This window comes from Paenibacillus marinisediminis, from assembly GCF_054343325.1.
Genome location: NZ_JBTGUH010000005.1, coordinates 1 through 230,686 on the forward strand (window position 1 = coordinate 1; position 230,686 = coordinate 230,686).

177 protein-coding genes, 1 tRNA gene, 1 pseudogene and 4 riboswitches (1 of these 183 cut by a window edge) are annotated in these 230,686 nt (G+C 48.0%); of the genes and pseudogenes, 55 read left to right on the forward strand and 124 right to left on the reverse strand.

Features of this window, described 5'->3' with window-relative positions:
• Positions 1-304: 304 nt before the first annotated feature.
• The 5 genes from ACXX53_RS12970 to asnB form a co-directional block, all read right to left on the reverse strand.
• Entirely contained in the window at positions 305-1,897 is a 1,593-nt protein-coding gene (locus ACXX53_RS12970) for an MDR family MFS transporter (RefSeq protein WP_458569072.1), read from the reverse strand.
• Between the two features lie 20 nt (positions 1,898-1,917).
• On the reverse strand, positions 1,918-3,423 hold the full coding sequence (locus ACXX53_RS12975; RefSeq protein WP_458569073.1) for an ATP-binding cassette domain-containing protein: 1,506 nt from the start codon (positions 3,421-3,423) through the stop codon (positions 1,918-1,920).
• 56 nt (positions 3,424-3,479) lie between these two features.
• The gene (locus ACXX53_RS12980) at positions 3,480-4,073 is read right to left on the reverse strand and encodes an ECF transporter S component (protein ID WP_458569074.1); all 594 of its coding nucleotides are present in this window, start codon (positions 4,071-4,073) and stop codon (positions 3,480-3,482) included.
• Positions 4,074-4,175: 102 nt separating this feature from the next.
• Entirely contained in the window at positions 4,176-4,922 is a 747-nt protein-coding gene (locus tag ACXX53_RS12985) for an energy-coupling factor transporter transmembrane component T family protein (RefSeq protein WP_458569075.1), read from the reverse strand.
• Between the two features lie 113 nt (positions 4,923-5,035).
• Positions 5,036-6,886: an asparagine synthase (glutamine-hydrolyzing) gene (gene asnB, locus ACXX53_RS12990; RefSeq protein WP_458569076.1), complete on the reverse strand. Its 1,851-nt coding sequence runs from the start codon at positions 6,884-6,886 to the stop codon at positions 5,036-5,038.
• A gap of 259 nt (positions 6,887-7,145) precedes the next feature.
• On the opposite strand from asnB, the gene ACXX53_RS12995 reads away from it, so the two are divergent.
• A complete protein-coding gene (locus tag ACXX53_RS12995; RefSeq protein WP_458569077.1) occupies positions 7,146-8,186 on the forward strand; it encodes an alpha/beta hydrolase in 1,041 nt (346 codons plus the stop codon).
• A gap of 54 nt (positions 8,187-8,240) precedes the next feature.
• Here the strand turns inward: ACXX53_RS12995 and ACXX53_RS13000 are convergent, their stop codons facing one another.
• The 11 genes from ACXX53_RS13000 to ACXX53_RS13050 form a co-directional block, all read right to left on the reverse strand.
• Complete coding sequence (locus ACXX53_RS13000) at positions 8,241-10,007, reverse strand: glycoside hydrolase family 35 protein (RefSeq protein ID WP_458569078.1); 1,767 nt, start codon at positions 10,005-10,007, stop codon at positions 8,241-8,243.
• Between the two features lie 632 nt (positions 10,008-10,639).
• Positions 10,640-11,911: a methyl-accepting chemotaxis protein gene (locus ACXX53_RS13005; RefSeq protein WP_458569079.1), complete on the reverse strand. Its 1,272-nt coding sequence runs from the start codon at positions 11,909-11,911 to the stop codon at positions 10,640-10,642.
• 19 nt (positions 11,912-11,930) lie between these two features.
• Positions 11,931-12,359: a disulfide oxidoreductase gene (locus ACXX53_RS13010; protein ID WP_458569080.1), complete on the reverse strand. Its 429-nt coding sequence runs from the start codon at positions 12,357-12,359 to the stop codon at positions 11,931-11,933.
• 21 nt (positions 12,360-12,380) lie between these two features.
• Positions 12,381-13,088: a DsbA family protein gene (locus ACXX53_RS13015; protein ID WP_458569081.1), complete on the reverse strand. Its 708-nt coding sequence runs from the start codon at positions 13,086-13,088 to the stop codon at positions 12,381-12,383.
• A 268-nt stretch (positions 13,089-13,356) separates the two neighbouring features.
• Complete coding sequence (locus ACXX53_RS13020) at positions 13,357-15,540, reverse strand: heavy metal translocating P-type ATPase (protein WP_458569082.1); 2,184 nt, start codon at positions 15,538-15,540, stop codon at positions 13,357-13,359.
• On the reverse strand, positions 15,530-15,952 hold the full coding sequence (locus tag ACXX53_RS13025; RefSeq protein WP_458569083.1) for an ArsR/SmtB family transcription factor: 423 nt from the start codon (positions 15,950-15,952) through the stop codon (positions 15,530-15,532). Before ACXX53_RS13025 ends, ACXX53_RS13020 begins: the two co-directional genes overlap by 11 nt.
• A 203-nt stretch (positions 15,953-16,155) precedes the next feature.
• Positions 16,156-16,902 (reverse strand): DNA-3-methyladenine glycosylase, encoded by a 747-nt coding sequence (locus tag ACXX53_RS13030; RefSeq protein ID WP_458569084.1) that lies wholly within the window; start codon positions 16,900-16,902, stop codon positions 16,156-16,158.
• 19 nt (positions 16,903-16,921) lie between these two features.
• A complete protein-coding gene (locus ACXX53_RS13035; RefSeq protein ID WP_458569085.1) occupies positions 16,922-17,860 on the reverse strand; it encodes a PD-(D/E)XK nuclease family protein in 939 nt (312 codons plus the stop codon).
• Between the two features lie 114 nt (positions 17,861-17,974).
• Positions 17,975-18,649 (reverse strand): SOS response-associated peptidase, encoded by a 675-nt coding sequence (locus tag ACXX53_RS13040; protein WP_458569086.1) that lies wholly within the window; start codon positions 18,647-18,649, stop codon positions 17,975-17,977.
• A gap of 64 nt (positions 18,650-18,713) precedes the next feature.
• The gene (locus tag ACXX53_RS13045) at positions 18,714-20,462 is read right to left on the reverse strand and encodes a bifunctional diguanylate cyclase/phosphohydrolase (protein ID WP_458569087.1); all 1,749 of its coding nucleotides are present in this window, start codon (positions 20,460-20,462) and stop codon (positions 18,714-18,716) included.
• 214 nt (positions 20,463-20,676) lie between these two features.
• Complete coding sequence (locus ACXX53_RS13050; RefSeq protein WP_458569088.1) at positions 20,677-21,600, reverse strand: MBL fold metallo-hydrolase; 924 nt, start codon at positions 21,598-21,600, stop codon at positions 20,677-20,679.
• A gap of 298 nt (positions 21,601-21,898) precedes the next feature.
• Here ACXX53_RS13050 and desA point away from each other — a divergent pair, with 298 nt between their 5' ends.
• From desA to ACXX53_RS13065, 3 genes are all read left to right on the forward strand, one after another.
• On the forward strand, positions 21,899-22,954 hold the full coding sequence (gene desA, locus ACXX53_RS13055) for a Delta(5) desaturase DesA (RefSeq protein ID WP_458569089.1): 1,056 nt from the start codon (positions 21,899-21,901) through the stop codon (positions 22,952-22,954).
• A gap of 66 nt (positions 22,955-23,020) precedes the next feature.
• Complete coding sequence (locus ACXX53_RS13060) at positions 23,021-24,151, forward strand: histidine kinase (protein WP_458569090.1); 1,131 nt, start codon at positions 23,021-23,023, stop codon at positions 24,149-24,151.
• 2 nt (positions 24,152-24,153) lie between these two features.
• Positions 24,154-24,753 (forward strand): response regulator, encoded by a 600-nt coding sequence (locus ACXX53_RS13065; RefSeq protein ID WP_458569091.1) that lies wholly within the window; start codon positions 24,154-24,156, stop codon positions 24,751-24,753.
• Positions 24,754-25,290: 537 nt separating this feature from the next.
• Here the strand turns inward: ACXX53_RS13065 and bshB2 are convergent.
• Positions 25,291-25,929 carry a bacillithiol biosynthesis deacetylase BshB2 gene (bshB2, locus tag ACXX53_RS13070; RefSeq protein ID WP_458569092.1) on the reverse strand — a complete coding sequence of 213 codons (639 nt, stop codon included), beginning with the start codon at positions 25,927-25,929 and terminating at the stop codon, positions 25,291-25,293.
• Between the two features lie 40 nt (positions 25,930-25,969).
• Entirely contained in the window at positions 25,970-26,314 is a 345-nt protein-coding gene (locus ACXX53_RS13075; RefSeq protein ID WP_458569093.1) for a YojF family protein, read from the reverse strand.
• A 285-nt stretch (positions 26,315-26,599) separates the two neighbouring features.
• Between ACXX53_RS13075 and ACXX53_RS13080 the strand changes: the two genes are divergently transcribed.
• Complete coding sequence (locus ACXX53_RS13080; RefSeq protein ID WP_458569094.1) at positions 26,600-27,169, forward strand: GNAT family N-acetyltransferase; 570 nt, start codon at positions 26,600-26,602, stop codon at positions 27,167-27,169.
• Positions 27,170-27,203: 34 nt separating this feature from the next.
• Positions 27,204-28,460, forward strand: a complete 1,257-nt coding sequence (locus ACXX53_RS13085) for an MFS transporter (protein WP_458569095.1) — start codon at positions 27,204-27,206, stop codon at positions 28,458-28,460.
• A 168-nt stretch (positions 28,461-28,628) separates the two neighbouring features.
• On the opposite strand, the gene ACXX53_RS13090 is transcribed toward ACXX53_RS13085, so the two are convergent.
• The 22 genes from ACXX53_RS13090 to ACXX53_RS13195 all read right to left on the reverse strand — a co-directional run bounded on the left by ACXX53_RS13090 (position 28,629) and on the right by ACXX53_RS13195 (position 62,243).
• Positions 28,629-29,003, reverse strand: a complete 375-nt coding sequence (locus ACXX53_RS13090; protein ID WP_458569096.1) for a glyoxalase — start codon at positions 29,001-29,003, stop codon at positions 28,629-28,631.
• 446 nt (positions 29,004-29,449) lie between these two features.
• Positions 29,450-30,418, reverse strand: a complete 969-nt coding sequence (locus tag ACXX53_RS13095; protein WP_458569097.1) for an ABC transporter ATP-binding protein — start codon at positions 30,416-30,418, stop codon at positions 29,450-29,452.
• Positions 30,419-30,454: 36 nt separating this feature from the next.
• The gene (locus tag ACXX53_RS13100) at positions 30,455-31,249 is read right to left on the reverse strand and encodes an ABC transporter permease (RefSeq protein WP_458569098.1); all 795 of its coding nucleotides are present in this window, start codon (positions 31,247-31,249) and stop codon (positions 30,455-30,457) included.
• The gene (locus ACXX53_RS13105; protein ID WP_458569099.1) at positions 31,246-32,022 is read right to left on the reverse strand and encodes an ABC transporter permease; all 777 of its coding nucleotides are present in this window, start codon (positions 32,020-32,022) and stop codon (positions 31,246-31,248) included. Before ACXX53_RS13105 ends, ACXX53_RS13100 begins: the two co-directional genes overlap by 4 nt.
• Before the next feature lie 176 nt (positions 32,023-32,198).
• Positions 32,199-33,488 carry an alpha-L-fucosidase gene (locus ACXX53_RS13110; RefSeq protein ID WP_458569100.1) on the reverse strand — a complete coding sequence of 430 codons (1,290 nt, stop codon included), beginning with the start codon at positions 33,486-33,488 and terminating at the stop codon, positions 32,199-32,201.
• A gap of 256 nt (positions 33,489-33,744) precedes the next feature.
• Complete coding sequence (locus tag ACXX53_RS13115) at positions 33,745-34,206, reverse strand: DUF1097 domain-containing protein (protein ID WP_458569101.1); 462 nt, start codon at positions 34,204-34,206, stop codon at positions 33,745-33,747.
• A gap of 194 nt (positions 34,207-34,400) precedes the next feature.
• Positions 34,401-36,194: a glycoside hydrolase family 66 protein gene (locus ACXX53_RS13120; RefSeq protein WP_458569102.1), complete on the reverse strand. Its 1,794-nt coding sequence runs from the start codon at positions 36,192-36,194 to the stop codon at positions 34,401-34,403.
• A 23-nt stretch (positions 36,195-36,217) separates the two neighbouring features.
• Positions 36,218-37,267: a Gfo/Idh/MocA family protein gene (locus ACXX53_RS13125; RefSeq protein ID WP_458569103.1), complete on the reverse strand. Its 1,050-nt coding sequence runs from the start codon at positions 37,265-37,267 to the stop codon at positions 36,218-36,220.
• A gap of 56 nt (positions 37,268-37,323) precedes the next feature.
• On the reverse strand, positions 37,324-38,052 hold the full coding sequence (locus ACXX53_RS13130; protein WP_458569104.1) for a ThuA domain-containing protein: 729 nt from the start codon (positions 38,050-38,052) through the stop codon (positions 37,324-37,326).
• Between the two features lie 27 nt (positions 38,053-38,079).
• Positions 38,080-39,045 (reverse strand): carbohydrate ABC transporter permease, encoded by a 966-nt coding sequence (locus ACXX53_RS13135; RefSeq protein WP_458569105.1) that lies wholly within the window; start codon positions 39,043-39,045, stop codon positions 38,080-38,082.
• Positions 39,046-39,059: 14 nt separating this feature from the next.
• The gene (locus ACXX53_RS13140) at positions 39,060-39,908 is read right to left on the reverse strand and encodes a carbohydrate ABC transporter permease (RefSeq protein ID WP_458569106.1); all 849 of its coding nucleotides are present in this window, start codon (positions 39,906-39,908) and stop codon (positions 39,060-39,062) included.
• Between the two features lie 65 nt (positions 39,909-39,973).
• Positions 39,974-42,241, reverse strand: a complete 2,268-nt coding sequence (locus ACXX53_RS13145) for a DUF5696 domain-containing protein (protein WP_458569107.1) — start codon at positions 42,239-42,241, stop codon at positions 39,974-39,976.
• Entirely contained in the window at positions 42,232-44,259 is a 2,028-nt protein-coding gene (locus tag ACXX53_RS13150) for a YIP1 family protein (protein ID WP_458569108.1), read from the reverse strand. The genes ACXX53_RS13145 and ACXX53_RS13150 overlap by 10 nt, the downstream gene beginning before the upstream one ends.
• Position 44,260: 1 nt before the next feature.
• Entirely contained in the window at positions 44,261-45,121 is an 861-nt protein-coding gene (locus tag ACXX53_RS13155; RefSeq protein WP_458569109.1) for a carbohydrate ABC transporter permease, read from the reverse strand.
• 32 nt (positions 45,122-45,153) lie between these two features.
• Positions 45,154-46,092, reverse strand: coding sequence for a carbohydrate ABC transporter permease (locus ACXX53_RS13160; RefSeq protein WP_458569110.1), 939 nt, complete (start codon positions 46,090-46,092; stop codon positions 45,154-45,156).
• On the reverse strand, positions 46,082-49,087 hold the full coding sequence (locus ACXX53_RS13165; protein WP_458569111.1) for an extracellular solute-binding protein: 3,006 nt from the start codon (positions 49,085-49,087) through the stop codon (positions 46,082-46,084). Before ACXX53_RS13165 ends, ACXX53_RS13160 begins: the two co-directional genes overlap by 11 nt.
• Before the next feature lie 115 nt (positions 49,088-49,202).
• Positions 49,203-50,795, reverse strand: a complete 1,593-nt coding sequence (locus tag ACXX53_RS13170; RefSeq protein WP_458569112.1) for an ABC transporter substrate-binding protein — start codon at positions 50,793-50,795, stop codon at positions 49,203-49,205.
• A gap of 320 nt (positions 50,796-51,115) precedes the next feature.
• On the reverse strand, positions 51,116-52,756 hold the full coding sequence (locus ACXX53_RS13175; protein ID WP_458569113.1) for an extracellular solute-binding protein: 1,641 nt from the start codon (positions 52,754-52,756) through the stop codon (positions 51,116-51,118).
• Positions 52,757-52,783: 27 nt separating this feature from the next.
• Complete coding sequence (locus tag ACXX53_RS13180; protein ID WP_458569114.1) at positions 52,784-54,181, reverse strand: response regulator transcription factor; 1,398 nt, start codon at positions 54,179-54,181, stop codon at positions 52,784-52,786.
• Entirely contained in the window at positions 54,174-55,880 is a 1,707-nt protein-coding gene (locus tag ACXX53_RS13185; RefSeq protein ID WP_458569115.1) for a cache domain-containing sensor histidine kinase, read from the reverse strand. Before ACXX53_RS13185 ends, ACXX53_RS13180 begins: the two co-directional genes overlap by 8 nt.
• Positions 55,881-56,081: 201 nt before the next feature.
• Positions 56,082-58,241, reverse strand: coding sequence for a DUF4855 domain-containing protein (locus ACXX53_RS13190; protein WP_458569116.1), 2,160 nt, complete (start codon positions 58,239-58,241; stop codon positions 56,082-56,084).
• Positions 58,242-59,378: 1,137 nt separating this feature from the next.
• Entirely contained in the window at positions 59,379-62,243 is a 2,865-nt protein-coding gene (locus ACXX53_RS13195; protein WP_458569117.1) for an endo-beta-N-acetylglucosaminidase, read from the reverse strand.
• A gap of 445 nt (positions 62,244-62,688) precedes the next feature.
• On the opposite strand from ACXX53_RS13195, the gene ACXX53_RS13200 reads away from it, so the two are divergent.
• On the forward strand, positions 62,689-63,423 hold the full coding sequence (locus ACXX53_RS13200; RefSeq protein WP_458569118.1) for a histidine phosphatase family protein: 735 nt from the start codon (positions 62,689-62,691) through the stop codon (positions 63,421-63,423).
• 198 nt (positions 63,424-63,621) lie between these two features.
• On the opposite strand, the gene ACXX53_RS13205 is transcribed toward ACXX53_RS13200, so the two are convergent.
• The 13 genes from ACXX53_RS13205 to ACXX53_RS13265 form a co-directional block, all read right to left on the reverse strand.
• A complete protein-coding gene (locus ACXX53_RS13205) occupies positions 63,622-65,490 on the reverse strand; it encodes an ABC transporter ATP-binding protein (protein ID WP_458569119.1) in 1,869 nt (622 codons plus the stop codon).
• On the reverse strand, positions 65,480-67,330 hold the full coding sequence (locus ACXX53_RS13210; protein ID WP_458569120.1) for an ABC transporter ATP-binding protein: 1,851 nt from the start codon (positions 67,328-67,330) through the stop codon (positions 65,480-65,482). Before ACXX53_RS13210 ends, ACXX53_RS13205 begins: the two co-directional genes overlap by 11 nt.
• 44 nt (positions 67,331-67,374) lie before the next feature.
• Positions 67,375-68,076, reverse strand: coding sequence for a sensor histidine kinase (locus ACXX53_RS13215; protein WP_458569121.1), 702 nt, complete (start codon positions 68,074-68,076; stop codon positions 67,375-67,377).
• 12 nt (positions 68,077-68,088) lie between these two features.
• Positions 68,089-68,787 (reverse strand): LytR/AlgR family response regulator transcription factor, encoded by a 699-nt coding sequence (locus tag ACXX53_RS13220; RefSeq protein WP_458569122.1) that lies wholly within the window; start codon positions 68,785-68,787, stop codon positions 68,089-68,091.
• Positions 68,784-69,020 (reverse strand): helix-turn-helix domain-containing protein, encoded by a 237-nt coding sequence (locus ACXX53_RS13225; RefSeq protein ID WP_458569123.1) that lies wholly within the window; start codon positions 69,018-69,020, stop codon positions 68,784-68,786. The genes ACXX53_RS13220 and ACXX53_RS13225 overlap by 4 nt, the downstream gene beginning before the upstream one ends.
• 250 nt (positions 69,021-69,270) lie before the next feature.
• Positions 69,271-70,557 (reverse strand): ABC transporter permease, encoded by a 1,287-nt coding sequence (locus ACXX53_RS13230; RefSeq protein WP_458569124.1) that lies wholly within the window; start codon positions 70,555-70,557, stop codon positions 69,271-69,273.
• Positions 70,550-71,455, reverse strand: a complete 906-nt coding sequence (locus ACXX53_RS13235) for an ABC transporter ATP-binding protein (RefSeq protein ID WP_458569125.1) — start codon at positions 71,453-71,455, stop codon at positions 70,550-70,552. Before ACXX53_RS13235 ends, ACXX53_RS13230 begins: the two co-directional genes overlap by 8 nt.
• A 1-nt stretch (position 71,456) precedes the next feature.
• Entirely contained in the window at positions 71,457-72,356 is a 900-nt protein-coding gene (locus ACXX53_RS13240; RefSeq protein WP_458569126.1) for an ATP-binding cassette domain-containing protein, read from the reverse strand.
• Between the two features lie 17 nt (positions 72,357-72,373).
• On the reverse strand, positions 72,374-72,766 hold the full coding sequence (locus tag ACXX53_RS13245; RefSeq protein ID WP_458569127.1) for a GntR family transcriptional regulator: 393 nt from the start codon (positions 72,764-72,766) through the stop codon (positions 72,374-72,376).
• A gap of 39 nt (positions 72,767-72,805) precedes the next feature.
• Entirely contained in the window at positions 72,806-73,531 is a 726-nt protein-coding gene (locus tag ACXX53_RS13250) for a hypothetical protein (protein ID WP_458569128.1), read from the reverse strand.
• Positions 73,532-73,909: 378 nt separating this feature from the next.
• Positions 73,910-74,524 carry a hypothetical protein gene (locus ACXX53_RS13255; protein WP_458569129.1) on the reverse strand — a complete coding sequence of 205 codons (615 nt, stop codon included), beginning with the start codon at positions 74,522-74,524 and terminating at the stop codon, positions 73,910-73,912.
• A gap of 117 nt (positions 74,525-74,641) precedes the next feature.
• Entirely contained in the window at positions 74,642-74,824 is a 183-nt protein-coding gene (locus ACXX53_RS13260) for an Arc family DNA-binding protein (RefSeq protein ID WP_458569130.1), read from the reverse strand.
• An 18-nt stretch (positions 74,825-74,842) separates the two neighbouring features.
• A complete protein-coding gene (locus ACXX53_RS13265) occupies positions 74,843-75,697 on the reverse strand; it encodes an SPFH domain-containing protein (protein ID WP_458569131.1) in 855 nt (284 codons plus the stop codon).
• A gap of 175 nt (positions 75,698-75,872) precedes the next feature.
• Between ACXX53_RS13265 and ACXX53_RS13270 the strand changes: the two genes are divergently transcribed.
• Both ACXX53_RS13270 and ACXX53_RS13275 read left to right on the forward strand, forming a co-directional pair.
• Positions 75,873-77,117, forward strand: a complete 1,245-nt coding sequence (locus ACXX53_RS13270) for a CynX/NimT family MFS transporter (protein WP_458569132.1) — start codon at positions 75,873-75,875, stop codon at positions 77,115-77,117.
• Between the two features lie 129 nt (positions 77,118-77,246).
• On the forward strand, positions 77,247-77,564 hold the full coding sequence (locus tag ACXX53_RS13275; RefSeq protein ID WP_458569133.1) for a hypothetical protein: 318 nt from the start codon (positions 77,247-77,249) through the stop codon (positions 77,562-77,564).
• A 377-nt stretch (positions 77,565-77,941) separates the two neighbouring features.
• Here ACXX53_RS13275 and ACXX53_RS13280 read toward each other — a convergent pair whose 3' ends face one another.
• From ACXX53_RS13280 to ACXX53_RS13315, 8 genes are all read right to left on the reverse strand, one after another.
• Positions 77,942-78,406, reverse strand: a complete 465-nt coding sequence (locus ACXX53_RS13280; RefSeq protein ID WP_458569134.1) for a DUF420 domain-containing protein — start codon at positions 78,404-78,406, stop codon at positions 77,942-77,944.
• 61 nt (positions 78,407-78,467) lie between these two features.
• Positions 78,468-79,406 carry a cytochrome c oxidase assembly factor CtaG gene (gene ctaG, locus ACXX53_RS13285; protein ID WP_458569135.1) on the reverse strand — a complete coding sequence of 313 codons (939 nt, stop codon included), beginning with the start codon at positions 79,404-79,406 and terminating at the stop codon, positions 78,468-78,470.
• Between the two features lie 111 nt (positions 79,407-79,517).
• Positions 79,518-79,844: a cytochrome C oxidase subunit IV family protein gene (locus tag ACXX53_RS13290; protein WP_458569136.1), complete on the reverse strand. Its 327-nt coding sequence runs from the start codon at positions 79,842-79,844 to the stop codon at positions 79,518-79,520.
• 3 nt (positions 79,845-79,847) lie between these two features.
• Entirely contained in the window at positions 79,848-80,468 is a 621-nt protein-coding gene (locus tag ACXX53_RS13295; RefSeq protein WP_458569137.1) for a cytochrome (ubi)quinol oxidase subunit III, read from the reverse strand.
• Complete coding sequence (gene ctaD, locus ACXX53_RS13300) at positions 80,465-82,315, reverse strand: cytochrome c oxidase subunit I (RefSeq protein WP_458569331.1); 1,851 nt, start codon at positions 82,313-82,315, stop codon at positions 80,465-80,467. Before ctaD ends, ACXX53_RS13295 begins: the two co-directional genes overlap by 4 nt.
• 79 nt (positions 82,316-82,394) lie before the next feature.
• Positions 82,395-83,462: a cytochrome c oxidase subunit II gene (gene coxB, locus ACXX53_RS13305; RefSeq protein WP_458569138.1), complete on the reverse strand. Its 1,068-nt coding sequence runs from the start codon at positions 83,460-83,462 to the stop codon at positions 82,395-82,397.
• 678 nt (positions 83,463-84,140) lie between these two features.
• Entirely contained in the window at positions 84,141-84,944 is an 804-nt protein-coding gene (gene map, locus ACXX53_RS13310; RefSeq protein ID WP_458569139.1) for a type I methionyl aminopeptidase, read from the reverse strand.
• Between the two features lie 213 nt (positions 84,945-85,157).
• A complete protein-coding gene (locus ACXX53_RS13315; RefSeq protein ID WP_458569140.1) occupies positions 85,158-85,346 on the reverse strand; it encodes a hypothetical protein in 189 nt (62 codons plus the stop codon).
• 339 nt (positions 85,347-85,685) lie between these two features.
• Here ACXX53_RS13315 and ACXX53_RS13320 point away from each other — a divergent pair, with 339 nt between their 5' ends.
• From ACXX53_RS13320 to mscL, 5 genes are all read left to right on the forward strand, one after another.
• Entirely contained in the window at positions 85,686-86,864 is a 1,179-nt protein-coding gene (locus ACXX53_RS13320) for an MFS transporter (protein WP_458569141.1), read from the forward strand.
• Between the two features lie 50 nt (positions 86,865-86,914).
• Positions 86,915-87,526 carry a TVP38/TMEM64 family protein gene (locus ACXX53_RS13325; protein WP_458569142.1) on the forward strand — a complete coding sequence of 204 codons (612 nt, stop codon included), beginning with the start codon at positions 86,915-86,917 and terminating at the stop codon, positions 87,524-87,526.
• Positions 87,527-87,703: 177 nt separating this feature from the next.
• Positions 87,704-87,982, forward strand: coding sequence for a transposase (locus ACXX53_RS13330; RefSeq protein WP_458569143.1), 279 nt, complete (start codon positions 87,704-87,706; stop codon positions 87,980-87,982).
• A 434-nt stretch (positions 87,983-88,416) separates the two neighbouring features.
• Entirely contained in the window at positions 88,417-89,310 is an 894-nt protein-coding gene (locus ACXX53_RS13335) for a diacylglycerol/lipid kinase family protein (protein WP_458569144.1), read from the forward strand.
• Between the two features lie 74 nt (positions 89,311-89,384).
• Positions 89,385-89,891 carry a large-conductance mechanosensitive channel protein MscL gene (mscL, locus tag ACXX53_RS13340; RefSeq protein WP_458569145.1) on the forward strand — a complete coding sequence of 169 codons (507 nt, stop codon included), beginning with the start codon at positions 89,385-89,387 and terminating at the stop codon, positions 89,889-89,891.
• Positions 89,892-89,981: 90 nt separating this feature from the next.
• Here mscL and ACXX53_RS13345 read toward each other — a convergent pair whose 3' ends face one another.
• The 3 genes from ACXX53_RS13345 to ACXX53_RS13355 all read right to left on the reverse strand — a co-directional run bounded on the left by ACXX53_RS13345 (position 89,982) and on the right by ACXX53_RS13355 (position 92,117).
• Positions 89,982-90,293 (reverse strand): dipeptidyl aminopeptidase, encoded by a 312-nt coding sequence (locus ACXX53_RS13345; RefSeq protein ID WP_458569146.1) that lies wholly within the window; start codon positions 90,291-90,293, stop codon positions 89,982-89,984.
• Positions 90,294-90,504: 211 nt separating this feature from the next.
• Positions 90,505-91,290, reverse strand: coding sequence for a TrmB family transcriptional regulator (locus ACXX53_RS13350; RefSeq protein WP_458569147.1), 786 nt, complete (start codon positions 91,288-91,290; stop codon positions 90,505-90,507).
• A 59-nt stretch (positions 91,291-91,349) separates the two neighbouring features.
• Positions 91,350-92,117, reverse strand: coding sequence for a zinc ribbon domain-containing protein (locus ACXX53_RS13355; protein WP_458569148.1), 768 nt, complete (start codon positions 92,115-92,117; stop codon positions 91,350-91,352).
• Positions 92,118-92,656: 539 nt separating this feature from the next.
• Between ACXX53_RS13355 and ACXX53_RS13360 the strand changes: the two genes are divergently transcribed.
• Both ACXX53_RS13360 and ACXX53_RS13365 read left to right on the forward strand, forming a co-directional pair.
• Positions 92,657-94,840, forward strand: a complete 2,184-nt coding sequence (locus tag ACXX53_RS13360) for an ATP-dependent helicase (protein WP_458569149.1) — start codon at positions 92,657-92,659, stop codon at positions 94,838-94,840.
• Positions 94,841-94,966: 126 nt separating this feature from the next.
• Positions 94,967-95,671 (forward strand): GTP pyrophosphokinase, encoded by a 705-nt coding sequence (locus ACXX53_RS13365; RefSeq protein ID WP_458569150.1) that lies wholly within the window; start codon positions 94,967-94,969, stop codon positions 95,669-95,671.
• A gap of 263 nt (positions 95,672-95,934) precedes the next feature.
• On the opposite strand, the gene ACXX53_RS13370 is transcribed toward ACXX53_RS13365, so the two are convergent.
• On the reverse strand, positions 95,935-96,813 hold the full coding sequence (locus tag ACXX53_RS13370) for a M15 family metallopeptidase (RefSeq protein WP_458569151.1): 879 nt from the start codon (positions 96,811-96,813) through the stop codon (positions 95,935-95,937).
• Positions 96,814-97,031: 218 nt separating this feature from the next.
• Positions 97,032-98,051 carry an FUSC family protein gene (locus tag ACXX53_RS13375; RefSeq protein ID WP_458569152.1) on the reverse strand — a complete coding sequence of 340 codons (1,020 nt, stop codon included), beginning with the start codon at positions 98,049-98,051 and terminating at the stop codon, positions 97,032-97,034.
• Positions 98,052-98,259: 208 nt separating this feature from the next.
• Here ACXX53_RS13375 and ACXX53_RS13380 point away from each other — a divergent pair, with 208 nt between their 5' ends.
• Positions 98,260-99,021, forward strand: coding sequence for a tryptophan-rich sensory protein (locus ACXX53_RS13380; protein ID WP_458569153.1), 762 nt, complete (start codon positions 98,260-98,262; stop codon positions 99,019-99,021).
• A gap of 87 nt (positions 99,022-99,108) precedes the next feature.
• Here ACXX53_RS13380 and ACXX53_RS13385 read toward each other — a convergent pair whose 3' ends face one another.
• On the reverse strand, positions 99,109-100,410 hold the full coding sequence (locus ACXX53_RS13385; protein WP_458569154.1) for an MFS transporter: 1,302 nt from the start codon (positions 100,408-100,410) through the stop codon (positions 99,109-99,111).
• Positions 100,411-100,698: 288 nt separating this feature from the next.
• Here ACXX53_RS13385 and ACXX53_RS13390 point away from each other — a divergent pair, with 288 nt between their 5' ends.
• From ACXX53_RS13390 to ACXX53_RS13410, 5 genes are all read left to right on the forward strand, one after another.
• A complete protein-coding gene (locus tag ACXX53_RS13390; protein ID WP_458569155.1) occupies positions 100,699-101,088 on the forward strand; it encodes a DUF1093 domain-containing protein in 390 nt (129 codons plus the stop codon).
• A gap of 197 nt (positions 101,089-101,285) precedes the next feature.
• Entirely contained in the window at positions 101,286-101,747 is a 462-nt protein-coding gene (locus tag ACXX53_RS13395) for a MarR family winged helix-turn-helix transcriptional regulator (RefSeq protein ID WP_458569156.1), read from the forward strand.
• 232 nt (positions 101,748-101,979) lie between these two features.
• Positions 101,980-103,695: a phospho-sugar mutase gene (locus tag ACXX53_RS13400; protein WP_458569332.1), complete on the forward strand. Its 1,716-nt coding sequence runs from the start codon at positions 101,980-101,982 to the stop codon at positions 103,693-103,695.
• A gap of 197 nt (positions 103,696-103,892) precedes the next feature.
• Positions 103,893-104,972 (forward strand): M42 family metallopeptidase, encoded by a 1,080-nt coding sequence (locus tag ACXX53_RS13405; RefSeq protein ID WP_458569157.1) that lies wholly within the window; start codon positions 103,893-103,895, stop codon positions 104,970-104,972.
• A gap of 901 nt (positions 104,973-105,873) precedes the next feature.
• Positions 105,874-107,352 carry an amidase family protein gene (locus ACXX53_RS13410; RefSeq protein ID WP_458569333.1) on the forward strand — a complete coding sequence of 493 codons (1,479 nt, stop codon included), beginning with the start codon at positions 105,874-105,876 and terminating at the stop codon, positions 107,350-107,352.
• Positions 107,353-107,686: 334 nt separating this feature from the next.
• Here the strand turns inward: ACXX53_RS13410 and ACXX53_RS13415 are convergent, their stop codons facing one another.
• Positions 107,687-109,504 (reverse strand): DUF4080 domain-containing protein, encoded by a 1,818-nt coding sequence (locus ACXX53_RS13415; RefSeq protein ID WP_458569158.1) that lies wholly within the window; start codon positions 109,502-109,504, stop codon positions 107,687-107,689.
• 182 nt (positions 109,505-109,686) lie between these two features.
• Positions 109,687-110,472: an AAA family ATPase gene (locus ACXX53_RS13420; protein WP_458569159.1), complete on the reverse strand. Its 786-nt coding sequence runs from the start codon at positions 110,470-110,472 to the stop codon at positions 109,687-109,689.
• A 129-nt stretch (positions 110,473-110,601) separates the two neighbouring features.
• On the opposite strand from ACXX53_RS13420, the gene msrA reads away from it, so the two are divergent.
• The gene (gene msrA, locus ACXX53_RS13425) at positions 110,602-111,165 is read left to right on the forward strand and encodes a peptide-methionine (S)-S-oxide reductase MsrA (protein WP_458569160.1); all 564 of its coding nucleotides are present in this window, start codon (positions 110,602-110,604) and stop codon (positions 111,163-111,165) included.
• An 87-nt stretch (positions 111,166-111,252) separates the two neighbouring features.
• Here the strand turns inward: msrA and ACXX53_RS13430 are convergent, their stop codons facing one another.
• From ACXX53_RS13430 to ACXX53_RS13460, 7 genes are all read right to left on the reverse strand, one after another.
• Positions 111,253-112,230 carry a diaminopimelate dehydrogenase gene (locus ACXX53_RS13430; protein ID WP_458569161.1) on the reverse strand — a complete coding sequence of 326 codons (978 nt, stop codon included), beginning with the start codon at positions 112,228-112,230 and terminating at the stop codon, positions 111,253-111,255.
• A gap of 319 nt (positions 112,231-112,549) precedes the next feature.
• Positions 112,550-113,011 carry a VOC family protein gene (locus ACXX53_RS13435; protein ID WP_458569334.1) on the reverse strand — a complete coding sequence of 154 codons (462 nt, stop codon included), beginning with the start codon at positions 113,009-113,011 and terminating at the stop codon, positions 112,550-112,552.
• 82 nt (positions 113,012-113,093) lie between these two features.
• The gene (locus tag ACXX53_RS13440; RefSeq protein WP_458569162.1) at positions 113,094-115,673 is read right to left on the reverse strand and encodes a transglutaminase domain-containing protein; all 2,580 of its coding nucleotides are present in this window, start codon (positions 115,671-115,673) and stop codon (positions 113,094-113,096) included.
• Between the two features lie 31 nt (positions 115,674-115,704).
• Positions 115,705-116,730, reverse strand: coding sequence for a carbohydrate-binding family 9-like protein (locus ACXX53_RS13445; protein ID WP_458569163.1), 1,026 nt, complete (start codon positions 116,728-116,730; stop codon positions 115,705-115,707).
• Between the two features lie 274 nt (positions 116,731-117,004).
• The gene (locus ACXX53_RS13450; RefSeq protein WP_458569164.1) at positions 117,005-117,964 is read right to left on the reverse strand and encodes a LacI family DNA-binding transcriptional regulator; all 960 of its coding nucleotides are present in this window, start codon (positions 117,962-117,964) and stop codon (positions 117,005-117,007) included.
• 86 nt (positions 117,965-118,050) lie between these two features.
• The gene (locus ACXX53_RS13455) at positions 118,051-121,404 is read right to left on the reverse strand and encodes a GH36-type glycosyl hydrolase domain-containing protein (RefSeq protein ID WP_458569165.1); all 3,354 of its coding nucleotides are present in this window, start codon (positions 121,402-121,404) and stop codon (positions 118,051-118,053) included.
• 30 nt (positions 121,405-121,434) lie between these two features.
• Positions 121,435-123,615, reverse strand: a complete 2,181-nt coding sequence (locus tag ACXX53_RS13460) for a glycoside hydrolase family 3 N-terminal domain-containing protein (protein WP_458569166.1) — start codon at positions 123,613-123,615, stop codon at positions 121,435-121,437.
• 487 nt (positions 123,616-124,102) lie between these two features.
• On the opposite strand from ACXX53_RS13460, the gene ACXX53_RS13465 reads away from it, so the two are divergent.
• The 6 genes from ACXX53_RS13465 to ACXX53_RS13490 all read left to right on the forward strand — a co-directional run bounded on the left by ACXX53_RS13465 (position 124,103) and on the right by ACXX53_RS13490 (position 131,312).
• Entirely contained in the window at positions 124,103-125,368 is a 1,266-nt protein-coding gene (locus ACXX53_RS13465; RefSeq protein ID WP_458569167.1) for a sugar ABC transporter substrate-binding protein, read from the forward strand.
• 95 nt (positions 125,369-125,463) lie between these two features.
• Positions 125,464-126,354: a carbohydrate ABC transporter permease gene (locus ACXX53_RS13470; RefSeq protein WP_458569168.1), complete on the forward strand. Its 891-nt coding sequence runs from the start codon at positions 125,464-125,466 to the stop codon at positions 126,352-126,354.
• Positions 126,355-126,401: 47 nt separating this feature from the next.
• The gene (locus ACXX53_RS13475; protein WP_458569335.1) at positions 126,402-127,256 is read left to right on the forward strand and encodes a carbohydrate ABC transporter permease; all 855 of its coding nucleotides are present in this window, start codon (positions 126,402-126,404) and stop codon (positions 127,254-127,256) included.
• A gap of 147 nt (positions 127,257-127,403) precedes the next feature.
• On the forward strand, positions 127,404-129,758 hold the full coding sequence (locus ACXX53_RS13480; RefSeq protein WP_458569169.1) for a beta-galactosidase: 2,355 nt from the start codon (positions 127,404-127,406) through the stop codon (positions 129,756-129,758).
• Positions 129,759-130,101: 343 nt separating this feature from the next.
• Positions 130,102-130,617, forward strand: a complete 516-nt coding sequence (locus tag ACXX53_RS13485; RefSeq protein ID WP_458569170.1) for an SHOCT domain-containing protein — start codon at positions 130,102-130,104, stop codon at positions 130,615-130,617.
• 248 nt (positions 130,618-130,865) lie between these two features.
• The gene (locus ACXX53_RS13490) at positions 130,866-131,312 is read left to right on the forward strand and encodes a hypothetical protein (protein WP_458569171.1); all 447 of its coding nucleotides are present in this window, start codon (positions 130,866-130,868) and stop codon (positions 131,310-131,312) included.
• A gap of 91 nt (positions 131,313-131,403) precedes the next feature.
• Here the strand turns inward: ACXX53_RS13490 and ACXX53_RS13495 are convergent, their stop codons facing one another.
• From ACXX53_RS13495 to ACXX53_RS13520, 6 genes are all read right to left on the reverse strand, one after another.
• Positions 131,404-132,558, reverse strand: a complete 1,155-nt coding sequence (locus ACXX53_RS13495; protein WP_458569172.1) for an ABC transporter permease — start codon at positions 132,556-132,558, stop codon at positions 131,404-131,406.
• Between the two features lie 17 nt (positions 132,559-132,575).
• The gene (locus ACXX53_RS13500; protein WP_458569173.1) at positions 132,576-133,499 is read right to left on the reverse strand and encodes an ATP-binding cassette domain-containing protein; all 924 of its coding nucleotides are present in this window, start codon (positions 133,497-133,499) and stop codon (positions 132,576-132,578) included.
• 21 nt (positions 133,500-133,520) lie between these two features.
• The gene (locus ACXX53_RS13505; RefSeq protein WP_458569174.1) at positions 133,521-134,276 is read right to left on the reverse strand and encodes an ABC-2 transporter permease; all 756 of its coding nucleotides are present in this window, start codon (positions 134,274-134,276) and stop codon (positions 133,521-133,523) included.
• 13 nt (positions 134,277-134,289) lie between these two features.
• Entirely contained in the window at positions 134,290-134,991 is a 702-nt protein-coding gene (locus tag ACXX53_RS13510) for an ABC transporter ATP-binding protein (protein WP_458569175.1), read from the reverse strand.
• Between the two features lie 3 nt (positions 134,992-134,994).
• Complete coding sequence (locus tag ACXX53_RS13515) at positions 134,995-135,354, reverse strand: GntR family transcriptional regulator (protein WP_458569336.1); 360 nt, start codon at positions 135,352-135,354, stop codon at positions 134,995-134,997.
• Positions 135,355-135,580: 226 nt separating this feature from the next.
• A complete protein-coding gene (locus tag ACXX53_RS13520; protein ID WP_458569176.1) occupies positions 135,581-135,961 on the reverse strand; it encodes a PH domain-containing protein in 381 nt (126 codons plus the stop codon).
• Positions 135,962-136,554: 593 nt separating this feature from the next.
• Here ACXX53_RS13520 and ACXX53_RS13525 point away from each other — a divergent pair.
• Complete coding sequence (locus tag ACXX53_RS13525; RefSeq protein ID WP_458569177.1) at positions 136,555-137,223, forward strand: BlaI/MecI/CopY family transcriptional regulator; 669 nt, start codon at positions 136,555-136,557, stop codon at positions 137,221-137,223.
• A 361-nt stretch (positions 137,224-137,584) separates the two neighbouring features.
• On the opposite strand, the gene ACXX53_RS13530 is transcribed toward ACXX53_RS13525, so the two are convergent.
• Both ACXX53_RS13530 and ACXX53_RS13535 read right to left on the reverse strand, forming a co-directional pair.
• Positions 137,585-137,659, reverse strand: a tRNA-Thr gene (locus ACXX53_RS13530).
• A 157-nt stretch (positions 137,660-137,816) separates the two neighbouring features.
• Positions 137,817-138,311: a GAF domain-containing protein gene (locus ACXX53_RS13535; protein ID WP_458569178.1), complete on the reverse strand. Its 495-nt coding sequence runs from the start codon at positions 138,309-138,311 to the stop codon at positions 137,817-137,819.
• Positions 138,312-138,485: 174 nt separating this feature from the next.
• Between ACXX53_RS13535 and ACXX53_RS13540 the strand changes: the two genes are divergently transcribed.
• The 5 genes from ACXX53_RS13540 to ACXX53_RS13560 all read left to right on the forward strand — a co-directional run bounded on the left by ACXX53_RS13540 (position 138,486) and on the right by ACXX53_RS13560 (position 143,930).
• Positions 138,486-139,409, forward strand: coding sequence for an alpha/beta hydrolase (locus tag ACXX53_RS13540; RefSeq protein ID WP_458569179.1), 924 nt, complete (start codon positions 138,486-138,488; stop codon positions 139,407-139,409).
• Positions 139,410-139,559: 150 nt separating this feature from the next.
• Positions 139,560-140,570, forward strand: coding sequence for an NADPH dehydrogenase NamA (gene namA / locus ACXX53_RS13545; RefSeq protein ID WP_458569180.1), 1,011 nt, complete (start codon positions 139,560-139,562; stop codon positions 140,568-140,570).
• A gap of 213 nt (positions 140,571-140,783) precedes the next feature.
• The gene (locus ACXX53_RS13550; protein WP_458569181.1) at positions 140,784-142,109 is read left to right on the forward strand and encodes an ABC transporter substrate-binding protein; all 1,326 of its coding nucleotides are present in this window, start codon (positions 140,784-140,786) and stop codon (positions 142,107-142,109) included.
• A 125-nt stretch (positions 142,110-142,234) separates the two neighbouring features.
• Positions 142,235-143,083, forward strand: a complete 849-nt coding sequence (locus ACXX53_RS13555; protein WP_458569337.1) for a carbohydrate ABC transporter permease — start codon at positions 142,235-142,237, stop codon at positions 143,081-143,083.
• Positions 143,073-143,930 (forward strand): carbohydrate ABC transporter permease, encoded by an 858-nt coding sequence (locus ACXX53_RS13560; protein WP_458569182.1) that lies wholly within the window; start codon positions 143,073-143,075, stop codon positions 143,928-143,930. The genes ACXX53_RS13555 and ACXX53_RS13560 overlap by 11 nt, the downstream gene beginning before the upstream one ends.
• Positions 143,931-144,336: 406 nt before the next feature.
• Here ACXX53_RS13560 and ACXX53_RS13565 read toward each other — a convergent pair.
• From ACXX53_RS13565 to ACXX53_RS13590, 6 genes and pseudogenes are all read right to left on the reverse strand, one after another.
• A pseudogene (locus ACXX53_RS13565) lies at positions 144,337-144,483 on the reverse strand (IS5/IS1182 family transposase); the annotation flags it as partial.
• A gap of 42 nt (positions 144,484-144,525) precedes the next feature.
• Positions 144,526-146,112 carry an S-layer homology domain-containing protein gene (locus ACXX53_RS13570; RefSeq protein WP_458569183.1) on the reverse strand — a complete coding sequence of 529 codons (1,587 nt, stop codon included), beginning with the start codon at positions 146,110-146,112 and terminating at the stop codon, positions 144,526-144,528.
• Between the two features lie 201 nt (positions 146,113-146,313).
• On the reverse strand, positions 146,314-150,408 hold the full coding sequence (locus ACXX53_RS13575; protein ID WP_458569184.1) for an alkaline phosphatase family protein: 4,095 nt from the start codon (positions 150,406-150,408) through the stop codon (positions 146,314-146,316).
• An 84-nt stretch (positions 150,409-150,492) separates the two neighbouring features.
• On the reverse strand, positions 150,493-152,121 hold the full coding sequence (locus ACXX53_RS13580; RefSeq protein ID WP_458569185.1) for an extracellular solute-binding protein: 1,629 nt from the start codon (positions 152,119-152,121) through the stop codon (positions 150,493-150,495).
• A 59-nt stretch (positions 152,122-152,180) separates the two neighbouring features.
• Positions 152,181-153,065, reverse strand: coding sequence for a carbohydrate ABC transporter permease (locus ACXX53_RS13585; RefSeq protein WP_458569186.1), 885 nt, complete (start codon positions 153,063-153,065; stop codon positions 152,181-152,183).
• Between the two features lie 63 nt (positions 153,066-153,128).
• Complete coding sequence (locus tag ACXX53_RS13590; protein ID WP_458569187.1) at positions 153,129-154,097, reverse strand: ABC transporter permease; 969 nt, start codon at positions 154,095-154,097, stop codon at positions 153,129-153,131.
• Between the two features lie 358 nt (positions 154,098-154,455).
• On the opposite strand from ACXX53_RS13590, the gene ACXX53_RS13595 reads away from it, so the two are divergent.
• Positions 154,456-156,786 carry a helix-turn-helix domain-containing protein gene (locus ACXX53_RS13595; protein ID WP_458569188.1) on the forward strand — a complete coding sequence of 777 codons (2,331 nt, stop codon included), beginning with the start codon at positions 154,456-154,458 and terminating at the stop codon, positions 156,784-156,786.
• Between the two features lie 12 nt (positions 156,787-156,798).
• Here ACXX53_RS13595 and ACXX53_RS13600 read toward each other — a convergent pair whose 3' ends face one another.
• Entirely contained in the window at positions 156,799-157,527 is a 729-nt protein-coding gene (locus ACXX53_RS13600; RefSeq protein WP_458569189.1) for a histidine phosphatase family protein, read from the reverse strand.
• A gap of 413 nt (positions 157,528-157,940) precedes the next feature.
• Between ACXX53_RS13600 and ACXX53_RS13605 the strand changes: the two genes are divergently transcribed.
• The 4 genes from ACXX53_RS13605 to ACXX53_RS13620 all read left to right on the forward strand — a co-directional run bounded on the left by ACXX53_RS13605 (position 157,941) and on the right by ACXX53_RS13620 (position 160,856).
• Entirely contained in the window at positions 157,941-158,840 is a 900-nt protein-coding gene (locus ACXX53_RS13605) for a manganese catalase family protein (RefSeq protein WP_458569190.1), read from the forward strand.
• Positions 158,841-158,977: 137 nt separating this feature from the next.
• Entirely contained in the window at positions 158,978-159,358 is a 381-nt protein-coding gene (locus tag ACXX53_RS13610) for a GntR family transcriptional regulator (RefSeq protein ID WP_458569338.1), read from the forward strand.
• Positions 159,355-160,230, forward strand: coding sequence for an ABC transporter ATP-binding protein (locus ACXX53_RS13615; protein WP_458569191.1), 876 nt, complete (start codon positions 159,355-159,357; stop codon positions 160,228-160,230). Before ACXX53_RS13610 ends, ACXX53_RS13615 begins: the two co-directional genes overlap by 4 nt.
• Positions 160,227-160,856 (forward strand): ABC-2 transporter permease, encoded by a 630-nt coding sequence (locus tag ACXX53_RS13620; protein ID WP_458569192.1) that lies wholly within the window; start codon positions 160,227-160,229, stop codon positions 160,854-160,856. Before ACXX53_RS13615 ends, ACXX53_RS13620 begins: the two co-directional genes overlap by 4 nt.
• A gap of 91 nt (positions 160,857-160,947) precedes the next feature.
• Here the strand turns inward: ACXX53_RS13620 and ACXX53_RS13625 are convergent, their stop codons facing one another.
• The 6 genes from ACXX53_RS13625 to ACXX53_RS13650 form a co-directional block, all read right to left on the reverse strand.
• Positions 160,948-162,180, reverse strand: coding sequence for a hypothetical protein (locus ACXX53_RS13625; protein ID WP_458569193.1), 1,233 nt, complete (start codon positions 162,178-162,180; stop codon positions 160,948-160,950).
• Between the two features lie 132 nt (positions 162,181-162,312).
• A complete protein-coding gene (locus ACXX53_RS13630) occupies positions 162,313-162,648 on the reverse strand; it encodes a hypothetical protein (RefSeq protein ID WP_458569194.1) in 336 nt (111 codons plus the stop codon).
• A gap of 226 nt (positions 162,649-162,874) precedes the next feature.
• Positions 162,875-164,029: a mannitol-1-phosphate 5-dehydrogenase gene (locus ACXX53_RS13635; RefSeq protein WP_458569195.1), complete on the reverse strand. Its 1,155-nt coding sequence runs from the start codon at positions 164,027-164,029 to the stop codon at positions 162,875-162,877.
• A gap of 1 nt (position 164,030) precedes the next feature.
• On the reverse strand, positions 164,031-164,462 hold the full coding sequence (locus ACXX53_RS13640; RefSeq protein ID WP_458569196.1) for a PTS sugar transporter subunit IIA: 432 nt from the start codon (positions 164,460-164,462) through the stop codon (positions 164,031-164,033).
• 2 nt (positions 164,463-164,464) lie between these two features.
• Entirely contained in the window at positions 164,465-166,666 is a 2,202-nt protein-coding gene (locus ACXX53_RS13645) for a BglG family transcription antiterminator (RefSeq protein ID WP_458569197.1), read from the reverse strand.
• Between the two features lie 117 nt (positions 166,667-166,783).
• The gene (locus ACXX53_RS13650; RefSeq protein ID WP_458569198.1) at positions 166,784-168,226 is read right to left on the reverse strand and encodes a PTS mannitol transporter subunit IICB; all 1,443 of its coding nucleotides are present in this window, start codon (positions 168,224-168,226) and stop codon (positions 166,784-166,786) included.
• A gap of 541 nt (positions 168,227-168,767) precedes the next feature.
• Between ACXX53_RS13650 and ACXX53_RS13655 the strand changes: the two genes are divergently transcribed.
• From ACXX53_RS13655 to ACXX53_RS13670, 4 genes are all read left to right on the forward strand, one after another.
• Positions 168,768-169,460 carry an NAD-dependent epimerase/dehydratase family protein gene (locus tag ACXX53_RS13655; protein ID WP_458569199.1) on the forward strand — a complete coding sequence of 231 codons (693 nt, stop codon included), beginning with the start codon at positions 168,768-168,770 and terminating at the stop codon, positions 169,458-169,460.
• 187 nt (positions 169,461-169,647) lie between these two features.
• A riboswitch (cobalamin riboswitch) is annotated at positions 169,648-169,874 on the forward strand.
• Positions 169,875-170,162: 288 nt separating this feature from the next.
• On the forward strand, positions 170,163-172,511 hold the full coding sequence (locus ACXX53_RS13660; protein ID WP_458569200.1) for a ribonucleoside-diphosphate reductase subunit alpha: 2,349 nt from the start codon (positions 170,163-170,165) through the stop codon (positions 172,509-172,511).
• A 108-nt stretch (positions 172,512-172,619) separates the two neighbouring features.
• Positions 172,620-173,651 (forward strand): ribonucleotide-diphosphate reductase subunit beta, encoded by a 1,032-nt coding sequence (locus ACXX53_RS13665; RefSeq protein WP_458569339.1) that lies wholly within the window; start codon positions 172,620-172,622, stop codon positions 173,649-173,651.
• A gap of 350 nt (positions 173,652-174,001) precedes the next feature.
• Positions 174,002-175,873, forward strand: coding sequence for a bifunctional metallophosphatase/5'-nucleotidase (locus tag ACXX53_RS13670; RefSeq protein ID WP_458569201.1), 1,872 nt, complete (start codon positions 174,002-174,004; stop codon positions 175,871-175,873).
• Between the two features lie 60 nt (positions 175,874-175,933).
• On the opposite strand, the gene ACXX53_RS13675 is transcribed toward ACXX53_RS13670, so the two are convergent.
• The 3 genes from ACXX53_RS13675 to ACXX53_RS13685 form a co-directional block, all read right to left on the reverse strand.
• The gene (locus ACXX53_RS13675; protein WP_458569202.1) at positions 175,934-176,959 is read right to left on the reverse strand and encodes a D-alanyl-D-alanine carboxypeptidase family protein; all 1,026 of its coding nucleotides are present in this window, start codon (positions 176,957-176,959) and stop codon (positions 175,934-175,936) included.
• 86 nt (positions 176,960-177,045) lie between these two features.
• On the reverse strand, positions 177,046-178,116 hold the full coding sequence (locus ACXX53_RS13680; RefSeq protein WP_458569203.1) for a sensor histidine kinase: 1,071 nt from the start codon (positions 178,114-178,116) through the stop codon (positions 177,046-177,048).
• A complete protein-coding gene (locus ACXX53_RS13685; protein ID WP_458569204.1) occupies positions 178,113-178,823 on the reverse strand; it encodes a response regulator transcription factor in 711 nt (236 codons plus the stop codon). Before ACXX53_RS13685 ends, ACXX53_RS13680 begins: the two co-directional genes overlap by 4 nt.
• A gap of 208 nt (positions 178,824-179,031) precedes the next feature.
• Between ACXX53_RS13685 and ACXX53_RS13690 the strand changes: the two genes are divergently transcribed.
• Together ACXX53_RS13690 and ACXX53_RS13695 are read left to right on the forward strand one after the other, a co-directional pair.
• Entirely contained in the window at positions 179,032-180,093 is a 1,062-nt protein-coding gene (locus ACXX53_RS13690; RefSeq protein ID WP_458569205.1) for a LacI family DNA-binding transcriptional regulator, read from the forward strand.
• A 290-nt stretch (positions 180,094-180,383) separates the two neighbouring features.
• Entirely contained in the window at positions 180,384-181,373 is a 990-nt protein-coding gene (locus ACXX53_RS13695; protein WP_458569206.1) for a glycoside hydrolase family 130 protein, read from the forward strand.
• Positions 181,374-181,597: 224 nt separating this feature from the next.
• Here ACXX53_RS13695 and ACXX53_RS13700 read toward each other — a convergent pair whose 3' ends face one another.
• Complete coding sequence (locus ACXX53_RS13700; RefSeq protein WP_458569207.1) at positions 181,598-182,215, reverse strand: acetate uptake transporter; 618 nt, start codon at positions 182,213-182,215, stop codon at positions 181,598-181,600.
• 187 nt (positions 182,216-182,402) lie between these two features.
• The gene (locus ACXX53_RS13705; RefSeq protein WP_458569208.1) at positions 182,403-184,052 is read right to left on the reverse strand and encodes a formate--tetrahydrofolate ligase; all 1,650 of its coding nucleotides are present in this window, start codon (positions 184,050-184,052) and stop codon (positions 182,403-182,405) included.
• Positions 184,053-184,433: 381 nt separating this feature from the next.
• Between ACXX53_RS13705 and ACXX53_RS13710 the strand changes: the two genes are divergently transcribed.
• Positions 184,434-185,897: a catalase gene (locus ACXX53_RS13710; RefSeq protein ID WP_458569209.1), complete on the forward strand. Its 1,464-nt coding sequence runs from the start codon at positions 184,434-184,436 to the stop codon at positions 185,895-185,897.
• A 75-nt stretch (positions 185,898-185,972) separates the two neighbouring features.
• On the opposite strand, the gene ACXX53_RS13715 is transcribed toward ACXX53_RS13710, so the two are convergent.
• The 10 genes from ACXX53_RS13715 to ACXX53_RS13760 form a co-directional block, all read right to left on the reverse strand.
• Positions 185,973-186,812, reverse strand: coding sequence for an amidohydrolase family protein (locus tag ACXX53_RS13715; protein WP_458569210.1), 840 nt, complete (start codon positions 186,810-186,812; stop codon positions 185,973-185,975).
• Positions 186,813-186,992: 180 nt separating this feature from the next.
• On the reverse strand, positions 186,993-188,633 hold the full coding sequence (locus tag ACXX53_RS13720; protein WP_458569211.1) for an MDR family MFS transporter: 1,641 nt from the start codon (positions 188,631-188,633) through the stop codon (positions 186,993-186,995).
• Positions 188,634-188,637: 4 nt separating this feature from the next.
• Positions 188,638-189,078: a MarR family winged helix-turn-helix transcriptional regulator gene (locus ACXX53_RS13725; RefSeq protein WP_458569212.1), complete on the reverse strand. Its 441-nt coding sequence runs from the start codon at positions 189,076-189,078 to the stop codon at positions 188,638-188,640.
• Between the two features lie 1,694 nt (positions 189,079-190,772).
• Positions 190,773-193,757: a GAP1-N2 domain-containing protein gene (locus tag ACXX53_RS13730; protein ID WP_458569213.1), complete on the reverse strand. Its 2,985-nt coding sequence runs from the start codon at positions 193,755-193,757 to the stop codon at positions 190,773-190,775.
• Positions 193,757-195,016, reverse strand: coding sequence for a hypothetical protein (locus ACXX53_RS13735; RefSeq protein ID WP_458569214.1), 1,260 nt, complete (start codon positions 195,014-195,016; stop codon positions 193,757-193,759). The genes ACXX53_RS13730 and ACXX53_RS13735 overlap by 1 nt, the downstream gene beginning before the upstream one ends.
• A gap of 73 nt (positions 195,017-195,089) precedes the next feature.
• On the reverse strand, positions 195,090-195,725 hold the full coding sequence (locus ACXX53_RS13740) for a beta-mannanase (RefSeq protein WP_458569215.1): 636 nt from the start codon (positions 195,723-195,725) through the stop codon (positions 195,090-195,092).
• A 32-nt stretch (positions 195,726-195,757) separates the two neighbouring features.
• The gene (locus ACXX53_RS13745; protein ID WP_458569216.1) at positions 195,758-197,038 is read right to left on the reverse strand and encodes a vWA domain-containing protein; all 1,281 of its coding nucleotides are present in this window, start codon (positions 197,036-197,038) and stop codon (positions 195,758-195,760) included.
• A 263-nt stretch (positions 197,039-197,301) separates the two neighbouring features.
• Positions 197,302-199,713 (reverse strand): transcription initiation factor TFIID, encoded by a 2,412-nt coding sequence (locus tag ACXX53_RS13750; protein WP_458569217.1) that lies wholly within the window; start codon positions 199,711-199,713, stop codon positions 197,302-197,304.
• 3 nt (positions 199,714-199,716) lie between these two features.
• Positions 199,717-203,106, reverse strand: a complete 3,390-nt coding sequence (locus tag ACXX53_RS13755) for a tubulin-like doman-containing protein (protein WP_458569218.1) — start codon at positions 203,104-203,106, stop codon at positions 199,717-199,719.
• 43 nt (positions 203,107-203,149) lie between these two features.
• Positions 203,150-204,937: a vWA domain-containing protein gene (locus ACXX53_RS13760; protein ID WP_458569219.1), complete on the reverse strand. Its 1,788-nt coding sequence runs from the start codon at positions 204,935-204,937 to the stop codon at positions 203,150-203,152.
• A 377-nt stretch (positions 204,938-205,314) separates the two neighbouring features.
• On the opposite strand from ACXX53_RS13760, the gene ACXX53_RS13765 reads away from it, so the two are divergent.
• The 4 genes from ACXX53_RS13765 (at position 205,315) to ACXX53_RS13780 (ending at position 210,561) form a co-directional block, all read left to right on the forward strand.
• Positions 205,315-206,247, forward strand: a complete 933-nt coding sequence (locus ACXX53_RS13765; RefSeq protein ID WP_458569220.1) for a hypothetical protein — start codon at positions 205,315-205,317, stop codon at positions 206,245-206,247.
• A 14-nt stretch (positions 206,248-206,261) separates the two neighbouring features.
• Complete coding sequence (locus ACXX53_RS13770) at positions 206,262-208,127, forward strand: hypothetical protein (protein WP_458569221.1); 1,866 nt, start codon at positions 206,262-206,264, stop codon at positions 208,125-208,127.
• A 182-nt stretch (positions 208,128-208,309) separates the two neighbouring features.
• Positions 208,310-208,954, forward strand: coding sequence for a lysoplasmalogenase (locus tag ACXX53_RS13775; protein WP_458569222.1), 645 nt, complete (start codon positions 208,310-208,312; stop codon positions 208,952-208,954).
• Positions 208,955-209,271: 317 nt separating this feature from the next.
• Complete coding sequence (locus tag ACXX53_RS13780; protein ID WP_458569223.1) at positions 209,272-210,561, forward strand: glycosyl hydrolase family 18 protein; 1,290 nt, start codon at positions 209,272-209,274, stop codon at positions 210,559-210,561.
• An 88-nt stretch (positions 210,562-210,649) separates the two neighbouring features.
• Here the strand turns inward: ACXX53_RS13780 and serS are convergent, their stop codons facing one another.
• The 7 genes from serS to ACXX53_RS13815 form a co-directional block, all read right to left on the reverse strand.
• Positions 210,650-211,945 (reverse strand): serine--tRNA ligase, encoded by a 1,296-nt coding sequence (gene serS / locus ACXX53_RS13785; protein ID WP_458569224.1) that lies wholly within the window; start codon positions 211,943-211,945, stop codon positions 210,650-210,652.
• Positions 211,946-212,245: 300 nt separating this feature from the next.
• The gene (locus ACXX53_RS13790) at positions 212,246-213,427 is read right to left on the reverse strand and encodes a polysaccharide deacetylase family protein (RefSeq protein WP_458569225.1); all 1,182 of its coding nucleotides are present in this window, start codon (positions 213,425-213,427) and stop codon (positions 212,246-212,248) included.
• Between the two features lie 301 nt (positions 213,428-213,728).
• On the reverse strand, positions 213,729-214,976 hold the full coding sequence (locus ACXX53_RS13795; RefSeq protein ID WP_458569226.1) for a DUF445 domain-containing protein: 1,248 nt from the start codon (positions 214,974-214,976) through the stop codon (positions 213,729-213,731).
• Between the two features lie 254 nt (positions 214,977-215,230).
• Positions 215,231-215,884, reverse strand: coding sequence for an anthrax toxin lethal factor-related metalloendopeptidase (locus ACXX53_RS13800; protein WP_458569227.1), 654 nt, complete (start codon positions 215,882-215,884; stop codon positions 215,231-215,233).
• Positions 215,885-215,931: 47 nt separating this feature from the next.
• Positions 215,932-216,017, reverse strand: a riboswitch (cyclic di-GMP riboswitch).
• Between the two features lie 92 nt (positions 216,018-216,109).
• A riboswitch (cyclic di-GMP riboswitch) is annotated at positions 216,110-216,196 on the reverse strand.
• A gap of 90 nt (positions 216,197-216,286) precedes the next feature.
• Positions 216,287-216,373: riboswitch (cyclic di-GMP riboswitch) on the reverse strand.
• Between the two features lie 231 nt (positions 216,374-216,604).
• Positions 216,605-217,786, reverse strand: coding sequence for an iron-containing alcohol dehydrogenase (locus tag ACXX53_RS13805; RefSeq protein WP_458569228.1), 1,182 nt, complete (start codon positions 217,784-217,786; stop codon positions 216,605-216,607).
• Positions 217,787-217,823: 37 nt separating this feature from the next.
• The gene (gene ahlS, locus ACXX53_RS13810; protein ID WP_458569229.1) at positions 217,824-218,672 is read right to left on the reverse strand and encodes an AhlS family quorum-quenching N-acyl homoserine lactonase; all 849 of its coding nucleotides are present in this window, start codon (positions 218,670-218,672) and stop codon (positions 217,824-217,826) included.
• Positions 218,673-218,772: 100 nt separating this feature from the next.
• Positions 218,773-220,200, reverse strand: a complete 1,428-nt coding sequence (locus ACXX53_RS13815) for an aldehyde dehydrogenase family protein (protein WP_458569340.1) — start codon at positions 220,198-220,200, stop codon at positions 218,773-218,775.
• A 236-nt stretch (positions 220,201-220,436) separates the two neighbouring features.
• On the opposite strand from ACXX53_RS13815, the gene ACXX53_RS13820 reads away from it, so the two are divergent.
• Positions 220,437-222,131, forward strand: a complete 1,695-nt coding sequence (locus ACXX53_RS13820; protein WP_458569230.1) for a sigma 54-interacting transcriptional regulator — start codon at positions 220,437-220,439, stop codon at positions 222,129-222,131.
• Here the strand turns inward: ACXX53_RS13820 and rpoN are convergent.
• Positions 222,128-223,444, reverse strand: a complete 1,317-nt coding sequence (gene rpoN, locus ACXX53_RS13825; RefSeq protein WP_458569231.1) for an RNA polymerase factor sigma-54 — start codon at positions 223,442-223,444, stop codon at positions 222,128-222,130. The two genes, ACXX53_RS13820 and rpoN, sit on opposite strands and share 4 nt — an antisense overlap.
• 447 nt (positions 223,445-223,891) lie before the next feature.
• Here rpoN and ACXX53_RS13830 point away from each other — a divergent pair, with 447 nt between their 5' ends.
• The 3 genes from ACXX53_RS13830 (at position 223,892) to rluF (ending at position 226,533) form a co-directional block, all read left to right on the forward strand.
• The gene (locus ACXX53_RS13830) at positions 223,892-224,746 is read left to right on the forward strand and encodes an alpha/beta fold hydrolase (RefSeq protein WP_458569232.1); all 855 of its coding nucleotides are present in this window, start codon (positions 223,892-223,894) and stop codon (positions 224,744-224,746) included.
• 134 nt (positions 224,747-224,880) lie between these two features.
• The gene (locus ACXX53_RS13835; RefSeq protein WP_458569233.1) at positions 224,881-225,588 is read left to right on the forward strand and encodes an SGNH/GDSL hydrolase family protein; all 708 of its coding nucleotides are present in this window, start codon (positions 224,881-224,883) and stop codon (positions 225,586-225,588) included.
• 222 nt (positions 225,589-225,810) lie between these two features.
• Positions 225,811-226,533 (forward strand): 23S rRNA pseudouridine(2604) synthase RluF, encoded by a 723-nt coding sequence (rluF, locus tag ACXX53_RS13840; RefSeq protein WP_458569234.1) that lies wholly within the window; start codon positions 225,811-225,813, stop codon positions 226,531-226,533.
• A 180-nt stretch (positions 226,534-226,713) separates the two neighbouring features.
• Here rluF and ACXX53_RS13845 read toward each other — a convergent pair whose 3' ends face one another.
• The 4 genes from ACXX53_RS13845 to ACXX53_RS13860 form a co-directional block, all read right to left on the reverse strand.
• Positions 226,714-227,997, reverse strand: a complete 1,284-nt coding sequence (locus ACXX53_RS13845) for an ArsB/NhaD family transporter (RefSeq protein ID WP_458569235.1) — start codon at positions 227,995-227,997, stop codon at positions 226,714-226,716.
• 284 nt (positions 227,998-228,281) lie between these two features.
• Positions 228,282-229,103 carry a protein-glutamine gamma-glutamyltransferase gene (locus ACXX53_RS13850; RefSeq protein ID WP_458569236.1) on the reverse strand — a complete coding sequence of 274 codons (822 nt, stop codon included), beginning with the start codon at positions 229,101-229,103 and terminating at the stop codon, positions 228,282-228,284.
• A 74-nt stretch (positions 229,104-229,177) separates the two neighbouring features.
• Complete coding sequence (rnhA, locus tag ACXX53_RS13855; RefSeq protein WP_458569237.1) at positions 229,178-229,828, reverse strand: ribonuclease H; 651 nt, start codon at positions 229,826-229,828, stop codon at positions 229,178-229,180.
• 143 nt (positions 229,829-229,971) lie between these two features.
• Positions 229,972-230,686, reverse strand: the 3' portion of a protein-coding gene (locus ACXX53_RS13860; protein WP_458569238.1) for an S-layer homology domain-containing protein. Its footprint extends 1,784 nt past the window's final position; only the last 715 of its 2,499 coding nucleotides appear in the window; its start codon lies off the right edge, out of view — the gene reads right to left on this strand; its stop codon occupies positions 229,972-229,974.

Here is a 230,686-nt window from a genome sequence, read left to right on the forward strand (position 1 = left end):
GCGATCAGCTTGTTGAAGAAGCTTGGGATTCAAGCCGAGCGTCTATGTTCCAACAAAGCGTCTCAATAAACGCTGCGAAATAGGGGCAGCCAGTTCAGGTTATAGACATCGTCTATAACACACAAGTTTCGCATACTGCCTGGATTACTGCTGCAAGTTGAAGCAGGTACTCCTGAATGGTTGCCCCTAATCTCGAAACTATTAGCCCGCACTCCCCCCCTCCCTCATTCTGCGCTTTCTCTTCCCATTAATCAAAAAAAACCGACAGTACGTGACTATCGGTTCTTCAAGTAATCCTATAAAGTTATGAGCCTGTATTCTCCACCGAAGCCTCTTCCGGCTTGCGCACTCCCTTAGGCATCAACAGCGTGGTCAACATGCTGACTGCGGCGATAATCGCCATCAGCACGAATACACTATGCAGCCCGCTCTCCAGGAACCCGCGCAGATGATGAACAACATCAGGAGCTAACTGCTGCGTCATTTCAGGATCGAGCAGCTTATTGAGGTCATCCTTCCCGATATTGCCTGCCACCTCTGGCCCAGCCTGCTGCACCGCAGCCGCAATATGAGAGTTCAGATAGGTGCCAAATATCGCAATTCCAATCGTCTGACCGAGCGATCGGATGAACGTATTCAACGCTGTCGAGGCACCGCGCATATTCCACGGAACAGAGGACTGCACGATAATCGTAAACGCCGTGAACGAGAATCCGAAGCCCAACCCAGCCAAGAACGTCAGCAGGATAATCATCAAGACGGAAGACTGTCCCGTTATCACTGCCAGCCATGTCGCACTGATCACGATAAAGGTTGCGCCAAATGCCGTAGTCAGCCTGCCTCCGCTCTTAATGAGCATTCTTGCGCCGATAATCGAACCGATAAGCCAGCCAATGGACATTGGCGTAAGCGAGAGCCCTGAGCTTTTCGCGCTTTGTCCAAGAACGCCTTGGATCCAGAGCGGAAGATAAGAGTTAATTCCCATCAGCACTGCGCTTGCCAGGAATCCCACTAAGTTCGATACCGCAATATCACGGACCTTAAACAGCTCAAACGGCACCATCGGTTCCGCTGCGCGCCGTTCAATGAACACGAACCAAGTTAAGAACACGATCGCAGTTGCAATCAATATATAAATAAGCGGCGAGTTCCACGGAATGCTCTGTCCGCCAGCAATTAGAATGAATAGAAAAGCGGTCATCCCAACCGTAAAGGTCGCTGCACCCGCATAGTCTACCGACTTCTTTTTCCGCTCCACTTTTTCATGGAATAATACAGCAATCATCCACACCGATATAATGCCAAATGGAACGTTGAAGTAGAAGATCCAATGCCATGATAACGAATCAACGAAGAATCCCCCAACGAGAGGACCAACTAGTCCAGCAATCCCCCAGATTGAACTGAACAGCCCTTGAATCTTGGCTCGCTCTTCATAGTTATAGATATCGCCAACGATTGTAAAGGTGACGGGCATTAACGCTCCGGCGCCTACCCCCTGAATCGCCCGGAATATGATCATTTGCGTCATATTTTGCGATAACCCGCACAGCATCGACCCTAACACAAACAACACAGAGCCGAAGATGAATATATTTTTCCGACCGAATAAATCGGACAGCTTACCGAACAACGGCGTAGATACCGCAGTCGTTAGCAGATAAGAAGCATATACCCAACTGATCAACTCTAGACCGCTGAGATCAGCCACAATCTTAGGCATCGCCGTACTAACTACCGTAACCTCAATCGCCGCTAAAAATGTAGACAGCAAGAGCGCCAAAGTAACCATCTGCCGCGCTCGTCCAGGACGCATCGTTGCGCCATGTCCCTGCAGAGCTTTTTGATCATCCATCTTATCTGCTTCAGCTCCTTCCTGCTGTTTATTATGCTTCATCTAGTGTCATCCCTCCTAGTTTACACGGGCTGAATCGATCCATTCTCAGCATGCCATTGCTTCCACATCGCATCCCCAAGCCATAGCGGATCATGGGTTACCGCAATCACTGCCGCCCCTCGCGCACGTTCGCGATTGCACCATGCGATCACCTCTCGCGCGGCGATCTCATCTAGACCTGCTGTCGGCTCATCTAAGAGCAGCAGTACAGGTCGATGAACAGCGGCAATCCAGAGACTCAGCCTGCGCTGCAAGGAAACGGATAAGTCATGCGGATGATAATGAGCGAAATCGCGCAATCCAATAGCTTGCAGCTGCTCCAAACACCATGCCTCACCGTCTATTTCAGATATATTCAGCTCCCGATATACATCCATACACTCATCTATAACCCGTTCTGTCATAAATGAGGCAGCCGCACGCTGCGGTACATACCCGATCAAACCTGCCAGTTCATGCGGCTTGAGACGCTTCAAGTCTTGTCCGTGTATATGTATAGTCCCTTTATATTGGCGCAAGGCTCCGCTTAGCACCTTCAACAACGAGGACTTGCCCGCACCATTGTTGCCGCGAAGTATTATACCATCTCCAGGCATCGCTAGACCACTCGCATCTCGAAGCGCAATGTATCCATTACGATAACGCGCGGTTACCCCGCTGAATTCAAGAACTGGCGATCCTGCAGGATCTGAAGTCATAGCAGCTGATGGCATTAGTGCATCCCATGCATCTAACCGCTCATTATGAACATCAGCAGCACTAGCAGAGGCAGGCTCCATATTACTCGGTATATGCAAACGACCGTCCTCTAACGTCCAATGCTCCGCTCTTTCCCAGAGTGGATGACTTGCATCCAATTCCGACTTGCGAGCCGTAGACACGATCAACGTCCTTGCTCGTGACCCTGATGGATCGTTGTGCCCTTCATTGTACCAACGATATACAGCATCTGTGAATCGTACCCGTCCATCCGCGTCCAATGCGCTCCACGCATCGTCTATTATGAGTACTTCCGGCTCCATTGTCCATACGGCGGCGGCGGCAACTCGCTGCTGCTGCCCTCCTGACAGATGCTCGACACGCTTATCAAGATAGCGCACCATATTCACAGCATGAAGCTCGCGTTCTACCCGGCGACCGATCTCATCTCGCGCCAAGCCGAGGTTCTCCGGTCCGAATGCCAACTCATCCTCAACGACGCCGATGACAAACTGCTGCGCGAGCTCGCCTCCGATATAGCCAATCAGCGGCTTGGGATCATCACCACGGAGCAGTTCACCGCTCATCATCCCATCTTGCGGGGTCATCAGATCAGCTAACAATCGGCACAGCGTCGACTTGCCGCTGCCATTGCGACCGCTGATCATAACGACAGTCCCTTCCCATACTACACCCGAACAGCAATCCAGAACAGCACTAGTTTCACCAACATAGCTAAAGGTCACGCACGATAAGTGCATGACCTTCTTGTTTGCATCCGTATGAAGCCGCTCCATCTGAAGCGTTTGCTGTTGATCACGTTCCATTAGAGCGCCACCTCTTTATTATGAATAATAGGATTAACCAAGCTCATATGAATGATTCAATCTTGACCTAACTGCTGACCGACTGCAAATGATCGCACGTAGCGTGTTCCCGCAAGTCGATCGCCCAGCCACTTCGTCAACGCTCCACACAGCAGCATTCCGCTGAAGCAGCGTACAATTAACGTAATGACGAGCACACTCGGTGCATACGCAGTATACCCGAACATGAAGGAAGCGACTATAAACCATAGCGGCACCATCGCTGTTCCGATGAACATCATTCTCGCCCAAGTCAGTTGACGATGCTTATATAAGTAGAATAAGGGCTCCGCAACTACCGCATAGCATGCTGCCGCTGCAATCGCAGACCAAGCACCGTATGCATTACCCATCATGATCTGAATAAGAGCTCCAATCGCATATGTAAACAACGATGCGCCTGGCTTACGGATGATATACATCGCCAGCACACCGTACACTACATAAACACCAACAATAGTTGACGTAAGAATAGGTCCTCCCCATACATTCAGCATCTTATTTACATAGGCCAACAAAGTTGTCGCTGCCCCATTAGCCGCTGCCAGCAATGCCATTAGAATCCATTCATTCATCGTAAAACGCTGTATCATAGAATTTTGATTACTCATTGTTCACCTATCCTTTATATATTTTGGTTAACAATATATAAAATACTAGGTACCGTGATAAAATGCAAGCATTAATTGCCAAGCCGGATGGAGCCTAGCCCATCACAGCATCCAGATCGAAGCGGCGGCGGCCAGCAACGAGGCCGCCGCAAGCCCGGCGCCAAGCGGCATGATGCGCAGCTGCCGCCACACGGTGCGCCGCCCGGCCGTGCCGAAGCGCTTCGCCTCCATCGCGGCGGATACGCCGTGAACATGGCGCAGCGCGGACTGGGCCACGGCCGGGAGCAGTTGGCGGGCAGCGCTAAGCCGCCCGCCAAGCCCGCGCAGCGGCGTCTTGCGCCGCAGCCGCTGCGCGTGGCGAATCTCTTCCGCTTCGCCGACCAATAGCGGCACGAAGCGAAGGGCGATGGCGGCAGCATAAGCGAGCCGTTCCGGCACATGCAGCCGCCCCACAAGCGCGGCGACCACATCGCGCGGCTCCGTGGTCGTCGCGTACAGGATCGATGACGCAAACAGAGTCATCGATCTTAGCGTCAACGCTGCCGAGGCGACCATCGCCTCCTCGGTCAGCACCCCGCCGGTTACATTCGGCCATACTGCCGTTTCACCCGGCAGCACCAGCCATTGAAAGACGAAGAGCGGCACTCCAAAGCCTAGTACCCATAGGCCTAGCATGTTCCAATGTCGCCAAGACCACCCTGCTCCGCACAGCGCCAGCAGCACGACTGACAGGAACCACGCGAGTTGACCGAACAGCGACATCGTCAACATGACCGCCAAGCCCGTGCTCAGCAGCCAGATCCCTTTCGTGATCGGATCGATTCGAGTCAGCCACGTCCACATACGCATTTCACCGCCTCCTCCCTAATCATGTATTCAGGTTCAAGCTATGTATTCTTCTACTCGCACACAATCAAGAGGCCTCCGTCACTTCCATGGCGGAGGCCTCTCTGTCATTTATCTTATGATCCGCGTTTCATATAAGTCGCATGCCATAAGGCAAATACGTACAACACCCACAGTTTACGCGAATAATCGCCTTGTCCTGCCTTGTGCATGCGGAACATATTTTCCACACGTGTCATATTAATGATCGGATCAATACCGCTCGCTGTCATCTGCTCCCACATGATATCCGCGCGCTCTGTCTTCAGCCAGTCGCGCATTGGCACAGGGAAACCCAGCTTCGGACGGTTCAGCACCGAATCTGGAATGATGCCCTCCATCGCTTTGCGCAACGCATACTTCGTCGTGCCGTTGGCAATCCGATATTTCATCGGGATCGTGCGCGCTACTTCAAACACCTTGCGGTCTAGGAACGGCACGCGCAGCTCGAGCGAGTGCGCCATCGTCAGCTTGTCCGCCTTCATCAAAATATCGCCCGGCATCCACAGATTCATATCGATATACTGCATACGGGACACAGGGTCCAGATGAGCAGTTCGATCATAATAGATCTTCGCTTTATCAAATGGCTTCGTGAACGACGCCAGCTCCTCAGCCCCAGCGCGCAGCAGCACCGGCTTCGCATCATCCGAGAAGATGTTAGCGTTGCCCAAGAAACGCTTCTCCAGCGGCGTAGTGCCGCGCAGCAAATAGTTGCGACCATAGAAGTTAGGCAGCATACGCAGAATCGAGTTCATCGAGCTCTGCATACCCTCCGGCATCCAGGATAGGAAGCGCAGCGAACGCGGTTCACGATAGATCCGGTATCCGCCGAACAGCTCATCCGCACCTTCACCGGACAAGACCACGGTGACATGCTCCTTCGCCAGACGCGCGACTTCGTACAGCGCAATTGCCGATGGGTCCGCCACTGGCTCATCCAGATGCCAGATCGCACGCGGAACCGCATCAAAATACATTTCCTGCGTAATCATCCGATCGTAATGCTCCGTGTCGATCTGACGAGCTGTATCACGAGCGATAATCGTTTCATTGTTCGCTCCCTCGAAGCCGACACTGAACGTCTTGATCGGTTCCATCGAACGCATCAGCGTTGAAGTTATCGTCGAATCAATCCCGCTCGACAGGAAGCATCCGCGCTCCACTTCGCTGTGAAGGTGATTCTTCACCGAATCATGCATTACATGGCGAATATCATCCAGCACTTGTTCCAGCGGACGATCCACAGGCGCAAACATCGGGTCCCAATATTTGCGGAGCTGCGGCTTGCCTTCGAATGGAATCGTGATGGAATGAGCAGGAGGAAGCTTATAGATACCTGCGTACATCGTCTCTGGATCCGGCACATATTGGAATGTCAAATAATTGTACAATCCGTTCATGTTAATATCGCGAGGCATGCCCGGCACAGTCAGCAAGCTCTTGATCTCCGAACCGAATACAAACATATCATGATCATAAAAATAATATACCGGTTTAATTCCGAAATGATCGCGCGCAATAAACAACTGCTGCTTGTTGCGGTCCCAGATCGCGAAGCCAAACATCCCGCGAAGATGGTGCACGCACTCTTCTCCGTGCTCTTCATATAGATGAATGATGACTTCCGTATCGGTATGGGTCTTGAATTGGTGGCCGCGCGAGATCAGATCCTCACGAAGCTCCTGATAGTTATATATTTCTCCGTTAAAAATAATCCACACGGAATCATCTTCATTGCTCAATGGTTGTGCGCCCACAGCAACATCAATAATCGACAAGCGTTTAAAGCCCAGCCCTACTCGATCGCCAATCCACAGCTTACCGTCATTCGGTCCGCGGTGGTGAATGATGTCCATCATGTTGCGAACAATATGTTCAGACGGCTGTTCGCCGTTGAAGTTTAAAATACCTGCTATACCACACATGCGTACTCCAATCCCTTCGCTACATATAAGTCAGAGTGATACAAGTCATTATATACTTATTTTACACAAAACGACACATCTCACTGTCTGTTAACTAGCTACCCTTCATCATATAATAGATAGCTCCATCATTTCCACCATGATTATTACCAGTTGTAGGGAAGATAATGGAATTATGTCGATGCGTAAAATGAATATTGGCGGAGCACCCTACTGTCACTAATGACAATTAACCTCAAACGCGATTGGAGGGATTAATTTGATTGCATGGATGTCAGCAGGCATATTATTATTTTTAGCGCTGTCCTTATGGGTAATTCCGGTCTACGGCGTGCATCGGATGACACTCAGCAAGCGTCAATCGTATAAGAAATGCTTTGAATTGATGGAAGAGTTTCAAGTATTCACGAAGCAGGAATTTGACGAATTGGATAAAGAAGAAGTAAACATCAAGAGCAACGATGGTTTAAAATTATTTGGCACATATATCGAGAAATACCCTTATTCGAATCGAGTGGCTATCATCGTCCATGGCTACACTGCTGCTATGCCCTGGTCATCGCAATTTTCCGGCATTTTTATGAAGAAAGGCTTCAACATCCTGCTGATCGATCAGCGGGCGCACGGTCAGAGCGAGGGCAAATACGCAACTTTTGGCTACAAGGAAAAATACGATATTCAAGCATGGGTCGATTGGACCGTCAATCGCAAGGGCGAAGACTGCGTCATTGCACTGCATGGCCAATCGCTTGGCGGGGGAACAGTATTGGAATATGCAGCTATCCACCGACCACAGGTAAGATTAGTCGTTGCAGACTGTCCTTATTCTGATCTAACCGAGCTTGTTCGACATCAAGTGGCAAGCCTCAACTTTATCCCTTCATGGCCGTTTATTAACCTGATCAATCGCAGATTAAAGACCAAGGCCGGCTTCAGAATGGAGGATGTAAGTCCTATCCAGGTGATGGAAGCCTGCAAACTTCCTATTATGTTTGTGCATGGCGGATCTGATCTATTCGTCCCGACGAAGATGAGCGTTGATCTGTACCATGCGAAACCTGAGCCGAAGCGATTGCTTATTGTTGACGGCGCAACGCATGGCGTCGCTCATTGCCGGGATCGTGAGCGTTATGTTTCAGAGATATGTGACTTTGTGGAACAAGTTGTCGGACCTGCAACTGCAGAGGATATGATCACATTGGATGAGGTAAGGGGCTTAGAGCCTGTCTCAGCCACTGATAACACCGTGTTGGAGCCTCAATCAGCGCTGCTGAGCGGCGAGCTGATCGCTCAGCCGTAGAATACAGCAAGAGGATGACGCCGGGTTCAACGTCATCCTCTGCTATGTTATAGCTTATAAATGCGGCTCGTCCTTGAAGCTAATCACGCTTCCCGCTTCATGCAGCTCGAATAGCACGATGTGATTAACGCCTCGCTTCAACAGCGGAGCAGGTACATACATAGACTGCGTCGGCCCCGCCTCCCAATATCGACCGATATTGAAGCCGTTGACGAATGCCACGCCTTTCTTCCAACCGTCCAGATGCAGGAACGTATCTGCAGGTTCGTCTTCGATCGTCAGCTCCGCTTCATAGAACGCAGGCTGTTCTTTAAGCTGTTCATCTGTAGAATCCAGTGCCGCCGTTGCTGATATATCATATTTTACAAGTTCGATTGAGTCCAGCGGTATGGTGCGTACATCCCAATGATAATGGAACTGGTAGTCGAGTCTGACTCCTTCTGTGATACCTTTTCGATCGGAAGCAAGCTTCGGCCCATAATTGATTCGTCCCATATTCTCCACTAAGATGTCCAGCCGGGCTCCACCTTCTGGAATGTTCAATTGAAGCTCTTGCGGGTTCGTTCGCTCCACCACGCCTATATATTTCTGATCGAGATAGACAAGCGCGCGATCATGCACGTCTTGAAGCGTCAGACTGCAAACTCTCTGCGCATATGGCAGATTAGAGGAATACATAATAAAGCCGTAATCTTGACCGTAGCTCTCCATAGGCTCAGGAGTCACGCTATGATGAAGCGTGGAGATGCTCGGAAGTGTATCGAACAGCTTCACACTCCGGCTAACAGGTATATCGCCATAGGCTTGTTTGCGTGTGTTGGATGGCAATTCATCATTTGGAAGCTCCGTGTACTTGCTAATTACTTCACGGAATGCATGGAACTTAGGCGTCAGATCTCCCGCCTCGCTGATCGGAGCATCATAATCATAGCTGGTGACAGTCGGATCATACTGCTCGCCGTGATTGGCTCCATTCATGAATCCGAAGTTAGTTCCGCCATGAGCCATATAGAAATTGACGGATGCGCCTTGTGCCAATATCTCGTCTAAGGCTTGTGCAGCATCCTCGCTGCTTCGAGTATGGTGCTCTTCTTTCCAGTGGTCAAACCAGCCGTTCCAGAATTCCGCGCACATCAGCGGCGCATCCGGCTGATACTCGAGCAGCTTGTCAAACCCTTCCTCAGCGCGCGAGCCAAAGTTGACTGTCGCCCATACCCCTTCCGCCATGCCGCCTCGCAGCATCAGATCCGTCGGACCGTCGGAGGTGAACAGCTGCACGTTTACACCCTGCTGAATTAACATGCTTCTTAACGCCTGCAAATACTTCTGATCGTTGCCATAGCTGCCGTATTCATTTTCAATCTGCATCGCAATGATAGGTCCACCATTCGTAATCTGCAGCGGTGTCAGCAGCGGCAGCAGATGTTTATAATACGCTTCAACTTTATCCAAGAAGCCCTGATCACTCGTACGCAGCTTTACCGAAGTATTCAGCAACCAAGCAGGCAGACCACCGAATTCCCATTCTGCACATATGTATGGCGCAGGGCGGACGATAACATATAAACCAACTTCCTCTGCTACGCGAATAAACTTAGCGATATCCGTGATTCCTTCAAAGTTATATTCGCCTTCACGCGGTTCATGCAGATTCCAAGGCACATACGTCTCGACCGTATTGCAGCCCATTGCTTTAATCTTGCGTAAACGATCTTCCCAGTACTCTGGCACACAACGAAAATAATGCATCGCACCTGAAATGATGCGGAAAGGCTGGCCATTCATATACAGTTGACGATCTTCCCATGTTAACCCTGCCATCCAAGCTCCTCCTTATATACATCAAAGCACCGTTTGAATCCATCATACCTGTTCTGCACATTTTTGCCATACACATTCTTGTCCAGAACATGTACAAATGTAGCTTTCCGGTTACCTCGCCCGAATTACCCGCGATCACCTGCACACTCGCTCTCCGCGCCCGCGTAACTGGCTTTTCCCCGTTATCCCATCCACTCCCGCGCCTCCGGCGACCTCTAACGGGGAAAAACCCGCTTTCCGCGCGCAAGCACACTCGCTCAACGCCCCCGCGCTCGTGTAACTGGCTTTTTCCCCGTTATCTCCTCCACTCCCGCGCCTCCGCGCGCTCTAACGGGGAAAAACCCGCTTTCCGCACGGACGTACACTCACGCCTGCTCCCGCTCCATTTGCTCTCCGCCCTCCGCGCCCACGTAACTGGCTTTTTCCCCGTTATCTCATCTACTCCCGCGCTTCCGCGACCTCTAACGGGGAAAAACCCGCTTTGCGCACGGACGCACACTCACGCCTGCTCCCGCTCCATTTGCTCAACGCCCCCCGCGCAAGCACACTCGCGTCTGCTCCCGCTCCACAACAAAAAAGGCCAGCCAGAACAACCTGGCTGACCACATAACCTTTCACACACTAGCTTCGCCCTACGCCTTGAATATGGCAATCTGCGCCTTCAAGCGATCGGCCTGTCCACGCAGCACCTCAGAAGATGCGGCCATCTCCTGCATCATGGCCGTTTGCTCCTGCGTCGCGCTCGCTACTTGTCGCGTGCCGATGACCACATCTTCAACAACGGCAGCCATTTGCCGCGTCTGCTCCAGAGTCGCGGAGAATTGCTCCGTCTGCGTGTTCACCGATTCTACGATCGAGTGAATCGCACTCGATGCCTGCCGCGTCGCGCTCGCGATATTGTTGAGCGCGTCCGCCGCGCCATCCTTCTTGTCCGCTTCACGACTCACCGTCTCCACTTGCTTCGTTATCAGCTTCACAGCTTCATCCACTTCAGCCTGCATCTGCACGATTCGGCTGTTGATGTCATCCACCGCGACCGCCGATTGCTCCGCAAGCTTGCGAACTTGCGACGCAATAACGGCAAAGCCAGCGCCCTGCTCACCTGCGCGCGCAGCCTCAATCGATGCATTCAACGCCAGCAGATGCGTCTGATCCGCAATCTCTCTAACCGTGTACGAGATGCTGCCGATCTGCTCAGCTTGCTCATTCAGCCGCTTGACCGTATGAATAGATGCCTGCCCTGATGCGGCAGCATCCAGCATACCGTCAATGATCGAGGTCAGCATTCGCTCGCTTACAGACAGCGTGTCCAGCATATGAGCGGTCGTTCGCTCAGTCTCATCCGCACGGCGGCGAACATCGTTCGCTGACGCGTGAATAAGCTCAACCGCATGGGTCGTTTCGGCTGTCCATGCTGCCTGACGCTCTGCTCCTTGGTTCATATCATCGGCTGCCTGAGATATCTGTTCAATCTGCCGCGCAGCCTGCGCCATCGCGTCACCAAGCGTCGATGTGTTGCGTGTCGTGATCTCGATGCTGCTCTTCATCTCATTGATCATATGCTGCAAGTTGCTTATCATCGTGCTGAATGCTTGAATCAGAACCTGGATTTCATCATGAAACGGATACTTCGGAATCTCAACCTGCAGCTTGCCTTGTGCAGCATCATGCGCTGCCTTGGTCAGCGCCATAAGCGGCTTCACAATAAAGCGGGCAGCTAACCAGCCAAGGAAACAAGTCCAGAAGATACCCAGCATGAAGATTAGTACTCCATACGTTATCTCATTCATATTCGGAGCTAAATACGGCTTAAGCACAAAGATAAAAAACGCGCTCGTCCCATAAGTCACAATGGATACCCCAAGCATGCCGAGTACCATTTTCATCTGCAGTCCGAATTTCATCGTGTAATTCCCCCAAGTATCAGTCTTCGATTGTAACGGTTTGCTGCTTGCGTGCCATAAGCAGGCAGATCGTGATAAGCACAAACGCAATGAGTGCCAGCAGTGGAATGGTCATCCAACTGCCATCCAAATAGTCATATTCGCAAGGTACGCCCACGCGGCAAGGAGAAATCGCAGCGAATCCAGGAATCATCTGCTTCATATAATGATAAGTTGATATAAGACCGCCGATAATCGGCAATGGCAAAGCATACTGAACGATGGTGTTGTCGTTCTTGTACGCGCCTATGCCAAGCAGAATGACGAGCGGGTACATAAAGATTCGCTGGTACCAACACAAGCTGCACGGCTCCCAGTGCAGAACCTCACTCATATACAAACTGCCGGCAGTCGCTACAAGAGAAACAATCCATGCTAAGTACAACGCATATTTTCGAATAAATGCCACAAGAAGTTCGCTCCCATCCTCTTACTTAACCGCAGCAAGTTCCTCTTCTATTGCTTTCTGTATACTCTGGTAATCAGCATTTACAGGCTTGCCATTGACATACACGGCAGGTGTTCCCATTACCTTAGCCTTCTCGCCTAGATTTGAGTCCGTATCAACCTGTTCCTGATAAGTGCCGTCCGCAAGCTGCTGTTTGAATTCATCAACATTAAGATTCGGAACGGACTTGATTGCGACTTCAGTCAGATACTCCGGTGTTGCCCACTTCACATTCTCCTCTAGCTGAGAATTGTACAATTCCTTATGAAAATCCCAGAATGCTTCAGGGTACTGAGCTTGTATGGCTTCAGAGGCCAGAGCTGCGGTATTTGAATCTGTCCCTATAAATGGAAACTGTAAAAAAGTAAACTTCACTTTACCTGTATCAATATAATCCGCCTTCAATTGCGGGAATACTTGTTCACCCCAATACCGGCAAGTCGGGCACTTGTAATCACCAAATTCTACAATCGAAACCTTAGCCTCTGGCGAGCCAAGCACGGGCTGCTCCTCAGCATTGATGACCGAAAGAGCAGGTACTGCCTCTTTCTGATCAACATCCGCATTTTGATTGTTAAGAACCGCTAGTAGAACAATTAGTGCAATCAGAACGATCGGAAATAGAATTAGCGGCAGCCTGCCGATGTTTTTTTTCTTGCTGTTAGAAGTACGTATATTGCTTTTCGCCAATGAGTTCACCTCTCCTATAAAATGGAATGAAACAAAAAATATAACATGGATATATTCTCCATATCATTTCAATTTCCTTTTCTTTAATTGTAAACCATATGCGACAGCATTTCTATTTTTTCAACATATAAACGTCGTTTTTTGTGACATTTTTCGTTGCATCCATTCATTAGCGCCCCAGTTACACGAACAACAGAAAAAGGACTGCTTCAGCCATAATGCCAGCTTGAGTCAGTCCTTCCTGTATAGTTTTAACTAAATTAGATATTTATTTCTTATCTTTACCCAGCAGAATCGTCAAGCCTAGCAGAGTAACGATTATCGTTGCTCCCATATCGGAAAGGATCGCAATCCACAGCGTCAGCAAGCCTGGAATCGTGAGCAGGAGAGCAAACAGCTTGAGACCAAGCGACAATCCAATGTTAAGGCGAATGATACGATTAACCTGACGCGATACACGGATCGCTGCAGGCAGTTTGCCCAAATGATCCTGCATCAGCACGATATCCGCTGTCTCTACGGCACTGTCCGTACCTTTGCCCATAGCGATGCCAAGCTGTGCGGATGCAAGCGCAGGCGCGTCATTAATACCATCACCGACCATAGCGACTTTGTACTGTCCTGCGAGCCGCTTCACTTCCGCTACTTTCTGCTCCGGCAGCAGGCCTGCGCGATATTCACTAACGCCTACTGCTTCCGCCACCCGCTTCGCAGACTGCTCATTATCGCCGGTCAACATGATTGTATGCGTGACACCTGCTTGATGCAGCGCAGCTATCGTTTCGCGGCTTTCTTCGCGAATCTCATCAGCCAGGCCGAATACGCCCAGCGGCCCTTGCTCATCTGTCACGGCGACGATCGTGTAGCCCTCAGCCCTCATCGCCTCCGCATCCGCTAATGCTTGGCGGAAGGCTTCGCCTTCCCGCATAAGCGTGCGCTCGCTGCCGACTACATAGGCCGTGCCATTCACGACTGCTTCGATTCCTTGCCCAGCCACCGTCTCGGAGCGAGTCGGCTCAGCAAAGCTGCTCATGCCCTGCGCCTCTAAGTGGCGCATCATCGCCTTGGCAAGCGGGTGCAGCGATGATTGCTCGATGGAGCCTGTGACTGCATAGCAGCGCTCTGCGTCATACACTCGCTCCGCCATAACTGCAGGCTCGCCCTTCGTTAAAGTACCCGTCTTGTCGAACGCGAGCGCATTGATCTTGCCAAGCTGCTCTAAGTGAACGCCGCCCTTAACGAGAATCCCTTGCCGCGCAGTGCGTGTAATACCGCTCACGATCGCGATTGGCGAGGAAAGGATCAAGGAGCACGGGCAGCCGACAATCAGCACGGCGATCCCTTGGTATAGCCATTTGGACCAATCTCCGTCCAGGAAGAGCGGTGGAACGAGAATGACGAGCGCCGCGATAATCATAATGAGCGGCGTATAAATGCGAGCGAATTTATCAATAAACAATTCTGTAGGTGTCTTCGTATCTTGAGCTTCTCTAACTAGATGAAGTATCTTCGCTAATGATGAGTCCTCATAGGCCTTATCTACTCTAACCTTCATTATTCCTGATGTATTCAAGCTTCCTCCGAATACGGAGTCGTTCACGTTCTTGCTGACCGGCAATGATTCCCCAGTGATGGCTGCTTCATTGACCGCGCTTTCTCCTTCCAGCACTGTCCCGTCAGAAGGAATCTTCTCGCCCGGGCGAACAAGCACGGTGTCGCCTACGCGCAGTTCAGCGATCGGAATGACGACCGTTGCACCGTCTCGTATCACATTGGCCTGTTTAGGCGCTACCGCGAGCAGTGCGGCTACGGAACGTCTTGCGCGCTCCATTCCGTAGCCTTCCAGTATTTCATTAAGACCGAACAAGATGGCGACCAGAGTTGCTTCCTTCCATTCCCCCATCAAGACTGCGCCTGTCAAGGCGACGGTCATCAACGTGTCCATGTTAAACTTTAGCCGCGCTAGATTTTTCAAGCCCTGTATAAAGGTCGAGTAGCCGCTAATAACAATAGCAGTAAGAAACATCGCAATCAGCGCCCACTCTGGAATGAGACCTTCAACTAGAAAGGTAGCGGCATACAGTACAGCCGAGAAGCCAAGCAGCCACTTCATCACATTCATGCTTCCATGCTCATGACTATGACTGTGGCCGTCGCCATGCGCATGGCTCCCATGATCGTGTTCATGCGCGGCGCTGCTTGAATCAGCACTAGGCTGGTCTGCGCTCAGCAATCGCGCTCCATCCTTCTTCAATATGCGTTCGACCTGCTGACGATCCACATTCGGATGGAGCTTCAAGGTCCCGCTGTTGTATAGAAGCTCCGCGCTTTCACCGTCAGGCAGCTTGCGGATCTCCAACTCACATTCACGCGCGCAGTTCGCACATGACAAGCCTTGAACTTGATATATCATTCGATCATCTCGTTTAGCACTCGCTGCATTAGCTGTCATGACAATGCTCCTCTCTCATATGTTCCTGTGTCATCCTGATAAGCGTGCGGATATGATGGTCTGTGAGGGAGTAGAATACATTCTTGCCCTCTTTGCGTGACTTCGCGATCCCTAGAGACCTCATCAAACGCAAATGATGCGAAGTTGTCGCAGTGGACTGCCCAGTTAATATGGCTACATCGCATACGCACAGCTCTCCACCCTGATCGAGGTAGGATGCCATCTTCACTCGAGTTGGATCGGACAGCGCCTTAAATATTTTTGCCATATCGGCCACTTCATTATCATTGACCGTTCCTTGCAGCGATTGGATCTTCTCCGCGTCATAGCATATAACTTCACACATATCATCCTGCGTGCTTGAATTGTTCACCTCTATCTCTATATCTTGCTTAGCTGCCTTCTCTACCATTCCTAATATTCCTCCTTCCAATATCCTATATATTGTTCAACCTCATTCACTTACATCATGTTAATTACGTTTTTGATTATTCAAACGTTCGTTTGATTGTTTGATTTCTTTCATTGTAGCACGACACATTACAATATTCAAATGAATTTAATAATGTTCTATATATTTTTTTCTTGCAATTAAAAACAGCCAAAGCTCAAACCCTATTCGGATTCGTCCTTGGCTGTAAGGTGCATATACTCATCTTCCTCCATACGCTCAGCAATTGACAGCGGCACAGCTTCTTGGTATGCCACCGATACGTATGGATGTCCTTCTATATAGAAACGCCACAGCTTATCTGCATATTCTTCCGCATACGGTATGCCAATGCGCGGCGCGCATACGATCCGCGACGGCTCCACTAGCGTCCCTGCTTCGAGCCATATATCCTCACCGTTCACCAGGTCTGCGCCGTCAAGCTCCTTGCCGATCGCCAGCGCGCGGCACAGCTTGCCCGGACCGTTGCTAAGCTCGGCGGCTTTGCGTGACTTCAACGGGCGGAGCTGCTGCATCAACCTCTCATCTTCAGCGGACAATGGCGCCACGCCTCGAATCAGCACCGCTTCCGCTTGGTCAGTTGATGCCGCCACAACATTAAGGCAATGGTACATGCCGTAAATAAGGTACACGTAGGCGACGCCTCCGTCCAGAAACATCGTTTCAGTCCGTTTCGTGCGGCGGTTGCCGTAGGCGTGCGAGCCTTTGTCATGCAGCGCAACATAGCTTTCCGTCTCGACAATCATCGTGCGAATGATGCCGCCCTCTACTCGGCGAGCCAACGTTCGTCCAAGCAGCTGAGGTCCGAGCCGCAATGCGCCTTGGCGATACCAGCTTCGCGGCAAACGCTGGCCAGGTAAAGCCGCCTCAACATCAACCGGCATTGCAATATCTCTATCATGATGCATCATAGCCGTTCGCTTCCTCCTCTTAGTCCTCCTGCGGTCTCGGCTTGGCACCTTCACACATCTCACGGAATGAGCAGCGGCGGCACTTGCGCTCATCATCTGTCACTTCAAAGAATTGCATCTCTTTCGGTGCATTAAGCGCCGTATCCTGCATATAGCCGCGCATCGCGGCTATGCTTTGCTCCGCATAAGCTACCAGATGCTCCATCTCTTCTTCCGCTACCACATCCACCTTGCACTGACCGCTGAGCAGATATTCCGTGCGAATATCAATATGCTCATACGGAACGCCATAGTGCTCATGCACGTACCAGCCGTATAAGCGAAGCTGAGTATCGTTCCGCTCATCTTCCTGACCTGTCTTCCAGTCCACGATGATATACCTTCCCGCTTGCCGGTACATAAAGTCGAGCTTGACGTAGACCATCGTATCGCCTAGATCGATCGTGTTCAGCTGCTCGAGCTCCACCAGATGGCATCCATCTGCATTCATGTAGTGCTGCATGCTATCGCTGCCAAGCAGCCGCTCCGCTAGAATCGGGATCCGACGCTTGATCGTATCCTTCGTCGAATCCAGCAGCCCGCCGTAGTAATACATCTCCTGCAGCATCGTCCGCTGCTTCGGCTGCAGCTTCCAAGCCTCCACATCGCGTGAATCCTTATAAGCCTGATTCAAGAGGGCGCGAATGCGGCGCTTCATTTCTTCCACATCCATAACACGGCCGTAGTTATGATACAGCTTGACGGCTTCCTCAGCCAGCTTATGCACGGATTCTCCAAACACCAGATAGAGATTCGTCATCTGCTTAAGACGATAGGCCTGGCGCGCCATTGGAGGAGCATCCATATACCAGCCGTTATGCGCGGCATAATAATGATAATAGTACTTGCGTCGGCATTCCTGAAATAGGTTGTGTCGTGAAGGGGACCACGACCAATCAGGGTACGGTCTAGGCGGCATGTCATCAACTCCTCTGTTTATCCCGATTGCGGAATAATACGGATAACCGCATCCAGCAGATGCGGTTCATCTCATGTAGAGCTAATTATAACATACAGCCGCCCAGCATAAAGATTAAGCCTTAACCCAAGCCTGCTTCATATCCCACTCCGCAATACAAGAAGCATCATCCAAATGCGCATACTGAATAGCCGGTGATACAGGATACATGCGCATGCGGTCCTCTTGCAGCGGCTTCAGCATCCGCGTCAGATAATCCACCTCTAGCGAGTCTGGCTGCAGCCATTTACCCAGATCCTCAGGTTCTAGTATCGCAGGCATGCGCGGGTTGAATTCTGCAAGCATCGCGTTCGAACGCGTCATAACCATCGTACAAGTTCGATGCACCTGCTTCTGCGCGCTTTTCCATATTTCATATAAGCCTGCTATGCCAAATATACCATTCGTACGCAGCACCACTCGCACCGGATACTTCCGCTTGCGATCAACGCGCCAATAATACAGCCCATTGCATGGAATGATACAGCGCTGCCGTTCTACGACCTTATAATAGGCTTCATTGTCTTTCACCGCGTGCAGGTCTGCATTAATCGCATCCGGGGCCCAGAACGGCACCATTCCCCATCGAAATGAATCCAGCACCCGCTTCCCCTGCTCGATGCTCACAACCGGAACCGAATACGTCGGTACGATATTGTAGCGCGGTCGATATGAGGCCGCCACTTCCTCTATGCCAAAGTAAGCTGACGTTTCCTGCAGCTCGGAACTCAGCGAATATTGATGACACATCGTCCCACCTCCTGTACCGATAGATTGCGCACAGAAGGAAATATTATACACGCTATTTGCGCCGTTAACTGCCTGCCATTTTAGAAGAGTCAAGCTTAAAGTCATACTTCTTCTCAATCATCTGTATAAAGGCATCTGCACATACCGGATCAAACTGGCTGCCAGAGCAGCGCTTCAGTTCTTGGATCGCTTCATCAAATGTTTTGGTTGGCTGATACGGTCTTTCCGTTGTCATGGCGTCGAACGAATCGATGACACTTAACACTCGTACAATCTTCGGGATCTCCTCGCCCTTTAAGCCATGAGGGTACCCCTTGCCATCCATTCGCTCATGATGCAGCTCGATCAGCGGCAGCAGATCAGAATATTTGCCGATCGCGGATACGATCTCTTTTCCCCATTCGACGTGCTTCTTTACGATCATCCATTCCTCGGCATCCAGCTTGCCTTGCTTCTGCAAGATATGCTTAGGGACTTCCAGCTTCCCAATGTCGTGAAACAAAGCACCGAGAATCAGCGACCTCTTTTCCATCTGACTTAAAGGTATGTACTCACAAACGTCCATCGCATAGCTGAAGACCCGTTTGCTGTGCTGGAACGTATAGATGTCTTTCGACAGAAAGATCTTGAGCTGCTGCTCGATCTCGGCAACCTCTTGTTCAATGTCAATCGACTCTGGAATTAGCGACTGTTCATTATAGATATGAGCCAGATTCTTACCCTGAACTTTGGCATAGTACATCGCTTGATCTGCCTTATCGAGCAGCTGTGACTTGTCATGAATTTCTTTGCGGTATTGCGCGATGCCTGCGGAGAAGGTTAAACAGCCGTGCGGAAAAATCTCAACTCCCTCGAAATAAGAGTCATTTACCTTTTTACGCACGTTATTAATGAAGGAGAATGCCTCCTTCTCCGTCTTGCCTTGCATCAGGATCGTAAACTCATCTCCTCCATATCGAGCAACGATACAGTCAATTGTCTTGCACGCATCTGACAGCATGCCGCCGAAGAATCCAAGCAGCTTATCCCCCTTCATGTGTCCGAACGTATCATTATATGTTTTGAAGCTATCGATATCCATAACAATGAGACTGAAGATGTTATCGGCATCCTTAGCCTGCTTGAGCTCCTTCTCCAAGAGCTCTTCAAAGTAACCGTGGTTATACAGTCCAGTTCTCCGATCCCGTGTCGCTTTATCGGAAACCTGCTGATATAGATAGTAGAATTGCTGAAAAGATAGGGATAGCATCACGCAAATAACTAGAAATAAGAGCAAGCCAAAGTAGAGATCGGTTGGGATGATCATGCATAATACAAGCGACAGCAGCAGCATACTGACATACTCAGCAGCCGTTTCTTTTAACATACTCTTAAGGAGAACTAGGAAGTTTCGCTTCATCAAAATATAGAAATACAGAGCGAACGTTATCGAATTTATTAAGAAATAGGTGAATAGCGAGATGATATAGATGAGAATATCTTTGGAATCCAGAGGGCCCACTTTACCGCCAAGCAGAGTGAACACATTATAAACAGCTGTAATCATAATGCAGTACACTGAGAAGTTAAACAGATGCTTCCACCATTCAAGCTTACGCTTTAATATGGCATAGATTACCGTGCTTAACAGCAATACCTCCAGCGTTAGCTGCAATCCAAATGTAAAGATACACGCTAAATAAACAGCTGAGTCCATGGATTGATTGTTGCCTTCAGGCGGCAATTGGAATACAACCTGGTTTAATAACAGGACAGACCCGACCAGCGCCAATAACAGCACCCATTCTGAGGTAGTTCGAACTTGATAATCCATATTTAAGATAAAAACAGCCACGCCAAGAACAGATATTGCGATTAAATACAAATTGATCGGTACCTTTATGTAATGCCTTAGCCTAGTCCTTAGATTCATCAAGAATCGTTCCTTCCTAATTATGTGTGATGAACTCTCTCTGTTGTTTTCTTTCATGTTCAAAAGCCGCTCCAACCAGCAGCCTGCTGTCAGAACGGCTCTAGACGTTAGCTGTTTAGATCATCGGGAAGGTTTCCCCGCGCTTTAATATATGCAAGGCGCTGCGGTCAGAATATGCTTCGTCCCATCGATTCAGCAAACGATCGAGCGCTTCCCTTGGTGTATCATCCGCCAGTCGATAGGCATCATAATGCATCGGTATAAAATGCTTGCCTCCAAGCTCATCAAACGCGCGCACTGCTTCTTCCGGTGTCATGTGCTGCTTCTTCATAAACCATTCCGGCTCATAACAGCCGATCGGCATAAGTACATGCTGAAGCTGAAACTGCTCCCCTATTCTTCGAAAATGATCATGATACCCTGAGTCGCCGACAAAGTAGACAGACTGCTGATCAGCTCCCTCCAGCACCCAACCGCCCCATAAGGAGCGATTCGTATCCCACAGCGTGCGCCGCGACCAATGCAGCGATGGCACGAAGGTCATGCGCAGCGACTGATGCTGTAGGCTGTCCCACCATTCGAACTCCTTCACTTGGCGCAAGCCCTTTCGCATAAAGCTGTTCCCCAGCCCCTTCGGAACGAGATAGAGCGGTTGTCCCTTCAATCTGCGGATCGAGCTATAATGCAGATGGTCGTAGTGGTTATGCGAGATCAACACGATATCGATCTCCGGCAGATCCGTGATCGCGACATTGGGTCGCGACATACGCTTCTGGAATCCCATTCGCATGGCCCACACGGGGTCAGTAATGATATTGAGCCCGCCTAACTGGATCAGAAAGGTACAATGCCCGATAAACGTAATCGTCGCCTCGCTGCGGTTGTTCTGCAAATATTCTCGCTTCACCTCATCCACGGTCGGGACGATATAGGACAAGTCCTTCACTTTACTGCGCCGTTCCTTCTGCCACTGCAGCATATCCTGGTAGCGAAAGCTCTTAACTGCAGTAAACTCGTTTAGTTCATCTATCTTATTCACTTCGTGTTCACGTCCTTTGTCGAAAAGCCCTTAAAGGTGATTATAGTATAGATTTCCCAACAAACATAACAAATAAGTACGTTTGCTTAACCGACGGTTATACTGCCGGCAGCCATTTTTGTCTAATAAACGTGAAAAAAGGAAGTAATTTGCTTTTCGTATATGACATTTGTCATACTCGCCACTTGACGTTTATGACTACTTTGATTCCAGTGTATTTCTTACAATTAATCTAACCAATACTATCGCTGACGTTCGGAACGATCTCCATGCGTCATATGAAGGAGGAATACAGGAGATGTCTCAATCCAAGCAAATCCAGCTCAAGAAAAGTATCGCCCCCTATGAGAAGACGAACCTGAGAATCAGCATTAGACAATTGCTTAACACCTTAATCCCATTAGTTCTGTTCTGGTGTGCTGCCTACTTTAGTTTGGAGATATCATACTGGCTGACGCTTGCCTTTGGATTCATCACAGCTGGGTTTGTGATCCGGGCATTTATTATATTTCACGACTGCTGCCATCAATCCTTCTTCAAGAGCCGTCTGGCGAATGAAATCGTGGGAACGATCACCGGCGTCATTTCACTAAGTCCTTATCAGCAATGGAAATACAGCCACTCCGTTCATCATGCGACGAGCGGCAATCTAGATAAGCGCGGCATCGGCGATATCTGGGTACTGACTACCGACGAATATGCTGCGGCTACTCCTTGGCGCCGTCTTATGTATCGACTGTATCGCCATCCGATCGTCATGTTCGTGCTTGGTCCGATCGGCATATTTCTGATTCTATACCGCTTTAACCGCAAGGGAGCGAAGCGCAAGGAACGAATCAACACGTACGTAACGAACATCTCGATCGTTGCCCTCTATACCCTGCTAATCTGGTTAGTCGGATGGCAGGCATTTCTGCTCATTCAAGGCCCAATATTCCTCGTATCGGGGATGCTCGGGATCTGGTTGTTCTATGTACAGCATCAGTTCGAGGACTCATACTATGAGCATGGGGATGAATGGAGCTACGTAAAGGCGGCCGTTGAGGGAAGCTCCTACTATAAGCTGCCGAAGCTGCTGCAGTGGATTACGGGCAATATCGGCTTTCACCACGTTCATCATCTAAGCCCGAGAGTGCCAAATTATTATTTGGAGGAAGCGCATGATACGACACCTCCGCTTCAACAAGCAACAACGATTACGTTGCGCACAAGCTTGAAGTCGCTGCGTTTCCATCTGTGGGATGAGAATACGAAGACATTTATCAACTTTAAGGAGATGAAGAGACGGCTTCGCGACCAAGAAGGCGCGGCAGCGAAGATCAAAATTCCTCGCCCAGGCTTAGAAGGAAAGTAGACGTCTATTCTTTTATTTGTGATAAAATAAAATTTAATATAGGTTTGCGGAATATAGGGAGGCACCATGCAGAAGTGGTATCAGATATTTCAGAAAAATACTGGTCTTAGTCTATATGTGTGGGGTGTATTCTACATCCTCCCTTTCTATTTCATCTTCCGGTCATCCTCAACTTATGAGGTCGTGTCCGGCTTTGTTATGGTTATTCTCTTCTTCATCTGCTATGTGCTCGCATTCGTGTCGAAGGGCTGGCAGGTCTACTTCTGGACCAGTGTACAGATCATCATCTCCATTGCCATGACCTTGATATTCGGTTATGTGTATTTCTCCATCTTCCTTGCCTATTTTATCGGTAATATACAGAATAAGATCGGTTTCTTCGTCCTCTATACGATCCATCTCGTCAGTATGATTATTGCGATCAACTACGGCTTTGTCACACGCAATCCGATTCTCATCGCACAGTTTCCATTTGTTCTGATGAACTTAATCGGGGTTATCCTCCTTCCAGTCAATACGTACAACCGCAACAAGCGTGAGAAGCTGCAGGGGATGCTGGAGGATGCCAACAAGCGTATCTCTGAGCTCGTGAAGCTCGAGGAGCGGCAGCGCATCGCGCGTGATCTTCACGACACGCTGGGTCAGAAGCTGGCGCTGATCGGATTGAAGAGTGATCTAGCCGGGAAGCTGATGAGGAAGGATATAGAGCAGGCTCAAGCGGAGATTAACGATGTCCACCAGACCGCCAGGACGGCTCTTAAGGAAGTTCGAGAGCTGATTACGCAGATGAGAGGCACCAGACTAGAAGATGAAATGCATCGGATCAGGCAAATATTAAAGGCTGCTCATATCGAGTTTACGCTGGAAGGAGATCCGAAGCTGCACAACACCTCGCTGCTGAACGAGAATGTGCTAAGCATGTGCCTGAAGGAAGCCGTCACGAATGTGGTCAAGCACAGTCAGGCAACCGCTTGTTGGGTCTCGATTGAGCCAACGAATTCAGAGCTCGTGCTTCGCGTGAGGGACAATGGCATTGGAATTGACGAACAGAATCGTCATTATAGAGGAAATGGATTGCGGGGTATGAAGGAGCGTCTGGAATTCGTGAATGGCAGTCTAGAGATCAGTTCCGATCAAGGAATGATCGTCACGATGAGAATTCCGAACGTCGTCTTTCAGCCAGAAGAGGAGGCTTAGCTATGATTCATATCGTCATCGCAGAGGATCAGCGGATGCTGCTAGGCGCTCTTGCTACCCTGCTGGATATGGAAGAGGATATGAAAGTTGTAGGTCGGGCAAGCAATGGTGAAGATGCGGTCGCTTTAGTTCACCAGCACAAGCCGGATATATGCATCATGGATATTGAGATGCCTGTGAAGAGCGGCTTGGAGGCTGCGGAGGAGATCAAAGGTACTGGCTGCAAGGTCATCATCTTGACGACATTTGCCCGCTCCGGTTACTTCGAGCGCGCCTTGAAGGCCGGCGTTCGAGGCTATCTGCTGAAGGACAGCCCGAGCGAAGAGCTCGCCAGCTCGATTCGGAGCGTGATGGCTGGACGGCGCATTTACGCACCAGAGCTGATCGATGATGCCTACGGTGAAGCGAATCCGTTAACGGAACGTGAAAATGAGGTTCTCGGGCTCATCGCAGACGGCAAGAACACGAAGGAAATTGCAGACGAGCTGTACATCACGACAGGTACCGTCCGCAATTATATCTCGGTCATTCTCGATAAGCTGGATGTCAGCAATCGAATCGAAGCCATCACCCGCTTCAAGGAGAAAGGCTGGTTTAAATAAGCCGCAGCGCCTTGCACGGCCGTGACGTCTCCCTTGGACGTCTTAGCCTCGTGCGAGGCGCTTTTTTTGTGCCGCCGCGACCTCGCGTTGCTCATCACACATCACAATACCTATACACGACCCCGACTCTGTAACACGGTTTCTCCCCGTTATCTCACCTTACTTACGCGTTTCACCCGCCGTAACGGGGAAAAACCCAGTTAGATCGCTCACGCTGCACCATCCGTGCGGCGGACTCGACTCTGTAACACGGTTTTTCCCAGTTATCTCACACAACCTGCGTGTTTCACCCGCCGTAACGGGGAAAAAACCAGTTAGATCGCTCAGGCTGCACCATCCGCGCGGCGACCTCGGCTCTGTAACACGGTTTCTCCCCGTTATCTCACCTTACCTGTGCGTTTCACACGCTGTAACGGGGTAAAAACCAGCTATCTCCTCACTCTATCACTTTTAGACCGTACTTAAGTTAACCGACGCATCCACACATAAAAAGGCAAAGCGATTGGTATCGCTCTGCCTTCATTCTTATTGCCCATTTTAAAATTGATAACGCCACATGCGCTCCCGCTTATAACGCTCTTTCTTCTCTGGACCATAGTCGCCCAGCATCAGTTGAAATTGTGACTTGTGCGCCTTAATGGCTTGCACCTTCTGATCCACCCACTCGCTCACATCGTTTACGAAATGAGGCGGCCCAAGCACATCCTTGCAATTGCTAGTCATCGCCACACAGCGAACCTCTGGTCTGCTTGCAGCAGGCATGCTCTTCACACCTCGGATAACGATCTCTCCGCAAGCATCATGATCCGGATGAACACTTAGTCCTGGGTAAAATGTATAAATGATATCCGGCCGCAGCTCTTCAATAATCTGACTCATCTTCTGCGCCCATAGATCCAGATCCTCGAACTCTACCATCTTGTCATGCAAGCCTAAGTGACGCACATCCTGAATGCCGAGCGTTCGGCATGCCTCAGCTAACTCACGCTGCCGAATGAGGGGCAAGGTAACACGACTTGCAAACGGCGGGACCCCCATATTCCGTCCCATTTCCCCTAACGTCATGCAGACATAGGTTACGTGCGCGCCTTGTTTAATATGTTGAATCAGCGTCCCTCCGACGATGGTCTCATCATCAGGGTGAGCAAATACAGCCAATATTCGTTGCTGCTCCATTACCTTCACCTTCTGCTTCTCTTAATCAGTTCATTTCCTATTAAAATGGTTCTCGTGACAGCTGCAGCGCAACAACGAGCTTGCCATCACCGTCATGACCTGCGGCAATAAGACGATCCTGCTCCGTCTCTTCCCAATGCGTGAGCCCTTGTGCATACACCCATCCGAGCTCGGTCTTTAATCCGATGCGGTACGGACCATCGCCTGCGATGGAGCCCTGCCCGTAACGAATCTTGGCATTGCTCAGAAATGCCGAAGCCGTCAGCTTAGATTGATCACGCTGGCTAGCGTATGCTCCAGTGGTCATTTCGAGATGTATATAAACTTCTTGATCCTTCAAGCGATCCAGAAGCTGCTGAACGGCCCCGGGTTCGATTGTTATCATGTGTATCCTCCTCTGATGACTGGAATAGTCATGGTACATGACGTTACTCAGTCTGCGACTACTTTATTTTAGCACCCTGCTAACCATTTTACAGTTATCTCTATTGTAGGCGGTTTGCGATAAGAAATCACCTAGTCATTTAAATTTAAACATTGCTGTTCTAACTATTATAGTAGTAATTGTTTACATCAGGGGCATGAACTTTGATATTGACTAGCACATGGAATGCTAATATAGTTACGTTCAAATCATACAAGCTGCATAAGGAAAGGATCGTGAACAAACATGCTCGACAAGTCTATTCCTTTTCATCGGATTATTTTACAGCGCAAGGCCGGAACACGTATCCCCGAACCTCAATTGCCCGAAGGTTATACCTATTGTCTCTTTCAATCCGGAGATGAATATGCATGGGCTGAGATCGAAACTTCTGTAGGAGAGTTTGAAAATACCGATAAGGCATTGGCTTATTTTCAAAGAGAATACCTGCCTTTTCTTCCTGAGCTAAAAAGACGCACGATGTTCATCGTCAGCCCTGAACAAGAAAAAGTCGCTACATTAACAAAATGGTGGGCTTACTCTTCCGAAAGACGTGACCCGTGGCTGCATTGGGTTGCCGTAAAACCTAGCTATCAAGGCTTGGGGCTCGGCAAAGCGATCGTATTCGAGGGAATGAAGCGCATGTTGGCAATCGAGGGGGATCGAGACATCTACCTTCCTACTCAGACCTGGAGCTACAAGGCCATTGGAATCTATCTGAAGGCTGGCTTTGAATTCATCACAGAGCCTGACATCGGCGGTTACCATAATGAGTATGAGAAGGCGAGACCCATTTTAGACCAAGTGTTGATATAAAGTCAGTGATTTCTATTATCGGAGGATATTTACCATGAATCCAGGCCAAGAATTAACGAATAAACGCAATCGTATGCTGCTGATCATCATCGTATTCACGGGATTCCTGATCTTCGGCTTTTCGGAAAATATTAAAGGTCCCGCTATCCCCCGCATGCAAAGCGACTTCTCGCTGGATGAGATGCAGCTTGGCCTGCTGCTGTCCTTGAATTCATTGGGATATCTGCTAGCGTGCAGCTTTACGGGAATATTGAGCAGGAAGCTAGGTTTAAAGACCGTTACCATGCTCGCCTTTGGCTCCATGACATTATCGGGCATTTTAATCTATTACTCGGTCAATTATACCTTTCTCTCGGTATCCTATTTCTTCATGTATGTAGGCAACGGCATGCTCGAGATTGGCTTAGCGCTGCTTGCGGCAAGGGTATTCACACACAATACAGGGACGATGATGAGCTTGTCTCATTTCTTCTACGGACTGAGTTCCATGGTTGCACCGATCATCGCCACTTATCTAATGGGCGTATCCGTGGGAGGCGCTGAGCTCGGCTGGCGCGGTATGTATTTGATCATGATCTCGCTTGCCATCATTCCGATGCTTCCATCCATAGGCGCGAAGTTTCCTAAGAGCACGGTTGAAGGAAGCAAGCCTATCTCGATGAAGCAGTATGTAAGCGATCCTGCGGCATGGATCATTGTGATGATTCTATCGTTTGGCGTCGTGTCCGAGTTGGCGGTCGGCAGTTGGCTGGTCAATTATTTGGAAAAAGCTTACCAGTGGGAAGCTTCGGCTGCTTCTGGAATGCTGTCTTTATTTTTCTTCTTCTTTATGATGGCTCGACTCTTGTTCGGGCCGATTATCGACAAGATCGGTTTCACCAAATCGTTAATCATCTTCCCTGTCATCTCAGGCGCATGTTCGCTGGGGGGCATTCTGATTGGACCATCCGGCGCTTTTTTATTTGCGCTTGCTGGTATCGGTATCGCACCGATCTATCCGACAGTCATGGCGCTCCTTGCCAAGCGTTACCCGCATGGTGCTGATATGGCCATTACGTTTACGGTTACAATGATGGGCATTGCCAGTGTTATCGGAAACTTCCTCGTCGGATGGATCACGGATACATTCAAGCAGATCTTCACATCACTGCATGGCGCCGAGAAGGGCCTCCTAATCGGGCTTCAAGCGGGGTATGCTTTTATTGCGGTATGTGCTCTCATTTGCTCTGTCGCAGCGATTATCCTATATCGATATGACCGCAAAACACATCCGGCAGCAGTTGTAATGTAGTTGCCGCACACTAGTAAGCCGCAGCGATCTAAGCTATAGACCACTTGACTGTGGTGCTTCATAACAGTGTCAGCTTATAATTGCTGCGGCTCCTGCAGTGACGGTGTCTCTACCTCAAACTAAAATATGACGTACATAGCCATCACAATCGGTACATCAGCTTCGATTCTACAGCGCTTCAAGGAACTCCAACCGATTGCCAAACGGATCGTTCACATAGAACCGCTTTATCCCCTCATCATGACGTGCATCGTCGTCAATTACCGCGCAATGATGGGTCACAAGATGCTCTCGGAGTGCATCCAGATGAATAACCTGAAATGCCGGATGGGCCTTCTTCGCAGGGACAAAATCCTTCTGGACTCCAATATGCACTTGGTGCAGACCACATTGGAACCACACACCCCCGCGAGCGCGCAAGCTCTCCGGTTTCGGGATTTCAACCCAGCCTAGCATGTCAGCGTAATATTTCCTAGCCTCTGCTTCACACCCTTCTGGAGCTGCCAATTGAACATGATCGATCCCTGCAAATGAATAACTCATAACGAGCCCTCCTCCATCATCGAAGTTTCATATAGTGAAACTAAGTTTCAAAATACTTCCATTAAACATTATACAATGTTGTTTCCCTATATGTGCAGTAGCGATTGATTAAATTCTCATCCCCTCGCCCCACCACTCCGCCTGCGTAAGACGGTTTTACCCGTTATCCCGCTCCCCGAGCCCCACTTCGCACGCTGTAACAGGGAAAAACCCCGTTTGATCACTCACCCAGGTATGTTCACTCTCCACCGCGCTAGTGTAAGACGGTTTTTACCCGTTATCTCCCTCCCGAAGCCCACTTCGCACGCTGTAACTGGGAAAAACCCTGTTAGATCACTCGCACAGGTCTGTTCACTCCCCTCTGCGCCCGTGTAAGACGGTTTTTCCCCGTTATACCGCTCCCGATGCCCACTTCGCACGCTGTAACTGGGAAAAACCGCGCTAGATCAGTAAATCCGATGTACGACGTCCTCGAACGCGGGCTCTTCCATATGGACATCGTTCATGTCGCCCCATTCGCTGACGACGCGCAGCACATCCATCGCGGTCAGCTCGTTGCGATTGCAGTGGATGACGAGCTCGCGCCCATTCGCGCTCTCCACGTGAAACGGCTGCTCCCAAGCTGCCGGAACACGCACCGCGCCGTGGTAGCTGATCTTCAGCACCGTCGGCAACCCTATGCGCGAGCGCAGCTCATCCAGCGTGCCGTCGAAGCCGAGCGCACCGTTGTTGATAACGATCACGCGGTCGCACAGCTCCTCGATATCGTCCATATCGTGCGTCGTCAGCAGGATCGTCTTGCCCTGCTCTTGATTGAGCCGCTTCAGCAGGCCGCGAATGCTGCGCTTCGCGATCACATCGAGGCCGATCGTCGGCTCATCAAGGAACAGGATGTCCGGGTCGTGCAGCAGCGCAGCAGCCAGGTCAGCCCTCATCCGCTGACCCAGCGACAGCTTGCGCACGGGAGTGTCCATGATCTCTTGAAGCCCAAGCAGGGCTTCAAGCTCCTGCAGCCTGCTGCGCTTCCGCTCCTCATCCAGCCGATACATCGCGACTAGGATGTCATAGGAATCGCGCACAGGCAGATCCCACCACAGCTGGCTCCGCTGGCCGAACACCACGCCCAGGTGGCGCACCACCTGGCGTCGATTGCGCTGCGGACTCAGCCCGTGGATAAGCACTTCCCCGCTCGAAGGGTGCAGGATACCGGTGAGCATCTTGATCGTCGTGGACTTGCCCGCTCCGTTCGGCCCGATATAGCCGACAAAGTCCCCTTGATTAATGGTGAAGCTAATGTCCTTCACCGCTTCCTTCTCGCGGTATTCCCGGGACAGCAAGCTTCTAATGCTGCCAAACGCTCCCTCCTTCACGACCGGAATCCGAAACGATTTATGTAATTGTTGAACGGATATCATCATGTCCCCCCATTTCCAATATGATCGCTCTTATCACTAAGTCCCCGTACTCTGATAGCGAGATATACCGAATCTCCAGAACCAGAGTCCGAGCAGCAGAAACAGCACCGCAAACACAATCACCGCCCCAATCAACCACAAGCCATACTGATCCCGCAGGATATACAACGCAGGAACGTAGTTAGCGATCCCGACCGGTATGAATATAATCAGCGACATCTTCAACCAGCCTGGGTACAAATCAAGCGGATACTGTGCCGCCGTGCGCGCCGCATCCTCTGTGATGTTCTGTAGTTCTTCAATGCGCGTGATCCAGAAGCCGAATGTCGCCGTTACCAGCCCGATTGAGAATAAGATAACCGACCCCGATAAGATCACGATGATCGTGAGCGGTATCGCTTCCCAGCCAATCTGACCCGATTGCATCAGACCGTTCATGGCCAACGTTAAGATGATGATGCCTTGACCGAACTCCCCGAACAGTATTCGATAATTCTGAGTCATGAGCGCGAGCAGCACTGGCACCGGTCGAATAAGCAGCGCGTCTAGGTCGCCGCTAACCAAGTATTTTTCCAGATGATGAACGTCTGAAGCCAGTGAACGGTAGATTGCCTTCGATAGCATAATAACCGAGTACAGATAGCCCACCTCATAGATCGACCATCCCTTGATGCTGCCGAACTTAGCCAACACGAGCGCGATCATCAGGAATTCGGACAGATTGATAAGTGCAGCCATAAACGTTGAGATCAGAAAGTTGAACTTGTACTGCATCCCGCTCCGCAAGCTGGCGCGTATGAGCAGCACATACATCTTGAACGCGTGGTTCATCCGCCCTGCACCTCCAATCGATGCCGCATCATCGCTGTTCCGAGCAAGCACACGCCTGTCAGACACACAGCCCATGCGACAGCCCCCGACAGCACGCTGGCGGATTCCATTTGCATGTAGATGCGGTTTGGATAATAGAGAAGATACGGATAAGGTAATGCTAAGCCAATAGCACGAAGCCAGTCTGGCGTCCATTCCAGCGGAATAAAGAATCCGGAGAGCAGCATTGTTAACGCGTAGTTAACCCAGTAGAGCCATCTGGACTCCGTTGTCCAGAGCGCAGCGATCCCGATCAGGAACTGGATGCAGATCGAGATGTACGCCCCCATCAGGATAGCGATTGCTGTCCATACATAGACTGTAAAATCATTTGGAAGTTGAAGTGAGAAGATAAAGAAGTAGAGTGTGTAGATCGGCAGAAATTTGTAGATCAGTTGGTAGAACTGCTGTCCCCATTCCCGACTCATTCGTTCATAGAACAAATGCACAGGCCGCATCATATCGAATGCGATCTGTCCTGTTCGCACAGAACCTGCGATACCAAGACCGTTGCTCTGAAACAGCGTTAACCAGATGACGCATTGGTTAAATGCGATGTACGACGTCATGCCGTGCACCCCGTACTCTCCAAGTGAGTTGTCTGCCCCAACTCCAGCCCAGATCGATACGTAGATAAACCCGAACATAAAGCTCGCAATGTTGTGCACCATATGTGCGCCGCGGTACTGTAGATTACGAGCATATGCCTTTCTTGCCAAGACCGTAAATAGCACATTACACCTCCTAGAGTTGACTTCAGATTGGTGTATGCGTAGAGAGAAGGAATAATAGGATATCAGATTTGTACATATATTGGCAATGGTTATTTTACGCGATTTGACATTCACATGAAAAATGGCGACCCTCCCCAAGCCTTGCTGAGAAGCGATCGCCACTTAATATGTTTAAATTAGTTATGTGTAACTACTGCGCCAGAACCGCCGTACATATCAAGCTCACCGTCAAGCTCCAGCTTGAGTACAGTAACTCGATCGTGTGCATCTTCCTCTGTCATGTTAATCCAGGTTGTGCCCGGAATGTTGAACCAAGGTACTCCGCCATGAATCTCATGCGTAAGCTCTTTGCCAGAGTGGAGCACTGTGATCTTATTGATCTTGTTGGACAGACCTTTTAGGCATAGGCATTCTGTTGGCTTGTCATAGACGAACAGATACAGTGTCTTCTTATCTTTGGATACGGTGCTGCCGCCCAGGAAGTAACGTGGAAGAATTCCCTCGTCAGTGCCAAATACCGCTTCTTCATGCGTCTTGATCCACTCGCCAAGGCCAAGCAAAATAGCTTCTTGACGCTCATCGATCGTACCGTCTTCTCGAGGTCCGATATCAAGCAGCATGTTGCCGCCCAGCGTGATGCAATCACAGAACATGCGGATAATTTGATTCAAGGATTTGTAATCATTATCGGCATGCTGATAACCCCAAGAGCTGTTGATCGTCGTGCAGAATTCCCACGGACCCACAGGGCGCGTGATTGGAATACCTTGCTCAGGCGTTTTGTAGTCGCCGTGACCTTGCAAGCGCGAGTTGATAATAAGATCCTTATTGAACGTTAAGAGATAATCTTTGAATTCAGGCAATCCCCATTGCTTCGCGCTTCTCTCCCAGTCTCCGTCGAACCAGAGAAGGTCTACTGTGCCGTAATTGGTCAGAATTTCTTTCAATTGGTTGTTGTTGAACTCCAAGAAACGCTTCCAAGCCTCTTCATCCTGTACACCGTCAGTAGGATAAGCGAACTTGTTCATCTGGCTTGGATCTTCCGGCACGATGCCTTCTGAGTATACACTTGGATAGTCCGGATGGGACCAATCAATAAGGGAGTAATACATCCCTGTTCTAATACCGCGCTTCTGAATCGCCTCGGCATATTCCTTAATGATATCTTTCTTAGCAGGCGTCTTCTTCACGACGTTCAGATCACTGTACTGGGTATCGAACAGGGCTACACCATCATGATGCTTTGTCGTCAGAACCGCATATTTTGCACCGGACTTCTCGATTAGATCTGCCCACTTGTCTGCATCAAAGTGCTTGGCTGTGAAGCCATCCAGCTGTTTCATGTAGTCTTCATAAGAAACTCTTCCATTGTAAAATGACCAAGACTCCGAAATCCCATCGACCGCGTAGATGCCATAGTGAATAAAGATACCCAGCTTGGCTTCTTCGAACCACTTTTGTACCATACTCAAGCTCTCCCCTGACTATTAATGATTAATCTCGCATTAACATATCTTTTTACCATTGTATTGAAAATCTGCTGCTAGTATCACCCAATCACCATTGGATGAAGCGGTTACATATGCGCTAAGCGTGCCGCATTCACATTTCTGGTCAGCACACCACTATCATAGAATACCTAGTTCATATAATCAAGTTATCGATAACATTCTTAATTATGGAAAATAATAACTTGCTAGACTGCTTCAACAAATCGCTAAATCAGCGCGTCTTAGTCGGCCTGATCAGCGCTGTTCCCTTCTCGGAAATAAAGCCAAGCAGCGCTCCGAGTATGAGCCCGGATATCGCGCCGCTTAAATCGTTGCCAGTCGCGAAGAAAGTGGAGCTGCCGATGAACGCTCCAGGTATATATCCTAGCGGTTTCCAACGGGACTGCAAGCACATCGCTCCCGCGCCGATTGCTGTTGCGAGCCCCAGTCCCAGCGCGTCTCCAATAACGAGTATAAACAGGTCCGTCATCTGTACGATGAGGAACCCCCAGAGGACACCGCTGAAGTTCGTCGCGAGCGCAGTCTGGAGTCCTTTCGCTCCACCGCCCGCTGCAAAGTATGTAGACCATCCGAGGAATCCAGCGAACGTGATGAGCCCCAGTGTCATGCTAAACACTGCCCATACCCCGGATAATAACCCTGTACTGATTGCGATTGCAAGTAATAATGGCATATGTATTCCTCCAAGCCTATGGGTGCCGAGTCTCTAACAATAGCGGGACCATGTTATTCACACCTAATGTTCTTCAATTCATCCCGCTGCGTCGGGTTAACTGTATTAGGCTTGTCTAATGGCCTGGCAAATATTCGGCTAACAAAAAACAGGTCAATTATGGCGGTATCTGACCATAATCAACCTGTTAAGATTTATTCTGATTTATAAGCTATCTTGACCATATCCCAGTATTTCAGCTTCGGCAGTTCAAGAGATACTTGATCGTCCTTCTGTTCAAACTTAAGCTCCACAGGCGATCCGTTATAGTAGTCCGGAGAAGCGAACATAATGCGGTCCACTTTCTTGCTAGTTTGAATCGCAACCTTCACATTGCTGCGTTCAGTCGGCTCGACTTGAGTCCCCTCGTTGTCATTCCAGTTCATCGTCACCGCATCTGTAAAATTAATAAAGTGGACGATGTCCATTCCATCCTTATGCTTGGCAAATGACCACACTTTACCTTGTGAAGCATACGGGGATATTGGCACATCGCCGGCTCCTTGAGCCGTTACCTTGGTATTTTCCAGCCCGTCGCGCAGCAGATTCTGATAGGCGACCATAAAGTCATAGTATCGAACCAATTGCTGCTCCAGCTCCTTAGGAATACTCAGATTCCGGTTCGGAAAATACTCACTGCAGAGCATATTCTCGCCAAGCTCCAAATGAGCGCCGCCGGAAGCAAAGATCACCGCATCCGTGAGCAGAACTCCCGGTGTATTGAACTCTCCCTTCGAGCTGCCCTTGCCATAGTTCATATATGCGGCAAGCACGGTATTCAATCTATCTTGGCTGAATACCTTATTCTTATCGATAATATCCTTGAGGTTGTTGTACCTTGGATGTCCGCCCCATACTTCAGTATAGAGGAAATTTAGCGGCGCATTCGCAGCCAGGTCCGTCAGAGCGTACTGGTCTACCGCATTCATGACATAATCCACATCCAGCTTCTGCTTGGCAGCCTGCAGAAAAGACACATACCCTGAAGGAAGCGAAGCAATATCCCCTTTGGCGGTCCACAGCGATCCCCGGTCACCCAGTTGATCCACATGCCAACCATCAAAAGGAAGCTTTTCAAACACCCGCGTCTCCTGTTCGATCAAATAATCTTGCCATTCCGGGTTCGCTGGATCATATACCATAATGTCGCTCGGCCAACTATCCGGAAGCGGATGTTTGTCCTGCTCGGTGGCGTTTGGATCCTTATACAGCCCCCACTCGCTCTTCACTCCGTCTTGCTCCGCGTCTTCATACGCACCAAATATCAAATTATAATTCATCGCTTTGATATTGTGTTCATGGGCCAAATCGATATAGCCTTTGACCGTACTCGAAGCAACGGGCCGGTTCGCAATATCCTTCCATTGCTTAGCGAGCTCTCCGTTCTCTATCTTAATCGGCGCATGATGCTTGTACTGCCAATCATAGAATTGTATACCGTTAATATGGAAACGATTCAGACGGTTAATAACCTTGGCCATATCCTCTGTTCTCATCTCATAAAAATCAGCCAGATAGCCATAACGAGGGAACTTGCTCCAGTCGGAGGAGACGTCCACCGCGATATTGTATTGGTCCTTTACTTCGCCCTTTTCAGAAAGGAACACCTCGACCATATACCCTTTGAAGTCCGCCTCAGGCGGCGTCCAATCCCAAATTGCTTCGTTTCCTTCCAGGTGCAGCTCCTGTTGCCCGATAAGTTCATCCAGATGACGATACTGCACATTCAGTTTAGCCCCGCTTATGGGTTGATTCATCTGCAATGTGAATTTTACCGGGTTACCCGGTGCATAAGCTGCCTTGTCTGTCGTGATCGACTTCACCATATTCTGAACCTTCACCTCTTCTGCTTTGATGCTGGTTTGCTTGCTGCATCCCGCCGACATGAGCATCAGGCAACCCAGCAGAATGATCATGGACCTGCCGTACTTCTTACGATGAAACAACATGTTTATGGCACCCCCATCCTGTTTTATAAGCGAATCACGGCCTTCCCTTCACTAGCCCTGATGACAGCATCTAACACCTCTTGGTTGCGATAGCCATCCATAAAACCAGGAAGTCCATCTGTGCAGCAGCCATCAAGCATTGACAAGAAATCCGCGTACTGCTTGACCTTACAATGATTCGGTACTTCGAGCGTCATCTTCACCAGTTGTCCTGGCGCTTCCTCGCGGATCCAGATGAGCTGATCCGGATCTAGCGTTGAAGCGTGAATCGTACCACAATCTCCATAGATGGATATCTCGTGTTGATTGCCTGATCCGATGGCGTTGCGCGTTGTCTGGAAGACACCTAAGACGTCTCCTGTCATCCGTGCTTGGAAACTCGCGAAGTCGTCAACCTCGATCTTGACCATGTTTCCGCTCACAGGATCTATTCGTTCTGGTACGATCGTGTAGAGCTGTGCAGACAGCTCCACGAATTCTCCGAAGATAAAGCGCGCCAGATCGATCATATGCGATCCCAGATCGCCAAGCGTTCCAGTACCGGTAATATCCTTATCGAATCTCCACACATAAGGGACGTTATATTGCGGTGCACCCCATCCCTGCAAATACTGAGCCGAGAAGCTGCTCACTGCTCCTATCTTTCCATCTCGCACGAGCTCCCGCGCATACCGGAAAGCTGGTGTATAGCGGTAGGTAAAGCCAATCATGGCCGGTACCGGCTGCTGCTCGTACAGCTCCAACAGCGGTACTGCCTCCTCAAATATTCGAGTAAACGGCTTCTCAGCTAAGAACGGTTTACGTGCCAGGAGGCAGGCACGGATGATGTCCGCATGGACGTTATTTGGTGTCACGGATACTACGACATCAACGTCAGGATCTTCTATCAACCGCAAGAAGCTTACATAACGCTTGCCTGCGGTGATTCCAAGCTGATCACCAATAATGGCCAACGCATCATCGTTCACATCGCTTACTGCAACGATCTCAAAACGACCTTCGGCATTCATCCGCCGAATATGCTCTTGAGCCATCCCTCCCAATCCGATCAGACCGATTCGATACTTATTCATGTCAGGTCCCCCCCAACACCGTCAGAATCTATTGCAACTTTACCTTCATGTAAATATCAGTTCACTTTCTCCGCAATGAGTTCTAATGGCTGCGCATGACCATATACCGGGCGATTGCGCTTGACAGGCTGAGCCCATCTAACTGCATTCACAATGACACGTTGAATTTCTGGGTTATGATATGTCGGGTAAGTTTCATGTCCCGGTCTGAAATAAAATACTTTTCCGTTTCCGCGCGTATAGGTGCAGCCGCTTCGGAATATTTCGCCGCCTTCAAACCAGCTCACCAAAACAAGCTCATCCGGTGCCGGAATATCAAAATGTTCGCCGTACATTTCTTCTTTTTCCAATTCGATATATTCGCCGATTCCTTCTGCAATCGGGTGGCTCGGCGCCACAACCCAGAGACGTTCCGTTTCATTCGCTTCGCGCCATTTTAGATCGCAGCTTGTGCCCATTAATGCTTTGAAGATCTTGGAGAAATGACCGGAGTGAAGCACGATCAATCCCATTCCATCCAGCACGCGCTGCTTTACTTTGTTGACAATTTCATCTTTCACTTCTTCGTGCGCAAGATGTCCCCACCAGATCAGCACATCCGTATGGTTTAACACCTCATCGGTTAGGCCGTGTTCGGGTTCATCCAGAGTAGCTGTTCCCGCATCAAATCCTGCTTCTATTAGAAATCTCGCAATCGCGCCATGGATTCCTTCTGGGTATATCTCACCCACAACCGGATTATGCTGCTCATGTCGATTCTCATTCCATACCGTTACCTTTAACATATAAGCGATACCTCTCTCTGCAAGTTTTTACTCACCGGTGATACCGGTCTTGTCGATACTTTCTACGAACCACCTTTGTACAACTAGATACATGATGGCTAGCGGAAGAATAGATAGGAGGGTCCCTGCAAAGGCCTTGGCCTCCGTATAGCTTAAGTTCGGATTCTTGCTGATATCGCCCGCACCGCTAGCTTTGATCGCTCCGTTGAGATTATTGCCCAATTCTCCTAACAGCATAGGAACGGTCTGAATCTTACCATCCAAATAGAAGGAAGTTAAGAACGTCTCATTCCAATAGATAGAGAATCCGTAAACCCCTACGATAATAAAAGCCGGACCAACCATCGGGATCGCAATCTTCCAGAACGTCTTAAAGGCACCTGCTCCATCGATATATGCGGCTTCCTCCAACGACTTCGGAATCATTTTGAAGAACTGATAGAAGATCAGAATAAAGAGTGCTGCTTGCTCTCCTTGACCGCTTAATGCAGGCACCACAAGCGCCCCGAGATTCCCTTTCAGCCCCATCTCGGTAAAAATCTGAAATCTAGGAATGAATAACAGCGTTTTTGGAACGATGTAGGTAAACAGCAGCAAGGCAAACACGATACTCTTACCTCTAAATTCGAAACGTGCCAAACCGTAGCCTATGACCGCAGAAGACACAATGACACCTATTGTCGAAGCGCCTGCTACTAAAGCAGTCGTAACGAACGAGTTCGGGAGTTTGAGCGCATTCCATGTCAACTCATAGTTCAGTGTATATAGAGTGGATGGAATCCACTCCACACTGTTGTCAACCAGGTCCAGGTTAGACATAAGGCTTGCCGACAACATGTAAAGCAGCGGATATAAGAACACAAACCCAAAGATCGTGAGAATCGCATATGTGGCTGCTTTATAGGCAAGACCGTCGCTTATCTGCATCCCCAAGAGATGCTTTTTTAACGTTGGTATGTGCTTTTTCGCTTCTTTCTTAACACGTGGAAACATGCTGGACAATGTGATCACCTTCCCTTCGAGTCCTTAACGCGAGTTGTATAGTACAGGATGAATATAAGTGCGACCTGAACAAAGGAGTACAGAATCGAAAGGGCGGAAGCATACCCTTCTCGCCTGGACCCGTCGAACTTGGACTGCATAATAATGGAGTTGATCGGGTTCGTTTCAAAATTGGCCAGGAATACAATTACATAAATCATGCTTACACCTACCAACGGATATATAGTAGGCAAGGTAATCTTCCAGAAAGAAGTCCACGGAGAGGCTCCGTCGATTGAAGCCGCCTCGTACAAGCTCTTGCTGATCTTCTGCAGCGCCGCCAGGAAGATGAGAATCGGAATGGCGCTATACCACAACAATTGAACGATGAGTTCAAAGACGTCGGCAATCAACAATACGACACCCTTAGAGGGAATTACCGTGTAGATGATTTCCAGAATAAAACGGTTTTCAATGATCGACATTCCTCCGTAACTGCTCATATTCTTCATCAGCTCACCATTTAAAATAATGATGGGCAAGAAGAATAGCAGGCGATAAAACGCCTTCCCTCTTATTTTTTGATTGAGCAGTACGGCGATAATGATCGATAAGGCTATAATGACCGGAACATACAGCAGTGTGCTGACAAAGTAATTTTGAGCTTCGATGACAAAGTCGATATCTTCAAACAATATTCTCCTGTAATTGTCCAGTCCGACCCATTTATATCTCCATCCCGTTTTGAATCCAAAGGAAACATTATTGAAGCTCATGAAGATGGTCCGATACAACGGGTATGCAACAAATGCAAGGAAACCGAAAATCCAAGGGCTGATGAAGAGTAAGCCAGTTAAGCCTTGTTTACTCCTCATGCTCAGTCGAATTTTTTTGGGCTTAACGTTTCCTGTTTCCGAATTACCTTTAGCGGTAATAGTCTTCATAGAATCTCAAACCCTTTTGATTTAATTTTCACATCTTCGTAGATATAATCCGAACTGTTGTAATTGATGAGTATCTTCTTGCCATTGTCATACTCAACCAGTACCACCCCGGCATCAATAATCCGATGATCGATCATTTCGCTGCCTAATACCTCACTCAACGCTGTACGAATAGAGGTGTAATAATAATCGATACGATCCTCTAAATACTTCAACTCCGAGGTAAAGATATCATTAGATGCGGTATATTTAATGTCATAGGTCGACTCGCCTGTTAATACAAAGGACGGAAAGACTCCATATTCAACTAACCGCAGCATGGTATCGGCATCGTTGGAGGATAGATTCATGTACGGTGAATACATATCCGCATAACCGCTCAAGACAAGCGGTACCAAAGGAATGGTAGCATCGATGAATATGAGTTCCGAAGAAGTGATCGGCGCGTCGTAATAATCGCTGATGTATTTATACAGATAAGCATCAGGCTGATACATGCCAGTTTCTATGCCGCTATCGTTTAGAACCTGCAGCACATTTTCTGTGTAAGCCATTCCCTCGTTCGAATAACCAATGGTTCCATGATCGTAATGAGTGAATAGACCTGTTCCGAATCCATCCAATGCCAGCGATCCAATGTTATGCTTTTTATAAGCATCGAGATCTTTTTCGGCTAGAGTCTTGTAATATTTCGGGTTATTCAAATAGTTCATTAACCCTTTAGTATCATTTATCATTTCTAGATCTTTTCTGTTCATTTTGCTCGCTGTATATTTCGTTTTTTCGAAATAGGATCGGGCATAATCAACATAATAGCTAAACTTAATCTGGTTAGAGGTGAAGTAATCCAACGTTTCCTTAAAGTCTTTGCTTCCGCCGAGGCTGCTCATGACGTCGAAACGATAGGAAAAGTCATCTGCGATGAAGGTTTTGAATATCACATTCAGATTATCGTAACCTTTATCTACTAGTGTCTTCACAATCTCTTGCGCTTGCTTATACTTCGTCGCCGGCACATTTTCAATACCCAGCGTTCCCCAGGTGATTTCGTTATTAATAAAATCAATTCTCATCGGGACCTTATCATGCGCAAGCTCGGTTTTCTTCAACCCGTCTTTCTTGACCAGGAAATCACGGAAGCCTTTTGCTACCCCGACATAGTTTGCTTGCTTGTCGCTTAGAAAAACATAACGCTGGACCAGTTCAAATTTATTCGGCTGCTCCTGAAAACCTAGGATACTCTGATCTTTTTTAACCCGGCTTTGGAACTGGGCATATGCCGTCCGGTAGTTATACGTGAAATACGATTGATAATATTGGGATTGCAAGTCCCTTGATTCATAATTGTAGGTCGCGTAGCTAGAGCCGTTTTCCGCGATGACCAACACGCCGGCATGATCAACATCATGAATAATTCCGTAAATCGGTAATGACACTCTTTCCAGAGGCTTTACCGTAATTCTTTTAGAATTCATCTCCGCAGTGCCTTCATATCCTGGATCTTGGCCATACACAGGAGCTGAATATCCGGTTGCGTACTTCGGTACTTCATCCAGCTTCACAATCGCTCCGGATCCGTCAGGAATGACGATATATCCGTCTTCTTTGTGCGTTGTGCTTCCGAAGAACGGATACACAATAATCTCGCTTAATGAAATATCGTTGTTGCCGGCCTTCCATAACTTCGGGTTATATTCCTGAATGCTCTCACGTGGGATTTTAACAATTACATCCCCTTGCTGCAGCGTGACAACCACATCAAATTTGATCTGAGCCTTCGCAAAATCAATCGACGCGATAAATCCATCCTCTGTTTGCTGAAATGACTTTTCCGCCCGATCACCCAGTATCGTTCTGCGACCTGGTGTAAATTTGTCGTAGGTTATGATGGAGATACCCGACTTGATGTATGCGATCATATCAGCGCTGTATCCTGCCCCTTTCATATCCATACCGACGTCATAGGAGAACCAGGTATACCCATTGCATTTATCCTTGACCGCTATCGCAACAGTCTCTTCCTCAAGATAAAGTTCCAACTGTTCATTGTCGGCTACCTTTTTGAAGGTAGCCGGAATTTTTGCGGCGGAGGCTTTGATTGCACATGTGTTCGGCGTATCGTTAACAGCAAAGCTATTAGGGTTGCTCTCTGCTGCAGCGATCCCATATTTAACATCCTGGACATCGCTCAACAGGAAGTTCACACCGAATGCTGCCAGTATGAGAAATACGATTCCGAATTTTAAGTATTTTTTTAGAACCATCTTTTGCTCGCCTCCGTAACCACATCTTGCACGAAACCAAGTAACTGACTGCCGATCGAATAGATGACAAATAGGAACAATCCGATAATCAGCATGGTAAATACGCTTCTAAAAATGACGCCGATTGTTTCACCGACCTCATAATTGTGAATATCCTTGATCATAAAGAACATTAGGAATGCGACCCAGATCAACATGGCCTGAATCGGCAAATGATAAAATACCGACTGCTCTAACGTTAATCCATTGCTGAACAGAATGAGCAGCGGCATGATGACAAGCACTGGACTCAAGGAGTATGCCGTAGCGTTATAGACATCCCTAAATTTCCCTTCACCATCAGAGATGGAGCAGATTAAGTAATTGGACACCATCCATAATGCGGCAAGCCCGATAAAGATCCATAATTCATACACAATATAAAATCCTTGTTCGGGTACAAATAATGGATTGGTGTACTTATTGTGCAAGATGAAAAGGATGACAACCAAAAGGTATATAACGGTTGACGATTTCCTTGAAACCCTTTTCTCAGACTGTATCTGATAGAATCCTTCCAGCGGCTGCTTCAAGAAAGTAAAGACATAGAGTAAATCGTCGACGATCTTAACCTTTTTCACATAGGCTTTTAGCTTGCCGGTTATCTTTGAACCGTACGCATAGCGCTTATTTAATATTTTATGAGTGTAACTAATAAGCAAGATGGCAAGGAGAGCACCAAACACAATGTTCAAGTTGTTTTGCAGCCATGCTTGGCGAATCTCATAAAAGGCTTCCGATATACCCGTCTTATATTTCGCATAGCCGAATTCCTCACTGGCACCAGCAGTATCACCTTCACGGAGGAATGCATCACCTAAACCGATGCGGGCTTTGTCAAACTTCGAGTTATATTGGAGCGTATACTTCCAAAGGTCTCTACTCTTTGCATAATCACCGTCTTGGTAAGCATCCATTGCGTTATGAACGGCGTCAGAGAATTCAGTTGAGCGATAGTTTTGAATCAGCTTCGTGCCCTGATCAACGACTATTAGTTCATCTGAAGAGTTGGACGCGATGCTTATAGGTCGATTCAAGAGACCTAACCGGCTGGAGTTGAAGTCTTTCCCTCCAAACAAAAACAATAGCTTCCCATTCGTGTCGTACTCGAATATCCAACCGTCAGAACTAACGGAGAACACGTTATTATGCTTGCCGATCCACACGCTCTCCATCGAAAATGATCCAACGATACGATCCGGAAAATAATTGGATCCCGATACGTTAAACTTCTTGATCGGATTGGTCTCGATCGAGGAAGTAACTGTATAGATAAAGCCTTTCTTATCGATCGCAAGATTGTTCGGCACATCAGAGAATACCTTCTGAATCTTCGCTTCCTGTACTTCTGTCAGGAAGATGGACCGCACTTGGTCCAGCAAAGGGACATTCAGCGGGTTAGCACCGAAGAAGGTAATAAACTCCCCGTCTCTGTTTAACATGATCAATCCGTTTACAGAACCCGTGCTTCTCACATAAATATTGCCCCTGATATCAACCGCGACGTGAGTCGGTGTAAATTCATAGCCTTCCTTAAAGATCGGCGAGTCTGGTTTACCGATCTCTTGAACTAACGTATGAGACGGCTTGTCGAATATTAGAATCGTATTCTTCGCCGTATCCACCACATAGATGTACTGTTCGGTTACGAACGTACTTTTTATGGCTGAGAACTTATCGCTGGTCAGCTCTTTATAAAAGCGAAAATCTTGATCCAAGATAAACACTTTGTTTAAGGCGCTGTCCGTAATATAGACGTAGTCCTGATCATCAACAAATACATGCTCAGGCATCCCTAGCCTCTGACCGTTAATCACGCTGATCTGCGTGGTCGGCGTATAAGCAGTCTGCGTCTTCTGAGTAAAGCCATCGCTGTCACTCGTGTAAGTGAAGTATGGAGCCTCGGCGGCAGCGTAGGCATTATACGTAAAGAAGAACAGAAGCACAAATGACGTAAAAAACTTCAGTGTTTTCCTCATATTACTTAATCCCCGTATGCGCCATGGAGTCCATGACTTTATTTTGTAAAATAATAAATAATATCAAGTTAGGTACAAACATCACCAATCCAGCCACAGCAGACAATCCCGCACCGGCTACAATATTGCCTGACGACCCGATTAAGGTACCCAAGTAGAACGGTAGCGTCCGCAAGGACTCGTCATCCATAAAGACGGACGAACTCTCGCCATTGCCCCAGCTTGCCTGGAAAGTTAGAATCGCAACCGTAACTAGAGCCGGCTTGACAAGCGGTAACATCACATTCCAATAAACTCGCCAATTCCCTGCCCCATCCATCTTGGAAGCCTCGATCAGATCGTCCGGAACTTGATCCATAAATTGCTTGATCAAGAAGATCCCGATCGGCATCGCCAGCATCGGAATGATGTGAGCGAGATACGTATTGTATATCCCCAGCTTCTCAATAATTAAGAATCGAGGAATTGCAACCGCTACTGGAACGAGCATCAACGACAACGTATTGACCTTATTAAAGGTGTCCTTACCTTTGAATTTCAGCTTCGACAATGCGAAAGCCGCTAGTGAGCTAATAAGCAAGGTAAGCAGAATAACCGCGGTCGTTGTAACTAAGCTGTTGAACAAGTATCTGGAAGCCGGTATTCCCGATTCCGATGAGAATTGAAATAACAGGCGGAAATTCTCAAGCGTCGGATTCTGAACGAAAAACCTTGGCGGATACGCGAACAGCTCAGTGAACGGCTTGAAAGCATGATTCACGATAAAGATGATGGGAAGCCCCATGAAAATACTCATCAGAATTAAAAACACATGAAAGCCTAATTGATCCTTATGAAGTTTACTCGGGTTAATCTTGACCATTCTTCTCACCACGCTAATGGGAAATAGTGCGACTAATCCTTGTCGCCAAACAATTTGTAGCTGATTCTATTGAATAAAATAACGATGCACAACAGAACAATAGTGACTGCAGATGCATATCCCATCTCGTAACGAACGAATCCAAAGTCGTTAGCATGGTCGACGATCAACCATCCGGCATACTGCGGTGGAGGTGAACCACCGCTGAGTGTTGCCGCGACCCCCGATGCGTTAAAGGTACCGATGATAGCCATGACCGCTCCGAATAGCATCTGGGGCTTCATCGATGGAATCGTGATAAAGAAGATTTCCTGCCAACGGTTTCGAATACCGTCGATATAGGCAGCTTCATATAACGCTTTATCAATGTTTAGCAAGCCTGCCAGCATAGCCAGAAATCCTACACCCATGCTCCCCCACAGTCCGATAAAGATCATGATCGGAACCAGCAGCTCCGGTGATTTCAACCATTGCAGCGGCTCCGAAATAATGCCCATATCTAGGAGCCAATAGTTTAAGTAGCCTGTGCGGTCTCCGCTGAACAGTACCCTCCATACAATCCCCATCATGACAGGCCCCGTAACCGAAGGAGAATAAATAATGACGGTATAGATGGTTCTGATTCGATGGGGAACTTGCGATAGCATCCAAGCCAGCAAGAACGCCAGCATATATCCGATAGGTCCTACAATGACGGAATATAACAATGTATTGGACACGGCATGCTGCAAAAATACCGTATCGCTTGTGAATAGATCGATGAAATTTTGGAATCCGACAAATTTTGGAAACTCAACCGTGTTAAAATAAGTTAAAGATAACCCCGCCGCAACAGCTACCGGTAAAACGATCAGCAGCGTAAAGAACGCAGCATACGGAAAGATAAATAGATAAGGAGAATCTGTCAGTTTATAAAATCTTTTTTTCGTTTGCCGGTTTACCTCGACGTTTATCCTAACGTTACTTTCCATTGATTCTCACCCAATTCTCTACATTTTCGATCGTTGGAACAACGTAAGGTTTGATCAATTTCCCATTCTCGATATAGCCAAACTCTTTCAATTTTCGTTCCAATTCCCTGTTGACGGTTTTGACGGCATTGTCGATTGCACTTCGCGGGTTTTGTTTGTCGAACACCACTTTGTTCCATGCATTGCTGATTTCACGTTCCAGCACATAATCTCCAGGAACTTTTCCAGTTGCTTGAATCCATTTCCATTGCTCCAAGATCACGTCTTTAGAGTCGGCAGGCCATGCGCTCTTTTCAAACCCTTCAACGTTTGCCGTCATGTATAAGAATTTATCTCCCAGAGTCGCTTGAATGTTATAGGAGAACGCGCTTTGTGTCTCGGCGCTTGCCCACCACTTGATAAATTCCCATGCTGCTTCTTTTTTGTCGCTGCTCTTGAAGATGATACTTGTGCTTCCGTAGGTTGGATCCCAGCGTTCAATAACTCCGTCTGCATTTTTAACACCAGGTATCGGAAGTATCCCCCACTGTCCGGCAAGCTCAGGAGCAGCGTACTTTAATTGAATATAGGTATTCGCGTCACCGATACCGACCGGCGTCTTTCCGTCTCTAAAGCTCTGGAAAAATTCCGAGGTTGTGATCGGGATGTTATACACCGTAAAGAGGTCTGTCATAAATTCAAATGCCTGATAGGCTCCGTCTTTGTTAATTACCGTCTTACTTCCAGTAGAGTCATACAAGTTCCCGCCAAATTGATAAATGAACGGCTGGGTAACGTCAAATCCCTTGTATGCACTATCCGAGCCCAGCGGCGTATAGAAGTTCATATCATACTTTTGCAGCATAGGAACGAGGCTGGTGACATCTTCCCATGTTTGCGGCGGTTCTTCTCCAATGAACTTCAAGATATCTTTGCGGTAAAATAATAATTTGACGCCTTGTGTTTCCGGGATAGCATACACACCATCGTCATATATGAAGGGTACGAATGTGCTGGGATTGAATTGTTCAGCCAAATCGTAGAATCCATCATACGTTCTTAAGTTTTCGATAATACCCCTGAGCGCCAGCTCGAAAGGTTTTCCATGGCTGACCCCTAAGGCTGCATCAGGTGTGCTGTTCGCCGCATTCGATAACACAATCTTGTTCTCATCCGGCAGGAGAGACAATTTGACTTTGATTCCCGTTTCAGGCGTAAACCCTTCGTCAATCATCCGCTGCATGATTTCGACATACAGTCGGGACTGATTCACCCATACATCAACCGTGTCATCGTCTATTTTCGCAGCGCTTGCATATCTAGGATTCGTAAAGGAATAGAAGAACGCTTTTGTACTTTCCATAACGCTGGTTATCATACCGGCTTGAGGCGCAGGGAGCTCGCCCCCATCATGGATGTATATCTTGTCTAGGTGCATCGGATTATAGATCAGCATAGGAAGTATCGTTTTAATCTTGCCGTATGCCGATGATTGCCCTTCATTAAATCTGCTCATATAATGCGGCAGGTCTTCCGGATCTTCGATAAAATCACGGATGAGATCCTCAGCAAGCTCCAGTTCTGAAATGATCGGCAAATCATCCGTCTTGGTCTGTTCAATCAAAGCTATTTTTTGTTCGTGGATATTACCTGCGATCACTTGCAAATAAGTGGTTATCTCAGGGATGTATTTTTCGATCTTCCACTTCCGTTCTTTGTCGACAAGGCCGCCGGTTAACCGATGCACTTCTTGAGCTGTAGAATCGATAATTTTCAATGTCTTAAGCAGTTCATGATAGATGTCTCTCATATCCGAGTTGTATATAGATAGCGTTAGGGTATGATCGCCCTTTTCCAAGTAAATTTGATAGGGTTCCCCATCTTCATTCTGCAGCGTTTCATTCTTCCAGCCGCTTGAATAGTCAAATGAATAGTTCTCCAGCTCTTTGAACGGGACTTCCCCATCAATTTCAATCCTTCTGTTTGTCGGCATCCCATTATTGGTATTTTGTGAATATTTGAACGTTAGATTATAGTATCCGCTTTCATTTACAGCAAATTGATAAGATACCTGGTCTCCACTTTCACCGAATGAATAGCCGTCCAATACATTCATCACTCGATGTTTGTAGGAATAAGGCGTAACTTGTGGATCTCTGACATATTTGGTTCGAATACTTTGTCTGCTCTTGTGAGAAACATCTTCAGCCTCGATCGTAACGAGGTCGTTGGAGCCCTTTTCCGTTCCCCTTTTTATCGTGCGGTATTCTTCATATGTCGCTGGGGAGGCTAACGTATTCTTAAGCTCCACTTTACCGATTAGAATATAACCTTCGTTCAGTGTGATGCTGATTGTGTTTTTTCCTTTGTTCAAATGAAACTTCAGCGGCTCGGAGAAGAAGAAGTTAGGATCAGCCAAGCCTTCTTGCTTCCACTTCGACACTAGCTCCGACTTCGGTGTCAATTCATCGCCATAACGGTCAACCTTATAGCCAGCCGCTTCTATCTGCCAATCCATCGCGAGCCTAACTTCGTTCATCTCGTTGTACTGATTCTTGCCGTTCACATCGACATCAAGCTCAGGCATCAATGAAGTTTTACCTGTGATGTTGTAATCAAGCCATATTTCATACAGCCCTTGCTCAGAAACATCTACATCAAAAGTTAAGATATCTTTGGGTGCGAGATAGACTACATCGCCGCCATATCCATCGCTTTTTGCATTACTGTATACTTGGCCGCCGCTCATTTGTGCAGCTAGAATGTTGTAATTCCGATCCGGAACGGGCACCTTCTCTTGTTCCCATTTCTTAAAGACACTGTAGTAATTGCTTTCCTCATCGTATTTATCGATATACGCTTCGACAACTGCGACACTGCGTTCATAATCGGCCTTGGATAGCTCTTTTCCAGAGCCGTCCTTCTTCATGTAATTGCCGCCGACAAATAAACCGACTACAATTACGATCAGGAATAGACCTGCAGTAAAATACACAAGTTTCTTTTTTGTCGTCACTTGATCACAACCTAACAGAATCAATTTTTCGAAATAAGCCAAATTTTCTGATAATAAATCAATAGTTTCTAAATGAATGATCTTCAAATAGAAACTATTGATTGTTCATCTTAAATTATTTACTATTGTATTCACTCAAGTAATCATCAAGTGTCTTATTCAACAATGCGTCCCATTCAGGAGCAATATCGCTGTACTTTTTACCTTCATCTCTGATGTCGTTTCTAATTTCCCACGGATTTAATGTTTCGTAGGCCTTAACTACAGCAGGAATGTTTCTTGGGAAGGCCACAGCATTAGAGAGCATCTGTTGGAAATCTACATTTTGGAACGCTTTGAAATTAAACATGGCCAAACTGCTGCCTTCTGGGAATCCCTTAACGAGAGGATGATGCTTCAAGACTTCAGGATTGGTTGTAATCGGCCAGCCCATGATAAAGTCCATCAATCGATCTTCCGCTCTTAACGGCGCATCCTCTGGGAGATTGCTATATTCATCAATCAATGCCCAGCGGGACTTCAACCCTTCTTCACTGTATGTCAGCCATTTTATTAACTGGAATGCTGCTTCTGCCTTTACCGGATCCTCCGCCAATGCGCTGGATATACTCATCGTGTCATAGTAAGCGCGGATAGCGGTTGTGCCGCCCTCAGGGGCTTTCGGCATTGGGTAGATATCGATTTCCATTTTTCGTGTTTTGATCAATTCATTCACATCTGAACTCAGCCCATACAACCACACGTTTCCGACTGCTTCTAATCCGTCACCCCAAGACCAGCTTAATTCTCCAACCTTTTTCTTTCTTTCTGCCTCAGGCAGGTCATAGAAGTGAAGTCCTTCCTTGCCTTCATTGGAAACCAGATTGAGCCATTCGCCAAATCGTTTGCTATCGGTATAATCAAATTTCCGAGTATCAGTATTGAACCCTTTCCAACCGTTTGGAACACTGTCAAAGTAGTGCGGCCCGATCTCGATAAAGTCGATCATTCCAGGGAAGATCGGCTTATTAGGAGTGAGCTTCGCTACTTCCGCACGCAAATGCTCATAATCTTCATAAGTCCAGTTATATGGTGGAATCGCGATATTATTTTCCTTTAACAGCTTTACGTTAATAGCCGGGAATTGTCCTACGGACATCCAAGCTACCCCGTAAGTTTCTTTACCGTCATACGTTTTCATAATGCTTCTCGCATTATCAGAGATCCATTTGGAGTCTGGGTCAGCTTCAAGGAAAGGCGTTAAATCTAACGTCAGCTCTCTATCGTACGCTTCAGCTGAAAGCGGTGAATAGAATATATCAGGCAGCGTTCCTTCCATCGCTCTTGCCGTCAAGATTTCGAGCTCATCTGTATCGCTTTGCTCAATAGCAAATTGACGATCGCGAACGACTTTGATGTTCGGATACTTTTCTTCAAACTTCCGGATGTTTAGATACAACGGATTGGTATCGTCATTTTCGCCATAGTAACGATGCGCAAATAACAATTCGATCGGCTTCTCTTGCCAATCCGCAACTCCGTTGCCATCTTCGTCAGTACCGTTGACTTCAGCGGCCTTATCTCCTTCTTTCTCCTCCCCTTTTGGAGTAACGGTTTCTGTCTTATCCGTCTTCTCGGGTTCAGCTTCATTCGAATCTGATGAACAAGCGGACAACACAAGTGAAAAAAGTAACACAAATGAAAGCAATAAAGAAATTCTTCTTTTCATGTTGACCCTCCATTTCTTTTTATACTTCGTAGTTGCGTCTTCATATATAAATTATAGTGAATGTTCCATTTGTTAGGTTAGGAAGTAGTCGCTAGTTAAGGTAGATAAATGACTGTAGATTTCAGAGTTGTATCCAGGATGTTCTTCATCCTGACGGCATTACTCACCCTGTTTACCCACCATTAGTCCACCATTGTCTGGAAGCTCCGCAGAAATATGATTTTAGAGAAAAAGCGGCCTTTAAACACCTCCCCTCGACAAGTTGCTTATCGACGAGCGTGTAAAGGCCGCTTCCTAAACCAAGCTGGATGCTCTATCTATTATTCCTGTTTTATCGCCTTTGCAACTTCACTCGTAATGAGATCGCCGCCTTTCTCCTTCCAGTCCATGACCCATTCATCAAATGCTTCGAGCGGAGCGACTCCCATAATGATCTGAGTAAACACATCTTTTTCCGAGTCCAACAGATGCCGCCATTGGGTTTCCATCGTTTCCGTATATGAATTATAAACACTGCTTATTTTGTTCAGCTTCGGATCAAGCAGATTTCTTCCACCTACCAACAGAGAATAAGCCCGTTTGAAATTGTTGTCCCATGTATACCAGTATTCGATATCCGTAAGATCAAATGGCATCAATTTTGTATTTCTTATGGTATACAAGTCATTATGCAGCTGTGTATATGTAACTTTATCCGCGAAATCCTCTTTCTTGCGAACTCCCGTTAATACATCATTCAAGGCTTCTACTGAAAAAGAAATCTCATCACGCATAGACATGGAAATCCGAAGAGGTTGGAAGTCCACCCCGTATTTATACTCGTCTCTCAGAATAAGATTCGCTACTTTAATAGCAGCCTCAGGATGCTTATAGCCTTTACGAACGACAACAAACGATTTCGTCGGCTGAAACACTTTGGCACTATACTTCCCATTCGCATCGAGAGGCAAAGCATAAGCTTGCCAGTTTGCTCTTGGATTGTTCTTCAACGCTTCCGGTACCGGCCAATATCCTCCTGTGTACGGAGCGAAAAAGATTCCAGCTTTACCGTCAATTACGACTTCTGCGACGGATTCGCTAATACCTATCTCCTGATAGATCAGTTTGTTGGCGTACAGATCGCGCAACTTGGCAAGCGCTTCCTTCGTCTCCGGCTGGATCGACCCATAGACTAGGTTGCCTTCAGCATCATTCAGCCAAAAACCTGGGTAAGCGTTATAAGCGGAAAAGATAGGATCTAAATTAAAGCTATCAGGACCGGCATGATAATCATCATAGAGAGCAGCGCCCGTGACGATCCCTGCCGTATCCGCTCTTCCATTGCTATCAGGGTCTTGCTCAACAAATGCCCTCGCTATTCCTTCCAATTCATCCATTGTTGTGGGAGGCTGAAGCCCGAGTCGATCCAGCCAGTCCTTGCGTATCCACATCATGCTGATATCCTCAGCACTTACGGATGGAAGAGCAAGCAATTTACCGTTGAAAGTGGCCTGTTCCAGCGCATCCCCGTTTGTGCTGTCAATAATACTTTTCATGACAGGCGATGCATACTCATCATAAATCTCCGTCAAATCCGCAAGCTCATCGGCCTTGACCATTTGGTTGAGTTGGAATTGAGAGACGACCATCGCATCCGGCAGCGTATTGCTCGTAATCGCCAAGTCCATCTTCTGCTTCATATTCTGATTGGTGACGATCCAATCGACTTTGATATTTACATTTAACGTATCTTTTATAGCCTCAACCCAAGGATTATTAGCCGGAGTATCCCCCATGTAAGATTTAAAATTAGGGTCTACCCCCATTCCGACACTTAATGTAACGGGTTCCTCGTATTTACCGAATGGAAGATATTCCTCACTTTCCGTCATAGAAACGGAATGATGCGTACTTGATCTGCCACAAGCAGATATCAATATCAACAATACGATAATGACTATCTTGACGCTTTTGGTCTGCATTTGATCTCCTCTTTAGTTCGGTGTTATTTATATGTTTGAACGTTTATTAAGCCGGTATTCGCTTGGAAGCACGCCCGTAAGCTCTCGAAAGGTACGGCTAAAATACTTTTCATCCATGTACCCCGTCTGTTCTGCAATCCATTGAATGGTTTTGTTCGTACAGAGCAAATACTGTTTCGCCTTCTCCACTCGAATCATTCGGATATGATCATTAAACGTATTCCCGATAATATCTTTAAAGCATTGGCTGAAATAGCTTCGGCTTATATTCATTCGTTTAGCCACTTCTGCGGCAGTCAACTGTTGATCCATTTCAGACCACATCATTTGCTCCGCTTTAAGAATGCAATCGATGATTTCCTGCGAGTAGCTGGTTTTATCCGCTGCATTCTGAATCAATCTGCGAACTTCCTCCATCCATAGCTCAATTTGGAACCAGGAATGAATAGGCTCGATCAGCTTTATTTCCCCTAGCACGGTTTGAGAAAAAGAACGGTTCCACTCACTTACAAAGGCATACAAGAGTCCAATGAGCTTGGCTTGCGGCAGTCGGAATACCTTTAATTTACGAACGAGTTTATGGAACAAATAATCATTAAACATCCACTTCGAAGAAAGCAGCAACTTCTTCAATGCTTCTAGACTCTCGTCATGCGGTTCGGGCTGTTGTTGATATCTTCTGTGAATGCATATGTTTATGATTTTGTTGTCCGGATGGTAGTCATAGAACAATTCTCTTTCTCTATAATCCCTAATCCATCGCTCTACTTCGTTCCGTGACAGTCCTTTTATATCAGCCAGTTCAATCAACATAGCGTTTTCCAATGGTTTCACTCTGCTATGTACTTGTTGAACGAGATGACGATCATCACCTTCTTTGGAAAATAACAGCCAACTGCCTCGATCCACTTCGATCACGCTTACATTTTCGGGAAACTTTAGATCTTTGCTCAACTGGCTGCAGGAAACACTGTCTAAACAAAAAACTGCGCATCCCTCGTTGAATAGCCGTGATTCTGATTCACTCTGACAACGTTTAATCGTCTGCTCACGAATCCGGCCTTCGATCCTTCCCAGGACTTCCTCTAATTGTTCTTTCTCGAGCTCGACCTTCGCTATATAATCTATGGCCCCTATGCGGAGCGCTTCTTGTATATATTCAAAATCTTGATGTAAGGTCAAAACGACGATATGGATCTCCGGGTACCTTTTACGGACGATTCTCATCAATTCAATTCCGGACATGACAGGCATAGCTAGATCGGTTAACAATAAATCAACCTCTTGTGCTTCCAGAAGCTCCAATGCTTTCTCCCCATTGTTCGCTTCGCCAACGACCTGCATGTTGAAATCTTGCCAAGGCATCATCGAAATGAGCCCTTTGCGGACCAATTTGTCGTCATCTACGACAAGCACTTTAATCATGTTGTATGCTCACCTCTTCAATCGGAAAAGTTAAATAGATGCTCGTTCCCTTCCCAATCTCGCTTTTTATTTCCAGCTTTGCTTTCCCTTCATATTGAGACTCTATTGTGCGTTTGACATAATTCATTCCGATTCCCATTCCAACCTTTTGATGTTCAGCGGTCGTATTGTTCAGCAATTTATGAATCGACTCTTCGGATATTCCCATGCCGTTATCATGAATAGCGATCTCAATGCCATCCTTCAACCTGACATCTACTATTATATGCCCGTCATCATTCAAACCATGATACAGTGAATTTTCAACGAGCGGCTGCAGGATGAATCGCGGGACCTGCTTTTTCAGCACATCCTCATCCACATGGATTCGAACGTCAAATTTAAAGTCATATCGAATTTGCTGTAACACCAAATACTGCTTGATCGCATCGATTTCTTCTTCTATGGTTGATGGTCGACCTAATTTACCTAGATTGTAATAGAGTAATTTATTCAAAGATTGCACCAGACGATCGATTTCATGCTGTCCGTTCATGACCGCCAGCCAGTGTGCGGTATCGAGCGTATTCATCAAGAAATGGGGGTTAATCTGGTACAGCAGCTTTTCCACCTCAAGATCAACCCGCTGTTTCTCTTTCCCCTTTATCTCATTGAACAATTCCCAGATTTGTTCCTTCATGTTCTGAAATTGTCGCAGCAAAAAGTCAAATTCAGGTATATTCGTCTGTTCAACATTAGTTTGGGATTGGGCATGTGTGATCGTTTTAATTTCCGTCTGGAACTGGTTGAGCGGCCTGTACACCATCTTCCACATTAGCCATGCCAGCAATAGCGTTATGACAATAAAGATTAGCGTGAACAACGTTATCTGGATAATCCAGCGATTTTTCTCTTTATTGAAGTCTTCTTCTGCAACGACTGAAACGACACTCCAGCCTTGAGCGCTTTCCTGCTTATACCAGTAATGGCCGTTGTTATAGCCTGAAGTATCTCCATTTGAAAATTCGGGATACGTTTTGCCATTCCTGAACAAATTCGGTACTTCGCTATAGGAGATTCTCCCATTGCTATCTAAGATGACATGGGAAATACTATTTTTGGATTGATCGTTATCCAGCATATCCTGTACCAATCGCAGTCCCATTTCAATATATACGTACACATCATTGCGTTCTGGGTAATCTACTTTTCGTAATGCTGATAGTACATATTTGTTATCCAGTCGATTAAAGCTTTCATGAGGTCCGTAATAGGAAATTCCGTAAAATTGAGCGAAAAGAGGCTGCTTCTCAGGTGAGAAGCTATATTTCACAGGCAGATTTTCGAACCGGTACGTTTTATCATTCTTAAAATAATACAACGTCAATCCGACATCTGGATTCGTAAAGGTGATTAAGTTCAGCTTGCTCATGAACTGGTGCTGCAGCTTCATCCGATGAAAAGGCTCCTCGGTCCGCATGAGCTCTTCAAGCTCTCTTACGATCGTGCCTTCATAAGCAAATTGTTGAGATATATGGTTTAGGCTGTTGATTGAATTCTCTAATGATAGAGATACCTGCTTCAGATTGCTCCTGATCCCTGTTTCAATCTTATTGGCTAGAATCGAGTTGATCGTAAAGTAAGAGATCATGCTGATACATATTAAAGGAATTAACGAGCCTAATAGAAAGATAATAAAAATTCTTACCTTTAACGTCATCGCATCCACCTTGCCTTGGAGGTCTCTAGTTTCAAAGATATGGATGAATAGTATATATCAACCTTATGGCTTGCTTTTATTCCACAATATCAAACATTTCCAAATAACGAAAGCGCTCCCTCTTAAAATATGAAAAAAAGAAAAGCCACATGGAGTTGTTACACTCACATGTGGCTTTATAGCGTTTATTGGTAGATTAGCTTATGGTAGCTTTACTGCATCCTCTGTTTTGCCGTCGAGACCATACACTTCAATTTCATCGAGGAATACAAACCGCTCCACCGGGAACGTTACTTTCACGTACCTAGCATACGCCTTGGCCGCGCCAGGATGCCCAGGTATTCCTACCTTGCTTCCGTTCCATACGTACATTTGCGTCTGGCTTGTTTTCATAAACGTCCCCGGAGGGTATATCGTGTTCGCTTCGCCAACCGGAATCCACGTCTGTCCGTCATCGGATACGGATACGGATATCTTCTCAGGGAACAGAATCGCGGCATCGCCATATTCGAAGAAGTCAGCGCGTACCATGCCAATCGACTTCTCGGCGCCGAGATCGAACACAACATCCCTTGAGCCTCCGTTTACATGGCCTTGATATTTCCAGTCGAACATATCGGTTCCGCCGAAGAAGCCATCCGTAAGTTCTTGCCCGGAATCAGGATACCCCTCCGATGCAGGAGCTGAAATCGTATAGCTCATACCCGCAACCAAATTCTTCGAGCCGTCGGCAGGTCCGCCCTGGTGCTTCGTATAGGTCCCTTTAACGAACTGGTACATCCATTCATAGTTATCGCGCACATCCGGGTCTTTACTTTGCGAAGCATTATACAGCGCAAGAATTCCCTGGTAATATGCCTTGAATGTATTGTGCATATAACCATAATCCACTCCGCCATTCAAATATTCCGCATATTTCTGTCGGAGCCCGTAGCTTTTGTTCATGTCCTCGTCGGTTTCCATTTCGAAGCCCATTCCATATTGTTTGATACGCTCCGCTGTATCTTGAATACGGTATTCTCCATGTTGGAAGAAGAAATGGTTAGGTTGCAACGCAGCGGCATCAAAGCCTAACTCTTTCCATTCGAAGACGGAATTAGATTGGAAATAAGGAATCCAGAAAAACTTCAGATTCAGCTGGTGAACGATATCGCTTGTCGCACGGATCAAGTCCTTTTCCCTCGGTGTGGATGGTTCGACGTTTTCGTTCAACCAATATAATCCGCTAAGATTCAGGTGGGAAAAATTGCTGTCATTCCACTTCTTCATAAGGTCGTCTACATGCCATTGTATCGTTTTCAGCTTATTGTTGTACGCCGCATCGACGCCAATGGCTTCCGAATTGAAGTTTTCCGAAATTCCGTCGCCGTCGACATCGCCGAAGTCCGTTTGCGATTCAACCGGATACGGGATCGTCAGCACAACGTTTACCTTATGATTCGGCTGACCGAGCTTCGCCCCGACTTCCTTGACCGCCTCGTTCAGATTCTGCAAATCTCCGCCCGCGGCAAATGTTTTGTCGGCGTACCACTGCCAGTCGCTCTTGTTTGCTGGCGGATCTGTCGCAAATTTGCGGTAGGACGGCGCATAGTTCGGGCAGAACAGCAGCCCGTCGTAGAACCAATCCTGCGGTTCGCCGTTACTATCGACATAACTGATATAAGGGATCAATTCTTCTTTGGTCCAGTCGCCCATGTTGTCTGGATAATAACTGTTAGGGATGAGAACCAAGTCATGAATGCCGCCTGTGGCTTGTCCTGGCTTCAAATACGCCGTATGGTCTGGTGGAACAGGATTGGCGCCTTGAACTTTGCCGTCAACTCCCATAATTTCAATCTCATCTATAAAAACAAACATCTCCATTGTGAAAGTTACCTTAACATACCGTGCATATGCCATGGTCGCATGTGGGTTCCCGCGAGGCAATCCATCGGTTGACCCGTCCCATATAAAATCATGCAATTTAGGTGGTGACCATTTCCAAAAAGCAGTGTCAGCACCGACATGTGAGAGGAGTCCCCAGTTCTCTCCGTCCATCGAAACGTAATAGGACACGTCCATCGGCAGCATGATGCCTGGGGCAGTGTCGTGCAAGAAGTGGGCTTTGATGCGGCTGATTGATTTGTTCTCGCCCAGGTCAAACGTTACAGTGCGGGTCTTCCCTCTGGCATGTCCTTGCCAATTCTGATCCCAGAACTCTAAGCTGCCATATTTACCGTCCGTTAATTCATTGCCGCTGTCAGAGTAAGCGCTGTGAGGCGCTTCAGACAATACATAAGGTAAACCTGCGGCTAAGTTTCTTGGCTCAGGGACCGGCTTCTTATCCGCTGTGTCCGCCGAAGCCGTTGAAACGCTTGTCATCAGAAGTAGTAAGCATAGAAGGACCATGGTAAATTTCTTGAAACGCATGATCAGTAAACACCTCCGTTTGTTTCTTCCATATAGCTTGCTGGTAAACAACCCATAAAGGCCAAACACGTAACAACAGAGTAAATGGATATACATCGTGATCATGATCAATTGCGAAGAAATGAGCCTGTTTGCAGATTAGTATGCTAACACCTGTTAATGCTGAGAATTAAGAGATTAATAGAGGACGAGATGTTCGGTGATTCATGGAATTCAGGTGGGATTGCATTGTAGACTGACTCACTTGCAGGAGATCGATAAGTATAACGAAGGTTTCTGAAGGCTTTCCTTATGGTGGTTAGAATCTAGTGGTTCGAAATAGACTTTCTCCATTCTCTCTCGATCTGAATGAAGCTCGTTACCCTGTCATACACCTCCTCCGATTGTTGGTATAAACAAACATGCGGTGTCTAGGATAATGAATAGTTGAAAGCCCTTTCCTTCATTTCAATTATATCGACGTTTTCGACTTGTACATATGGAAGCATGTACTTCGGGCATGGAGAATTGTAGTCGTTTAACTTGTGGTGAAGTCTCTTAAATATGAGCAAGCTGGATGGGCTGTGAAAGAGGGAATTTACCCGTTATCTACTCTCTCATGAGTGGGGTGAGCGCTGTAACGGGGAAATTCCCTGTTATCTCATTCGCAGAGCGGAGCGAGCCAGCCGGATTTGCTCCGAAAGAGGGTTTTTCCCCGTTATCTACTCTCTCATGAGTGGGGACGAGCGCTGTAACGGGGAATTTCCCTGCTATCTCTTCCGCGGGGTGTAGCAAGCCAGCCAGATTGGCTGCGTAAGAGGGTTTTTCCCCGTTATCTCATCTCCATGAAAGGTCGCAAGTGCTGTAACGGGGAAATTCCCTGTTATCTCATCCGCAGAGTGCCGCAAGCCAGCCGGATAGGCTGCGTAGGAGGGTTTTCCCTGTTATCTCCTCTCCATGAGAAGCGGCGAGTAATGCAAAATGCTCATAATAAAAGAACCAGTAGAAACAAGGTAATTCGTTTCTACTGGTTCTAACAACAATTATTTCATCTTCAAGAGATGCTTTTGTTTTGGAAATGTTCAGTTAACCGAGTAATAGCTTAACAGTTTACTTACCAAAAGTAATCTGCACTGGCTCAGACTTGTTTCCATTGAAGTCCTCCAGCACCACTTCGATCACACCTGAGCTGCCCACAACCTTGAGCTGGGTCAAATCATCAACGCCTCGAATCGCATAAGCTCGGTTATCTTTAAAGGTAATCGGCTTACCATTCTGTGAGGCATACAGATGCCACCAGTCATCTGAGGTAGGACCCGAAAGTTTCACATAAGAGCCCTTCAAGGTTGCAACGCCTTCATATACATCGGAATGGTTATCTACCAACACACCAGTAACATCCGTATAAGTGATCACATTACCCTTCTTATCCAACAGCGAGATTCTTGCTGTATACGCGCTGCCATCGGTATATGGAACTTTAATTTCAGCGGATGTAGTTCCTTTATCCAAAGTAGCTGTCTGAACACCGTCATGTGAGTAGTTAGAGCTCACATCTACTCTTACTTTCTCATGCTTCACATTAGGTGTTTTCCAGGAAAGTGCAATTGATCCTTCCTTCTCTTGGGTCGTAATGCCGTTTACAATGTTTGTAAAGTCCTTCTTCACTACAGCTGGCTGGCCTTCACGTCCATCTGCACCAACGGCAGTAACCAAGATCTCAACGGTACCTTTAGGATTGTATAAGTCCTTGATATAGTACACATCATCATAGGTTCCGCCAAGGAATACTTTCTTGCCGTCTTCATATTTCGCATACACATTGTACTTTTGAACTTTACTGTAGTCCTCTAAATCCCAAGAAATATACATCTCCGAAGTGTCAAAGGATTTATCAATCTTCAGGCCGGTCGGCGCTTTCGGTTTCGCTAAGTGATTATCTGTAATCGTGATCTCACCGACGTTAAATTGATAATCTTGAATTGTGCCATTTTCCGGTGTAAAGGACAGACCGAATGCAGCTAATGTTCTGCCAGCATATGCGGACAAGCTGATGTTCTTTTGCTCCCAGCCGTTTGTCTTCTTGTTCGCGCCGCTTGGAATATCCACATATACCACGTTGGAAGGATCATCTTCAAATATTAATCCGACTTTAACGCTGCTTGCATCGGTTGCGGATGGTTTCTGATAAGTAATGTTTAACTTCGAAGAAGGTTTAATATCTAGCTTCGTTTTGTATAGATCTACGAAGTTCGCCGCATCCAGATCACCGTACACGACCAACGAGCTGCCACCGTTGAATCCGCCAACCGATGTATAATCGTGTCCTGAGCTATATTTCGTGCCATAGTCATAGTCCACATTTAAGCGAGTGCCTTCTGTGTCAATTCGCCATTGCCAAGTTGGAAGAATATCTTGAATGTTAATATTCGACCATTCATGATCATTCGAAACTTGTCCATCTACAAAATACTGCATACCATGTCCGGTATTAAAGTTGGTGGAGAAATTCGAGCCATCAATAACCGATCGTTCCGAGATATACGCTGCCATGCCTGGCCAAGTCTTATACTGTTTGCCTGCGTTTGGCTTGCCGCGTTCGGGATCATTGGCTGTTTGAACAGGATCTGGAGTCGCGTTCAGCACCGCATCCAACAGTTGGTCATGCGTCAAATTGGCTGAATCCAATGTGCCTTTACCTTCGTTATATGTCGGGTCATTTGCCGAACCAGACCACCATGCTCTTTCTCTCGCTGTGATATATTTGTAGTAATCTGGGTTTCCACGTCTATTTTCCGAATATTTATTCGGTCCCGAATGACCAAATAGCTGCTCGTCCAGATGTTCAAATACGGTAGAACTACCTAAAGTCGCGATGCCCGTTCTAGGTACGAGATTCTCATCGTATGTATTGTACAATGATCCACGGGTGCCGCTAAATCCAGTTTGACCAGCTTCAAGCGTATTAAACACCGTATTTCTAGCATCCAAACCAAGTGACTCCATCGTCGCAACTGAACTGTCAACCATAGCTTTGCTTGGATCAGGATTCATGTACAGCGAGTGGGCTGCGATCGTCTCATCACTAGGGTCTTTGATCCAGTTGCTGAACTCTTTGGCTGTCTTGTTTGCGTAGTCAATTTTCCCCCATGTGCTCTGGTTGTATTGTCCATAGCGGTTAGACGCATACACTTGCACATAAATACCTTGTGAAGTCATCGCACGAATAAACTCTTCATATACCGGCATAAAGTCTGCAGGAAGCGTTTCTTCCGCATTCACAAAATAACCGTCGAAGCCGTAATACTTGGCCATTTCAACAAATTTGTCGGCCAATGGGAAACGTCCATTCTCATCCTTATAAATATAGTCATCCGTATGCTCGGATCTTGGGAAGAAGATACATCCCAGAGATTTAACTCCGTTCTTATGCGCAGCATTCGTATAAGCCGGGTTTGGGATATTTAAGATTCCAAACTCATATTCTCGCTGCCACCAATCGGCTTCTGGATTAAATAAAGTGTCTGGCGTCGGGTTAGTTACAACTCCATGCCATGAAGCAGTATAATCTACATACTGCCAGAAATTGAACAAATATTGAGAGAATTGATCATTATAAATAGTCGGATTAAAAAATTCATTTCCATAGTCCCCTGTTAAAGCCAAGCTTTGTACTTCTTGGTCCAGCATAGGGTTAGCCTGAGTTGGTTTAAAGGGTTCATTTCGCTGCTGAAGTGGAACTTCTGCTCTCATAAATTCATAATACTCATCAGATTGAGGTGTCCAATCTAAAATATTCTGCTTCCGATACCCATGATACACCGGCTGATTTGTCCCTTTAAAGCCTTGTTCCCCTTGACGAGGCGGCAGGGTGTCTCCTCCAGCTTGTACGATCGCAGCATTAGGGATAAATGTACCGAGAGTTAAGACAGATGCTAATGCAATGGCTATGCGCTTCTTGGATGTTGCCTTCATGGTCACAGCTCCTCTGTTTAAATTTATAGAAACGATAAACGCTTCTATAGGCAAAATATTGGTTCCACACTGATGCAGTCTGTTCAACCTAGTATTTTGCAGTACAATAATATTATAGTGAAAACGCTTTTATTTCCTCTAGTCTAAAAACATAAGATCATAGTACAAATAAGTTAGTTGATTCCAATTAAAATTTCGTTCCTTTTACCACAAAAGGTCCTTAGTAGGATTGCCTATTAAAAGAATGTGTCTATCGGATCATATAAAAAAAGGGCTATCCAAAAATACGTTTCGTTTTACAACCACGAACGCTTTCAGAAAAAACTAAACAACCGTTGTAGTAGGATAATATTAGTCATCTGACGGGCAGCATAATGTTTGATTTGTTGATTTCATACTGAGAAGCATACCGCGAAACTTTTTCCATATTCGGCATACAGTATGAATGACTAATCCATATAGGACTCCATGTAAGGAGAGAATAACCTATGCTAACAATCCAATATTGTATTATCAATACGCTGAACAGCAATTTTCAAGCTTGGCACGAGCATTCCAATACAAAGCAATGATAGTAGGCGAAAACAGAAATTACATTGAATACAATGGCGTGATTTATCATCAGGAACCAACAGAAAATAGATCACTGTTGAATTCGCTCCAAGATGGAGGCTATATTCTTTATGTTAGGCACGGAGATGCAAACGTAGGGTCAGATCAACCTCATCTAAATTTTCAGGATTGTACTACTCAACGCAATCTATCCGATGAAGGAAGAAGACAAGCGGCTGTTTACGGTGAAATATTTCGAAGATTACGTATACCTGTTACTTCTCCTATCGAAAGCAGTCCTTTCTGCAGAACGATAGAAACTGCTGCGCTAGCCTTTAGAGACAAAGAAATTCATATCAATCCAATTGGATACGAGATATACAGATTAGACGATAATCTAAGCCCTATAGAAAAGACAAGGATATTGAATGATCTAAATGCGGTACTAGAAAGCCAACCTCCAATAGGCAGTAATAAAGTTATCATTGCACATAGCTTCCCAACTGGTGTTGGGTTGGGTCCAATCCCGAGTATGGGAACTGTTGTTGTAAAGCCTCACGGACTAGGTAATGGGTATGAAATTGTTGCGAAATTATCTTTAGAGGAATTAGCACATTTAGGCGGGTAATCTATAGAATGCATCTATTAAAGAGAGTTAATAAATCATTTTATTGTTGCAGGGCAAATGAATAATTTCAACAAACAAAGCCAGAAACCCTTATGTACCAAGGACCTCCGACTTTGGGCATTCTCAACATTCAATTCTCACTCACCAAACTAAAACGCATCTCGACCAATTCTGTCGGTAGTTTGCTTATAAAATCTATCACTTATAATACTGCGCCTGCGCATCCCACAACTCGTAATACTTACCGCTCTCATCCATTATTAACTGTTCATGACTGCCTTGCTGAACGATACATCCTTGTTCGAACACGGCGATTTCATCACAGAAGCGGCAGGAAGACAGACGGTGGCTAATGTATATTGCTGTTTTATCCCCGACGATTTCACTAAATTTCTGATATATTTCTGCCTCCGCAATGGGGTCAAGTGCTGCAGTAGGTTCATCCATAATGATAAACGGCGCATCCTTGTAAAGCGCACGAGCAATCGCTATCTTTTGTGCTTCGCCACCGGAGACCTCCACACCTTCGTCATCAAAATCTTTATACAAATAGGTGTCAGCTCCGCCTTTCATCTCATCCAGTCTTTCTGAAAAGCCAGCTTTATTTAGGCAATCCATAACCCTAGCTTTATCGTAGCTTTTACTGGAAGCAACATTTTGGCCTAGCGGAAATGACAGCAGCCTGAAATCCTGAAACACGACAGAAAAGATCGCCATGTAATCATCGTAATTATATTTGCGGATGTCGATGCCATTGAGCAGAATAACTCCCTCTGTCGGATCATACAAGCGGCAGAGCAGCTTGATGAAGGTTGTCTTGCCGGATCCGTTCATTCCGACAACCGCGAGACGCTCCCCAATGTTGAACTTCATGGAAACATGGCGCAACGCATAGGTATCAGCACTCGGATACTTAAACGAAACATCACGAAATTCGACTTCATAATTTCTGTCAGATCGCTTTTCTGTGGTTAAGCTGCCTTGATACATATCGTTTGGAATATCAAGAAACTCATAAGTTGTACGCAGAAATACGGTATTATTACGCATGTCGCCGATGGCCGCAAGGAGCGCCGCAACTCCACCGGCCAAGGCTGTAATTGAAGCAATATACTGTGTCACCGATCCGATACCAAATGCTCCAGCCCATGCTTTCAGGCAAACATAAACGTACACAACACCGGTGAAAATGGTGGTGACAGCTGCGTTGGCAGCGTTCAATAACCCCATCGGTCCTGAAGCATATTTCGCTATTTGGGAGCCAGGTGTAAAGCTTTTGCATTTCTTGGAATAGCTTTCACATATAATCTGTTGATTGTACATACGGATATCAAGCGCACGCCGACGATCATGACCCATAAAGCCAAAAAATCCAAAGAAGCGATTTCCCAGTTTCGCGTCATCCGCTTGCTTTGCCCAGTAGCTGTTAGCTTTATTGGAGCATATAGGAGCAAGGAATGTAATAAGAAACAGGATGGCAATAAGGGCTGCAGCAAATAAAGGGTGATTCAGAATTGTCAATTTACCCGCTTCAGCAGGAACATCTGACGTGAACAGACTGATGGTTAAGGCAACTGCGCCACCGATGCTAATAATAGAGTTCATCATTGTTTCAAAATAATCAACAATTTTGCCGATTCCCCACCCTGACCACTGCTGATTTTGAGATATCTGCGAACGTAGATCATGTGTGAGTTGTTCATCCAATACGCAAAAATCCATACTCAGCATCTTATCTGTATAGATTTTATTCTGGTTATACCAGAAAGCAGCGTGTCTACAATTTTTCCACCGAGATAAGACCGCATTCAGAAGTGTCAATACCGCAGTGGACACGATCGTAATGATGACAAGCTTCCAGAGTAATTCAGGATTGCGATCTCCGGCAAGCTCGTTAATAATCTGTGCCGAAAGATAAATTCCGATATAGGGAGTGACAGAGCCTATAATTGAGCAAATCAACGAAGAAAGAAACATACCCGGACATTGCTTGTTTAGAATTTTAAACGCCCGGATATGTAATGTGAGAGCTTCGCGAAGCGATACTTTATCTGCTTTATTCTTCATTAATAGTCACTCCCTTCTTTGTATCCTTGTAATACTTGCTTTGGACTTCGAACAGCTCCTCATACATTCCGCCTTGCTCCATAAGCGCATCGTGTGTTCCTTCTTCGGCAATATTCCCTTCTGCAAGGAAGATAATGCGATCACAGAAGCGCGTGGATGCAAGTCTATGGGAGATGTATACCGAGGTGCACCCAGCGGTCATTTCATTGTATTTCAAGTAAATATCATTTTCTGCAATTGGGTCTAATGCTGCGGTCGGTTCATCCAATACGATAATTGGGGCAGCTTTATATAACGCCCGTGCAAGCATCAGTCGCTGCATCTCGCCTCCAGAGAATTCGATGCCATCTTCAAATACCTGCCGCCCAATGTGTGTATTGTACCGATCCGGAAGACTATCTACCTTTGCAGCTAGCCCCGCTTTATTTATGCACTCCTCAACTCGCGACCAATTGATATCATCATCCGACTGTGCCACATTTTCCGCAAGTGTAACCTCTAGCAGCGAGAATTGCTGGAATACCGCAGAGAATAAGTTGTAATAGTCAAATCGGTTGTAATCTCGAATATTCACTCCATTTAGCAAGACTTCTCCCTCAGTGGGGTCATAGAAGCCGCAAATCAATTTGACAAGCGTCGTTTTCCCGGCGCCGTTCAAACCAACAATCGCCAGCTTCTCTCCTGCCTGGATCGTCAAATTCAAATTATGTATGGTGTCCTGCTCTGCACTGGGATATCGAAAGCTGACATTCCGAAGCTTAATTTCATAAGATCGATTAGCTTCTCTCGACAGGGGCATACCATCTGAGAACCGAAATGGCTCCGGCGTTTCAAGGTATTCCCGAACTGTGGAAATATCAAGACTTTGTGTATGCAGAGTGGAAAAGCCATTGAGGATACCGGTAATCCAGGCCGTAAAGCCGCCGACTGCGGTGAAATATAGCAAAAACTGCGATGCTGGCAATCCTGCATTGATTGTCATGGCAATTAAATAGAAGTAAGCAATTCCGTTTCTGAGCAACGACAGGATCACATCAATCACATTAGCCCATATGTATACTTTTTCTCTTCGAGTAATAAACGCTTCGTACAAACGCAAAGTGCCGCTGTAAACATCCTCAAGCCAAGAGCGCATTCCAAAGATCCGAATATCTTTTGCCAAGGCAGGCTCTTCTGCTTTTCGCCAAACATACGTCATTTTTTTGGAGTATTCGGATTCTTCCTCCCGATGACGATAGCCCCACTCGTTGATTCGCCTGTTTACAACATATCCCACCACGGTAGTAATCAACACAACCAAGAGCAGGACAATATCCAATGAAGAGAGTAATATCAGATAAATGATAAACCCGATGATATTTTTCAATAAATCGGTCAAGGTATTCCATATGGCTTCCGTAGCCTGCTGGTTACTGCTAACCGCTACGTTGGACTTTTCCAGCTTTTTTAATACGGCAGTATCTTCTGTGTTTGGAAAGGAGGTTGTGGAAACCTTGTTGTGTATCTTGTGTACGATGTTTAGTCTCACTTCGACTCTGCCGAACAGTGAGTTGGTCGAAGCATAAGCCTTTAAGCTTGCCAGTACCAATAGCACAGCCGCAAACACTACAATCGTGATCATCAATTCTTGCAGTGAGACTGCCTCCTCAACCTTCCGCAAGATAACTGGAGCAATAAACAATTCCGCAAGACTAGTGGCTACTGCAAGAATAACAAGACTAAAGCATAGGTATAACACACTTTTGCGTACCCGCCATGCCTCACTTATCATATATGCGGAGTTTTGCCACAGATTGTATTTAGGTTGCACCTTTGACTTTTTAGTTGTGTTCTTGTTCATCTTCATCACCTCATCAGAATCCTACCACAAGAACCTATCGATATTTATTCTGGGGATGAAACGTCGAAACGGGGGGACGAATTGCAAACCTGCGGCAACAGTATTTCAGTAGTAAATGTTCCGTCTTCGCTGTTACGGCTAATGTATCCGTCAAGCCTATCTATTATATTGTCAATTCGTACAAGTCCGAACCCATGTCCGTCACCCTTAGTTGTGCGAAATCTCCCACCTATTTTTGTGAGCTTCTTTGAAGCTGTGAAATTGGTGAAGGATATGTATAGCTGTGTATTTTTCATATCCATATACACGCGGATGAGTCGCTGTTCTTCGGGTAGCGCAAGGCTGGCTTCAATCGCATTATCAAATAAGTTGCCAATGATCACGCATAAGTCGAGTTCAGAGGTTGTCAGAGTGAGCGGAATGTGTGCATCCGCTCGAACCGTAATGTGCTTTGATTGTGCAAGGGAAATTTTACTATTCAAGATGGCATCTGCCATGGCGTTGCCTGTCTTGATAACCGTGTCAATTGCGGATAAATCGGTATCCAGGGCATCAAGGTACACTTGTATGGCTTCCATATTCCCAGAAGCGGCATATGCCTTCATAGTCTGAATATGGTTACGGTAATCATGACGCCAGCCGCGTATTTGGTTGTATATATTTTCTACTTCAGCATAATGCGTTTCTATTAACTCACGCTGATATGCCGCGATTCGCTTATCGATCTGCTTTGACAATATAAACATAGCCCTGCTCCTTTAAGTATGTGTAATGATCGCTCTGTTGAGTTGCTCATACTGTTTTCTCGGCAAGGGAATAACCGCACCGTCTGAGAGGCACACTTCTGTTTTGGTAATCCGGTTGATGCACAGCAAATTAACAATAAATGACCGGCCAACACGAAAGAATCGTTCATCTACTTCTGCTTCAAACTCTCCGAGGGTCTTTTTGACGGTATAATCCTTCCTGGCATGAATCGTTACATAGTTTTGGCGCACCTCAAGATAACGTATTTCATAGAGAGGGATACGCACCATTTCACCAGACGACTCTAGGATTAGAACTCGCTCATTTTTCTTCATTTTTTGCATTGCCCGGTCCAAGATCTCAAACACTTTTTCCTTATGAACCGGCTTCATTAAATAATGAAGTGCTGACACATCATATCCTTCTGAAATGTAATCAGAATAGCCAGTGATAAAAACAATTTGAACAGCTTCGTCACTCTTTCGTACCTCTTTGGCAAGGGCAACGCCATCCATAGCACCCATCTCGATGTCCAGTAGCAGAATATCAAAGCTTTTATCCTCTGCATAATGAAACAAAAAAGCTTCTGCAGATGAAAAGGCTTTGATGCTGACCCTGTTCCCTGATGCTTTTCCCCAAGCAGTAACAAGATCGGAGATGTAGTGGGCATCTGCTATACTGTCATCACAAATTGCAATATGATAATTCATTTTACTGCCTCCCTTTCAGACGGAACAAAATCCACAACATCTCCGATGTTAACGGATAATGATTCACAGATACGAAGCAGTACCATCATATTTACAGGCTCGTTTTTACCGAGTTTTGCGAGCGTAGCGGGACTGATGTCAGCAAGCGTCAACAGGTCAGTCCGCTTCATATCCCGTTCAGCAAGACGAATCCAGAGCTTTTTATATCTAATCTGCAGGTTTAATTTGTTCATCGTGTTCACCTCGCAATAAGTAAAACACAAAACGAAAAATATATAAACACTTGCAGATATTATATATGCAAATATGAACATTAAGATGAATCGGTAGGAATATAGGCGCTTGCATCTTTACTTCTACGGGATAACTTACTCTTGTAGCCAATGCAAAAACACCTCCAATATTGTCTCCATATCTTACGACATGGGAGATTTCTCTTGAAGGTGTTTTGATTTGTCTCACAACCTAGCTACTTATTACTACCTAAATCTTATATGCCTTCATCGCCTTGCCAATCTCTTTCCACGTTGGACGCTTGCCGTACATCAACACGCCCGTGCGGTAGATCTTCGCCGACAACCAGCCGCATACCAAGATGGATACAAACAGAATCGCGATGGATACTCCAACTTCCCACCACGCTATTTCACCGATACCGATACGGAGCAGCATCGTCGTTGGCGAGAAGAACGGTACATAGGACGCGATCTTCACGAGTAGCGAATCTGGAGTCGATACGCTGAAGATCGGGATGTAGAACGCCACCAGCGACAGCATCGTGATCGGCATGATCGCTTGACCCAGGTCCTCTGTGCGGCTGACGATCGAGCCAACTGCCGCGAAGAGCGTTGCATACAGGAAGTATCCTAGTACGTAGAATAATAAGCCCAGCCCAACCACAGTCGGATCAATCATACTTACATCAACATTGAGTGCCTTAAGCGCGCTCGAATTGTGCGGCAGCAGCAGATTAACAATAATAACCGCAAAGAACACAAAGATCTGGATAATTCCGAGTAAGAACATTCCGATGATCTTACCGAACATTTGCGCAAGAGGTGAAACGCTTGTGATCAGAATTTCCATGATGCGCGAGCTCTTCTCCTGCGTTACCTCAGATGCAATCATGTTGCCTGTCATCATGTTCGTCATGAAGAACAGGACAATCAACACCGTAACCACGATAATGGATACGCCTTTGTTCGTTTCTTTCTGCGCAGAATCCACCGCTTCGTCAGAGCCTCCCTTGCCTCCAAGCTCAACTTTCACAAAGGAAACAGGCTCATTCAATTGCTGCTTCTGAATATCGGTCAATGAATCCTTCACTACCCATTGGGTCTTAAAGACCGTCAGCAGATTCGTCAGCATCATTTCATCAGACATGCCTAAGCTGTCTTTACCTGTATACACGATCTGCGGGAATGATTCTTCTGTACCCGCTTCCGGCTTCACGAACTTCAGATAGCCATCAATATTGCCTTCCTCAACGTCTTTCTTCAATTGGTCTTCGGAGCCTACAGCGGGCAGCAATTGCAGATCCGGATTGTTCTGCTCTTGCAGCGTCTTGCTGAACGCTTCTTCAATTGCAGGGTAACCACCGTTCAACATACCAAGCTTCGTTGGCTCATTTTTATCAAATAACGAGATAACATAAGGCAGATTCACGCCGATTGTCATCAGCAGCGCAAGAATAACCGTCGTTACGATGAACGATTTCGTCATCATCTTCGTTCTTAGTGTAAAGCGAATAACTGTACCAATATTACGCATTGGAGTCGCCTCCTACCGTTTTAATGAAGATTTCATTCAATGTCGGTTCTTTAATCTCGAAGTGGCTAAGCGTCGTTTGCTTCATCGCCGCGTCCAGTATACGTGGACCTGCCGCTTCATCTGCTATCTTAATCGAATAGCCGTCATCCGTCCGCTTCACTTCCAGTACGCCAGTGATAGCTTCAAGGCCAGTCACTTCGCCTGAAGTTCGCAGTATAACCTGCTCACGCGGATAGCGCGATTTCAATTCGCGAATGCTGCCTTGCAAGATCGCTTCACCACGACGCAGGATCGACATGTTGCGGCACAGCTCTTCGACGTGTTCCATCCGGTGCGTGGAGAACAGCACGCTCGTTCCTTTATCGCGCAGCTCCTTAACCGTTTCCTTCATCTGCTCCACGTTAACAGGGTCCAAGCCGCTGAACGCTTCATCCATGATCACGATCTTCGGATTATGCAGAATAGAGGCGACGAAGCCGATCTTCTGTTGATTACCTTTGGACAGCTCCTCGATCTTCTTGTTATAGTTCTCCGGCACACCAAAGCGTTCCAGCCAATACTTCAAGCTCTTATCTGCATCGCGTCGACTCATGCCGCGCAGCTGCGCCAGATAGATTAGCTGTTCGTTCACCTTCACCTTCGGGTACAATCCGCGTTCCTCTGGCAAGTAGCCGAAGATCTTCTCAAGCTCTTTATTGAATGGCTTGCCGCGGTACAAGATAGTTCCCTCATCTGGATATATAAGTCCCAACACCATGCGCATCGTCGTTGTCTTGCCCGCACCGTTCGCACCAAGCAATCCGTAGATTTCGCCTTCCTCTACATCGAAGCTCAGTCCGTTGACAGCTGTCTTGTCTCCGTACTGCTTAACAATTTGTTGTACCTGTAACGATTTCATCTTACAGCTCTCTCCTCTCGTCTTCCATCCGAATTCGATAGTACATGACTTCATCCAGCGGCATTGCTTGCGTACGAGTTGGCATTATATTTAGCTCTTGAAAATGTTGTTCCAATACTGCCGCATCATAGGCTACCGCCCGTACAAGATGGCGTTCCTGTACAGCAGCGGCCAAGCCCGGCATGCCTAATAAATCTTCTGCCATAACTCCTTCGAGCCAATACTCTTTCCATGCATCGAACAGCGCATCTTTCTCTATCAGTGTAAGAACCTTCCCTCGATGCAGGAACAAGATATAATCCGCTAACCGCTTTACTTCCTCAATGACATGCGTTGCGATAATAATCGTATGCTTGCCATCGCGCAGCAACTGCTGCAGATCCTCAATCATCATGCGCCACGAGATCGGATCAAGTCCCGAAGTCGGTTCATCCAGCAGAAGCACTTCCGGGCGATGCGACAAGGCCAGTATGATCTCAGCCTTGCGCCGCATTCCCTTCGACATCTTATTAAGCTTCGTTCTGGAATCTATCTCATAACGTGCGATCAGCTTCTGATACCACTGCTGATCCCATGTCGAGTACCAATAGGAATACTGCTTCGCCAGTTGTTCCGGCGTCTGATCGTCATCTTCGCCGTTAGGCAGCTCTGCTACATAACCGAGCCGCTGCTTCCATTCGCGATCCTGACTCATATCATATCGTTGATCCTTGATGAATATCGCACCTTGATCAGGATGAACAGTACCCAGCATCATGCCCACGAGGCTGCTCTTGCCGGAACCATTCATGCCTACGATCGCTGTCACACAGCCAGCTGGAACCTTAAGATTCAACGGGCCAATATGCAAGTTATGGCGACGCTTCTCGATCTGTTCAAATGAAAGGATCGTCTCCTCCATCATATCCAGCACTCCTCTCAGCCCTCTTTCCAATTGCTTCTCAGAACCTGTTCGAAGCTGGCTCTCAATTCCGTTTCCGTCAACTTCATCTGCTTCGCCGCATCAACGGCTGCTTGCAATGCTTCCTCTACAGCTTGTTTGCGATACTGCTCGCGTTCACCCTGTCTGACTTCCGCTACAAACGTGCCTGTACCCTGTCTCGTACGTAACAGTCCTTCCTGTTCCAGATCCTGATAGACCCGCCTGATCGTAATGATGCTGCAGCTAAGCTGACTGGCAAACTCACGTATAGAAGGCAGCAGGGTCCCTACTTCAAGGTGACCGCTCAGAATCATCGACTTAAGCTGGGTTTCAATCTGGGAGTATAGTGGTTCTGCACGATTCTCATCAACCTGTATTGGTATAAACATAAGCTGCGTCACCCCCTATATCATTACAGAACAGCGTCATCACATCAGATCCACCTTTCGCAGCGTATGAAGCGACATTCGCATACCAAATGGGATGATCTGGGTCAGCAGTACGAATGCAATAATCGTCGTTATGAGCGGCCAATGCCGGACTGCATAGATAAGGGTCAAGAATACGCTGTTACCTGTCAATCCAATTCCTATCGTTACGAGCAATATTGTAATAATGATTGCCATCACGAATACAAAGTACTTCTTACCGCTATAGCTCCATTCCAACACGACGAAGAAGGAATGCATCATAACCGAGTACACGATAGCAACAAAGACATACGCTAGAAATTGCGACAAGCTTAGCCCATCCCTAAGACTGCTTATTGCAAAATACTGAATAGTGAAGAAAACAAAACTATTTATCAACGTAAATATCCCCATCGAAATGTACCGCGACAACACGATGGAATGAAGATCAATCGGCAAAGACCGCACCTTCAACAGATACTTACGATAGGAATCTTCTGACCAATATCGGAAGGCTCTTCGATTGAACACGCATCCGAGATTACTTACGATTATTAACATCATAAAGTCTAGGAAAATGAACGAGAGCTTAGAGACACTCTCCCCCGACACCACACTCTGAACCGCAAACATTGTACATAGTGACATATACGCACTGAATATGAAAGTAAACAATGTGCCCAGCTTAAAACGGCTAAGATCTGTTTTCACTAGCATCCATGCATCCTGCCAACGTTTTCCCATCAAGCTCACTCCTCTTCCACTTTCTCGAGTTACTCCGCTAGTCATGCAACAGGTATCCTTCGATCCTATGACTGTGCATATGATCGATTCAGTGTGATTACTGTATATATCTATATACACAGTATATTAACTGTGTTTACCAATTGTCAATCCTTATTTTAGTAATTCGTCGAATTTTAACCCATTAGTTGCTATATCCGTATATTGTATCCTTGTTAAAATGTGCATTTAGAGGAGAAGCGAAATTGAGAGGAAACAGGGCATGAGGAATCGCAGCAGAACGATGATCACTTCCTGCTGAATAAGATTACGTTCCCTGCTGTCCACATCTAGAGCTGCTTCCAGCAGGGTATATCGTATAAATGGTAGAACGAATCCTTATAGTTCATGTATGACATTCTGCTCACGCAGAGCCTGGACGAATAGTTGAACTATTCTCATGCGTTCGTGTATAACTTGAAGATCCGGCTTCTTATGAGCTTCAGTCCAGCTTAATGTAGCCTTATGCTCATTAATTCGCAAGCGAATCGTTGCAGAGAAGTAAGGCATGAGCTCATCAGACAAACCGTCATGCTTCAACACGGTACGCAGTAGGCTGGGATGCGTAGACATGCCTTTAAACAACTTACTCATCGCCGAATCAGGCATCGTTACGGGACGCATATCTCGATGCATAAACGAAAACATGGCTCTCTTCGCAGAGATCAGGAAAAACTCCAGCTTGCGACGCGGGCGAAACGTATATTTGATCTCTATCATATCCGAGCTGCTGGATGAGCTGGAATTACCGCTTGATTTGAAGGATATCGTATATGATCCATGCCCTGTAGGGTCATTCACTTGCACATGCTCGGATATATAGCTCCATCCTTTTAACTTACTAGGGAAATATGTGCCACCGTACTGTTCCGCATACTGCTTTAACAGCTGGGTGCCTGCTGATTCCCACCATTTCTTGCTGATAGGCTTCTTCTTCACCTTCGGTTCCATCATGATCTTCCCTTCCTAGATGATTCAGATTGCAGCAGATTAGCCATTCTGCTATTTGTCACCGGTACCCTGAATCAGCTGCTGTCCCGCCAATCCAGGGTACCCGGTTAACACCTGCCGCTATTCCTCATCCTCGGATTGCTTCCTTGACGAAGAAAGCCTGCCTTGTTTCCGCAAGGCTTCCCTCAATATATACTCGATATGACCATTCACACTTCGGAACTCATCTGCTGCCCAGCGCTCCAAAGCCTCATATACAGTCGGATCAAGGCGCAGTGGGAAGCTCTTCTTCTTACCTGCCATCGTGAATAGCCGCTCCCATTAGTAGATGGAGCTTGTATTGATGACCGGCTGGGCAGATCGGTCAGATACTACTGCTACTAATAAATTATTAACCATCGCCGCTTTACGCTCGTCATCCAACGCGACAATGCCATCCGCTTGCAAACGTTCGATTGCCATCTGCACCATTGTAACTGCGCCGTCAACGATCTTCTCGCGAGCCGCGATGATCGCCGCAGCCTGCTGACGCTGCAGCATAGCGCTGGCAATCTCCGTGGAGTACGCCAGATGCGTCAGACGCGATTCAATAATCTTCACGCCGGCAATAGACAGGCGGTTCTGCAATTCTTCCGTCAATTCGGTAGCAATCTCCTCCGCATTGCCTCGCAAGGAGAAGCCATCCGGTTCATTCGAATCATAAGCGTACTTGCTTGCCACATGGCGCAGAGCCGCTTCACTTTGAATCTCGACAAATGTTTCATACTCATCCACTTCGAACAAGGCTTTAGCTGAGTCTACTACCGAAAATACAACCACTGCCGCAATCTCAATCGGATTGCCTTCCACATCATTGACCTTCAGCTTCGCACTGTTGAAGTTCCGCACTCGCAGGGATACCTTCTTGCGTGTTGAGAGTGGAACCGTCATGAAGAAACCGCTATTTCTAATGACACCCATATAACGACCGAAGAAAGTTATGACTTGCGCTTGGTTCGGCTGTACAACAGTTAAGCCAGTCATCAACAATACCGCAATGACGATAGCCACGATCCCTGTAATAATCGAGGGTGCCGTTTCAATGCTTATCATAAACGCGCCAGCCGCTCCCATTGCCAATACGATTAGCAGAGCAATAAATCCATTCAAACTTGTGCTTTTTTCCTCTTTGAACATGATCATCAGGCTCCTTACTTTTAATATTTATTTGATATTCATATGATATCACTTTTGACTAATATTGTAAAGTGCAATCCATCACATTCTTTGACAGTTCAAGTCTCTCACTTGACCGCTCTATGTACTTGTATTAATGTCCTACATATACCGTTTTGAGGAGGACTCACTTGCTATGCAGCCATCGCATAATCGAGAGAACCATGTTTCACTCGCACAGCAATCGCGAACACAGCCCGCCTGGATCTTGATATTGGGCATTGTGTTTATTGCGGCAACCTTGCGCGCACCTTTTACATCCGTTGGGCCGCTGCTTAACACGATTCGTGATTCTCTAGGCATTTCCAATACTTTAGCGGGGTTCTTAACAACTGTACCGCTCCTTGCATTTGCCTTTATCTCTCCACTTGCGCCTAGGCTGGCTCACAGATATGGAATGGAACGCGTTCTATTTGGCGCTCTTTTCTTGCTGACAGCTGGAATTGCAATCCGCTATATTCCTAGCACGATTCCGGTGTTTATCGGGACAGCTGTACTGTCATCAGCGATTGCTCTGGGAAATGTACTGCTTCCCAGTTTCATCAAGCAGAAATTCCCCGATCGCATCGGACTGCTGACAGGCATATACACCGCTTCGATGAACTTAAGCGCCGCTGTTGCATTGGGATTAAGCGTGCCGCTCGCTGAGCAATTGGGATTAGGCTGGAACGGATCTCTGGCCTTCTGGGGACTGATCGTGATTGCGACCATCTTATTATGGATCCCGCATTTGCGAGGTCAGGCTGTTGTTAGCGCCGCTTCTACTTCTAAGGTGAAAATGGGTGGCATGTGGAAGTCCGCATTAGCTTGGCAAGTTACCTTGTTTTTGGGTGTGCAGTCGGTCATTTTCTATATAACCGTGACTTGGTTCCCTGACTTGCTCATAGATCGCGGATTCACGCCATCTTCCGCTGGCTGGATGGTATCGCTTATGCAATTTGCCCAGATTCCGATGACCTTCATCACACCTATTATTGCGAGCCGTATGAAAGACCAACGGAAGCTTGTCGTCTTCTTCGGTGCGTGCTACTTCATCAGCATCGCTGGATTCAGCTTCGGTCACGGCTGGGTGATCCCCGTGAGCGCTGTTATTCTCGGCATAGCCGGAGGCTCCTCCTTCAGCTTAGCGATGATGCTCTTTACATTGCGCACGCGCACAGCCCAGGAAGCGGCCGAATTGTCCGGCATGGCGCAATCGTTCGGCTATATATTAGCAGCCACTGGCCCTCTGCTCTTCGGCATGCTGCATGATGTGACTGGGGATTGGAGCCTATCGCTCATTTACTTATTTGCATCAAGCGTTCTGCTGTTTATATTCGGTTTAGGCGCTGCCCGAAATCGATTGATTAACGATACGAAGCCTGGAACCAGCGATAAGTAGTCGGCGTGGAATGACTTTCTGCGAGAATAGCATTATGATAATAGAAGGGGCTGCGATCGCCTGGAGATACGCTCTATAGCGGATCATTTATAATGCACGAGTGTAAGCTTAACTAATGGAGAGTGAGAGATGATTATACGTAAATTCGCAGTTATCCAATTGCGCAAGCGTCAACCTAGTAGAGTAATCGCATACGTTGAGGCGGAGAGCGCTCCGGAGGCTGTACGCATATCACATAAGCAATTTCCATTTCAGAAGGATATTGTGGTCGAACAGGTCAGCTTTCGATACGCATATGAAGACGATGCCGTGTCGGGGCAGAGCCAGAATGAGTTGAATCCGATAGAGCTCGTTGAGCCGCCGAACACTGGCAAGCACAAGCTCCTCTTCGCTATCGGAGTCGCCATCGGAACGGTCGCCGTCTATTCCTTCATGCAGCTCTTATAGATGTGATCTATCTTGTGCCATAATACCTCAATAGTTCATTACATCAGCAAAAAAGGGGTTGTCCTAAAAGTCATTTTTCTCATGTCTTTTGGGACAGCCCTTCTTTATGACCCGCTCTTGAACGGACACAGATGACGCTATTTGCTTCAAAACTAGCACTATACTGCTTATTCCGGTCAAATAACGGCTCTACGGTCCGCTAGTATAGCGAATTAGTGGTGTTTGCCGCAAATAGCGGCTCGTGTGTCCACTCCCGGCTAAAGGCCGGCAGTGGGATATTAGTAAGATCGACAACTGGGAATATAACGCATAATTATGTAAAAAAGGAGCTTGCCCCTTAGGTGGAAGAATCCACTTTTGGGACAGCCCCTTTCTTCTTACAATCCAAATATAGCTTCGATCATCGGTTTCGTATGACCGCCAGGATACAAGACATACAATAGCACATACACCGTGACCCCCGTAATTGCCGTCACGAACCACATAACAGACGTCACACGGCCAATCTTGCGATGGCGGCTATACTTCCCTTTTAATCCGGTGTACAAGGTTGTTAAGCCGAATACCGCCGATGTCGTCGCCAAGACAATATGAAATAACAAGAACACGAGATACACCGTCTTCAGGCTATCCGGTCCGCCCCACGCTGTATTCCCCACAAATACGGTTCGCGATACATAGATGATGAAGAACAGAAGCGCTGCAACCGCTGCAGCCAGCATCGTTTTCTTGTGCGCCTCTCTCTTGCCTTTGATGATAAGTACCCAACCTATGGCTACTAATATAGCACTGATAGCAATAAAGCTCGTACTAACCGCTGGCATTATATCAAATAAATCCAACTACAATTCCCTCCTAATTATGCATAATCCCCCGAGCAGTTTCATTATAACAGGATTAGGCTCAATTAAGTTGCCCTGTCAGTGTCGATTCAACGACAACCTTAGTGTCGGCTGCATCAGCACGATCCTCATCGTCCTTGCCTTCACGACGGAACCATCGAGTAAATACCGTGAAGAGAATGGTGGCATACATCGTTTCCTGTACCAATTTCATGAAGATGCCGCCAAGCTGCTGGTCTTCAATCGGTGTAAACCAACTGAAGAATTGCGGCCCCGTATTCTGGGTCAAAGCAAGCAATGCTTGCGTATTTCCCGACACACAATACCCCATCGCTTGCGCCCAAGTTTCTGCGTCCGTGTAAGTCGCGTACAACGGCTCCGGCGCGAAGATGATGAGCGCGCAGGCAGGGGTGATGAGCACTCCGTTCAGGAAGATATAGCCCATCTTCTTCACATCGCTTATATACTCCCATTCGGCAACCGGATTAACGATCGGCCACCACATCATAACCGAAGTGATAAACAGCGCGATGTAGTACACGACATGAACCCCGAAGTTCAGCATGATATAATCATGCACCGCCGGAACATGATACACGGAGAACAACACATTGAACAGCAATGCAGTTAGAATCGGATGCATGATCCACTTGAACTTATGCATAAACGGCCGGTCCAATAGAAAACGCCACAACCAGTCCGGTATTCCGATCATAATCATCGGCGGTGCAATAATATAGGAGATCGACATGAGCACCATATGAAATGAAAACATCAGATGGCCCATCACATTAATAGGCCCTCCTTGTACAAAGTACAGAAGTAAGATACCTAGTATAAACATCAACTTACGAAATAAACTGACAGGCTCACTGCCAGCAAATCTTTCACGGAATGGCCCCGTCAATCCCATATACAATACGATGATTAGCAATGCAGCTATCAGCAGCAGCGGGCTCCACAAATCAGCCGCTGAAAAGTATTTCTCCAATCCGAACATTGGCGCATCCCTCCCTTATGCCTGTGCTGTCATCGTTTCGCCACATTTTACCTACTTACGGAAAAAGAGGCGGCGCTAAAGCACCACCTCTACAACCTCCGGATAGGAGAGCTAGCTCCACCATACCCAGTAAACAGCCATTATAATACTCGTGAAGGCGATAAATGCGCCGCCTATAATGAAGATGATCGGCATCAAATGTCCTTTATCCTTCATGTGCATCCAATACGCCATCTGAATAACAACCTGAAGCACTGCCATGACCAACAATATAATAACGACAAAGGTTGAATTGAGTTCACCTGCGGAACCGACGGCTGCGAAAGCGATCAAGGTTAAAAAGATGGAGAACAAGAACGCAATAATATGCTTCTGTTTCCCTTCATGCTTATGACGGCGCTTCGTTCCATCATTGGAAGTCAGTTGTTGTGCTGCCATATGCTATCCCAACTTTCCCATTAAGTATACGACGGTGAAGATGAATACCCACACGACGTCGATAAAGTGCCAATAGATCGCCGACACATATACCTTCGGCGCAGTAACTAAGTTCAAACCGCGCGTCTTCACTTGCACGATCAGGATCGTGATCCACGATACACCGAATGCCACGTGAGCGCCGTGGAAGCCTACAAGCGTATAGAATGCAGTACTGAAGGCACTCGTCGTAAACGTATGTCCTTCGCTTACATAGTGCATGAATTCATATATCTCCAAGCATAAGAACCCAAAGCCGAGAATTACCGTTACGATCAACCAGCTCAGCATCGACTTCACATTATTCTGGTGCATGCCTTGAACCGCGAACACGCTCGTCAATGAGCTTGTCAGCAAGAGTATAGTCGCTAATGCGACCAATGGAAGCTGGAACAGCTCAGAAGCTGCGGGACCATCACCTATAGAGTTGCGCAGAGCAAGGAATGTAGCGAACAGCGTACCGAATAATACCGATTCCCCGCCCAGGAACAACCAGAAGCCAAGCACCTTATTGCGTCCTTCCAGCGTAGCCTTTTCTGGTTCTGCCGGCCAATGGCCTTCTACTTGATGTGCAGGTGCGCTCATGCTTTAACCCCCTTATCTTCCAGCTCTTCCGGTTCGATATGGTAACCATGATCATCAATGACTGAGCGTAAGAACATGCTGCCGAACAGCAGCAGCGCGCCGATAGCCGAGATAATGTAGTTATTGAATAAGAAGCCTACAAAAGCATTGCTGTACGAGTCCTTGGCAAACATAAAACCAAAGCCCATAATGAACAATCCTATAGACATAATGAACGGCAGAATCGTTGGTGACGGCATGTGAATCGATCCAACCGGTTCAGCAGGCGACATCTCCTTATTGCCTTCCATCTTCTCTTTCCACCAAGCATCATAGCCGCGAACAAGCGGAATTTGCTTGAAGTTATACTCTGGAGCAGGTGATGAAATCGTCCACTCTAGCGAACGTCCATCTTCCCAAGGATCATTTGAAGCCGTCGCTGGCTTCATTGTAGTGATCACGACGTTAATTAAGAACATAATAACCCCGATACCCATCATGATTGCACCGATTGTACTTACCAGGTTCATCGTATCGAAGCCTTGGTTCGGCAGATAAGTGAATACTCGCCGCGGCATTCCTGTCAGTCCCAAGAAGTGCTGAACGAAGAACGTCAATTGGAAGCCGATGTAGAACATCCAGAACGTCACCTTGCCGAGCCCTTCGGAGAGCATACGACCAAACATCTTCGGCCACCAGAAGTGCAAGCCTGCGAATAAGCCGAGCACCAAGCCGCCTACGATTACATAGTGGAAGTGGGCAACAACGAAATACGTATCATGGAACTGGAAGTCCGCTGGAGCGGATGCGAGCATGACACCTGTTACGCCGCCCATAACGAACGTCGGAATAAAGCTTACCGCATACATATTCGCAGCTGTGAAGCGGATCGAGCCTCCCCACATCGTAAACAGCCAGTTGAAGATCTTGATCCCTGTTGGTACAGCGATCAACATCGTCGCGATCGAGAACAGCGCGTTAGCTACTGGTCCAAGACCTACCGTGAACATATGGTGAGCCCATACCATGAAGCCCAGGAAGCCGATCAAGATCGTTGCAAACACCATCGAGCTGTAACCGAATAGCCGCTTGCGAGAGAATGTGCTGATAACGTCAGATATGATTCCAAATGCCGGCAAGATCAGAATATATACTTCTGGGTGACCGAATATCCAGAATAGATGCTGCCATAGAACAGGGTTACCGCCGTTTACGACATCGAAGAAGTTGCCGCCGAACAAGCGGTCGAAGGTCAAGAGAATAAGACCTACCGTAATGGCCGGGAAAGCGAACAAGATGAGTGCAGATGTAATAAAAGAAGCCCAAGTGAACATCGGCATGCGCATGTAAGACATGCCTGGAGCGCGCATATTAATGATAGTTGCCAGGAAGTTAATACCCCCGAGCAATGTACCTATACCCGCAATCTGCAATCCGACCGTATAGAAGTCCACACCCCGATGCGGGCTGTATTCCGTTGTGGATAGCGGAACATATGCCGTCCATCCCGCATCCGGCACGCTTCCGAACAGCCAGCTCAAGTTCAGGAGCAAGCCGCCGAAGAAGAACGTCCAGAAGCCGAGAGAGTTCAAGAATGGGAACGCAACGTCGCGCGCGCCGATCTGCAAAGGAATAATCGCATTCATAAGTGCAAATATGATTGGCATGACCCCAAGAAAGATCATGGTTGTACCGTGCATCGTGATCAGTTCGTTGAACTGCTGCGCGGATACGAAATCGTTCAATGGCTTCCACAATTGAACTCGGATCAGTATGGCTTCAATACCGCCAATGCCAAAGAATAAAGCGCCTGCGATAAGGTAAAGAATACCGATCTTCTTATGGTCGACCGTTGTGAGCCAATCCATTAAGCCACGATACCGCTTCACTGTGTGCGCTGTATGTGCCAAGGTCGTAACCTCCCCTAGAAGATGCTAATATAACTTGCTATTGTTTGTTAACTTCTTTCAAGGATTCCAGCTTGTAGTTCGACAAGTAGTCTATGATCTGCTCTAGTTCCTTATCGTTCAACGGAATGTTGCCCATACGGTTGCCTGGCTTCTCTCCTTCGTTGTCCACAAGCCATCTGCGCAGATGATCTTTCACTGCATTCTGCTCGATTGCTTCCTCTGCATTATCACGATTCAGGAGTATACCGCCGACTGCCTCCCTGCTTCCGATCCCTTTTAAGTTCGGACCTGCGGATTGAACATTATCAACAGCATGGCAAGTCAAGCAGCTAGTCTTGAACTTATCGGCAACATCGGCGTCGCCTTCGAACGGCTTAGGCTCTGCCAGCATCTCATTGACCCAAGCGGTAAAGGTCGCCTCACCGACAGCTTTAACCTTGAAGTCCATATAAGCATGAGAAGGTCCGCACAGCTCAGCGCATTTGCCGCGATATACATTCTCTTTCGGAGCTTCAAGATACATATTATTGAAGTTTCCTTCACGGTTCGTATCCATCTTGCCCGCTAATGCCGGCACCCAGAAAGAGTGAAGCACATCGGCCGTTTTCAGATTAATCGCGATCTTCTTATTCGTCGGAATAACGAGATCCTGCGCAGTACGAATACCGAGTTCAGGGTACTCGAATTCCCACCAATATTGGTGCGATACCACGTTAACCTTAATCGCATCTTTATCGTTACTGTAATCCTCCGCGAAAGCGAACACGTATTTAACGGTTGGTACAGCCAAGATAATGAGCAAAATAATCGGAATAACGGTCCATATCACTTCTAACTTATGACTGCCCTCAACCTGTACGGGTATGTTATTCTGTCCCGGTTTCCGGCGGAAACGGATGATAACATAGATGCAGATAGCGAATACGACGACAACTACCGAAGTCATGATGATAATCGCCAGCTTCATCAGATCGAATTGCTGCTCCGCAATCGGGCCTTGCGGATTGATAGCGGATAGGTCCTCACGACCGCAAGCGCTAAGGAGCAATACGAGCCCCGCAAACAGAGGAAGGAGTCGTTTCACAGCGTGCCACCGTTTCATCATTGATCAACCCCACTTTTTCCTTTTTCGTAGATCATTGCATGACATGACATCTCGCGTTCTTTCCGATTTCCTCTAGCGATTAGCGGTGTTGGAGATTATGTATGAAGGAGATTATGTATAGTAATCGAAAGCGGACACCTGCTTGACCGATGCAGACATAGAAATGCCCGCGGACATTCAATCCTTCGGGCGCCTGTATGGTCAATTCAAGGTAGATGATCGGCTGAAACACGGATGTTGCAACCCTGTCAATTAATCGAATCACTTACCTAAATATAATTTCCATATTTTTATTTGTCAATGTTTACCGTCGAGTTCACAAAGTGTTCAAATACGGCTCTAAACCGCGTCAAATCAACGTTTGTAAGCGTTACCAAAATAGTTCAAACCTCTCGAAACCGCTGTCGAGCTTAGACGATTGCTGTCATTTCCTCTCTATTACGAGGATGTTTTTTCCAATGTTTACATGGTTCTAAGCCCTTTGATATAAATCGCACGCTCAACTAGTACCATATATTCCTATTTGCTACAATCCGTTCTAAATATCGATACAATAATGTGACAATATCAATCTATCCGTTCACATTGTTCACAGAATTGTAATAATATAAGGAATTTTCTTCATGTACTTCCAGTCTATCAGCCTCACAAAAGCGTTTCAGATTGCTCTTCGCACGACTACCGCTTCATCTTTTTACCGAGATGATAAGCATGCTTCTTGCGTTCGATGAACTCGGTAAGAATACGTCCACCGGCTGCTGTGACAGCAACTGTATGCTCAAAGTGCGCTCCCCAACTGCCGTCCACCGTATGGACTGACCATCCGTCCTGCGCTGTCCATACTTGACCTGTCCTGCCTAAGGTCAGAATTGGCTCCACCGTAATCACCATTCCTCGCTGCAACATCGGTCCTGTACCCGCGATCCCATCATTAGGCACTTCCGGTGCTTGATGCAGCTCACGACCGATACCATGCCCGATCATGGACAGCACCATCCCGTACCCCTTTTCACGCGCATAGCGGCCCATCGCAGCCGATACATCCCCTACCGTGCTGCCGACACGAACCTGCTGAACACCTCTCAACAGCGCCTTATGGGCATGGTAGACAAGCTTCTTCACTTCTGGCTGCACCTTTCCGACCGTATAGGTCCAGGCCATATCTGCTAACCACCCTTTATAATTCACCACGAGGTCGATCGTTACGATATCACCGGAACGGAGCGGCAGGTTATTGGGCAATCCATGACAGACCACTTCGTTTCTCGAAGCGCAGATGGCGAAGGGGTAGCTGCGGTAGCCTTTTTGAGCGGCAGATGCCCCCTGCTTAGCCAGCCACCGATCAACAAATCGATCAATCTCAAGCGTTGCCACTCCAGGAGCCAGCTTGGACGCTATCATCTGATGACAGCGTGCAGCGATTCTCCCGGCCGCTCGCATCTTCGCTATTTGTTCCGTCGTCTTGATCTCAATCCTTGACATGCTCTCACTTCCCCATTCGATGCTTCGCCGTCTATTAGACCTCTTGTAGTCATATTCAGCTCATCTGAGCCTTATGACATCCACACATCTGCACGTCGCGCTCTGCACATCAAAATTAGGCCTAAACGCAAAGAAAACGCACCGAATAAACGGTACGCCCCCATCAAAAAATAATAATATTCTCTTTACTGTACTTACTGCTCGAATTGAACTCTAAGACACACTGGAGTCTATCTTATCCATCTCCAGCTCGACTAACTGAGTCAATTCATCTTCATAGCCGCCCATGATTCGATATTTCCGAATGTACTCGCGCACAAACTTTCGAGGGTTCTTCGGCCGAAAAATCTTCGTCATCTCTACCAAGCTTTCTTTCACTTCGTTATGACCTTTTGTTGCCATGAAAATTCCCTCCTAAAGCGTTGTAGGACATAACCTGCAACCGAGAACTCTTCGGACTTCGCATTTAATGCTGGAATTCGCAACCTATTTAACCTTTATTATATCATATTCAAACGAGCTGCAAAATCAAACTACTAATTTGTAATATTTTACTAATTAATAATCACCAATCCATATTAATACCATTCCTATGCCATAAAGTAAATAAAAATTTAACTGTTCCGTATGAAGGAATCTAATGCGCCGTATTCGTCAAACGCATACAAAGGGATCAAGTTGGAAATGGATGGGACATAACGATATAATAATTTCAGACTTACACCTAAAGGAGCACTACACGTGAAATCGATTCGCTCACTGGGACTCGGTCCCGATATCTTGCTGCTGGCCGTCATCCTCTTTCTGGTTGAGTTTGTTCGAGGAGCGACATTAATCAGCTTCATTCCCATCTACGGAAAAAATGAGCTAGGCATCAGCCTATCCGTCATCGGAACAGCAATTACAGCCCACTACTTGACTGATACGGTATTAAAGGTAGGGATAGGATACCTGCTCGACCGCTGGTCCGCGCGCATCATTATTAACGTTGGCATGCTGATATCTTTGATTGGATTAGTCTTATTTCATTGGGGCGATCAGCCTTTGATCTTTATCTTTGCCGCAGGACTTTATGGCGTTGGCATATCGCCTGTCTGGATCGTATGCTTGACCAAGGTCCAAGAAGAACAGCGAGCCGCACAGATGGGCTTCCTATATACGATCTGGCTGGTCGGTATGGGCGCTGGACCGGCAGTGCTGAATGTCATGCTGGATTATTCTGCGCAATGGTCCTATGCGCTGCTGCTTATTCTGATTAGCGCGGCATGGCTGCTTAGCTTTGCGGTGCCAGGCACTAAACCATCAGGCGCACAGATTAAACAAGCTCCCTTCCATGAGCAATGGGAGGCGCTTAAGGAGCGCTTAAAGGCCATGCGGCCGCTTCTGCCTGGAATGGTGCTTCAGACGCTCGGCGTCAGCATGCTCGTTCCGATACTGCCTACCTTCGCAGAACAGAATCTATCGTTAAGCAACACACAGTATTCGCTGCTGCTGCTTGTCGGAGGGGCTTGTACTATCGCAGGACTCGTACCTATGGGGAAATGGTCGGATCGAACAGGACGCAAGCCGTTCTTATATGTAGGCTTCGCTATCTTCGCGATTACACTGGCTTCTTTAGCCTTCTATCCGCCGATCGCAATTGCTTTCCTATTGGCCGTCATATTAGGCATTTCCTACGCGGCAGTACTACCTGCATGGAACGCGCTGCTTGCCTTATATGTTCCTCCTGAACAAAAGGGATTGGGTTGGAGCTTGCTCTCAACCGTTGAGGGGATCGGCGTACTGATCGGACCTGTACTTGGCGGCTTTCTTGCTGATCTGTGGTCCGTATCCGCTGTGGTATGGTTAAGCGCTGGTTTATTCGGCATTATTGCCATTGTATATATGCTGTTTCCTTCCCGTTGGTTCGCAGAACATTAGCGTGTGTATGGAATAGCTAGCAGATTGAACTCGGGAAAGGATGTACAATCATGGGAGATTGGTCTCACGACTTATGGAATTATCTAAAAAACATTGATATGCAGCAAGTCGAAACATGGCTGCACCACTATTCTAACCTTGGGCCGCTGCCAGGTATTATATTGCCATTTACGGAAGCATTCCTTCCATTCCTGCCGTTGATCGTATTGGTTATGGGAAATGCCGCAGCATATGGCTTGTGGTGGGGGTTTCTGCTCTCTTGGATCGGCGCATGCGCAGGCTCCATTACCGTATTCTGGCTCGCTCGCTGGTTCGGCAGCAAGTTTGGGATGTACATTCAGAAGCGGATGCCGGGAACTCAGCGATTCTTTCACTGGATCGAACGGAAAGGCTTTACGCCAATCTTTCTGTTATACTGCTTTCCCTTTACGCCCTCTTCACTGATAAATGTCGCTTCTGGCATAAGTACAGTCCCATTTAGTACATTTGTCACTGCGGTTGCAGCCGGCAAGGCTGTCATGATCTTTATGATCGCCTTTATCGGAAATGAGTGGCAGACCTTTATTCATCACCCTTGGCGTATATTGCTCGCTGTCCTTGTCCTCTGGCTATTATGGATGATCGGCAAGAAAGTGGAGAATCGTTATCAACGCGCCTCTTAAGTCATGGTCGACTGCATGATCTCCGCCTGACTTCTACAATGCGGATAGAAGCGGCTTCTTGAGGGTACGTTAATCGTTAGACAAGCTGTTCTCGCCCGGCTGACGCCAACATACGTCCGGGCTGGCTTGCGGTCATCATGACCGGGATTAACGAGTTCAGAAAGGAGCAGAACGCGCATGTCGAAAGAAAACGATAAGATGAATCCGATCAGCCGTGAGCCGGTTGAAGTAGATGGCGTGTATGCGAATGAATGGGGACGCGAAGAAGTGCTTCACCGCGGTCAAACATTCCCATCAGATCCCCAATTAGGAGCAACAGAATGGCAGCTCCAGCAATATATTTTTGATAATCATCACGAAGGACGAACAGATGAACGGCTAGTTCCGAAGTCTAAAGATGAAGATCGCACGAATCAGACGGACGTCAGTAAACACACAGATCGCGGAGACAAATAAGATAGGGGCATGCCCTGAAAGTAGATCATTCTACTGAAGGAGCATGCCCCTTTTTCGAGACAACCCACAGTAAGACCGTATGACCCGCGCTTGAACGGACACAGGGGCCGCTAATTCATAATTTCAGGGTATTTTTTGAGGGCTAGCGGACACAGATGACGCTATTTGCTTCAAAACTAGCACTAAGCTGCTTATTCGGGTCAAATAACGGCTCTACAGTCCGCTAGCATGGAGAATTAGTGGTATTTGCTGCAAATAACGGCTCGTGTGTCCGCTCCCGGCTCCCATTTTGAGACAGCCACTCTTTCATGATTATGTAACAGCGATCTATTTAATCATTCCTTCTAATACCAATTATGCTATTATAATAAAATACAAGAATGTATTTAATAGACTCATATGAGGCACAATGGACATTATGGGAGAGGTGCAGCTTGAATTTATTCATTATCAATCCCCGCGCCGGCAACGGCAATGGTCTTAACGTGTGGTCGTTAGTAGAGCGCGAGTGCAAGAAACAAAGGGTACCATATGTGGCATACTTATCTGATAGCCCAGAGGAAGCAGAAGATCGAGTGCGTACTCACCTTGAGCAATATCCGAATTCGGTTGTCGCGGTAATAGGCGGAGATGGAACGATCCATCGATTGCTGTCTGTTATTGAGCAAAGAAGCGGTATTCTCGCTATTATACCCGCCGGCTCGGGCAATGATACAGCCAGAGGCTTCGGTATTCCAATGGACCCGCTAGGAGCTCTGCGAGTCATCGTTCAAGGCAAGATTCAACAGGTAGACATGCTGAAATCACACGGGAGATGGACCTTAACTGCGCTTGCGACCGGCTTCGATTCTGCTGTAGCCGATGTTGTAAACCGAAGCTTCTATAAGCGCTGGTGCAACAAGCTGAGACTCGGTCAAGTCGCCTATCTGATCGGTATTATCCATACGTTGTTTACGTTCAAACCGACATCGATGAGCATCCGAATCGATGATGAAACGATTACCTTAGACCGAGTATGGCTTGCTGCTATCTCTAATGTGAATTCCTATGGCGGAGGCATTCGCATCTGCCCAGAGGCGAGAGCAGACGACGGCTTGTTTGATATGTGCATCGTGCATGGCTGCAGCAGAATGACCCTTCTTCGCTTGCTCCCGACCGTATTTACAGGCAAGCATGTCAACCTGAGCTATGTCACAATGAGACGAGGCAGACGTATTCAAGTCGAGCCGATCAGCGAAGTCATTACAATTGGCGATGGAGAACCGGTTGGTGTCGGCACATTCGAAGCGCAGCTGCATCCGAATCAGATCAGCATGTACGTCCCATAGATGTTTTTGTTTCACGGAGTCGACAAGAAGGTTATAATGCATAAGTATTTAAGAAATGGAAGGATGAATTAGAAATGGGAGAGGTTAAACAATCCAAGATTAGATCATTAGCCACGGAATTCAAGGAATTCGCGATGCGAGGCAACGTTATCGATCTTGCAGTCGGTGTTATTATCGGTACTGCATTCAACAAGATCGTCACATCTATAGTCAATGACTTAATTATGCCTCCAATCGGATATCTGATCGGCAATGTCGACTTCAAGGATCTGTTCTATGCGCTTGACGGCTCGGATGTTGCAACTCTAGCGGATGCGCAGGCAAAGAACATTCCCGTCATTGCATACGGGAACTTTATTAGCGTCTTGATCGATTTTCTGTTAATAGCATTGTCCGTGTTCTTCCTCGTGAAAGTGGTCAATATGCTGAATCGTAGCCGCACTAAGGATGAACCGGCTGTACAAGCCGAGCCAACAACGAAGAAGTGCCCTTATTGCATCACCGAGATTGCGATAGAAGCAACTCGCTGTCCGCATTGCACATCTACGCTGGAGCAAGCAGCAATCGGATCTAAATCCTGATAACCGCTGCATATAATCATACCCTAGATGCAAAGGCCGCCTTGAATCACGCTTCCAGCGAAGCGAAACAAGGCGGTCTTCGTTATATCCTTATATAGAACGGCTATTGCGCTGCATCATCGATTCAGCCAATGCCTTCAATTGCATATCAGGTGTAAAGGTCTCCTCACCCGTATCCATCTTCTTGACGATAATCTTGTTCCAATCCACTCCGCTCGTAGCTGGCACATACTCATAACGTTCCTTATCGTCTATTTTAACGGGATACCCCATCATTTGAAGCATGTCTTGGACTTCTTCCACAGTCGGCTTCTTGCCAGGCTCAATCATGACCAATCCACGCAGCTTAGATACTTCTCCACCGTTCTCGTGTACTTCAAAGTGAACAATACATTCTGCCACTCCTGCTCCTCCTCACATGACATCTGTTATCGAGTGACTTTAGATTGACTACTTCTTACTATAACCATCTTCGTGCAGTCATAATCTAAGAACTCATGGTATAGAAGATCATACGGTTGAGAACGAGTAACGTTGCAGATACTTCTTAGAAGCAAGCTGTATTTGCGACATTTGATGCATGATAAACAGGCAATAGAGCCGCGCAGACGAGTTAAGCTCCAAGATACGGATCAATCAGCTTTGAAAAATGAGGCCCCACATTGTCGCGCATCTTATCGTCCATGACCTGCTCCAGCTCATACAGGATAATATCCTGGATAAAGTGGCTTAACACGAGCTCCGTGACGGCAGGGTGATCCGTCATCAACGCCTTCGTGTAACTTCCATCCCCGCGCATGCCGATAAGCGTCTTCCGACGATCAATGATCACGACAAAGCGATGAGCTGCAGGTGCGATACCAGCATAGATATCCGGCATGAGCGCCTCCGCTCTGCGGGCTTCCCCTTCTTCATTTGACAGTGACCACAACACCTTGACTCCACGGCCCTCCGCCAGTCTAAGCTCATCCTGCACGATTGCCGCATCTTGTGGAGCAGCATCAACGATAATTTCTGTTTCTGCCTGCGATAAGCTTCGCTTGAATGTCTCCAGGACCGACTTCTCCCCTTCTATACTGAAGAAGCCGCCTTCATCACGCAACCCAACAGGCATATGCGACTCCACATATTTGAGAGATTGCTGCATACGCTCGCTCATCATGGCAGTCAGCTGGCGCGCGTCCAGCGCCTTGTAATGAGTAGGATCTCCTTGAGTCACCAAGACATATCCATGATCAACAAGACGCTGTAAGGCAGCATATACATTGGATCGAGACACACCTAATTTTTTAGCGACTTCATAACCTGTCATCATTCCTTGTTCAGACAGTGTTATCATGATCTTGGCTTCCATCTCCGTAAATCCGATAGAACGTAATTGTCGAATAAGATCATTCATCAGGTTGAAGCCTCCTCTCTCGATGTGGATCTAGGTGGTGCGAGGTGCCAGAAATCATACTAAATAAATGGCGTACCGCAGCGCTCACACCATTTGGCTTCTAGATCAGCCTTTGCGTTGCAATGCTTGCAGATTTGCTGATTCGGATCAACTTGGCTCTCCGTTAGATGCCGATTCGCTCTTAGCAGCGGCTCCTTCTCAGGAAAATTCCATGTCCACGTATTCTCCTGCTTATGTCCATTGATCGTGGATCCCGCAGAGCGCTTCTGCTCTTCCTCCGTCTGAGCTGCAGAGTACCCCGGAAGAGCCTGCTCATCTTGGTCGTTATAATATGGATCAGCGTCTTCTGTATACTCAATTGGTGTCATAGCGGATTCATTGTGGCGGTACGGACGCAGTTCCTGAACCTCAAACTCCACAAACTCCTCAACCGGTTCCATCGTCGCTGCCATCTCATGCGTGAACTTCGGCGGATCAGGCAGCTTAGCGCCGCACTTCGCGCAAAAATTAGCTTCCCAAGCGGCGGTCTGACCGCAATCGCATCGCTTCTCATTGCGAAGCTCGCAGCGTTTCCACTCCAGCTGCTCGATTTCTTGTTCAAGCGCCATATTTACCTCAGCCAACTGCTCTATCTTCGTTGAAAGAGATTCCATGTCCTGCTCTTTATATGCTTCAAAGGCCAGATAGCCGATTTCATATGTATTGTTCTTCAATTCTTTCAATCGGCTGTCGATTTGAGCTTGTACTCGGTTCAGCTCCATGACATTCTGCGCTTTCTCTGATGCTTTCGACGCGCCGTCTTTCATCTTTTGCAAGAAACGATTCATACGTCATTCTCCCTTCGCAATCGAATTGGTCACGTTAAATTTACTATTATATCTGGTATGAATGCAATAACCATTAAACGGATTCATGAAATACTGAAACGAAGTCCACCCTGAATATACGACGTTCAGTCCTCCTTCCTTCCCTTCTGTCTAATGCTTATCCCTTAGGACAACGTATGCATCCTTCTGCCAAAACATGTTTATCGCGACACTCCCCTCATTCCATAGAATACCGTTATAATAGAGAAGCTGTGTACATGTAATGGAAGCTGTGCGCTTCCTGAATATAGGAATGAATCAAAGGCGGACACACGAGCCCTTATTTGCAGCCAGAACCTCTATTTCACCATGTTCACGGACCGTAGAGCCGCTATTTGATCAAAATCAGCTAGTAAACGCTAATTTTGTCACAAATAACGACTTCTGTGTCCACAAAATCCAAAAAACGGCTAATAATCACAAAATAGAGGCTTCTGTGTCCGTTTCATCCAGTTAAACAGTCGAAGTAGAAATTGACATGGAAATGGAGGAATGTTCGGTTGAATCCCTCTTCATCTTCACCCTCCTCGCAGAAGCGAGAGGAGCAGCAAGCCGCGAATCTGCCGCTTGCTGAATGGACTTGCAGGCCAAGCGGCGTATCCGCCGCGTGCAGCGCGCCGAGCGCGGCCATAGCTGCAGCCGGCGCGGCTGAGCCCGCGACCGCGCCTAGCGACCTGGACGCGCGCTACTTTCGCGCGCTCGAGGCACGCGGCTTGGCCCTGCACGCCGCGCAGCGCGAGGCCGTGCGGCATGCCCGCGGCCCGCTGCTCTGCCTAGCAGGCGCCGGCTCGGGCAAGACGTCGGTGCTGACCGCGCGAGCCGGCTACCTGCTTGCCGTGCACGGGGCAGCGCCTGAGGCGCTCTGGCTCGTCACGTTCACCAATAAGGCGGCGGCCGAGATGCGCGGGCGCCTCAGCCGCCTGCCGGGCGTGACCGCCGCCATGGCGCGGCGCGTGCAAGCGCGAACGTTCCATTCGTTCGCGCTTACCCTGCTGCAGGCTTACGCGCCGCCGTTCAAGCTCCTGGCGGAGGAACGCGCCCGCCATGGCTTTATGCGCCGCGTCATACGGGAGCTCGGTCTGCAGGATAACCTGCAGGCCGAGACCGTGCTTGCGGCGCTGTCCGCGCTCAAGTCGCGCGGAGAGCAGCCGTCCGAATGGAACACGGACGGTCCCGCTGAGCGCGAGATGCAGCGCGCCATGCTGCGCTTCGAAGCCCAGAAGCGCGAGCGCGGGCTGAAGGACTTCGACGACCTGCTGCTCGATACATTGGAGCTGCTCGACAGCGACAGCGAGCTAGTGGCCAAGCTGTCACGGCGATTTCAATATGTAATGGTGGACGAGTATCAAGATACAACACCTATCCAGCTTCGCTTGCTGAAGCATATTACGTCGAAGCACCATAATCTCGCCGTGTTCGGCGACGATGATCAGACGATCTATACGTTCAACGGTGCTAATCATCGCTACATTACCGGCTTCAAGGACATGTATCCCGATGCGCAGCAGGTGACGCTGGATCGAAACTTTCGCTCCACACCCGCCATTATCGGCTTAGGCAATGCCGTTATCCAGCATAATAAGGAGCGGCTCGCGAAGACGATGTCCGCCGTTCACTTGGGTGAACATCAGCGAATGCCTGCTTACTTGCATCCAAGCGATGCCGAACAGGAAGCAGAGCTGGTCACAGAACGGATCCGCGATCTTGTGGAGAAGGAAGGACGCAGCTACAAGGATATTGCTGTGCTGTACCGCACGGCTAACGCGAGCCGCGCGATGGTGGAGCACCTGACGATGAGCGGCATCCCCTTCGTTCAATACGGCGCGGAGCCCTTATTCTACGATCATGCGCTCGTGAAGCCGCTGATCGATCATCTACGGCTCTCTCTGAATCCGCGCGAATTTGATGCGCTAGGCAGCGCGATAGCCGCCCTGTATGTCTCGCGCGAATCAGGCTTAACTTACATCCAACAGGCGGAACAGAAACGAGCGAAGAAATATCCGCTCATTCATCTGCAGACCTGCCCGGGACTAGCTCCCTTCCAGCAGGACGCCGTCAAGCCGCGAATTCGTTATATTAAGAAGCTCGCGGATATGAAACCACATCTCGCCGTCCGCGATATGCGGCGAGAGTTCTATGATAAATATACAACAGCCACGAGCGGGGATAAAGCGACAGCCTACCAGGAAGCCGCCGCAGAAACGCTGGAAGAGCTCGAAAGCGCAGCGAAGCGCTTTGATACCGTGGCGGCGTTTCTCGCTCATATCGACGAGCTGCGTGCGCTGCAGCAGAGCCGTGTGAACGGTCATCATCCTTCAGCTGGAGATGAAGATGCGTTAACATGCATGACGATTCATCGCGCGAAGGGGCTTGAATATCCTTGTGTCTTTTTGCTAGGTGTCACAGAAGAACTGCTGCCCCATCGCTCGTCACTGAAAGACAAGCCTCCAGCAGAGAAAGAAGCGTCTTCCGCCATCCGCTCTCAAGCACGAGATGCGAGCGTAGCCCCTAACGATGCTGCTGTACTGCAGGAAATGCTAGAAGAAGAGCGGCGACTATTATATGTTGGAATAACGCGCGCCAAAGAAGAACTGTACATCAGCTCTCCCGCTCTGCTGCACGGAAAGAAGCAGGAAATCAGCCGCTTCTTGACTGAGGCCTGGAAGGGAAACAGTTCTAAGTGAGGATTGTGTTTTGAAATAAGCATATGTTATCCGTTACAATGGAGGTAACAGCATTCTAGATAGCGTCATAGACAGTAGTAATTAACAATTTTCGGAATGCCGCATTAGAAGGAGTGGATTCAAGACATGTCCAGGCCCGATTTGATCTTAAAACAGTATGAAGAAGTGAAGCAGCTGCCCGCTCTGTATGAACTGGCTCTTGAAGAATTAGAAACGAAGTTTAAGGTGATACAGACAGAGTGGAACATAAAGCACGGTTATTCCCCTTTCGAACATATTAAGACGCGAATTAAGGAACCAAACAGCATCTTTCATAAGATGCAACGCAAAGGACTCCCCCTCTCGCTCGACACGATCGTGAACCAGATCTACGATGTGGCGGGCATGAGAATTGTATGTGCTTTTGTCAAGGATATCTATCTGATTCTCGAACATATGAAGACACGCGAAGATATCCGCATCATCGAGATCAAGGATTATATCGCGAATCCGAAGCCCAATGGATATCAGAGTCTGCACGTGATCGTTCAAGTGCCGCTTATCCTTTTTGAAGAAACACGGTGGGTTTATGTTGAGATTCAACTGCGTACTTTGGCAATGGATTTCTGGGCGAGCCTGGAACACATCATATTTTACAAGTTCGATCAGCATGTTCCGCCTCATGTCACGAAAGAATTGACCGACGCGGCGCGTGCGGTAGATGAGCTGGACCGCAAGATGCTTCAGCTTCGCAAGGAGATCCTGTCCTATAATCAAGAAGAGTGGCTATCGCACGACTCCAGTACGAGTACAATTGCTGAATTTGCCCGACTAAAAGAACTTATCAAGTAAGCTGAATAATTACGAATCATTCTGCACATTATAGAATTGACGCTTGGGAGGTCAACCATAAACCCGGCGTCCTGATGACCAAGCCGAAGATGTGGCGTTATCACTCGGCTTAGGCTGAGTCTTAACGACTTCTGAAGCATATGGTCAAATGTCTAATGGGTGTTGAACTTGAGATTCGGCATCCATTAGCACAACAAATAAGCCCGCCCACGGTAAGAACCGTGATGCGGGCTTATTTCATGTCCAGATAAATCCTGGTTCAATTAGTTAGATGATGATAAAAATTGCTCCAATGTGATTCCTTGTTCATAAATAGCAGTTGCGGCATCTACACCAACATAACGAATATGCCATGGCTCGTACATGTATCCCGTGATCTCTTCCCCATCCTTCGGATAGCGGATGATGAATCCTGAATCATGTGCATGTTCAGCCAACCATTTGCCTTCTTCGGAATCGCCAAATACCTGCTCCAGCTCATTATTGACGCTAGGACTGGATACATCAATCGTTAATCCGGTCTGATGCTCGCTCGTTCCCGGCTTTGCGCTGACTCGATTCGCATACTCTTCACCTTGTGTCTCAACATAGTGACTGTACAGTGAGGTTTGGCGTTTTTCGGAACGGTATCCGGATACTGCGTTCAGCTCGATCCCATCTTCTTTAGCCTGTGCAAATAACTGCTCCAATGCATCTGCTGCTTCCTTGCGCATATGGCGCTTCTCATGCGGCTCTTCAAATGAAAATTTCACCTGCGGCTCGACCAGGTCAGGCGGCTCATATCCTTCTGGCAGGAAACGCTCCTTGTTCACAACGACGTAGATCGAATTGGGATTAGTAACGACCTGCTTGCCTCCTTGCTCCTCAATCGTCTTGCTTAGTGCGTATTCGGACTGAATTTCTGCAATCGCGCTTGTTTCCTCGCTCTTATTCTCTTTATCTTTCGATTCAGGATCTTTAGATTCTTGGTCTTTCGATTCTTGATCTGATTTCCCATCCTGCGGAGTCATGGCTGGATCGACTTCACTAGTCTGCGTTGTCCCTTGACCTTCAGCAGGCTTGTCCGTTCCGCAGCCACTTAGAACAAGTGCCGCTCCTAGGGACAGCATCAGACAGATCGCCGTTAGTCGACGAAGTTTCATTTCTATCATCCTTTCGTTGTCAACTCTAGTTAACCCAAGTTAACTCTAGTCGTCTGGCAGCTATTATATCGAAAAATGATAGAGAAATCATTACAGAACGTTAATTTTCAATTGCCAAATAAAAGACCGTCAGCAGGCAATACTCCACTTGACGGTCCTCAGGATTCTACACATATTGATCATGCACGCTTTCAATGCTTGACAGCACCAGCCAGTATTCATTCGTTATCTTTATCCACATGACCGACTAATCGACCCAAGCGGATAATCTGGAACCCGTATTCATAGCATGCTGCAGCTACGATCGATAAGCGATGCATCCCCTCATCATATTGAGTAATTTCCTTCATCATATCATGAAGAAATCTGGCATTTTTCTCTTCGAGAAGCTCCATATCGTCCACATCGGGCTTTACTTTACCATCGAATTTAAGCAGGACATGTTCATGACCCTTGATCAGGTTCTCCAGATGCATATCAAATGCCTGATGGATCTCAGCTGAAGGGGTTGACTGAAAATAATGGCTCTCGATCGCCTCCAGCACTTCCAGCCCCTTGTACAAGGTACGCAGCAGTTGCTTGTACACGACGATTTGACGCGACTTGCGGTACTTCGCCCGCTTCACCTTCTTCGTTTCCTCTTCAAACAGCTTGTATTTATCACGTAATGATTTAATGCCGTCCTCCAGCGCTTGCTTCTCCTCACGAAAAGCGGTTTCCTTCATCTCATCCGATATGACCGTGCGCAAGAGCAGGGACATCCGATTGAACACCGAGTCGATCTGGTTCATAAATTGCACCCTTGGTTTAGGAGGTAGAAACACAATATTAATGAAAGACGCCGCTCCGATTCCGACTATAATCTGCATGAATCGATCAAGCGCATAATGCCATTGGCCGGAAGCTTCCATCACTAAGATGACGGTCACCACTGTCAAACCAATTGTTTCTTCCATCTTCAATTTCAGACATATCATAATCACAATAATGCATGTAATCCCAACTGTAATCGGGTCGTTGGAGAACGACATCCCTGCAAGCAATGCTATTGCCGCACCGAGTGTATTAGATTGTAGCTGCTCCAGCAAGTATCGCCACGACCGGTAAATGGAAGGCTGCATCGCGAATATAGCGGAAATCGCCGCAATGACAGGTGACGACTGCCCCAAGAGCATGCTGACATACAGCGCCAACGTAACCGCTATGCCGGTCTTGAGGACTCTGGCTCCCAATGCCATACTTACTCCTCCTTCGTCGTGTAACATTCGTATACTGCCCTTATCTTACACGCTCCCCCTTCTCCTATGCAAAGGTATAGATTGAAAATACATGCATACCAGCTATTTATATTATAAGTTTGAACGTCATATTTACAGCAAGTCCACCGTATGGTGATGATAAGATGGTTTAAACTATAAAAAAGTGCTTTACAGGAGGATATGTCACATGTTTGAGCCTGTTTCATTAAAATGGTGGAACCTGTTCTCCCTGATCGCGGTTATCATCATCAACGGTTTAGCGGAGCTCATTCCCCTGAACGGCTATACGACAGGACAAATATCCGCCATGTTCCCTGTCCTGATCACACCTGCCCCTTATACCTTTACAATCTGGGGACTGATCTATGTCCTGCTTCTTGTCTTTATCATTTATCAACTACAGCCGAAGCATCATCAGATTGCACTCCGACTCGGACCATTGTTCGTGTTGAGCTGCTTCTTCAATATCTCATGGATTGTGCTGTGGCACTATTTATATTCGCAGGTCTGGCTGTCCTTAATCGCCATGCTGGGCTTGCTGACGAGTCTCGTGTTTATACATATGAATCTTCGTGGATTCAAGGCTCCAAGCAAGGGACAGCAATGGTTGGTTCGCTTGCCGTTCACCATCTACTTGGGCTGGGTCAGCGTTGCGACGATCATAAACGTAAGCGTGGTCCTATATGAATTAAACTGGAGCGGATGGGGCTTGGACAGCGAGGTGTGGACAGTCATTATACTCGTTTCAGGCACCTTTCTTGCCTGGCTGGTCGGTGTCCCTTACCGCACACCTGTGTTTATGCTGGTGTACGTCTGGGCTTATATTGGCATCGCAGTCGCTAACAAGAGCCATTTGCCTATATTGTACTCGGCCATTGGACTTGCCGCCCTACTTGGACTTCTCGCCATTACGGTACCATTCCGCCCAAAGCGTCCGTATCACAACTGAAGGAATAAAAATAGTCTCCTCGTACAGAAGGTTAGCAGCTGCATGCCCGCTCTTCTATACAAGAAGACTTTTAGGTTTAATGACTTATTACTGTTGTACCTCAATGGACTTATGAGGCATGATTCTCTTGCCGTTAGCCAACAATGCCTTACGCCCCCAGGTTGCCGCCAATATCAACATGATGATACCGATAACTCCCGTGATGCCTACTGTTTGCACCCATAGCGGCGTACCTTTCATCCAATCGAACAACCGGCCTCCGATGATCGGCCCTAGGAACGTAGCAAAGCCTGTGATGGCCGAATACGTCGCAATAAACATGGGGCGCTCGCTCTTCGGCGTATCCCCAATGATAAAGTTGAACGCCATCTGGTTAAAGCCTCCAGTTCCGATACCAACGAGCGCATGCGCAATGATCAGGCCTACTACTGTCGGCATAACCAGTGTTAATCCCCATGAGAGACAGGACAGCGCAATGATCGGCATCGTGCATAGGAGCAGAAACGTATTACTGTACTTGGTATTCAAATTTCCCCATACGTACATGCTGGACATCGTCGCCAGCGTCTGAACGACAATGATGATCGATACTAGATTGTAGCTGACATGAAGAATGTCCAACATCATATACGAGTAGAATGGAAGAATGATGTTTTGCACAAACAACCAGCACGCAAGCAGCATGACCGCACGTATAAACTTTTGATCGCGCAGAGGCTTCATAAACATCCCGCGAAAGCTTATCTCTGTAGACTTTTCGAGCGGCAGATTAGGGAAAAAGATGAACATGGCAATATCCCAGAGGTTAAATATCAGGATAATGATAAATAAGATCTGGAACCCTTGGCTGCCTGGATAAGCATCCAGTATCTGACCGCCGACAAACAAGACGATGCTGCCAATCGCATTAATCAACGTATTGCGAATACCGAAGTAGCGTCCGCGAACAGATGCAGGTACGATATCCCCCATCATATTCGTCCATATGATTCCAGCGCCCGCGCTAGCCAAAAATGCTATCGTGTACATCACGATATAGCTGGATACCCACCATTCTTTATCGAACAGAAACGGTATTAAGCCGGTCGCTCCCCATAACAGTCGATGGACGCATACCAACCAAAACATTGCCCATTTTGGATAGGTAATCTTTTGCAGCAGGAATGCAAAACCTATCTGTGAGATGTTAACGAATGTCGTGATGGCCAATACAAACCCGATCTGACTGGAAGACGCACCCAAATAGAGCAGATACCCTGTCAGAAACGGTCCGCCGAGCAATGTCATCGCGATAACAGACGGAACACCTTCTATTGTGGCTATCCACAGATTTTTCCGACTATCCGAGAATTTGCGGCGAAACTTAAACTTAGAAGTAAAGATGACCATACACTCCCTTTGAGTCTGGTACTTTGAATCTGGCTGTGTTGCTGAACAAGGAAATGCCCCTTTAATTTAAAGCCATTCTACATCTGAGCTTCCTTAAAAGCAATCGGTTTCATAAAACTATTTTATTGTAAAAAATGGTTTGAAATCCCTTACAAAATCTGAAGCTTACAAAAACGTAAGCTTAGTGTCACTATACACTATTGAGAACCGTCCTTCCTGCCCATTATAATGTATGTATCACTATTCATAATTAAAGGTGGAACCATGAAAAAGATTATAGCATCTGGCATGGCTATTATTTTTATGGCTTTTCTACTGGTCTATATTATGGTTACACCCGATGATGACCTTATTAATATAGCGCAACATTGGGGTACCAAAAAGATGTATGTTCGCATTACCGAAGACGGTATGCTGAAGCCAGCGGAGAAGCTGCAAGGAAAAGAGGACCCTCTATATTATTACTATCTTGTGGCCTATGATGAAGCTGGTGAAGCTTGCACTATATCATTCAGCACCCCAAACAACTTACATCTCAACTCTCTACTCCTCGTTCTCGTCAGAGGAACGATTGATGCAAATGGCAACCATACGGTCGGCGATTATGAACTCGTCGATATCGATAGCGTTCCAGTCACTGTCCGCGAGAAATTAGACCCAAATATAGGATTCAATTAATCCTTGGATGCTCGCATTCTATAGCCTAGATGTTAATTCCTGCTGCAGATTCGTTCTGCAGCTTTTTTATTTTTGGATCAAATAGGAGTACGGGATTGATTCTTCACATCAATAGTTGACAGCTATTCCTCGCAATGCTATATTCATCTCTAGTTCAAGATATTATTTTTCGAGAAATTGATAAGAAGGTGAATGCGATGAGCCCTAACAATCATTTGGACGTTTACGAACCCGACATTCAACGCAGTTTAAAATTAATGGTTGTATTGTCGCGAGCCTCCCGTTCTCTCATGGATACCGCCCAGCAAGATATGAAGCGCTATGAGTTGAATCCATCTGAGTTTGCGGTCTTAGAACTGCTGTTTCACAAGGGTCCTACACCGATCCAACAGATCGGACAAAAGATACTGCTTGCGAGCGGCACGATGACTTATGTCATCGATAAGCTGTCCAGCAAAGGTCTTATCGTTCGGCAGGCATCCGATCAGGATCGTCGCGTCATTAACATTCAGCTAACTGCTGATGGCGAATCATTGATGGAATGCGTGTTTCCTGAGCATGCTCAAGTCATACACGATGCTTGCGCGCACTTAACCACAGAAGAACAGGACACGTTGATTCTTTTATTGAAGAAGCTCGGCAAGTCGTCCCTCACCTAGCTCTGGCTGGGGATGGACGACTTTTTTTACGTCCGATCATGAAACCCTTTCATATAGAAATGCTCTTTTTTCACCACATCAAGCATAACCATGAAATGGATACTAATTGTCACATGCAGAGTAAGCCAAAATCTATTACAATATAGGTTATGCATCCCATTTAATCTAATTATCTGGGAAATATTGTTGCAATAGGCATTCTAATGGCCTTGAAGGAGGAAGTACGTTGACTATGGAACAACGCGCCCACGACATGTATCAAGCGTGGCTCAATGATGCGCTGGTCGATCCAGCACTGAAACAACAACTTCACGATATCGCGGGAAATGAGAAAGAAATCATCGATCGCTTCTATACAGATTTAGCGTTTGGCACTGGCGGACTCCGCGGAGTTATCGGGGCCGGCACAAACCGCATCAATCTTCATACAGTCGGTAAAGCAACTCAAGGCTTGGCTCAATTCCTGAATGCCTCTGTTGCTGCACCATCTGTAGCGATTGCTTATGACTCCCGCCATTTCTCTCCTGAATTTGCACTCGAAGCCGCGCTCGTGCTTGCAGGAAACGGTGTAAAGGCGTACTTATTCGAAAGCCTTCGTCCGACACCGGAGCTGTCTTTCGCTGTTCGCACCCTTCAAGCAAGCGCTGGTATCGTCGTTACGGCGAGTCACAATCCACCAGAATACAACGGCTACAAAGTATATGGCGACGACGGCGGACAAGTGACGCCAGAGTCTGCAAATAAAATTATTACCGAGATCCGCGCGATTTCTTCGCTTGCTGAAGTGAAGAAGCTGTCGCAAGCAGAAGCAGAGGCGCAAGGTATGCTCGTATGGCTTGGCGAAGAGATGGACCAAGCCTATATCAAGGCTGTGTCGGCAGTTAGCCAGAACCCTGAAGTGATCCGCGAGACAAGCGATAACTTCCGCGTCCTCTATACGCCGCTGCACGGTACAGGCAATATGCCGGTACGCCGTGTGTTAGAGACCATCGGCTTCCAGCAAGTACGCGTAGTTGCAGAGCAAGAGCAGCCAGACGGCAGCTTCCCAACTGTGAAGTCGCCGAATCCGGAAGAGCGTGAAGCGTTCACCATCGCCATCAACCAAGCGAAGGAATGGGATGCGGACATCATTATGGGTACTGACCCAGATGCAGACCGTATGGGCGCTGTAGTTAAAGATGCGAACGGCGAATATGTTGTGCTAAGCGGTAATCAAGCTGGAGCAATCATGGTTCACTACATGCTCGATTCTATGAAGCGCAAAGGCACGCTTCCAGAGAATGGCGCCGTTATCAAAACCATTGTAACGAGCGAGCTCGGCGCTGAAATTGCGAAGTCTTTCGGCATGTCGGTTCTGAACACACTGACAGGCTTCAAATATATCGGTGAGAAGATGACTCAGTTCGACCAAACGGGCGAACATACATTTATTTTCGGCTACGAAGAAAGCTACGGCTACTTGGCGGGCAACTACGCTCGCGATAAGGACGCTGTCATTGCCGCTATGCTCATCTGTGAAGCAGGCGCTTATTATAAGACTCAGGGCTTGACTCTGTATGAAGTACTGCAGCAATTGTACAAGGAGCATGGCTATTACCTCGAAGGCCTGCAGACTCGTACATTGAAGGGCGTAGAAGGTGTAGCGATCATCCAAGGCATCATGGAAGACTGGAGAGCGAATGCTCCAACTGAAGCTGGCGGAATTGCGATCGCGAAGACTGAAGATTTCGCGCTGGGACTTTATGATCTGCCGAAAGAAAATGTACTCAAATACCATCTTGCAGACGGAAGCTGGTTTACGCTGCGCCCTTCCGGCACAGAGCCGAAGATCAAGATGTACTTCGCTGTAAAAGGCGAATCCAATGAAGACGCTAAAGCTCGCTTGGCGCAGGTAACAAACGATGTTATGGCACGCATCGACGCGTTTGTTGCTGCGAAGCAAGCGTAGCTACCATACAGTGACCGCTCTTCTTCATGATTAGCGGTCTTTGCTGTGTCAACCTAGCTGTTAATGAGTTTTATCCAGAACCAAATCTGCTATATGACTTGACCCTTGGATAAAATAAATTAATACTTATAAATATCACTAGTACATGACCATGAGTTGGAAACGACTCTTAATTGGTCAAAAAAGGAGTAACTAACATGCAACAAGAAACATTGGATTTATTCCGCAAGTTGACAGAGTTCCCTGCAGCGTCCGGCTTCGAACGCGGGCTGCGCTCCGTTGTAAAGGAAGAGATTTCAAAGTATACGGATGAGCTGATTCACGATGCGCTCGGCGGCATCTACGGCGTCGTTCGCGGCAATGAAGAAGGCCCTCGCGTTATGGTTGCAGGACACTTGGATGAAGTTGGCTTCATGTCCACTCAGATTACAGATACCGGTATGATTAAGTTTACGACGCTTGGCGGCTGGTGGGGACAAGTTGTTCTCGCTCAACAGGTAGATGTCATTACACCAAACGGCCCTATCCGCGGTGTAGTCGGCTCCATTCCTAAGCATCTACTAGATGAAGCAACAGCTAACAAGCCTGTTGATCCAAAGGTTATGTATATTGATGTAGGCGCAGACAGCCGCGAGGATGCCGAAGCAGCAGGCATTCGTCCTGGACAGCAGATCGTTCCTGTATGCGACTTCACGCCGATGCTCAATCCGAAGAAGATCATGGCGAAGGCATGGGACAACCGTTACGGTGTCGGCCTTACGATTGAGCTTCTGAAGGAAGTACATCGCAATAAGATTCAACTGCCTAACATCTTATTCGCTGGCGCGACAGTACAAGAAGAAGTGGGCTTGCGCGGCGCTCGCGTAGCGGCGAACCTGATCCAGCCAGACATCTTCTACGGACTGGATTGCAGCGCGGCTAACGATATGACAGGCGACAAGAACTCATTCGGACATCTCGGCAGGGGTGCCTTGCTTCGCATCTTCGACCCAACGATGATCACACATCGCGGTCTGATCGAATTCGTGCAGGACATTGCAGATACGTACAAGATCCCGTACCAGTACTTCGTATCGCCAGGCGGCACAGATGCAGGACAAGTTCACCTCAGCGGCAAAGGTGTTCCATCGACGATCATCGGTGTTGTTGGACGTTACATCCACACACCGGCTTCCATCGTGCATACGGATGACATCGATGCAGCGAAAGAGCTCCTGATCCAGCTCGTGAAGCACACAGACCGCACAACTTATAACACAATCATAGAGAACGCATAACGATATTCCGAGAGACTGGCCGAGAAGTAGATTCTTCTACTTCTGAGGCTGGTCTCTTTCTATTTACAGCGGCGTTCGGCGGTAAATCGGCGTTGCCTCCACTTGTAGCGGACACAGGAGCCGCTATTTTCGTAAAAACCGGCTTGTTTGGAGGTTTGGCGGACACAGAAGACCTTATTTGCTTCAAAATGATCGATTTTGTGCTCATTCGGTGCAAATAACGGCTCTACGGTCCGTTAGAGCAGTAATATTGCGCTGTTTGCCGCAAATAACGGATCGTGTGTCAATTACTTACTTTCAGTCTTATAACTAGCGGCGTTCGGAGGTGAATCGGTGATGCAGCTCGTTGTAGCGGACACAGGGGCCGCTATTTTCGAAAAAACAGCTTGTTTGGAGTTTTGGCGGACACAGAATACCTTATTTGCTTCAAAATGATCGATTTTGTGCTCATTTAGTGCGAATAGCGGCTCTACGGTCCGCTAGAGCAGTAATATTGCACTGTTTGCCACAAATAACGGATCGTGTGTCCGGATAATAAGAAAGAGACTAGCCTAGAAGTAGATGCTTCTACTTTAGTGGCTGCTCTCTTTCTATTTACAGCATCATACGGAGATAAATCGACCTTGTAACCCGCCGAGTCGGACACAGAAGACCTTATTTGATTCAAAATGGTCGATTTTGTGCTCATTCGGTGCAAATAGCGGCTCTACGGTCCGCGAGTGGGGTAATATTGCGGTGTTAGCCACAAATAACGGATCGTGTGTCAATTACTCCAGCCTCTTCCCATCCAGTTGAATAAATAGCTATACCCATTTTATACTGCATCCAGTTAAAGGAATTCGTATAAGAAACAAGAACAGATTCTATACGACTATTTCATAAGGAGGCACTTATGTTGAACATGAACACGAAGCTGGAGGATTGGATCGTCGAGGCGGATATAACCGCTATGCAGACAGCCATGGAGGCTGGGCAGCTCACTTCCGAACAATTAGTACGAGCCTATCTGGATCGCATCAACAGGATCGATAACGTTATCAACTCGATACTGGAGTTGAACCCAGATGCGATCGAGATCGCACGCGCGCTAGACCAAGAAAGAAGCAGCAGCGGCAGCAGAGGACATTTGCACGGCATCCCTATCCTGTTAAAGGATAATATCGATACTCATGACCGTATGCATACAAGTGCCGGGTCAATCGCTCTGGCTGAATCGTATGCGGCTGAGGATTCTTTCGTTGCTGCTCAATTGCGCGCGGCAGGCGCCGTTCTGCTGGGCAAGGCCAATATGACCGAATGGGCGAACTTCATGTCGCCTACGATGTGGGCTGGTTACAGCTCGCGCGGCGGACTCGTATTGAATCCCTATGGTCCGGGAGACCTCTTTATCGGCGGCTCAAGCTCAGGCTCCGCTGCTGCCACAGCCGCCAGTCTAGCCGCAGGCACCATCGGGACAGAGACATCGGGATCCATAGTCTCTCCATCCAGCTATAATTGTGTCGTTGGCATCAAGCCAACAGTCGGTTTGATCAGTCGCTCGGGCATTATTCCGATTGCGCACAGTCAAGACACAGCGGGACCTATCGCAAGAACAGTTGCGGATGCTGCAATCTTGCTCGGAGCGATGACTGGTGTGGATGAAAACGACGAAGCTACCTATGCCAGTCAAGGACGAAGTTATCGGGACTATACGTCATTCCTGGATGAGAGCTTCTTGCAGCATGCGAGAATTGGGATACCGCGGGGGTATTATAGAGAATTGGATGAGGCAGCGCTCGCCATAGTGGAAGAAGCCATATCAGTGCTGCGTGATAGAGGGGTCACCATTATCGACCCTGTTACGCTGCCCTGTGAGAAGGCACAGTGGAGTTCAGATGTCATGCGCAATGAATTCAAGAAGGATCTGAACGATTATTTGTCCACATTAGATCCTGCGATCCCCGTCCATTCGTTAGAGGAATTGATTCAATATAACGAGCAGCATGCGGAGGTTGCTTTGAAGTACGGGCAAGGTACCCTGATCTGGTCGAATGAAACGAGCGGTACGCTCACCGAGCAGCTTTATCTCGACAGTCTTGCCTATAATAGAGAGCACGCGCGTGCTCAGGGCATCGATTATGTGTTAAAGGAGCATCAGCTGGACGCGCTGCTGTTTCCAAAAGATAAGGGATCAGACATCGCAGCAAGAGCCGGATATCCTCTAGTCATCGTTCCAGCTGGCTATGCAGAGACAGGGGTCATCGCTCCAGGGGGATATAATACGAAAGGTCCCCTCGGCATTACGTTCTCAGGCACCGCCTTCAGCGAGCCTACATTAATTAAGCTGGCATATGGCTACGAACAAGCAACCAAGCACCGTTTTCCACCACAGCTCGGATAGCAGCGCTAGTTTAAAGCACTAGGTGTCGATGGGAAATGGTTTTTACAGCAGCGTTTGGCGGTAAATCGGTGCTGCAGCCCGTTGTAACGGACACAGGAGACGCTATTTTCGAAAAAACAGCTTGTTTGGAGGTTTGGCGGACACAGAATACCTTATTTGCTTCAAAATGATCGATTTTGTGCTCATTCGGTGCAAATAGCGGCTCTACGGTCCGCTAGAGCCGTAATATTGCGCTGTTTGCTGCAAATAACGGATCGTGTGTCCGGATAATAAGATAGGGACTGTCCCAGAAGTCATCCAACATGACCTAGGGCAGTCCCTGCCTGCCTTATCATCATAATTCCTCGATAGGCTCAACCGCTATTGGGAGGTACCTTGGCAGTCCCGCTCGATCCATGGCGGCTGCTAATTCTCCGAATAGCACCAGTATTACGGTTCTCCGACTCGTATCCAAACGGCCGTCAGCATTCCACGCGGTTAAATCGAAAGGCAGAATATCGATCATGCCATGCTTGTGCAGAATTTGTTCATTGATGTCATACGAATCCCACACCCATAACTGGTTACCTTCTGTCTGCGAAAATGGCTTAACGTGATCCGCCCATGTGTCAGCAGCGTACTTCAACCATGCATTCAATTCACCCTTTTCGAGCTGCTTCCACCACACAGCCCGCGGCTTATGACGATGCTGCAGCATATAATCAAGATGCATCATGCCGCGAATCGCCTCTAGCTGCACTGCTTCCTGCTCCATCAGAAATTGCTCCATGCGCGCGAATAGATCCGCCAGCTGATGCCCGATTCTCGACCAGCCCTGGCGCGCCCAGAAGGCACCGAAGGATTGGAAGAAATCCCACGGCGTTTCAAATGCAAGCGCAAGGCACATCTCAATCGAGCGATCCGCACGATTGTCATTCCAATATTTTTCCAATATATCCTCGACCTGCTTGATCCGCACGACATCGTCAAACGGCAGAACGCTATTCGACAACATTTCATATGGAGCATGATCCATATACTTATAACCATATTGCTCCGCATCGCGCCGCAGACCCGTTCCACGCAGCAGCTTCAGGAAGCCCAATTGCAGTTCTTCTGGACGCAACCGGAATACGTCATTAAATGTCTTCTTAAAGGAAGCGTAGTCCTCGCCTGGCAACCCTGCGATCAGATCAAGATGCTGGTCAATGCGTCCGCCCTCTTTGATCAGATTCACAGTCCGGCACAGCTTTTCCCAGTTCTGACGCCGCTTAACTAAACGATTCGTCTCCTCATTCGTCGATTGAATGCCGATCTCAAATCGAAATACGCCATGCGTTGCATGCTCATTCAGAAACTCCAACACTTCCGGCCGCATAATATCAGCCGTGATCTCAAATTGAAAGACACATCCGTTATGGTTGTCGATCAAAAATTGAAAGATGTCCAGCGCATAATCCCGATTAATGTTAAAGGTTCGATCGAGAAATTTGATCGTTCGCGCCCCTTGATCAATCAAGTATTTTAGATCCGCCTTCACCCGCTCCTTGTCAAAATACCGTACGCCCGTTTCTGTACTCGACAAGCAGAACTGACAGCTGTACGGACAACCGCGGCTCGTCTCGAAGTAAACGATTCGTTTGCCGATCTCCTCCGAGTCTTCTACAAATCGGTACGGTGTAGGAATGGTATCCAGCTCTAGCTTATCCGTCTGCAGCTGCACACGAATCTCTTCAGGATGGAGTCGATCACGCCATGCAATCCCGGGGACACCCTCAAACCCGCTCCCATTCGCGCATCGGGTGAGGAGCTCCTTGAAGGCCGCCTCCCCTTCGCCCATCACGATAACATCAATGCTCGGCTCACGCCGCATGAAATGCTCAGGATCGAACGATACCTCCGGACCGCCCAGAATGATGCGGACTTGCGGCAGTACTTTCCGCAGAAGCGCTGCTGTTTGCAGCGTCTCTTCAATATTCCATATATAACAGGATAGACCCACAACATCTGGCTTCCGATTAAATAAATCAGTCACAATATGCAGAATCGGGTCCTTCACGGTATACTCAACCATCTCAATATCAAACTCATCACCCGCATATGCCTTTAATAAGCGCAGCGATAGAGCTGTGTGTATATACTTGGCGTTAATCGCCGCAACAACAGTTTTCATCGTTAAGACTTCCTTCGTATTCGACGTATAAGTATGCGTGTGAGCGTGCAACTAGCGTGTAACTAGCGAGTAACGCATGATTCACGTTATAGCTCACATCGACCCTTACCGTACCGAATCGCCATAACGGCGTCTATGGTGGAAGTCACAAGGGGATAATCTGGCATAGATAAGATCAATCTCTATACTTCATCCGATCTATAAGGCCCCAAAAGCTCGCGCAGCATCCGCTCGCGATCATTTAAGAAGGACTTCGTGATCGCATAATGCTCCGTATCCTCCAGTTGGGTCAAGCGCACTCCCTCCGCATCCAGCACATAAATATCCGCATTCGGATACGACATGAGGATCGGAGAATGTGTAGCAATAATAAACTGCGAGTTGGCCTCCACGAGCTCGTGCATGCGGACGATGAGCGACATCTGTCGCAGCGGCGACAGCGCGGCCTCGGGCTCGTCCATCATATACAGCCCATTCCCGCCTAGACGATGCATAAAGGTCGCGAAGAAGGCCTCCCCGTGCGACTGCTCATGCAGCGAGCGGCCTCCATAGGAGTCCTTAATCGGCGGCGCGGTGGCTGGCTCCGCATCCAGCCGTTCGATCTCGGAGGCGACATTGTAGTAGCTCTCCGCCCGCAGGAAGAAGCCATCTTTCGGACGCTTCAGCCCTCGGCTTAGCCGTAGATACTCATGCAATTCCGAGTGGGAGGCCATCGTCTTAAAGTTGAAGTTCATCGAGCCCCCCTCTGGATTGAAGCCGCAGGCAACGGCAATCGCTTCGAGGAGCGTCGATTTCCCGCTGCCATTTTCACCGACGATAAAGGTTACCGGCCTGCGAAATGCCAACCGATCCAGTCCACAAACCGCATTCAATGCGAACGGGTAGCTCCGAAAACTGGGCACCTCATCCCGCTTTAATGAGATTTCCTTCAAGTAAAGCACCTGCCCGTCCCGATCGATAAGGCTCATTATGTTCACTCACCTTCTGTTTGATCTTCCCAAGCTGCTGTTATTCGCTGTACACTACTACTAATTGTACTAGATGCATAGATGGATAAGCCACTATTAACCATCGGCGTAGAGGAGGTCGTGCAATCCATGAAAGATGAGAAGTTCACATTAGCTGCTGATACTGAAAATGTAGAAATAGCAACCTTTGCAGGAGGCTGCTTCTGGTGTATGGTGAAGCCATTTGACCAATGGGATGGGGTACACGCAGTTGTATCCGGCTATACGGGAGGTCAGATCGACCATCCGACCTATGAGCAGGTAAAGACGCAGACAACAGGCCATCTGGAGGCGGTTCAGATCAGCTATGACTCGCGCAAGATCAGCTATGAGCAGCTGCTAGAGTTATTCTGGGCGCAGATCGATCCGACGGATGCTGAAGGTCAATTCCAAGATCGCGGAGAGTCCTACACAACAGCGATCTTCGTTCATACGGAGAAGCAGCGAGAGCTTGCCGAAGCCTCACGTAACGAGCTCGCAGCCAGCGGGCGGTTCGACAAGCCGATCGTCACTCCAATAAGGGATGCGGCACCATTTTACCCGGCTGAGGACTATCATCAAGACTATTACCGCAAGGAGCCGGAGCATTATAAGCAGGATCGCGCGATGTCGGGGCGGGATGAATTTATTCAGGAGCACTGGTCTACCAGCTAAATGAAGCTCAGATGCCTTATACAATAAAAAGACAGCTGTCCAAAGGGCTAGGAAACCCTTAGACAGCTGTCTTGCTACGGTATGATGTTACAGCAAACGGCCGCGCAGCTCTGCTGCAGATTTCGGCGACAGCAGTCCGAACGGAATGTCGAACACCGTGCGCGCTCCGCTCTCACCGCGTTGTGACAAACGGTATGCCGCGCGAGCATAAGCAACCAGTACGCTGGACGTAAACTCTGGATTGCTGCCCAGGTTCAGGCCGAATTCCATAATCTGCTTCGTGCCTTCGCCTGTTGTACCGCTGCGGAATACAAGCCCGCCATGCGGCATTGCGCTGTGGTTAGCCTTCAGTTCTTCTTCGCTAATAAAGTTCACGATCGTATTGTAATCGGAGAAGTAGTTTGGCATCGTCTTGATCTGCTCTTCGATGCTTGCTTGATCTGCTCCCTCTTCCGCTACAACAAAGCATTCACGAATGTGCTTGTCGCGAGTCGTAAGCTCAGGATTCTCTCCTGCACGAACTTTGGCAACTGCTTCATCCGATGGAATTGTATACTGCACGCCGCCCTTAACGCCTGGAATACGGCGAATAGCGTCGGAATGTCCTTGGCTGACACCGCGTCCCCAGAACGTATACTCATGGCCTTCTGGAAGCACGGATTCGAACAATAGACGATTCAAGGAGAATAAGCCTGGATCCCAGCCTGTTGAAATGACCGAGATATGACCGTTCGCTTCTGCTTCCGCATTCACTTTATCAAAATATTCTGGAATGCGCGCATGCGTATCGAAGCTGTCCACCGCTGTAAAATGCTTCGCGATAGCTGGACCTTGTTCAGGAAGGTCTGTAGCAGAACCTCCGCACAGAATCATAACATCGATCTTACCTTTATATGCTTCCACTTCAGACAGCGAAACCGCTGGTACACTTGCATTTACACTTTCAGGGGATCGACGAGTAAATACAGCGACGAGCTCCATATCTGGATTCTGACGAATTGAATACTCAACACCGCGACCTAAATTACCATAACCCACAATACCAATACGAATTGGCGCTTGCATACTTCCACTCCCTTTATATCAAATCTGAATACAGTATATAAGAGATATTATAGTATTTTCAATGTACGGCAGAATGCCGTGTACATCATCCTGAGCATCTCTCATTTACTCCATTATTCTACCTCAATCGCTCAAACGCTTCTTATTCTGCCCTGTGAACAGCATTTCATGTATTTAGTTCCGCGCCTGACACCGCTCGCCATGCATGAATCAATCCAAACTTTCGTCCATATTGTGCAAATAGAAAAGTAAGCTGCCGACTGGAATACAGCAAAGGCGGCCCCGCAGGCCGCCTCTGTGTTCCATATGGAGATTGTATCTATCCACGATGATCATGTTCCAATAGTTCAATTAACACCTTCAGATCCTTGACCGAGTCCATATAAGCGTACCGACCGCCTGTGTACTCACCCTTCTGCACCAGCGGAATGCCGCTGTTCGCAAGCAGTGTGATCTTCTCTTTCATGCCTTGAATGCCGAAGGCAATATGATGCACGCCTTCCCCGTGCTCATCGAGAAATTCACGCCATGTGCTCGGATGCTCATCCGGCTCAATCAGCTCAATCTGCAGCTGCCCGCAGTTGAAGAACGCCAGCTTCGCACGCGCGACTGTCGAAGCACCCTTGTACTCGGTCTGGGATTTATCTACCGTATCCGTTAAGAACCATGCCGGCTTCTCCACACCGAGAAAGTCAGCATAGGCTTGGGACACCCGATCAATATCTTTAACGATGATGCCAATCTGAGTGACTACGTTCGTTCCCAGCACACCATTTTCCATATTCCGATCGTCTCCTTTATGCATCTATTCAGTAGGGTTCAGCCCAGCATGATTCTACGTATATACGTTATATAAGTTCCATTTATAGATTGTTCAGCGTCTTCACAATGTCTGCCCCGATGCCGAGCTTATAGCCTTGGAATCGGTATCTCACTTGATGCTGCTTATCCACGACGAGAACTATCGGATACTCCTGACCGTTCCAGTCGCCAATTGCAGATTGCATCGCAGCCAGGCATTCGCCGCCCTTATCCACATCATACGTCGTGCGTTCAGGCAAGCCATCCATGCTGAACGTGCCGCGGTCCCGCTGGTCTTCCGCCAGCAGCGCGATACGTCCGCCCCATTGATCCAGCTCTGCCTTCAATTCACGCAGCTCGCGTGCCAGATGCTTGGATGGCTCACGCTCAGGATCCAGCCATGCCAGCACTGCGCATTCATTCGCCGCTTCTTCACCCGCGATGTCGGCAAGCGCAGCGCGCTGTGCTTCCGTGACTGTGCCTAGAACAGGCACTGCAATCTCTTCCTTGCGGAATTGGATCGTCGTATTCGTCACTTCGCCTTCGGATACCGTGAAGTAAGCAAATCGAACCAATACCGAGCCGTTTGTGAGGCGTGTGCCTGTCGTGATACGGTATTGACCGCTGTTCACCTCAATCGGCTTATCATACACTTCTTTCTCGCCGTGCGGCAATGTCAGCGTGCGATAGATGCCGTTCTCCAGCAGCGCCAACGAGAAGTTCATACCGTATGCCGCTTCTGGATCTCCTTCTTGACCGCTGCGGCAGAATTGGACATAGCCGGTAGACGCCTTGCTTACAGCTGCGCTTGCATCCGCTTCGAAGCTCGCGTCGTTCCACTGACCCGCGTACCAGTATTGCGGACGCGCATTCAGCGGTTCCAAGCGCGCTGGAATCCCGATGCTGCGCGCGATTGCTACGAAGCAGATGTTCCGGCTCAAGCGATCGACATGCTTCAGCTGGAATGCGCCGACCGGCGTCGCCATGCCCTGATAGCGGTCCTGATCGCTCAACACTTCGATCTCTTCCGCGATGCGGTCAACTAACGCTTGCGGATACTGCGCATAGATGGCGCGATCCGCCTCCGCAATCTCCGCTTGGAAGAATGCGCGGTAAGGTCCGATCATCTCAAAGTGAACGCGCGGACATTGCACATACTTCACGAACAGCTCATCATCTTCGATCTGATCACGGAATGCCACGGACCCGTTCAGATGATCCTCAAGCGTCGGGATCATCGTATCCTGCGGATCCTTCGGACGCAGCGATTCAAGCAGCTTGAGCGCATACTCGCCGTGAATCGGCGTCTGCTGCTGCAGGAACTTGGCAATCTCCGGGCTATTGCCTCTTGCGTTCTTAATCACTGCCCATACGCGATCCTGCGGCAGACCGAGCTCATCCGCAAGTGTGTTCGACTGCTCTTCATTCCAGAAGCCTGCTTCGAATGCCGTGCGGATCGCTGTGCCGCGCTGGACGCGAGCATCGTTGGCTTCACGTTCTGCATCGCTCATCAGATCATCGCTGCTGTCTGGGATCTCCACTGGCGCTGCCATCGTGAAGTCCAGCGTTTCCACCTGCTCCGGATTCGCCTGCAGCGTCACTTCGAACATCTGAGCATCGCCTACAGAGATCTTGCGATAGCCCCAACCATCTTCATTGCGAACATGGATCAGCAGGTCGCCGTAACCAGTCGTGAATTGAACCTCGCCCTTGTCATTGGTCGGCAGCGTGCTGACTGAGTAGAACTCAGCAAAGTTGTACATCTGAAAATGAACATCCGCATGTACCGGCTTGCTATCCTCATCCACGACTTTAATCGTAATCGTCTTGTGAGGGGCATAGTTGCTGAGCAGGTTAATCTCCGTATACCACGGGTGATTGGAGCAAGTCTCCTCCGGTCCGCAATAATCAGCGGACACTCGCGTGTTCACGAGCATCGCGCGGCGCGAAGGCGCGCGGAACCAGCCTTCGTTCAGGCGTGCTTCCGGCTCGCATGCGCCGAGGAAGTGCCACGTGCCGTCCGCCCACGCTTCAACCCATGCATGGTTCGAGTCACAGTGCGCCCAGCGCGGCGTATAGCATTGACGCGCAGGAATACCGATGCTGCGCAGCGCGGCTACGCCCAGTGTCGATTGCTCGCCGCAGCGTCCCAGCGCTGTACGCATCAGCGTCAATGGAGCGACGGTGCGCATATCCGAACCCACATAAGTTGCACGCTCATGGCACCAGTAGTTCGCTTCGAGAATAGCATCGTACATCGACTTATCTTTCACGCGGTCATACAGCTCTTGAAAGATGACTTCGCGGTTGTTATCGATGTTCTCATTGTTAACACGATACGGAAGCACAAAGTTGAGGAAGATATGAAATGGAATCTTATTTCCCCAAGGCGTCAATTCACGTGTCTTCAACGTACGGCGCACATGCGCAAGGAAGAACTCGCCGTCATAATCAGCCAGATCATGCAGCGGCATGTAGGCATACAAGAACTGCAAGCACATGCGCTCTTCATTCGTCAGCGGCTGCTCAAATACACTGAACAACGCTTCCTCCCGTCCTGCAGCTATTTTCCGTTTATATTGAAACTTCGCTTCCATCTGCTCCAACATGCGCTCATCTGCGAAGCCCACCAAATTTGTCATATCATTCACCCGTCCTATGTCAAATGTTGAATCATTCAAACCATACTTTGCCGTCTTCACGGATACGGATCCAGCGTTGCCCATCGCTTGCCTGTTCAGATACCTGGAACATGTTGCCCATCGCTTCAATGTGCGGATCTATGCTCCATACATCATTTCGCTTGAGCTCTGCGAATTCATCCGTAAACGTGCCATGCTCGGCATAATATTGGCGCTGGCGATAATACAGCTTCCGCAGCTCCCACTTGATCAGCTCATCCGCAGGCATCTCGAACTTAAGCTCTCCTTGCGCGCCATCTTCAAATAGGACGAAGCCCCACATTTCCGGATAGTGCATATTGATAATTCCTTGCGGACTCCATACCCAGTTATCTTCTGGGTAAGCAGAGTTCGTAGCTGGATTAATGACCTTCTCATACTTGCCGTTCTTGACTTCCGCTTGCCACTCCACACGAGAGAAGTTAATGCGCCAGTACTCGCCATGCTTCGGCTTGCGCCCTTCCGGCGCGCACTCCTTCAGCACGCTCCACGGCATAGCAACCTCTACACTCCAGCCCTTATTGGCTGCAGCAGGGTTGTTAACCTCGCCGTTGATATGAACCGCGGTTTGGATACCGCGAATATCCCAGGAGTTAATAGCAGGTCCACCGTCACGATATGGCTTCGGCAGCAGCAGATCCCAGATCGTATTCAAGGCATTTATCTCAAATTCATAATAGTTGTGAGTGTCTCCATCTGGATCTATGAAGATTTCAAAGTCATTATCGTAGAAAATAACGGAATCACGTTCAGTCTGATATGCCCAGATCTGATCCTCTTCCATCTCCGCTCCAAAATACAAATATTCATCATCCCAGAGCATCTTAACTCTAGTCCATTTATTAGGCAGCGGCTTCGCGTCGCCTTCAATATCAACGAAATCATCTGTCCAAGGAGCATGCTCCCAAAACGGCTTATCCAGTCGTCCGTCAAGCTTAAACGCTTCCTTCGCCCGCTGACACACATAATGCTTAGGATTAAACGCGGAATGCGGCTCCGGAATAGCGCTTCTATTCATACTTAAATCCTCCTCAAAGATGAATACATGTGATTGTTGGAGTTCATGATGAACCTATTTTACATCTATATACTAGATGGATATGTAAGCATATTCAATAGAATACGGCTTATTTCCATAAAATAAGTTATCGGTAACCCCTATATCAGAATTTATACCGCTAAACTTTTTCTTATGTACCGAAAATAAATTAAGGGTTGACCCATAGTCATGGTCATAGACATGACATATGAGACAGCCCCTAGTGAATAATCTTCAATTCCTGATCTGCGGTTTAGCTTACCGAATCGGACTTGATAAGCGTGACATAGATACGTTCCCGATCCACCGACTCATCTGCAATCAGCTTTAGCAGCTTCTCCGAAGCTACAGCACCCCATCTTCGCTTTGAATAATCGATCGTCGCAAGGCGCGGATGCACGAACTCCGCTAATTCGATATTATCGAAGCCGACGATGTGAACATGCTCACCGATACGATAAGGCGAATTTCTCAATACGTTGTACATCCCGATCGCCATCTCATCGTTCAGGCAGAATACGCCCACCGGCTCCGTATACTCTTCTATAATGCGCTTGGCTGCTTGTTCGCCGCTCGACTTCAGAAAGTTCCCTGGAATCTCGATATATTCGAGCGGTTGGTTCCGTTCAATAGTTTGTCGCACCGCGCTCATACGTTGATCGGAGTCGAAAGAGCCGTTTGGCCCTGTCATGACATATAGCTTCCGATAGCCTGCTTCTATCAGATACTCTACGGCAAGCGTAGCCCCTGCCATGTTATCCAACAGCACCTGACAAACGTTATCATGATCGAGCTCACGATCCAACACGACCAGCTTCTGCCCGCGATTCGCATACTGCAGCAATTCTTCGCTTGGAAAGAAACCGTCCAATATGATTGCGCCATCCAGCAGTCGTTCAGCCAGCAGTCGATGAGATTGCGGGCCGCTGCATATGATCAGCTCATAGCCCTTCTTATTCAGAACCTCTTTCATACCCTGCAGCAATTCACCATAAAAAGCGCCATCAAAGTCAGTTAAATAAGCGCCAATTATTTTCGTTTCCCTCTTCTTCAACGTTCTCGCGGCAGCATTCGGAATGTAGTTCAACTCTTTTGCGACCTCAAGTATTTTCCTGCTTGTCTCTGCCGTCACTTTCGGACTACCGTTTAAAGCATATGAAACCGTAGAAATGGAAACACCTGCTTGTCTGGCAATATCCTTAATACTAACCACGATACTCGCTCCTATCGTTCATTGCATGAATACTATTACTATAACAAATCATGCGGCGATCTCGAAAGACCGCCGCAAGGAAAATTTTACAACTGAATAACAATTAGATTTTGTTGATCCTTCAACAGCTCATTAAGCTGATGGCGATTGATTCGCACGCCACCTTCACGGTAACGGTTCGACACTGCTTCAGCTGCAACTGCCTGCCCATTAATTGTTACTTGAGCTGCAGAACTGCCGCTTAGTCGGTATTCAAATTGTACGTTACAGCCGTTGAACATAAAGTCAAAGCGAAGTCCATCCAGCTCACGCGGCAGCACTGGGTCAATGACTAGGTCTCCCCCGTCTTGACGAATGCCGAGACAATTCGAGATCAACTGGTTCATGTAGATCCCTGGGCCGCTCGAATAGATGCGCCATCCGCCTTTTACCTTCACAGTCCCTTTACGCAGCTCATCGAATCTCTCTTGAGCCTCATAGCGTGTGTTGAACTTACCGTCCGAGCTGCTGAAGTAGGAATTGCTCTGACGAATCTCAGCATTCGGCACTACATCGCGCAGGCCAACTGGATTGATCATCTGCAAGCCAGTCCAAGCCTCATCCGCTTTACCCAGCTTCGCCATCGCTTCTACAAAGCGAATATGCGCATGAACATACTGCAAGCCAACTTCGCGTCCGAAGTTAGATGCCTGCTCGGCACGCTTGAAGTTACGGCTGACTCCGCCCGCATAGTGAGCTGGACGGTTCATCAAGCGCACGCCGTCCGGGCAGTACAGCTCTTTCTTAATAAGCTGATAATGAGCTTCTGCTTGCTCATCTGTCAGCAACTCGCTGATCATGCTACGAGTCATCGGCAGCAGGCGGTACTGAATGCCTGTCTTCTTATCCGTAGGGTGAAGCATGAGCTCAGCTTCTCCTGGGTTCTCCATATAGACGAAGCCAGGAATGACACCGGACGAGAGCATATAATGGTTGTAATCCGCTTTGATGCCCGCAGCCAATTCGCTTAGCTCAGCAGCAGCAGCCGGCTCAGCTTCTGCAAGCACCTCCGACAGCTGATTGAACACTTGGTATGTCAATGCTACTGTCCAGCTGCTGATCATATAACGCTTCAATTGCTTGTTAGCAGGCTGAAGTGTATCATCCCAGTCTCCATCGCCGTACGAAGAGAGATGCGTATCATGCAAGAAGTGCTGCTTAATATATTCAAGCTCCTTCTTCGCGTGACCGAGCAGCGTATCTGTCGTCTCAGTGAAAACGAAGCCTTCACGCTTCGTATATGGCACTTGTTCTTGCAAGATTGTAAAGTCGTATGTCGCGCGCAAATAATCGCTCAGCACCTTAAGCGGCCATACGATGATGTCGCCGTGGCTTTCTTCCTGCTGGATACGATAGTAGCGGTCGAACATGAACCATTGCGGCCAGTTGCCATCGTCCTCATACTGATGAGAATACACAGTCTTCAGAATATCGCGCACTTGCTCGTATTTCTGTGTCGCCATAAAGTACTCTGTCGGTCCTTGGCAGACGTCGCGTGTACCCCATGCCGCGCCGCCATATTGTTCAAGTCCGTGCGGTACGGAATAGTGAACGAGCATGTTATGCGTATACCAGTGGGCAAGCGCATTAAATTTCTCCAGCTCTGGATGCGCTGCTCCATTGTCATGAGAGAGATGGAAGCCGTTCATCACGGTATTGATAAATTCACGGTACGCCGCAATCTCAGCTGCTTCATCCATATGTTGAATCGAGCTTTCCCCGCCATTCAATAGCCCCTGTAAAGTAAAGCTCCACTCACTGCTTGCACCTAGCTCAAGCACAACGAGCGATGCTGATCCGGATTGAACATGCTCAGCTAACGCTACTTCATCCTTAACTTCCATATCTGCTCCAGTCACGCTCATGTGGTAGCACAATTCTGGAAGCGTGCTCGCGCTGTCAGAAGCAGCATCTGCGCGGAACGTCAAAGTCGAACCTGTGTGCTCCATACGGTAAGGAACGAGATACTCATTATTGTTCATCGTCAGCTGATTCGTTACCAGGTAGCGATATGCTTTACCGCTTTCCGAGCGAACGTTCAGCTGCAATTGCGGCTTATCGAGCGCGGTAAAGCTAGTAATGATGAGCATGTCGTCTGCCATCTTGTAGTACCAACGAGCATAGTTGAAGCCGATCTCGTAGAGAGAAGGCATCGTCAACAAGCGATACTCGCCTTCATATTCAACATAAATTCGCTGCCCTGACGTTTTCAACACATTCAGCGCGTTGCGGGCATTCGTCATCATTTTATTGTTGGACGTGTTGCCCAACACGATCTGCGAATTGAACATCCCGTACATATAAGAAGTAGATGTTAGCACATGTTCATTCATGCGCGCATTGTCGCCAGTCATCACGATGTGGCCATGCGGACGTTCAACCTGCATTTCCTTCGCTTTCAACACCACATGCTCATACGTATCTGTAAAGAAGGACAGCAGCTCTTCGCCTTCCCGTTCTTCTTGACCGCGGTGCGGGAAGTAGCGATCCAGCTCTTCCTTCGTCATTGGCTCCGCATGCATTGGCGCACCAAGACGAGCTGCTGCACATACCTTAGGCTCCGCCTGAGCTTCTACCTTCGGCATCGCCTCTACTTGAGCCCATGCGTCGCGCACTTCTTGTTCGTACTCTACCGCCGCAATCGCTTCAGCATGATCTGATTTCACCATTCCGTAAAATACGAATCTAGCATCACCCTGCAATTGAACTCGTTCGGATTGCAGCGCTGTATAGGCAAACTCATATTGATAGACTTCATTGTTCAGTGATTGCTGCTTAAGCGCTTCTGGCTCATTCGTTTCTTTATAGGACAAGCCGTAGAATTGGAAGCCGTCCGTCGAATAGCCGATCGCTTTCGTCAACGACCCTTGTTGAGCATATGGGAATCCGCTCACCATCGGTTGATTCTGGCGCGAGCATACCACATATCCGCGCTTCTCATCTTGGAATACAGCATGATCCACATATTGTGACATGTAGGACTCATTCGCGCGTACTGCGCCTTGATCAGCCAAGCCAAGATCTTGACCGTAGATCACATCGATCTCTGCTCCGTTCCCTTTGACATGGACATCCCAGAACCAGATGCCTGCAGAAGTCAGCGTAAAGACAACTTCATACGATACTCCGTCTGTTTCGCCCTGCCACAGCACACGAGATGCATCAAAGCTTACACGGCTTGGTGAATGGATGCCCAGCATAGGTACAACACGAATCGCACCCTTATCGTGGATTCGCAAATACAAGTTGTTCATAGAACCGTCAATCGGATTGGATATCACTTGGTTAACCATAATGTTGCCGCACTTGATATCGCGAATATCTCCGCTTGACATAAACGTAAATATCAGTTCACCCGCTTGAATCGGGATAATTGAATTATTACTCTTCGTCGCTTTCATGAGTGTCATCGTCTCCAATCGCTGTAATCTCTACTTCTTTAATGTAAATCCAAGCTCCTGAACATCTCTGCTGTTAGAACCAACATAAGCGGAGAATGTACCGGCGTCACTTCTATATTGCAGATCCGCATGATGATAGCGGAGCTGTTGTTCCGTTATTGTAAATGTCACTTGTGTGCTTTCACCCGGCAGGAGCTTCACTTTACGGAATGATTTCAATTCCTTCAAAGGACGGACTACATCTCCTGAATGATCGCGAACATAGAGCTGTACAACCTCTTCCCCTTCTTGATCGCCAGTATTCGTAACTTGAATCGTGACTTCAAGAGGCTGTTCTTCTGTCATCTGCTGCGCAGACAGAGCCGCCTCTCCATAGGAGAAAGTCGTATAGCTCAAGCCGTATCCGAATGGAAGCAGCGCTTCGTTCGGAATGTCCAGGTACTGCGACACATATCGCACTTGGGCATCTGGAGCACCCTGCGGACGACCTGTATTGAAATTGTTGTAGTACACCGGAACCTGTCCTACGCTGTACGGGAATGACATCGTCAGCTTACCGGACGGATTAGCTTCACCATACAGCAGCTTCGCTACAGCCGCGCCGCCGTCAGTTCCCGGATACCACGCTTCCAGCACCGCGTCTGCTTGATCAATCACACCGTGAAGATCAAGCGGACGGCCGTTGAAGAGCACGACAGCCATCGGCTTGCCAAGCGGCTTCAAAGCCGCGATCAGTTCCAGCTGGACAGCAGGCAGGCGAATATCCGCACGGCAGCCTGCTTCACCGCTCATATCGGAGTGCTCGCCAAGTGCAAGCACGATCACATCAGCTGCCTTCGCCGCCTCAATCGCGGCTTGCAGCTGCCCTTCCGCCGCGCTCTCGATGCCGCAGCCTGGAGCGATCGCGATCTGCGCAGCTCCCGCGATGCTGGTCATGCCATCAGCAAGCTGGATCGCTTCGTCGCGCGAGCCGAGCCATGACCACGGCCCAAGAATGTCGCCGTTCTGCGCAAACGGGCCGATAAGCGCCACCTTTTGCTCTTTGGCAAGCGGCAGCACGCCGTCGTTCTTGAGCAGCACGCACGCCTTGAGCGCTGCATCGTGCGCCGCGCGGCGATGCTCATCGCTCATCACAACCGCTTGCTCCAGCTCAGGATCTGCCCCGCGCAGCGGATTCTCAAACAACCCCAGCTTCGACTTCAGCTTCAGAATACGAAGCACCGCTTCATCGATCAGCGCTTCATCTACCTCGCCGCTCTCTATTAATTCATTCAGATGATGCTCATAGCACGAGGTCATCATTTCAATATCTACACCTGCACGGATTGCCTTACAAGCAGCTTCCTTTTCATCAGCGGCTACACCATGCGGAATCATTTCCTTAACTGCGCCCCAATCGGATATAAGCACGCCGTCGAAGCCCCACTCATCGCGCAGCAGGTCGCGCATCAATCGCTTATTGCCGCTTGCCGGCACACCATCTACTGTATTGAAGGCTGTCATCACCATCTCGCAGCCTTCTTCAAGCGCCGCTTTATAGGAAGGTAAATAATATTCGCGACGCATCCATTCAGACATGTCGACCGTATTGTAATCCCGGCCTCCTTCTGCTGCGCCATATGCCGCAAAGTGCTTCACGCACGCTGCAACCTTGCTGGTGTCATTGCTCAGATCGCTTCCTTGAAATCCGCGTACGAACGCGCGAGCGAACTCCCCGTTCAAGTACGGGTCCTCGCCTGTCGATTCCATCACGCGCCCCCATCTCGGGTCACGCACTAGATCGACCATCGGCGCGAAGGTTACATGAACTCCTGCAGCAGCCGCTTCTTTCGCAGCGATCGCCGCGCTTTGCTCCGCAAGCTCCATATCCCAGGAGCATCCGATCGCAAGCGGAACCGGGAAGATCGTTTTGTAACCGTGAACAATATCCGCCATAACGAGTAGCGGAATACCCAATCGGTTATTCTTCATATGAGTCTCTTGAACTGCTGCTACACTAGCAGCCCCAGTCAACCCCAGCACAGAACCCGAATTACGAACCGTTTCTTCAGTGATACCTAGGGAGGCCATTGGACCGGTAATTTGCCCTTCACTATTTACACCTTCATAAAAAGGTGGTGCCAATTGCAGCAGCTGCGCGATCTTCTCAGCACGTGTCATCTGCTTCATTAATGATATCAATTGTTGTTCCGTCAAAGGTATAACCTCCATCTCATGGCCAGCCCCATGTTTCAAGTTGAATGATACTGGGTAACTTTGGCTCTATGTTGCTCTTCGTCAGTAATTGAAAACTAAAAACGCATTTTCGAAACGTTTTTATTCATATGAATTTGATTATAAAGCTCTGTTTTAATACAGTCAACTGTAACAATAATGCGATTACAAAGAAATCGAATCGTTTTTATTTTTTAGAAAAATGTACTTGAATGCGATTTCAGAATAGTTTATACTGTGAATCGAAACGTTTTGATCTCATACAATACCGCTTTCATAGTTACATTATTGACATATCGAAACGTTTCAAGACAACGCTTTATTTCGAGCCTTCTGTTTTGTTAAGGCAATCCTAAGGGGCGATCATACCAAAGCATGTGGAGGTGCAAGGCATTCTATCGGATTGTTCACAGAATGTAAGTCTGCAATAAAGTGTGCAATAATGAAAGAGACACATCTTGAATAACTAGGAGGAGTAATCAGCATGAAGAAATCATTATCGATTATTTTGGCCACAACAATGTTGTTTATGGGTGTACTAACAGGATGCTCATCCAAGAACGATGACGCAGCTCAAGGTACTACTGATGGAAAGACTGGAGAGCAAGTTACTCTTAACGTATGGGCTATGGGCGAAGAAGGCAAAATACTTCCTCAGCTCGCTGAAGAGTTCACGAAAGAAAACCCTGACATCAAAGTAAATGTACTAGCTATGCCTTGGGATCAAGCACATGATAAATTGCTGACTGCTATCGCATCCAAAAAAGGTCCAGACGTTATCCAAATGGGTTCATCTTGGATTCCAGAATTCGGTGAAGCAGGCGCAATCGCTGACCTGGCACCTTACCTTGAACAATATCCTGAATTGAAGCAAGAAAACTTCTATCCAGGTGCAGCTGAATTCGCAACATACGACGGAAAATACCTTTCAGCTCCTTGGTACGTAGATACTCGCTTCCTCTATTACCGTACAGACTTGCTGAAAGAAGTTGGTTACGATAAAGCTCCTGAAACATGGGAAGAATTATCCGATGCCGCTCAGAAGCTTGCTGCTCGCGGCGAAGGCAAATACGGTATGTCGATCGATGCTAAAGAACAATCTCTCGGCTTCATGTTCGCTCGTCAGAACGGTTCCGAGTGGTTTGATGCAAACGGCAAGCCATTGTTAAACCAGCCTGAGTTCGTAGAAGCAGTTGAATATGCGAACAGCTTCTTCCAAAACGGATCTTCTCCGGTCGATCTTGGACTTGATACGATCGTAGCGTTTAAAGACGAAGGTATCGTACCTATGTTCATTAGCGGTCCTTGGATGATTAAGATGATCCAAGATCAAGCTCCAGAATTGGAAGGCAAATGGGCAACAGCCGTATTGCCTAAGAAAGAAAACAACATGTCCATCTTGGGCGGTTCCGGCTTGTCCATCTTCGAATATTCAACTCAAAAAGATGCTGCAGCGAAATTCATTGCTTACATGAGCAAGCCTGAAACTCAATTGAAATGGTTTGAAATGTCCCGCGCTCTGCCTGCTTCAACTGCTGCATGGGAGAACGAGGTATTCACAACCGACGCTAACTACAAAGTTATCCGCGAACAATTGGACAATTCAGCGCCTGTACCGGTAATTAAGGAATGGGATGAAATCAGCCAATTATACGTTAAGAGCTTTGAGAGAATTTACCGTGGTAAAGCAGACGTACAAAAAGAAATGGATGAATTCAATAAGCAAGTCGAGAAGGTCCTTAGTAAATAAGAATCTAGTATAATCCGCTAACCGGCAGAAATGCCGGTTAGCTCCTATTAATCTACTTATACTGGACGTAAGAGTAAAGGAAGTGATGATTCGTTATGAAAGCTTTTTTAAATCGTAGAGCTCCATACTTCTTCATAGCACCAACATTAATTTTGCTCACTTTGTTTTCATTAGTTCCGATTGTAGTGGCTCTGTTCATCAGCTTTACAGACATGGACATGAGTGGATTAGGGAACCTGAGCAATGTCGATTTTGTCGGGTTTGACAACTATGTCGAGGTTATGGCTGACCCTCTCTTTCTGAAAGCCATCAGCAATACGTTGTTCTACGTTATTATCGGCGTTCCGCTCGTTATTCTGTTTTCACTTGGCATCGCCATATTGATCAATCTCGGAACGTCGCGAATCTTCAAAGCATTTCGTGTCGTTTACTACTTGCCTTCTGTAACTAACGTTGTCGCTGTAGCTGTTGTATGGAGTTACATGTACAATCCAACGCTCGGCTTATTAAACTACGTGCTGGATCAAGTCGGCCTGCCGGCGGTTCCATGGTTGACAGATCCGACGATGGCGAAAGTATCGCTTATTCTACTCGCGCTCTGGAGAGCGATTGGTCTTAATATGATCATCTTCATCGCAGCGCTTCAAGGCATACCGAAGTCCTATTATGAAGCCGCACAGTTGGACGGAGCGAATACATGGCAGCAAATAAGAAATATTACAGTGCCAATGCTGCGCTTCGCGATCTTCTTCGTATCGATTACAACTATGATTGGTTGGCTGCAATTCTTTGAAGAACCGATGATTATGACAAAAGGCGGACCTCTCGACGGCACAACCTCGGTAGCATTGTTCATTTACAATAACGGCTTCCAATTGAGCAACTTTGGTTATGCGGCCGCAGGCTCATTCATACTGTTCGCTGCCATTATAACCATCACGCTTATTCAATTAAAAGTGCAGAAAAATGATACCGACATGGTGTAAGAAACGGAGGTGCATCTATGAGCTCAACTACTGTTAATTCGAAATCAATGCCCAATAATCATAAATCAAAGTCTTTAAGTGCAGATCAAAAGCACAAGCTATTTCAGTGGGTCGTTGGCATTGTGCTGACATTAGGCGGCATCCTGTTCATGCTTCCCTTCGTGTGGATGATTCTATCCTCATTCAAGCCAGAGGCAGAGATTATGTCGATTCCGCCTACCCTGTGGCCGGAGACGTTCACATTTGATAATTATAAAAATCTGTTTACCAAAATGAACTTCGATGTTTATTTGGTTAATACCCTGATCGTCGTATTCTTCTCGTTATGCGGCATGATGCTTAATGCTGTTGCGGGATATGGATTTGCCAAGTACGATTTCAAGGGTAAGAAAAGCTTGTTCGTACTCGTGCTGGCAACGATGATGATTCCATCGCAAGTTACCATGATTCCGGTATATCTGATTCTTAACTCGATGGGTCTGACTAATACGATGATCGGTGTCGTTCTTCCAAGTCTCGTCGGTGCATTCGGGGTCTTCTTGTTCCGACAGTTCATGTCTACCATACCGACTGAGCTGCTCGAGGCGACTCGCCTAGAAGGAGCGAGTGAATATCGTATCTTCGCACAGATCGTCTTGCCAATCTCGAAGCCGATCTTGGCTGTACAAGCAGTCTTGGCTTTCATCGGCGGCTGGAACAGCTTCTTGTGGCCGTTGATTATCGCCAACGACGAGAGTCTGTATACATTGTCTGTTGGACTATCTCTATTGAAGGGACAATACAGCAGCAACTACGCACTGCAGATGGCAGGTGCAGCATTCATGGTCGTCCCAGTTATGATCATCTTTACTTATTTCCAGAAGCATATTATTGAAAACTTCTCAATATCAGGCATGAAATAATGACATGAAGTATGGTAGCTTTCATAACGCATCATCAAACTACCGCTGGAGTCTATGACTCCAGCGGCTTTTAACATAGTTAAAAGTTTCATGAAGAAGACGACCGATTCCTGAGATGCGGAATAATTCATCGGAGGCATTCATCATATGATACAAATTCATGATCAGAAGATAACGATTAACGGACAGGATACGATATTGTACGGCGGAGAATTGCATTATTTCCGCGTACCGAAGAAAGATTGGAGAGCGCGAATCCGCTCGATCAAGGAAACAGGCGGCAATCTGGTCAGCACCTATATTCCATGGGTGTTTCACGAGCAGGAAGAAGGAGACATCGACCTGACAGGCCGTACCTTCCCCGAGAAAGACATTAAACATTTCCTTGATCTGATCGCAGAGGAAGGCATGTATTGTCTGGTACGTCCAGGTCCATATGTTATGGCCGAAATCATTGATCATGGCGTTCCGGGCTGGTTTATTGATCGCTACCCTGAAGGCTGCGCTCATAAGAAGGACGGCAGCCGACATGAGAGCCGCATCGCGAGCTATATGAGTCCTGTATTCCTTGACAAGGTCAACATCTGGTACCGCGAAATCTGCGGCCTGCTGGCGCCTTATCAGGTACAGAATGGCGGGCCAGTTGTCATGTTCCAGCTCGATAATGAGATTGGCATGCTGAACTGGGTTACGAATCAGATCGACTTTAATGATTCTACCTTGGATGCCTTTGTTCCTTATTTCTGTGAGTATTACTCAGATGAGGAGCTCGCGGATACTTACGGCATTACAAAAGATGAAGCAGCAGCATTTATTCGCCAAGAGCTTAAGAACCCTACTGAAGCCTACGCACTGCCGATGCAGCAAGTAAGCGGACATTTCCATCGTCAATACTACCGCATGTATGTTGATCAATTGAAGAAGCTTGCGAATAGCTACGATATTGACTTGCCGTTTGTGATCAATGTGCACGGTTTCCATACAGAGGATCTGGTGAAACGCGGTACGATGTATCCAATCGGGCTGTCACAGCTGATGGATACTGGAGAGGTAGAAGGCACAATGTTCGCTGGTGACTACTACCTTGGCAATATCGAATACGATAACTACATCGATATCATATTGGCGAATGCCTTTACACGCGCTGTTCAACCTACGAATCAGCCGTTGTTCTCTGCTGAGTTCCAAGGAGGATGCATCTTCGACCGCCCTCGTCTGCAGCCGAAAACATTCGACCTGACGACTCGCCTTTGTGTCGCTGCTGGTATGGATGCGATCAACTATTACATGTTCGTTGGCGGCGAGAATTATAACGGCATCGGCATCTTCGGTCGCCGTCATGATTGGCAGACGCCTGTTGCGCTCGACGGCTCGCTGCGCCCGCATTATGGCACTATTCAGCATATCGGTAAGATGTTGAAGCTATACGGCTCCAAGCTTGCTAATACGAAGCCGCAGTTCGATACAACTCTCGGCTTCTATCCAGACTATTACATGACCGAGTATCATAATGAAATCACGGAAGGTGTTGCTAAACGTCTGAAGCAAGCTAGAGAAATTAACTTTAACAGCAGCTTCGTGAAATTCCTTGTTCATCATAATGTGGTTGTAGATGCCTACAATATGCTGAAGCAAGAAGACATCGACGTGAAGCGCACTCCTGTGCTGTGGATGTTCTCAACAGAGTGGATGGCTGCGGATGTTCAACGTAGACTTGTAAGCTACGTGGAGCGCGGCGGCAAGCTCGTCATCTTCCCAGAACTGCCTACCAAGGGCATGGACGGCAAGCCTTGTACGATTCTGATGGATGCACTTAACTCACGTGTGCTGAATAAGTTTAAGAATGACTTCGCTCGCATGGAGAAGATGGACTCTATCTATTGCAACGAAGTAGAAACGTATGACGCAAAAGACGGTGCGTTCGCATGGCATGAGGGCAACGGAGAAGCTGTTGCTTTCGAGAAGAAGATTGGCGCAGGTACTGCGTACGTTTTCGGTATGACATTATCCGGCGACTTCGAGTATCAGAAGGATATCATTGGACTCGTCATGAAACAGGTAGGCTTCGCATCCGATATTCAGCTTGATGCTGAATTGGATGTTTCGATACGGAAGTCGGAAGATGGCAGCATGTTCGTATTCATGCACAACTTCGATGGCTGGTCGAAGAAGACGACTGTCCGTTTCCGCGGCGAACTGCTGTTCAACGGAGCAACGATTGAAGTTGGCGCGAACTCTGGTCTGATGCTGCCGATCAACGTAGCGTTGACAGACGAGCTGACGATCATCTCCTCTACTGCCGAATTTACCGGTTTAGAGACTATCGGACATGAACTGGTGCTTACCGTTGCGCCAGCTATTGAGCCTAAGACAATCGAGGTTCAGACTCGCAGCTTAGCACCGCAATCACAACCAGGCGTGAACATCGAAGCTTTAGGCGATGGCCGCTTCAAGATTGCTATGGACGAAACGAAAGCAGCAGTTAACCTGCGATTTGCATAACATGAATAGAGCTGTCATACGAGCGATATCCGCTTGTGTGGCAGCTTTTTCTTTGCCGCTCCCCATTTTCCAACGGTCACAGACCGATTCTATCTACTCCCCTACTATTGCTGCTTCATATACGGATTCTATGTGTGACGATGTAATGAAACTAGTGGATCGATTCAAAAAAATATCAAAAATAGAAGTTGGTAAATAAAGACTTTTGATATGTGAAATAGTATATTAAACTATGTAGGTACTTACATGTGGTTCTATCTGCCATATGGACAAACTTGAGTAGGAACTAGCATAGAATATAACACCTGCCTTAACCAATAAGAACATGTAGGGGGAGTTAATATTGTCTAAATTACAATCCTATTTATTTGAAAAAGTGAACCCAAAAGATGTTATGGCGCTTGAAGAAGGCATGAACGGATTAGTTGCCGTTACTTCTAGTATCGTCTACTTAGTAAGAGGTAAATTATTGGAGAAGAAATCAATCAAGACGTATTCCATTTCTAGCATTTCTTCTATTGATCTTCGAAAGCCTAGTATATTCACAAGAGGCTTCTTTCAGATTATATCCAGCGGGAGCGGTGATCGCACCAAGCGAACAAGTTCGGATATGGATCTCGCCAGGGATGAGAATACGGTCATGTTTACAGGGGCTTCTTATGATCAATTTGTTAAGATCGAACAATTAATATATAAATTGAGAGACACGGCGAAAGCCCCCGCTACGATTCACGTAACAGCTAATAACGAGGACGATGCTCTTGCCAAGCTGGAGAAGCTCGCTAAGTTAAGAGATCAGAACGTGATTACAGCCGAAGAATTTGAGGCCAAGAAAGCTGAGCTACTAGCCAAATTGTGATACATATTAGAAAAACATAATTATGAACATACAATAGCGCGGCTCTCGGTTACTCGAGAAGCTGCGCTGTTTTTCATATCGGTAGTGGTGCTGATGAAGGGAATTGAACCCCGACCTCCCCATTACGAGAGGGATCGTTACCGCTACCAATTTAGGCAATATTTTGAACATTTTATAATTATTACTTCATTACCGCTGGAAATCATGTACAATATCTATTTGTGACATCATTTCTTAGGAGGGGTAATATGAGAAAGATAGCAGTGTTGTTCGTTTTAATGTCCGTCATTTTTGCTGGTTGTGGTTCATCTAACAAGGCAGATGAAAAACTTGCAGTCGATTACATCAACTCATTCATGAATGCAACTGATGTAGAGGCTAAAAAGAAATTTGTTGAGGAAAACGTCCATCCTGATATTAAGCCGCTTTTCCAACTGGGACAATCGAATGTGTTAGAAGAAAGTGAAATGCTTAAAGATCCAAAGGTTATTGAATCCATTGATTATGAAGAAAAGGGAAAGAAGGGCACTCTGGTACTGATCAATGGATCAGTTAATGGAGAGCAAAATGAAATTATAGTTTTGATTTTAGAAGGTAAGTTGGGATTTGCATTTAATAGCAATGTAGATAATGAAGCACTAAAGAAAACTTATGATGAAATGCGTTCAGAATTTAAAGCTAAGCCATTGAAGTAGAATAAAGAGCCATAGGATCATTCCTGCGGCTCTTTTTCTTTAACATGAAGATTTTCTTGAGTAGAGTTAAGGTTACGAACTTAAATTGGTGTTAATGCACAGCCGTTTTCATAAAACGATTAAATCCAAGACTAGCAATTCCTAGCGCCAATACTGCAATCAGGAGAAGCACCCCAATATTAGGCAATATATTCCAGACATTCGCTCCGTGCACCATCACGTTCTGCATTCCCTTTTGCGCCCAATATTGCGGCATAAGCATACCAATGTTCTGCAGGAATGAAGGCATCAAATCCGACGGGAACCACAAGCCTCCAAGCACGGCGCCACCCATGGTTATAATCTGAGTGAAAGCCATTCCCTGGTTTTCACTTTTTACGAATAGAGAAATCATAAGCCCAAGTCCAGTACCGCAAATCGCGATGCCAAGAATCAACGTGCCGATCGCAGCTAAGTCACCAAGATTCAAGTTGTATGCAAAATGCCCAAACGTAAGCAAGATCCCGCATTGCACGACGACAACGAGTAAATAAGGAATCCACATGCCGATCAAATAACTGATCGATTTCATCGGTGTGCTGGTCAGGCGTGCCGTCATACCCGATTCTTTATCTTTGATGAACCGACGCACCATAGAAGTAATAACGAAGAATGCGAACATCACCGTATATCCAGGGACGATCTGAGTGATCGGATCTATCGAGCCACCGGTAACTTCTTGCTTCTCTGAGACTTTGATCGGCGGTGTGAGCACCTGCTTCATCTCCGCCTCACTTTTCCCAGCGGCCGTCAGTACGCCTTCCAGCTTCTTTTCTTGATACTGATTCGAAATATTCTGCAATACCGCCTGCATTGGCGCAATCTCGGAGCCGCTCAACCCATCGTGATACAGAACGACTTCTGCCTGCTCCGTTCCGGATTGCATACTTTCACCGAAGCCTTTCGGAAAAACAAGCAGCGCTGATAATTTACCATTATTAATTTGATCAATTTGTTCATCGGCTGTTAGATCCGGGTTATTTTTGAGATGGAATCCATCGATGCCTTGGATCGTCTGGAGGAATTGCTTGGATGCCTCACTTTGGTCCTGATCTACATATTGGATCGTAATGCCGGAGGAACCTATGTTGTTAAACACCGAAGCAAAGATGACAATGAAGATGATCGGCATACCAAGCAGCCAGAAGAAAGTACCCTTTTCCTTCAATAACAATTTAATTTCTTTGCGCGCAATTGTACGTATCATTATTATTCCCCTCTCCTTTAGGCATCCCGTAGCGATGTGCCTGTCAAATGTAGAAATACCATTTCCAACGAAGGTCGCACAACCTCTAACTGAATCGGCTTATACCCCTTCATACGGCATAACTCTGCGACTTCACCAATCGTTTCAAGTACCGTATTCGTTTCAATCTTATAACCCCGCCCTTGACGCGTTACTGTTCCTTCAATGGAGGACAAATTAAGGTCTACGTCCCCTTCAAGCTCTAAATATACCGACTTCCCGCCATACTGTGCGAGCAGATCATTTAATGCGCCCTCGGCAACTACCTTGCCATGATCGATGATAGCAACATCGTCACATAATGCTTCAACTTCTTCCATGTAGTGGGTGGAGTAGATGATCGTGATCCCCTCTTCTTTCAGGGAACGAATTAAATCAAAGATATGGTTGCGGGACTGCGGGTCAATCCCTACCGTCGGCTCATCCAGGATCATAAATTTCGGACGGTGCAGCAGCGCTGCAGCAATATTAATCCGGCGCATCATCCCGCCTGAGAACGTCCCTACCGCATCCTTGGCGCGATCTGCAAGGCCTACTTGATGTAAGACTTCATCGATACGTTCCTTCAAAGCTTTCCCTGTGACACCGTACAATTCGCCAAAAAAGACCAGATTATCGTAAGCACTAAGCTTATCGTAGAGCGTAATATTTTGCGGAACATAGCCTATGACCTTCTTCACTTCTTCCGCCTGTTTCGCTACATCATATCCTAGCACTTGGACAGAACCTTTATCTGCCTGCGTGATGCAGGATAAAATTTTCATCGTCGTCGATTTCCCAGCGCCGTTCGGCCCTAGAAGCCCAAAACAACTCCCTTTTCGCACCTGAAAATGTATATTTCGAACGGCCTGCTTGCCTGCGTAGGCTTTTTCCAAACCCTTAACTTCAATCGCTGTAGTCATTATAATAACCTCCCTAAATATTTATAGAGTTAATTGTTTTTTCATCAGTTTCGATGCAATCCACATCATCAGAGCACCTATGAGGCAGGAGGTCGCCAACATTACAACTAACCACAACCATGTCATACTGTCCCCTATCATTTGATGCAAATTTGTAAAGTCAAAATTATCACCTATTATCAACACTGGGACCCAACTTAATAAATTACCGGAAAAACCGTAACAGACCCAGATCAGCGGCATCGCTGGCTTCCAATTTGAATGTCTTACGATGGAAGCAAAGATCCCAAACCCTAACATGAGAGGCAATGTCGAATAGATGAATAGATAAGCTATAGCCACGGATGAAAGAAATTCAGAGAGAGCATCTGCCTCAAGATGACCTTGAATCCACATGATACAAATGCCAACCACCACGGTGACAGCAAGAGTGCTCAATCCCAAAATAACCATCCACATCCCGCTAGCGATATATTTCGCCCGAAGCAGTGTTCCTCTCGAATAAGGAAGGGTCAGCCACCAGCCATACGTCCCGTCTTTCCATTCCTTCGATACGGTCATCATGGCTCGCATAAAGCCTGCATAGGGAAAGACGAAGACGAAGAATAACAACGTTGTCGGTTGAAAGACGATGGTTGCATGCAGGAATCCATAAGCAATTGCAATAAGTGCTGCAATAGCCACCCCATAAAAACCGATCCACTTGCGGTTTCTGCAATTTCGCTTGCGGAATTTAAACTCATGCTTAATTAAATATGTCAATGTACTACTATTCATTGGTCTCTCTCCCTTACCGATATAGATTGCGGTAGATACTCTCCATCGATCCCCGCTCTGCCCTCAGCATTTCAACATCACCGTGAAGCAATGCCTGACCTGCATCCATGAATAACGCATAATCAAACAGACTCTCGGCTTCTTGGATTTCATGCGTGCTCACAAGCACCGTTTGCTGCCGTTCGCTCAAGTTATCAATCAACGCCCCGATAATTCGTTCACGAGAGATCAAATCGATGCCCGCAAAAGGCTCATCAAGAATCAGCATCGGTACATCTCGACACATACACAGGGTCAGCATCAGACGCGCCTCTTGCCCCCGGGACATTCCCTCCACCTTCATGGTTGGATCTAATTTCATGAAATCCAGCAAGGACTCGGCACGTTTCTTATCAAAGCCCGGCAGCAAAGCGTCCCCCCATTCCAATGCTTGTTGAACGGTATGGTATTTGTACCACTGCGCTCGGTCAGGGAGGTAAGAGATCAGTGCATTTGTCTCCCAACCCGGCTTCTTGCCGAATACTTCGAACCGGCCTTGATCAGGCAGCACCATCCCTGTAATCATCCGAAAAAAAGTAGACTTGCCGGCCCCGTTCGCACCCAATACCCCAATCACACGGTTCGTAGGCAGTTGAATCGAGAAATCCTGCAATGCGTACTTGTTGTCGTATCGCTTCGTAAGATGCTCTGCCGTAATCGCATACTCCGTCTTCATCGTTTATTCGTCCCCTTCACCCAATAATCGTTGTATATCTGTTCTTGTGAACCCAATACTGTGCATTTTCTCTAAAAATTCATTCAGTGCTTCCTGTGCCAACGTATGGCGGATATTCTCAACAACTTCACCATTCGTCGTAATGAACGTCCCTTGCCCGCGCCGCGTCTCGGTTAAGCCATCTCTCTCTAATTCTTGGTACGCGCGCATCACGGTATTTGGATTGATCTTTAAGTTCTGAGCTAACTCACGTACTGACGGTATTTTATCTCCCAACGCAATCCCTCCTCTTGCGACTGAACCTCGTATCTGCTGCAGTACTTGCTCATACAACGGTTTGCTTAAATCTAGATCAAACTGCATGCCGCCTGCTTCAATGCCACCCAAAGGTCTCCCTCCAATCATTGCTGTATTTTATATCCATAAATATTAGCACTTATTTCCTTTTCCGTATGTAGTGTATTATATCACTTAATACACTTAGTGCAATAGGTAATTTCAATTTTCTGTATAAAAAAATAGAAATCCATGGATTATGATCCATGGATTTCGTGGGTTCGTATGCGATTATCGATTTAGATGCATTCGATTATTTCAGTACTTTTTCAGCAAGCAAGCTCTGCACTTCATATACGTTGGAGTCTTTTTTGAACGTCTTCGAAACCGTAGGCTCGACTGCGCTCGAAATCCAAATTTTCAACTCCGCATCCAGATCGAACGTTCCCGCTGTCTCGATGCTGAATCGCGAAATACTCTTATACGGAATCGATAGATACTCCACCTTCTTGCCCGTAACGCCTTGTACATCCACCAGAATTAAGCGTTTATTCGTGAATACGAACATATCGCGGATGACCTTATATGCCTTATCGACCGTCTCTCCTTGGAAAAGAATCGACTGTAGCTCCTGTTGAACGTCCTTTTCATTTACGGATGAAGCATTCCCCATTAAACCGTCTAAAAATCCCATATGCACATCTCCTTTACAATTTGAGGTGGTAATTTCTACGAATCTACATACGCACCTCTTATAGTTTAGTCTCAAATATTTCGTGTGAGAATAGCAAAAGCGGCTGCAAGACCCTGTGAGGGGGGATCTTACAACCGCTTTGCTTGTAATCATCTATGTTAAGGTTAAAAGGGGGGTGATTTGATGAATTAAATATACCGCGCGAATATTAAAGGGATCTTATCTGAACATTAAAATAACATAAAAAACGTTGGGCAGACTGTAACTCGCTGTACCCTCCGCTATAATGGATGGATGCAGGATAGGTAGATCATTTGGCCGCTAACCATCCTCCATATTGGATTTATCCAAGATAGAAAGCTATAAATCTGCTCATTTGGACACAAATGTGCTATTTAGTTGGATTTATCCACTATAACCCTGTCTACAAGCGCTATTTATCGAAAGTTAGTGGATATATCCAACATAGCCGCTTAGCTAATAGACGTGTAACCACTTCGCCTGTTACAATAATATTAGACGAAGAACGTCCAACTACCATAAGGTTGTTGGACGTTCTTTTTTGTTTATATTCAAGACTGGAGGCGATACACTTGAACGCATTCGAATCATCGCATCATGCTTTTCTTGAGAAGCATTTGGCGAGCCGAAGCGGCGAACGCAAGGGCCGATTGCTTCGCGGACATCAATATGCAGAGAAGCTATTACTTCAGAACATTTGGTGGCCCCTGTTCGGAAACTTCGACCACCTGCATCCTGAGTACGAAATATATGACTGGAATCGAAAATCCCAATTTCTCGACTTTGCCTTTATTACTCCGTTCGGACAGTTCGGCATCGAATGTGACGGCTTTCAAAGTCACGTAAAAGATATGGACCGTGAAAAATTCAGCTACTCACTGAATCGGGATACCTTTCTCACAGGCTTAGGTTGGCGTATGATCCACTTCTCCTTCGATGATGTGCAGCAGCGCCCTGAAGTCTGCCGTATGCTGCTTCAGCTCGCGATTGGTCCTTATCTACTCCATAACTACACAGAAAATCGAACGACAAAGAAGGAGAAGGAATTGCTTCATCTTGCCTGGCAGCTTGGAAGACCCATACGTCCGAAAGATGTATGTGATGCTTGGGGGATCGATTACCGCACCGTACGTAAACTTCTACATTCAGCAACAGAAAAGGGCTGGCTAGAGCCTATTTCCAAGGGACGCACTATTCGTTACTACAAGCTAAAAGAGAATTCGTTAAGCCAATTGCTATAGAATAAGAGTCTCACCCTATGCCGTACCGTAAGTGCCACGCACCTATACTGGATATTGTACAGGATAGAACCTGACTTTAAGCTCAATCGTCTGCTATATTGGATCCGTACACTAACTTTGAGCAAAAATAGCACAATTGGTGCGATTTCCGGATTTTATAGTGTATACCTCCAATATAGAAGCCTTACGACCACAAATTCGCCTATCTATCATGGATTCGTCCAATATAGCTGCAACTGGGCATTGGGTAACATATCACCCTCCCAAACTGAGAGCAGATTATTATTCCATTGATGCTCACAAGCACACAAAAGCGCGGCTCTCGAACATCCGAGAAGCCGCGCTGTTACTGGAATATGGATGGTGCTGATGAAGGGAATTGAACCCCCGACCTACGCATTACGAGTGCGTTGCTCTACCCCTGAGCTACATCAGCATGATGCATCAATACGTATATTATATCGACTTATTGAGAACACAAGCAATGATGATAAGCTCATCTCTCCCTCGATTTCGGCCGATCACGGGTGCAAATATAAAGATAATATCCCTATTATTCAATATTCGTTAGATTTGCACCCGCTGAGGTCCTCTTAAATATCACGCTGCTCGATCATAAGCAACCTTGCCAGCTCTTCGAGCCATTGCCGATCCTGCTCACCGAAGCGCTCCAGTATCGGACTGTCGATATCCAATACGCCGACGAGCTCACCGTCTCGAATAAGCGGTACGACGATCTCCGAGCGCGAATTCGCGTCGCATGCAATATGTCCTGGGAAGGCGTGCACATCCGGCACAACCTGTGTGATGCGCTCCGCAGCCGCTGTGCCGCACACTCCACGTCCTAACGGAATGCGCACGCATGCCGGCAGCCCTTGGAATGGACCTAGCACCAGCTGGTTAGTGGACGCTTCATATAGATAGAAGCCAGCCCAGTTAATATCCTTCAATCCGTGCCAGAGCAAGGCTGAAGCATTTGCCAGATTCGCGATTAGACTCGGTTCATCTTCAATCAAAGCAGCCAATTGCGCTCGCAGCATAGGATAATCTCTAGCTGGATCGCCGCTGTACATCGCAGGTTGGAACATAGCCCATCCTCCTTGCCCCTAATTTATTGTCCATGTTAGAACGAACCCATCATACCATAGATAACAGCACGCTGGTAACAATCTTCAATAGCGTCATATATCCTTGAGATAACCCTTTTCACAAGTAGGTAAATAGGATATGTTGAATGTAATAAAGATGGAGGAGGCTTCTCTATGATAGCTTCAACGTTCTGGATGGACAGTGTCAGCCGCGGCAAGGTATATGTCAATGTGTGGGAACCCGAGACAAGTATACGAGCTGCTGTCCAGATTTCGCACGGGATGGCCGAAACAGGTAATCGTTACAAACGCTTTGCCGAGGCTTTAACGGCAGCGGGCTATGTTGTGTACGCTAATGACCATCTCGGTCACGGACAAACGGCTCCCAATGATACTGAACTGGGGCATCTAAGCAAACATGGCATGATGAATATGGTAAGCGATATGGAGAGATTGACCCTTTATATAAGAGATCGTCATCCGGGAGTTCCGCTTATTCTATTTGGACATAGCATGGGCTCTTTCTTGACACAAATGTATATTTCTCAGCACGGCAAGCTGCTGGACGGTGCTGTCCTTTGCGCCAGCAACGGTCCTCGAGGACCGGAATTGCTCGCAGGCATCGCTGTTTCGCGCCTTATCGCAGGCATGAGAGGATGGAAACACCGCAGCACATTTATTAACAACTTAACCTTTGGCGGCTTTAATCGCCGCTTTGACCCTCATAAGACTGAGTTCGACTGGTTAAGCCGGGACGAGGCAGAAGTGCAGAAGTATGTCGACAATCCACATTGTGGTTATGTATGTACAGTTGGCTTCTACCATGAATTTTTCAAGCTGCTCAACCGTATTCATCAATCGGACGTGATGAGCTCCATTCCCAAGGACTTGCCTGTTCTCATGATCGCTGGAACGGAAGACCCTGTCAGCAACTTTAATAAGGGGGTTCCGCGTTTAGCTGACATGTATCGTGAACTTAACATAAATGATGTAACTCTTATTACCTACCCTGGAGCACGGCATGAGCTGCTCAATGAAACGAATCGCGACGAGGTCACTTCTGACTGCTTGGCGTGGATGGATCGTGTTCTGAAGTAACGAGAAGGAAGTACGCAGCGTGCTGGATTTGTTTCTATACAGAAGCTATGGGTATAATATTAGTAGAATCAGAATTAGAGAATATTTCTCTTAGAAGCTTGAACATTTTCATTATCTACTTATACCCATCTAGATATAGGAGGGAATGCAATGCCATCATTATTCGATTCTATTACAATACGTGATGTGACTATACCGAACCGGATCGTTATGTCACCCATGTGCATGTACGCCTGCTCACAGGAAGACGGCATGGTAAATGATTGGCACCTTGTTCATTATACAAGCCGCGCCGTGGGGCAAGTTGGACTCATCATGCTTGAGGCGACAGCTGTTCAGCCGCATGGCCGCATCTCAGCGCAGGATCTCGGCATCTGGAGCGACGAGCATGTGGAAGGCTTGCGCCGTCTTGTCGATATGGTACATGCGCAGGGAGCGCGCATCGGTATTCAGCTCGCCCATGCGGGCCGCAAGGCGACCGTACCGAATTCGGTTGCTCCATCAGCTCTTCGATTTAGCGATAGCTATGCCGTTCCACAAGAAATGACGCTCGACGACATTCGCAAGACGATTAAAGCATTTGCTGATGGCGCTCGCAGAGCGAAGGAAGCTGGCTTCGATGTAATCGAGCTTCACGGCGCTCACGGATATCTGATCAACGAGTTCATGTCTCCATTAACCAATGAGCGCATGGACAACTACGGCGGATCCCTTGATAACAGATATCGTTTTCTAGAGGATATCATTGATGTTGTTCGCCGTGACTGGACGAAACCGTTGTTCGTCCGCATCTCTGCTCATGAATACGCCCCAGGCGGCAACTCCTGGGAGACGTTCATCGATTATGCCCGCCGCATGAAGGAGCAAGGCGTCGACTTGGTCGACTGCAGCTCTGGCGGACTCGTTCCTGCTAAGCCGGATGTCTATCCAGGCTACCAAGTGCAGTATGCTTCGGACATCCGCCAAGCGACAGGAATCATGACTGGCGCTGTTGGTCTCATTACGGAGCCATCGCATGCGGAAGATATCGTGCGGCATTATCGCGCCGATCTCGTCTTCATGGGCCGTGAGCTGCTGCGCGATCCTTATTGGCCGCGACATGCGGCACAGGTGCTGAAGGCTGAGCTAACGCCGCCTAAGTCCTACATACGCGGCTGGTAATTATAACAGCGCAACATAACCCGAACCTCCCTATCACTTCGCTGATAGAGGGGTTCGGGTTTTTTCGTGTGCAAAAGTTTTGTATCTCAACATTTATTAACCAAACATTTACATACTCCTTACCGTCCGTTAACAGATGGAATGTAAGGTAAATATATGCAACAAAGATCACTCTGAACACAAACTACACTCGAGAGAATAGGGGTATATTTCATGAAAGCAAAGAGATGGTTCAAGGCAATTCTCGCTTGTACACTAGCGCTTAGTCTGGCAGCCTGCTCTACAAGCCAATCCACTGAAGGAAGCAGTGAACCGGCTGCTGCAAAACCCGTTGAACAAGAGGACAAAACGCCAATCACGATTCAGTACTGGCATTCCCATGCCGAGGCGCAGATGCCAGGATTGAACTACATGCTGCAGGAATTCAATAAGGAATATCCATACATCACGGTTGAACCGGTATATCAAGGCGGTTACGGTGATCTGCATAAGAAGCTGCAAGCTGCAGTCGCTGCTAACGATGTACCCGCAGTTACGAATGTTGAAGTTGCATCCTTAGCTAACTTTGCAGACAGCGGAGTCTTCGCAGACATGACACCTTATATCGAACGAGACAAGGTAGATGTAAACGACTTCTCCAAAGGCATGCTGCAAGCTTATGCTTATAACGGCAAGCAATACGGATTCCCGCTCATCGTCAGCACCAGCGTATTCGTCTACAACAAGACTTTACTAGATGAGCTTGGCGTTCAACCGCCGCAAACATGGGATGAGATCGAACCTTTCAATGAAAAGGTGACGAAGCGTGAAAATGGCAAAACAACTCGTTATGCCTTCTCTGTTCCGGGCTGGGACACTTGGTATTACGATCCATGGAACATCAATGGCGGCGGCAGCATTCTGACAGAAGATCAGCAGAAAGCAGCTGTAGAAACGCCAGAGTCGCTTCGCTACCTCGAGAACTTCAACAAATGGCTGAAGGACGGCTCGATGCATATGGGCTACGGCAAAGGCGCTTCCGATACTATGCGTCAAATGTTCTTGAACGGTGAAATCGCTATGGTTCAACACACGTCAGCTAACTTGAAGATGTATCGTGAGAATGCTGATTTTGAAGTGGGTGTATCCTTCCTTCCAGGAGACAAGACTCGTACGTCTAATATCGGCGGTGCAGGCATCGTTATGATGGACGGCGTGGATGAGAAACAGAAGGAAGCAGCTTGGAAATTCGTCAAGTTCATGACTTCCTCCGAGCATAACATCAAGTGGGCGGAGTCCGTCGGCTACCTGCCAACACGCAAGTCGGCGTTCGAGTCTGCCGAAGGTCAAGCATACTTTGAGAGATGGCCGCAATATAAAGTCGTATTCGATAACTTTGACAATGTAACTCCGCGCCTTCAGCATCCAGCTTATCCTGAATTCAGCGCTGTTTACAAAGAAGTGGTTGGAGAGATGATTCTGAATCAGAAAGATCCTGTTTCATTGATGCCTGAAGCCGCTAAGAAGATGAATGACATACTTGCGGATTACGAGGGCTGATAATGGACACGAAGTTATCCGGTATTAAAAGCGCTAATGAGGCTGTGACACCCCCGTCTACACGGGTGTCCTCCTCTGCTCGGCGCACATCCTTCAGAAGCAAGCTGGAGAAGCTGAAGGACTTCATGTTTGCACTGCCAGCATTAACATTTTTGGTTGTGTTTCTATATTATCCGTTAGTGTACTCGTTCTATATCAGTCTGACTAATTGGAACATGACACGGCCTGTTAAGAAATTCGTCGGGCTTAACAATTACGAATGGCTTCTAACCAATGAGGATTTCTACAACTCTTTGAAAGTAACGTTCATCTACACAGGTCTGGATGTTACCCTTACGCTAGGCTTCGGCCTGCTGCTCGCTTTGCTGTTCAATGTTCACTCTTCTCGCTTATTTGGATTTATGCGCGGCATCTTATTTATGCCTCATTACATATCCATGGTCATTGCAGCCATGGTATTCGTGTGGATCTATAACAGCCAGTACGGTTTGCTCAATGCTGTGCTGCGATGGTTCGGGCTTGAGGGCGTTAATTGGCTGGTCGATCCAACCACCGTGCTTCCGGCGCTCGTTGCCGTCTCGGTCTGGAAAGGCGCCGGCTTCGCGATGATTCTGTTCATCGCCGGCATGCGGAGCATTCCGATGGAGTATTACGAGGCATCTGCGATAGACGGCGCGACTCGTTCGCGACAATTCTGGAATATCACACTGCCGCTGTTATCACCTATGACGCTGTTTCTCGTCATTACAACCTTCATCTCTTCGATGCAGGTGTTTCAATCCATCGATATCATGACCAACGGCGGGCCGCTGCAGGCTTCAAATGCGATAGTCTATTGGATCTATACGATGGCCTTCGTTGATTTTAAGACGGGTCGAGCTTCTGCGCTTGTTATGGTGCTGTTCGTCATCATCATGCTGTTAACGCTCGTTCAATGGTACGTCAGTCGAAAGAAGGTGCACTATGAAGGCTAACCGCATGGCCGGTCAGCGCAGGGTTAGAACGGAGTACGCCTTGCGATTGATTGTCGCGCTGATCGTGACTGCTGTCATGTTCTTCCCTGTGTACTGGCTGCTGATCAGCTCTCTGAAGACACAGGGAGAGATGCGCCTCGCTGTACCTACGCTGTGGCCTGAATCGTTTGCATGGGACAATTATGCTGAAGCATTCCGAATCATGCCTTACGGGCGCTTCTTCAGCAACACCTTGATCATGACCGTCGGCATCATCTTCCTTCAACTAAACGTAGCATTGCTGGCTGCGTTTGCATTTGCAAAGGGACGCTTTCCGGGCAGAGATGCACTGTTCTTCTTCGTTCTTGCAGCAATGATAATACCGGATCAGGTTATATTTGTACCGGTATATGTGCTTATGTCCAAGCTGAACTGGCTCGATACGTTCTGGGCGCTCATCATACCGCATGGGGCTTCGGCATATGGCATATTCCTGCTGCGTCAGGCCTTTAAGTCGGTTAATAACGATGTGCTGGAGGCAGCACGCGTGGATGGCGCAGGCAGATTGTCGATGCTCTATCGCATTCTGGTGCCGATGACGCTGCCGACTATCGTGACCCTTGGCGTATTGATCTTCATCTCTAGCTGGAATTCGTACTTCTGGCCGCTCATTATGACCAACACGAATGATATGCGAGTGCTGACTGTCGGTATCGCGATGCTGAGAGATTCGATTGCAGGCGATGAAGCGATGTACTTCCATATCATCATGGCCGCAAGTGTCATGGCGACACTGCCGATCATCGTCGTATTCACCATGATGCAGAAGCATATCGTCTCCGCTATGGCTAACTCCACTTTCAAATAATTTGACGAAGGGACTGACTCGCATGCAATGGCAATGGTATTGCCTTGCTCGAGGACAGTCCCTTTTGGGCTTTTCTCAATACGTTGATGCACATTGGTGCTCTTAGCCTCTAGCTCATGCTATTTTCAAGCGAATTGTTGTACAAAGTGCAACATTATCTATTTCTGCTGATCAAAAACGATGAAATGTTGTATTTTGTACAAGAAAATACTCATATTACTCCTAAATTCATAGTGTTCTTGAGATATTGTTGTATTCTGTACAACAATCTAAGGGTGTTTACTGCTTTGGAGTGCTTATTGTTGTAGAATGTACAACATTTTCATATGGATTTGAATCAATTGTATAATGCATTAACTTGTAGAACTATAGACTTACCCAATTTCAGTTACCTAAACTTTTGAAATTATGCTACGTTCAATTGAGCTTGTTTATTTATTCGTTCACATGCTAATTTCGTGCAGTTATACACCACAGTGACCAAGTTAAAATGAAACTTAGCTTTCTTTCCGGACCGGTATCTTACATTGTTAAGTTGAAAATATTCCTGTAATCGTTCCCTATTAAGTATGAGCCAGCCTCATATTCCTTCTCATCAGCGATTGATAAACTCCACATATTGCAGCCAGCGCTTCAGGATGACAACAGCCTGTGCCCGCGTCGCAAGCTCATTGGGGGCGAGAGTATCGGCGGTTACGCCTTCCAGTAGGCCTGTTGCCACAACCCGCTGCATCGCAGGTATTGCCCAAGAACCGATCTTCGCGTGATCCGCGAATCTAGCCAATATATCAGTAGAAACAGTGGCAGTGTTACCATTTCCGATCCAATCCAGTGCTCGCACCATCATCACGGCCATCTGCTCACGAGTAATGCTATCATTCGGTCGGAAGGACCCGTCCTCATATCCGTTGACGATTCCTGCATCCGCTGCCGTTCCCACTACCTCAGCAAACCATTCCGAAGACCGCACATCCAAGAACTCCACCTTACCTTGCTTTGGCGTAATCCCTAAAGATCGAACGAGCATAGCCGCAAATTGCGCCCGCGTAATCGAGTGATCTGGACCATAATTCATCGGCGTAATTCCATTAACTATTCGTTTGGCAGCAAGCAGCTCTATATCTGTCTGAGCCCAATGCCCCTTTATATCATGAAATGAAGGGCTTGATTGTACAATTGCATAGATGCTATCCGCATTCCGCTTGATCGCGACATGCGTCTGTCCGTCCTTCACCGTAAATTGTGCGGGAGCAAAGCTCATTGTACCTTTAACAGGATCGAAGACAATCACTGTCGTTCGAGACGCATCCAGCGCTTGATTGATGTGCATCGTTCTTACTACGAAATGTTTACCATATTGGTGTATCGGCACCAGCCGACCGTCCATCTCGATGTTAAGGTTAAACTCGACAGCTTCACCAATCCACTGCGCCCCTTGCTGCTGTACAAGCCCCTTCAATGAAGTTGACAAAGAACTGTCCATCACGCCAATGCCTACATGCAGCTTCACTTGCGATAAGTCCGCACCTAACGGTGTACCTAACAGCTCATCCAAGACGCCGCTCTTAAACAACTTCAAAGGCAATTCATAGGTAAAATCATGAAATTGAATCGAAATAACCGCATCCGGTGCTTTCAAAGCTGCATCTACACAGACGGAGTAAGGTACTTCCACATTTGCTACCGATTCAACACCTGCGACCTGAACGATAACTACCTGTTCATCTCTCGGCGAGTCAGCCAACAGTGCACATGCCTGCTTCAATCGTGCCGGATCCAGACGCACTTTCCTCACATCTCTTCCATCAGTCCCTTTAACGATCGTAATTGTAGCGGCATCCTCTCCGAGCCTCTTTCCAATGCTGCCGCTAATCCCGGAGCCAAACGAATATCCTGTTCCCGAATCAGCAGCCTCTTTAACGACGAAATTACGTGTCGTCACATCATTTCCCTTACCAGCTACCACTATATACGTTCCTGCTTCAGCGTCTGCAGGTAACGTGATATGAACAGCGAAGTTGCCCTCAGAAACAGGCGCGACGTCATAATACAACATCGTGTTGTCGGGACGTACCACCTTAATAAGGACTTCATCCCAACCGGCCGTTCCTGCAATGGTCACAGCATCTCCCGGTCGTTTCTCACTAATCGCGTCCAGAGAAATGACCGGCGAAGCTGCCATAGTTACTGGTGTACTGCTTAAGCATAAAACGATAACGATAAACATAAGAAGTATCCGGGCTCTCACTTGAAATCCCCCGCTTTCCTATACCGCCGGACCTAACAACAGATCCGGCGGTTAAGATTGTGTTTCCATTAATGGCTCCGCCTCACGGATCGATGAATAAGCCAATCGATCTCCAACAACTCTTGTAGCTAGCCCTTATCTTAACGTAACAGGCTCAGCCAAACTGTTGCCGATATTCTCGAGGCTGCCGTCGAAGCGATCCACCACAAATACTTTAACGGTATAGTCAGCTCCGCTCACGTTGAAATGGGCTGTAAGCACCTCAGGGGACGTCAATTGCTGCTGCAAAGCGATAATACTGACTGGTGTTGTTCCCTTCATCAGCTCAAACACTACCGTTGGCATACCTTCTTGAGCGGAATTAGAACTTGGGGTAACTTTCACGGTTGCCGATATTCCTGCTGTACGCGTCAGTACTCCATCACTGATAATGAAGCTCATATCGCCTGGAATGACTGCCACTTCCGCACTTTTTTCTGATTCCTTGCCGCTAGTGTCGAATGCGCTTATGCGGAAGGAGTACATCTGGCCATTCTTCAAGCCGTCGATCGTAAACGATGTATTACCTGTCGTATAGCTTGCTGTTTGTTCACCATTAACATAGATGTAATATCCAGCAAGGTTAGGCTCTTTGTTGGCCTCCCAGGACAACGACACCTTCCCATTGCCTCTATGCGCGGTTAAGCCCATCGGGACAGCAGGCCCCTCCAAATTAGTCGGCTGCATAGACATGTCCTCTACATACTGCGTGAAGTATGTGCCCCAAGGGAAAGCAGCGAGGGTATTCGAATTAGTCTCAACCTGTGTGGACACTGTGTTGTCCCCAAGAGTCACGGTTATCGTATAAGCTCCAGCAGGAACATCGAAGTAATAATGTAATCGTCCAGCCATTACGTTACCAAGGGCGTCAGTAGCATCAGATAATTGATATTTTCCAAGTGATGTAGTGCCTGACTCCTTATATGCCGCTGTGTACGACACACTGTTATCGTCATTATGCAGTGTAATGCGTATATCTTGTTTATCCGCACCGTTCAGCAAGAAATCCCCATATATATGATACCCTCCATAGAAGCCAGCACGGAATTGAGCAATCGCATCGCTCAATTGGAGCGTGGCAAGAGTTACTTCCACCTCAAGTGCAGCCGGATTATCGTTCACCTGCATCGCTCGCCGGATAACCGCGAACAGCGCCGCTCTTGATCCAGGCTTATATTGGCCGAATTCGCTACCCTCTACAGCATGCTTATATAAAGAGTCTGCCAACTCCAACTTCTGTCGCAGTTCCTCTCTAGGCGCCTCATAGGTTGCGAAGACGATCTGACGCGTCTTTCGTCCATCTGCCTCTGCTTCAACGATTAATCGGTTTATACCAAGATCGAGCTTCTTCTGAACCGCAAAGATACCGGCGTCATCCGCTGATCCGAGCAATTCCCCGTTGATTCTTATCATCGCTTGAGGCGAGGTGCTGCCTTTAAGCGTAACGTATTCCGTATTTACCGTTACAGCATCTTCAACGAGGTCATCGATCTTCAGGAGCGGCCCTCTATAAGCATATATTAGTACATCATCAAGTACTTGGGCTTTAGCTCCAGAAGGTCCTTCAATGCCGAGTACACGAGCAATCGTTGGCCCAACGTTCAAGTTGAGTACCTGTTTGTCATAAACAAACTGCTTCTTAACAGCTGCTCCTGACATCAACATAAATATGTGTGACGCGGAATCATCCAGTGAGTCGTGCTGTCCATTTATACCTCTCGCCTGATCGGGATTGCCTGTTTTGAAGTTATACGGAGGCTTAGGGGAAATGAGCAGATCCGCCCAGCCAGGAGGCATCCCTCTCTTGAGCAAGTCCATCTTATACAGATGGTCACCATAATATTCCTTAGACTGCACCCGCTTCACAATTTCCTCATATACTGCGTTCTCAACTGGTATGCGGAAATTGATCATCGCATTCAGACCGACAGACGTGATGACGACTTGAGTATCCGGCTGTGCTTGTTGACCTTCCTGATATACGCTTTCCACCTTAAAGTTCTCACCTTGGAACATCTGTCCCACTTCAGCAATTGTCTGCTCCAGATCCGTCAAACTGGATAGCGTTCCTGGAGGATAAGGCGGTTGCGGGTTCTGCATCGGCGCTCCGAATGTAGCCATACCATGATCTGTCGTTAAGAATATCGTAGTCCGTTCATATATCCCCGCATCCTTCAGCGCTTGAACGAGTCGTCCCAGATGAGCATCGTAATCTATTACCGTCTTTGCAATTCTGTCATTATATTCTTTCAGCGTGGCAACTGTATTTCCCGATTGGTTATGTCCATCAGCGTCGATCTGGGAACCATATGCGGACATGAATCGCGGTATGCCATCCATCTTAATCGTTTTCCCACCAGACACAACCGGCTGCTCATTGATTAGATTGATCAAGACATCCACAGCTTCACCAAAGCCGATATCCCCAAAATAAGGACGCTTCTCGTTGCCGGCCTCAGCCCCTCGTCCCTCGAAGATATATGTCGCAGCAGCAGCGATATCTATGCCATGATTGACAGCTGCCTCAGCTAATGTTTCCAATTTGTTATCGCGTGCATATTGAATCACTTTATTCTGCAACACATCATAATAGCGATAGCTATTACCCGTATCTATTGGGTATCCACCAGTAACAATACCGACTTGCATCGGATTCGTAATGGAAGGCAAATTGGTACGCGCATTGGTGAAGGTGATACCTTCCTGTATGAGGGCATTCAAGGTTGGCGTACCCGTATACGAAGCCGTGTTGGCTAATTCGTACCAATTATAAGCGAACCCATCCCAGTTAATGTAGATCGCATACCCACTGTCGACAAGACTGACCCCCATGTTCAACAAATTGCGTCCCTCCGAGTTCCGTGGATTACGGACTGCTAGCAAGCTAGCAATAGTCGGTGCCCAATCCACAATTGCGACTTCTTCCTTTACTTTTCCGCCCCTATCTTCTAACGCGACCTTATTTCCGGAAATGATCGCAAACATCGTTCTCAATTCAGGCTCGAGCGTATCAATCGTCGTTTGCCCTGTCGCAGCTGGATTGAATGTCGCACCCGTCGCAGGCACCACTAACAAGTCAGCAAATCGAGGATCGACACGCAGAGTTTGAAGTTCTGCTCGCCCCAACACATCTTGTACAACGGCGAGCGATTTCAGCTTGCTGACAATCTGATTATATTCCACCTCTGAAACTTCTTTGAGGAAGTACAATTGCATGTATTTCGCTTGGTAATTCTTCAGCCATAAGATTGACGGATCATCTGGCATAGAATCCCCGGATACGCAGCAATCACTTAATGCTCCTGCTCGAACTTGAGCTACAGGAAATCCAAGACCGGAAAGAGCGTTGACAACTGCAGGAGCTTGCTTTGCAGCACCAGCAGCATTTCCAACGTTCGAGGTAATCACGTAAGTCGTTGCCTGCGAATTCCCGATTTCCTTAATTTTGTCCATCAAAAGACCCAACTGCACGTCAACGGCTTGCAGTTTTAGCAGCATATTGTCGGCAAGTCCTGACTGATTGTTCAAATAAGTACCGCCAATGCGCAAATCATCCGAGTAAAGCGCTAAATAATCAGGCTGGTCATTAGCTGATATGTATTGTATAGCAGCCTCCACTGCAGCTTGCATCGTTGTGGAACCTGTAGCCATATACACGGGTTCGTCTTTCACCGCTTTCATGTTAATGGCTAACGCCGAACGACCATTATCCGTCAACACTTGGGTTAACGTTTCTGCCTGATTCGTAAAGAGCTCATACTCTGGACGATTCTGACCATCGCCAACAATCGCTTTCGCAGCGGGGTCGTAATAAACGGACGTGTTTACGGTCTCTGTGGGGTAAGCACCAGTCATTGCAGAATAACGGGCAGCCTGATTCGACGGAATCGTCGTTTTCATATCCGTGAAGCGAACTCCAGAAGACACCAATTTAGATAGATTAGGAATGCTCGTGCCTTTTTCCTTAGCCAAATCGAATAGCTCACTGTAGAAACCGTCTAAAGTGATATGAACCACTTTGCCATATGTCGCTTTTGTAACCGACTCTGCTGAGAACGGAAATAAGTCATTGGTACTTGACTCTCCCTTTCCTGAAGATACTGCCGCAGCTGCGGCAGCGCCAACTTCGCCCAATGTAAAGGTAATTACCATGAGTAAAGCCATTAGGAGTGAAAACTTTTGTCTGTTCATTGATTAAAGTAGCTCCCCTTCCGTTATCATATTTGGATGAACGGTGTAACGATGAAAGTAAGCTTGCTACCACTAAACAGGCATTTATTTTCCTATAGTACTAAACCACTCATTCGCTTCTTTAGTCAGCTGAGCACCGCCTGATTTCTCCCATTTGCTAACGAATTCATCGAAGTAATCTAGCGGCTTATCGCCAGTAATGATGGAGATAAACATTTCATCCTCCATCTTCTTCAGCTCAGCTTTATACTTGCTGTCAGAAGGAAGTGGTGCCAGCAATTCGTTAGCGATACCGCCGATTGCAAAGAAATGCTCATCTGCCCAATCGAAGCGAGGCTTGGCACGCATCACATCATACTCGGCAATTGCAAATGGATTCAAGCCAACGCCTTGTTTAGACAGAGAATTAGCGTCTACACCTTCCTTGAGCGCAGGTAGGCCTGTTTCTTTGTCATTATCCCAATGCTGACCTTTGAAGCCGAAGATCGAGGTGAGATAATCCTCGTAGGTAACATTGAAATCGTTCATATCTTGCAGCATCTTAGCCATCTTTTCCGGGTCTTTCTCCATATCCTTGCCGAACACTTCGAAGTTGCCGTTTACTACACTGCTCCATAGTGATCCCATCTTGCCTTCTGGTCCTTTTGGCGGCAATCCATATTGCAGTTTTTCAACAGCCGTTGGATTAATCTTCTTCATCTCAAGGAAGTTTTCTGACTTCGAGTCACCAGGGTACAATAAAGGCTTCCAATGATAGTACCCGCCAACGCTCGTAAACCCGATCCGACTGTTGAAGAATGGTTGGGAGAACGAAGAATATCCGCCCTGATTCTCACCCGTAATAAACTCTGGATCAATCACGCCATCTTTGTACCACTTGCTCAAATAAGCTAGCGCTTGTTTAACTTCTGGCTGTACAGACGCATATACCAGTTGACCATCACGTTTCTGCCATATACTTGGAATATATCCGAATGCGCCATAAATGGCTTCGAGTCCGGATTGGGACAGTCCATACGTATCCTTCTTGCCATTGTTGTCAGGGTCTTCATTTACGAATTTATAGAACGCCTCTTCAAACTCCTCCAACGATTCAGGCGTCTTCGTAATTCCTACTTTCTCTAACCAGTCACCGCGCCATATGATCGGCTTTCTATAATTAATGCCAGCAGGATGCGGGATTCCATATAGCTTTCCATCTATCTTGCCGTACTCAAGAGCACCGGGAGCTTGTTTTTCAATAAAATCGTTGTACAGATATGGAGCATGCTCCTTAAGCATTTCAATTGGAATCTCAGCTAACAGATCCTGATCTACGTACTTAGCCAAATTGACAAAACCATTCGTAACTCGGAAACGATCGGGAATTTCACCAGAAGCGAATTTAAGATTTAGCAATTCCTCATATTTACCCGCTTCAATATCCCACACATCGTAATCCGCATTGAATTTCTCTTCGTAATATTTTAGTATCTCTCCATTAGGGTCTCTCGGTTGAGTAGAAGGAATAGCCACAGAGATTGTATATTTCTTATTGGCATCTGGCACGACCTGCTTGCTCTCTTCATTCGTCTTGTTGCCTTCGTTAGTGGACACCTGCGGCTCGCTATTATTCGATTTGCTTTCATTGGATCCACAGCCAGATAACACGAGAGTCATAGTCAAGCACAGCATCATTCCAATAGATAACAGCTTCTTCGTACGGTTATACATGAGTAGATTCCCCCTTCAAATATGATAGCGCTCTCAAAACGGTCGTTAGCAGCACTCTTCTATCCTTTCAACGAGCCGACGATGATACCTTTTACAAAATGCTTCTGCACAAATGGATACACGAGAAGTATCGGAATAGTTGCTACCATAACGGTTGCTGCCTTGATCGTTTCAGGATTGGCAATGATATTCTCGTCATTATAAGCACCTAAGTCCATCATCTGCTTGGTTCCTTCCAAGACGATACGCCGCAGCACAACCTGCAGTACTTGCTGATGCGAATCGGTAATATAGATGAGACTGTCAAACCATGCATTCCAATGCCCGACAGCTGACCATAATGTAAGAGTGGCAATGATCGGCATTGATAGCGGAAATACAATCCGAATAAGAACCGTAATGTCATTCGCACCGTCAATCTTGGCTGATTCCTCCAACGCTTCAGGCAAGGTCATAAAGAAGTTGCGGGCAATAAGCATCTGAAAGGTATGAATCATGCCTGGCAATATAAGCGCCCATATGGTGTTCATAAGCCCAAGGTTCTTGACCAGGAAGTAGTTTGGAATCAGGCCTCCGGAGAAAAACATGGTGAACACAATAAACATAGTCCAAAATCCTCGATGTGGGAACTGCTTCTTCGCTAACGGGTAAGCAGTAAGGACCATCGCCACTACCGTAACAATGGTTCCAATAATGGTGCGGGTCAACGTACGAACAAATCCGTTAGCTACATATTCATTGGTCAACACCTTCTCATAACTCAGAAAAGTCACCTTTTTGGGGATGATATTCAATTGCGTCAACGATACATCTCCAGACGTAAGGGAGAGCGTTAGCAAGTACAGAAAAGGATATATCGTCACGACACACAGCAGAATCAATAAAGAATAATTTACAAAGTCAAATACATATCCGGATTTCATTAAGGTTCTTCTGCCGGTCACGATGCTACCACCTCCTTTTCGCTTTGTCATTTCCATCAGCCGTTTGAACAGTACATCGCGAGACTACCATAAACCGTACTCGTTTATCTTCTTAGATATCGTGTTCGTAATGACAATCAGCACAAATGCGATGATGTTCTTAAACAGGCCAACAGTAGCTGCAAAGCTGTATTCTAGCTCGACAAGCCCCCTTCGATACGTATAGGTACTGAGTACATCGCCGACCTGATAAACGGCAGGAGAATATAGATTGAACACTTGGTCGAAGTCATCGTTGACGATTTGACCGACAGCAAGAATAAACATGATCGTCACTACCGGAGCCATGGATGGCAATGTGATGTAACGTATGTTTTGCATGCGGGAAGCGCCGTCTACTTTAGATGCCTCATACAGATCAGGATTAATACCCGTCAATACCGCCAAATAAATGATCGTTCCCCAACCGACACTCTTCCACACCTCAGTCAGCACGAGTACAGCGCGGAACCACTTCGGGTCCCCGAGAAAATAGATCGGATCGATCCCGAACGCCTTTAGCAGAATATTGATCGGCCCTATCGACGGCGAAAGAAATTGTACAAATAGTCCAGCAATGACTACCCATGATAAAAAATGAGGCACGTAGCTAATCGTCTGCACGAATCGCTTGAAGATCATATGTCTAACCTCATTAAGCATCAGTGCCAAAATAATGGGTGCCGGGAAGCTGAATACTAGCTTATAGAAGCTAATAATAATGGTGTTACGAAATACCTCCCAGAAACTAGGCAAACTGAACAAATCGCGAAAATGCTCTAAGCCAACCCAAGGACTACCCCATATGCCGAGTTTGAACCGATAATCTTTAAAGGCGATCAGAATCCCGTAAATCGGAACATAATGAAAAATAATGTAGTATGCGATCGCTGGCAGAAACAGAAGAACTAGGTACCTCGTTTTCCAATAAGGACTCAGATGGTTAAGCCACAATTGTGTAAAGATGCGATGAATTACCGATCGTTGGTCATGAATAAGCGGCGTACGGTTCATATCATTCCTCCTTTCTTGGTTGTCAGGCCTACTAGAATGACCTAAAAGGCTTTGTTACCAAAATAGTGCATGATCGAGCTTTGAGAAATAGCAAGATTTCACGAAAATATAAGAATCTTCATCATGAGAAAAGTGGGATAATTCACGTACGTTCTTCATCAAGACATTTTCTTTTCCCCTTCCACAGAAACATATAAAAATGGTATTATTTATGAAATAAAGCGCTGTTTAGTACGTTCACAACACATTGAAAGCGTTTACAATATTATAGTCACCTATTAGTGAATACATTGCCTGATATACCTGACCTACCGAAAGCATTTCACCATTCGGATCACAATGGAGCTGGAGATCAACGATGAAGCTGTTTAAGAAATGGAACACCGTATATTACAAATTGATATTGTCTTATATTGCGCTAATCCTAATCACCCTAATTTTTGTCGGAGTCACCTCTTATCTCTATTTCACTTCCAACTTCAACGAACAGGTGCAGAAGGTAAACCATCGGATGCTCGCTCAGATCAGACAGATCATGGAGGATAAGGTTGTCAATCATGCGGATAAGCTATATCTGCAATTGGTCGCCTCACAAGAGTATAAAGACAACTTCGTGCTGCTGTTCAATAACACCGTGTCTGGCAAACACATGAAGATTCAGGACATTTACGAGATGCTCCAAATGATCGTTACCAGCAATTCAGATATCCTCGACTCCATCAGCGTCTATTACAAAGTCAACAATATGGTGATCTCTTCTCGAACAGGCATGACAATTATGGATAATAACAGAACGCTCCATACCGACTGGATCGAGACAATTGAGCGCTCACAGCGAAAGGATATATGGCTTGCAGCGCGTCCAGTGTCAGGCGCTCAATGCTGTAATTCGCAGGCCTCCGATCTAGTGACTTTCGTGCGTGCGTATCCTATCGTTTCTGATCCGAACAAGATTAAAGGGTACGTTGCTATTCATGTGAATGAACAAGCTCTTCATCGCATTATTAGATCGTCTGAGCCGATCGACGTCGGTCAGATGCTTCTAATAGATACACAAGGGGATATCGTCTCTGACAGTCAGCCGCAATCCTTATATCGAAATATAAAGCAGGAACCCTACATCCGTCATATCCTGCAATCTTCTGAACGGTCCGGCAACTTCATCGAACAAGTAGATGATGTGAAATCTATGATCACCTATCAGACGCTTGGGGGAACGGACTGGAAGCTGATTAACATTACGCCAGTTGATGAGTTCTACAAGAAATCGACAGTCATTCGCAACACCTTAATTCTAATCTGTATCATCGCCATTCTGATCGGAATCATCATCTCTAACATTTTTACGTTCAATATGTATCACCCGCTCCGCTCGATTATTGCTAAGGCTGCTGGATTGTTCCATCAACCGCAGGGTGATAAGACAGTCAACGAATATCATCTGATCGATAAGGTCATTAATAATTTGTCAAATAGGGTTCATGAGCTGCAGGATACACTTACCACCAACATGCCGATCATCAAGCATAATTTCGTTACGGGACTGCTTTGTCAAACGATTCGCAGTCAGGAAGAGCTAGCAGAGCGGGTAAAGCTGTTGCAGATGGATCTAAGCATGCCCTGCTTCTGTGCCGTCCTGATTAAGCCTGATCCTGAACAAATGGCATACATCAACTTAGAAAATAGTCAATTTCTGAAATATCATCTAATCGAGCATATCGAAGCTTGTTCAGATCATCATCTGGTATGGTTAGTTGCGGAATATGGAAACGATCAGCTATGTGCCATTGTAGGAGCTAGAGAGGCTCATGATAAACCAATAGTCGACCTGCTCCGAGATGTGTCCCGCTATGTCGATATCACCTTCTCCACCCGTATTGCAGCTGCTATAGGACCGTGGGTCATTTCACCACTCGACCTTCATCTGTCGTTCCATAAGACGCATGCATTGATGAACTATCAATTCTTTCTACCTGCAAACGGCATTTACTACGGGGAAACGTTGTTGGCAAGGGAAGGCAGCAACGAGGTCATATGTGAGGAATACTTGGAGGAGTTTGCCGCCAGCTTGCGTACCGGGAAGATCCATCGTGTTCGGGAAAGCGTGCAGCAATTCGTCGATCTGCTAGCTGAACGCAATTATTCAGCGGAGCACTGCCACCATAAATGGCGAGAAGCATTTACTGTAGTGCGTCAATATTTAATCGAAATACATTATAAATCACAGGATGGGATCGAACAGGAGCTTCGTGAAGGCTTCAAACAAGCGAGGGATATCATCCGAATTCAGCAATGGCTTATCAGCGTTGCAGAATCCGCCTTTCAGTACATTGAGAGTCGCAGCAACAACAAGAACAATGAAATTGTTCAAGCAGCTATGCTGTTTATTCAAGCTAACTTAGGTACTCAACTGTCCCTCGATATGGTCGCTGAACAGGTCCAGTTGAGCCCTCGTTATTTAAGCCGCATATTCAAGGAGGAAACCGGATTGAACTTTACCGATTTCGTCACGAAACAGCGGCTGCAGCAAGCAAGTGAGCTAATCTTGACGACTAATCTGAATGTCGAGCAGATCTCAACTAAGGTTGGCTTCAACAGTTCTGCCTACTTCATTAAGAAATTCAAACATGTTTACGGTGTTACTCCAACCTACTACAAGCATACTGCTATGCATAAGATCGAAATGTAAACCGATTATAGCTTATGGCAGCTGTTGCATCTGATAATCCAAAGTATCTTTCCAAATACCGCGCAATTGAACGGGCAGTCCTGCAGCATGCAAATGAGATGTATCACCGAGCTCAATGCAGCGCGGGACGGCCCATTCATGGGAACGCTGGTCCATAAATATTGTCGTCACTGAGGTCGGCGCCAGCCAAAAGGATGACCATACGATCGACAGTGGCAAATTTAATAGATGGGCGAGCCAGGTTAGTCCGAAGCCTCCATGGCAGAATACGGCGATTATGCTGTCATTCGGCTGAATGCAGCGGTATCGCCCCCCTACTCTTTCATAGCCATGTCGCTTCAGCAGCTCATCCGAGCCTTGATGAATCTCTGCAATCGTTTCTTGCAGCCGCACGTCTGTAAAATACGGCCTTTCAAACCAATCATGAGGTCCAGGCAATGTGTCACCATCGAGAATCAATTCTCCAGGTGTATTAAAAGGACTGAACGTTCCGTATGCCTCCAATGTCGTATACATGCCCGTGATTTCTCTCGTCCAATGAAGCGTTTCTGGCTGCAAATGAAGCCGCTCCGACGTGTAGCGCATCGTGGCTTGTGCTCTACCGAGCGGGGACGTATACATATAATCCACTCCAACGCGAGACAATCGATCCGCTAACGCCTCTGCCTCCCTATGTCCAGCTGTAGTAATCGTATCGTTGGTGTAATCCGGATCTGCATGGCGTATCACATAAATTCTCAAGTGACTCTCCTCCATTACATTGATTATTGATTACATTCATTACATGCCTACGCTGAAGTTAAGAGATGAAGTTCTTAGGCTACACATACTGTCGAAGCATACTAACTGTGAATTCTCGTTTGTGCTCCTTACTGTACTATTATCACATAAATATTCACACTTACAAGACAAGCATACATACTTAATCCACATCCTACGGCAGCAAGCATCACACTCATCATTGATGATGCTGCTAGTCCAACTACATCCGCACTCACCCTAGCCACTCCCAAAGATATGTCACCACCCGCCCCTCAAATATGCATAGGACATCTACCGTACAACATAGGAATTACACGATATGGAATGCATGATCGACTGATGTCAACCTGTACGACAGACAGCAAACACGTTTTATAGAGGAGGTGCCATCCTTGTTCAAACGAATCAATCGCTTAGCGATCGAGCTGCCGATGCCGAAGCATGGCGATCCCAACGCTGCGGCTGCGGTGCAAGAGCTGCTCGGTGGGCGATTCGGGGAGATGTCCACACTGAACAACTATATGTTCCAATCCTTTAATTTTCGCCAGAAGAAGAAGCTCAAGCCTTTCTATGATCTTGTAGCCAGCATAACCGCCGAGGAGTTCGGTCACGTTGAGCTAGTGACCAACACCATTAATCTCGTGCTGGAAGGAACCACACAGCCAGGCTCCCCCGACTCCACTCCACTGCGCACAGGCAAGGATGCGCGCAATACGCATCACTTTATCGCCAACGCCCAGACCGCTTTGGCCGGCGACTCCATGGGTCGCCCGTGGGCAGGCGATTATGTGTTCAACAGCGGCAACCTTGTGCTGGATCTGGTGCACAATTTCTTCTTGGAATGCGGAGCGCGCACGCATAAGATGCGCGTCTACGAAATGACCGAACATCCGACGGCTCGCGAGATGATCGGATACTTGCTCGTACGCGGCGGAGCACATGTCATGGCTTACTCGAAAGCGCTGGAGATCGCAACAGGTGTTGATATGACGAAGATGCTTCCGATTCCCAACCTCGACAACCGCGCGTTCCATACGACGCGCAAATTCGAGGATATGGGACTCGGCCGCGTGCTCTATACTTGGAGCGATAACGACTATAAGGACATCGGACTCATCTGGAGCGGCACGCATCCTATTGACGGCGGCAAGCTGGAAGTGAGAGAAGGCACCCCCGTAGGCGCGCCGATGCCGGATCTCGAGGATTTGCCGGAGGAATTCGCGCCAGGCATCTCGCACGAGGACTTCATGCAGATCGTAAACCGCTTAAAGAAAAATGCAGGCATCTCATAGCCCGCGCCATACTTTCAAACAGATATCAAGCACATGGAACACTTCACGTGAAGTTCCATGTGCTTTTTTCTGTTTGACTTTATCGTACATAGTGTATATATTGAATATATACACTTAACGAGGTGAAGCCACCTATGATTTATATTCACATATCCCCATCTACGGACGAGCCTATATATGCGCAGATCGTTCGCCAGATTCGCAACGCGATCTTCAGCGGCGAGCTGCCTGCGGGATCCCCGCTTCCCTCCATTCGCCTATTGGCGAAGGAATTGCAGATCAGCGTCATCACGACGAAGCGCGCTTATGAAGAATTAGAGCGCGAAGGACTGTTGGACAGCGTCGTCGGCAAGGGCTCTTTCGTATCCGGAGCCAATCCGGAGCTCATTCGTGAACAGCGCGTGCGCCAGATGGAGAGCAAGCTTGAAGAAGCCATACAAGAAGCCAAAGACTTGAACATTGAATTACATACAATACTGGCACATATTCAGATGCTCTATGAGGAGGATGAACAATGAACGCCATTGAAGTTCAGCAGCTTCGCAAGACATTCGACAGCTATGAAACCGAACCATTAACTTTCAACGTACAGCAAGGCTATATTACGGGTTTAATCGGACCAAACGGTGCCGGCAAGACGACTCTGCTCCGCATGCTGATGAATATCGTGCGCCCAATTGAGGGGCAGATTCGCATCTTTGGACTCGATATGCCAAGAGATGAGATCGAGATTAAACAGCGTATCGGCTTCGTCTCCGACGAGAGTCACTTCTATGGACGCTTTACGATGAAGAAGATGAAAGAGGTCATTGCCCCATTTTATAAAGAATGGGATGAGAAGCTGTACAAGCAGCTGATGAGCCACTTTCAACTGAAGGAGAACACGAAGATTGACGAGGCCTCCAAGGGGATGAAGATGAAATTTTCGATCGCCGTCGCACTTTCTCATCGACCTGATCTGCTCATCATGGACGAACCGACTGCGGGACTTGATCCCGTATTCCGCCGCGAGCTGCTCGATCTCCTCAGCGAATGGATGCAGGATGAACGTAAGACGATGATCTATTCCACGCATGTGACGACAGACCTGGATCGGATGTCGGACTACGTGCTGTTTATGAATGAAGGCCGAATCGTACTGCATGAAGAGAAGGATCAGCTGTTTGATCATTACGTGCTCGTTAAAGGCGATAAGCGCCTCTTGGATGCTGATATTCGTTCCCTATTCATCGGCTTGCGTGAAACGGAGATAGGCTTCGAAGGACTGGTGAAAGAGCGCGAATCAGCCATGCGTATCTTTGAACAGCAGGTCGTCTATGAACGTCCGTCACTTGAGGATATTATGTATTTTCATACTAGACGGTCACTTCAAGGAGGAATTCTATTATGAATGCGTCACTTCTGAACATGGAATTCAAAAAGTCCCTCAATATCTGGCCAACAGCCCTATTCATCCTGCTGCTGCTGTCGATATCCAGTTATCAGATGATGCACAATTTCATCTATTCCGGTATTTTGACAGGTGTATTTGTATTCTTAAACAATCTCGCTATGGATAAGAAAAATAATACGTATTCATTCGTAAATACACTTCCCGTTACCCGTAAACAGTTCATCTCAGCGAAATACTGTTCCACTATTGTTTTTATTTTGGCCGGAATAGGCCTTGGTCTTATTACTACGGCGCTGCTGCCACTCATTGGCTTCGATGTAGACGTCAACATCTTCACGATCCTGCTGGTCAGCTCACTCGGCTTCATCATCATCAGCGTGAATATCCCTGTATATCTGCTAATGAAAGATAAAGAGAGTATGGTATCCATCATCATTATCATCGCCTTGATCATCGGAGGACTCTCATTGATCCAGAAAGATTTTTTGATCGGGCAGCTTGGAATCACGACCGTTTCATCCGCTAACATCTTAGGAGTGGCTGCACTCAGTGTTTCTGCTGTCATGATGGTCATCTCTTACTTCATCTCATGCGCCTTCTTTATCAAACGGGATCTGTCCTAACGTCATAACGTCATAACATCAGCGGCAAGATAACAGAAGAACATACAAAATAGGGCTATGCAGTCCCCTCGAGGAATGCATAGCCCTGACTCTATTTCACATTAGCCGTTACAGAAACATTAGAATAACCCAGAGACTGCAACTGGCTAGGTGTTATAAATAATCGATCCTTCACGATCAGGCTGTTGTCAGGCGTCAATTCAATACGGCCCTGATCAGAAGTAATCACATATTGACTTTGCTTCCCGCTCGTCTCCTGCACTTCAAGCTTCCAGCCAAGAGCGTCAAGCAGCGGCTTAACAGGGATCCACGAATTATCATTCTTATTAAAAATGTAATCCACTGCCACATCTTGCCCGCCAATATGAACGACATGGTACTGGTCATGAACAAGCGCAATTGATTTTACCGGCAGCGACATCGTGATCAGCTTCTTATCCAGCTGAGGGAGATCCTTATATTCCTCTTCAGCAGATGACGTTATCTGATCGCGTTCCACTTGCCCCGTCAGCACATGCGATCGCTGTGTCTTGAAGTCATATACATGCTCTGTCCGTTTTGGTTCATTTAGCGTGTATATCATAGAATTGCTGTTAGCGTTGTATCCGCGTAATGAAGCATACTTCACAAATGACCAATGATTCGTTACCGGGTCATAGATGTCAATCTCATTCTGCTTCGCCTGCTCACTATATCGTTCCACGAGCAGTTTATTATCCGGCATCCAGTAGATTGGACTCGTATTATAGCTGGAGAACCATTCGTTTATTTCACCTGTCGCATTATTCTTCAGCCAATAGCTCTTCTCCATTGAGATATGTGTTCTTCCGTCCTCAGCGGAGTTTGCTGAATGCCATAGAATCTGTTTCGTTACTCCCCATTTTCCATCAGGAGAAGAATTGAAGAACTGGCCTTGGTGCATTTTATCGTCCTGCGTATCGTAATAATAGGTTTGGTTATAGTCATATTTGACACCCATTTCACTTGCGTTTACGGATACGATTGGCTGTCTTCCACCTGCATTATAGATCGCTTCATATTTGTCTTCCCATCGCATAAGCGTACCGTCTGGGGTTCGCTCCACAATGTAGGATCGATCATGTGAACCAGCAGGCTCAACTACATAGTAAATGGTACCATCTTCTTTATCTACAAAGCCTATCTTTTGATGAGCAATGGCATCAATTGAGGCGGTTGGTGTCATCTTCTCGGGTGATGAGCCGTTAGCATGTCCACTGACAGCCAGCACCGGTGTCGCCGAAAGTGCAAGCACACATCCCATTACTGCTTGTACAATCTGACGCAAACGTCGTCCTGCTTTCATTCAATCCACTCCTTCTACTCCATAGTGCAAGATGAATGGAAGGGACCGCCTAGGCTGCCCCTTTTAACATTAGACGCGTTCTTTATATAAAATGTTTTCTTGGTAAATAATCCATGACGGTTATACGATCCATCACTTCTTGCGCTTGCGTGACAACGAGATTCCGCCAAAGCCGCTGATGATGGCCACATAGAATCCGAAATCATACCACCAGCCCGAATTAAACGGCTCGTACAAGCGCCACGAATCGCTAAACAACTGAGCAATTAGACTGATCGGCGCGATCCACCCGTGCCATATTCCCCAGAAGAAGCCTGCTGGATCAGCAGGACTGTAAGAACCATCTCCGGGTACGCAGCCTGTCATCAGCATCATAAGCAGGCCAACGCCCAATAATAAGGCATACCTCTTGATTCGTTTCGATTTCGAAGCTCGTATGTCCATTGTCTGTGATTGCTGTATAGCCATATGCATTCCTCCTTTAATCTCTTTCATCCATCGATTGAAATATAGTGCAGTTCATCTCTATGTTCTATGATGTATAATGCTCCATTCATAACCTGAATCATGACTATTATTCCCGTATTCCTCTAATATTGCACATACATGGATATGATCCGCTATATTGCCCTTATACGCAAAGAATCCTGCGGAGTTTCCCCCGCAGGATTCTGTATTTGGGTGATTGATTCTATTACTCGCCTTGCATAGCGCGATAACGATCTGCCACATCCGCCACCAGCGGATGGGATGCTTCAAGACCTGTTACTTCCACGATCGTCGCTTCTATGCCTTGCTCTTTCAGCATCGCCTGAATGCGCACTGCATCCTCATCGTCCTTGCAATCGAATGCGAATGCCGCAGCCATGCCTTCGCACAAGTAATCTGTGCTCAAGCCTCGCTCGAAGGCTTGCACTGCAGGACTCACGAAGCGGTCCTGGCGGCCAAGCTTGCGCAGCGGAGAGCGCCCAATGCGCGTCACTTGATCTTCCAAGTATTTGTTCGTGAAGCGAGACAGAATCTTCTCGATATAACGATTGTGCTCCTCTGGATCCAGATCGTACTTCGCAACCAGCAAGGCTCCCGTCTCACCTAAGGCGCGGCGCGCTTTCGTGCGAATATCTTCGTCCTTCACTGCCTGTTCAATCGTAGTGTATCCCGCTTGGTAACCGAGATATGCCGAGATCGCATGCCCTGTATTGACTGTGAACAGCTTGCGCTCGATAAATGGAGTAAGATCTTTCACATAAGTCGCACCTTCTATGCGCGGCAAGTAATCGCCGATCAGCTTCGTCTCATCGATGACCCACTCATAGAACGGCTCGACATCGACGCGCAGCTTATCTTCATGATGCTGGTTCGGGACGATGCGGTCTACCGCTGAATCCGGGAACGATACGCGCTGCTCAGCCCATTGGATCGTCTCTGCATCCAAGTGCTCGCGCACATGTCCTTGCAGAATCGTGCTGCCGCCAACCATGTTCTCGCATGCGATCATATGCAGCGGCGTCTCAACGCCCGCTTCGCGGCGTGCGCGAATGCCGGCCGCAATCGTTGGCGCGATCAGACGCAGCACGTTCGGTCCTACAGCCGTTGTCACGAGATCCGCTGCTGCGATCTCACGAATCATCACCGCTTCGTCTGTGCTGAGAACGCCCCGCACACCGGATACCTGAAGCACCTGCTGCGACTCGTCAGCAATACCAACCGAATATTCACCGCGGCTGTTCAGCTCATCAATGACTTCTTTATTTACGTCCGCGAAGCACACGTCGAATCCCGCGCGGTTCAGCAGCAGACCGATGAAGCCTCGACCAATGTTGCCTGCCCCAAAATGAAGAGCGCGCATCTTACATGCCCCCTTCAAACATCGCGATGATCTCTTCCTTCGTCTTCACTGCCATCAGCTTCTCAACATTTTCTTCTTCACAGATCACAAGCGCGATATTCTGAATGATATCCATATGCTCATCGCCCACAGCCGCGATTCCGATCAGGAATGTAGCTTCATTGCCGTCACCGAAATCTACGCCCTCAGGAAGGCGAACGATGGACAAGCCCGTCGATTTCACATGCTTCTTCCCTTCGTTCGTACCGTGAGGAATCGCAACACCAAAGCCCATGAACGTCGTTTGCATCGCTTCACGGTCTTTCATCGCTTGGATATATGCCTCATCTACATGGCCAGCTTCTACAAGCAGGCGTCCAGTAAGTTCAATAGCCTCATTCATGTTCGATGCCTTCGCATCCAGGATCATCTTATCTGCACTTAAAATACTCATACTTATTCTTTCCCCTTTCGTGTTACCTTTTCATAGCAGAAGGCATACAGCCGTTCTTGCAAATGGCTGCGCATCTGCATCTCATCATGTGTGGCAAAGCATTCTATCGTCTGGCTGTCGATAAAGAACGAGCTGATCTCGCTCAATATTTCCAGCACTTCTGGCGCCGCATGCTGTGGACTTAGCATCAGCAGCACATCTTGTATCTTCATCATGGAGTAATCCATAGCCTCAAGCTGAAGCGGCTTCGCCAGTCGAAACAAACGGAATACCGGCTCTTGAACATACACACTGCGCGTGTGCATCAGGGCTAGCTCCGTAGTTGGAATACCCAGTCCACCAACTCGCTGACGCTCAATCAGCTTCTCCGCGATATTCTCTGCATGACGGACAACGCCTTCCTGCTCCATTTCACGGCAGGCTGCGAGCAGCACCTCTTCAAGCGTATCTGCAGAGGGCAGGTCATGCTGCCGAAACTGCATCGTTATCGCGAGCGACAGATCCACGTAAGTCTTGAGTTTATCTAATGAGGAAGCAGATGCTTCGCGCTCATATGCGAAGTTGTTGTGCTGTTCGACCTCATCGTTCAGCACATCCTGCTCCCCATTCAGCTCTTGAGAGAGGGGCTTGATCGGTCGAACATCCGGCTCATCAGCAGGACGCAGATCCTGCCATGACCGATCTGTCAGCAGCTTGATTCGCTTTCGGATCCGACTTAGCTCCTCTGTTGTTAAGAGCGGGCTGACTAATATATATTTCTCCGGATCGATCGGAAGCATGATGGTCGATATGATGATGTCATACTTGCTCTTATCGAGCTGATGAACTTCAAATACCGATACGTTGCCGACGATCTCGATCTCGGGTATTTCCCGCTGCAAGCGGGAAGCCAGCATCTTCGACGTTCCGATCCCGCTTGAACAGAATACAACGGTGCGGATTCGCCTCCGCAGCCTGTAGGTACGTTCAACTGCGGCAGCAAAGTGCAGGACGAGAAAGCCGATCTCATCATTCGGAATCGTTACGTTCGGCATGATTCGCCGCATCGCTTCTGAGATCACTTCGAACAGCTCGCCGTAATCCTCCATGATGCGCTTAAGATGCTGATTCGTTACAGGATGCCGCTCACGGAGGCGGTGCACAGCGGGTTCCAGATGTGCCATCAGGCCTTCCAACAACACTTTATCCTCGGAAAATGGAATTCCTAGCTTCTGCTCGCATGTGTAGACGAGCTTCAGCATCGTGGCGTGCAGCTCAGCTCGTTCAAGCGCCGCCAGCTCCATCTCCGGCTGCACGCGTCCCGGCTGGGCGCCCCGTACATATAAGGCGATGCCCGCTTTCTCCACTGGCAGCAAAGGCTCGCCGACGATCGACTGCATCGCATTCGCGATCTGCTCTGCCGCTTCATGCTCGAGCGGCGAGATCGCATGCAGCAGTTCCTGCGATGGCAGAACCAATGCTCTGTACTTCGATCTGCGCTTTACCAGTATGGAAAGCCGCAGAATAAGATCAGCATAGGAGATGTCGGCAAGCAGATTCTGCGTGAACACGGGCAGCTGACGGATCAGCGTATCGATGCGCGGCAGCTCTTGAATCGCGATCAGGCTCATCAGCTTCTCCGTCACGATGCCGGGCGTATACCCGCCCTTCAAGTGCTCGCCGCGTATCAAGCCGATCCGCTCCGATTCACTGACGCTTTCCGTGATCAAGCTGATGATCGCGCGCTGTTTAAGGAATTCCGCGCCTACCAGCTCAATGCCATAGCCGCGCCGACGAATAAGCGTCAGCCTGAACGGGTCAACCCACTGTTCGACGCTGTCGAGATCGCTTGCCGCCGTTGCGACCGTAACATGCGCCTCGTCTGCGAGAAGCAGCAGCTTAACCGGCTCTTCTTCCTGCAGCAGTCGGCACAGCAGAATGATCTTACGCTCATTAGGCGTATAATCCAGTGTCTTAGCACCCTGCATCAGCAGCTCTTGCAGTTCGAGCTTCGCTTCTTGCGTCCCTTCCAAGCGGATACCCGCCCCGGTCTTCTTGACCAGCACCAACCCATAAGGAGTAAGCATATCTTCAATCTCTTTGACTTCACGGTGAACCGTGCGAGTGCTTGTATCCAGCTCCAGTGCAAGCTGTTCTGTGGTCACATAAGAATCGCCCTGCAGTAGCATGGATAAGAGCATACGTTGTCGCGAAGATAGGTACATCAGGTCACCTCCTTTAGTCTCGTGTAGGCTTCACTGTCCGTTATTCGTACAACTCGTGAATTGGAAGAAGGATTGCGTTCGTGCGAGTTCACTCACACGAACGCAATCCCAGACCTATTATTGTTGCTTCAATTTATCAATCAGCTCTTGATACTTCGGACTATTCAAGAAGTTCTCAACGGACACATGATAGGCGTTCGGTATGCGCTGCACGGCGCGATCCGTCAGCGTCACTTGCGTCACGACTATATCTGTATCCATCGGAATATCACTAATAGCCGTATTTTTCACTTCAATATCCGTCAATCCAGCATCCTTGAACTTCTTGCGAAGCACGGAAGCCCCCATCGCACTGGAGCCCATGCCAGCGTCGCAAGCAAAGATAACCTTCTTCACATCTCTTGGGAATTCATTAGCTGCAGCATCAACAGTTGCTGTTGCAGCTGTAACCGCACCAACAGCTTGCCCCTTGCTAGTAGCTTTCATATCCTTCATCTTAGCTGTTGCTTCATCCAAGTCCTCGCCTGTCTTCTTCGAGCTCTTCAGCAGCAATGCCGCAACGAAGAAGGATGCTGCAGTCGCAGCCGCCACACCGGCCAACACAGGGAGCATTCCCCCTTTAGGAGCCATAGCTAGCAGCGCGAAGATACTGCCTGGAGACGGAACCGCAACAAGCGCTGCACCTGTGATCGTGAAGACGAATGTACCCGTCACACCACCTGCGATAGCCGCCAGAATCAAGCGTGGGTTCATCAACACGTATGGGAAGTAGATCTCATGAATACCACCGAAGAAGTGGATAATAGCCGCGCCTGGCGCAGAAGATTTAGCCGTGCCTTTACCAAAGAACCAATAAGCCAACAGAATACCGAGACCCGGACCTGGGTTCGATTCGAGCAGGAAGAAGATCGACTGACCCGTATCAGCTGCTTCCTTCAAGCCAAGCGGGCTTAGTACGCCGTGATTAATCGCGTTGTTCAAGAACAAGACCTTCGCAGGCTCTATGAAGACGTTAGCCAATGGAAGCAAGCCTACATTGACAATCGCCTGAACACCGCTCTCCAGCATGTTGGAGAACATCGTAATAACCGGACCGATGACTACACTGCCGAGACAAGCTAAGATTGCACCGAGAATACCTGCAGAGAAGTTGTTGACGAGCATCTCGAAGCCGGACTTAATACGGCCTTCGAACAACTGGTCAACCTTCTTCATCAAGTAACCGCCCAGCGGACCCATGACCATAGCTCCAATGAACATCGGAACGGTGGATCCGACGATTACCCCCATCGTTGCAATGGCGCCAAGTACGCCTCCTCGAACGTCGTGTATCATCTTACCGCCTGTATAACCGATGAGGAGCGGCAATAAGTAAGTAACCATTGGACCTACCAGCTGACCTAGATGTTCATTAGGCAGCCAGCCAGTTGGAATAAATAAAGCTGTGATCAAGCCCCAAGCAATGAATGCGCCGATATTCGGCTGAACCATTCCACTCAAGAAGCGGCCAAACTTCTGTACGCCAACCTGAGCACCGGATTTCTTATCCGTCTTTGCCATGTTTACATTTCCCCCTTATGTCTGTTTGAAAACGTCATCATTCGATGAGGCACAAGATTAGGTGTCGTTTATGCCTCTATCCTACTCAAGCTTTCAGACTCCATCAACAAAAGGAAAATACGCATTCGGCAAAACCGTTCTTGCCAACATTTAATGTTCGTTTATACAGCTTTATACTTCTCAATACAGGTTGTAAACTCCAATAAATTCACTAATATCACGTACATTATGGACGTCTACCACTCATAATGTAGGCTGTAAATAATGGGAAATTACATTGTGAAAACGGTAACAAAGTCGGTTTTTTCGGTAGTCTGACTCTCTCCCTCCCCAAGCAGAACAACGAAAGCAAGGTTTGGCACCGCTATATTTTGCGTTATATTAGTAAGGATTATCCTCCAATAACTTCCTTCTGTTCACTGTCGCAAGATCAAGAAATAAGTTATGCTATTACTAAATTCCTGCGAGAACAACAAAAGCGGCAACAGTCTATATTATCAGTGCTGTCTATTCATATAAGTAAGAAAGGAAGCGAATGATGATGAGCGGTAAGCGTGCATTAGTCCTTGGAGCAAGCGGTCTAGTTGGAAGCGAACTGTTGAAGCGCATTACTAGCAGCTATGCTCAAGTGGAAGTATTGAGCCGTCGATCGACGGGAATCGTCATGCAGCGCGTCACAGAACACGTCGTCGATTACAACAGCTTAGAGAAAGCGGCCAAGCATTTTCAGGTAGATGATGTATATTGCTGCCTCGGAACAACGATAAAGAAGGCCAAGACGAAGGAAGCCTTTCGCAGAGTGGATTACGAATATCCATTAAAGGCTGCTCAACTCGCTCAAGATGCGGGCGCAGACCAATTTCTCGTCATCACAGCTATGGGGGCAGATGCGAAGTCATCCATCTTCTACAGCCGTGTTAAAGGCGAACTTGAGCAATCGCTTGCGGCGCTCTCGCTGCCCGCGCTTCACATATTCCGTCCATCTCTATTAGTAGGCAAACGGCAGGAATTCCGATTCGGAGAACAGGTTGCCATCTGGACTGCTCCGGTTATGCGGCTTCTATTGAGAGGTCCTCTGCGCCGCTATCGTCCGATCGAAGCCTCGCAAGTCGCCTGCGGCATGCTGGCGGCAGCCAATTCAGCTAGTACTTCCGATGCTTCCAAGTCAGGAATTCACATCTACTCCTCACATGAGATCGAACAGTTGGCTGCTATGTATACCCCGATCGTCTAACACAACGGCACCCAAATTACAAGTCTTTATCGATCTTAAAATGTGATATTTATCACCATAAAACTATTTACACACTCAATATGTTGTAGTATATTTACTAGAGCACAACTACATATTGAATTGTAGCAGGTGAAGCAGACCTGAATATTGACAGAATTCGAGCCCGAGGTATTCGTTATCTCTAGCTGCTCGACGTTCAGAAGCAGGCTGCGCTTAATAGGGAAGACGGTGCGAATCCGTCACGGTCCCGCCACTGTATGGAGTGCTGTCAGCCACACTGACAGCTATGCTCGCCAAGCGCGATTTGCAGCATTCGCTGCAAGGAGGCGCCACCCCGCCACTGAGTGATATCGGGAAGGCGTTGGCAGCTGATGGCTCCGAAGTCAGGAGACCTGCCTGCAACACGCAACATATCCTACGCGGAATAGGGAATGTTCAGGAACCAGCTTCTTCATGTAAGACGCACAGTTCGTTGAGAATCATGTTCATGCCGATTCAACGCTTGCTGCTGTCCTTGCGTGCGGTCTCGCTATGTCTTGTTACTGTCTAACAGCCACCAATCAGGTGCTGGTACAGTTCAAGCATGGGCTATTAGCTATGGGCTTAAACCATTGATTATGCCGACCTGAATCCCTATTTATTAGGGGTTGGTCGGCTTTTTAATATGTTGTCGAACGGATAATCCGGAGGAGGAACCACAAGATGATTACGAATTACACGATAAATACCGTATTAAAGCCTAACAACCGCTCGCTCGCCTTTGACGAGGCACGCATCGTTCGCTACGGAGAGCGGATCATGGAAGATTTCCCGCATCTGAATCGCGATCAATGGCATCGCGGTGTCATGACCAAGCTGCGCCACCCTTCCATTCAGGCCAGCGATATTACGCAGTCTGCGATCATGACGGCGCTGGAGCTCGTGACGCGCGAAGAGCCGGATTGGAAGTTTGTTGCGGCACGCGCGCTGCTGACGAAGCTGTATAAGGAAGCGGCTCTGCATCGCAATTATAAGGCTTACCCGGACAAGCCGTACGGAGACTTCTATAAGCTCGTGAAGAAGCTGGTCGAGCTGGGCTTATACCGCGAGGAGATGCTCGAGGCCTACACTGTCGAACAGATCCGTGAGCTTGGCGCCGCGATCGATCCTCGAGGCGATGAATTGTTCGACTACATCGGCTTATTGACCTTGGCGGAGCGCTATCTGACCACCGACTTTGATGGCAGAACGATGGAGCTGCCGCAAGAACGATACATGATCATCGCCATGTACCTGATGCATAAGGAGCCGGCGGAGCGCCGAGTGGAGCTGGCGAAAGAAGCTTACTGGGCGATGAGCAATCTATATATGACAGCAGCGACACCGACAATGGCGAATGCGGGCAAGAAGGTCGCAGGTCAATTGTCCAGCTGCTTTATCGATACGGTCGATGATTCACTCGAAGGAATCTTCGACTCCAATACCGATGTAGCCCGCCTAAGCAAGATGGGCGGCGGCATCGGCGTCTACCTCGGCAAGGTACGAGCACGAGGCTCGGACATCCGCGGACATAAGAATACAAGCTCCGGCGTTATCCCTTGGATTCGCCAGCTGAACAATACAGCGGTCAGCGTTGACCAGTTAGGCACACGCAAAGGCGCAGTCGCCGTTTACTTGGATGTATTCCATAAGGACATCCTCTCCTTCTTGGATCTGAAGCTGAACAACGGGGACGAGCGCATGCGCGCTCACGATATCTTCCATGGAATCAGCATTCCGGATCTGTTTATGGAAGCTGTAGACAGCCGCGACGACTGGCATCTATTCTGTCCGCATGAAGTCAAGAAAGCGATGGGCTGGAAAGATGAGAAAGGCCGCGCACTCGGCTTGGAAGACTTCTATGACGAGTCATTCGGCAACGGCTCATTCCGTGACAAGTACGCGGAAGCAGTCGCTAATCCGAATCTCTCGCGCATCACGCTGCCGGCAATCGATATTATGAAGCGTGTTCTGAAGTCGCAGTTGGAGACGGGCACACCTTACATGTTCTATAAGGATACAGTCAATCGTGCGAATCCGAACAAGGCGCACGGTATGGTCTACTGCTCCAATTTGTGTACGGAAATATTCCAGAATCAATCGCAAACGGTAATTGAGCAGGAAGAGCTTGTGACGAAGGATGGACAGACACGCATCGTGATCAGCAAGATTCCAGGCGACTTCGTCGTCTGCAACTTGAACTCGATCCACCTGGCGCGCGCTGTACGCGCCGACGTGCTGGAACGCCTCATTCCGATTCAAGTGCGCATGCTCGACAACGTTATCGACATTAACAATATTCAAGTGCTGCAAGCCCAATACACGAACAGCCGCTACCGCGCGATCGGTCTAGGCACATTCGGGCTGCATCACCTGCTTGCGTTAGAAGGCATTGCATGGGAGTCTGCGGAAGCCGTAACGTTCAATGACCACTTGTACGAACGTATTAATTACCTTGCGGTTCAAGCTTCTATGAATCTGTCGAAGGAAAAGGGCGCATACCCGCTCTTCCAAGGCTCTGATTGGGAAAATGGCCAGTACTTCACTGACCGCGAGTATACGACAGGCACTCGCCCAGGCGCATATGTAACAACCGAGCAATGGCAGCAGCTTGCAGCGGAAGTGCAAGCGAACGGCATGCGCAACGGCTGGTTGATGGCGGTGGCACCTAACGGTTCTACTTCGATTATCGCCGGCTCGACAGCAAGTATCGATCCTGTATACGATCTACTCAGCTACGAGGAGAAGACAACCTATAAGATCGCCAACCCTGCTCCAGATCTGTCCGAGAAGACGATCTGGTACTATAAGACGGCATTCCGTCTGGATCAGCACGCTTCCATCCGTATGGCAGGAGCGCGTCAGCGCCATATCGATCAAGGCCAAAGCTTCAATCTGTACGTTCGTCCAGACATTCGAGCTGTGGACTTCTTGAATCTTCATCTGGATGCATGGCGCACAGGTATGAAATCGACTTATTACGTACGTTCTCAAGCCTTAACCATTGATGAGTGTGAATCCTGCAGTTCATAACCATTTCCATAGTTCCAAGCAACCGCACCTGTCGAGCTCCGATTCGGCGGGTGCACTCGTTAGCGAAGAGAGAGGAGTTCATTTTACATGACAACCATGACCAACCTGCTGAACCAGCAGATGATCTTCAACACGGAGGCACCTAACCAATCAACGCGCATCATTAACGGCGAATGCTCCGGTATCCTGAATTGGGACGACATTCGCATGCCGCATATGTACAAATTGTACAAAGTACTGCTGCTCAACCACTGGATTCCAGATGAAATCCCGATGGCGAAGGACGCGCAGCAATACCCTCTTCTAGAGAAGGAGGAGCAGGATACGTTCAAGATCAATATTTCCCTGCTTGCTGTTCTGGATTCGATGCAAACGATGTTCGTCGGCGATGTGCGCGATTACTTCACGGATTCCTCCTTAGAGGGGATCGCTGCGATCATAGGTCAACAGGAGGTTGTACACAACCAATCCTACTCGTACGTGCTGTCTTCCCTCGTGTCCGATCAAGAGCAGAAAGAGATATTCGAATATTGGAAGCATGATAAGGTGCTGCTAGAGCGCAATCGATTCATCGCCGATATCTATCAGAACTTCCGCAATGAGCAGACGCCGCAAACCTTCTTCGAAGCGCTCGTTGCCGATCTGATTCTAGAAGGGATCTTCTTCTATAGTACGTTCGCCTTCTTCTACAATCTCGCGCGCGACCAGAAGATGATGGGCACTAGCCAGATGATCTCGTACATTCAGCGTGATGAGAATCAGCACTGCTACTTCTTCGGCGAAGTGTTCAAGCAGCTGCTGGTAGACTACCCAGAACTGAATACGAAGGAAAATATGGACTACGTGTATGCAACAATCGATCGTGCGGTGCAGCTGGAAACCAACTGGGCACATTACACACTGGATAAAGTTCGCGGCATCGATCTTCGCGAGCTGTCCGACTACATCAAGTACATTGCCAATCGCCGTCTGAAAATGATGGGACTGGAGCAAGCGTATCAGAACGTAGATATCAACTGCATGCCATGGATTAAGCCATTCTCTGATGAAGCGCTGAATGCGACTAAGACTGATTTCTTTGAAGCGAAATCCCGCAACTACGGCAAAGTAGGCGACGATAACGGTTTTGATGAGCTGTAAGACGCTGGTTTAGTGTGACCATACAATGTATCCTATCCTTTCCGCTGGAGCTGCTGCTTCAGCGGTTTTTTGTTTGGGACGAAGGATGTTATTGCCATATCCGTTTCAAATTAGGTACAATATCTAATGTAATGCGTATGTCGCACTATTGTTTTGTAAGCACTTACATTTCAATGTGAAATGTAGAAATAAGGGAGGGATCAAGCCGGCCATTAACCAACGTCATTGTCGATCACACGAATTGTTCATGAAATCTTATCATTGGCTTAACACAGCATGTATCGATTCCCACAAATTGTCTATGATACCATCTAGACGAGGCTCTAATCATACCATGGGGGTGTCCATTGATGAATCGTAAGAAGCTTGGACTTGCATTATCGTTAACTGCATTACTTGCATCCGTAATAGCAGGACCTCTGGCAGCCGCTCCGCTGCAGCCTATCGATCACAGCGCATGGATGCAGCAGAAAGCGTACATAAGCGGTGCTGAAGACGGTCTGGAGCTAACTCGTCCAATTACGTTAGTGGAAGCCGTAGTCATGTTGGCGCGTGTACAAGGCGGAGAAGCAAAAGTACAGACGATCGATCCGACTTTAAAAGGAAGCTGGGCTGCTCGCGCACTGACATGGGCGAAGCAAGATGGCATTGTTACACCGGAGCAGTGGAAGCTGCTGCACAAGCCTGCGAGCCCTGAAACACTTCAAGCTGTCGCGAAGCAGGCTGGACTGGAGCTTCAATTGGAAGGCAGCGCAGTGACTCGCCAAGATTTCGTTAACGCGCTTGGTGATGCAATCACGATTCAGCTTACGATTGGACATACGAATGATGTTCACGGTCATGTTCTTGATGATGGCAAGGTGGAAATGGGCTACGCTAAGCTCGTCACATTGATGAAAGAGCTGCGTGCCGAGAATCCGAATACGATGCTGATTGATGCGGGCGATATGATTCAAGGCACGATTTATGCCAACCTGTCGAAAGGTGAATCCATCACGACACTGGTTAACCCTATCGGCTACGACATGATGGTCGCCGGCAACCATGAGTTTGACTTCGGCCACGAGCAATTATCGAAGGTATCGAAGATGTTCAAATTCCCTGTTCTCGGTGCAAACGTATTTGACGCGAATAATAAGCTGCTCTTAGAGCCTTATATGATTAAAGAAATAGAAGGCAAGAAATTTGCATTCCTCGGCCTCATAACGGAGGAAACGCCGATTGTGACTCATCCCGACAACGTCAAGGGCCTAACCTTCAAGGACCCGGTAGATGTAGCGAAGGAATGGGTCCCGATGCTGCGATCTATGGCTGATGAAGTCATCATCGTATCGCATTCCGGACTTGCGGCAGATCGTGAGATCGCGAAGCAAGTGGAAGGCGTAGACTTAATCATCGGCGGACACTCCCACACCAAGCTGACTAAGCCTGAACTCGTGAACGGCGTATACATCGTTCAGGACTGGGAGTACGGCAAATCCCTCGGCCGTGTGGATATGTTCTATCATAACGATGAGCTCGTGCATTTCTCCAGCGGCTTGATCGAGTACAACAAGGATACCGTTGCTGATGCCGAGACAGCGAAGCGCGTGGAAGAGTTGAAGAAGAATACAGACGGCCAGTTAAATGAAAAGATCGGAACGGCTTCCGTTCTACTTGACGGTGAACGCACGAAGATCCGCGCCGAAGAAACGAATCTCGGCAACCTGGTAGCAGATGCTATGCTGGAGCGCACTCGCACGATGCCTGGCTTCGAAGCGGATGTCGCGCTGACAAACGGCGGCGGCATTCGCGCTTCCATCCAAGCGGGCGATATCACGAAGCGCAATCTGTATGATGCGCTGCCATTCCCGAACACACTGGCTGTTGTGGAAGCTACGGGCAAGGAGCTTCGCGCAGCGCTTGAGAACGGCGTCAGCAAGATTGAAGAAAGCGGAGGACGCTTCCCGCATGTGAGCGGCATGTCGTTCACTTTCGACATAAAGCAGCCTGCGGGCAGTCGCGTAACGAATGTGAAGGTGGGCGGTCAACCTATCGATGACGCCAAGACTTACCGTGTCGCGACGAACGACTTCATCATCGCAGGCGGAGACGGCTACGAGATGCTGAAGAAAGACAGTGCCCTTAATACAGGCGTAACGCTCTACGAAGTGGTCGAGCAATACATCATCAATGCGAAGGCGGTATCCGCTAAGCTAGACGGACGTATTACGAAGCTGTAAGACTGACTAACGACAAGAACCTCCAATCCCGCTTCAACGGTGTTGGAGGTCCTTTGTATGTTACAGCAAACATTCAAAGCCATAATCGAGCAGCGCATGCGAGTCGGTCCATACTTCCTCCATCCCAGAATGAAGTACGACTGCAATCACTTCTGTGCCTTCACGGACCGCAGATGAGACCAAACAATATCCGGCTTGATCGGTGAAACCTGTCTTAATGCCGATCGCACCTTCATAATAATAGCTGCTGTCAGGCTGCAGCAGTTGGTTCCGATTCACGACCGTTTGTTCACTATATTGATCCTGATAAGTCACTCCAAGATTATCCTGCTTCTCTTCGACTATCTCACGAAAGAGCTCATTGTTCATCGCTTCGCGAGCAAGCTTAGACAGATCATTCGCTGTTGTGTAATGTCTCTTATCATGCATGCCATGCGGATTCATATAATGCGTATCGTTCATGCCGAGCGATGCGGCGCGTTTGTTCATCAGCTGTACAAACGTTTGGTAGGCCTCTTCTCGCGTTGCCCCGGCAGGCGCATACTTCATGCCGACTTGAACCGCAATCGTTCTCGCGGCATCATTGCCGGAGGGAAGCATCATGGCGGTAATTAGCTCTTGCCACGTCATCAACTGCCCTGGCTTCAAGCCAGCCGTGCTCTCGTCTTCTTCCGTCCAGAGCACCTCGTCTCCAACCATAACGCCTTCGTCAGGATTCGTTGACTCTAGCGCAACCAATGCGGTCATAATCTTAGTCGTACTAGCTGGAGGGAGACGCTTCTTATCATTTTTATAGAACAGAATCTCACCTGTTGCGGCATCTATTACAGTAGCAGCTGTAGCGCTTATTTGTTCCTGCGCCAGCATGCGATTGTTCGTAGACATCATAAACTGATCCCTCATTTGTAATGCTTGGCCATATGCTTTCTTAATGGTTCTATCAGCGATCGGAACATTCATAATCTGCAGCATCCACAACAGTCCTGCTGCAAGAAGCATTACGCCCAACAGCTTACGACCAATTCGTTTCTTCTTGACTCCAGATCTGGATTGCCGCTGCTGAGGCTCACTCATCGTTTGACGCATCGTAAACTCTCCTCGCTCTCGACTAAATCATATGGACTCAGTATAGACAGGAGAGTTTAAAGAACCCTTGCGAAATTATGAAGAAATTATGATGATAGCGGAAGGTCTACGATAAAGCGTGTCGATTGACGATCACTCGTTACCCGAATGCTCCCGCCATGCAGCTCCGTTATCGCCCGTGCAATCGCCAGGCCAAGGCCTGACCCTCGAGTATCATCACCGCGCGACTTATCCGCGCGATAGAAACGGTCGAACACATGTGGGAGATCTACCTCTGGGATTGGCTCCCCATAATTGACAACTTCGATCGTAGCCCCTCGGGAACTCTTCTTGAGCATGATATCTACAGCTCCACCATCGCGGCCATACTTCATCGCATTCGTCAGCAGATTCTCCAGCACCCTCACCAGCTTGAGTGAATCCGCTTGGATCATGATTGGCGTATCCGGAAGCTGCATCCGCAACTCCATCCCGACATCCTCCAATGACTGACGATAATGAACATACAGCTGACTTATTAAACCGTTTAGCTGTACCTGCTGCAGCGATAACGGTGCACCGCCGCTCATACGCGTATACTCAAACAGATCCTCTATCATCAAGTGAAGTCGCTCTGCCTTCTCATACGCAATATGAATATAATGGCGCAGCTCCACTTCGTCACGATAACGATCCTGCTCCACCAAGCCGAGATAGCCAAGTATGGACGTTAGAGGTGTTCGCAGATCATGTGAGACGTTTGTAACAAGCTCTGCCTTCGTCCGTTCAGCCAAGCGCTCTTCTTCCATCGAGCGGGTAAGCTGCTCTACCATGTAGTTGATATTGTACTCCAGCTTGCCGATCTCATCCTTGCCGTCGACCTTAATTCGCTTCGAGAGATTCCCGTTCGCCATCTCCTGCACAGCGGTTGTAATTCTGGATATGCGCCGAATGAACTTCGTCATCATGATCAGATAGGCCACGATAAACCAAAACAGCAGGCTGCATATGACGACAGGTACAGCTCCAATACTGCTTCTTAGAATCTCCGCTACAGCCAAAATTCCGGTGTTTCTCCCGCTGCGATAGAGCGTATCGACAAAAATAAATGAAAAATAAGTAACACTTAAGGAGATGACAAGTGATAATGCGACGTAAAGCAGCATCTTCCACTTCATTGTCCACTATCCTCCACCTTATACCCTACTCCCCATACAGTATGAATATAAGGCTGCCCGTGCTTATGAACCTTGTCTCGCAGCTTGCTGATGTGTGCGGCAATCGTATTATGCGCCCCCTGGAACGGCTCCTTCCACACCAGCTCGTACAGATCCTCTGCACGAAATACTCGACCCGGCTGCTTCACCATCGTATATAGGATCTCAAACTCAATGGAGGTCAGATGTACAGCCTCGCCATCCACCTTCACCGTATGAAGCTCCTTATTTACCTCCAGCTTCCCGAGCTGCAGCACTCCGTCCTGTTGGACCGCTTCCCCCGCCTTCATGCGCGGGTTCAGCTGATAAGTTCTCCGCAGCAGCGACTTGACGCGAGCCATCAGCTCCAGCGGGTTGAACGGCTTCGTCATATAATCATCAGCGCCTGTCATCAGCCCCATGATCTTATCCATATCCTCTGTCTTCGCGCTTATCATCAGAATGGGGATTCCTTGCTGCTTATTTCGAATACGGCGCGTCACTTCAAGCCCGTCCAGCTTAGGCATCATTACATCGAGCACGATTAGATCAATCGGCTCCTGCTCTATGACGTTGAGCGCTTCCGAACCGTCATGTGCCAGCAAGCAATTGTATCCTTCATTGACCGCGTAGATCCGAATCAATTGAGCGATGTCCTTGTCATCATCAACAATCAATAGCGTTGTCATTCTGTTATCCTCCTCTGCACCAAATTATGCCGATAGAAATCACGCCTAGTGTAGCACATTGGACGACAAGATTGAAATAACTGGAGCAAACCGCTTAATGAACACTAACCAACTTTACATTTGTCAAAAATGTAAACCTACTTTATACTTCATATAGATAGTTATCTACATCGTATCGGACCAATTCAACATTCGGAGCGAATATCTAATGACCAAGAAAATTACTCAGCAGCATATCGCCGACGCGCTTCAATTGTCGCGCAACACGATCTCGAAAGCGCTTAATAATGAGCCTGGACTGAAGGAAGACACACGTTCCCGCATTATTCAGCACGCGATAGACATGGGCTATACCAAGTTTCCTCCTGGAATGCTGGAGTCCTACCAAGTACAAGTACAAGCGCAGGAGCAAGAGCTTCAGAAGCCTGCCGTAGACAGAGGCAACCGCCTTATTGCGTTGCTTACGCACTCTGATTATGTGGGGAACCATTACTGGACTTCATTTATAAAAGGCTTAAACACCTCATTGAAGGAACATAGATATACAGTGGCTATGACGATTATAGATGAGGAGGAAGAGGATCATCTGAAGCTTCCGGCGTTATTCGAACAGCAAACGCCTGCCGGGATTGTCACCATAGGCGCCTTCCTGCGTGCCTATTACGAACGAATAGAAAGCACAGGCATCCCTGCTCTATTCGTAGATACTTATGCTGAATTCAATATGAATGATCTGAAGACTGACACACTTCTCGTTAATAACAAAGACAGCGTATATGAGCTGACCAAGCACTTGCTTGCTCAAGGATACCAAGAGCTTGGCTTTGTCGGGGACGTCGGCTCATGCCTCAGCTATCAAGAGCGTTGGTTAGGCTACCAGCAAGCCTTGAATGACAGCGGAATTGCAATGGATCCCGCGTTGAGCATCATCAACCATTTGCCTCGTCACTATTATGACGCGGCTCAATTGCGTAAGGCACTGCAAGAGATGGATCGACTCCCACGCGGCTTCGTCTGTGCGAATGATGAGATCGCGGTCGAATTAATCTATTTGCTGCGTGAAGCTGGGCATCAAATCCCTGAAGATATGATCCTAACGGGCTTCGACAATATCGGGCAGCTGGCCTACTTGCTCCCGAGCCTCCCGACAGTCGATGTGCCTAAGGAAGAGATGGGCATGCGCGCAGGGGAACAACTCGTTTGGCGCATCGATCACTCGGATCGCCCGAAGGAGCTTATTCGCATGGCTGTGCAGATGAATAAACAATAAATTAAATTGATGTAACATTTTCAAAGATTAATTGCACATTTTCTTCACATTAATGCACACTTTTGTCTTGACATAGTGTGCATTTTATTTTACATTTAGAGTGTGAAGAAAACGCTAACATCAAGCTAAAGCAGCTCACAATCTTACAATTGAACATTATTATTGTTGCATATAGCATGCTTTATGTTCATATATTCAACATATGTAAATTTCGTACTATGAATTGTAAACATTGTCGCGCTGCTGCACTCATTTTTTACTCTTACTAATGTAAAGCGAGGGGAATGTTCATGAGCAAACTTAACATTGTCGGCCCTAACGTACCGAATATGCCTTGGGAAGAGCGTCCTGAAGGTCATCGCGACGTCCTGTGGCGTTATAGCCAGAACCCAGTAATTCCACGCGATCTGCTTCCTAACTCCAACAGTATCTTCAACAGCGCTGTTGTGCCTTTTGAAGACGGCTTCGCTGGCGTATTCCGCTGCGACGATCGCAACCGCTACATGCGTTTGCATGTAGGCTTCAGTAAAGACGGCTTGAAATGGGATATTAACGAAGAGCCTCTTAAATTTGAATGCGACGATCCTGAGATCGGCAACTTCATCGAAGGCTACGATCCTCGCGTCGTTTGGATCGAAGATCGTTTCTATGTAACTTGGTGTAACCTTTACCACGGTCCAACGATCGGCGTGGCTTACACATATGACTTCAAGACGTTCCATCAGCTTGAAAATGCATTCTTGCCTTACAACCGTAATGGCGTTATGTTCCCTCGCAAAATCAACGGCAACTATGCAATGGTTAGCCGTCCGTCTGACACAGGACATACACCATTTGGAGATATCTTCTACAGTGAGAGCCCTGACATGGAATTCTGGGGCCGCCACCGTCACGTAATGGGAACATTGGGTGGATGGCAGTCCAAGAAAGTCGGCGCTGGTCCGATTCCGATCGAAACTAGCGAAGGCTGGCTCATGATCTACCACGGCGTGTTGAACTCTTGCAACGGCTTCGTATATGCTTTCGGCGCAGCATTGCTTGATCTTGAACAGCCTTGGAAAGTGCTGTACCGCAGCGAGCCATACTTGCTGCAACCATCAACTATTTACGAGTGTGTTGGCGACGTTCCAAACGTAGCATTCCCTTGTGCATCCCTCGTGGACGCGGAAACTGGCCGCATCGCAATCTACTACGGTGCAGCTGATACCGTAACTGCGCTTGCATTCGGTTACGTGGACGAGATCGTTGAATTCGTTAAGAACAACTCACGCGTAAAATAACTTTCAGCAATAGAAGTAATGAACACTTGTGATTGCATATGGTTCATACTTTCTTTGTAACCCCCTAATCCCTAACCGCGTCGCCCCGTGGTTAGGGATATTTAATTTCTAAGTAGTGCTGCTTCATCCATCAAAAAAAGCGCCCCGAAGCTGCGGTATAAGACCGCAGCGTCAGAAGACGCTCATGTGACAGTGCAAAGTGCACTGGAATTAGATGACTAGAATTATTGCTTCTTAAATATACCGAACGGCTTGCCTACTGGAAGAAAGACTCGACCAAAATGCGGATTTAATACAGACGCTGCAGAGCCGTAGAAGCTGAGCAACGCGACACCGAATTCAGCTATTCCTGCAATAGTATGCATCGTGTGCGCTGCAATTCCGAAAGAATCCATCGTCAAGCCCAGGAACAATACGTCAATGAGTACGAAGATGAAAAATAACACTTTATGTGTCTCCATCGCACCGATTGTCATGAACAAAGTAAAGATCAAGTATCCGGCAAACGCGAGACCTAGCTGCTTCGGATCAGCACTCATGGCCATCGACTCTCCGAATACGCCATGCTGAATCATCCAAGACATACCGACACCCAACCAGAATAAGCCATACCCGCCAAATGCCGTTGTACCAAATGTATTGCCCTTCTTTGCATCGTGAACACACGCAAATAATTGCGCGATTGCACCAAGGAAGATGGCCCATGGCAGCACAAATGACGTTCCATCCGTCCATCCCAGCTTCTGTGAAGATGCGACAAGTGTAACCATAGCGAGACCGAACAATCCTAACGCGCTTGGATCAGCTGTTGCGATGTGAACCTTATGTTGTTCCATTTTCATCTGTCTGTTGCTCCCCTTTGATCTATAAGTTCCATTATCTGACCACAACAGGCATTATTCTATTATACTGGGAGCCACAGCATCAACTGGTATTTTCATACATTCAAATACTGCTATACAGGGACAGAAAAAAGCCCTGACCACTGGCCAGAGCTCGGATATGCAAAATGTTTAATATGTATGTTTATTAGGATAAACCTTTCACAGTACCGTCTTCATCCAATCGAATGTGGAGCGCTGCCGGCAGCTTCGGCAATCCTGGCATCGTCATTACTGCGCCTGTCTCTACAACGACAAAGCCCGCTCCGTTCGACAACCGCACATCGCTCACTTCCATCATAAAGTCCGATGGGGCACCCAGCAATTTAGGCTGATCCGAAAAGGAGTAAGGAGTCTTCGCCATGCAGATCGGCAATGAGCGGCCAGCACCTGCATCAATATTCTTCAATGCACGTTCCGCACGCGGAGAGAAACGCACGCCTGCCCCGCGATAGATCTCGCGGACAATCGTTTCAATCTTCTCCTTAAGCGGCAAGTCATCAGCGTACAACAGCTTGAACTCTTGCTTAGCGTTTGAGCTTTCCGCCATCGAAGCTACAATATTCGCCAGCTCCTCTGTCCCTGCTCCGCCTTTTGCCCATGCTTCGGACATTGCAGCCTCCGCGCCATGTTCACGGCAATAACGAAGCACATCTTCTAGTTCAGCTTCCGTATCCGTTGCAAAGCGGTTCACAGCTACAACAACTGGCACGCCAAATTTACGCACATTCTCAATATGACGCGCTAGGTTAGCGAATCCAGCCTTTAGAGCCTCTCGATTCTCCTCTGTCAGCGCATCCTTCGCAATTCCGCCATTGTACTTCAATGCCTTCACCGTGGCCACAATGACAACGACCGAAGGATAGAGCCCCGTCTGACGGCACTTGATGTTCATGAATTTCTCGGCGCCCAGGTCTGCGCCGAAGCCTGCCTCTGTGACAACATAATCCGCAAGCTTCAAGCCAAAGCGCGTTGCCAGCACACTAGAACAACCGTGAGCAATATTGGCGAAAGGTCCGCCATGTACGAGCACCGGGTTTCCTTCGATCGTTTGAACGAGATTAGGCTTAATCGCGTGGCGAAGCAGGACACACATCGCATCCGTTGCACCCAGATCATCAACCGTTATAGGCTCGCCTTCAATCGAGTATGCTAGATGCATGCGTCCGAGGCGCAAGCGAAGGTCTGTCATATGCTCCGCAAGGCCAAGCACCGCCATGACTTCAGATGCAGTCGTTATCATCGAGCCATCTTCACGAACGGTGCCATTGCCGTCGCCTAAGCCAATAACTGTGCGTCGCAGTGCTCGATCATTCATGTCCACCGCGCGCTTCCATAAGATGCGATTCGGATCAATTCGAAGCGCATTGCCATGAAAGATGTGATTATCCAGCATCGCCGCAACGAGATTATGAGCAGATGTTACTGCATGAATATCACCAGTAAAATGCAGGTTAATATCTTCTGCAGGAACGATCTGCGCCCCTCCGCTGCCTGTTGCTCCACCCTTCATCCCCATACATGGGCCAAGAGACGGCTCACGCAGTGCAGCAACTGTCTTATGCCCAATACGATTCATGCCCTGTGTTAGGCCGATCGTTGTCAGCGTCTTGCCTTCACCTGCTGGCGTGGGGTTCATAGCCGTTACCAGAATAAGCTTCCCGTCCCGCTTCATGCTAATTCGATCCCACAATTCATCGCTAAGCTTAGCGGCATACTTACCGTACTGTTCCAGCTCTTCCGGTACAATGTCCAACTGTTTTGCAATATTAGCTATCGGTTGCATATTCATCTTCACCTGCTGTTCTATGATTTGCTGATATTATACTATGGAAATCGCCTTAACACGCATTCGACAGAATATTGTCAAATATTCCCGCTCCTCGATCGTATTATTCCACTCATCAGCGACCGATCGATACAGCGATTTGGATTCAATCTCGACTATATACGCTAATCAAGGAATATACATAACCTGTGCATCTCATTAGATCGAAATGAAACTACCATCCTCGGTTCGTTTTTATTAGTCAAATTAATATCTTATCCCATTAATATAATTCATAAATTATAGTTTGTATTTATTTATAATCATTATTGATAAGTAATTATTTTTGTGTTAGAGTAATATCACTTAATTGATAAGCATTCTCAATAACGATGTACAGGAGGCTAGTCTATGAATGAACAGCATCACTTAACAACGAATCAAGGTACGCCCGTTTCAGACAACCAAAGCTCCAAAACCGCAGGTCAGCGCGGTCCCGTATTGCTTGAAGACTATCATTTGCTAGAGAAGTTAGCACATTTCGACCGCGAACGTATCCCTGAGCGCGTCGTGCATGCACGCGGTACAGGCGCTTATGGCGTCTTCAAGCCTTATAAGAGCATGGCGGAGTATACCAAGGCAGCATTCTTGCAGGATCCAGAAGTTGAAACGAAAGTGTTCGTCCGCTTCTCAACCGTTATTCATGGCAGCACTTCACCGGAAACATTGCGTGATCCTCGCGGATTCGCAGTTAAGTTCTATACAACGGAAGGCAACTATGATCTCGTCGGAAATAACCTGCCTGTATTCTTTATACGTGATGCCATTAAGTTCCCTGACATGGTTCATTCCTTGAAGCCAGCACCGCACACCAATATCCAAACACCTGATCACTACTGGGATTTCATGTCCTTAACACCTGAATCGACTCACATGATGTCTTGGGTGTTCTCAGACCGAGGCATTCCAGCTAACTATCGTGAAATGGACGGCTTTAGCGTTCATGCCTTCAAATGGGTGAATGCAGAAGGACGTGTGCGCTATATCAAGTACACATGGAAGTCGCAGCAGGGGATTCGCTGCTTGACTGCTGAGCAGGCTGCCGAAGTGGGCGGTCAAGATTTCAATAACGCTACCCGTGATCTGCATGAAGCTATCGACGCGGGAAACTTCCCAGAATGGGAATTGAATGTACAGATCATGGACCCAGACGGTGACGCGTTGTCATTCGATCCGCTTGATGCGACCAAGGTATGGCCGGAAGACCAATTCCCGCTCATGCCGATTGGACGGATGACGTTGAATCAGAACCCGGCGAATTTCTTCGCGGAAGTCGAGCAGGCTGCCTTCTCACCTAGCGTGCTCGTGCCAGGCATTGAGCCTTCCGAAGACAAATTGCTTCAAGGACGACTGTTCTCCTACCCGGATACTCAACGATATCGCTTAGGCGTGAACTATCTGCAGATCCCGGTGAATTGTCCATTCGCAGGCGTTCGCAACCATCAGCGTGACGGTGCGATGCAGGTTAATCAGAATCCATCTCCTGCCAATTATGAGCCTAACAGCCAAGTGACCGGCTTTAAAGAAGCGCCCCAGTATGCAGAGAGCGAAATGCCTCTTCACGGCACAACGATGCGCCGCAAGATCGAGAAGACCGATGATTTCACACAAGCTGGTGAGCGATATCGCAGCTTGCTTCCAGAAGAGCAAGATCGCTTAGTGCTTAATATCGTTAACGATCTGAAGGTATGCCGACCAGAAGTACAGATGCGTGCCATCTGCAACTTCTTCCGTGCTGATGTCACGTTTGGAACTCGTTTAGCTGATGGAGTCGGAGTCGATATTAGCGCTTATAAGCAGCACTCATCTGTATAAATAATACTCCTTGAATAGTGAAAGGCGCAGACCACTGAATGGTGTGCGCCTTTCTATCTTTATGTCCTCGTTAAACTACCTCAAGTCAAGCTTATAGAATCGTAATGCATTTGCTCCGAACAGCTTATCCTCATCCTCACGTGTAAATTCGGCTGGCAGCGCTCGCGTCAGCACGTTCACAACATCTTCGTATCCCGCCGCCAAGAGGCATACGGGCCAATCACTGCCAAACATAATGCGTTCCACACCGAAATAAGTGACGCACAACTCAATATATTCGTCGAAGTCTGCTTGCTTCCAGTGGGTATGATCCGCCTCAGTCACCATTCCTGACAGCTTGCAGAACAGATTTGGATATTGCGCCAACTCCTTCATTTGACTAGCCCACGGCTCTATAATTCCTTCTGCGATACGAGGCTTCGCTATATGATCAATAACTCCGCGCAGATGCGGAACATGCTTCATCAGCTCAGTCAGCACATGCAATTGATCCGACTTCAGCAGAAGATCCACAGGCAGGTCATCCGCTTCAATCTCTTGCAGCGCCTTAATATATGCGGGTTCTAGTACTACGCTTGCGTCCGGCATGTCCTGAATCATGATGCGGAAGCCTACAAACTTCGAATGCTTGCGGAATTGCTCCAGATGCTGACGCCAATTCGTATCTGATAAGTCCACCCATCCTACTACACCTGCTATTGTTTCATTTTGATCAGCCAACGACAGCATATACTCCGTCTCTTCCAACGTCGCTGCCGCTTGTACCACAATCGTCTTATCTATAGATTGCTGCTTTAGGCTTGGAAGCAGATCCTTTGGTTCATAATCACGATACAGCCCCTTTATATCCGGGGTCAGCCAACCATAATCACCACGTTCAAGCTTCCAATAATGCTGATGAGCATCCAACCTCATATTAACTTCCTCCTTGCAAGCGTTATCAGATTATATCTTTATTGTATATAAACCAGATATAAGTTTACAGTGAGAAAACGAATATCCTGAACAATAATATGGAAGCAGTCATAAAAATAGACTGGCGCATCTCACAATGAACTATGACGCCAGCCTATCCAGTCTATTTATTACTAATGATTAAGCTTTATCCAAAACTACAGCACCTGTTGAAGCTTGAGCAGGCTGATCGCCTTGCTTCAGTCCTTCTTTTGGATGCAGGCTGTTGGAGGTTCGCAGCGGAATCTCACGCAAGAAGAAGGTCAGAACGGCTGCAAGCACCAGAAGCGCAGATCCTGACAAGAATACAGTTGTCAGGGAAGAGCTTAATGCGTCACGCAGCATATCTACCATTTGTATGAAGACGGATTGCACTCCATCTGGAAGTGCAGCCTGTATCTCCTCGAGCTTCGGCTGATCCAGCAGCATTTTCAGATCCTGAAGCTCTGCTAGATTCTTCGCTACCGCAGGATCCAGCTTCGTCATATCCACCTTAGGTGCAGATGCCATCGCTTCTTTAATGTTGCCAGCTAATTTGGAGGACATGATCGTACCCATAACCGCAATCCCAATTGTACTGCCCAAGTTGCGGAACAATTGCGATGAAGCTGTTGCTACACCGAGATCCCGAGGACTTACTGCATTTTGTACGGTGATCGAGAATACAGGCATTCCGAATCCCATACCTACTCCAAATACAATCATACTAAGAACAGCTACCCATACGCTGTTCATAAAAGCCATGATGATCATACCACCGATCATAAATGGCATTCCCCATAGCGCGTAACGCTTGTATTTCCCTGTCTTCGTAATCCAACGACCAACTAAGGAACTGATAATCACCATACTGATCGACATCGGCATCGTAACATACCCTGAGTAAGTAGGCGCGATACCTTCAACTCCTTGAACAAAGAACGGCAGGTAGATTAAAGCGCCCATCATTCCCGCATTCATGATGAAACCGATCAGATTCGATAGTGTAACGATATCGTTGCGGAAGAGATACATGGGAAGAATAGGGCTCTTCACTCGCAATTCCACCAGCACAAATATAATCATAAATACGAGCGCAGCCGTGAACATCCAGATAATTTCTGGAGATCCCCAAGCATACGTTGTACCTGCCCATGAGAAACCAAGCAGTAACGGAACAATAGTCAGAGTTAAGAACAACGCCCCCCAGTAGTCAATTGACTCCGATGCGCGTCGTTCGGTCTTCGGAAACATCGTCAAGATCATCACGAATGCTACAATTCCGAGCGGAAGAAAGATCCAGAATACCCACTGCCAAGGCATATTATCAACAATTAAGCCGCCAAGTGCAGGCCCGATCACGCTTGATACACCAAATACAGACATCATAACTCCAGTCCATTTTCCCCGTTCACGAGGTGCGAACAGATCCCCTACAGCCATAAAGGCAGAGGACATAATAATACCGGCACCAACACCTTGGATGCCTCGGTAAGTGATTAATTGAAATATATCCTTCGAGAAGCCCGTCAAGAACGCTCCAATAATAAACAATACGATACCCGTCAATATAAACGGCTTGCGCCCATAAATATCGGACAACTTACCTACCAGAACAGTGGCAATGGTCGACGTCAGCATATAGATCGTGATCACCCATGTATAGTGATCCGTTCCGTTCAGAATTGCACTAATACGCGGTAATGCCGTACTTACGATTGTCTGGTTAATCGCAGAGAAAAACATAGCCGCAATAATCGCCAGCATGATCGATACTTTTCGTTTATGAGATAAATGCTCCAATCAGCTATTCCTCCTTCGTATTTTCAATCTCATCCAACATGCGTGTAAATATCCGTTGCAAATGCGCGCTATCTTCCGGCGGCAAAAAATCAATAAATGCTAACGCAGTCTCCCTTTGCCGCGTTTTTAACGAATCAATTAACTTCTCGCCCTCTGACGTCAGTTGAAGTAGAACTATTCTACGGTCCTCCTCGCTGCGATTCCGCTCAACCCAACCATACTCAACCAACTTATCTGTCATGCCTGTAATAGCCCCCGCAGTGACCGTCAATAATTCCGCCATCTCAGTAGCCTTCATCGGTCCTCGCTGACTAAGCTCATACAGCATTCGATGCTGCGACATAGACAAGTCTTCAGGTATGCGCCTTTTCCATTCCTGTGTCATCTTCTTGATTAGCTTCTTGAACAGGAGGGGAAGTTCAACCATCTGATCATTCTCAGCCACTCAACAATTCTCCCCGCTTCTTTAATTTAATATTTGATATTTTAATTCTAAATAATATGGGTGTAACCAAAAAATAGCAAGTGTTTTTTACGTTTTTTTCTATGCGAGGACCATATGTTCTGTTACCTTTCTCAGTCATCAGGACAACCCTATAATCAATCTTTCATTGGAACAAAATCGTGACTTTTATGCGAGACGGGTGACGAACTGGAGCCCACTAGGCGGTAGAGATCATGAAACCTCAGCTGACCGAGCCTGCATCGACATCCTCGATCCCTTTTACTCGTTCTGCTATACCCCTCACACATATCCCTGCCGCACTCCATTCGGGTACTATCCCCTTTGCTCAGAAACCGAGCAGTGCACTGTTCTCTACGAACCTTACTATACTGGCACAATCAATCACCCAGCACTTCACGAGTCATACCCAATCCTCTTATTCGTTTTGCTGTCCCCCTCAACCGTATCCCTGCCGCACTCCTTTCAGGTACTATCCCCTTTGCTCAGAAACCGAGCAGTGTACTGTTTTCTACGAACCTTTCTATACGGGCACGATCAATCACACAGCACTTCACGAGACATGCTCGATCCTCTTACTTGTTTTGCTTCCCCCTACGCTATATCCCTTCTACACTCCGTTTGGGTACTATCCCCTTTGCTCAGAAACTGATTAGCACGCTGTTTTCTACGAACCTTACTATACTGGCACAATCAATCACCCAGCTCTTCACGAGAAATACTCGGCCCTCTTATTCGTTTTGCTGCCCCCTACGCTATTTTCCTTCTACACTCCTTTCGGGTACTATCCCCTTTGCTCAGAAACTGATTAGCACGCTGTTTTCTACGAACCTTACTATACTGGCACAATCAATCACCCAGCTCTTCACGAGAAATACTCGACCCTCTTATTCGTTTTGCTTCCCCCCCTACGCTATATTCCTTCTATACTCCATTCGGGTACTATCCCCTTTACTCAGAAAAAGAATAATATTCCCCTGATTAATTGGGATATTACCCAAACACTCTTACAATAGGGATCCTTACTCCATAGTCGCCTCTCCTTACCCAACGTGCTTGGTTCACTTTTAATCACAACCCTCTCCACCATTCTCCTGATTAATTGGGATATTACCCAAACACTCTTACAATAGAGATCCTTGCTCTATAGTCACCTCAACTTGCCTAACATGCTCGGTTCACTTTCAATCACATACCTCTCTACCATTCTCCTGATTAATTGGGATATTACCCGAACGCTCTTACAATGGGGATCCTTGTTCCATAGTCGCCTCTCCTTGCACGACCTGCTTGATTCACTTTCATTCACAACCCTCTCCACCATTCTCCTGATGGATTGGGATATTACCCGAACGCTCATACAATAGGGATCCTAGCTCCATAGTCGTCACTCCTGATCGAATGGGATAATACTCAGATGCTCTGGAGATAGGAATCCCCGTTCGATAAACATACGGTTCATTCGCACCCCACTATTTCAAAATCACTTACGCCCTAAGCCAGTATCCTCCTGATTAAGTGGGATATTACCCAAACGTTCTCTTGCTACATAATGAAAAAGTAGCTAACTAGTTTCTGGAGAGGCTCACTGCTCCGTTCAAAGCAGCAAAAACCCGTACCTCCATTCGGAGATACGGGTTCATCACGCCACTTATAACATAGACAAGCCATCTATTTTAAGACTGTACATTCAGTGGTTTGTCCACTAGAGGGTACGACTCAGTACCAATTTGAATTGTCGTTCCAACAGGCATTTCATATTTTCCGTTTAACGAAATCGTTACGAGATTGAGCAGTGGGGGTTCATCCTGCTTTGCACCAGTTGAATCAGGGGTTGAGGCGTCCGACTCTGTTCCCTTGTCAGTGCTGTCACCCGCCCCCGAGGGCTGGGCCTTATCTGCTCCACCTTCACCAGTACCGGCAGCTTTATCCGTATTTGCACCAGAATTAGCATTAGTATTAGTATTGGTATTGGTAACAGCATCCGTTCCCGTGCCTTTTCCTGCATCCGCTCCATCAACAGGTTTAACCCCATTCTCTCTATTAACACTGCATGCGGAAGCAATCACCAATTTGTCGATTTCTTTTTTACTACCGTCAGGAGCTACAATGGTCAAGGCTTCTGGCTTAAACTCAGCACAAGCTTGTCCATCCTTGAATCCAAACACGAGCTGAGTTACCTCCTGCTCCTTGCCCTCTACCATCTTTTTTACCTGCTCTGCATAGACGATAGGCTTCTCTATAACAATCGGCGGCGAAGTAGTGGTTCCCGGATTGTCGACTGCGACTGGCGGAGCTTCCTTGTCGAACACTCCTGCGGCCTGTAAGCCGATGAAAGTGCCTCCTACGAGGATAACTACGGTCAATAAGCCGAATACTGCCTTTCGATTGCGTGTCAGCATGCGCATTAACGGCGAAGCCAGTTCCATTCGAGCTTTGGCGTAAACAGGCTTGAGCGTAGATTGAGCTTGTTCAAAATACTGCTTGCGATAAGCCCGCTTCTTAAACGCTTCTTTATCATACTTTTTGAAATAAGTGATGATTGCAGCACTATACGCAGGCGATGGTTTACGCTTACGGACAAAGCTTGTATGTGACTCCGACCATTGCATGAACTGGTAGACGGTCTCTATATCAGCGGCATAGGATTGCAGAAAATGAAGCAAGGCTCCATACTCTACAAGACCTGCATCGACGTCACGGTAAAAAGCTAATACGATGCGGTCGAATTGTGAAGGCACGACCTCGCGGCTCAGCCATTTACGCCCAAGCTTCTGTACTTGCTCGATCTCGGCATCCGATAAACCGTCGAACACCTTCATATCAGGCTGGCGCAAACTAAACCATTGGTAAGCCGCCAGCATCATAGCAGCTTTGGCCCGTACGTCTGAGTCGAATCGAGCCGCCCATTCTATTACCTCATCTGGCTGCTGCAAGAAACCGATCTGAAGCAGTTGTTCTTTCGTCAGCGATTCAAGATCAAGCTCTGTCAGCAAGAATACATTGGCCGCATAAGCTAAATTCTCTATTAACGCAGAATCCGCAAGCTCAGCATCCTCCCATCTCGTACGCGGTAGGCGGCGCAGCTGTTCAAGAATCGCGTTCACTACCGTGACTGGGTCATTCTCTGGGCGGAGCTTCTCCAACAAAGCTGTCTGCGCCATGCTCGAAAACGAAGCGCTGCTTAACACCTGAAGATGCAGACTGCCCCATTCACATACGAGGTCAATGACGTCTCCAGCTCGATCTGCTGCATCAAATTGTTCCTTCATATAAGGGTCAAACAGAGCCCCTGCCATTCCACGATTCAGAATAGTATCGAAAAACACTTTACTGAAAGCATGATGTTTGCGAGCAACAGCGTAAAGGGCCGCAGCACGAGCATGATCTTTATCGACCTTAGCTTGGCTGATGGCATGAATGAACAGTGCAATGATCTGCCCCTCATGCTTGCCGCCGCTGATCCGATAATAATCCTTGAAGCAATCGGCAGCCGCAGGATCCAACTGTTGACCCTGCTTAATCAGATCATATTCACGATTCAGCAGAGCAACAAACAGTTCATTCAAGCGATGCTTAGAGGACATCGCACCTGGCGTATGCAAATATTCAAGCATCCCGCGCAGGACAGCAAACTTATTCATGTCGTAAAGGGCTTCTTGGCCCTCTTCGATGAGATAATAGACGCACAGCTCATGATAGCTCGCGATAGCAGCCTGACGAACCGGGTCCATATCTCCAAGCATCTGATCCGCGAATTGATAGAAGCGTTCCGCCTGTGCAGGATGATCTAGATTATTCCAAGCGAAATCCAAATACGGCTGATTAGGCAGCTCCGCATCGATATTCATCACGCGGCCGGAAACAAGATCAAACGTATATTCCTTCTCAGTGTTGCGGTCATTGGGACGGAAGCTCCCTTTTTCCACAAACATGATGTGAATGCCTCGCTTGCTCTGCAAATCCTTCACGAAGGTCATGAAGCCTAGCAATTTACGATAAGCATATGGCAAGCTTGCAAATAATATCATTAGCAGCTCACGAGCATGAACTGACAATTGTTCGATTGGAACATCAAGTGCGATGTACACCTTTCTCTTGCCTGCGGCTGACATCATCAATGCGAAAAGCAGCTGCTTGAAGATTCGCTCATCGATCTTCAAGGCCGCTAGACGCTCGCGTACTGATAAGGAGCTTCTAAAGCTCGCTTCAGGCTTGAGCGGGATTCGATCCAATTCAGGAAGCTCTGTGCCTTGCTCGATATCGTAGCTATCAGCATACGCCGCTTGCATCCATCCGCCGTAATTGCTTATGATCTCAGTCGATCGTTCCACTGGAATCACATAGTTATGCGTAAAGAAGGTGCTGCGCAGCCCGGTAAAGTCAGCGGATTGGTAAACGCTGCGCCCCATGACAATAGCACCCTGATCCGTGTGGAACAGATGCAGCGCATCCGGATAACGCGCGTTGTCCTTCTCTCCAGCAGTCGTCAATTCCATAGGCGCGTCATACACGCAGAACGGATGAAGTATCTTCTTGACGAAAGAGGCGTCCAAGCCTTTTGAGACTGCTATTGTGTCATAGCCTTCAGTAGAGCGAAATATTCCACGCCGTTCCCGTGTATACATCTGCTGCTGAATCTGTGTGGGAGTGTGGTGCACTATTCCTCTCTCCCTTCAATGTATTTCAGTTGATAGAGGAGCCATATGAACGGTTCATCTACTCGAATCGGACTTACGACGCTCTCCAGCTTCTGATTGACTGGATTGCTGCCAAGGGCCGACACTGCAAAGTAAGCAGTATTGGAAAAATACACATCCATCGTACCTTTGAACGGACGATCGACCTTCTCGATGAAGCGTCGGATTTCGCCGTCGATATTTTCGAACTCCGTCAAGTTGAGGTAGTTGCGGTGGATCATATTTTTGAAAATGTTGCTGTTAGACTTAATGTATTCGCCATCCTCATCCTTCAAGGAATGCAGCATATCACTCTTCGCGAGCACTACTGCTGTCGGAATATCGGTCTTTCCCTTGTCCTCATAGGCAATAAAATCGCCAAACATCGTCAACACGACATCCCGCGGTTCGTCGTACTGCGAGACCCACTCGCCGGGATTATCGCCGTATTTGATGCGAATCTTCTCGCGGATCGAACGAATCTGCAGCGGATCGACCATGAACAGAATGCCGGCAGAGTTCTTAATATGCTGCCCGTGCAATCCCAGATAGTCCTGATCCACCATCCCCTCGCCTGCTACATCAAAGAATACGAGCGTCAACGGAGGCTTGGACTCATCCTTGAATACAAATTGAAAAATAAAAGGCTCCTGCATCTTCTCTTTCTGAGTGGATGCCAGCAGATCACCGCGTTCAAACAACGGCTCTTCGTACAGCGTGCGGAACTTGCGGCTGATCTCCGTATTGAGCGGCATGCAAGCCGCGTCAAAATGATCTGCCGTCATATGCTGCAGGGTATGAATCAGCGATGTCATGTAAACGGACTTACCAACCTGCGATGCCCCAATGATGGAAATGATATTGCTCGGCACCTTGCCTGCGGTAATAGGAAGCTCGTTATGACATTTCGGGCATAAGCGTTTGCGCGTCACGACACCATAGCGATCGTTCAAGCCTACAATGACATGATCAGAGTAAATATGCTGCTCTTCTGGAATATCACGCGGATACAAGATCGCTTCGATATCATATACGGAATCCAGGCCAAACCGCTCGCGATAGCGATTTAGTTCTTCATCTTCGCCAAGCGCATAGTTCTCATCATCCTCACGATGGTGCGCCGCGCGGAATACCACTTCATCGGGATGAAACTTGCTGAAGCAGTATGGACATACAATATCGTAAAATAAAGGCTTGGGAACAGCCTCTTGCTTTCGTTTGAAAAAATTCAAGAAACTCATCGTTTACCTCCTCTGAGGAATGGGATTGCCTTCATCGGCGGCATAATCGATTCATCATTCCATCCGCTCATCCTTATTCCGGTATGAGCTCGTATAGATGGCCATATCTTGGCCCATCCGTGAAGAACAATCGTACGTATTCTTCCTTCCCGATCTCAATAGCGGGCAATACATTCTGTCCAGGCGCAAAATCGACCACGAACGGGTAAACCGTTCCATCATCACGGTTAATCGGGTAGCCGCCCTGCTTCTTCACGTAGCAGAGCACTTCCTTCGATAATGGAACCTCGGTCGTTACCTGAATGTGTACCGTTTTGTACTTCTTGAATAGGCCGCCTTTCATACGGACCGCATAGCGTATCTTAGCTTTGCCTGTGCTAACCGCTGTACGGTTGCTGCCGTCTTGCTGTCGAATGAGCAATTGCTCGCCATCCTCCATGACACAAGCATACACCGTGTACAGGATACGGCCTATGCCAGTCACTCGATCGTGGTAGCCGTTGTTTGCTTTATACTCGTCCTTCGTATAGAGCCGCAAGCCTGTTGGAGATTCCGGTTCCTCAACTCCGGCATCCGCATCCATCTTGCGGATATATACCGATTGTACGCCTGCTGGCCAATGCCAGCGAAGCGTACATCGGTCTTCGTCAATACTGCCGTTCAAGCCAGCAATTATCGGTGAGTCGTTATCCGCATCGATAAATTTCATGCTATATCGGCCTCCTTGCTTCATGCAGCCGTTTAGAATCCACGGCTGCTTCTATCCTTCGGCTGGTCCGCGATGCCACGCGCGGCGCGTGCCGATCCTGCTTGACGCTGCTGGCGATACAGGCTGCCGCCGCTCTCCTTCACAGGTACGACAAGTGTGAACATCGTCATGACGCCTGCGAGCAGCAGGTCAGCCAGCAAGCGGATGATGCCATCCGGCAAAGACCAGCCGGTCAGGCCGAATTCGAGCAGCATGCCGGCGAGCAGGCCTGCTGCGGCTCCGCCAATGGCAAAGCTGCGCGCGAGATGGCGGTTGTCGAACACGACACCGAGCGCGATGCCGATTGCTGCGCCAATGATAACGAAGGACAGGATACGCAGCACCATATAATAAGCGCTGTCGCTCGACGATCCGATTCGTTCTGTCAGCAGGGTGCGGTCATCCATGTTATCGTATATTTGTTGGAATACGAGAGATAAGTTATCTGCATCTGTCACATCGTAATATTGTCCGCCTGTACGACTTGCAATGGATTGCAGCATGCCTTCACCAGAGGCATCTACCAGGCTCAGACCGATGGTGTTAACAGGAATCTTTTCATCGATGTACTCAGCCAGTATCGCGTCCACTTTAGAATTACTTACGCCGTCAGACAGCAGAATGACCATCGTGCCTCGCTTTGGGTCTCTCTTCTCACGAATATGATTCATCGTTTCGGTTAATGCAGCGGCAATATTGGTACCGCCGTCTGTCGGGGTTAATCCGTCGATCTTCGCAGAGAGCTCTTTCTTCGCTTCATCCGAGTTCGTCGGTGTGAATGGCTGCACCAGTTCAGCTTTGTTGCTGAAGGTGACAATAGCTACCTGATTATCCTGGTCCATATTATTAATCAACGACTTGGCTGCTTCATAACGCCCATTGTCAGGGTCCGTCCGCGTCATGCTGCCTGAATTATCAATGACCAACACAATATCCTTTACTTGCTTCACGCCGCCCATATTAAGCTCATAGACGAACTCCAACGCTGTACCTAACACAAGCAGCAGTACCAGCGTCGCAGGTACTAGCAGCTTCCACGATAATCCCGTGTACTGCTGTCGCCATGAGGAACCGCTTAGACGCGGCGAGATCATCTCAGCAATCAAGCAGAATAGCCCAATGCTGAGCGCGAGTATGCCCATATATATGCCCACAATAAATATGGTCGGCATATCGCCCATCAGACTGTGCAGCACATACTCTCCAATCGCGAAACCCACTGCTCCGCCAATAAGACTGAACAGTACGAGCAGTCCGTTTATTTTACGCTGCATATGACACGTTTCCTCCCTATTCATTCGAGACTCAACCATCTCTGCCTCTATCAAATTGCTTCAGAATTAGCGGTAATATTAAGCGCCATTCCGCCTCCTTCTTCAAGAAAAGGCGATATAAGAGAATCAATCGCGCTATACACTGCTGTCCCAAGTATACCATCTCTGGACAGCAGCTATAGCATTATAAAATGACTACTCAGGTGCTTACTATAAGTTTATCTCACCGAATGGCGCCTTGAATTACCGCTATTTCCTTGCTGTTATCGCAGCTCAGGCAATTGATCCGGATCGACGCCATGAAAAGCGTATCCGTTCTGTACATAGTGCTCATAGTATACCTTGCCATTGCGATAGAACATCAAGTCTTCCAAATGGAAGCCGCCCATCATGTTCAGCTTCTCCACGCCGCTGCTCCGTTTCTCATGGACACAGCCTAGCTTATAGATGCGCGAGGTCTCGTCGGCACCTAGCGCATATCGAACGAACTCGCTCGTGTTGTCGCCGAAGAAATACTTCTCCTCGTATCGATGCTCATGCGTGTAATCCAGCAGACGAATATGAATTCCTGCTTGTTCTTCGAGCCTGCGATAAAGCATCTTGAACAATTCGTCCTTCGACAGCACCTGTCGATTGTTGTATTCCACCGTGACATTGGCACGATGCAGCAGCTCTTCTTCGAACGTTAAGCGGAACGGTTCCGCCGTCAGCAGCTCTTCACGGCATACGGCAATCAAGCGTGTCATGAACGCTTCCTCACCCGCATCGAGCAGCTGTGTGATGCTGCCCATAAATCGCTCCTCGAAGAACGCATTTGCCCCGCGCTTCGCTTCAATCTCCTGCATCACTTGCTCCGTGACGCGTTCATAATACTCCATAATGTTCTGCCCGATATAATCATCGGCTGAACGAATGCTCGCTTGCGCCGCTTCGCGCAGCGTCTCCTCCATCGCGCGCATCCGGCTCACCTGCTGCTTGTAATGACCGTGCAATCGCAGAAGCTCCGCCTCATAGCGGCGAATGAGCTTCAGCTCGGTCTCCAAGCGCAGGATGTCCAGCTTCTGCCGATATACGGCATCGAAGAAGGCGCGAATGAAGCTGCGCACATTGTGCTTATCCATAAGCGGCAGGCGCTGGAACGACAGGTCTTCCACCTTGCTGCAGTAGATCTGCTCCAGCTCGGTACGCGCCGCTTCAATCGCACGGGTCGTTTCCCGCCCGGCAGCGCTAAGCTCCTTCATGACGCTCTCGGCTTCACCGTGCTCATTAGTCCAAGCATAGAGATGAAAGAAGCCAATCTGCGGATGCGCAGCCAACTGATGCTGCAGCGTACGCTGCATCTCCTCAGCCGCATCCATCCGTCTGACCGCTTCCTCCGCCTCCCTTGCTAGATTCTCATGGAAATATGCGCGGCATCCGCCTCCGAACAACGTCTCCTCCGCTTCCTGCAGCGTCATACGCTTCAGGCTGCTGTAGCTGACCGGATGCGTCATAATGCCCGCCATATCGTGAATGCGCTCCGCATCCGGGACGGCCGCCTCCGCGCGTGCCGCAAGAGCGTGCGGGTCGACGCCGAACATCGCCAGCTTCTCACGGCTGCTCCATTCAAGCTCCGCATTCATTCGCTGCACGAGCTTGTTGAAGAAGTAATACAGCACAGCCATCGCAATGGAATGGTTAGGTCGCTTTACCTTCGCAAACCCTACAGAGACATATCCTTGCCGGCCTGATTCTGTCATGATGTTATTTTTAAATGAAGTATTGTTATAACCGCCGACATTCAGATCATAGGCAGCATCCTTCTGTCTCCGATTCTTCAGCAGACTAACATGCGAGATAATCTCGTAGTTATCCTGCATGCCAGTAGGTGATGTGATGCCGCGTTCGTCCTTATCGGACAGGACATAAACGAGATCGAACAGAGGTGCAGGCGCATGCTCAACCGGAATCGCAATTCCGTCCTCTGTCACCTGAAGAGGTGCAGTAAAGGTATAGTCCAGCTGCTGCATCCGCTCCAATTCTCGCAGGAACGCGACACCTACAGAGCTCGTGTAGCCAAATGCCTCCACCTGATCGCGCTCATAAATGAGCGCATACAGATCCATCTGCACCGACTTAAACGACTGACTGAAGATGGACTGCGAGAGCAGGCTGATCTCCGGGATCAGTACATTAAGCGGATCATCGATCCGCGTTATGACAGAGAGATGAATGCGGTCAAATGATGCATATAAGCGGCCATAATCCGCGATGTTCATGCTGACCTGCCGCAGGATGCGATTCAGATCAAACAGATGGCGATCCTCTTCATAAAAATGACGGTATACATCCTGGCGATACGTTTTCCCTTCTCGCTGCTCTTCCGGCAGAGAGAAGGCGATGCGGCTCAAGCGCGAAGCATGGCTCTGCTTAGCCGCATGCGTTGAATGGCTGCCCGCAGACTGCTCGCCGCCAGCAGAGCGTGATGCAATATGCACGTACATCACGCCTGCGCTGTTGTCCCATTTGCGCTCATTAGTGCGCATGATCGGATCTATGGCTTCTTCCGTCTTGTCGCCAACGAACAAATATACGGTCGGATAATGAATGCTGCTCTGGTCATCGCCTTTGCCGGTCAGCTTATCTTCTGCTGCCGAGTATTCAGCTGCGTAACGTTCCAGTAGCTGTTTCGTCATCGTTTATTTCAACTTTCTGCGAATCGCATGTAATTTAGTCGTCATCTGCTTGTAGAACTGGTAAGCGTCCTCTCCGTTTGCAAGCTCGATCTTCTCGTATTCCAAGCGATCGCGCGATTCAAGGTAAGTCTCATACAGCTCATCCAGCTTCGCAAGCAGAGGCGTAATATCTTCGGAGGCTGTCATCTCCGTATCACGGCGCGATGCTTTGCGCATCAATGTACTGAGCTTCTTCTCATCCAGCTCGCGGAAGCGCCCGAATACTTCAAACTCCACATAGTCGCGGCTCTTCATCACATTTGCGAATGGTTCCCATGCTTCTTCCTCTTCGTCGCGATCGTACACGTACAGCGCGCCCTTCTTCGTGATCGTGCCTGTGTACATCGCCTCGATGAATTGGTCGAACCACTTCTCCTCGTCCTGATACTGGCCGAGTACCTTCTCCAGCTCGGCGATCTTCGCTTCGATCGCTGTATACTTCACCAGCTCTTCGCGAACACGCGTGATCAGCTCTGGCGAACGAATTAGGTTCTCCTTCGCCAAGTCCTCCGCGATGCTGCCGAAGATATCCTTCGTGCCCGTCTGTTCAAGCCCGCCTGCAAGCAGGCGTTTCAATTCGACGACGGCACGCTTCACTTCGCCGAGATTCGGCTTAGGCATGGTCAGCTGCATATCATAGCTGCTCATCAACGCCTCAAGATCAAGCGGCTTCGTGAAGACGACCGCATAGCGGTTGCTCGTGTTCTGATCGATATCCTTCTCGCGAATAACACCGAACGCAAGCGCTCGCTCATACTCAGAGCGCACGCGCGCATTATAGGCTTGAACACGTGGGTTCACGTACGTGTCCCCCCATGACTTCTCTGGAATCGGCGACGGCAGATACGTCCAGTTTCTCTTCTCCGTCTGCACGAGGTGACGGCCGATGCCTTCCTTCTCCAGAATCGTGCGCTCATAGTTCTCCTCATACACCCTCAGCGGCGTATACACGAAGAGCGGCACGCCGTTGCGTGTATTGAGCCAGAAGATGCGGTTCTTCACTTCGCTCTCTTTAATCGTAAAGTGAGACTTGCCCACCGCATTATTCTGGTAGTTGCGAATTCCTTTGAGTATGCTAGGCGCATTCACAGGCACCGATACGAAGCCCCACGATGGGAAATACAAGCTGCCTGAGCTGTTGCTCAGGTGGAACACCGGAACAGCCTCTTCATCCAGCTTGCTCGCGATGCTGCGCTCCACGAACTTCTCGATTGACTCCTCATGCCCGAATTTCATAATGAGGAATTCTTCCATTGACTGTGTGATCAGATCGCCGAACTTCAACGTCAAGAAATCAGAGATATTGCTGACAATGTCGATCTCCTGCTCCTTCACCCATTGATTCGAATGATCCAGCAAGGACAGCGAGAAGTCGCGAATCAGATCGTCTACTTCCTTCTGCTCCATCACTTTGCTGATCACTTTCGAGATGTCCGGCACGCTGACGATATTCCAGTAATAAGTGCGGTTGCCTTTGTGGTCGGCTTGCTCCTCGCCGTTGATCAGAATGTCGCCGTTTTTCTCAAAGATCGAGTTCAAGGCATTCAATATTTCGGTAAATACGTTATAGATTCGATTGTTCTCACGGTTCAAGAGCTCGTACAGGTCCTCGTAGAACTCAATCATCTGCTCTGTCCGCTCAACATCCGCATGCAGCCAATACTCATCAATCTTCGCCAGTATATAGGCATTCTTCTTCTTATCCTTGGAGACAAATGCGCTCTTCGCATCTCCCAGACGTTGATAGGCCATATCATTTGCATCTTCAATATCGCGCGGAATGCGGTGCAGATTCTCACGCAGCGTCTCAATATATGAGAGCAGCATCTTCAAGAGACAGAAGCCCTTCTCCGTAAAGATCATGCGGGATACGTAGAACGGGCCTTGCTCCGGATGCAGGAACATGCGGCGAATCTGATCTGTAAACTGTCCTGCGATCTCTCCCGGCAGCTGCTTCTTCGCCTTAATGTACTCTTCACGCGCACGCGTCAGGAACGTTTGCTCGAGCTCGGTATCCATGTTGATGACCTGCGTCTTGATCACGTTGTTGTAGCTCATCCGCTCGCTGTTCTCGAAGCCTGGCAGCGGCTCTGGAACGCGGGATTCAAATGTCTTAATCATCGAATCGAGATCAATGCCGAGCTTGCGCGCGAACTTCTCGACATCCTCCTGCGTCGGCGCTTTCTCGAACATCTTCTCCATCTTCTGGAACAAGCGGTATCCGAGATACGTCGTCATTTCTTCAATCGGCAGCACCGCGGAAGAAGCACCGATGATGTTGTACTCATAGTTTGCAGGGTACACCTTGTTCATCTGCGCGATGTTTGTCCGAATATTGCTAATATAGTCATGGATCGCGAATTCCTCGCCTGACTGCTTCTCTTCGCTTGATATAAAGTTCGTAATATTCTCTGCTGTTACGTTCATCGTGTAGTCGTACGCATTTTCCAGCAGCTTGCCTTCTGTATTCGTCGCTGAAATGAGATGGCACAGATTGAACGGCGGCAGCGGTGAATTAACCGACAGGATGTTGCCGTACTTCTGCTGGAAGCGCTCGCCGCGGCTGTCTACATTCATCCAGTAGTCTAGCTCTTTAAGGGCGGCGTAGCCGTTCTTCTTGATATATTCGCGCGTATGCTCGCTCAGGCTCTTATTGGACAAGTTAATGTCCGGTGTAAAGAGATAGCCGAGCGTGTTCACGCGGTCAATGCCGGCAGAGCCGTGATCGCGTTCGATAATACCGCGCACGATATAGGCGATATCGAGGAAGCAACCGCTGCCTGTTCCGCCTGACAGACCTGTCAACAGGAATACCATCAGCTTCTTGTTCGTGCCAACCGACAGCGTCTTGATCTTCTTGTCGATTGCTTGTACCACTTGATTAATCTTGGTGAACAACAGCAGACGTCCGGCTTGGCGAACACCTGCCGCGCCGTTCATCCCGTCGGTAATGCTGAGCTCAGGCGACAGCCAGTCGGTAATATACGACTCCAAGATGCTGCGGTTCTGCAGCAGTCCGCCGATCTCCGGGTTGGAGAGCAGCACAAACTCATTGATCGGATCAAGCCCGATCCCCTTATAGCGCTTGCCGCGATCCTGCTCATTCGTTTCAAATGCCAGGAATTCGACATTGTTCGGCTTCTCCAGCTTCTTCTTGGACAATGGATCTTCCGGCAGCTTAAATCTGCGGTTAATTTGGTATTTTAAGCGCAGCAGCGCGTCAATACCTGTTCCGCCAAGACCAATGATGAGAATCGGGTTATCAATCGTATCTACCCGAATCTTCTCACTTACGATCCCGCCGCCCAATGATACGTCTAGCTGCTGAATATGCTCTCTTACGATTGGTTTCAATTTACTTCCTCCTCCGATTAATACGGATTGCGGCGCTCGCCGCTTATTTCAAATATTCGATCAATATGGTCTTATCTACGTTAGCAAGCGGCACCGTCACTCGGTCGCCACTCTTTAATTCTACACCTTTGCTTGCATCTATAGCACGCCCTGACTTCTCAATCGTACTTGCAGATCCGTTCTTCAGCACAATTCGGTCCTGGCTGCCAGGTGTAAAGAGGATGTTCTCCGTCTCCTTCAACTCTGGAGCCAGCTGCAGCACCTGATGCAGCGTGAACTTACCCCTGAACGCGGTCAGCTTCTTATACTGTGGGTACGTCTTCTCGCCCGTATTCTCGTCGCGAATCTCGATGACGAGCTGACCTACGAAGCCGCGGTTCGCCTTCTTAACGGCTGCCATGATGAAATAGGCTGCGGCCGCTACCGCAAGCAAGCCTACCGCGCCTGCAATATACATCCAGACTGGAGTAGAGCTCTCTTCCGTTTGATCAGGCGTCGGTGTCATTCCGGAAGCGTCCGCAGCGCCGCCCGCCTTCGCGCTTACCTTGATCGGCTCCGTCTCACGGTAGAAGCTCTTCTCCTCCGCGCGCACGAGCAGCTCATAATCGTGCTTCTCTGCGATCTTATAGCTGCCACCGAAGTGGTCGCCTAGATTATCCAGCTTGATCTCTTCCGATTTGCCCGTATCGAGGTCCTTCGCAACGAGAACAGCATTCATGTTCTTATACAGCTCATTATCCTGAAGCTTCTGGCCGTTGCTCATCAGATACGAATTGATCTCAATCTTGTCGCCCTTGCTGTACTTCTTGGACGGAATCGGGTCCATCTTCAGCTCCAGGTCGTAGTTGAACACGAGATTGATATCGATCTTGTCCTGCGGTACCCCCTTGACCTGCAGCTTCCAGTCGCCTTCAGCAGGCTGAAGCAGCTTGATTAGCGAGTAGCTCTTGGACTTCGACAGCAGTGCGCTGTCCGACGGCACGGGTACGCTATTGCCCGAAGGATCCGTCAGCTTTACATCAACAGGCTTGGAAGACATGATCGAGATATTCGCTTCCAGCACGTTGGCATTCGGCACATTGACCGTCACCTCTTGATAGTCGCCAGTTCCCGTCATCGATTGAATCGGTACAATGTTGAGCTTCAGATGGCTTGCAAAGATCTCGCTCAATATTTGCGGCAGATCATCCGCAGTGTCGGTTGCAAAGGACTTCCCGCCTGTCTGCTTCGATATGTCCTCAAGTGGCTTCTGATTCAGATTGCCGTCCGCATTGAGCCCGATCGTGTAGATCGGTATGCCCTTCTGCTTCGCGTCTTCAACCGCTTGCTGCAACTCTTTATCAGACTGCTCTTGCGTACGGTTCCCCTTACTGTTCAAATAATTGTTGCCGTCTGCCAGCACCACGATCATCGGCTCATGCGTAGGATCGGCTCCCTGCTCAAGCACCTTGACCGCTTCTTTCACCCCAACCGCGATATCTGTATAAGCTCCGCGATTGAGCCCGTCAATGTATTCCTTCAATTCTTCTTTGTCAGCGGCGGATTCAATCGTCAGCAGCGCCTTCTCGCGCTCGATCTTATCCGTATACGCTACGATACCTACCTTATCTCCCTTGGTAGACAGCATATCGATAAACATCTTCATCGCTTCATTGCCGATCTTATTGACATCGCTCGTATTCATGGAATTACTCACGTCGATGACGAGCATAGCGTCGATCTGTGAGGCTTGCGGCGCTGCTTGCGCCGCAGGCAGGCTGCCGGCTAGCGGCAGCAGCAGAAGTGTAATGATCCATACAATATACAGGGACAGGTGTCTTCTCCGTCTCATAGTTGAACTCCTTTGTTGTGAAATGAGATAATATAAATACACGGATGCGCTATAGGCAATAAGCCTCACGTTGCCGCGGCGATAAGCTTACTATTTATACCAGAGCTTTATCATATGATAGTATTATTCAGCCCAAACTTCAACGTAGCGCATAACTGCTGGGCGGCCTAATAGGCGAAAAGTCTCAGGCTCCTCCTATTAACAAACTACTGATATAGAAAGGATTGTAATATGGTTGCATACGCATGTATAGGAATTATGTTTCTTTACGCCGCAGTGAAGTCAACAACCTACTTTTTCCGGCATAAGAACACGCCTACATCAGATGATATCGATCGTCGCTTGCTCACGATATTGAATCGTGAAGGTGAACGGTTATGAGCGCTAAGAAGCCGGTACAGTTCCATCCTTATAATAAGACGAGACATAGGGTGCAAAAGTTAAAAGTTTGCAAACATTGTCACACTTATACTGTTCTGCCTGCAAAACAGTGTACCAACTGCGGCAAGAAACAGATCATATCCGTTGAGCAGCGCTCCGCGATCCTTGCTCGCCGCTCGTTGCAATCGCATCTGCTCCTCGTGGCTCTGATCTCGCTCGTCGCAGTCCTGTTTAGCAATACATTCCTGCAGATGGCGCTGTCGCTTGCAGCAGGAGTCGTATGCATACTCGCCATGTGGTACTTCCAGCGCAAGGCGATACCTTATGAGACGACTCGCGAGCTGGACAAGCTCATTAAGCGTGATGAATCCAACATCGTAAAGGGCGTATTTCGAGATTGGGAATCCGCCATCGGACTGTGGAAGACGGAGCCTGTGAAGTCATACGAGATGCTGCGCGAGATCAGTACCGTGCAGCGCAGCAGCACGATTCGCTTGCAGCAGATTGCGCTGCTCGATTCTTTCATTTTACGCAAGGATATGGACCTTCAGCTTGAACCGCTTCTAGTGTCCCACTTCGAGCCTATGCTTGCAAGGTATATCGGCGAGCTCGCTAGAGTCAAACGCGATCTCATTAAAGAAAGAGCGCTCCGTTATGTGACGACCTATGAGATTGAGATCTATGAAATGGAGCAAGGAACCGAGATCTTGACAGCAGTCGTCGGCGCTGCAGTGCGCATGAAGCATTATGTTCAATTGTATCCGAACTTTATTGCTCGCTACGCGCGCTATCTGCCGAAGGATCGATTCCTGCGCCTCTATAACATCATCGCTCAGAACAGCGCCCAGGATTGGGGCGGATTAAGAGATGAAGTTTATCAGATTTACAAGGAACAGTACCAATGGGATCCTGATTTTCAATCTCAATGAAAAGGATATACGATATGACGAAGTTAAGGGTGCTGAACCCTCGGAATATGTTGATCATTTTATGCGTGATAGCGTTGGTTCTTATTGGAGTTAAGGGCGTTAACATTTCACGAAAAATATCCGCAGTCACCCATGCCGAGCAGTTGTACAACGACAAGCAACTTGTGGAGGCCGAGGATTGGTATCAGAAAGCGCATCGAAATCGCTGGATCGATTATAAAGAGCAGGAAATTGCCGCACGCTTGCAGGAGCTTGCTCCGATCACCTCGATCAAGGAGCAGCTTCTGGCTATCAGTCAAGATGTGGAAGCTGCATTGAGCGATTCTGACTTTGAATCGTTTATGAACACGTACAAGAAGCAGCAGGACGTACGGAATTCTTACGTCGGCAATAATAGCCCATTCGAAGCCTATTATCGCGAAATATCAGAATCATACGACATTTCGGATAGCATCATAGCTGGGTTTGAACATTTCAAGAAGTATTTTGATGAGCAAATGACTGCTAATCTGGAACAGGACCGCTACGAGGATGAATCGTTCAAGGCGAACCTGCTCCGCATTCCAGATCTCTATTATGGCGGAGCGGAGAAGAAGTCCAGTCTGCTCGCTAACAAGTTTGAGAGCTACGATGGACGGAAGCTGTCCCGCATAGGGGCTTCTGGGCAATTTAACCATATGCTAGATGAGGCGTCTTCTATGCTTCGCAGCTACGAAGGGCTGGAATATAATGCCCCTTGGCTGCCGAAGCAAGTGGAGTCCATCACGAGCACCGTTCTGCAAAAAGATGCTGATCAAGATCATGTTGAAAATTATATCGCACATGCCAAGGCATATACTTCATTCGCTGAAAACGCTGGAATCAAGTCTAGCATTGCCGGCAGCGTAGAGAAGCAGATCAGCTCCTGGATGAAGAAGGCCGAGCGGTATGTATCCGCTGGAGAGTATGAGGCGGCGATTAAGCTGTACACTGACTTGGCGCCTTATCGGGATACTAAGGCCGACATTCAAGCGGCTCAACTAGCGTGGGCTGTCGCTGAACCTGTCCGCCTACTGAAGAGCGCTGACCCCAATCAGAATTATAGCCATGTGGTCGGCGGGGGTAATCGCTTCGGTACGGAGGCTTATGCAGCAGGGGTTGATGACAGCAGTCGTGTGTACTTCGCAAGTTGGGAAGGCGGCGATGAGAGCGTTCGCGTGCTGACAAGCAGTCCGATTCCACCGAACTCTGCCGTCACGAGCTTAACGATTGAAGATGCGCTTAGCAAGAAGAAGCCTGTCCTGCTGCTCGTATCCGAATCGGCAACTCGCGAAGCCACCTATACGCTGCTGCAGGTGACGAGCAAGGAGATTAACACACAGTTCCAAGTCGAGGCCGACAGCTTAGAATTAGTGGGTGACAACAAGATTAGGGTGACGAATCCGAACATGAAGGGTGCTGAAGGCGGCGTTGCCACTTACCGTTTGTTCTTGGGCCAATACATCTATACTGGCATGGAACATGAAGAAACTGCATTCGATCATGAGGGCAATGTGGATACTTATGCAGGTGCTGGTCGCGGTCACGGTCACGACAAAGGATCTGTCGCTGAGACTGGCTCCGATTCCGGTATGCCTCGTGAGAAGGGATACCGTGATATTCACGTGAATGATCTGACGAAGCACCAGCATGAGAAAGTCCGCTTCAGCTGTGAGCTGGTAGAGGGTGGAGATGGTGCCGTCTACGCGGTTATGGGAGACAGCTTTATCGCATTGAACGGTGATCTGCCGCAGACGAGCGGCACGCTAACGGTGATGGGCAGCTTCAATTCATATACGGAGGTGCTCATCGGCGATCAGCTCGTCAATATCCCTAGCTTCGATGTCGAGGCTGTGGAGTAATGGTGGGACTGCCTAGCGCGAGGGCGTTTATGGGGCTGAGACGTCGTTTTCCGACGTCTCGGCCTCGCATGGGCAGCTCGCCACGTGCATGCGCGCACAAAAGTAGACTTTTCCATTTTACAGTGTCATATTAATAGTAGATAATAGATATTTCATTAATGAAACGATCGGGAGGATGACTTATGAAAAAATGGCTGCTTCCTGTAGCAATATTAGTGATGGGCATACTATATATTTTCTTTATACCCAATCTAACTCTATTTAAGCTGATTCCGATGTGGCTCATTCTGATTTACGCTTATTTGCAGAGACCTGATTCGAAAGACCGCTACTTCCGGCTTGCGCTTGTTGGACTGTTCTTCTGTATGCTGGGGGACGGATTCATAGAGTGGTCGTTCGTGGCCGGACTCAGCGCATTCTTAATCGGCCATCTCTTCTATGCAGGAGCATTTCTGACTAGATGGCGATTCTCATGGCCACGCTTTCTGACGATTATCCCTATCGCGGTGTACTTCTTCTTTATGTGGAGTGAGCTCCAGTCAGCTCTCAAGCTTAACAACGAAGAAGTTCTGTTAATCCCTGTGCTGTGCTATATGATTGCTATCTCCGTTATGGGCTGGCTGTCCATCATGACCGGCAACAAATGGGCTATCATAGGCGGCTTGCTGTTTATGGTATCGGACTCCATCCTAGGCTGGAATATGTTCGTTTCAGATGTGGCTTACGCGGATACCTTAATTATGGTCACTTATTATTCAGCGCAGTTCTTGATTGCGCGCAGTATCTATAAGAAGCAGATCCGATATGCCCGCATCGGACAGTTTTAATGAAATCGTATGAATACATACAGGCCATTACCATGTACATAAAGTGCACGGTAGTGGCCTGCTTCATTTCCAATCTTATTTGTCCACTCCAATAGCAGCCTCGCGTTGTACTTCAAGTCCAACATGAAGCATCAGCTCTCTTCCAACTATAGGCTTGTGCTTCCCAACGATACCTATTACTAGACATACACCCCGGCCCACCCAGGAGAATACCCTGACCAGTAAGAGGCATGTGCAATGCCTTAATTTCGACTTATCCATGCTCATAACGTCTCGGAATGATCCTATTTACAACAGAAGCTGGAAGGAGAAGCATCATGCAAATTCATGTCGTGCATCCCGGGCAGACGTTGAACGGCTTATCCCAAGCCTACAGCATCTCTGCTCAAACGATAGCGGAAGCGAACCAGATCCCGCAAGACGCCCCGTTGGTTGTAGGTCAGTCGCTGGTCATCCCTATTGTCGGACAATATTATTGGGTACAGCCTGGCGACAGTCTCTATACGATCGCGCGCAAACACGGTACTACCGTAGATAAGCTCGCCTCTGTCAATCGACTGAACGTTCATAAACCGCTGCAGATCGGAGTACGTCTCTATATTCCACCCGCTCCGCGCAGCAAGGTCGAGGTCAACGCCTACATTGAACCACGAGGAAATCAAGTATCACAGGAACTCACGACAGCCGCCAGAGAAACAACGCCTTATCTAACCTACTTAGCCCCGTTCAGCTTCCGCGTCAATCGAGACGGCTCTCTGAAGGCTCCGCCATTGGGACAATTGCAAGACATCGCCCGAGAGCACAATGTCACGATGATGATGGTTATTACCAATCTGGAAAATGAACAGTTCAGCGCTGATCTGGGGCATGAAATCTTAACGAACGAGCAAGTACAAAACACACTGCTCGACAACATCATGAAAACAGCTCAAGAGCTGGGATTCCGAGATATCCATTTTGATTTCGAGCATCTGCACCCTGAGGATCGAGAAGCCTACAATCGATTTCTAAGAAAAGCGGCGGCGCGGATTCATGGTGCGAGGTATCTAATGTCTACAGCGCTGGCTCCAAAGACAAGCGCCGCACAGACTGGAGAATGGTATACAGCTCATGACTATAAGGCACATGGTGAGATTGCTGACTTCGTCGTCATTATGACGTATGAATGGGGATATAGCGGCGGGCCGCCGATGGCTGTCTCGCCTATTGGACCCGTTCGCCAGGTGCTGGAATATGCACTCACGGAGATTCCAGCGTCCAAGATCATGATGGGACAGAATCTATACGGTTATGATTGGACTTTGCCTTATGTACAGGGAGGCCCATACGCCAAGGCGATCAGCCCCGTTGCTGCCACTAATCTAGCACGAGATAGAGGCGTGCCTATCCACTTCGATCAGAAGGCGCAAGCACCCTATTTCAAGTACAAAGATAATGAAGGCAAGGAGCATATCGTCTGGTTCGAGGATGCGCGTTCGATCCAAGCGAAATTCAATCTATTGAAGGAGCTTCGCTTGCGCGGCATCAGCTATTGGAAGCTCGGCTTGGACTTTCCGCAGAATTGGCTGCTTATCGATGACAACTTCAATGTGGTAAAGCGTCAATAATGCATCCAAAAGCATATTCAACAGCATAACAAAAGCTTTCGAGGAGCAGAGCCTGCCGCCACGAAAGCTTCCGTATGCTATATTCACGCTATTCGCTGAATACCATTGGAGCCGCAATCCGCTCCATCCCATACATGTAAGGCCGCAGCGCTGCCGGGATTCGGATCGAACCATCGGCTTCCTGATGGTTCTCCAGCAGCGGGATCAAGATACGCGGCGAAGCGATGGCCGTATTGTTCAAGGTATGAGCATACTGCAGCTTGCCCTCCTGGTCACGATAGCGAATGTTCGACCGCCGCGCCTGAAAGTCATGCAGGTTCGACGACGAATGAGTTTCGCCGTAGGCCTGCCGGCTCGGCATCCATGTCTCAATGTCGAACTGCTTATACGTCTTCTGCGACATATCGCCAGTACACACTGCCATAACACGGTAAGGCAGCTCTAGCAGCTGCAGGATTTCCTCCGCATTAGCTGTAATCTCCTGATGCAGGCGCTCCGATACCTCAGCATCGGCTTCACACAGGACGACCTGCTCAACCTTGGCAAACTGATGCACACGATAGAGCCCCGTTACATCCTTGCCTGCCGATCCGACCTCGCTGCGGAAGCAGGTCGATACAGCCGCCAGCTTCACTGGATTAGCCATATCCACGATTTCGTTAGCGTAGTACGAGACGAGCGGTACTTCCGACGTGCCCACAAGCCATTTTCCTTCATCGACAAGCTCATATGTCTGATCCTGACCAAGTGGGAAGAACCCTGTATTGGTCAGTGCTTCCGTCCGTACCATCAATGGTACTTCTAGAAGTGTGTACCCTTTGCGAAGCAGCAGATCTACCGCTAATTGCTGAACAGCGCGGTGCAGCAGCACACCCGCTCCCATTAAATAGTAGTTACGCGTTCCAGCCGTCTTTACCCCGCGCGGAATGTCGATCATATCGTGCAGCTCGCCGAGCTGCACATGGTCCTTGATCTCATAATCACGAACTGGAGGTACCCCTACACGCTTCACTTCCACATTATCTTCATCCGAGCGTCCGATCGGGGTATCCGCCGATACGATGTTAGGTACAAGCAGCATCAATTGCGTAAATTGCTGCTCAACCTCATTCAATTCCTGCTCCGTTGCCGTCAGCTTCTCATTCATTTCTTTCACAGCCGCTCTGCGTGCTTCAGCCTGCTCTTGATCGCCATTCTTCATCAGCTTGCCAATCTCTTGCGACTGTTCATTGCGCATACGACGCAGCTCATCTACTTCCTGCTGCATCCGTCGCTTCCGTTCATCCACCGCCGCAAGCTCGCTGATCGAGATCTGAATTCCTTTCTGATCCGCCGCGTTCTGTACTTCATCTGCATGTGTTCTTATCCATCTCATGTCCAACATCGTCTACCGACTCCCTCTCGCAAAAAATACAAAAAGCGCCCTCATCCGTATGGGACGAGGAGCGCTTCGCTCGCGGTGCCACCCAACTTGATTGAACAGCATAGCCGTCCAATCCTCTCTGGTTCCGCGATAACGGGCGGTGCCGGTAAACTTAGGACAGTCCGCAATCGACTCACGCGATATACAGACCTCTTAACGAGAACGCCTCCGAGTTGGATGCTCTTCACAGGCATGATCGAATCATTGAATTTAACGTTTAGTATAACCTGTTCTTCGAGCAAATACAATATATTCTATGTCCTACGGCGTAGTTAGCTCCACCGTGCGCCGCTTCTTATCGTACTTGATCCGAATATCGTACAATTTGCAAAACTCCTTCAAGGGAATCATCAACTCATCTTTCACCATCATAGGCTGCTGCTTAGCAAAGAATATTTCCTCCCCATCAACCTTTATCGCCATATATTCGTTCTTGCCCCCAGTGGCGATCGACTTTAAAGTCTCGATCAAATCCTCAGGCTTCCTATCGCTGCCGCCCGCATTGAAACGATAAGCGTTCTTGTCACGGCGCGAGGTCAAGCCCGGATCAATCGTGAAGGAGAGCTCGATGTGAAGCGACTTTAATTCATCGAATACGTCATCATTAGCCGCGCCAAACGGAAATGCTATAACACCCGAATCATTACCCAGTTCTTCACGCAGCCGCTTCTCAGCTTTTTCTAGATCGGTTGCGATCCGTTTCTTGTATTCCTCTTCCGTCTCGACGCGCTTCTCCGCCTGTATGTAAAGCGGATGGGTCAGCATCTGCCCCTCCTTGCCCTTGCTATTAATGGCACGATAATAATGGGAATCGTAAGTATGACTATAGAAGCTCATACCAGCTTGCTTCATCTCTCTCATCTGATCCCATGTCATCTTGGTTACCCCAGTCCGGTTATCCACTGCCGCGACCATCACGAAATTGGTTGCTGTATAACCGTATTTCTTCAAGATCGGATAGGCGAGAGTGTAGAAGCTCTCATAACCGTCGTCAAATGTAAGCAGCACCGCATTATCCGGCACATCCTTGCCTTCTGTCATAAAAGCCGTATACTCTTCAAAGGTGATAACCTTAAAGCCGTTTAACTCCAACAACTCCATCTGCTTGTCAAAGTCCGCTGCTGATAGAACATGCGGTTCAGTAGGATGATCTTCGATATGATGATACATCAATACAGCTACTCGATCTTTATAATACGTCCCAGGATCAAGCTTAACGATTGCCGTCTCCAATTGCTTGCCAAATTCACTCTCGATTAATGCTTCTGACACCATCATTCTATTATCGTTCATATATATCGCGGCTTTATTGTCAATTGTTTTCCCATTTACAATTAACGTGATGTCTTTAGCATAAATATACAGCGAATACCCAACAATCAATAAGGCGAATAATAAACAACCCATTAACCACTTTCGGCGTAAAAATGCTTGCACCTTCATCGTTGAATCTCCTCACTATGAATCTTGTCAGAAAAAAGTTTAAGGACATCGCATAACGAAATGAGTCTAAGCTGATGAATAGCTGCTTAACACGGTCTGAAGTTGTGCTCTTTCATTCCAAATATGCCATATCTATACATTATAGATTATTATATGGTATATATTGTCGACTGCCTATCCTAAATTAGTCTTAATTTGTGTCGACATAACGAAGGCTGACGGCTAATCTTAATCTAAGAACAATAGAAATGGGCAGCCTGATGACTCAGACTGCCCAATAACAGATGTATGCTTATATAAGTTATACCAAAAACAGCTTAAAGAGAGATAGGATTATCCCGATGACGAAACCGCATAATGCTCCGTTCACTCGAATCCATTGCAAATCTTTGCCGACCTTATCCTCCAGCATACGTACCAGAGATGCATCGTCCATCCGATCGATATTTTCTCGTACCAGTTGTCCGATTCTGTAGTGGTTGCTCTCTACTATGCGGATAATGTTAGATGAGATCCATGACTCTCCTTTAGCCAGCAACTCTGGATCTTCACTAGCTTTCCTCACGAGCCAGCGATAAGCTGCAAACACCTTGCGTCCTCCCGCCTCACGTTCCGACTCCAGTTTAGCAATAATAACATCTCGCAGCTGTTCCAACTGTGTGATCAAGATGGACTCCATTTGTTCTTCCTTCAATTGCTTGGCAGCCCATTGCTTCAGCTGTTCCATATAGTCTTCATTCTCCGCGAGCTCGAACAATCGAATGCGAACCTCCTGCATTAACGCCTCACGGGTTGGATGCTCAGGGACTTTCAGATCCCGGATCGCGGAAACGAGCATATTCTGCAGCATAGCTCCCAGCTTATCTTCATCCACGAAGCCGGCAAACGCCTGCACAGCAAAGCCTGTAAAACCGCCCATTTTTACTTCGGACAGCTTCTCAGCGGCTAGCTGCCCAAGCATGATCTTCGTCTTGCGCTGCTTAACCCAGTCAGATGCTTGATCTAGCACATAATCTAGAGCTTGCTCGTCATAATGGTCATGGAGCAGCTTCGTCATAACCGCATCTGCAGTGCCTTTAAGATCCATCTTCTGAACATAAGCCGCTAATCCAGACTGAATGGATGGGACAAGCTGTTGAATCGGCAGACGCTGTATGCCAGTGATGATCACATTAATAATCTGTATCCGGATCTCTTTCTTGCTTATCAACTTCGTTAACATAGCAGCGGTGCGTTGTAATATTTGAATCTGTCGAAGCTTGCTCTCAATGCTCTCTTTATTCAATAATTCATTCTCCATCGAAGAAATCATTGATTCGACAATTCTATTCTTATTCTTCAGCAAGAGTGAAGTATGCGGAATAGGTATCCCCCACGGATGGCGAAACAGTGCGGTTACTGCGAACCAATCCGCGATTCCGCCAACAAGCCCTGCTTCAAATCCGCCATGAAGTAAAATGATAACAACATGCTGCGGTAGAAACATCGTCACCGCAAAGCCTACAGCCATAACGGCTAATGATATTCCCGCTATATATTTGGATGTCATGTGCGTCCCCCTTCTCTACTAAGTATACGGATCAGCTAATTAAAGGCTACCCATAATTATCATCAATCATTATACGGTATAGGACGTAATTACGGCAGAAATACCTCCATTCACGAAGCTTCAACATAAAATTAATATTAATTTCGAATGTCCAGTTAAAAAGCATGACTTAACAAGAACGTAAGCCCAAAAAAGCTCCTTTCGGGCTGCGACGCCTGAAAAGAGCTTCTATAGTTATAAGTGCTGTATTCAGCTTAGCTATTAAACAGCTTGTCCAAGTAGTCGTAAGTTAATGGCATGTTTTTTTGAAGATCACTGCGTGTCTTATCGCTATATACATACAATGTTGCTGCTTCCGCAAAGTATTCAGCAGGATAGACCGATACATAACCGTCCCCATCATATTTTACCTGGGCTTCTTTGTTGAAGATTTCTTTGAAAGCACTTGTGCCGCTTGCTTCATCGTATACAAAACGGTCTATCGCGTGCATCGTTTCATGAATCTCCAAGTTGTACGAGCTGTGACCTTTACCCTTCTTGCTGTAACCGATTCTAACGACAACGTTTTTCTCACTGACACCCGGAACGTCGTCCCAAGTTAATCCCGTGTTCTCCCAACCTCTTGGTGTAACGCCCTTCAAATATTGAAGTTCCGGCTCCTTCGTGATGATGTCGTTCGTAAGCTTAATCTTAACCCCTTTATCGTTCAATCCCTCTAATGCTTCTGCTGGAATCTTCTCAAGTCTATCGATCATAGCTTTAGCTTCTTTAGTATTATAATCGCCTGACGGCAGCACTACCAATTGATCAATTACCGAATTGCCTTGTGCTTCTACTGTATATGCTGGAGTTGCGAATAAGAACGATAGGATAAGTGCGATAGCGACAATACGCTTGTCCCATTTCATATAAATTGTCCTCCTAAAGCCAACGCTCGTGGACGTTGAGCTTATTTATCGGTAGCTGGCTGGCCTAGCATTCACTGCTGTAGCCCCTCTAGCTTTGCGTCACCATCTTTCGATGGGTTTGCCTTTGTCAATACGGAGTTGACCAATGTACTTCCACAATAAAATACCCTTCTTACCGAGATAAGAAGGGTTGGAAATACGCAATTGGACACGTATCGCTTCTATACCGGTAACTGGCTGGCATTGCGATCTCTCGCTTTAGCCCCTTTAGCTTTGCGTCGCCATCTTTCGATGGGTTTGCCTTTATCAATATGAAATTGATCTATGAAATTGTAATATAAAAACCCTTCTTACCGAGATAAGAAGGGCTGCAATCACGCATATCGAATGATTCGCTTCTATACCGGTAACTGGCTGGCATCGCGATCTCTCGCCTTAGCCCCTTTAGCTTTGCGCCGCCATCTTTCGATGGGTTTGCCTTTATCATATATGGAGTTGAATATCTATCAAAATAACTACTAATATCTTACTTCTGATAGATTCATTAGTCAATAGAATGCTAGATATAAATACCTATTTTTTCCTATCAATTATCCGCAAATGCCTCTCCTGCAGTCCTCATGATGATAGATTTATGAGGCTGGATTCGTAAAAAAGTTCAATGAAAAAAGCCGCATGCATAGCTGCGGCTTTCCCCTTGATTCTATATCCTTGCGGCTCTCAGACAGGTTCCACGATAATGCCCTCAAACGCGGAGCGATAGATCGTGCGGATCTCCTCTTCGCCGAGCGGAAGCGGTGAGCGCGCAAGCAGGCGCTTCTGCTTGACGCCGTCTTCCGTCAGCAGCTCCAGTGCGCTCTCCGGGATGTTAAACCCGGCGAGCGTCGTTGGGATGCCGACGTCCTGCACCAGCCGCTGCAGCTGCTCAACGCATAGGCGGGAAGCATCCTCTTCGGTCAGGTAGGCGGTATTGCCGCCTAACGCCTCGAGGATGTCGCCCATGCGCTTCACGCAGCTGCTGCGGATGTAGCCCATGACGTAAGGCAGCAGCACCGCATTTGATTCGCCGTGGGAGATATGGAACTGCCCGCCCAGCGGGTAAGCGAGCGCATGCACGCCCGCCACACCCGCATTGAAGAACGCGAGTCCGGCTAAGTAACTGCCGTAGCTCATATCGGTGCGGGCTTGTTGATCCTTCCCATCGGCGACCGCCTTGCGCAGCGATCCTCCGATGAGGCGGATCGCATGCAGCGCCATCGCGTCCGTCGTCGGCGAAGCGTTGACGGATATGTACGCTTCTACCGCATGCGTCAGCGCGTCAATGCCCGTCGCCGCCGTGACTCTAGACGGCACTGTCAGCGTCAGCTCAGGGTCGACAATCGCCACGTCCGCGAGAAGATAAGGATGTGTCACAACATCCTTCGTCGTCTCAAGCGATAAGACCGCGATGTCCGTCACTTCAGATCCCGTGCCCGACGTTGTCGGGATCAGAATCTTCGGCAAGCCTCTGCGTTCGAGCTTGCGCGTGCCCGTAAGATTCAGATAATCTCCCACAGATCCTTCATGCGCGGACAGCACAGCTGCAAGCTTAGCCAGATCCATCGCGCTGCCGCCGCCCATGCCGATGACGAGATCGAACGCGCCTTCCTTCGTATAAGCTACCAGCTTCTCCCCTATTTCAAGCGGCGGCTCCGGCAGCGTCTCTGAGTACACATCGACCTGGCAGCCTTCCGCAAGCAGCGGCGCTATCACACGGTCGACAAGACCGATCTGCTTCAGCACAGGGTCTGTGACAACCAGTATCCGTGACGAGCCGTACTTAACAACTTCAGGCAGAAGCTGAGCCGCAGCTCCCCAGCCCGTATAGCTAAGCGGTGCAAATATCAGTTTAGAAACAGCCATCGTATACCGCATCTCCCTTCTTTACTTGCGTTCTGATTTATTCGTAGTAGCCTTCGGTGGATTTGCGGAATTGTGCAAACTGATCAGCATCATGCCCAAACCATACCTGTGACTTCGTTTCATGAGACAAGCGGCGAATCTTCTCAACCGCTAAGTTATAGCCGACGGAGTCGAAGATGATGCCCGGCGGTTTAACAGGCGGGCCAAAGCTCTCAGCCGTATAGATTGCATCTGAAGCCAATATAATACCGCCCGTCTCCGGCATCTGGATATGCAATCCGAGCATTCCACGCGCATGTCCCGCACCTAGGTTGAGTACACGGATGCCATCAGCCAGCAGCAAATTATCTTCATGACGTTGAATGGTGCGCCACTGCAGGTTGTTCTTGATCCAGGCATCGATGTCCGCCCAGATATAAGCGCCTTCCTTCTGGTTGCGCGCATAGCTCTGCAGCGTGCCGTTGAACTCATCTTCATGAACGATGATCGTAGCGTTCGTGAACATCTCCAAGCAGCCGGCATGGTCCAGATGCAGATGTGAAGCAACCACGTACTTGATATCCTCCGGACGCACCTTCAGCTGCTCTAAACGGCTGTGCAAGTAGCACTCCTCATTCGCTACCCAAGGGAACGCTTGCTGTGTAGATTCTGCCCAACGGCCCTGAGGCCCCATCGAGTTCGGATTGCACGCCGTGTCAAACAAGATCTTGCCTTCTGGATGATCGATGAGGACGGTGTAGATCGGAAATTCAACAAACTCTGCCGGCGCATTCGGATTGCTGATCGTAGCTGGGTTGTGCATGGCGATCATCCAGTTCTTGTCCATACTCATACGGCCATTGTCCATCACGTAAAGCTTCGGTTTAGCATGAATAATATTGCACATTTCCAATTCCTCCTCTAATGAATAACAGAATGAATGCATGATGATTACCTGACTGACTACATGATTGGTCGGCAAGCTGATGTGGAGCACAGGACTGCTTCTAGAACATGGTCTTGATGGTCACGAACTTTAATTCGGTCATTTCCTGCACAGCATACTTGATGCCTTCGCGGCCATAGCCGCTGTCCTTCACGCCGCCGTATGGCATGTGATCAACGCGGAACGTCGGGATGTCGTTCACAACGACAGCCCCTGCTTGGATACGCTTCGCCGCATAGAATGCCTTCTCGATATCGCGCACGAAGATCCCCATGTTCAGACCATAGTCAGAACGATTGGTAAGCTCTATCGCTTCGTCCAATTCCGTATACGGGACGATCGATACGACAGGCGCGAAGGTCTCCTTGCACGAAACAGACATGTCCGAACGTACGTCGAGCAGAACGGTCGGCATGAAGACCGCGCCTTCCCGCTTGCCGCCGCAGCCAACTCGCGCGCCTGCGGCAACAGCCTCCTCCACCCACGCCTCGATCCGCTCTGTTTCCCGCGGATGAATCATTGCGCTGACATCCGTCTCTTCATCGAACGGATTGCCTACCTTAAGCTGCCCGGTGCGCTCGATGAAGCGGCGACTGAACTCGTCATATATAGATGCATGCACATAGATGCGCTGCAAGGAAATGCATACCTGCCCAGCATTCGTGAAGGCACCTTCTACGCAACGCCCGACGATGCGGTCAAGCGGAACATCCGGCTCCACGATGACCGCAGAGTTCGAGCCCAGCTCCATCGTTGTCTTGCGCAATCCTGCTTTCGCTTTAATCGATTTGCCGACTTCTGTGCTGCCTGTGAATGTCACCTTCCGCACGCGCGGGTCGGTCACCAGCGCGTCTCCAAGCTCGCGCCCGCTGCCCGTAACAACCTGCAGCGCGCCTGCCGGCAAGCCTGCTTCATGGAACAGCTCTGCGATGGCTAACGCGGAAAGCGGCGTTTGCTCAGCCGGCTTCAGCACTACCGTATTGCCTGCCGCGAAGGCTGGACCGAGCTTATGCGCAACTAGATTGAATGGGAAGTTAAACGGCGAGATCGCGGTGACAACGCCTAACGATTCTCGCCATGTAAAGCCGAGGCGATTCTCCCCGCCGGGAGCGGCGTCCATCGGAATCGTTTCACCGTACAGCCGCTTCGCTTCTTCCGCCGCCATTCGATAGGTTGTAATCGTGCGTTCGATCTCCGCGCGCGCTGTTCGAATCGGCTTGCCTGCTTCCATCGCAATGATGCGAGCGAGCTCTTCCTTCTTCGCCTTCATGCCTTCAACGACGCCGTATAAGATGTCCGCGCGGCGATGCGCAGGCAGCTCCTTCATGATCTGATAAGCTTCCTCTGCTCCCGCAATCGCAGCTTCAACATGCTGCACGCTCGCCTTGGCGACATGAGCCAGCAGTGACCCATCATAGGGAGAATGAAGGGCATACGTTCTATCTGAGCTGACCCATTGACCGTTGATCCATAGTTGTTTTGTGTGTATTTCCAATTTCAATGGCTCCTTTCAGCGTTCTTAATATTAGATATAGCAATAATCGTGCCAATTCATGATTGTACAGCAAGATCAAGCCCAATGTGTTAAGACGTAACATTCATTCGGTAAATTACGGTGACAAATATCACCAGACAGGCAGGATTTAGGTGAATAAATGGCGAAACTTATAGTGCTGAAATATTTCACCACATACGCAAATAATTCACCACAGGAGGTATAATTCGATGCCGCCTCAACCACATATTACAACGGAGCAATGGAGTTCTCTATTCCATTCGATGCATAACGGCGTTATTGTCGTAAGTCTGGAGGGGCAAGTGCTTCATCTTAACGCCTCCGCGCAGCGAATCCTTCACCTTGAGCCGCAGCAGTGGATTGGCATGCACATCTCCTCCATCATCCCCAACACCAAGCTTCATCTGGTGTTAGAGAGCGGTACTTGTGCCATCGGCGAGAAAATGGAGATCAATGGCCGCATATGTATGGTGAACCGGACGCCATTTTACCAAGAGGATGAAATAGTGGGCGCTATTGCTGTCATTCAGGATATATCCGAAATGGAGGAGTATCGCAGTCTGCTGAAACGGCTGGAATCAATCGTTGAATTCTCGACTGACGGCATCTATGTCGTGGATCGACACGGCGTAACGCTGCTCGTCAACGCGGCCTATGAAGAAATCACTGGCTTAGAGAGAAGTAAGCTCATCGGACGCCATATGGAAGAGCTGACACAGGAAGGGTATTTTGATCAATCCGTCTCGTTGCTCGTGCTGAACCAGAAGAAGAAGATGTCGCTCATTCAGAAAATAAACCGCAAGAAGGAGTTCATTGTGACGGGCAATCCGGTGTTCGACGAGGCGGGCGAGATCGCTATGGTTGTGACGAGTGTGCGCGATGTGACACTGCTTAACGAGATGCGGCAGGAGCTGGATCGAGCGAAGAGCTTCTCGCAGATTCAGCATCATCGCTTCACACTGGAGCATGACGGTCAGGAGCATGCCTTCATCTTTCGCGGCCTGAAGATGCAGCATATCTATGAGCAGGTGAAGCAGGTGGCGCCCTATCCGACCAGCATCATGATCTCTGGTCCATCCGGCGCCGGCAAGGAAGTCATTGCGAACCTGATTCACCATATGAGCGATCGGAAGGACAGACCCTTCATCAAGGTGAACTGTGCTGCCATCCCAGAGCCGCTGCTTGAATCGGAGCTGTTCGGTTATGAGGCTGGCGCATTCACTGGCGCAAATCGAGAAGGAAGAATCGGCTTGCTGGAGCTTGCGGATAAAGGGACGATTCTGCTGGATGAGATCGGCGAGATGCCGTTATCCTTGCAGGTGAAGCTGCTGCGTGTCATTCAAGAGAAGCAGGTGCGGCGAATCGGCAGCACGAAAGCGCGCAAGCTCGATATCCGCTTCCTGTCGGCGACAAATCGCGATCTGCGCGAGCTTATCAAGCAGGGGACGTTCCGTGAGGATCTCTATTATCGACTGCTCGTCGTCGAGATTCATGTTCCGCCGCTCGCGGAGCGTCCAGAAGATGTGGAGGCGCTGGTGGATCATTTCTTCCATTACTACAGCAAGACATACCGAATTGAGAAGCAGCTGTCACCCGAGACGCAGCAGCTTCTGAACAACTACCGTTGGCCGGGCAACGTACGAGAACTTCGCAATCTGATTGAAAATATGATCGTGTCCATCCCTTCGCATGTGATCGAGCCGCACCATCTGCCGCAGCATGTATATGAAACAGGGCTGCCGAGCACGTACGGCTCGCTCAAGCAGCGCTTGGAGGAGTTCGAGAAGCGCGCCATCCAGGAGACGCTCGACAAGCACGGCTCGATCCGCCAAGCGGCACTCGCGCTTGGTGTCGATCATTCGACGCTTGTCAAGAAGATGAAGCGTTGGAGCGCCTCCCGTTAACGGGCGCTGCTGCGCCGTCTGGAAGAGGGAATGCGCATCGCTTCCCGATATTTCATGATCGTGCGGCGGGCGACGGGGATGCCCTCGTCCGCGAGCAGGCTGGCGAGGCGCGCATCGCTGAGCGGAGCCATGGCGTCTTCTGCGGCGATGTGCCGCGCGATCGCCGCCTTGATTGCCGCTGAAGAAGCTGTGGTGCCGTCCTGGCGTTCTACGCCAGAGGTGAACCACGACTTCAGCGCATGGGTGCCGTGCGACGTGGACACGTATTTGTTCGCGATCGCGCGGCTGATGGTGGATGGGTGGAGCTCAACTGCGGCCGCGATCGTGGACAGGGTCATCGGCGTTAATGCCGCCGGCCCATGATCCAGATACGGCCGCTGCTCCGCCACCATCGCTTGCAGCACGAGCAGCAGCGTGTGTTGGCGCTGCTCGAGGCTGCTGAGCAGCGCGTGGGCGGAGCGCTGGAAGGGCCGCCAGAAGGCGGCCGCCTCGCGTGCTGGGGGAAGCAGCGCTTCCTCCTGCAGCGCCACGCGCGGGAACAGCGCGTCGTTCAGGTGCACGACGTAGTCGCTGCCATGCTTCACTATGTAGGCGTCCGGTATGATGAGCTCGCGATCACGCTCTTGCTCGCGTCCTTGTACGGACGCCGTCCAAGCGCCTGCGCCGCCGCACAGCGTACCCGGCCGCGGCTGCAGGCCGCCAATGTAGCGCGCCGCCTGCTCCAAGCGTTCCAGCGGAACGCCGAGCCGGCTCGCGATGCGCGACCATTGCCCGTCCGCGAGCGCGGGCAAATGGTCTTGCGCCACCGCGGCGGCGAGCGGGTCCGCCGCGGGATCGCGCGCGATCTGCAGCAGCAAGCACTCGGACAGCGAGCGGGCTGCGATGCCCGCTGGCTCCAGAGCTTGCACTGCGCTGAGCGCTTGCGCGACCTTGGCGGGCGGCTCTCGCAGCACTCGCGCCGCCTCCTCAAGCGTCAAGGTCAGCCAGCCGTTGTCATCCAGGCTGCCTGCCAAGAAGGCCGCTATCCGGTAATCCCCGTCCGACAGCGGCAGAAGCCTGAGCTGCGCAAGCAGCTCCTCCTCCATCGTCCAGCTCGACCGATCCGCGAGATCCCGCAGCCGCTCATCATCCATATGTCTCGCGCGAAATCTCGAACGAGGCTGCGCCAGCTCAAGCAAGGGATTATCCGCAATCTGCCGGTTCACATATTCCGTCAGCTGTGCCGTCGACATATGCAGCACATCCAGCGATTGCAGCATATGGGTTGTTATTCGCAGCCCGATCGTCTGCTGCTGCGATAGTTCTGATTCCATACGGAGTTGCATGGCGTCACCCGTTACTATAGTTATGAAAGCTGATACTTTGTCCATAGTCATATTTCAATGAAGCGCTTACAGTTATATTAAGTCTATTATTTTCTAATATCAACTGCTCGCCAGCTAGAACCTCGAAGCCCTCCCGTTCATCTAGAGCCAATTATATGTCGGAGACGGACAGTGCATTCCCAAGCATGATGTCCATGCCAATCCAAATTAATTTATAAACTTTCACTTATCCAGTTAATATTTTATATAGAAAACGTTATAATTTGGTGTATCGTTGATTATTTGGTATATGCTGCCTTTACTTTGTGACAGATAAACGAGTATTGCCCAGCATACGATTTAAAGCTGTTAACTATTAACAGAGTTAAGTTTGTATGACCTCGGTGTCCATTTCAACGATTACGAACAACTAAGATATTGAGAGGGGTAATATATATGTTTGCTCAACTGAATGGCGCTCGAATCTACTTCGATGTGGAGGGCTCCAGCTACGTTGCTAACGGACCTCGCATGGAACATAGAAAAGTATGTTTCGTTCTGCACGGCGGACCTGGAAGCGATCACTCCGACTTTAAGCCGTGGCTGACGCCTCTTGCTCAGCATCTGCAGATCGTCTATGTAGATCATCGCAACAATGGGCAATCGGATCGGGTTAATCCTGCTGACTGCACTCTTGAGCAGCTGGCGGATGATCTGGAAGCGCTGCGGCTATATTTAGGCCTAGAATCGATTCATGTTTTGGGGCATTCATTTGGAGGAATGGTCGCACAGGTCTACGCTACGAAATACCCGCAATCCGTGGACAAGCTTGTACTCGTATGTACAGCGCCAAGCTATGAATTCTATCCAGCTGCGTTAGAGTTTGCTGCAGCGGTAGCCACGCCAGAACAGCTGCGCGCGATTCCAGAGCTGTTCGAAGGCAACATTAAGGACAACGACCACCTGGAGCAATGGTGGAGCCTATGCTTATCCTTGTACTTCTATAAACAAGACCTTCAGCTGATGGAGGAAGTCGGGAACCGTCCGATCGGCTCCTTAGAAGCTTGCAACTATACGTTCAAGCACCTGATCCCGCTGTATGATGTTCGCCCGCTTCTGCCGGCTTACGAGTCTGATACACTCATCATTGCAGCGCGTCACGATTGGATTACACCTGTATCGCAAGCAGAGGAGATGGCGAAGCTGCTTCCTAACGTCAAGCTTCATATCTTCGAGCAGAGCGGTCATATGCCGTTTATCGAGGAGCAGGAAGACTTTAATCATCTGGTGGCTGAATTCTTATTGGCATAATCGCGACCACGTCTTAGCCTTCATTTATGTTATCGAATGGATCAAATCATATGCTAATCCTGCAATGATTACTCTATATTAAGAGTGGGTAATGCATCCCTAACTCATCCATTACATATGAAAGAAGTGACGATATGAGCAGAGTTCAATTCGTTAAGCCAGGTTTATTCTCTCCGCTTCAAGCTGCTGCGGACTTTAGACGTTTGGAATTCGATATTAAGAATGAATGCTTGCTCACGGAGCAAACGCCGGTTGACTTTGTATTTATCGGGGATTCGATCACGCATCTATGGGAGTTCGATCCATACTTCCATTCGGAACGAGGCGCATTAATTAACCGCGGAATCGGCGGGGATGTAGCGCAGTATGTCGCGAAACGCTTTGAGGCGGATACGCTGCAGCTTAAACCGAATCATATCGTGCTGATGATCGGTGTGAATGATACCTTTAAGATGGAATCGACGAATGTGCCAAACCGTATAGGTTGGACTAGCGATGAAGTATTCGAGCTTGTTACTACACACATCGACGAGATAGCTAAGATGTGCGCAGACCGCGAGCAATCACTCATTCTTTGCTCGATTCTGCCGACGAATCGGCCAGCAACCGAAGCTAACCAAGAGCGCAATGCTGTCATTGTTCAGATCAACCAGCATATCAAGAGTGTCGCTGAACAATACGGCTTCGTCTACGTCGATTATCACCGCCACTTCGTTGACACAGACGGTCAAACGCTGCGGGACGGATTAACCGACGATGGGGTGCATCCGCATGCCTTGGGCTACCGTTTAATGGCCCAAGTCTTACGAAGTACGTTGAAAGAGGCCAACATTGACATTTAGCATGCTGGGTAACACAGCACCCCTGTCACCTCTTTAATGCATATGCACTTATCCAGCGGGCCCAGCGTATTGGCGCCCGCTTTTCTTATCCCCCTCAGCCAAACATTTATAAGTAAAACCTATATCAAGACTCCTTACGACAGAGAAGTTTACCGCATGACGGAATATAGTATAATATATGGCATGCGGTTGTTACTTTGACGTATAAGAAAGGAATCCCAGATGAGAATTAACAAATTCATTAGTGAAACGGGCATATGCTCCAGACGGGAAGTGGATAAATGGGTTGAAGCGAAACGTGTGTCGATTAACGGCAAGCTGGCCGAGCTTGGCAGCACAGTGGAGCCCGGCGACGATGTTCGCATCGACGGCAGACGTATCGGCGAGAAGACGAAGCCTGTGTACATCGCTTTGAATAAGCCTGTAGGCATAACATGTACGACTGAACTGCACGTGAAAGGCAACATCGTTGACTTCGTTAATCATAAAGAGCGCATCTTCCCGATCGGGCGTCTCGACAAAGATTCGGAAGGCCTGATCCTGCTTACGAACGATGGCGATATCGTCAATAAGATTCTCCGAGCTGAGAATAACCACGAGAAAGAGTATATCGTAACGGTAGACAAGCCCATCACTCCTTCCTTTGTAGAAGGGATGTCTCGCGGAGTTCTTATTCTTGGCACGAAGACGAAGCCATGCAAGGTAACGCCAATCGGCGAGCGCGTGTTTAAGATTATTCTGACACAAGGCTTGAATCGTCAGATTCGCCGGATGTGTCAAGCGTTTGGCTATAATGTCGTGAAGCTAAAGCGTATTCGAATTATGAACATCCATCTCGATCCATTGAAGATCGGACAATGGCGTGATCTGACGGATAAAGAGTTCTCTGAGTTGATGAAGCTCACCGGTCACGAGGTTCGCGACACCCGAAAGGGCAGAATCTGAGGACAGATCGCCGATAGTCTATGCACTATGACAGCCCGGCCAGTACCTGCCAACGGTACGAGTCGGGCTATTGGCACTGCTCCTTACAGACGCCCCGAGGGTTCGTCATCTTCCTCCGCTAAATAAAGGGGATGCTGATAAGTCAGCTAATAATGCGACTTAACGGCATCCCCTCCTTAGTTAGAGCAGATATCTAAAGTAAATATAGATCGTGGAAATAACAATGGACAGCAGCATCATCGGGAATCCATACTTCAAGAACTTCACGAAGGTAATCGGATGTCCTTCCTTAGCCGCCAATCCAGCCGTAATCAGATTCGCGCTTGCTCCGATCAACGTCCCGTTGCCGCCAAGACATGCGCCGAGCGCAAGGCTCCACCAGAGCGGCTCCAGATTGGACACGCCCATATGGCCCATTTCCTGAATCAACGGAATCATCGTTGCCACAAACGGGATATTATCCATAAAGGAAGAGGCCAACGCGCTCATCCACAGAATCAGCATCGAGGTTGCAGTCACGTTGCCGCCAGTCAGTTCGATCGATTTCTCCGCCAGGCTGTTAATGACTCCAGTATCTACGAGCCCCCCAACCAGCGTAAATAATCCGATGAAGAAGAAGATCGTCGTCCATTCTACCTTGCTGAACGCTTCCTCCATCATATGCTCACCGGTAATTAACAGCAGAATGAAGGCCCCTGTCAACGCGACGACAGATGACTCTACATGTACGAGCTGGTGCAGGAAGAACCCCGCGATCGTAAGCCCCAAAATAATTAAACATTTCACCAGCAAACGGCGGTCGGTAATAAGGTCACTCTCTTCAATTTCCAATATGCCCCGCTTATGTTCGTCTGTCGTACGAAGACTTTTGCGAAACATAAGAATAAACAAAGGGATTTGAACAGCCAGTATGATTAACACGATCGGCGCCAAGTTTTCAATGAACGCCATAAAGGTCAGTTCTGGCACGGCGCTGCCAATCATAATGTTCGGTGGATCCCCGATCATCGTCGCTGTACCGCCGATATTGGACGCAAGGATCTGCGAAAATAAAAACGGAAACGGATTGACCTTCAATTGCCGAGTAATGCTGAACGTAACCGGAACCATCAATAAGACAGTTGTTACATTATCCAGAAATGCGGATGCCAGGGCTGTTATCAGCGCTAAAGCAACCAGGATCTTTATCGGATCTCCCTTTGCTATCTTAGCCGCCTTGATGGCCACATAGCTGAAGAAGCCTGTTTTCGCGGTCACACCTACAATAATCATCATCCCGAGCAGCAGACCCAGGGTGTTGAAATCGATATGATGCTCGATCGCCGATTTAACATCAACGATACCAAACAGAATAACTAATAGACCACCAAGCATCGCAACTATGGTGCGGTGAATCTTCTCTGAAATAATCAATGCGTACGTAATTAAAAAGATGCCAATTGCCAGTATTGCCTGTGTCTCCATATGTCCCCCTACCTAACGTCCTCTGAGAATAACATTCTCGTATGGGCATTTATTCATGATCGTATACTTCTTAGTGAACTATGTATGTCACGCCCAAAGTAATAAAGATAACTCTTATAGTATCACCCATTTTCAAAAATTCCATAGTTCTGCAACAAACATCACACATTTTCACACGCGGCAGCTAGTTAGTCACCCATAATCTGATTATTCAAGAAAATAACAGCATAACCTGTGCATTCCGTGAGTTTATGGCAACAAAAAAACCGATCATGTAGACCGGTTTATTGCATGTATAGATGTGTGCCTATTCTGGCGTAGATGTGCGCATTGCTGTATTTGTCTCGAAATAAAAAGGGACTGACACCGCCTGCAGCTAAACTCCGGGTATACTCAAAGTCCAGGGAAAGTACAAAATCAGAGAAATAGGCAGGAGTCGTACTGCCTGGCACTCTTTCTTTATTCAGTGAAGCGATGATTTCATCCGCCGTCTTAATTCCGATCCCATGCCCATAATACAGATTGTTGCCGAGAACAATCGCATTCTCCCCCTGCCACTCCGGTGTTTCCGGATTATAATCAGGATTCTCAAAATAGACGATGTCTCCAGGATACGCCTCACTGTTATTGTAGCTGGGTATCAATCGCAAATCGCTGTCATATTCCCAGTCATATAGTACGATGTCCTTAAAATGATAATCGAATGCCGCCTTGCCGATGCCGTCCAACATCGACCTGTACATCACGATCACCATTGCAGTAGCGCACTCCGTTGCGTAAAGATGGCCATTCTGAAATATATCGAGTATCCCATGGGAGGGCTGCACACCATAGTTCAAACTAAAGCCCCCGTTATCATTCCGTGTCCAGACACGCTCATTGCATTTGGATTTCTCGAACGTTGAGAAGTTCAGACCGCTGTTGTTAAGAGCGATAGCATTAGAAACGATCCTGCTTCTCATATTCAGCTCAAATGCCAAGTCTGCTGGAGTTTCATATCGATACACAACAGAGCTGTTCTGTTTCTGTACAAAAATCGATCTTTCCAGTTCCGTCATCGGAATTCTGCTTACTTGATCTTCGCCATTGCTCACGATGATTGTCACTGTATCACCTCCGATCGCTTATAACCTCAATTAGGTTATTGTACGTACCGACCTTAGGTAAAGTGCACAGAATACTACTTTCGACCGTAATCTGCCTTGATCTCGCCCCATATTTGCGTTTCCCACTTCAATATCTTGTTGTCATAGCTGTTCGTCTGAAGCCATTTTAAAGCACGGTCAACCAGATCCCACACTTCCTTCGTGGAGGCATTGCGTTCCAGGGTAGTTGCTACCTTCTTCTCTCTGACCCATTTCATAGCTGTGCGGGAATCGCTGTACACCGTTTTATGGCTGCCAAGCTTCTTTAAGTAGGCCAAGGAATGGACGATAGCGAGAAACTCGCCCAGGTTATTGGTTCCGTTCGGAATAGGTCCTCGAGCAAACAAAACTTGACCTGTCTGCGTATCCACACCTCGATATTCAATTGGTCCGGGATTACCCTGCGTACCTACATCAACTGAGATGCTGTCATAGTCAATCTCCCCTGCTGACGCCAGCGTCGATGGGGCTGCCTTCGCCTTGCCCGCCGATGCGCTTCCTGATTCCTTCTTGCCCCAGTGCTTCTTCCAGCCTTCCTTGTATGCTTGCTCCGCCTCCGCTCTCGTGGAGTAGGATTTATATTTTGCATCCTTGTATGCCGCTACTTCGGCTTGGCACTCCGGCCAACTCGTATAGATTCCCGGCCGTTTGCCTTCCCATACGACATAATATTTTTGCTTAGCCATATACTGCCCTCTTCCCTTCCACTTTCATGTGGATTTCACTCTTAATCTACTATTTCAATCGTGCAATTGCAACCGCGCGACTCTCACAGCAAAAAGGAGCCTCCCCCGTTGAGTTCGGAGGAAGCTCCTATTGTTCTGCCTTCTTATACCCCCGGCTCTGCTGGAGGCGCTGTCTGCAGGAAGATCGTCTTCACGACCGTCGTTGTCTTGCCTAGCTTGTTAGCCGCCGTAAATGTAAAGACGTTAGCCCCTTCCTTCAGCTGCACTTTCTTACTGAAGGAGCCGTTCCAATCCACGTTAATGAGCACGTCGTTCAGATACAACTGCGGTCTGCTGTCGTTCTTATCGGTTACGCTGCCCGTTAATGTAAACTCAGGATTGGTTGTTGTTTCTGGCGCATAGCCAACAACAAGAGCTGGACCTTCTACTGTGAAGGTAATCGTCTTCGTCACGGACGTCGATAAGCCCGCGCTGTTCACCGCGCGAATGACGAAGGTATTCACGCCTTCAGTCAGTGTAACTTCCTTCGAGAACGAATTATAATAGCTGTTTGAAATAATTGCTTCATCATTCAAGTAGACGGTAAATCTGCTGTCGTTATCATCGCTCACAGAACCGCTGATTGTGATCGTGTTGGATGTCGTTGTTGCAGGGATATCATTCACTTGCAGCACAGGTCCGCCAGGAACGTACTTAATGACTTTCGTTACGGTCGTCTCTTTGCCGATCTTGTTCACAGCTTTAAATACGAACGTATTCTCATTGTCCTTCAAAGTCACCGTCTCTGAAAATGATCCATCATAGCCTGCCACATATAACTTCTCACCGTTCATATAAACGGTTGGATAGCTGTCATTC

Excerpts from the sequence above, each read along its gene's own strand:
- serS (WP_458569224.1), bottom strand. The coding sequence starts at position 211,945 with ATGTTGGACATGAGATGGATAAGAACACATGCAGATGAAGTACAGAAC.
- ACXX53_RS13020 (WP_458569082.1), bottom strand. The coding sequence starts at position 15,540 with ATGACAGCTAATGCAGCGAGTGCTAAACGAGATGATCGAATGATATAT.
- ACXX53_RS13210 (WP_458569120.1), bottom strand. The coding sequence starts at position 67,330 with ATGAACAAGAACACAACTAAAAAGTCAAAGGTGCAACCTAAATACAAT.
- ACXX53_RS13170 (WP_458569112.1), bottom strand. The coding sequence starts at position 50,795 with ATGAAAAGAAGAATTTCTTTATTGCTTTCATTTGTGTTACTTTTTTCA.
- ACXX53_RS13095 (WP_458569097.1), bottom strand. The coding sequence starts at position 30,418 with ATGATATCCGTTCAACAATTACATAAATCGTTTCGGATTCCGGTCGTG.
- ACXX53_RS13400 (WP_458569332.1), top strand. The coding sequence starts at position 101,980 with ATGGAACAACGCGCCCACGACATGTATCAAGCGTGGCTCAATGATGCG.
- desA (WP_458569089.1), top strand. The coding sequence starts at position 21,899 with ATGTCTCAATCCAAGCAAATCCAGCTCAAGAAAAGTATCGCCCCCTAT.
- ACXX53_RS13160 (WP_458569110.1), bottom strand. The coding sequence starts at position 46,092 with ATGGAAAGTAACGTTAGGATAAACGTCGAGGTAAACCGGCAAACGAAA.
- ACXX53_RS13410 (WP_458569333.1), top strand. The coding sequence starts at position 105,874 with ATGAACACGAAGCTGGAGGATTGGATCGTCGAGGCGGATATAACCGCT.
- ACXX53_RS13540 (WP_458569179.1), top strand. The coding sequence starts at position 138,486 with ATGATAGCTTCAACGTTCTGGATGGACAGTGTCAGCCGCGGCAAGGTA.
- ACXX53_RS13595 (WP_458569188.1), top strand. The coding sequence starts at position 154,456 with ATGAAGCTGTTTAAGAAATGGAACACCGTATATTACAAATTGATATTG.
- ACXX53_RS13080 (WP_458569094.1), top strand. The coding sequence starts at position 26,600 with ATGCTCGACAAGTCTATTCCTTTTCATCGGATTATTTTACAGCGCAAG.
- ACXX53_RS13150 (WP_458569108.1), bottom strand. The coding sequence starts at position 44,259 with ATGAGGAAAACACTGAAGTTTTTTACGTCATTTGTGCTTCTGTTCTTC.
- ACXX53_RS13795 (WP_458569226.1), bottom strand. The coding sequence starts at position 214,976 with ATGACATCCAAATATATAGCGGGAATATCATTAGCCGTTATGGCTGTA.
- bshB2 (WP_458569092.1), bottom strand. The coding sequence starts at position 25,929 with ATGGAGCAGCAACGAATATTGGCTGTATTTGCTCACCCTGATGATGAG.
- ACXX53_RS13640 (WP_458569196.1), bottom strand. The coding sequence starts at position 164,462 with ATGAGTATTTTAAGTGCAGATAAGATGATCCTGGATGCGAAGGCATCG.
- ACXX53_RS13430 (WP_458569161.1), bottom strand. The coding sequence starts at position 112,230 with ATGCAAGCGCCAATTCGTATTGGTATTGTGGGTTATGGTAATTTAGGT.
- ACXX53_RS13835 (WP_458569233.1), top strand. The coding sequence starts at position 224,881 with ATGAGCAGAGTTCAATTCGTTAAGCCAGGTTTATTCTCTCCGCTTCAA.
- ACXX53_RS13065 (WP_458569091.1), top strand. The coding sequence starts at position 24,154 with ATGATTCATATCGTCATCGCAGAGGATCAGCGGATGCTGCTAGGCGCT.
- ACXX53_RS13315 (WP_458569140.1), bottom strand. The coding sequence starts at position 85,346 with ATGGCAACAAAAGGTCATAACGAAGTGAAAGAAAGCTTGGTAGAGATG.
- ACXX53_RS13220 (WP_458569122.1), bottom strand. The coding sequence starts at position 68,787 with ATGAATTATCATATTGCAATTTGTGATGACAGTATAGCAGATGCCCAC.
- ACXX53_RS13205 (WP_458569119.1), bottom strand. The coding sequence starts at position 65,490 with ATGAAGAATAAAGCAGATAAAGTATCGCTTCGCGAAGCTCTCACATTA.
- ACXX53_RS13690 (WP_458569205.1), top strand. The coding sequence starts at position 179,032 with ATGACCAAGAAAATTACTCAGCAGCATATCGCCGACGCGCTTCAATTG.
- ACXX53_RS13190 (WP_458569116.1), bottom strand. The coding sequence starts at position 58,241 with ATGACAAGCGTTTCAACGGCTTCGGCGGACACAGCGGATAAGAAGCCG.
- ACXX53_RS13245 (WP_458569127.1), bottom strand. The coding sequence starts at position 72,766 with ATGTTTATACCAATACAGGTTGATGAGAATCGTGCAGAACCACTATAC.
- ACXX53_RS13130 (WP_458569104.1), bottom strand. The coding sequence starts at position 38,052 with ATGTTAAAGGTAACGGTATGGAATGAGAATCGACATGAGCAGCATAAT.
- ACXX53_RS13635 (WP_458569195.1), bottom strand. The coding sequence starts at position 164,029 with ATGCGCGCTCTTCATTTTGGGGCAGGCAACATTGGTCGAGGCTTCATC.
- ACXX53_RS13775 (WP_458569222.1), top strand. The coding sequence starts at position 208,310 with ATGAAAAAATGGCTGCTTCCTGTAGCAATATTAGTGATGGGCATACTA.
- ACXX53_RS13140 (WP_458569106.1), bottom strand. The coding sequence starts at position 39,908 with ATGAGGAGTAAACAAGGCTTAACTGGCTTACTCTTCATCAGCCCTTGG.
- ACXX53_RS13375 (WP_458569152.1), bottom strand. The coding sequence starts at position 98,051 with ATGGCATTGGGAGCCAGAGTCCTCAAGACCGGCATAGCGGTTACGTTG.
- ACXX53_RS13550 (WP_458569181.1), top strand. The coding sequence starts at position 140,784 with ATGAAAGCAAAGAGATGGTTCAAGGCAATTCTCGCTTGTACACTAGCG.
- ACXX53_RS13560 (WP_458569182.1), top strand. The coding sequence starts at position 143,073 with ATGAAGGCTAACCGCATGGCCGGTCAGCGCAGGGTTAGAACGGAGTAC.
- ACXX53_RS13455 (WP_458569165.1), bottom strand. The coding sequence starts at position 121,404 with ATGAAAGCGACGAAGAGTAATAATTCAATTATCCCGATTCAAGCGGGT.
- ACXX53_RS13290 (WP_458569136.1), bottom strand. The coding sequence starts at position 79,844 with ATGGCAGCACAACAACTGACTTCCAATGATGGAACGAAGCGCCGTCAT.
- ACXX53_RS13625 (WP_458569193.1), bottom strand. The coding sequence starts at position 162,180 with ATGAAAGCAGGACGACGTTTGCGTCAGATTGTACAAGCAGTAATGGGA.
- rluF (WP_458569234.1), top strand. The coding sequence starts at position 225,811 with ATGAGAATTAACAAATTCATTAGTGAAACGGGCATATGCTCCAGACGG.
- ACXX53_RS13735 (WP_458569214.1), bottom strand. The coding sequence starts at position 195,016 with ATGAGTTTCTTGAATTTTTTCAAACGAAAGCAAGAGGCTGTTCCCAAG.
- ACXX53_RS13475 (WP_458569335.1), top strand. The coding sequence starts at position 126,402 with ATGCCCAATAATCATAAATCAAAGTCTTTAAGTGCAGATCAAAAGCAC.
- ACXX53_RS13745 (WP_458569216.1), bottom strand. The coding sequence starts at position 197,038 with ATGCAGCGTAAAATAAACGGACTGCTCGTACTGTTCAGTCTTATTGGC.
- ACXX53_RS13630 (WP_458569194.1), bottom strand. The coding sequence starts at position 162,648 with ATGGCTATACAGCAATCACAGACAATGGACATACGAGCTTCGAAATCG.
- ACXX53_RS13045 (WP_458569087.1), bottom strand. The coding sequence starts at position 20,462 with ATGGATTATCAAGTTCGAACTACCTCAGAATGGGTGCTGTTATTGGCG.
- ACXX53_RS13085 (WP_458569095.1), top strand. The coding sequence starts at position 27,204 with ATGAATCCAGGCCAAGAATTAACGAATAAACGCAATCGTATGCTGCTG.
- ACXX53_RS13805 (WP_458569228.1), bottom strand. The coding sequence starts at position 217,786 with ATGGCTGTTTCTAAACTGATATTTGCACCGCTTAGCTATACGGGCTGG.
- ctaG (WP_458569135.1), bottom strand. The coding sequence starts at position 79,406 with ATGTTCGGATTGGAGAAATACTTTTCAGCGGCTGATTTGTGGAGCCCG.
- ACXX53_RS13740 (WP_458569215.1), bottom strand. The coding sequence starts at position 195,725 with ATGAAATTTATCGATGCGGATAACGACTCACCGATAATTGCTGGCTTG.
- ACXX53_RS13680 (WP_458569203.1), bottom strand. The coding sequence starts at position 178,116 with ATGAAGTGGAAGATGCTGCTTTACGTCGCATTATCACTTGTCATCTCC.
- ahlS (WP_458569229.1), bottom strand. The coding sequence starts at position 218,672 with ATGTGCAATATTATTCATGCTAAACCGAAGCTTTACGTGATGGACAAT.
- ACXX53_RS13715 (WP_458569210.1), bottom strand. The coding sequence starts at position 186,812 with ATGAGGTTGGATGCTCATCAGCATTATTGGAAGCTTGAACGTGGTGAT.
- ACXX53_RS13615 (WP_458569191.1), top strand. The coding sequence starts at position 159,355 with ATGAACGCCATTGAAGTTCAGCAGCTTCGCAAGACATTCGACAGCTAT.
- ACXX53_RS13235 (WP_458569125.1), bottom strand. The coding sequence starts at position 71,455 with ATGAAATCGTTACAGGTACAACAAATTGTTAAGCAGTACGGAGACAAG.
- ACXX53_RS13675 (WP_458569202.1), bottom strand. The coding sequence starts at position 176,959 with ATGCGTCAAACGATGAGTGAGCCTCAGCAGCGGCAATCCAGATCTGGA.
- ACXX53_RS13670 (WP_458569201.1), top strand. The coding sequence starts at position 174,002 with ATGAATCGTAAGAAGCTTGGACTTGCATTATCGTTAACTGCATTACTT.
- ACXX53_RS13415 (WP_458569158.1), bottom strand. The coding sequence starts at position 109,504 with ATGAAAACTGTTGTTGCGGCGATTAACGCCAAGTATATACACACAGCT.
- ACXX53_RS13510 (WP_458569175.1), bottom strand. The coding sequence starts at position 134,991 with ATGAAGACGGAGTATGCGATTACGGCAGAGCATCTTACGAAGCGATAC.
- ACXX53_RS13520 (WP_458569176.1), bottom strand. The coding sequence starts at position 135,961 with ATGGGATTTTTAGACGGTTTAATGGGGAATGCTTCATCCGTAAATGAA.
- ACXX53_RS13370 (WP_458569151.1), bottom strand. The coding sequence starts at position 96,813 with ATGAAACTTCGTCGACTAACGGCGATCTGTCTGATGCTGTCCCTAGGA.
- ACXX53_RS13660 (WP_458569200.1), top strand. The coding sequence starts at position 170,163 with ATGATTACGAATTACACGATAAATACCGTATTAAAGCCTAACAACCGC.
- mscL (WP_458569145.1), top strand. The coding sequence starts at position 89,385 with ATGGGAGAGGTTAAACAATCCAAGATTAGATCATTAGCCACGGAATTC.
- ACXX53_RS13240 (WP_458569126.1), bottom strand. The coding sequence starts at position 72,356 with ATGGAGGAGACGATCCTTTCATTTGAACAGATCGAGAAGCGTCGCCAT.
- ACXX53_RS13570 (WP_458569183.1), bottom strand. The coding sequence starts at position 146,112 with ATGGCAGCTTCGCCGGTCATTTCTCTGGACGCGATTAGTGAGAAACGA.
- ACXX53_RS13230 (WP_458569124.1), bottom strand. The coding sequence starts at position 70,557 with ATGCGTAATATTGGTACAGTTATTCGCTTTACACTAAGAACGAAGATG.
- ACXX53_RS13025 (WP_458569083.1), bottom strand. The coding sequence starts at position 15,952 with ATGGTAGAGAAGGCAGCTAAGCAAGATATAGAGATAGAGGTGAACAAT.
- ACXX53_RS13120 (WP_458569102.1), bottom strand. The coding sequence starts at position 36,194 with ATGTTGTTTCATCGTAAGAAGTACGGCAGGTCCATGATCATTCTGCTG.
- ACXX53_RS13465 (WP_458569167.1), top strand. The coding sequence starts at position 124,103 with ATGAAGAAATCATTATCGATTATTTTGGCCACAACAATGTTGTTTATG.
- ACXX53_RS13090 (WP_458569096.1), bottom strand. The coding sequence starts at position 29,003 with ATGAGTTATTCATTTGCAGGGATCGATCATGTTCAATTGGCAGCTCCA.
- rnhA (WP_458569237.1), bottom strand. The coding sequence starts at position 229,828 with ATGGCTAAGCAAAAATATTATGTCGTATGGGAAGGCAAACGGCCGGGA.
- ACXX53_RS13490 (WP_458569171.1), top strand. The coding sequence starts at position 130,866 with ATGAGAAAGATAGCAGTGTTGTTCGTTTTAATGTCCGTCATTTTTGCT.
- ACXX53_RS13215 (WP_458569121.1), bottom strand. The coding sequence starts at position 68,076 with ATGTTTATATTGTCAAAGCAGATCGATAAGCGAATCGCGGCATATCAG.
- ACXX53_RS13820 (WP_458569230.1), top strand. The coding sequence starts at position 220,437 with ATGCCGCCTCAACCACATATTACAACGGAGCAATGGAGTTCTCTATTC.
- ACXX53_RS13445 (WP_458569163.1), bottom strand. The coding sequence starts at position 116,730 with ATGAATAGAAGCGCTATTCCGGAGCCGCATTCCGCGTTTAATCCTAAG.
- ACXX53_RS13100 (WP_458569098.1), bottom strand. The coding sequence starts at position 31,249 with ATGAACCACGCGTTCAAGATGTATGTGCTGCTCATACGCGCCAGCTTG.
- ACXX53_RS13770 (WP_458569221.1), top strand. The coding sequence starts at position 206,262 with ATGACGAAGTTAAGGGTGCTGAACCCTCGGAATATGTTGATCATTTTA.
- ctaD (WP_458569331.1), bottom strand. The coding sequence starts at position 82,315 with ATGGATTGGCTCACAACGGTCGACCATAAGAAGATCGGTATTCTTTAC.
- ACXX53_RS13830 (WP_458569232.1), top strand. The coding sequence starts at position 223,892 with ATGTTTGCTCAACTGAATGGCGCTCGAATCTACTTCGATGTGGAGGGC.
- ACXX53_RS13390 (WP_458569155.1), top strand. The coding sequence starts at position 100,699 with ATGGCTATTATTTTTATGGCTTTTCTACTGGTCTATATTATGGTTACA.
- ACXX53_RS13650 (WP_458569198.1), bottom strand. The coding sequence starts at position 168,226 with ATGGCAAAGACGGATAAGAAATCCGGTGCTCAGGTTGGCGTACAGAAG.
- ACXX53_RS13005 (WP_458569079.1), bottom strand. The coding sequence starts at position 11,911 with ATGAAATTCGGACTGCAGATGAAAATGGTACTCGGCATGCTTGGGGTA.
- ACXX53_RS13685 (WP_458569204.1), bottom strand. The coding sequence starts at position 178,823 with ATGACAACGCTATTGATTGTTGATGATGACAAGGACATCGCTCAATTG.
- ACXX53_RS13645 (WP_458569197.1), bottom strand. The coding sequence starts at position 166,666 with ATGTACCTATCTTCGCGACAACGTATGCTCTTATCCATGCTACTGCAG.
- ACXX53_RS13395 (WP_458569156.1), top strand. The coding sequence starts at position 101,286 with ATGAGCCCTAACAATCATTTGGACGTTTACGAACCCGACATTCAACGC.
- ACXX53_RS13380 (WP_458569153.1), top strand. The coding sequence starts at position 98,260 with ATGTTTGAGCCTGTTTCATTAAAATGGTGGAACCTGTTCTCCCTGATC.
- ACXX53_RS13135 (WP_458569105.1), bottom strand. The coding sequence starts at position 39,045 with ATGTTTCCACGTGTTAAGAAAGAAGCGAAAAAGCACATACCAACGTTA.
- ACXX53_RS13330 (WP_458569143.1), top strand. The coding sequence starts at position 87,704 with ATGTCGAAAGAAAACGATAAGATGAATCCGATCAGCCGTGAGCCGGTT.
- ACXX53_RS13765 (WP_458569220.1), top strand. The coding sequence starts at position 205,315 with ATGAGCGCTAAGAAGCCGGTACAGTTCCATCCTTATAATAAGACGAGA.
- ACXX53_RS12970 (WP_458569072.1), bottom strand. The coding sequence starts at position 1,897 with ATGAAGCATAATAAACAGCAGGAAGGAGCTGAAGCAGATAAGATGGAT.
- asnB (WP_458569076.1), bottom strand. The coding sequence starts at position 6,886 with ATGTGTGGTATAGCAGGTATTTTAAACTTCAACGGCGAACAGCCGTCT.
- ACXX53_RS13350 (WP_458569147.1), bottom strand. The coding sequence starts at position 91,290 with ATGAATGATCTTATTCGACAATTACGTTCTATCGGATTTACGGAGATG.
- ACXX53_RS13495 (WP_458569172.1), bottom strand. The coding sequence starts at position 132,558 with ATGATACGTACAATTGCGCGCAAAGAAATTAAATTGTTATTGAAGGAA.
- ACXX53_RS12980 (WP_458569074.1), bottom strand. The coding sequence starts at position 4,073 with ATGAGTAATCAAAATTCTATGATACAGCGTTTTACGATGAATGAATGG.
- ACXX53_RS13125 (WP_458569103.1), bottom strand. The coding sequence starts at position 37,267 with ATGAATAAGTATCGAATCGGTCTGATCGGATTGGGAGGGATGGCTCAA.
- ACXX53_RS13750 (WP_458569217.1), bottom strand. The coding sequence starts at position 199,713 with ATGACGAAACAGCTACTGGAACGTTACGCAGCTGAATACTCGGCAGCA.
- ACXX53_RS13200 (WP_458569118.1), top strand. The coding sequence starts at position 62,689 with ATGACTAATCCATATAGGACTCCATGTAAGGAGAGAATAACCTATGCT.
- ACXX53_RS13355 (WP_458569148.1), bottom strand. The coding sequence starts at position 92,117 with ATGAATCGTTTCTTGCAAAAGATGAAAGACGGCGCGTCGAAAGCATCA.
- ACXX53_RS13760 (WP_458569219.1), bottom strand. The coding sequence starts at position 204,937 with ATGAGACGGAGAAGACACCTGTCCCTGTATATTGTATGGATCATTACA.
- ACXX53_RS13655 (WP_458569199.1), top strand. The coding sequence starts at position 168,768 with ATGAGCGGTAAGCGTGCATTAGTCCTTGGAGCAAGCGGTCTAGTTGGA.
- msrA (WP_458569160.1), top strand. The coding sequence starts at position 110,602 with ATGAAAGATGAGAAGTTCACATTAGCTGCTGATACTGAAAATGTAGAA.
- ACXX53_RS13030 (WP_458569084.1), bottom strand. The coding sequence starts at position 16,902 with ATGATGCATCATGATAGAGATATTGCAATGCCGGTTGATGTTGAGGCG.
- ACXX53_RS13260 (WP_458569130.1), bottom strand. The coding sequence starts at position 74,824 with ATGGCAGGTAAGAAGAAGAGCTTCCCACTGCGCCTTGATCCGACTGTA.
- ACXX53_RS13800 (WP_458569227.1), bottom strand. The coding sequence starts at position 215,884 with ATGAAATGGGACAAGCGTATTGTCGCTATCGCACTTATCCTATCGTTC.
- ACXX53_RS13790 (WP_458569225.1), bottom strand. The coding sequence starts at position 213,427 with ATGAAGGTGCAAGCATTTTTACGCCGAAAGTGGTTAATGGGTTGTTTA.
- ACXX53_RS13155 (WP_458569109.1), bottom strand. The coding sequence starts at position 45,121 with ATGGTCAAGATTAACCCGAGTAAACTTCATAAGGATCAATTAGGCTTT.
- ACXX53_RS13325 (WP_458569142.1), top strand. The coding sequence starts at position 86,915 with ATGGGAGATTGGTCTCACGACTTATGGAATTATCTAAAAAACATTGAT.
- ACXX53_RS13175 (WP_458569113.1), bottom strand. The coding sequence starts at position 52,756 with ATGCAGACCAAAAGCGTCAAGATAGTCATTATCGTATTGTTGATATTG.
- ACXX53_RS13580 (WP_458569185.1), bottom strand. The coding sequence starts at position 152,121 with ATGTATAACCGTACGAAGAAGCTGTTATCTATTGGAATGATGCTGTGC.
- ACXX53_RS13505 (WP_458569174.1), bottom strand. The coding sequence starts at position 134,276 with ATGAATAGTAGTACATTGACATATTTAATTAAGCATGAGTTTAAATTC.
- ACXX53_RS13250 (WP_458569128.1), bottom strand. The coding sequence starts at position 73,531 with ATGGGAAAACGTTGGCAGGATGCATGGATGCTAGTGAAAACAGATCTT.
- ACXX53_RS13040 (WP_458569086.1), bottom strand. The coding sequence starts at position 18,649 with ATGTGTCATCAATATTCGCTGAGTTCCGAGCTGCAGGAAACGTCAGCT.
- ACXX53_RS13265 (WP_458569131.1), bottom strand. The coding sequence starts at position 75,697 with ATGTTCAAAGAGGAAAAAAGCACAAGTTTGAATGGATTTATTGCTCTG.
- ACXX53_RS13060 (WP_458569090.1), top strand. The coding sequence starts at position 23,021 with ATGCAGAAGTGGTATCAGATATTTCAGAAAAATACTGGTCTTAGTCTA.
- ACXX53_RS13555 (WP_458569337.1), top strand. The coding sequence starts at position 142,235 with ATGTTTGCACTGCCAGCATTAACATTTTTGGTTGTGTTTCTATATTAT.
- ACXX53_RS13145 (WP_458569107.1), bottom strand. The coding sequence starts at position 42,241 with ATGGTTCTAAAAAAATACTTAAAATTCGGAATCGTATTTCTCATACTG.
- ACXX53_RS13710 (WP_458569209.1), top strand. The coding sequence starts at position 184,434 with ATGAATGAACAGCATCACTTAACAACGAATCAAGGTACGCCCGTTTCA.
- ACXX53_RS13535 (WP_458569178.1), bottom strand. The coding sequence starts at position 138,311 with ATGTTCCAACCTGCGATGTACAGCGGCGATCCAGCTAGAGATTATCCT.
- ACXX53_RS12975 (WP_458569073.1), bottom strand. The coding sequence starts at position 3,423 with ATGGAACGTGATCAACAGCAAACGCTTCAGATGGAGCGGCTTCATACG.
- ACXX53_RS13590 (WP_458569187.1), bottom strand. The coding sequence starts at position 154,097 with ATGAACCGTACGCCGCTTATTCATGACCAACGATCGGTAATTCATCGC.
- ACXX53_RS13480 (WP_458569169.1), top strand. The coding sequence starts at position 127,404 with ATGATACAAATTCATGATCAGAAGATAACGATTAACGGACAGGATACG.
- ACXX53_RS13500 (WP_458569173.1), bottom strand. The coding sequence starts at position 133,499 with ATGACTACAGCGATTGAAGTTAAGGGTTTGGAAAAAGCCTACGCAGGC.
- ACXX53_RS13255 (WP_458569129.1), bottom strand. The coding sequence starts at position 74,524 with ATGATGGAACCGAAGGTGAAGAAGAAGCCTATCAGCAAGAAATGGTGG.
- ACXX53_RS13420 (WP_458569159.1), bottom strand. The coding sequence starts at position 110,472 with ATGAGCCTTATCGATCGGGACGGGCAGGTGCTTTACTTGAAGGAAATC.
- map (WP_458569139.1), bottom strand. The coding sequence starts at position 84,944 with ATGTCAAGGATTGAGATCAAGACGACGGAACAAATAGCGAAGATGCGA.
- ACXX53_RS13075 (WP_458569093.1), bottom strand. The coding sequence starts at position 26,314 with ATGATAACAATCGAACCCGGGGCCGTTCAGCAGCTTCTGGATCGCTTG.
- ACXX53_RS13385 (WP_458569154.1), bottom strand. The coding sequence starts at position 100,410 with ATGGTCATCTTTACTTCTAAGTTTAAGTTTCGCCGCAAATTCTCGGAT.
- ACXX53_RS13275 (WP_458569133.1), top strand. The coding sequence starts at position 77,247 with ATGATTATACGTAAATTCGCAGTTATCCAATTGCGCAAGCGTCAACCT.
- ACXX53_RS13845 (WP_458569235.1), bottom strand. The coding sequence starts at position 227,997 with ATGGAGACACAGGCAATACTGGCAATTGGCATCTTTTTAATTACGTAC.
- ACXX53_RS13405 (WP_458569157.1), top strand. The coding sequence starts at position 103,893 with ATGCAACAAGAAACATTGGATTTATTCCGCAAGTTGACAGAGTTCCCT.
- ACXX53_RS13035 (WP_458569085.1), bottom strand. The coding sequence starts at position 17,860 with ATGCCGCCTAGACCGTACCCTGATTGGTCGTGGTCCCCTTCACGACAC.
- ACXX53_RS13295 (WP_458569137.1), bottom strand. The coding sequence starts at position 80,468 with ATGAGCGCACCTGCACATCAAGTAGAAGGCCATTGGCCGGCAGAACCA.
- ACXX53_RS13115 (WP_458569101.1), bottom strand. The coding sequence starts at position 34,206 with ATGCCATTATTACTTGCAATCGCAATCAGTACAGGGTTATTATCCGGG.
- ACXX53_RS13620 (WP_458569192.1), top strand. The coding sequence starts at position 160,227 with ATGAATGCGTCACTTCTGAACATGGAATTCAAAAAGTCCCTCAATATC.
- ACXX53_RS13225 (WP_458569123.1), bottom strand. The coding sequence starts at position 69,020 with ATGAACAAATTAAACCTGCAGATTAGATATAAAAAGCTCTGGATTCGT.
- ACXX53_RS12985 (WP_458569075.1), bottom strand. The coding sequence starts at position 4,922 with ATGCGTATGTGGACGTGGCTGACTCGAATCGATCCGATCACGAAAGGG.
- ACXX53_RS13195 (WP_458569117.1), bottom strand. The coding sequence starts at position 62,243 with ATGAAGGCAACATCCAAGAAGCGCATAGCCATTGCATTAGCATCTGTC.
- ACXX53_RS13180 (WP_458569114.1), bottom strand. The coding sequence starts at position 54,181 with ATGATTAAAGTGCTTGTCGTAGATGACGACAAATTGGTCCGCAAAGGG.
- ACXX53_RS13575 (WP_458569184.1), bottom strand. The coding sequence starts at position 150,408 with ATGAACAGACAAAAGTTTTCACTCCTAATGGCTTTACTCATGGTAATT.
- coxB (WP_458569138.1), bottom strand. The coding sequence starts at position 83,462 with ATGATGAAACGGTGGCACGCTGTGAAACGACTCCTTCCTCTGTTTGCG.
- ACXX53_RS13435 (WP_458569334.1), bottom strand. The coding sequence starts at position 113,011 with ATGGAAAATGGTGTGCTGGGAACGAACGTAGTCACTCAGATTGGCATC.
- ACXX53_RS13185 (WP_458569115.1), bottom strand. The coding sequence starts at position 55,880 with ATGACGTTAAAGGTAAGAATTTTTATTATCTTTCTATTAGGCTCGTTA.
- ACXX53_RS13000 (WP_458569078.1), bottom strand. The coding sequence starts at position 10,007 with ATGGCAGGGTTAACATGGGAAGATCGTCAACTGTATATGAATGGCCAG.
- rpoN (WP_458569231.1), bottom strand. The coding sequence starts at position 223,444 with ATGGAATCAGAACTATCGCAGCAGCAGACGATCGGGCTGCGAATAACA.
- ACXX53_RS13110 (WP_458569100.1), bottom strand. The coding sequence starts at position 33,488 with ATGGTACAAAAGTGGTTCGAAGAAGCCAAGCTGGGTATCTTTATTCAC.
- namA (WP_458569180.1), top strand. The coding sequence starts at position 139,560 with ATGCCATCATTATTCGATTCTATTACAATACGTGATGTGACTATACCG.
- ACXX53_RS13270 (WP_458569132.1), top strand. The coding sequence starts at position 75,873 with ATGCAGCCATCGCATAATCGAGAGAACCATGTTTCACTCGCACAGCAA.
- ACXX53_RS13780 (WP_458569223.1), top strand. The coding sequence starts at position 209,272 with ATGCAAATTCATGTCGTGCATCCCGGGCAGACGTTGAACGGCTTATCC.
- ACXX53_RS13365 (WP_458569150.1), top strand. The coding sequence starts at position 94,967 with ATGTCCAGGCCCGATTTGATCTTAAAACAGTATGAAGAAGTGAAGCAG.
- ACXX53_RS13700 (WP_458569207.1), bottom strand. The coding sequence starts at position 182,215 with ATGAAAATGGAACAACATAAGGTTCACATCGCAACAGCTGATCCAAGC.
- ACXX53_RS13695 (WP_458569206.1), top strand. The coding sequence starts at position 180,384 with ATGAGCAAACTTAACATTGTCGGCCCTAACGTACCGAATATGCCTTGG.
- ACXX53_RS13515 (WP_458569336.1), bottom strand. The coding sequence starts at position 135,354 with ATGCAGTTTGATCTAGATTTAAGCAAACCGTTGTATGAGCAAGTACTG.
- ACXX53_RS13460 (WP_458569166.1), bottom strand. The coding sequence starts at position 123,615 with ATGGAGGTTATACCTTTGACGGAACAACAATTGATATCATTAATGAAG.
- ACXX53_RS13470 (WP_458569168.1), top strand. The coding sequence starts at position 125,464 with ATGAAAGCTTTTTTAAATCGTAGAGCTCCATACTTCTTCATAGCACCA.
- ACXX53_RS13440 (WP_458569162.1), bottom strand. The coding sequence starts at position 115,673 with ATGACAAATTTGGTGGGCTTCGCAGATGAGCGCATGTTGGAGCAGATG.